Source organism: Candidatus Pseudomonas auctus (assembly GCF_048654275.1).
Classification (GTDB): Bacteria; Pseudomonadota; Gammaproteobacteria; order Pseudomonadales; family Pseudomonadaceae; genus Aquipseudomonas; species Aquipseudomonas pharyngis.
The window spans coordinates 1-211,237 of record NZ_JBJYZK010000011.1 but is presented as its reverse complement, the minus strand read 5'-3'; the positions used below and the strand labels follow the sequence as shown (position 1 = coordinate 211,237).

The following is a 211,237-nucleotide window of genomic DNA, read 5'->3' as shown; positions in this document are numbered from 1 at the left end:
TACTTAACTCATTGAATTTCAAAGAGTTTTCCGTTTCGACTGCGCCGGAAGTGGGGCGAATTATAGAGACTCAGAATTCGCCGTCAACCCCTTATTTCAACTTTACTCAGATTTCAGCGTAATCCGTGCAAAAGCCTTCTTGCCCGCCTGGCAAACGTGGGTTGCGCCCAGTACATATATAAAGGAACGATCAACCACCTCACCATCTACACGCACACCACCGGAAGCCAACAGATCACGAGCAGCCGCAGAGTTCTTCACCAGTCCTGCCTTATTAAGGACAGCAGCAATCGGCATATCCTCGGCAGCAGTCAGTTCGACCTCTGGGAGATCATCCGGCAACTCACCATCCTTCATACGGTTACCCGCACCACGGTGAGCATTGGCCGCAGCCTCTTCACCATGGAAGCGCGCAACAATCTCTTCGGCCAGCTTGATCTTGATATCACGCGGGTTGGCACCCGTTTCAACATCAGCACGGAAAGCATTGATCTCATCCATCGAACGGAAGCTGAGCAACTCGAAGTAGCGCCACATCAACGCATCAGGAATCGAGACCAGCTTACTGTACATGACGCCCGGCGCTTCCTGGATACCAACGTAGTTGCCCAGCGACTTGGACATCTTCTTCACGCCATCCAGACCTTCAAGCAACGGCATCGTCAGGATGCACTGCGCTTCCTGGCCATAACCTCGCTGCAGCTCACGCCCCATCAGTAGGTTGAACTTCTGATCGGTGCCACCCAGCTCAACGTCAGCGCGCAAAGCAACCGAGTCATAACCCTGCACCAGCGGATAGAGGAATTCGTGAATGGCAATCGGCTGATTGGTGGTGTAGCGCTTGTCGAAGTCATCACGCTCGAGCATACGAGCAACGGTGTACTGCGAAGTCAGACGAATAAAGTCCGCAGGCCCCATCTGATCCATCCAGGTAGAGTTGAACGCGACTTCTGTTTTCGCCGGATCAAGAATCTTGAACACCTGAGTCTTGTAGGTCTCGGCGTTTTCCAGAACCTGCTCACGAGTCAATGGAGGGCGAGTGGCGCTCTTGCCGCTCGGATCACCGATCATTCCGGTGAAATCACCAATAAGGAAGATCACCTGATGCCCCAACTCCTGGAACTGGCGCAGCTTATTAATAAGCACAGTGTGACCAAGGTGCAGGTCCGGCGCAGTTGGATCGAAGCCGGCCTTGATTCGCAGCGGCTGGCCACGCTTGAGCTTTTCGATCAGCTCGGACTCGACCAACAGTTCTTCCGCACCACGTTTAATCAGCGCTAGCTGCTCTTCAACCGACTTCATAACAGACCCGCAAGGCTCAGATTCAAAGGGAACCAACCATACAAGATCGCGCACCAAATACAAGTTTTGCCCGGCACACGGACACCAATCCACGCACAGGGCGTCCGCAGACTTGCTTCAGAGATGATTTGGTTATATTTTATACAGTTATTTCATCTTCATCATGTCATTCATCTTTTCCAATTCATCTTTTTCAAAGTCAAATTACTTATGACCACTGAACCGTCTAAAGCGCCACCGCTTTACCCGAAGACCCACCTGCTCGCCGCAAGTGGTATCGCCGCCCTTCTCAGCCTGGCGCTCCTGGTGTTTCCATCCAGTGATGTTGAAGCCAAAAAGACAACGCTGAGCCTTGAACTGGAAAGTCCTGCTGAACAACTGACACAAGATCAAGACGCTGCCGACGCAGCTCAAGCCACAAATGAGTCCGTAGCCTCCCCTTTCGCGCAGATCGAAAACAGCGCCGAAGAGACGCAGGAAACCGCTCAGTCTGCACCAGCGCCGACACCGGTAGCTGAAGAAAAGAAGGCCCCAAATCACAGGGAAGTGATCGTCTCCAAGGGCGATACGCTTTCTACACTGTTCGAGAAAGTCGGCCTCCCGGCCGCGGCCGTCCATGAAGTGCTGGCCAGTGATAAACAAGCCAAGCAGTTCAGTCAGCTCAAACACGGCCAGAAACTCGAATTCGAATTGAATCCACAAGGTCAGCTGACCAACCTGCACAGCAAGATCAGCGACGTTGAAACCATCACCCTGACCAAGAATGACAAGGGTTATGTGTTCAACCGCGTTACCGCCAAACCGACTGTTCGCACCGCTTATGTACACGGTGTGATCAACAGCTCGCTGTCGCAGTCCGCCGCCCGCGCAGGCCTGTCCCACAGCCTGACCATGGACATGGCCAGTGTCTTTGGCTACGACGTCGACTTCGCCCAGGATATCCGCCAGGGTGACGAGTTCGATGTGATCTATGAACAGAAAGTGGTCAACGGCAAAGCCGTTGGCAACGGTCCGATCCTGTCCGCCCGCTTCACCAACCGCGGCAAGACTTACACTGCCGTGCGTTACACCAACAAGCAGGGCAACAGCAGCTACTACACCGCAGATGGCAACAGCATGCGCAAGGCGTTCATCCGTACACCGGTGGACTTCGCCCGCATCAGCTCTAAATTTTCCATGGGCCGCAAACACCCGATCCTCAACAAGATCCGTGCCCACAAAGGCGTCGACTACGCCGCCCCGCGCGGTACGCCGATCAAGGCTGCCGGCGACGGCAAAGTGCTGCTGGCCGGCCGTCGCGGCGGTTACGGCAACACCGTGATCATCCAGCACGGCAACACTTACCGTACGCTGTATGGACACATGCAGGGCTTCGCCAAGGGCGTGAAGACCGGCGGCACAGTTAAACAGGGCCAGGTGATCGGTTACATCGGCACCACCGGCCTGTCCACCGGCCCGCACCTGCACTATGAGTTCCAGGTCAACGGTGTCCACGTCGATCCATTGGGCCAGAAGCTGCCGATGGCCGACCCGATCGCCAAATCCGAACGCGCTCGCTTCCTGGCGCAGAGCCAGCCACTGATGGCTCGTATGGATCAGGAAAAAGCCACCATGCTGGCTTCGAGCAAACGTTAACCCATGGCTCTGTATATCGGCGTGATGTCCGGCACCAGTCTCGACGGGCTGGACATCGCCCTGATCGAGCAATCCTCGGCGATCAATCTGGTCGCCACGCACTACATCCCCATGCCTGACACCCTGCGCGCCGAGCTGCTTGGCTTGTGCGCCAGCGGCCCTGACGAAATCGCCCGCTCGGCGATTGCCCAGCAGAATTGGGTGAAGCTCGCCGCGCAAGGGATCCATACCCTCCTCGAACAGCAACAGCTCAAGCCTGAAGCCATTCGCGCGATCGGCAGCCACGGCCAGACCATTCGCCATGAACCGGCGCGCGGTTTCACCGTACAGATCGGTAACCCCGCCCTGCTCACTGAACTGACCGGCATCACCGTCGTCAGCGACTTCCGTAGCCGCGATGTAGCCGCCGGTGGCCAGGGGGCCCCGCTGGTTCCGGCCTTTCATGAAGCGTTGTTCGAAGAGCGTACCGGTAACCGTGCGGTCCTGAATGTCGGCGGTTTCAGCAATCTCAGTCTGATTGAGCCGAACAAGCCTGTAGCCGGTTTCGACTGTGGGCCGGGGAATGTGCTGATGGATGCCTGGATTCATCAGCGCCGGGGCGAGAACTACGACCGCAACGGGCAATGGGCAGCCAGCGGCAAAGCTGAGCCCACCCTGCTGAAAGCCCTGCTCAGCGATCCGTTTTTCGTGACGCAAGGCCCGAAGAGCACCGGCCGCGAAGTCTTCAACCTGCCCTGGCTGGAGCAACACCTTTCGCGCCTGCCAGTGTTCCCGGCGGAGAACGTGCAAGCGACGCTGCTGGAGCTCACCGCACTGACTATTGTCGACTCACTGCAAAGCGCTCAGTCCGACACTCGGGAACTGCTGGTCTGCGGCGGTGGCGCTCACAACGCCACACTGATGAATCGTCTGGCCGGGTTGCTGCCGAACGCCAAGGTCGCCAGCACGTCGACTCATGGCGTTGATCCGGACTGGGTCGAGGCCATGGCCTTCGCCTGGCTGGCTCACTGCTGTCTGGAAGGCATCGCCGCCAATCGCCCGAGCGTCACCGGCGCCAAAGGCCTGCGTGTACTCGGCGCCATCTACCCCAACTGACAAATTGCAGATAACAAAACGCCGCAGAACCGTGAGGCTCTGCGGCGTTTTATTGTGTTCGGTGAAACGCGATCAGATCGAGAACGAGGAGCCGCAACCACAAGTGGTGGTGGCATTCGGGTTCTTGATCACGAAACGCGAACCTTCCAGACCTTCCTGATAATCCACCTCGGCACCTGCCAGGTACTGGAAGCTCATCGGATCAACCACCAGACTGACGCCTTCGCGCTCGACGATGGTGTCGTCCTCGGCCACATCCTCATCGAAGGTGAAGCCGTACTGAAACCCTGAACAACCGCCGCCCGTAACGAATACGCGCAGCTTCAAGCGATCATTCCCCTCTTCATCGACCAGGCTCTTCACCTTGTGCGCGGCACCTTGAGTGAATTGCAAAGCCGTGGGGGTGAAGGATTCGACGCTCATGCTGACTATCTCCCGGCGTTACGCCGCCATAATGCGTGATGACGCGCATTATCCGCTTGTCCTAGAAAATCGGTCAACTATTGTTACGGTATATCAATAAAGCTGATCAACCGACCAGAATGCAAAAAGGCCCGTCAGACGGGCCTTTTTACCAAGCAAGATCAGTCGTTACGGCAACATGCCCGCGTGGGACAGACCCAGACGCTCATCCAGACCGAACAGGATGTTCATGTTCTGCACCGCCTGACCCGACGCGCCCTTGACCAGATTGTCGATCACAGAAAGCACCACCACCAGATCACCATCCTGTGGACGGTGAACCGCGATTCGGCAGACGTTGGCGCCACGCACGCTGCGGGTTTCCGGATGGCTGCCAGCCGGCATCACGTCGACGAACGGCTCATTGACATAACGTTTCTCGAACAGCGCCTGCAGATCCACCGAGCGATCCACCACCGTCGCGTAAAGCGTGGAGTGAATGCCGCGAATCATCGGCGTCAGGTGCGGCACAAAAGTCAGACCGACATCCTTGCCCGCCGCACGACGCAGCCCCTGACGAATTTCCGGCAGATGACGGTGACCTTTCACCGCATAGGCCTTCATGCTTTCCGACGTCTCGGAGTACAGCGAGCCTACGGCAGCGCCACGACCGGCACCGCTGACACCGGATTTGCAGTCGGCGATCAGGTGCGAAGCATCGGCAATGCCCGCCTCAAGCAACGGCAGGAAACCCAGCTGCGTCGCGGTCGGATAGCAACCCGGCACCGCGATCAGGCGTGCTTTCTTGATCTGCTCGCGATTGACTTCCGGCAAGCCGTAAACCGCCTCGTCCAGCAGCTCCGGCGCGCCGTGCGGCTGGCCATACCACTTGGCCCATTCATCGGCGTCCTGCAGACGGAAGTCTGCCGACAGGTCGATGACCTTGGTGCCGGCCGCCAGCAATTCGCCAGCCAGTGCGTGGGCAACACCGTGGGGAGTGGCGAAGAACACCACGTCGCAAGCGCCCAGGGTCTTGATGTCCGGCACGCTGAATGCCAGACCGTCGTAGTGACCGCGCAGGTTCGGGTACATGTCAGCCACGGCCAGACCGGCCTCGGATCGGGAAGTGATGACCACCACTTCTGCCTGCGGATGCTGTGCCAACAGACGCAGCAGTTCGACACCGGTGTAACCCGTGCCGCCGACGATACCGACCTTGACCATAAACCTGCCCTCAACGAACCCACTGGAAAGCCGTCGATAATAGGGGCCGCGCGCCCCTGCGACAACCGCCAAGGTGACGTGCGGACGCTCAAGCCTCTACTATCCGGCTTACCGTGAATCAGGGAATAACCAAAAATGCTCTATCTGTGGATCAAAGCGCTACATATCGTCAGCATCGTGTGCTGGTTTGCCGGGCTGTTCTATCTTCCGCGACTGTTCGTTTATCACGCGCAAAGTGAAGACACGATCAGCAAGGAACGCTTCAGCATCATGGAGCGCAAACTCTATCGCGGCATCATGGGCCCGGCGATGATCGCCGCGCTGATCTTCGGCGGCTGGCTGATCTACCTGAACCCGAGCATCTTCAGCAGCGGTGGCTGGATCCACGCCAAACTGACCCTGGTCGTGCTGCTGATCGGTTACCACCACATGTGCGGCGCGCAGGTAAAACGTTTTGCCCGTGGCGAGAACACCCGCAGCCATGTCTTTTATCGCTGGTTCAATGAAGTGCCGGTTCTGCTATTGCTGGCTATCGTAATTCTGGTCGTGGTCAAGCCGTTCTAACTTCAACAAATACAACTTTCCGGGGTACTTCCGATGTCGCTGCCCGCTCTGCTCGAACAACGTCTGCGTCTGCCCGTAGTGGCAGCACCGATGTTTCTGATCTCCAATCCTGAACTGGTGCTGGCGTGCTGCCGTAACGGCGTGGTCGGCAGCTTTCCGGCGCTGAATCAACGCGAAAGCAGCGGATTCAAGGCCTGGCTGGAGCAGATCGAAGCGGGACTGGCGACACTGGAGAACCCGGCGCCTTATGCCGTGAATCTGATTGTTCACAAGAGCAATCCACGTCTGGAGGCGGACCTGAACATCTGCGTCGAACACAAAGTCCCCATCGTCATCACCAGTCTTGGTGCCGTGAAGGAACTGGTAGACGCCGTGCACAGCTACGGCGGTCTGGTCTTCCACGACGTGACGACCCGCCGCCATGCCGAGAAAGCCGCCGAGGCCGGTGTCGATGGCTTGATCGCCGTCGCGGCCGGTGCCGGTGGGCACGCCGGGACCTGGAGCCCGTTCTCGCTGATCTCCGAGATCCGCGAGTTCTTCGAAAAGACCCTGTTGCTTGCAGGATGTTTGAACCATGGGCACGAGATTCTCGCCGCACAACTGCTCGGCGCGGATCTGGCCTACTTCGGCACGCGATTTATCGGCACCACTGAAAGTCATGCGCCTGACGCCTACAAGCAGATGCTGCTGACTGCCAAAGCCGCCGACATCATTCATACTCCTGCCGTGTCCGGTGTTCCGGCCAGTTTCATGCGTCAAAGCCTGGAGGCCGCCGGTTTCGACATGGCAGCCCTGCAGGGCAAGGGTGAAGTGAACTTCGGCGACAAACTCAAGCCGATCAATGACGAAGCCAAGGCCTGGAAAACCGTGTGGTCGGCAGGTCAAGGCGTCGGGCAGATCGACGATCTGCCAAGCGTGGATCAACTGGTGGCGCGTCTTGATGCGGAATATCGCCAAGCCCTGGAGCACGCAGCGCAACTGCCGAAACGCTGGCCGCGCTGAATGAAACCTGGCCGGTCGCTGTCTGACTGGCCTTAGACTCAATTTATCTCGCGACAAGGATGCCTCGGCCATGAGCGAACCCCGTTACAAGATCGTTTTCGACGGCGCGCTCCAGCCCGGCGTCGATGTCACCACGGCCAAGCTCAACCTGGCCGATCTGTTCAAAAGCGATGTTGCCGCCATCGAGCGTCTGTTCAATGGCCGCACCGTCGCACTCAAGCGTGATCTGTCCCACAGCGATGCGCAGACTTATCTGCAAGCGCTGGGCAAGACCGGAATCGATGCCCGGATCGAAACGGAAACACCCATCGAACTGAATCTTTCGGATGTCCACGAGCAAAGTGCCGCTGTGACGGAGCCCGACTCGCCTTACGCGCCTCCTCGCGCCGCCGTCGGTGAAAGCCTGCCGGCATTCGCGCCTCTCAAGCCACTCAGCGTTGAAGGCCGGATCGGCCGTTTGCGTTATCTGGCATGGTCGATGGTGTTGAGCCTGGTCGCCCTGCCAATCGTCAGCGTATTCGCGCTGATCGGCCTGGGCCTGGTGAGCGCCGACTCGACCACCGGCCTGATCATCGGCGGCCTCCTCGCCTTCTTCCTGTTTTTGGCCTTCGCGATTGTCGGGATCCTGTTCAGCATCCAGCGCCTTCACGATATTGGCTGGTCCGGCTGGCTCTGGCTGCTGACGCTGGTGCCTTTCGTGGGCAGCTTCTTCCCGCTGGTTATCATGGTCGTGCCGGGCAATACCGGCGCCAACCGCTATGGCCCACCACCTCCGCCGAACAGTACGGCAGTCAAAGTGCTGTGCTCTTTGTGGATCGTGTTTATCGGGCTGTTTTTCATGGGCGGCTTGCTGGGTGGGATTACCGCCATCCAGCAGGAATACGAAAGCAGTCTTGAAAGCAGCTATGAGAGCGGTTCGGTGACCACCGATGAAATCGATGTCGAAGTCGAGCCGGCCGCGAATTCGGCAGACGATGCAGCCGAAGCTGCTCTCGCCCCTGTAGACTCTGCGAAAGAATGAACAACGCTCCCCGCCGTGACACCTGAGTCCACGGCGCGGCGCTGTTGCGATGGAGATTTGCATGACCCGTTACGCTCTGATCACCGGCGCCTCCAGTGGCATCGGCCTGGCCATGGCCGAAGCCCTGGCGCGCCGTGGCCGAAGCCTGATTCTGGTGGCTCGCCAGCGTGATCAGCTGGAAAGCATTGCGATTGAACTGACCCAACGCTTCGGCGTGGAGGTGCTGTTCCGCGCCTGCGACCTCGGTGAGCCGCTGCGCCTGTCCGGTTTCCTGCTGGAGCTGGAAGAAGGCGATCGGCAGATCGATCTGCTGGTCAATTGCGCCGGCATCGGTACTTGCGGCCCGTTTCTGGCCCAGGACTGGATGACCGAACAGGACCTGATCGAAGTGAACATCCTCGCCCTCACCCGCCTCTGCCATGCCATCGGCAACAGCATGGCGTTGCAGGGTGGCGGACAGATTCTCAATGTCGCGTCGGTGGCGGCCTTCAACCCTGGGCCCTGGATGAGCACCTACTACGCCAGCAAGGCGTATGTTCTGCACTTCTCGGAAGCACTGCGGGTGGAATTGAAGAAGTGTGCGGTCAAAGTGTCGGTGCTCTGCCCCGGTCCGACCCGCACCGCGTTCTTTCGAACCGCGCAACTGAACAACGACAAACTCAACGCCAGCAAATTGCTGATGAGCCCCGAGGAGGTCGCGCTGTATACCGTGCGCGCCCTGGAGAAAAACCGCGCAATCATCATTCCCGGACGCCGAAACCGCTGGTTCGCCTTTCTGCCACGGCTCGGTTCGCGCTGGCTCAATCGCACGATTATCGGCATGGTCAACAAGGCTTACTGCCCGCGCTGAAAAGTCCTACGGCAAAACACTGGGCGGCCTTATCACCCTATGAGTACACTCAGGCCAGCCCAAACAACGGAGAAAACAGCTGTGGATACTCTGTTCACCAAGATCATCAACCGGGAAATCCCGGCGAAGATCATTTACGAGGACGACCAGGTTCTGGCGTTCCACGATATCGCCCCACAGGCACCGGTGCATTTTCTGGTGATCCCGAAGAAACCGGTGCGCACCCTCAATGACCTGACCGAAGACGACAAGGCACTGGCCGGGCATATCCTGTTCACCGCCCAGCGTCTGGCGCTGGAGCTGGGCTGCGAGGAAGGCTTCCGGGTGGTGATGAACTGCAATGAAATGGGCGGGCAGACGGTCTACCACATTCACATGCACGTTCTCGGTCAACGCCAGATGAACTGGCCGCCGGGCTGATTGAACCCAGAGATCGGTGGGAGCGCCCCGCTCCCACATGACCCAGCGCAAACCTTCCCCGGCCGATTCGGTTAAACTGGCCGCCGAGATTCTTCCCGGAGGTCAGCATGACTACCCAACGTCACTACTCGCCCATTGATCGTCTTCTGCTGCAAGCCGATGCTGCGATGCGTACCTTGCTGCCCTTCAGCGGCCAGCCGTACCGTCCGTCGCCAGCGATCGTGCAGCCCGATGTGCAGATGAGCGATGAAGACACCCGCCACGTCGCCGGTCTGATGCGCATCAACCACACCGGCGAAGTCTGCGCCCAGGCGCTGTATCAGGGCCAGGCGCTGACCGCCAAGCTGCCGCAGGTGCGCGAGGCCATGGAGCATGCGGCTGAAGAAGAGATCGATCATCTGGTCTGGTGCGAACAGCGCATTCACCAGTTGGGCAGTCACACCAGCGTGCTCAACCCACTGTTCTACGGCATGTCGTTCGGGATCGGCGCAGTCGCCGGGCTGATCAGCGACAAGGTCAGCCTCGGATTTGTCGCGGCGACCGAGCATCAGGTCTGCAAGCATCTGAACGAGCATCTGGAGCAACTGCCGGCCGAGGACGAAAAATCCCGGGCGATTCTGGAACAGATGCGCATAGATGAAGAACATCACGCGGAAAGCGCACTGGAGGCCGGCGGCTTCCGCTTTCCGGCGCCGGTGAAGTTCGGCATGAGCCTGCTGGCCAAAGTGATGACCAAGAGCACTTACCGGATCTGAAAAACGCCCGTAAAAAAGGCGACTGCCGCAAAGCAGTCGCCTTTTTTTGTGCCCGGATTTCTTAGCTCGGCATATTGCGCGCGTAGAAGATTTCCAGCATTTCGTGTTTCACACGCTCGGTCACCTGAGCGCGTTGCTCGGAAGACAGGTTGCTGGTGGCATCGCCGAACAGGTAGTTGTCCAGTTCGAAGTTCTTCAGCAGCATTTTGGTGTGGAACAGGTTTTCCTGGTACACGTTCACGTCGGTCATCTGGTACGCGTCGCGAGTGTCATCGGAAAGGTAGTTCTGGATCGAGTTGATCTCGTGGTCGATGAAGTGCTTGTTGCCTTCAACGTCACGGGTGAAGCCGCGCACACGGTAATCCACGGTCACGATGTCCGAATCGAACTGGTGAATGAGGAAGTTGAGCGCTTTGAGCGGTGAAATGACACCACAGGTCGACACATCGATGTCCACACGGAAGGTCGCGATACCGGCATCCGGATGGATTTCCGGGTAGGTGTGCACCGTGATGTGGCTCTTGTCGAGGTGGGCCAGGATGATTTCGGGCAATGGGCCCGGGGACTCTTCGATCTGGCTTTCGGTGGGGGTCACCGGCTCTTCCGAGATCAGAATCGTGACGCTGGCACCCTGAGGCTCATAGTTCTGACTCGCAATGTTCAGAATGTTGGCACCAATGATTTCGACAACTTCCGTGAGGATCTGCGTCAGGCGTTCGGCGTTGTACTCTTGATTGATGTACTCGACGTAAGCCTGCTGGTCTTGCGGGGTTTCCGCGTAGCAGATGTCATAGATGTTGAAGCTCAAGGTCTTTGTCAGGTTATTGAACCCGTGGAGCTTGAGTTTGCTTTTCACCGTTAAAAACTCTCTATGTATGCGGCACGGCCGCGTGATCAAGCATGCCCGTCAAGTGCGAACAACGCACCTGCGTAGGACGGTTAACACCTCTTCGCGATGGCGATTTTGGTTATCTGTTCAGGCGGATGACCCGTCGATTGACTGATCACGGCCCTGAAAAAAGTGGCGCATTATGCAGACGTCAGCGGGGGATCGCCAGAGTCTGCACTGCTTTTATGATAGTTGAATGTCGGCTCAGCCGAGTTCAACGATTTCGTAGTCGTGGGTGATCGCTACGCCAGCCGCGCCGAGCATGATCGAGGCCGAGCAATACTTCTCCGCAGACAGTTCGATGGCGCGTTTGACCTGGGCTTCTTTCAAACCCCGCCCCTTGACCACGAAGTGCATGTGGATCTTGGTGAACACTTTCGGATCTTCGGTCGCGCGTTCGGCATCCAGAAAGGCTTCGCAGCTTTCAACGGCCTGACGGGACTTCTTCAAAATGCTGACCACGTCGAAATTGCTGCAACCGCCGACACCCAGCAGGAGCATTTCCATCGGGCGGACACCCAGGTTACGACCACCGGCGTCCGGCGGACCGTCCATGACCACGACATGACCGCTGCCGGATTCGCCGAGGAACATGGCTTCGCCAGCCCATTGGATGCGTGCCTTCATCGCCAAGACTCCACTGTAGAAAAAAGGGTCGCCAGCTTAGCACAGGGCCCTGCCCGGACAGCGAGCAGGTTCCTAGGACGAATGCACCTTTAACGTAGGTGATTTCTCGAAATTTCGACGAAGTGTCTGGTAAGCTGGCGCCAATTCACTGGCGCCTTCGCCAGACTGTGTAGCGACCGCCTCAGCGCCTCATATAAAAACCAAATATAACCGTGCAGTCTTTTCGGGATACAACCATGGTTGGTATTACCCCCACACCCAAAATCAAGAACCTCGACAAGCTGCTGATGCATTGCCAGCGCCGCCGTCACCCGGCCAAGAGCAACATCATCTGCGCCGGAGATCGCTCCGACACTCTGTATTTCATCATCCGCGGTTCGGTCACGATCCTGATCGAGGACGACGACGGCCGCGAAATGATCATCGCGTACCTGAATGCCGGGGACTTCTTCGGCGAGCTGGGTCTTTTCGAAGAGGCCGGCCAGGAACAGCAGCGCAGCGCCTGGGTGCGGGCCAAGGTTGAATGCGAAGTCGCGGAAATCAGCTACGCCAAGTTCCGCGAATTGTCGCAACAGGATCCGGACATTCTCTACGTGCTCAGCGGACAAATCGCACAACGTCTGCGCAACACCACACGCAAGGTCGGCGACCTGGCGTTCTTCGACGTTACCGGCCGTGTCGCTCGCTGCCTGCTGGAGCTGTGCAAGCAACCGGACGCCATGACTCACCCGGACGGCATGCAGATCAAGGTGACCCGTCAGGAAATCGGCCGGATCGTCGGGTGTTCGCGAGAGATGGTCGGTCGCGTGCTCAAGGATCTTGAAGAACGCAACCTGGTCGATGTGAAAGGCAAGACCATGGTGGTCTTCGGCACTCGCTGAGTTCTCAATCTCAGCCGGCGTAGATCTGCGCCAGCATCAAACGAAAGAGTTCATCAAGGCGTGCCAGTGCATGGGGCGCCGGGAATTTTTCGTGCAGAGCGATGTGGCTGGCGGCACGCACCCGCTGCTCCAGGCCACACGCCTCGTTGAATCGGTTGACCGCCGCGACCATCGACTCACGTTCGTCATCCACCAGCATCGCCCCGTGCACCAACCCCACCGGACGCTGACCACCCTGACTCTGGCGCCAGCGCTGAGCGGTGCCGACCATCTTGCGACCGTCGAGATTGACGTTGAAGCGACCGTCGCAAAACGCACCGTCGATTTCACCCAACGACGAAGTGCCACCCAACTCATCCAGCAACTCACAGATCGGATCGCACAGCCGCCGGTAACCGGTTTCGATGCGGTTCAGATCGCCTTCGCTGCGAGGCGGTGCGTAGACCAGTGCAATATTGATGGTCGACGCCGATTGCGGAACCGGTTCGCCACCGGTTTCACGCAGCAACACCGGCCAACCGGCCGCAGCGGAGACTTCGCAGGCGTGATCGAATCCGGAGAGGCGATTCAAACGGCGCGGCATGACCAAAGCGCGGTCGCTGGGCTGCCAGAACAGCAGACCGAATTCGGCATCGCCGGCGCAGACCGAGGCCAGCAGATCCTGTTCGGCTTGCAGGCCGGCTTCGATGGTCAGGGAAGTGGGGATCATAAGGTTTCCATAGGACGTTGAGTCTGAGGTGAATCTTATGCCGCCTTCGCGGGCAAACCCGCTCCCACAAGGGACGGGCGCCTGCGAAGACTTGATCAGTCGAGGGTCGAACCACTCACCGGAACGCCGCGCTCCGGGAAGAACAGACGCTGCAGTTCGATGCCCGGGCTTTCGGCGCGCATGAACGCTTCGCCGACCAGGAACGCATAGACATCGCTGATTTCCATCAACTCGACATCGGCACGATTGAGGATGCCGCTCTCAGTGATGACCAGGCGATCACGCGGAATGCGCGGCAGCAAGTCGAGGGTGGTTTCCAGACTCACGTCAAAGGTGTGCAGATTGCGGTTGTTGACTCCGACCAGCGGCGTGTCGAGGGTTTTCAACGCGCGTTCCAGCTCATCGCCGTCGTGCACTTCCACCAGCACATCGAGGCCGACATCTTTGGCCACCGACGCCAGTTCGGCCATTTTCACGTCATCCAGCGCGGAGACGATCAACAACACGCAATCGGCGCCCAAGGCACGGGCTTCGACGATCTGGTACGGATCGATCATGAAATCCTTGCGGATCACCGGCAGCGAGCACGCAGCGCGGGCCTGTTGCAGGTAGGCATCGGCGCCCTGGAAATAGTCGATATCGGTCAGCACCGACAGGCAGGTCGCCCCGCCCTTCTCGTAGCTTTTGGCGATCTCGGCGGGAACGAAGTTCTCGCGGATCACGCCTTTGCTCGGCGACGCCTTCTTGATTTCGGCGATGACCGCCGGTTGTTTCTTCTTGGCCTGCGCCAGCAATGCCTGGGCAAAACCACGGGGTGCATCGGCCGCCTTGGCCAGACTTTCCAGCTCGCTCAGGCTCACACGAGCGCTACGCTCGGCGACTTCCTGAACCTTGCGGGCCAGAATGTTTTCCAGAACCGTCGGTACACTCATCCCTCATTCTCCACTTTGAATACCGCGGTAAAGGCACCCAACTCCTCGAGTTTTTCCCGAGCAAGACCGGTGTGCAGAGCGTCGTGGGCCAGTGCCACGCCCTCTTTCAGACTTGTCGCCAGGTCGGCGGCGTACAGCGCCGCACCGGCATTGAGCACGATCATTTCGGCAGCCTTCTGGCCGTTCTCGGTCTTGCGCTTGCCCAGTGCATCGCGGATCAGCGCCAGCGACGCTTCCGGGCCTTCGACCGACAGGCCATGCAGGCTCTGGCTCTTCATGCCCAGATCTTCCGGCTCGACCCAATACTCGGAGATCTGATCGTCTTTCAGCTCGGCGACAAAGGTCGGCGCCGCCAGGCTGAATTCGTCCAGACCGTCCTTCGAATGCACCACCAGCACGTGCTTGCTGCCCAGACGCTGCAAGACTTCAGCCAACGGCCGGCACAGCGCCGGGGTGAACACGCCCACCACCTGATGTTTCACACCGGCCGGATTCGTAAGCGGGCCGAGCATGTTGAACAGGGTGCGCAGACCGAGATCGCGGCGCGGGCCGGCGGCGTACTTCATGGCTTTGTGGTGAGTCTGGGCAAACATAAAACCGATGCCGACGTTATCGATGCAGCGCGCCACCTGAACCGGGGTCAGGTTGAGGTAGATGCCGGCGGCTTCCAGCAGGTCGGCACTGCCGCTCTTGCCCGACACCGCACGGTTACCGTGCTTGGCCACGGTGCAGCCAGCAGCAGCGACCACAAAGGAAGACGCGGTCGACACGTTGAAAATATTCGCCCCGTCACCGCCGGTGCCGACCACATCGACCACGCCGTCGAGGGTCTTGAGTTCGACCTTGTCCGCCAGTTCGCGCATCACCGACACGGCGCCGACGATCTCGTCGATGCTCTCGCTCTTCATGCGCATGGCCATCATGAACGCGCCGATCTGCGCATCCGTGCATTGGCCGGTCATGATTTCGCGCATCACGTCGCGCATTTCATCGGTGCTGAGGTCGAGATGATCGACGATACGGCTCAGGGCTGTCTTGATATTCATGGAAAGTCCTTAGCGCGTGCCGCCGGTTTGTTTGAGGAAGTTGGCGAACAGTTCATGGCCCTGCTCGGTGAGGATCGATTCCGGGTGGAACTGTACGCCCTCGATGTTCAGGGTCTTGTGACGCAGGCCCATGATTTCGTCGACCGAACCGTCATCGTGCTGGGTCCACGCGGTCAGCTCCAGACAATCGGGCAACGTTTCGTGTTTGACGATCAGGGAATGATAGCGGGTGACGGTCAGCGGACGGTTCAGACCGGCAAACACGCCCTTGTCCTCGTGGAATACCGGGCTAGTCTTACCGTGCATCACCTGCCGGGCGCGGACGACATCGCCGCCAAAAGCCTGACCGATGGACTGGTGACCGAGGCAAACGCCGAGGATCGGCAGTTTGCCGGCGAAGTGCTTGATGGCTTCGATGGAGATGCCGGCTTCGGTCGGTGTGCACGGGCCCGGGGATACGACGATGCGCTCAGGTTTGAGCGCTTCGATTTCGGCGATGGTCAGTTCGTCGTTGCGCACCACCTTGACCTCGGCACCCAGCTCGCCGAGGTATTGCACAACGTTGTAAGTAAAGGAGTCGTAGTTGTCGATCATCAGCAACATGGCGTTTCGAACCTCTTGAATTCTGACTTGAAGACAGCCTTCGGATGACTTGCCAGGGCGCTGCACACGTTCAGACGCGCAGGTCGCGTCGGCACAGCGGCATTTCAAACGGGCAAGGAAGGCAAAGCGATACAGATCCGGCGGGGCCGGCAGAATAGATTCAGGCGCGCCAACGCCAGCGGGCGTGTGCCTTGATGACTTGATCCAGAAGTTTGCTGGTGATCAACACGGGGAAGGTCTCGTTCATACGTTTCGGCACAGTAACTTAGCTGGGCGGAGCGTGCAATATGGCCGGGGCCGTGGGGGATAAAACAATGGGAGGGTTGACGACCGATGGCAAATCGCCGGAAGTTTTTGGTACTGTCGTTTCGTTCACTACAACAATAAATAAACGGACTTGCTCATGATCAAACAGACGTTGTTTGTACCGCTCGCCGGATGCCTGCTCGCGATGGCCTGCGCCCAGGCGAACGCCGCACCCAATCCTTATTCGAATTTCGTGGTCTTCGGTGACAGCCTGAGCGATGCCGGGACTTTCACTGACAGCGGCGGCCCGGCCGGCGCCACGCAGCGCTACACCAACCGCACCGGTCCGGTGTATCTGGACGGCAGCGGTGAACTCCGCTCGCTGAACTCGACGCAACTGCTCGGTGGCCGACTTGGCTTCACACCGGATCAAACCGCCTCCTCGTCCTCAGCGGTACGTGCCGGCCAAGGCCAGCCGGACGGTAACAACTGGGCCGTGGGCGGCTATCGTACCGACCAGATTCTCGACTCGATCACCAGCCAGTCCGCCACTGGTGAACGTACCCGCGCCGGTTATCTGCCGTCGAACGGTTTCCGTGCCGACCCGAATGCACTGTATTACCTGACCGGGGGCGGCAACGATTTCCTCCAGGGCCGCGTCACCAGCCTGACTCAGGCGAATGCCGCCGCTGATCGACTGGTCGACAGCGTACGCACGCTGCAAGGTGCCGGCGCCCGCTACATCATGGTCTGGCTGCTGCCGGACATCGGCCTGACTCCGGCCATCAACGGTTCACCGCTGCAGGCCTTCACCTCGCAACTCAGCGCCCAGTTCAACACCGAACTGGTCAGCCAGTTGCAGAGCGTCAATGCCAACGTCATCCCGCTGAACGTCCCGGTTCTGCTCAAAGAGGCATTCGCCAATCCGGCGCAGTTCGGCCTGGCAACTGACCAGAATCTGGTCGGCACCTGCTTCAGCGGCAACAGCTGCACGGAGAACGCGCGGTACGGGATCAACAGCGCCACCCCGGATCCGACCAAGCTGATCTACAACGACGCCGTTCACCCAACAGAAGCCGGGCAGCGCCTGATCGCCGATTACGCTTACTCACTGCTGGCCGCGCCATGGGAAGCGACCCTGTTGCCGCAAATGGCCCAAGGCACCCTGCGCTCGCATCAGGATGAGCTGCGCAACCAGTGGCTGGCAGATTGGGAAAACTGGCAGGCCGTGGGCCAATGGCGGGCGATTGTCGCCGGCGGCGGCCAGCATCAGGACTTCGACAGCCAACGCAGCGGCGCCAGCGCCGACGGCAACGGTTACAACCTGAACATCGGCGGCAGCTACCGCCTCAACGACGCATGGCGCGTGGGCGTGGCGGGCGGTTTCTACAATCAGAAACTCGAGGCCGGCGACAACGACTCGGACTACAAGCTGAACACTTATCTGGGCACCGCATTCGCCCAGTACCAGCAGAACCGCTGGTGGGGTGACGCCGCCGTGACCGCCGGGCATCTGGATTACGACAGCCTCAAACGCAAATTCCAGCTGGGGGTCAACGAACGCGGCGAGAAAGGCGATACCGACGGCTATGTGCTGGCCCTCAGCGGTCGCGTGGGTTACGACATTGCGCCAGAAGCGAGCAGCCCATGGCACCTGTCGCCATTCGTCAGCGCCGATTTCGCCAAGGTTGAAGTCGATGGCTACTCGGAAAATGGCGCCGACTCCACGGCACTGACGTTCGATGACCAGTCGCGCATTTCCCGGCGTCTCGGCCTCGGGATCCAGGGCAAGTACCAGATCACCTCGCAGACCCAGGTGTTCGGCGAACTGGCCCATGAGCGCGAGTACAACGACGACACCCAGAATGTGACGATGAACCTCAATAGCCTGCCGAACAACCGCTATACCCTGGCCGGCTATGCCCCGCAGACCAACCTGAACCGCCTGAACCTCGGCGTGAGCCACAACCTCACCAAGGATCTGGCATTGCGCGCCAGCTACGACATCCGCAAGGATGACGACTTTACCCAGCAAGGGATCAACGTCGGCGTAGCGCTCGACTTCTGATTCGCAGGCCATAAAAAAACGCGGCGCCCTCACAGGCGCCGCGTTTTTTTTGGCTGAATCAGCAATCACTCAGTCCGGGGTTTGCTCTGCCAGCGCAACGGCACGGAACATCGCCCGGCGCTTGTTGATGGTTTCTTCCCATTCCAGCGCCGGCACCGAGTCAGCGACGATGCCGCCACCGGCCTGCACGTGCAGTTCGCCGTTCTTGATCACTGCGGTACGGATCGCAATCGCGGTGTCCATGTTGCCGTTCCAGGCGAAGTACCCGACCGCGCCGCCATACACGCCACGCTTGACCGGCTCCAGCTCGTCGATGATTTCCATCGCCCGGATCTTCGGCGCACCGGACAAGGTGCCCGCCGGCAGGATCGCCCGCAGTGCGTCCATCGCCGTCAGCCCGGCTTTCAACTGACCGGTGACGTTGGACACGATGTGCATCACGTTGGAATAACGCTCGATCACCATCTTCTCGGTGAGCTTCACCGAGCCGATCTCCGATACGCGCCCGGTGTCGTTGCGACCGAGGTCGATCAGCATCAGGTGCTCGGCGATCTCCTTGTCGTCGGACAGCAGGTCTTCTTCCAGCGCCACGTCCGCCTCTTCGGTGGCCCCGCGAGGACGGGTGCCGGCAATCGGGCGCACGGTGATCAGGTTGTCTTCTACTCGCACCAGCACTTCGGGCGAACTGCCGACGACGTGGAAATCGCCGAAGTTGAAGAAGTACATGTACGGCGTCGGGTTGAAGCAACGCAGTGCGCGGTACAGATCGATCGGCGCTGCCTTGAAGTCGATCGACATGCGCTGGGACGGCACCACCTGCATGCAGTCACCGGCGAGGATGTATTCCTTGATGGTGTCGACGGCTTTTTCGTAGTCGTCCTGGGTGAAACTGGAGCGGAACACCGGCTCGGCCGCCTGCTGCTTGCTGAAATCCAGGCCACGGCGCGGGGTGATCGGCTGACGCAGTTTTTCCAGCAGTTGCTGCAATTGCGCCTGACCCTGCTCGTAGGCATCGGCCTGCGCCGGGTCGGCCAGCACGATCGCGTGCATCTTGCCGGCGAGGTTGTCGAACACCACCACCGCATCGGAGACCATCAGCAGAATGTCCGGCACGCCCAGCGGATCCGGATTCGGGCATTTGCCGAGGCGCTTCTCTACATAACGCACGCAGTCGTAACCGAAGTAACCCACCAGACCGCCGTTGAAGCGCGGCAGACCGGCAATGGTCGGCACGTTGTAGCGGGCCTTGAAGGTTTCGACGAAGGCCAGCGGATCGTCGACGTCGTGGCTTTCGGTCTCGACGCCATCGACGGTGATACTCACGTGATGGTCGTGAACCCGCAGCACGGTGCGGCACGGCAGGCCGATGATCGAGTAACGGCCCCATTTCTCGCCGCCCTGTACCGATTCGAGCAGGTAGGAGTTGGGCTGGTCGGCCAGTTTCAGGTAGATCGACAGCGGGGTGTCGAAGTCGGCCAGGGTTTCGCAGGCCAGCGGAATGCGGTTGTAGCCGTCAGCGGCCAGACGCAGGAATTCTTCGCGGATCATAGGGTGCCTCGTGGTGTGAGGGGCAAATCAGTCAGGTGTGCAAACGCGCCGGCAGGCCGGCCAGGAACAAGTCAGGCGCGCCAACGCCAGCGGGCCAGGGCCTTGATGACTTTCATCCAGAGTTTGCGGGTGACCACCACGATGGCGTTTCCAGAAGGGGATTGAGAAGCGTCGGGCAACGTTATCTCAGCGGCCGTATCCAGGCAACCGGGAATTAGCTTGCGCAGATCGTCGATCACCAGCGCCGGGGATTCCTCGGCAATCGGCCGGCCATGGTTGTAGCCATAACTGAGCCCAACGCATTTGACCCCCGCCGCTTTCGCCGCCAGCACGTCGCTGCGCGAATCGCCGACGAACAGCGATTGCGAGGCCGGAATGCCGGACATCTTCATGACGAAGAACAGCGCCGCCGGATCGGGCTTCTTCTGCGGCAGGGTATCGCCGCCGATGATCCACTTGAAGTAGCGGCCGATCTTCATCTGATCCAGCAGCGGCGCGACGAAGCGCTCCGGCTTGTTGGTGATCAGCGCCATGGCCACGCCCTGCTTGTGCAGCCATTTCAGGGTGTCGCGCACGCCGGGATAGACCACGGTCAGCTCATGGCTGGCGCCGTAGGCCTCCATGAAAACCTCCAGCGCATGCTCGGCTTCGACGTCATCCACGGAGGAATGATCGATGCCGCCGGCCAATGCGCGGCGCACCAGCACCGGCGCACCGTTGCCGACCCACTCGCGTACCGACTCGATACCGGCAGGCTTGCGCCCGAGCGAGAGCAGCATGTTATCCACAGCCGCCGCCAGGTCGGGTACCGAATCGATCAGCGTGCCATCCAGATCGAACATCACCAACCGCGGCAGTTGCCCCGGGAACAGCTGCTCAAAACCGCTCATGGGCGAGCCAGCGCCAATTCGGAACGCATCTTGTCGATGACTTCCTGATAGTTCGGCGCATTGAAGATCGCCGAGCCGGCCACGAAGGTGTCGGCGCCAGCGGCAGCGATTTCGCGGATGTTGTTGACGTTGACGCCGCCGTCGATTTCCAGGCGGATGTCACGGCCCGAGGCATCGATGATCGCGCGGGCTTCACGCAGCTTGTCGAGGGTACCGGGGATGAATTTCTGCCCGCCGAAGCCCGGGTTGACGCTCATCAGCAAGACCATGTCGACCTTGTCGATCACGTACTTGAGCACGTCCAGCGGGGTCGCCGGGTTGAACACCAGGCCGGATTTGCAGCCGCCTTCACGGATCAGTTGCAGCGAACGATCGACGTGCAGCGTGGCTTCCGGGTGGAAGGTGATGTAGGTGGCGCCGGCTTCGATGAAGTCGCCGACGATGCGATCCACCGGGCTGACCATCAGGTGGGCGTCGATCGGCGCGGTCACGCCGTACTTGCGCAGCGCGGCGCAGACCATCGGGCCGATGGTCAGGTTCGGTACGTAGTGGTTGTCCATGACATCGAAGTGGACGAAGTCGGCACCGGCGGCCAGAACGTTGTCCACTTCCTCGCCCAGGCGGGCGAAGTCGGCGGAAAGAATCGACGGAGCAATAACGAAGGGCTGCATGACGCACCTTTTCTGAGCTAAATCACGATGGCGCGCATTGTATACCTCAAGTTTCCGCGCGCGCACCGTGACCGCGATGATTGGGTTGTGCCATGACCGATGACCGGCGGGTTCTCAGTACGCCGCCCGGTAGATCTTCTCGATGTCGGCGGCGCTGAGCTTGCGCGGGTTGTTGCGCATCAGGCGCTCGATTCCCGCGGCCTCTACCGCCATGGCCGGGATCGCTTCTTCGGGCACGCCGAAACTGCGCAGACCCAGCGGGATTTCCACCGCCGCACAGAGCTCGGTCATCGCGGCGACGGCGCTGTCGGCCGCTTCATTGAGACTCAAATGAGCGGTCTTCACCCCCATGGCTTCGGCAATATCCTGCATCCGTTCGACACAGGCCATCTTGTTCCAGGTCATGACATACGGCAGCAGCAACGCATTGCTGACGCCGTGGGCAATGTTGAAACGCCCGCCCAGTGGATACGCCAGCGCATGCACCGCGCCGACCCCGGCATTGCCGAACGCCATACCGGCCATCAGGCTGGCGGTGGCCATGTCCTCTCGGGCTTGCAGGTTGGAGGGATTGGCGTAGGCCTTGGGCAAGGACCGGGCGATCAACTTGATTGCGCCGATGGCCAGCGAATCGGTGATCGGCGAGGCATTCAGCGACAGGTAGGATTCGATGGCATGCACCAGCGCATCGACACCACTGGCGGCGGTAACGCTGCGCGGACAGGTCAGGGTCATCTGCGGACTGACCAGCGCCACATCCGGCAACAGGTAGTCGCTGACGATACCTTTCTTCAGTTGGGCGACCTTGTCCGAAAGAATCGCGACGTTGGTCACTTCGGAACCGGTGCCGGCCGTGGTCGGGATGGCGATCAGCGGCGGGCCCTTGCGCGGCACCTGATCGACGCCGAACAGATCCTCCAGCGCGCCGTGATAACCGGCGTACGCCGCAACGCTCTTGGCGATGTCGATGGCACTGCCGCCACCGAGGCCGATCAGACCGTCATGCCCGCCCTCTCGGTAGACACGCATACAGTCCTCGACGATGGCGATTTCCGGATCGGGCAACACGCGGTCGAAGATTTCATATTCACGCTGGCCGATCTGCGCCAGCGCCAGCTCTACAGTCCCGGACTTGACCAGCGCGGCATCGGTGACGATCAGCGGGTTGTCTATATCCAGCCGCGTTAGCTCGGCCGCCAGTTGCTCGATGGCCCCGGCGCCGGTGATCAGTTTGTGAGCAATCTTGAACGAGGAAAGACTCATCGTGCGCAGCCTCTTATAGATGTGGGAGCTGAGCACAAGCGTAGCTGGGGAATTCGGGTTGTCTGGTATTCAGGGTGTGAATGACGGAGGCAAGATCAAGAGCGCCCTCACCCTAACCCTCCCGAAACGTCGGACCGCCCGTAGGGAGAGGGGACTGACCGTGGTGAGTTTTCGCTATACACCGACCTGAATTACCGAGTCGAACTCAGGTTTTGAAAAGCGTGTAGATCAGCTCCCTTCCTCAAGTCGAACACAGATTCTGAACTGCACGAATATCTGCTCCCTTTCCCCTCGCCCCCTTGGGGGAGAGGGTTGGGGTGAGGGGGTAACGATCTCAAGCCGAACACTAAACCTGAGCAGTACGCAGTTTTTCACTCCGCCCACGCAACCATTCCAGCGTCAGCAACAGAATCACCGAGAAGGCAATCAACAACGTCGCAGCCGCCGCAATCGTCGGGCTCAGGTTCTCGCGAATCCCGCTGAACATCTGCCGTGGCAGCGTCGCCTGCTCGGGACCTGCAAGAAACAACGTCACCACCACTTCATCGAACGAGGTTGCGAAGGCAAACAGCGCCCCGGAAATTACCCCCGGCGCAATCAGCGGCAAAGTCACCCGGCGGAACGTGGTCAATGGCGAAGCACCAAGACTGGCCGCCGCCCGCACCAGGTTATGGTTGAAACCCTGCAACGTCGCCGACACCGTGATGATCACAAACGGCACACCGAGCACCGCGTGCACAACGATCAGCGAGAAGAAACTGTTGCCCAGGCCCAGCGGCGCGAAGAACAGGTAACTGGCCACACCGATGATCACCACCGGCACCACCATCGGCGAAATCACCAGCGCCATCACCAGCGGCTTGCCGGGAAAGTCGCCACGGGTCAGGCCGATGGCCGCCAGCGTGCCGAACACCATCGCCAGCACGGTCGCGGCCGGGGCGACGATGATGCTGTTCTTCAACGCGCGCATCCATTCCGCCGAGGCGAAGAAGTCGTGGTACCACTGCAGCGAAAAGCCCTGCAGCGGGTACACCAGAAAACTGCCCGAGTTGAACGACAGCGGCACGATCACCAGCACCGGCAGGATCAGGAACAACAGGATCAAGCCGCAGAGGATCCGCAAGCTGTAGAACCACACCCGCTCGACGGGCGACATATAAGGACTCAGCATTTCAAATTCCCCTTAGCTCAGGCGCAGGCGACTGGCGCCTACCAGCCAGCTGTAGATCAGATAAAGCACCACGGTCGCCAGCAGCAACAGCCCGCCCAGTGCGGTGGCCATGCCCCAGTTGATGCTGGTGTTGGTGTAGAACGCGACGAAGTAGCTGACCATCTGATCGTTCGGGCTGCCGAGCAGCGCCGGGGTGATGTAGTAGCCGATGGCGAGGATGAACACCAACAGGCAACCGGCGCCGACACCGGCGTAGGTCTGCGGGAAATACACCCGCCAGAAACTGGCGAACGGATGGCAACCCAGGGAAATCGCAGCACGCATGTAGGTCGGCGAGATGCCTTTCATCACGCTGTAGATCGGCAGGATCATGAACGGCAGCAGGATGTGCACCATCGAGATGTAGACCCCGGTGCGGTTGAACACCAGCTCCAGCGGTTTATCGATGATGCCCATCGCCATCAATGCGCTGTTGATCAAACCGCCGGATTGCAGCAAAACGATCCACGCAGCGACCCGCACCAGGATCGAGGTCCAGAACGGCAGCAACACCAGAATCATCAGCAGGTTGCTTTGACGCGAAGGCAGATTGGCCAGCAGGTACGCCAGCGGATAGGCCAGCACCAGGCAGATCACGGTGATGATCAGGCCCATCCAGAAAGTCCGGGCGAAGATGTCGAGGTAGATCGCCTGATCCGGGGTCGCCGGAGCAATTTCGCCGAGGTCGTCGATGCGGTGATCCACTGCTGCCAGCAAGTAGAACGGGGTGATGCTGCTGGTGTTGCGCTTCACCGCTTGCCAGTAGGCCGGATCGCCCCAACGCTCGTCGAGGCCTTCCAGTGCTTCTTTATAAGAGGCCGGTTCGCTGGCGAATGGCAGCGAGCGGGCGGTTTTGGTCAGCAGGCTGCGATAGCCGGCCAACTCCATGTTCAGGCGCTTGGACAGATCGCCCAGGGTCTGGTTTTTCCGCGCTTCGGCGAGGTCTTCGCTGGCAGCTTTATAGACCGGTTCGGCGGGCAGGCCTCGGCCGTCCCACGCAGCAATCGCGGTTACGGTGCGCGGCATGCCGCCAACCACTTCCGGGTTGCCGACACTTTTATAGAGCAGCGCCACGATCGGCACCAGGAACACCAGCAACAGAAACAGCACCAGCGGCGCGATCAGCGCCTGGGCCTTCCAGCGGTTGACCCGCTCGGCGTGCTTGAGCCGCTGCTTCAAGGTGGGGCTGTTGCCCTCGTTCAGGGGAACGGCGATGGCCATGACGTACTCCGCAAATCTTTGATCAATCGAGAATGTGGGAGCGAGCCTGCTCGCGATAGCGCCTTCGGATTCAACATTGATGCCGACTGACACGCCGCAATCGCGAGCAGGCTCGCTCCCACAGGAGGGCAAGCCCTCTGGTTACTTCGCAGCCCAGGAATTGAAGCGCTGCTCCAGTTGCTCGCCGTTGTCAGCCCAGAAGCTGACGTCGATCTGCACCTGGTTGGCGATGTTTTCCGGGGTGGTCGGCATGTCTTTCAGGATTGCCTTGTCCAGCAATGGCACTGCCTGAGAGTTGGCCGGACCGTAGGCGATGTTTTCCGAGTAGGTCTTCTGCTGTTGCGGCTGCACCGAAAACGCGATGAATTTCTTCGCCGCTTCGGCACGCTTGGCGTCCAGACCTTTCGGGATGGCCCACGCATCGAAGTCGTAGATACCGCCGTTCCACACCACTTTCAGATTGGATTCTTTCTGCACCGCAGCGATACGACCGTTGTAGGCCGAGCTCATGACCACGTCACCGGAAGCGAGGTATTGCGGCGGCTGGGCGCCGGCTTCCCACCACTGGATGTTCGGTTTCAGCTCATCCAGTTTCTTGAATGCGCGATCCTGACCGCCCTTGCTGGCCAGTTCCTTGTACACGTCTTTCGGCGCAACGCCGTCGGCCATCAGTGCGAATTCGAGGGTGTACTTGGCGCCTTTGCGCAGGCCGCGCTTGCCCGGGAATTTTTTCGTGTCCCAGAAATCCGCCCAGCTGGTCGGTGCGGTTTTCAGCTTGTCGGCGTTGTAGGCCAGCACGGTCGACCACACAAAGAAGCCCACGCCGCACGGCTGGATCGCGCCTTTGACGTAGTCTTCGGACTTGCCGAACAGCGCAGGATCCAGTTGCTCGAACATGTCTTCGTCGCAGCCACGGGACAGTTCCGGCGATTCAACCTCTACCAGATCCCAGGACACGCTCTTGGTGTCGACCATGGCTTTGACCTTGGCCATTTCACCGTTGTACTCACCAGCGACGATCTTGCCGTTGCCCGCCGCTTCCCACGGTGCGTAGAAGGCTTTGACTTGCGCCGCCTTGTTCGCCCCGCCAAACGACACCACGGTCAGATCCGGGCCGGCGGCCATTGCGCTTGCCGCACCCATCAGGCCCAGGGTCAGGGCTGTGAACTTCAGGGATCTCAACATTTATTGTTCTCTCCACGTGCAGGGTTGGTGTTGGTATTGCCGGGGCGCTTAATGCGCCTCTAGAAGAGGGTCGAGCGCACGAACGTGCTCGACCTGCCAGCCAAGCGGAACCACGTCACCGACCGCGAGCGCTGGATCGAGCTCGGCAATCGGTTGTTTCACGAAGAAGTCGGTCTTGCCGCAGACTTCCAGGCGCACCCGGACGTGGTCGCCCAGATAGATGAATTCGGCCACCCGCCCGGAGAAGCGGTTGACGCATTGGTCACTCGAACCGTTGAGGCTGACGCGCTCCGGCCGGATCGACAGAGTGACCGGCTCGCCGGTCTGGCCGATGTTGACCGCCAGCGCCTCGACCTTTTCCCCGCGCCCCAGCTCGACCACGCAGCGCTCGCCGTTCTGACTGAGCAGGCGACCGTTGAGGCGGTTGTTCTCGCCGATGAAGTTGGCGACGAAGGTGTTTTTCGGTTCTTCGTAGAGGGTGCGCGGCGGGGCGATCTGCTGGATTTCGCCCTGATGGAAGACGGCAACACGGTCGGACATGGTCAGGGCTTCGCCCTGGTCGTGGGTCACGTAGACCACGGTCACGCCGAGGCGCTGGTGCAGGTGTTTGATTTCCATCTGCATGTGTTCACGCAGCTGTTTGTCGAGGGCGCCGAGGGGTTCGTCCATCAACACCAGTTGCGGCTCGAACACCAGCGCACGGGCCAAAGCCACACGTTGTTGCTGACCGCCGGACAATTGCGCCGGATAACGCGATGCGAACGCATCAAGCTGGACCATGCTCAGGACTTTCTTGACCTTGTCGCTGACGTCGCTCTTGTTCAGGCCACGCACGGTCAGCGGGAACGCGAGGTTTTCGGCGACGGTCATGTGCGGGAACAGCGCGTAGTTCTGGAACACCATGCCGATGTCGCGTTTGTGCGGCGGCACGTTGTTGATCGCCCGCCCGGCGAGGAGGATTTCACCGGCGGTCGGCGTTTCGAAACCGGCGAGCATCATCAGGCTGGTGGTCTTGCCCGAGCCGGACGGCCCGAGCAAGGTGAGGAATTCGCCCTTGCGAATGTCCAGGTTGAGGTCTTTGACGATCAGGTTCTCGCCGTCGTAGCTCTTCTGCACTCCACGAAAGCTGACCAGCACATCGCTGGCCCCTGCGTTTGATTCGACCTGGCTCATACCCACACCTTTGTTATTGATGACTGCTGTGGGATTAAGCCTAGTGGCTGCTTGCAGTCACGCAAATCGGGGCGCAGGAGAGAATCGCCTCAGCCGGATGGAAGGCCGGGGGTAGGGATTGCCCTACAAGGATGGCGCGTTTTGGCAAACCCGCCGCATGGGTCGGGGCTCAAGCCGTCAGAACCGGCAAAAGTGCCTGTCGCTATTGGATATGCCGCTCAGAGCAGCTTGTGTTCCATCGCGTACTTCACCAGCTCGGCGAGCGAAGTGATGTTGAGTTTCTGCATCAGCCGCGCCTTGTGGGTGCTGATGGTCTTGCTGCTCAGGGCCAGTTGCTGGGCGATGTCGTTGACGTTAGCGCCTTGCGCCAGGCGTTCGAACACCGAGAATTCGCGCTCCGACAGCAACGAGTGCAGTGGTCGCGCATCGGTCAGGCCGACTTCGAAGACCATGCGGTCGGCCAGCTCCGGGTCGATGTAGCGCCCGCCCGCCGCCACTTTGCGAATCGCCGTCAGCAGCAGCGCCGGATCGCTGTCCTTGGTGGCATAACCGGCGGCGCCGACCTTCAGCGCCCGGGCGGCCATTTGTGCTTCGTCGTGCATCGACAGCACCAGAATCGCCGGCGGATGGTTCAGCGCGCGGATTCGTGGAATCGCTTCGAGCCCGTTGACGCCGGGCATCGAGATGTCCAGCAACACCACTTCGCAGGGCACATTGCGCAGGGTTTCCAGCAATTGCTCGCCGTTGCTCGCCTCCCCCACCACTTGCAGATCCTTGGCCAGGCCGATCAATTGCTTGATGCCTTCGCGAACGATGGTGTGGTCTTCGGCTACCAGTACACGGATCACTTACTTCTCCTCATCCAGTGGCACCCGCACGCTCAGCGTGGTGCCCTCGCCCGGCTCGCTGTCGAGTGACAGCTGCCCGCCCATGATCAACACCCGCTCGCGCATGCCCACCAGTCCAAAGGATGTCGGCCTGCCGGCAGCGGCGACAAATCCTACGCCATCATCGCTGACCGTCAGACACAATTCGTTGCCTTCCTGCGTCAGCGTCAGTTCCACAGTATGCGCCTGAGCATGGCGCATGACGTTGGTCAATGCCTCCTGAAGAATACGGAACAGGCCGATGGCCTTGGCGTCGCTGAGCGGCGCAAGGTTGTCCGGCACCTGCACCAGACACGGAATCTGCGTGCGCGCCTCGAACCGCCGCGCCTGCCACTCGATGGCCGAGGCGATCCCGGCATCGAGAATCGGCGGGCGCAGCGCCGTCGCCACATCCCGCACCAGCTGGAACAACTGGGCAATCAGGCGCTTCATGCTGTTCAAGCGCTCGTTCAGACCCGGGTCGAGTTGCGCGTAGGCCAGTTCGCACATCGACGTTTCCAGTTTCAGCACCGTCAGCATCTGCCCCAGTTCATCGTGAACCTCCCGGGCGATGCGCGCCTTTTCCTCTTCCCGCACGCTTTCCAGGTGCGCCGACAGTTCGCGCAGTTGTTCGCGGGAGGCCGCCAGCTCCAGTTCGATGCGTTTGCTTTCGGTGATGTCCCAGACAATGCCGTCCCAAACATAGGCACCGCCCTCCAGCTGACGGGTGATGGCCTTGATCTCAGCCCAGCGCTGCTCGCCCTGGCGCGTGAGAATCCGGCCCTGCCACGACCAGTCGCTGTCGGTGTCCAGCGCCTGGTCCTGAGTCTGGTGATAAGCGGCCCGGTCATCCGGATGCACCAGACTGCGAAGTCCCATGTCGCGATGGGCGATGGCGGCCGGCGCGTAGCCGACCAGACTTTCGCTGCCCTCGCTGATGTAGGCAAAGTCGATCTGCCCGGTTACCGGTGCACGCTCGAGACGGAACACCAGCCCCGGCACATTGGCCGCGATGCCTTGCAACCGCGCCTCACTTTCTTGCAACGCAGCCAGGGCACGACGACGCTCGGTGACATCGGTGAGATAAACCACGAGGTATTCGCCATCGCGAAAACGCAGGAAGCTCAGCGACACGTCCGCCGGCAGCACACTGCCATCGGCCCGCACACAGTTGGCTTCAAAACTAAGTGGCCCTTCTTCGCTGGCTCGGGCGCGTTTCCACAGGTTGAGCCAGCGATCCATGTGCAGCCCCGGCTCAAAGTCGATCAACGGCCGGTCGATGATCGCGCCCTGTGGATAACCAAGCATGTTTTCTGCCGCGCGATTGGCGTAGCGCACATGGCTGTCCCAATTGACCCAGAGAATGCCGACGGTGCTCTGATCGATGGAAAACTGGGTCAGGCGCAAGGCCTCTTCGCTGGCGGCGCGCAGGGCGATGTCTTCACGCGCGTCGAGCAGGCGCTGTTCAAGACTGCGCTGCTGGCGGCGCTGCCAGAAGACGATGGCTACGCAACTGAGCAGCAACACCGCGAACAACAGGCTCAGGTTCTGCCAAAAGCCCGGCGACTCGGATAGCCGTGGGTACTTGGGTTGCAGCCATTGCGCATGCAGGCGCTCCAGATCCTTGGCCGGGATTGCGCGCAAGGCACTCTCGACGATCCCGGCCAGTTCCGGCCAGTCGCGACGGGTGCCGATGCGCAGCAGTTGCGGCAGACCGATGTCACCGACCACCACCAGCCCGGCAAACTCCGGTTCCGCCGACAGCCGCCCGAGCTGCGCCTCATCGACCACCGCGTAGGACGCCTGCTGACTCAGCAACAGTTGCAGCGCCTGACGCTCCATCGGTACGCCTTGCAGATTCAGGTGCGGATAGTTGCCGCGCAGATAATCGGCGGTGACGCCGGGCATGCGCACGGCGACGCGGGTCTGGCTGTCGAGTTTTTCCAGCTCCACGGTCGCGCTGCTTTTCTGGTCGCTGACCACCAGTTGCGGCACGCGCATGTACGGATCGGAAAACTGCCACAGACGCAGCCCGCCCGGAGTCTGGGTCAGGCCTGGGGCGATGTCGATTTCGCCGTCCCGGGCAGCGGCCTCGAGTTGTGCCAGATCCTGAAAGTTGCGCCAGCTCAGCTCGACATTCAGCGCACGGGCCAAGGCTTTCATCACTTCGACGTTGGCCCCCGACAGCCGCTGCAACCGCCGGTCGTATTGCGCGTACGGCGCCTGCAGCACCAGGCCCACGCGCAATTCATTGTGCTGTGCGAGCCACTGTTGTTCGCTCGCCGATAACCGCGCGAGGTGGCTCGGTGGCGCAGGCGCCGCCCAGCCCATCAAGGGAAACGCCAGACAGCCGATAACCCACAGGCAGCAAAAACGCATCATTGAAGTCTCATACACTGACAAATTCTGACCAACCCATTAGGCTGCCGGGATAACTTCTGGCCTGGAATAACCGATGCCCCCTGTCTATCGCCTGGCAATGCCAGCATTGTGCCTGTCGCTGATCCTGCCTTGTGCGTTTTCCGTCGAAGCCGCGGATCCGGCGCCCGCCCCCGCCGCAGAAAAAGCCGCCGAAGAAAAACCGGTCGAACGCCAGCCACTGCTTGAGCGTAGTCAGGAAGAAGCCGCGGCACTCGAACGCAAGGTTCCAGCCCAGGAACAACAGCAACTGCAAGCGGGCAGCGACACCTTCCTTGCCCTGTGGAAACCGGCCAACACCGCCGAACCCAAAGGCGCGGTGATCCTCATTCCCGGTGCCGGAGAAACCGCTGACTGGCCCCAGGCGATCGGCCCGTTGCGCCGCAAGTTGCCGGACGTCGAGTGGAGCAGCCTGAGTATCACCCTGCCCGATCTGCAAAGCGATGCCATCGCGCCGCGCGTGGTCGAAGCCCCCGCCGCAGCGAAAACCGCTGACCCCGGCAGCAAGGATTCGACCACCGCCGAGCCGATCGAACAAGCCGCCGGTGGCGAGGCCGATGTGGCCGATAAGGTCGTTGCCGAAACCTCCGAGGAACAGTCCAAGGCCGACGCCGAGCGAATTTTCGCCCGCATCGACGCCGCGCTGGCCTACGCCGAACAACAGAGCGCGCGCAGCATTGTCGTACTTGGTCATGGCACCGGTGCTTACTGGGCGGCGCGCTACATGAGCGAGCGACAAAACTCGCAGGTCGAGAAGCTGGTCCTGGTAGCCGCGCAGACCCCGGCCAAGGCCCAACCGCAACTGGTGGAACTGACGCCGACCCTGAAGCTGCCGACCGCGGACATTTTCTACATGGATAAAGCGCTGGACCGCAACGCAGCACTGGAGCGCATGCAGGCCAGCAAACGGTTGAAGACGTCCGCGTTCAGTCAGGTCGCACTCAAGGCCCTGCCGGACAACAAGGCTGAACAGGAGCAGTTGTTCCGCCGGGTGCGTGGCTGGTTGAATCCGCAGAGCCCGGACTGACAAAGCGCAGAAAAAAAATCGCAGCCCAACGCTGCGATTTTTTTATGCCTAGCGAAAGTCCCGCCGTTCGCGAATCAACGTGTAGGCATTGTGCAATTCGCGGGTCCTCTCGGTGGCCTCGCGCACCTGCGCCGGCGTGGCCCCCGTCCCGGCCACCTTGTCCGGGTGATGCCGGCTGAGCAGACGCCGATAGGCGCGTTTGATCTGTGCCGGTTCGCTGGTGGCTGAGACACCGAGCAGGCGCATCGCTTCCTGATAGCTCACCGCCGCGCTGACGATCGGACGCTTGTGTGGCTCGTAGTCCGCCGCCAGCGCCTGGATCTGCTGGGTCGTCCAGCCCAGCCACTTGCCCCACTGCGCCAGCAATTCCCGCTCGCTGACGCCGGCCCGACCATCGGCGAAGACCATTCGCCAGCAGGCGCGCAATACACCTTCAGCCGCGTGAGGTTGAGTGCTCAATCGACGCAGATAACCGCGCAGATTGTCGTTGCCGGACTTGCCGCGATTGAACGCGGCAATCGCCCGGCGCTGCGCCGGCTCGCTCATTTCCAGCGCGCGCATCTCATGCCGCGCCTGCTGGATGTGACCGTCCGTAACCCGCCCGTCGCTCTTGGCCAGACGCCCGAGCAACACGAATAACAGTTCGTCGTTGCGCAGCATCGGCCGGCCGCCGAGTTTTTCCCGCAAATGCCCCCAGCTCTGCAAATGCAGGCGCCGATCCAGCGCCTGCCCCAACAAAGCCCCGAGCATGGCCCCCGGAATGCTCGCGATAGCAAAACCCGCTCCGGCTCCAATCAGAGTCCCTGGCCACAACATATCAGCGACTCGCTTCTATCAAGGCTTCGGCTTCGGCCAGACGCTCGTGGGTACCGACATCGACCCAGTGACCTTTCAGTCGCTCGCCGGTCACCTGCCCCTCCGCCATGGCTTTACGCAGCAGCGGCGCCAGTTTGAAGGCACCGTTGCTGCAGCCATCGAACAACTGCGGGTGCAGCACGGCGATGCCGCTGTAGGTCAGGGTCGCCGCGTCGGCCTGGCCATCACGCACCTGGCCGTCGGTCAGGGTGAAGTCGCCTGACGGATGATGGGCCGGGTTGTCCGCCAGCACCAGATGCGCCAGTCCGGTGATCGGCTGATGCAGCACGCTGAAGTCGTAATCCGTCCAGATGTCACCGTTGACCACCAGAAACGCGTCGTCGCCCAACAGCGGCAAGGCGCGGAAAATGCCGCCGCCGGTTTCCAGTGGCTCGCCCTCCGGCGAGTACTGGATCGACACGCCGAACTGCGAACCATCGCCCAGATGATCTTCGATCTGCTGGCCGAGCCAGGCATGGTTGATCACGATCTCATTGAAACCGGCTGCGGCCAGGGCACGCAGGTGATATTCAATCAGCGGCACCCCACCGGCTCGCACCAGCGGTTTGGGGGTGGTCAGGGTCAGCGGGCGCATGCGCTCGCCTTTGCCGGCCGCCAGAATCATTGCCTTCATGCCGTCACTCCACCACGCAGGCTGGCGAGCAGTGCCTGCAGATCCGCCAGCTCGGGACGGCGGGCGACGACCGCTTCTATATAAGAGAAGAAACGCGGCACATCACCGAGGTAACGCGGCTTGCCGTCGCGATGGCAGATACGGGCGAAGATGCCGATGACTTTCAGATGACGCTGCACGCCCATCAGATCGCTGGCGCGCAGAAACTCTTCGAAGTCCGGCTGCACCGGGATGTTCAGTGCTGACGCCTGCTGCCAGTAGCTTTCCAGCCAGCCGCGCACACGCTCTTCTGGCCAGCTGAGGAAGGCGTCCTTGAACAGGCAGGTCACGTCGTAGGTCACCGGGCCATACACCGCGTCCTGGAAATCCAGCACGCCGGGATTCGGCTCGCTGAGCATCAGGTTGCGCGGCATGTAGTCGCGGTGCACCAGCACTTTCGGCTGGGCCAGGGCGCTGTCGATCAGCAGCTCGCTGACCTTTTGCCACTGCTGCTGTTGGGTTGCATCGAACTCGACGCCCAACTCGCGTTTCACGTACCACTCGGGAAACAGTTCCAGCTCGCGGCGCAACAACGCGACGTCATAGCTCGGCAGCGGTGCCACCATCGGCAACTGCTGAAAAGCCAGCAGCGCTTGCAGGGCATCACTGAATAACGCGTCGGCATTTTCGCTGTCGATCACGTCCAGATAGGTCTGGTTTCCCAGGTCATTGAGCAAAAGAAAGCCACGTTCGAGGTCTTCGGCATAAATTTTCGGCACGTTGATACCGGATTTCGCCAGCAAAAAGGCGATATCCACGAACGGTTTGCAGTTTTCCTGAGGCGGCGGCGCATCCATCACGACGAAGCTGCGACCCGCGCCTTCCCAACGGAAATACCGGCGGAAACTCGCGTCGCTGCTGGCCGCGGTCAACGTGGCCGGGGGTACGGCTCCCCAGCCCTGATCTGCAAAAAGGGTTGCCAACTGTTCATCGAGCCAAACTTTCAGGTGTTGCAAGCGTACATCTTGATCAGGCATTGCAAGGGTCTCCGACGGCGCTAGCCGTCAAGCGGGTCATGCTTTATTATCCAGCATCTTTTTCAGACCATCGAGAGGCGTGCGGCCCACACCGCGGGCAGATGGCACGCAGGAAGCCCGGACTAATAAGATGGCATTGAAATCCCCCGCGTTTCGTAAAAAATTTCCGTTGTTGGTAACCGGCAGTCTGCTGGCTATGCAACCTCTGGCCAGTTCATTCGTTGTTGCCGCCGAGCAGTATGACTGCGCCGTCTCGGCAACGGGTGGCTGGGCCTGCTCGCCGAAGACGCCGGCCGCTGCCTTGCCGCCGCGTCCCGTGCATGACGGCAGTGCCGTCAGCGCCGCTGGCGAAGCCCCGGCCCAGAGCGGCTCCACTGCGGAGTCCGGGCCCAAGCCGGTACTGGTTACCGAGTCCAAGGGCCGCGGCCTGAAATCCCGTAGCGAAGACTACAGTCACCTCGACTGGGTTCCGCGCGAGAAGCTCACCGCCGCCCAACTGGCCGAGACCGGTCCTTACTGCTCTGGTTCCTATATCGAACCGATTCGTCCTGGCATGAATGACAAGACGAATAAAAGTGACGCCCCGACCTTCATCGGCGCCAAGGCATCGCGTTATCAGCAGGATTCGCAAGTCGCGAGTCTGGCCGGTGACGTGGTCATGCGTCAGGGAAGCATGCAGGTCGAAGCCGACGAGGCCAACCTGTATCAGGCCGAAAGCCGTGGCGAACTGGCGGGCAACGTGCGCATTCGCGACAACGGCGCGCTGATCGTCGGCGACCACGCCGACGTGCAGCTCGACACCGGTGAAGCCAAGGTCGACAACGCCGAATACGTGATGCACAAGTCGCGCATTCGCGGTAACGCGCTGTACGCCAAGCGTGCCGAAAACGCGATCATCCGTCTGAAGGACGGCACGTACACCACGTGCGAACCGAACAGCAACGCCTGGCAGCTCAAGGGCAACAACATCACCCTGAACCCTGCCACCGGCTTCGGTACCGCGACCAACGTGACGCTGCGGGTCAAGGACATTCCGGTCCTGTACACGCCGTACATCTACTTCCCGATCGACGATCGTCGTCAGTCGGGCTTCCTGCCGCCGACCATCGGTTCCGGCAGCGATACCGGCTTCATGCTGGTCACCCCGTACTACTTCAACCTGGCACCGAACTACGATGCCACGTTGTATCCGCGCTACATGAGCAAGCGTGGCATGCTGGTGGAAGGCGAGTTCCGTTACCTGACCAAGTCGAGCGAAGGCCAGTTCGGTGCGGCGTACCTCAACGACGAGGACGACGAGCGCAAGGGCCAGACCGACTACGAAAAAACCCGCTACATGTACAACTGGCAACACAAGGGTGGTCTCGACTCCCGTGTGTTCACCCAGGTGGACTACACCAAGATCAGCGATCCTTATTACTTCCAGGATCTGCAGACCGACCAGATCGGCGTGAAAAGTGCCGACTACGTGAACCAGCAGGGCTCGGTCACTTATCGTGGCGATAGCTACACCGCCCGCTTGAACGCCCAGGCGTACCAACTGGCAACCGTATCGAACATCACACCGTATGACCGTCTGCCGCAGATCACCTTCAATGGCCAGCTGCCGTATCACCCGGAAGGTCTGAAATTCGATTACGAAACCGAGATCGTGCGGTTTGATCGCGACCTGAAAAACGGCGACTTTGTAAACGAAGACGGCACTGTCTCGCCACGTCTGGATAGCAACGTGGCCGGACTGGCCCGTGCCAACGGTGACCGCCTGAACCTGAAGCCAGGTGTCAGCCTGCCTATGAACTGGACTTACGGGTTCTTGAAGCCGTCGCTCAAGTACCAATACACCCAGTACCAGCTTGATCTGGATCAGCAAGGCAAAAACACCCTGCTGGCCGGCGAAAAATTCAGCAGCAGCCAAAACCGTGGTGTGCCGATCGCCAGTATCGACAGCGGCCTGTACTTCGACCGCAATACTCAATGGTTCGGCAAGAACTACCGTCAGACACTGGAACCGCGCCTTTTCTATCTCTATGTCCCCGAGAAAGACCAGTCGGACATTCCAGTCTTCGACACCAGCGAATACACCTTCAACTATGCATCGCTGTTCCGCGACAACCGCTTCTCCGGCTCCGACCGTGTCGGCGACGAGAACAAACTGTCGCTGGGCGTGACCAATCGCTGGATCGAAGACGACGGATTCGAGCGTCAACGCATCAGCGTTGGCCAGGCTCTGTACTTCAAGGACCGCAAGGTTCAGCTCCCGGGTATTGCGTTCAACGATCGGGATGATGCCAAGTCCGATGTTTCGCCTTACGCACTGGAATACGAATACCGCTGGAACCGCGACTGGCGCACCACGGCCGACTACAACTGGGATCCGGACAGCCGCAGCCCGCGTTCCGGTAGCGCCATGTTCCACTACCAGCCGGAAGACAACCCGAACAAGGTGGTCAACGTCGGCTATCGCTATCGCAACGACCAGGTCCGTTACGACCAGAACACCGGTAAATGGTCGGTGGGTGGTGGAGACTACGGCACCCCGGGCCAGCCTGGCTACGTGAAGGACTACTACAAGATCCAGCAGCATGACTTCTCGGTCATCTGGCCGATCGTTCCACAGTGGAGCGCGATCAGCCGCTGGCAGTACGACTACAACCGCAACCGTACACTGGAAGCCTTCGGTGGTTTCGAGTACGACAACTGCTGCTGGAAACTGCGCCTGATCAACCGTTACTGGGTTTCCTACGACGAATTCAGTCAGGAAGCTCCGCAAAACGAAAAAGGCGACCACGGCGTCTTCCTCCAAATTGTTCTGAAGGGACTCGGCGGCCTCACCGGCGCCAAGGTAGAGAGCTTCCTCGACAAAGGCATCCAAGGTTATCGTCAACGTGAAGACCAAGCTTTCTGATTGTCTGCGCCCGCTGATGCTGGGCGCGCTGTTCCTGGGTACCGCGGCCAACGCCGCGGTGCAGTCCATCGATAAAGTGGTGGCCATCGTCGACAACGACGTGGTCATGCAGAGCCAGCTGGATCAACGCGTCCACGAAGTTCAGCAAACCATCGCCAAGCGCGGCGGCGGCTTGCCGCCTCCGGGCGTACTGGATCAACAGGTGCTCGAGCGCCTGATCGTCGAAAACCTGCAATTGCAGATCGGCGAACGTTCCGGTATCCGCATCACCGATGAAGAGCTGAACCAGGCGGTCGGCACCATTGCCCAGCGCAACAACATGACCCCGGAGCAGTTCCGCATCGCCCTGTCCCGCGATGGCCTGTCCTATGAGGACGCTCGCGAGCAGATCCGTCGTGAAATGATCATCAGCCGTGTACGCCAGCGTCGTGTGGCCGAACGCATTCAGGTCTCGGAACAGGAAGTGAAGAACTTCCTCGCCTCCGATCTGGGCAAGATGCAACTGTCCGAAGAGCTGCATCTGGCCAACATCCTGATTCCGACCCCGGAAAGCGCCAATTCCGAAGCGATTCAGAGTGCTGCTCGCAAGGCAATGGACGTTTACCAGCAGCTCAAACAAGGTGCCGACTTCGGCCAGATGGCCGTGGCCAACTCCGCCAGTGACAACGCCCTGGAAGGCGGCGATATGGGCTGGCGTAAAGCCGCTCAACTGCCACCGCCGTTCGACCGTGAACTGAGCAGCATGACGGCTGGCGACATCACTCAACCGGCACGCACCCCAGGTGGTTTCATCATCCTGAAGCTGCTGGAAAAGCGTGGTGGCGAGAGCCAGATGCGCGACGAAGTGCATGTGCGCCACATCCTGGTCAAGCCGAGTCCGGTTCGCGACGAAGCCAAGACCAAGGAACTGGCTCAGTCGCTCTACAACCGCATCGAAGCCGGTGAAGATTTCGCCGAACTGGCCAAGAAGTATTCGGAAGACCCGGGCTCTGCCCTCAACGGCGGCGACCTGAACTGGATCGACCCGAACGCACTGGTACCGGAATTCCGCGCCGTGATGGCCAAGTCCCCGCAGGGTCAGCTGTCCAAGCCGTTCCAGACCCAGTACGGCTGGCACGTTCTGGAAGTCCTTGGCCGTCGCGCCACCGACAGCACCGAACAGGCCCGTGAGCAGCAAGCAATGACCGTACTGCGTAACCGTAAATACGACGAAGAGCTGCAAACCTGGCTGCGTCAGATCCGTGACGAAGCGTACGTAGAGATCAAACTCCCTGGTGCAGACCAGGCAGCGCAGTGAAACCCAAGCGTTTCGCGCTGACACCCGGCGAACCGGCCGGCATCGGTCCCGACCTGTGCCTGCTGCTCGCCTCGCAAGCCCAGCCACACCCCCTGATTGCCATCACCAGCCGCGACCTGCTCCAAGAGCGGGCCGCGCAGCTGAGGCTGGCCGTCAGTCTGCTGGAAGTCGCACCGGGCAATTGGCCGGACGCTCCGGCGCCCGCCAACAGCCTGTACGTCTGGGACACCCCGCTCAGCGCCCCGGTGGTCGCCGGGCAACTGGACAAGGCCAACGCCGCATTCGTCCTCGAAACCCTGACCCGCGCCGGCAATGGCTGCATGAGCGGCGACTTCGCCGGGATGATCACCGCTCCGGTTCACAAGGGCGTGATCAACGAATCGGGCATCGCGTTTTCCGGTCACACCGAATTTCTCGCCGACCTGACCCACACCGCCCAAGTGGTAATGATGCTCGCCACCCGCGGTTTGCGCGTGGCGCTGGTCACCACTCACCTGCCCTTGCGCGACATCGCCGATGCGATCACACCGGAGCGGCTGGAACGGGTCACGCGGATTCTGCACGCCGACCTGCAACAAAAATTCGGCATCGCCCAACCGCGCATCCTGGTCTGCGGGCTCAATCCGCACGCCGGTGAAGGCGGACACCTGGGCCATGAAGAAATCGACATCATCGAACCCACATTGGAGCGCCTGCGCGGCGAGGGCATGGACCTTCGTGGCCCGCTGCCTGCCGACACTCTGTTTACCCCCAAATATCTGGAGCACTGCGACGCGGTGCTGGCGATGTACCACGACCAGGGCCTGCCCGTGCTGAAATACAAAGGCTTCGGCGCTGCGGTCAACGTGACCCTGGGCCTGCCGATCATCCGCACATCGGTCGACCACGGCACCGCCCTGGATCTGGCCGGCAGCGGCAGGATCGACACCGGCAGCCTGCAAGTCGCCCTGGAAACCGCCTACCAGATGGCCGAGACCCGTTTATGACCGAGCAATACCAACACAAGGCGCGCAAACGCTTTGGCCAGAACTTCCTGCACGATGCCGGCGTCATCGACCGCATCCTGCGCTCCATCAGTGCCAAGGCCGGCGACCGCATGCTGGAGATCGGGCCGGGCCAGGGCGCATTGACCGCCGGCATCCTCAACTCCGGCGCACAGCTGGACGTGGTGGAGCTGGACAAGGACCTGATCCCGATCCTCAACCAGCAGTTCGCCGGCAAGAGCAATTTCAACCTGCATCAGGGCGATGCGCTGAAGTTCGACTTCAACAGCCTGAACGCTGCGCCGAACAGCCTGCGCGTGGTCGGCAACCTGCCGTACAACATCTCCACGCCGCTGATTTTCCACCTGCTGAACAACGCCGGCATCATTCGCGACATGCACTTCATGCTGCAGAAAGAAGTGGTCGAGCGTCTGGCCGCAGGTCCGGGTGGTGGTGACTGGGGTCGGTTGTCGATCATGGTTCAGTACCATTGCCGCGTAGAACATCTGTTCAACGTGGGGCCGGGCGCATTCAACCCGCCACCGAAAGTCGACTCGGCCATCGTTCGCCTGGTGCCACACGCGGTTCTGCCACACCCGGCCAAGGACCATCGCCTGCTCGAACGCGTGGTTCGCGAAGCTTTCAACCAGCGCCGCAAAACCCTGCGCAACACCCTCAAACAACTGCTCAGCAACGCTGAAATCGAAGCCGCCGGCGTTGATGGCAGTCTGCGTCCCGAGCAACTGGATCTGGCGGCATTCGTACGTCTGGCCGACCAGCTCGCGGTACAGGTCCCGGCAACCCCCGCCGCCGACTGACAGCCGATGAACGCTATCGGGCAGGACGCCACTCTGGTTTACTGCCCGATACTTGCCTAGACTGATTCCCCATCAGCTACGCCTCGCGTTCCGCTTCGTTTAAGGCCCTTTTGCATGTCCGATCCTCGTTATCAGGTCGATGTCAGCGTCGTTACCCACTATCTGGCAGACCAATCGCAACCCGAGCACGACCGCTTCGCCTTCGCCTACACCATCACCGTACAGAATAATGGCGAGCAGCCCGCACGCCTGATGTCGCGTCACTGGGTGATCACTGACGGCGACGGCCATGTCGAAGAAGTCCGCGGCGCCGGTGTCGTTGGCCAGCAACCACTGATCGACTCAGGCAAAAGCCACACCTACAGCAGCGGCACGGTCATGACTACCAAGGTCGGCACCATGCAAGGCACTTACGAAATGGTTGCCAGCGACGGCAAACATTTCGACGCAATCATCAAGCCCTTCCGCCTCGCCGTCCCCGGAGCCCTGCACTGATGGCGACGTATGCCGTGGGGGACCTGCAAGGCTGCCTCGAACCGCTGAAATGCCTGCTCAAGCAGGTTGCGTTCGATCCGGCGATCGATCGGCTGTGGCTGGTCGGCGACCTGGTCAACCGTGGCCCGCAATCGCTGGAAACCCTGCGTTTTCTATATGGCATGCGTGAATCGCTGGTTTGCGTGCTGGGCAATCACGACCTGCACCTGCTGGCGGCCGCTAAAAAGATCGAGCGCCTGAAAAAGTCCGACACCCTGCGAGAGATTATCGAAGCCCCCGACGGCCCGGTGCTGATGGAGTGGTTGCGTCAGCAAAAGCTGATGCACTACGACGAAGTGCGTGATGTCGCCATGGCCCACGCCGGCATCCCGCCGCAATGGTCGCTGCGGCGCGCTCTGAAGTGCGCCGCCGAAGTCGAAACCGCCCTGCGCGACGACAATCTGTTTCCCGCCTACCTCGACGGCATGTACGGCAACGAACCGGCGAAGTGGGACAACGATCTCAAAGGCGTCACCCGCCTGCGAGTCATCACCAACTATTTCACGCGCATGCGCTTCTGCACCGCCGAAGGCAAGCTTGACCTCAAGAGCAAGGAAGGCCTCGACACCGCGCCACCGGGGTATAAGCCCTGGTTCCAGCACAAGGAGCGCAAGACCAAAGGTCTGCGGATCATCTTCGGTCACTGGGCGGCGCTGGAAGGCAATGTCCATGAGCCAGGCATCTGCGCACTGGACACCGGTTGTGTCTGGGGCGGCAGTCTGACCCTGATGAACGTCGACAGCGGCGAACGCCTGTCATGCAAATGCGATGAGCATGGAGGCATTGCCCCAACCGTCGCACCACTTATCCCCGAAACTTCGCCAGTCAGCGTCCCGCGTTAGACTGCGCTATCAGCCGAGCAACAGGAACCCGCCATGAGCGAATTCAAACGTATTCCCCCGGAGCAGGCCCAGGCCCTGCGCGAGCAAGGTGCAGTCGTGGTCGACGTTCGCGACCCGGCGACCTTCGCCGCCCTGCACATCAGCGGCTCGAAGCATCTGGATAATCATTCCCTGCATGCGTTCATCCAGGGCGCCGACCTCGATGCTCCGACCGTCGTGGTCTGCTATCACGGCAACTCGAGCCAGGGTGCTGCGGCGTACCTCCTGAGCCAGGGCTTCTCCGACGTCTACAGCATGGACGGCGGCTTCGAACTGTGGCGTACGACTTTTCCTTCGGAAACCGCGCAAGGCACCTCCGAATAATTTTTTTGTAACGCGCAGGCCCCGGCTCCCGTGGGCCTGCGCCGGCAGACGAACGGTCTTGCCACAACTAATTACGTATCTCGCCTTTACCTCCCGAATTCCCAACTATCCTTAAGCCCAGGCCATCCAAAACAGGGGAGAGCCGGTACACCGGCGCACGGGTCATCGGGAGTGACTTTCAAGGTTGTCGACCGCGAAAGTGTTCTGGGGGGTAAACAATCAGCTGCCACAGCGGCTGCTTGCCAGCATCGACTGAGTGATCCGGCGTCGGCTCCACGTATCGAGCGAGGTGACGTCATGAGTATCTTTAGCCACTTCCAACAACGCTTCGAGTCCACACGCCAGGAAGAATTCTCCCTGCAGGAGTACCTGGAACTGTGCAAAAAGGATCGCAGTGCCTACGTTTCCGCCGCCGAGCGTCTGTTAATGGCCATCGGCGAACCGGAACTGCTCGACACCTCGACCAACTCGAGGCTGTCACGAATCTTTTCCAACAAGGTGATCCGCCGCTATCCGGCCTTTGAAGACTTCCACGGGATGGAAGAATGCATCGACCAGATCGTGTCGTATTTCCGGCATGCGGCCCAGGGCCTGGAAGAGAAGAAACAGATCCTTTACCTGCTCGGCCCCGTCGGCGGTGGTAAATCGTCCCTGGCCGAGAAGCTGAAACAACTGATGGAAAAAGTGCCCTTCTATGCCATCAAGGGCTCGCCGGTATTCGAATCGCCTCTGGGCCTGTTCAACGCCACCGAAGATGGCGCGATCCTCGAGGAAGACTTCGGCATTCCACGGCGTTACCTGAACACCATCATGTCGCCATGGGCCACCAAGCGCCTGGCCGAATTCGGCGGCGACATCAGCCAGTTCCGCGTGGTCAAGCTGTACCCGTCGATCCTCAACCAGATCGCCGTGGCCAAGACCGAACCGGGTGACGAAAACAACCAGGACATCTCCGCACTGGTGGGCAAGGTCGATATCCGCAAACTCGAAGAGTTTCCGCAGAACGACGCCGACGCCTACAGCTACTCAGGTGCGCTGTGCCGGGCCAACCAGGGCCTGATGGAATTCGTCGAGATGTTCAAGGCACCGATCAAGGTGCTGCACCCGTTGCTGACCGCCACCCAGGAAGGCAACTACAACAGTACCGAAGGCCTGGGCGCAATTCCGTTCACCGGGATCCTGTTGGCCCACTCCAACGAGTCGGAGTGGCACACCTTCCGCAACAACAAGAACAACGAAGCGTTCATCGACCGGATCTACATCGTCAAGGTGCCGTACTGCCTGCGGGTCAGTGACGAAGTGAAGATCTACGACAAGCTGCTGTTCAACAGCTCCCTGTCCAAGGCCCATTGCGCGCCGGACACATTGAAGATGCTGGCGCAGTTCACCGTGCTGTCACGCCTGAAGGAGCCGGAAAACTCCAACATCTACTCCAAGATGCGCGTGTATGACGGCGAAAACCTCAAGGACACCGATCCGAAGGCCAAGTCGATCCAGGAGTACCGCGATGCAGCGGGCGTCGACGAGGGCATGAACGGTCTGTCGACCCGGTTCGCGTTCAAGATCCTGTCCAAGGTCTTCAACTTCGACCCGCACGAAATCGCCGCCAACCCGGTACACCTGCTCTATGTGCTGGAACAGCAGATCGAACAGGAACAGTTCCAGGCAGAAACCCGCGAACGCTATCTGCGCTACCTGAAAGAGTACCTGGCACCGCGTTATATCGAATTCATCGGCAAGGAGATCCAGACCGCCTACCTCGAGTCTTACAGCGAGTACGGCCAGAACATCTTCGACCGCTACGTGCTGTATGCGGACTTCTGGATTCAGGATCAGGAATACCGCGATCCGGAAACCGGGGAGATCCTCAACCGCGTCGCCCTCAACGAGGAGCTGGAAAAGATCGAAAAACCGGCCGGCATCAGCAATCCGAAGGATTTCCGCAACGAGATCGTCAACTTCGTGTTGCGCGCCAGGGCCAACAACAACGGCAAGAACCCGACCTGGCTCAGCTACGAAAAACTGCGGGTGGTCATCGAGAAGAAAATGTTCTCGAACACCGAGGACCTGCTGCCAGTCATCAGCTTCAATGCCAAGGCCAGCAAAGAGGATCAACAGAAACATAACGACTTCGTTACACGAATGGTCGAACGCGGCTACACCGACAAACAGGTACGACTGCTCTCCGAGTGGTATCTGCGGGTCCGGAAATCGCAGTAAAGCAGCTGCAAGCTACAAGCTTCGAGCTGCAAGTAAAAAGCGCATGAGCCTGATGCCAGGGCATATGCCTGCACTTGCGGCTCGCAGCTCACTACTTGAAGCTGCCCGGAGGGCCTCCTATGAGCTATGTGATCGACCGACGTCTCAATGGCAAGAACAAGAGCACGGTGAACCGTCAGCGCTTCCTGCGGCGTTACCGTGACCACATCAAGAAGGCTGTCGAAGAGGCGGTCAGCCGGCGTTCCATTACCGATATGGAGCACGGTGAGCAGATCAGCATTCCCGGTCGCGATATCGACGAGCCGGTGCTTCACCATGGTCGCGGCGGCAAGCAGACCGTGGTCCATCCCGGCAACAAGGAATTCACCGCCGGCGAACATATTGCCCGTCCGCCGGGAGGCGGAGGTGGCCGTGGGCCAGGCAAGGCCGGCAACTCCGGCGAAGGCATGGACGAGTTCGTCTTCCAGATCACCCAGGAAGAATTCCTCGAATTCATGTTCGAGGACCTCGAACTGCCCAACCTCGTCAAGCGCAACCTGACCGGCACCGACACCTTCAAGACGGTACGTGCGGGGATCAGCAACGAGGGCAACCCGTCGCGGATCAACATCATCCGTACCCTGCGTTCGGCTCATGCACGGCGCATTGCGTTGTCGGGCAGCAGCCGCGCCAAATTGCGGGAAGCCAAAGAGGAGTTGGCTCGGCTGAAACGGGAAGAGCCGGACAACTTCGGCGATATCCAGGATCTTGAAGCAGAAATCGAGCGACTCAGTGCGCGTATCCATCGCGTGCCGTTTCTCGATACCTTCGATCTGAAATACAACCTGCTGGTCAAGCAACCCAATCCCAGCTCCAAAGCCGTGATGTTCTGCCTGATGGACGTTTCCGGCTCCATGACCCAGGCGACCAAGGACATCGCCAAACGCTTCTTCATCCTGTTGTACCTGTTCCTCAAGCGGAACTACGACAAGATCGACGTGGTGTTCATCCGCCACCACACCAGCGCCCGGGAAGTGGACGAAGAAGAGTTTTTCTATTCCCGCGAGACCGGCGGCACCATCGTCTCCAGTGCACTCAAGCTGATGCAGGAGATCATGGCCGAGCGCTACCCGAGCAACGAGTGGAACATTTACGCCGCCCAGGCTTCCGACGGCGACAACTGGAACGACGACTCGCCGATCTGCCGCGACATCCTGATCAACCAGATCATGCCATTCGTGCAGTACTACACTTACGTGGAGATCACCCCGCGCGAACATCAGGCCTTGTGGTACGAATACGAGCGCATCGCCGAAGCCTTTTCCGACACTTTTGCCCAGCAACAACTGGTCTCGGCCGGGGATATCTATCCGGTCTTCCGTGAACTCTTCCAGCGCAGGTTAGTGACATGACCGCCAAAGAGCAGAAGCGCCAACCCATTTCCACCGGCTCGGAATGGACATTCGAGCTGATCCAGACGTACGACCGTGAAATCGCCCGTATCGCGGCCCGCTATGCCCTGGATACCTATCCCAACCAGATCGAAGTGATCACCGCCGAACAGATGATGGACGCCTATGCGTCGGTCGGCATGCCGCTGGGCTATCACCATTGGTCCTACGGCAAGCACTTCCTCAGCACCGAAAAATCCTACAGTCGCGGGCAAATGGGGCTGGCGTACGAGATCGTGATCAACTCGGACCCGTGCATCGCCTACCTGATGGAAGAAAACACCATCTGCATGCAGGCGCTGGTGGTTGCGCATGCCTGCTACGGCCACAACAGCTTCTTCAAGGGCAACTATCTGTTCCGCACCTGGACCGACGCCAGTTCGATCATCGATTACCTGGTGTTCGCCAAGCAGTACATCATGCAGTGCGAAGAGCGCCACGGCATCGATGCCGTGGAGGATCTGCTCGACTCCTGCCATGCCCTGATGAACTACGGCGTCGACCGCTACAAGCGTCCGTATCCGATTTCCGCCGAGGAAGAGCGGCGCCGGCAGAAGGATCGCGAGGAGCACTTGCAGAAACAGATCAACGACCTGTGGCGCACCATCCCCAAAGGCGCGGACAAATACAGCGACAAGGACAACGCACGCTTCCCGGCCGAACCGCAGGAAAACATTCTGTATTTCATCGAGAAACACGCCCCGCTGCTGGAACCCTGGCAGCGCGAGATCGTGCGGATCGTGCGCAAGATCGCCCAGTATTTCTATCCACAGCGCCAGACCCAGGTGATGAACGAAGGCTGGGCGACGTTCTGGCACTACACGCTGATGAACGACCTGTACGACGAAGGCCTGGTGACCGACGGCTTCATGATGGAGTTCCTGACGTCCCACACCAGCGTGGTGTTCCAGCCGGGGTTCGACAGCCCGTATTACAACGGCATCAACCCCTATGCCCTGGGCTTTGCGATGTATCGAGACATCCGGCGCATGTGCGAAGAACCTACGGAAGAAGACCGTCGCTGGTTCCCGGACATCGCCGGCAGCGATTGGTTATCGACCATCAAGTTCGCCATGAGCAGCTTCAAGGATGAGAGTTTCATCCTGCAGTACCTGTCCCCCAAGGTGATCCGCGACCTGAAGCTGTTTAGCATCCTCGATGACGACCAGAAGGACGATCTGCTGGTACCGGCGATCCATGACGAGGGTGGTTACCGGATCATTCGCGAAACGCTCGCCGCGCAATACAACCTGGGTAACCGCGAGCCGAACGTGCAGATCTACAGCATCGATCGCCGCGGCGACCGCTCGCTGACCCTGCGCCACCAGCAACACGACCGCAAACCGCTGGGCGATTCCACCGAAGAGGTCCTCAAACACCTGCACCGACTGTGGGGCTTTGACATTCACCTGGAGACCCTGCAGGGCGACCAGATCATGAAGACCCATCATGTTCCGCCCCGCAGCGAGCACAGCGAGGGGGACTACGGTCGACTCGACCTGGCCGTCATTCATCTTTGATCCCGTTCAGGCCTCCGAAAGTCCGGCGCAAGGGTTATCCTGTCGGGCCAACGGAGGTTTTTTATGCAGATTTACAAGGTCGGCGGTGCGGTACGTGATCGCCTGCTGGGCAAACCGGTCACCGATATCGATTGGGTGGTGGTCGGCGCGACCACGGAAGAAATGCTTGCCAAGGGATTTCGCCCGGTCGGCGCGGATTTCCCGGTGTTTCTTCACCCGAAAAGCGGCGAGGAGTACGCCCTTGCCCGCACCGAGCGCAAGAGCGGTCGCGGTTATGGTGGCTTCACCTTTCACGCCAGCCCGGAGGTCACGCTTGAAGAAGACCTGATCCGCCGTGACCTTACGATCAACGCCATGGCCGAAGACGATCAGCAAAACCTGACCGATCCCTACCACGGTCAGCGTGATCTTGAAGAGCGGATCCTGCGCCACGTTTCCCCCGCGTTTGCCGAAGATCCGCTCAGGGTCCTGCGTGTTGCGCGCTTTGCCGCCCGTTATGCCGAACTCGGCTTCAAGGTGGCGCCCGAGACCCTGGAGCTGATGCGTCAGCTCAGCGAATCGGGCGAACTGGAAGCCCTTACCGCCGAACGCAGCTGGAAAGAGATTTCCCGCGCACTGATGGAAGATCAGCCCCAGGTATTCATTCAGGTACTGCGCGATTGCGGCGCCTTGAAGGTGCTGATGCCAGAAGTCGACGCCTTGTTCGGCGTACCACAGCCGGAAGCCCATCACCCGGAGATTGACAGCGGCATTCACACCCTGAGCGTGCTCGAGCAATCGGCCCTGCACAAGCAACCGCTGACCGTGCGCTGGGCCTGCCTGCTGCACGACCTCGGCAAAGGCCTGACGCCAGAGGCGGAATGGCCACGACATATCGCCCATGAGCACAAAGGCCTGACATTGATCAAAGCGGTCAACGAACGCTTCAAGGCACCGAAGGACTGTCAGGAGTTGGCCTTGCTGGTCGGCCAATATCACACCCACGGGCATCGCGCCCTGGAGTTGAAAGCGTCGACTTTGCTTGAGTTGCTGCAAAGCTTTGACATTTACCGTCGACCACAGCGTTTCGAAGAATTTATCGCCGCGTGCGAGATGGACGCCCGAGGCCGCAAAGGGCTTGAGCAGCGCAGTTATCCACAGGCCGATTACCTGCGCGGTGCGGCCAATGTGGCGCGCAGCGTGGCGGTACAGCCGTTGCTGGAGAAGGGATTCAAGGGCCCGGAACTGGGCGAGGCACTCAAGCGCGAACGGCTCAAGGCGCTAAAGGCTTACAAGGAGTCGGCCGCGTTCTGAAATCAGGTGATCCGCCCTTGCGAGGACGGATCAGGCAGTTCAACGCATGCCCGAAGGCGTGAGCTGAGTACCGCGCCACTCAAATCCGACCGGTGCAAGCACCTGATCGATCTGCGCCTCGGCCCACAATGTCGCAAAGCTTTTTCCCACACCAGGATGCACCCGATCCGGCGCAATCAAAGACAGCGGCCACAGCACAAAGGCATTTTTCAGGATTTCCGCCCGAGGCAGGACCAGTCCATCGAAGTTGCCCGCCAGATCGCCGTACAGCAGCACGTCGATATCCAGCGGCAAGCCCTTGCGATCCGGCGCATAACGGCCATTGTCCGCTTCAATGAATTTCAAGCGGCGATCCAGTTCGATCAACGGCAGATCCGTAAAAGCCGACACCACGAAGTTGAAGAACGGCCCGCTCTTGATCCCCACCGGCTGGCTTTCGAACACAGGCGAACAGCGGATATCCACCAGAAACGTGGACAAGGCATCCAGACCGGCCTGCAAATGGGTTTCGCGCTCGATATTGCTACCGAGCCCGAGATAGACCTGGGTCAGCGACATCCGCGCTCGATCTCCACACCCACGCCACCCTTGGCGGCCGGTACGGCACCTGGCTTGGTCAGCTTCAGGCGCACCCAGGTGATCTTGAATTCACTCATCAGCGCTTCAACCAGACGTTCGGCGAAAGTCTCGACCAGTTGATACTGGGATTGCTCGGCAAAGGCCTGGATCCGCGTGGACACACTGGCGTAATCGAGCGCCAGGGTCAGGTCGTCACCGGCGGCGGCCGGCCGATTGTCCCAGGCGAAGCTCAGATCAAGACGCAGGCACTGTCGGATGCCGCGCTCCCAGTCGTAGGCACCGATCACGGTGTCGACTTCCAGGCCCTCGATAAACACTCTGTCCAAGCACTTCTCTCCGCTGCACGACAAGGGCGCAATGCGCCGTTAGAATCAGGGCGTCCTCGCCCGGAATAGTTAGCATGTTTTGGTTACTGGCGATCCTCGCCTACCTGCTCGGCTCTCTGTCCTTCGCCATTTTGCTCAGCCGCCTGACCGGAAATCCGGATCCGCGAATGAGTGGCTCGGGTAATGCCGGCGCCACCAACATGCTGCGCCTGGCCGGACGCAAACTCGCGATCCTGACCCTGCTGGGTGATCTGTGCAAAGGCCTGCTGCCGGTGCTGATCGCTTCGGCTGTAGGCCTTTCGCTGCAGGATCAGGCGTGGATCGGCGTCTGCGCCGTGATCGGTCACCTGTTCCCGTTGTACTTCCGTTTTCGCGGCGGCAAGGGCGTCGCTACAGCGGCCGGCATGTTGCTGGGCCTTTATCCACCCGCCGCGCTGTTGGCCGTATGCGCCTGGCTGCTGACGTTCTATCTGACCCGCACCAGTTCGCTGGCGGCGCTGATCGCCACACCCCTGACTCTGCCACTGCTGGCGTGGCAGGAACCGGCAGCGTTGTTGCCGATGAGCACGCTGACACTGCTGATCGTCTGGCGCCACCGGGGCAATCTACGCGACCTGTTCGCCGGGCGCGAACGGCATTTTTAAATACCGCACGTGAGCGCCGCTCATTACAGCGCCGACAGTTGCTCCATTGGCCAGCGCGCCTGCACGCTGATCGCCAGGCTTTCCTGCTGACCGGCCTGCAAACGCTGGCAGCCGGCAAACGCGATCATCGCGCCGTTATCGGTGCAAAACTCGGGACGGGCATAAAACACATCGCCCTTCATGTCGCCGAGCATTTTCTCCAGCGACACACGCAGGGCCTTGTTGGCACTGACGCCGCCGGCGATCACCAGACGCTTCATGCCGGCCTGCTTCAGGGCCCGTTTGCACTTGATGGTCAAAGTCTCCACCACGGCCTGCTGGAACGCCAGCGCGATGTCGCAACGGGCTTGCTCGCTGTCGTCCCCGGCGCTGACGCATTGCTGCCAGGTGTTGAGAGCGAAGGTCTTCAGGCCGCTGAAGCTGAAATCCAGGCCCGGGCGATCACACATCGGACGCGGGAAGGTGAAACGTCCTGTGACGCCCTTCTCTGCGAGCTTGGCGATTTCCGGTCCGCCCGGATAATTGAGGCCCATCATTTTGGCAGTCTTGTCGAAAGCTTCGCCCGCCGCATCGTCCAGCGTTTCACCAAGGAGGCTGTATTGGCCGATGCCATCGACCTGAACCAGCTGCGTATGACCACCGGACACCAACAAAGCGACGAACGGGAACTCCGGCGGTTTTGGCTCCAGCATCGGCGCCAGCAAGTGGCCTTCCATGTGGTGCACACCGAGCGCCGGGATGCCCCAGGCAAACGCCAGCGCCTGGGCGCAGGAAGCCCCCACCAGCAGCGCCCCGACCAGGCCGGGACCCGCGGTGTAGGCGATGGCGTCGATCTCGGTCGGTACGCAGTCAGCCTCGGCCAGCACCTGACGAATCAGGGGCAGCATGCGCTTGACATGATCGCGCGAGGCGAGCTCCGGCACCACGCCGCCATAGACGCGGTGCAGGTCGATCTGGCTGAACAGCGCGTCGGCCAGCAGGCCGCGCTCACTGTCGTACAAAGCGACGCCGGTTTCGTCGCAGGAAGTTTCTAATCCCAGTACTAGCATGGGTTTGCGCCTTGTTTAGGCTGAATTCGAAGGCGCGCATAATAGTCGCCGCGTGATGCCCCGACCAGCGGTTTTCGATCAGAGGCTTTGCATTCCGAGCGATGAGGGGTTAACATCCGCAACCCTTAAAAACCGACGTCTTCAAGTGCTCTTTTGCCGCGAGGATGTTGACCCCGGTAATGAATGAAGGTAGCTCTGGATGCCAGCCGTCAAAGTTAAAGAGAACGAACCCTTCGACGTAGCTCTGCGTCGTTTCAAGCGCTCCTGCGAAAAAGCCGGTGTACTGGCTGAAGTTCGTAGCCGCGAATTTTACGAGAAGCCAACTTCTGAGCGTAAGCGCAAGGCAGCTGCTGCTGTTAAGCGTCACGCCAAGAAAGTTCAGCGCGAACAGCGCCGCGCCGTTCGTCTGTACTAATACACAGACGATCGTAGCAAGCTTCTGCCAAGCCCGGCCCTCAGCCGGGCTAATGGCATTTGCGTAAAACGCTTGATGCTTCACCGTCGAAGCCGCAGATGCGACCGAGACAAACCCGCTTCACCGCGTCAGGCCTGGCTCTTTTGCCAGCGGTGCACGTCTTTTCTGACGAGCCTTTCAAGGCTACTGACGAGCACACCCACTGATTCCTCTTTCGACGATCAGCCCAAGGCACCTGCTTGCGTGCCCGCTTCATGAGCTATCCGAGGCCGATTACCAGCCGTCAGCGGATTCAGCGCAACATTTTCGAATAGTCGAAGACTGATGATTACTAACGTCAGTGGATTTTCGGCAGATACACTTCCCGACAGCGATTACGCAAACGACACCGGTCGAGCCGCCCCACGTGCGCGCATCACTTATTGACCCGCGTCTGGCCGCCTTTCGCATCGGATCCATTACAGCGCAGACGAGAACGCCATGGCCGGGCTGATTCCCCAGAGCTTCATTGACGACCTTCTGAACCGCACCGACATCGTCGACGTGGTCAGCTCGCGCGTGCAATTGAAGAAGGCCGGCAAAAACTACACCGCCTGCTGCCCGTTCCATAAAGAGAAAACCCCGTCGTTCAGCGTCAGCCCCGACAAACAGTTCTATTACTGTTTCGGCTGCGGTGCCGGCGGCAACGCCCTCGGTTTTCTGATGGATCACGATAACCTGGACTTCCCCCAGGCCGTCGAAGACCTCGCCAAAGCCGCCGGCATGGAAGTCCCACGGGAAGAAGGCGGTCGCACGAACAAACCGCGCCAGCCGACCGACTCGCCACTTTATCCACTGCTCACCGCCGCCGCCGACTTTTATCGACAGGCGCTCAAGAGCCATCCGGCACGCAAGGCGGCAGTGGATTACCTCAAGGGGCGCGGCCTGACCGGCGAAATCGCCCGGGACTTCGGCCTCGGATTCGCCCCACCGGGTTGGGACAACCTGTTCAAACACTTGAGCAGCGACACCTTGCAGCAGAAAGCCATGATCGATGCCGGCCTGCTGATCGAAAACGCCGAAACCGGCAAACGCTACGACCGCTTTCGTGATCGCGTGATGTTCCCGATCCGCGACACCCGTGGACGGATCATCGCTTTCGGTGGACGAGTGCTCGGTGACGACAAGCCGAAATACCTGAACTCGCCGGAAACCCCCGTGTTCCATAAAGGCCAGGAACTCTACGGCCTCTACGAAGCACGCAAGAACAATCGCAACCTCGACGAAATCATCGTCGTCGAGGGCTATATGGACGTCATCGCCCTGGCCCAGCAAGGCCTGCGCAATGCCGTCGCGACACTCGGCACCGCCACCAGCGAAGAACACCTCAAGCGCCTGTTTCGCGTCGTGCCGAACGTACTGTTTTGCTTTGACGGCGACCAGGCTGGCCGCAATGCCGCCTGGCGCGCACTGGAAGCCACACTGCCCTGCCTGCAGGACGGGCGCCGTGCACGCTTTCTGTTTCTGCCTGAAGGCGAAGACCCGGATACGTTGATTCGCGCCGAGGGCACTGACGCCTTCCGCGCCCGGATCAATCAGCACGCACAGCCGCTGGCGGACTACTTCTTCCAGCAACTGACCGAAGAAGCCGACCCGCGCTCGCTGGAGGGCAAGGCCCACATGGCCACGCTCGCAGCACCGCTGATCGACAAGGTCCCTGGCGCCAACCTGCGCATCCTGATGCGTCAGCGCCTGAGCGAGATCACCGGCCTGAGCAGTGAAAGCGTCAGCCAACTGGCCCAGAGCGCGCCGCAGGAAGCACCGCCGGCCTACGACCCGGGCATCGACTATGACGCCATGCCGGACTACAGCGACTACCATCAGCCGCAGGCACAGGACATGTATGTGCCGCAGCAGGAATGGACGCCGAAGAAACCCGGTGCCGGCGGCAAGAAATGGGACAAGAAACCGTGGGACAAGAATGGCAAGCGTGGCGGCGATCGCGACCAGCCCCGTGCCCCACGCGTGCCGGCCGCCGTCGAACCACCGACCCTGGCCGCCCTGAGAACCTTGCTGCATCACCCGCAACTGGCGGAGAAAGTCGAGGACGCCGGGCACTTCGCGGACGAGACCCAGACCAACGCACAACTGCTGGTGGCACTGCTCGAAGCCGTACAGAAGAATCCCAAGCTAAACTCATTTCAGTTGATCGCGCGATGGCACGGAACCGAACAGGGCCGCTTGCTAAAGGCGCTGGCGGAAAAGGAATGGCTGATTGACGGAGACAACCTTGAACAACAGTTTTTCGACACCATTACTAGCTTGTCAGCCCGCCAACGCGAGCGAAATCTGGAACAACTGCTCAGGAAAGCGCGTCAAAGCGAACTGAGCGCCGAAGAGAAAAATCAACTGCGCGACCTTTTAAGTCGCAATGTTTCCGCATCAAACCCGACCTCAACTGGCGCGTGAGGTCATAGCTCAGGTATAATCCTCGGCTTGTTTTTTGCCCGCCAAGACCTTCAGTGGATAGGGTGTTATGTCCGGAAAAGCGCAACAGCAGTCTCGTATTATTGAGTTGATCAAACTGGGTCGTGAGCAGAAGTATCTGACTTACGCCGAGGTCAACGACCACCTGCCCGAGGATATTTCAGATCCGGAGCAGGTGGAAGACATCATCCGCATGATTAACGACATGGGGATCCCCGTACACGAGAGTGCTCCGGATGCGGACGCCCTTATGCTGGCCGACGCCGATACCGACGAGGCCGCTGCGGAAGAAGCAGCCGCTGCGTTGGCGGCGGTGGAGACCGATATCGGTCGCACCACCGACCCGGTGCGCATGTACATGCGTGAAATGGGTACGGTCGAGCTTCTGACTCGTGAAGGCGAAATCGAAATCGCCAAACGCATCGAGGAAGGCATCCGTGAAGTGATGAGCGCCATCGCGCACTTCCCTGGCACGGTTGACCATATTCTCTCCGAGTACACTCGCGTCACTACCGAGGGCGGTCGCCTGTCCGACGTTCTGAGCGGTTACATCGACCCGGACGACGGCATTGCGCCGCCTGCCGCCGAAGTGCCGCCGCCGATCGACGCGAAAGCGGCGAAAGCCGAAGAATCCGACGACGATGACGACGCCGAAGCTTCCGATGACGAAGAAGAAGCCGAAAGCGGTCCGGATCCGGTCATTGCCGCACAGCGCTTCGGTGCTGTCGCCGATCAGATGGAAATCACCCGCAAGGCCCTGAAAAAGCACGGTCGTCACAACAAGGCGGCAATTGCCGAACTGTTGGCCCTGGCCGAGCTGTTCATGCCGATCAAACTGGTGCCGAAGCAATTCGAAGCCCTGGTCGAGCGTGTTCGCAGTGCCCTGGATCGTCTGCGTCAGCAAGAGCGCGCGATCATGCAACTCTGCGTACGTGATGCACGTATGCCTCGCGCCGACTTCCTGCGCCAGTTCCCGGGCAACGAAGTCGACGAAAGCTGGTCCGACGCCCTGGCCAAAGGCAAGAGCAAGTACGCCGAAGCCATTGCTCGCGTGCAACCGGACATCATCCGTTGCCAGCAGAAGCTGACCGCGCTGGAAACCGAGACCGGTTTGACCATCGCCGAGATCAAGGACATCAACCGTCGCATGTCGATCGGTGAGGCAAAAGCCCGCCGCGCGAAGAAAGAAATGGTTGAAGCAAACTTGCGTCTGGTGATCTCCATCGCCAAGAAGTACACCAACCGTGGCCTGCAATTCCTCGATCTGATCCAGGAAGGCAACATCGGTCTGATGAAAGCGGTGGACAAGTTCGAATACCGTCGTGGTTACAAGTTCTCGACTTATGCCACCTGGTGGATCCGTCAGGCGATCACTCGCTCGATCGCCGACCAGGCCCGCACCATCCGTATTCCGGTGCACATGATCGAGACGATCAACAAGCTCAACCGCATTTCCCGCCAGATGCTGCAGGAAATGGGTCGCGAACCGACCCCGGAAGAGCTGGGTGAACGCATGGAAATGCCTGAGGACAAGATCCGCAAGGTATTGAAGATCGCCAAAGAGCCGATCTCCATGGAAACCCCGATCGGTGATGACGAAGACTCCCATCTGGGTGACTTCATCGAAGACTCGACCATGCAGTCGCCAATCGATGTCGCCACTGTTGAGAGCCTGAAAGAAGCGACCCGCGAAGTGCTGTCCGGCCTTACTGCCCGTGAAGCCAAGGTACTGCGCATGCGTTTCGGTATCGACATGAACACCGACCATACGCTCGAAGAAGTCGGCAAACAGTTTGACGTGACCCGCGAGCGGATCCGTCAGATCGAAGCCAAGGCGCTGCGCAAGCTGCGCCACCCGACGCGAAGCGAGCATCTGCGCTCCTTCCTCGACGAGTGATACCAGAACCCCCGGCCCAGGCCGGGGGTTTTGTTTATATGGCAGATTAAATACTCAGCTCCGCCCTCCCCCGCGCACAGCCCGTCTACACTCGAAACATTCCCCCCGAGCCATAACGAGACCGTTATGCCCAGACTGGCGTCCGTGCTTTTTTTGCTGCCACTGATGATCTGGACCGCAACGGCTGACGCGCTGACTCTGAACGATGAAGAACGTAGCTGGTTGGCGGCTCACCCGGACCTGCGCCTGGGTGTCGATGCATCGTGGCCACCCTTCGAGTTCCGCGACGACCAGAATCGCTACCAGGGCCTGGCGGCGGACTATATCGATGTGATTCGCCAACGCCTGGCGATCAAACTCACGCCCATTGAGCCGGTGAGCTGGACCGTAGTGCTCGAACAGGCGAAAAACGGCAAGATCGACCTGTTGCCGGGCATCATGTCCACCCCGGAACGCCAGAGCTACCTGTCGTTCACCCGCCCTTATCTCGACTTTCCGATCGTCATCCTCGCCCACGTCGGCGGCCCGCAACCGCGCAAGCTCGAGGAGCTTTACGGCCTGAAAATCGCCGTGGTGGAAAACTACGCGCCCCACGAACTGCTGCGCACCCATCATCCCGACCTGAACCTGGTGGCGATGCCCAATGTCAGCTCTGCGCTGCAGGCCCTGGCCACCGATGAAGTGGACGCCGTGGTCGGCGATCTGGCCTCCAGCGTCTGGAGCCTGCGCCAGCTCAAACTGGATGGTTTGTATGTCAGCGGCGAAACCCCTTATCGCTACCAACTGGCGATGGGCGTCCCTCGGGACAACAAAATGCTGGTGGGGATTCTGGACAAGGTTCTTGCCGATATGTCCCCGGAGGAAATCAGCAGCATTCAGGAACATTGGGTGGGCAACGTCCTCGATCACCGGACATTCTGGTCGGATCTGCTGGTTTACGGCTTACCGGGTCTCTCGCTTCTGGTCATCGTGCTGGCGGTGGTGATCCGCATCAACCGCCGCCTCAGTTCGGAAATCGCCCGGCGTATCGACCTCGAACAGGAACTGCGCAGCAGCGAATACCACTATCGCGGACTCGTGGAGAGTCTTTCGGCCATCGCCTGGGAAGCGCGGATCAGTGACTTCACCTACAGCTATGTTTCGCCCCACGCCGAAGATCTGCTCGGTTATCCGCTGTCTCACTGGCTGATTCCGGGCTTCTGGCGCAACATCATTCACCCGGCGGATCTGACCCGCGCCCAGAGTTTCTGCGATCACGAAGTATTGGCTGGACGCGACCACAGCCTCGATTACCGGGTGATCACCGCTGACGGCCGCTGCCTATGGGTACGCGACATCGTCAGCCTGATCGAACATGGCCACGAACCGGTGATGCGCGGTCTGATGATCGACATCAGTGAAACCAAACGCACTGAAGAGGCGCTGCGCCTGTCGGAACAGAAGTTCGCGTCGGTATTCCAGCAATGCCCGGACATCCTGGTCATTGCACGGCTCTCCGACGGCTGCCTGCTGGAGGTCAACGAAGCCTTTGAGGAGCAGATCGGACTCAAGGCCGAAGAAGTCATCGGCCAGACCGCCACCGAACTCAACATCTGGGGCATTCCCGGTGTTGGTCCCGGCCTGCTTCAGCGACTGCAGGCCGGCAGCATTCGCAACCTGGAGATGCCCTTTCGCCGCAACAATGGTCAGGTGTTCACCGGGCTGATTTCCGCAGAACCCTTCGAGCTCGATACCACACCGGCACTGGTCGTGGTGGTGCGCGACATCACCCAGCTCAAGGAAACCCAACAGCAACTGCAAACCTCCGAAGAAAAGTTCGCCAAGGCTTTCCACGCCTCGCCGGACGGTCTGCTGCTGTCGCGCCAGAGCGATGGCCTGCTGCTGGAGGTCAACGAAGGTTTCAGTCGCATCACCGGTTTCAACAGCGCCATGTCGGTGGATCGCTCGGCGCTGGACCTGGGCATCTGGGTCAACCTCAACGAACGCAAGCAAATGCTCGATCTGCTGCACCGCGACGGGTTCGTTCGCGACTTCAGCTGCCACATCCGCCGCAGCGACGGGCAGATCCGCCTTTGCGAAGTGTCCAGCCGTCCACTGCCAATCGGCGACGAAGACTGCATGCTGACCATCGCCCGGGACATCACCGAACGCCACTTGATGCAGGAAAAACTGCAGCAGGCTGCAACCGTGTTCGAGAGCACTGCCGAAGGCGTGCTGATCACCGACACCCAGCAACATATCAGTGCCGTGAACCGCGCCTTCACCGAAATCACCGGTTACAGCGAAAGCGAAGCACTGGGTCACACTCCGCGCCTGCTGGCCTCCGGACTGCACGACAGCGCGTTTTACGCGGCGATGTGGCATCAATTGACCGACGAAGGCCACTGGCAGGGCGAAATCTCCAACCGGCGCAAGAACGGTGAGCTCTACCCGAGCTGGCTGACCATCAGCGCCGTGCGCAACCGCGACAAGTTCATCACCCACTTCGTCGCGGTGTTCGCCGATATCTCCAGCCTGAAGCACGCCCAGGCCAAACTCGACTACCAGGCCCATCACGACCCGCTCACCGGCCTGCCAAACCGCACGCTGTTCGAAAGCCGCCTGTTGATGGCACTCAACAGTCAGCAGGAAAACGGCGGCCAGGGCGCGGTGTTGTTCCTCGACCTCGACCGTTTCAAACACATCAACGACAGCCTCGGTCACCCGGTCGGCGATTTGCTGCTCAAGGGCATCGCCGTACGCCTCAAGGAGCAACTGCGAGACATCGACACCGTCGCGCGGCTGGGGGGCGACGAATTCATCATTCTGCTCCCCGGCCTGCAGCAACCCGGCGATGCCGACAACATCGCCACCAAACTTCTGAACTGCTTTGGCGCGCCGTTCCAGGCCGGCGAGCATGAGTTCTTCATCAGCGCCAGCATCGGCACCAGCCTTTACCCGCGCGACGGCTGCGATGTCGCGACCCTGATCAAGAACGCAGACGCGGCGATGTACCGCTCCAAGGCCAAGGGCCGCAACCGGGTCGAAAGCTACACCCGCGACCTCACCGCCCAGGCCAGCGAACGCGTAGCACTGGAACACGAACTTCGCCGGGCCATCGAGCGCGAGGAGTTGTACCTTTATTACCAGCCGAAAATCAGCCTCGACGATCACAATCTGGTCGGCGCCGAAGCCCTGATCCGCTGGCGCCACCCGAACTTCGGCGAAGTGCCGCCAGAGCATTTCATCCCGCTGGCAGAAGAGAACGGCATGATTCTGCAAATCGGCGACTGGGTGCTGGAAACCGCCTGTCGGCAGATGTTCGAGTGGGGCCAGATCTATGAATCCCTCGGCCCGCTGTCGGTGAACCTCGCCGGCGCACAACTGCGCCAACCGAACCTGCTGGGACGCATCGAGCAACTGCTCAAGGACAACCGCCTGCAACCGGAATTACTGCAACTGGAAATTACCGAAAACTTCATCATGAGCCAGGCTGAAGAGGCGCTGGCAGTGCTGCACCAGCTCAAACACCTCGGCGTGCAACTGGCCATTGATGACTTCGGCACCGGTTATTCCTCGTTGAGTTACCTCAAGCGCCTGCCGCTGGACATCCTCAAGATCGACCAGTCTTTCGTGCGCGGCCTGCCCGATGACCCGCACGACGCGGCGATTGTCCGCGCCATCATCGCCCTGGGCCGCAGCATGCAATTCACCGTGATCGCCGAAGGCGTGGAAACCCAGGCCCAACAACAGTTCCTCGCCGCCGAAGGCTGCGAACAGATCCAGGGCTACATCGTCAGCCTGCCGCTGCCACCAGAAGAGTTCGCCGCGACGTTTCTTCGTATAGCCGTATCAGATTTTTCGGATAGCACAGCCGAGAAACCGTCGCTATAATCCGCGGCCTACTGAGGGCCTATAGCTCAGTTGGTTAGAGCAGAGGACTCATAATCCTTTGGTCCACGGTTCAAGTCCGTGTGGGCCCACCAAACATGAAAAAGCCGCGCATTCGCGCGGCTTTTTCGTTTCTGCCATTCCGGCCCGGGGGCAGTCGTTCCATCTCCCTCAAAACATGCGACTTCCGAAAGCGTGAACAGGGCTTGCCTCGTGCCTGTTTAAATCGACAACTAACCATTTCGTTACACTTTTGTCCTGGCACCCAAAGCCGAGGCACATCTGATGATTCGAAAAAGGAATTTTTATGGTTGATGTCACTCGCCGCTCGCTCATGGGAATCGCCGCAGCACTCCCCCTGCTCGCGCAGTCATCCTGGGGACAGGCGCAACGTCAGGATGTACCGGCACCGGTACCCGGCGATGAGGTACTGATCAATTTCAACGAGAGCCCCTGGGGACCGGCACTCACCGCCCGACAGGCGATGCAGGAAGGCATTGCACTGTGCGGGCGTTATCCCTACAAGATCCAGTACCGACTCAACGCTCTATTTGCCCGCCAACAAGGCATACCGGAGGAGTATGTTCAGACCTTCTGCGGCTCCAAAATGGCCTTGCAGCATGCGGTTCACGCCTTCACTCGACGGGGCAGCCTGGTCGTCGCGTCGCCCTCTTACGAAGACCCTGTCGAGGCGGCGCGTGGCAGCCAGGTCGCGGTCCACGAAATAGCGCTGAATCCTGATCACGCCCATGATCTGCCACGCATGCTGGCAGCCGATCCGCAGGCGGGGCTGATCTACGTCTGCAATCCGAATAATCCGACCGGTACGGTGACGCCCCACGCAGATATCCTGCTCGCGCTGGCGAACAAGCCAAAGGGAACGATTCTGTTGGTGGACGAGGCCTATATCGACTTCTCGAATGCGCCAACCTGCATCCCGTTGGTCAAGGACCATCCCGAACTGATGGTGCTGCGAACCTTCTCGAAAATCTATGGCATGGCGGGCGCTCGCCTGGGTATCGCGATAGCCAACCCGACCCTGCTGGAGCAACTGGAGGTGTTCGGCAACTATAACGTGCCGGCGGCTCCGTCGCTTTTGGGCGGCATAGCCAGTCTCGAGGACACGCAGTTGCTGCCACAACGCAAGCACACCAACACGAAGCTGCGTGACGAGACGATCAGTTGGCTGGCCGCTCGTGGTTTTCGCTGCACGGTGTCGCAGGCCAACTGCTTCATGGTCGACGTGAAACGTCCTGCCACGGAAGTGGTGCAGGCGTTGGCCGATCGCCGGGTAAAGGTCGGCCGCGTATGGAAAGAGTGGCCGACCTGGATTCGGGTCAGCGTTGGTACGGAAGACGACATGCGACGGTTTCGCGAGGCATTTGCCAGCGTCTGATATCAAGACAGTCCCTATGGAAAACCGCGCGTGTGTCGCCCACAAGCTTACCGCCGGCCGAGCCTGTAACATGCGCAGCCAAAGATCCGCGCCCATGGAGACGCCCCTTGTCCGACATCCGCCCACCCGTGCTCGATGAAATCGACCGCCAGTTGATCGCTGCCCTGCAAATCAACGCCCGCGAAAGCGTGGCGATGCTGGCGCGGCAATTGGGGATCGCCCGCACCACCGTGACTTCACGACTGGCGCGACTGGAAAAGGCCAAGGTCATCACCGGGTATGGTGTGCGTCTGGGACAGCGCGTGGTGGACGGTGGCTTGCAGGCCTACGTCGGGATCAAGGTGCAGCCACGCTCCGGCAAAGAGGTGCTGCGCCGGTTGAGCGCGATGGCCCAGGTGCAGCAATTGTGCGCGGTGAGTGGTGAATTTGATTACGTAGCCTGGCTGCGAACCGATTCCCCGGAGCAGCTCGATCAGCTTCTGGATCAGATCGGCAGCGTAGACGGCGTGGAGAAGACCACGACGTCGATCATCCTCAGCAGCAAGATTGATCGCGGGCATCCAGTTTGATCATCACCATCGTCACATTGCAGCTCAAACACTCAAAACGACGACACATTGCGTCTTATTAACGTGTTCTACGCTCCCTAGAATGGCTGGCATCTTTTCCTATACTCAGACGCGCATCCAGCGTCGGGTCGCCAGCAAGGTCAGCCATGAACAAGAACAATCGCCATCCTGCAGACGGTAAGAAACCCGTCACCATTTTCGGCCCGGACTTTCCTTTCGCCTTCGACGACTGGATCGAACACCCGGCCGGTCTGGGCAGCATTCCCGAGCATAACCACGGGGCCGAAGTGGCCATCGTCGGTGCCGGCATCGCCGGTCTGGTGGCGGCTTATGAGCTGATGAAACTCGGCTTGAAACCCGTCGTGTATGAGGCCTCGAAGCTTGGCGGTCGTCTGCGTTCGCAAGCGTTCAACGGTACCGACGGCATCGTCGCCGAGCTCGGCGGCATGCGCTTCCCGGTGTCCTCCACCGCGTTCTATCACTACGTCGACAAACTCGGCCTCGAGACCAAGCCCTTCCCCAACCCGCTGACGCCGGCCTCCGGCAGCACCGTGATCGACCTGGAAGGCAAAACCCATTACGCACAAAGCCTGAAGGATCTTCCTGCGCTGTTCCAGGAAGTGGCTGACGCTTGGGCCGATGCTCTGGAGGCCGGCTCACAGTTCGCCGATATCCAGCAGGCGATCCGCGACCGTGACGTGCCACGCCTCAAGGAACTGTGGAACACCCTCGTACCGCTGTGGGACGACCGCACGTTCTACGATTTCGTTGCCACATCGAAAGCCTTCGCCAAACTGTCGTTCCATCACCGTGAAGTGTTCGGTCAGGTCGGTTTCGGTACCGGCGGCTGGGACTCGGACTTCCCCAACTCGATGCTGGAAATCTTCCGTGTGGTGATGACCAACTGCGACGATCACCAGCATCTGGTGGTCGGTGGTGTGGAACAAGTGCCGCAAGGCATCTGGCGTCATGCGCCGGAACGCTGCGTACACTGGCCGCAAGGCACCAGCCTGAAATCGCTGCACCACGGCGCCCCGCGCTCCGGGGTGAAGAAAATCGCCCACGCGCCTGACGGACGCTTCGCAGTCACCGACAACAACGGCGACACCCGCGAATACGCGGCCGTACTGACCACCTGCCAGAGCTGGCTGCTGACCACCCAGATCGAATGCGACGAAAGCCTGTTCTCGCAAAAGATGTGGATGGCACTGGACCGCACGCGCTACATGCAATCGTCGAAGACCTTCGTGATGGTCGACCGCCCGTTCTGGAAGGACAAGGACCCGGAAACCGGCCGCGACCTGATGAGCATGACCCTCACTGATCGCCTGACCCGTGGCACTTACCTGTTCGACAACGGCGACGACAAACCCGGCGTGATCTGCCTGTCGTACTCGTGGATGAGCGATGCGCTGAAGATGCTCCCGCACCCGGTGGAAAAACGCGTGAAACTGGCGCTGGATGCGCTGAAGAAGATCTACCCGAAGGTCGACATCGCCGCGCGGATCATCGGCGATCCGATCACCGTGTCCTGGGAAGCCGACCCGCACTTCCTCGGCGCGTTCAAGGGCGCCCTGCCCGGTCACTATCGCTACAACCAGCGCATGTACGCGCACTTCATGCAGGACGACATGCCGCCGGAGCAGCGCGGGATTTTCATCGCCGGTGACGACGTGTCGTGGACGCCGGCCTGGGTTGAAGGCGCGGTGCAAACGTCGCTCAACGCGGTGTGGGGAATCATGAAGCACTTCGGCGGGTCCACACATAAAGAGAACCCCGGCCCGGGCGATGTGTTCAAAGACATCGGCCCGATCGCCCTGCCCGAGTAAGAGGAATCCCCGATGCGTGTAGCCCTTTACCAATGTCCACCGCTGCCACTGGAACCCGCCGCCAACCTTCAGCGCCTGCATCAACTGGCGATGGAGGCCAAAGGCGCCGATCTGCTGGTGGTGCCGGAGATGTTTCTCACCGGCTACAACATCGGCAAGGAGGCGGTCGCGACATTGGCCGAGGTCTACAACGGTGAGTGGGCGCAGCAAGTAGGACGGATCGCCAAGGCTGCCGGTCTGGCGATTCTTTACGGTTACCCTGAGCGCACCGCCGAAGGACAGATCTACAACGCCGTGCAGTTGATCGACTCAAACGGCGAGCGTCTGTGCAATTACCGCAAGACGCATCTGTTCGGCGATCTGGATCGTTCGATGTTCAGCGCCGGCGATGGCGAGTTTCCCATCGTCGAGCTCAACGGCTGGAAGCTCGGGTTCCTGATCTGCTACGACCTGGAGTTCCCGGAAAACGCCCGGCGCCTGGCCCTTGAAGGTGCCGAGCTGATTCTGGTGCCGACAGCCAACATGATTCCTTTCGATTTCATTGCCGACGTCTCCGTGCGCTCCCGGGCTTTCGAAAACCAGTGCTACGTGGCGTACGCCAACTACTGCGGCCACGAGGGCGACATCCATTACTGCGGGCAAAGCAGCATCGCCGCGCCGGATGGCAGCCGCACCGCCCAGGCAGGATTGGATGAAGCACTGATCGTCGGTGAGCTGGATCGCCAGTTGATGGTCGACTCGCGCAGCGCCAACCGTTACTTCAACGACCGCCGTCCCGAACTTTACGACGCGCTCAACAAGCGCTAATCCGCTAGCATTGGCACTTCACTGTTCTGGAAGTGCCCATGTCTGCGCCGACTCACCCCCGCCCCCACACCGAAACCCTGGCCAACGGCTTGCGCGTGACCCTGCGTCACGTGCCCGGCCTGAAACGCAGCGCCGCTGCGTTGCGAGTGGCGGCCGGCAGTCATGACGTGCCGTTGGCATGGCCGGGGCTGGCGCACTTCCTTGAGCATCTGCTGTTTCTCGGCACCGAGCGATTTCCTGCACAGCAAGGGCTGATGGCCTACGTGCAAGGTCACGGCGGCCAGGTGAATGCCAGCACCCGCGAGCGCACCACCGATTTCTTCTTTGAATTGCCGCCAGCGTCGTTCAGCGCCGGGCTGGAGCGTCTGTCAGACATGCTCGCCCATCCGCGTATGAATCCGGACGATCAGTTGCGGGAGCGGGAAGTGTTGCAGGCGGAGTTTGTCGCGTGGACGCAGGATGCTGCGGCTCAGCAGAAAGAAGCGCTGTTCGAAGGGTTGTCAGCGGAACATCCGTTGCGCGGTTTCCACGCCGGAAACCGCGACAGCCTGCCGGTGGAGCAAGCGGACTTTCAACAGGTATTGAAAGACTTCCACCAGCAGTTCTACCGCACCGGGCAAATGACCCTGAGCCTGGTCGGGCCGCAGAGTGTTGAAGAGCTGCGCACGCTGGCCGAACAGTTTGCCGCCACGCTGACGCCTGGGGATAAAACTGCACAGGCAGCCCCCGTACGCTTGATGGGTAACGCGCAGGAAAGTTATCAACAGGCCGGCGAGCATCGCGGCAATCTGCTGTTTGCGTTGGAGGAGTTACCGGAGTCGTCAGCCGAAGCGCTGGCGTTTCTCTGCCACTGGTTGAACAGCGCCAAACCCGGTGGCTTGCTCGCCCATTTGCAGCAGCAGGGTCTGGCGGAAGGTTTGCAGGCCTGTGTCCTGTATCAGTTTGCCGAGCAAGCTTTGCTGCACCTTCAATTCACGACGCCATCCGGTCCAATCGACGCCATCCGCGCACAGTTTCTCGACTGGTTGAGCTTCTTCGCAGCCCAGCAGGACTGGCCAACTTTGCGGGAGGAATATTCGGCACAGTTTCAGCGTCAGCAGCAGGTCAGCGGCGCGCTGCAACGGGCGCGACTCGACAGCGAACAACTCGAGAGCGGCCTGTCCGACGCGGCCGTTACGGCGCTCAAAGTAATTCTCGGCAAAATCGGCACTGTGGATAACTTCAGCAGTCACTGGCATCTGCCCGCTGCCAACCCGCTTCTGCGCACAGCCGAGCCGCTGGCCAACGCCGGTCTGATCCGCGGCCAGACCAGCGCCCACCGAGGCCTGCGCACATTCGCTCAGGATCGCTCGCGCAGCCGCCGCGAACGCTCGCCGATGCAATTCAGCCAGGCGCTGCCGGATAACGGCGACGAAGGCGCGGTGTATGTGCGCTGGCAGACGGAAGCGGCGGCCACGGCCGAGCTGCAAGCGAAACTGCAACGCAGCCTGCGGGAGGTGTCTGACGACGCGCGTCAGGCCGGGGTGGAGTTGTCCTTCAGCACTACGGGTAATCAGTGGCTGCTGAAATTGACCGGCCTGCAGGACACGCTGCCCGTAGTGCTGGAACATGCGCTGAAATATCTGACGCAGGTCGATGCCGACTCGCCAAGCGGTGAGCCGCCAGTGCCGTCGATGCTGATCCGTCAATTGCTCAAGGCATGGCCCGAGCGTTGCCTGCCCGTGGTTGCGCAATCCGATGATGCCAAGCAGCTGTGGACAACTTCCCGTTGGGATGGTCTGGCGCTGGGTCTCGATGCCCACACCCAATCGGCCATGGGACTGGCCCTGAGCCGCATTCCCGGCAAGCCATCCAATGAATTACCAACCCTGCCGGCATTCCACGCACAACTTCGCTGGGATCAGTTCGACACCGCCTCCAGCGAACACGCATTACTGCTGTTCTGCCCGACCGCCAGACCGGACATTCCCAGCGAAGCCGCGTGGCGCTTCCTTGCGCACCTGTGCCACACGCCGTTCTATCAGCGGCTACGAGGTGAATTGCAACTGGGATACGCGGTGTTCAGTGCTTTCAGACAGGTGCACGGTCAAGGTGGATGGCAGTTCGGCGTGCAATCGCCGACCGCCACTCCCGCGCAACTGCTCGATCACGTTCAACAGTTCATCGAAGGCATCCCCGCGCTGGTCGAAAACATTGATGATGCCTTCCTCGTCGAGCAGCGCCAGATCCTCGCCGTACACCTGGATGCCGGCATCCTGTCCGGCAAGGAGGCTGCCGAACTTCTGTGGCAGGCAAAACTCGCCGGCCACTCGTCGGATTACCTGATGCAACTGAGCAATGCCATAAGTCAGCTTGACCGCGAGGCATTGCTGGCCGCCGCACACTGTTTAATCCGCGCCGAAGGCGGCTGGCACGTCCTGGCCAACAGCCCTTCCCCGGGCGCACCGTGGCAAGCGGCAAATTGATCATTACCGGGGCTGCAAGGAGCTTTCTCAAAGATTCACGGGCAAACCCCCTGAAATTTTGAGTAACATAGCCACCTAACTATTTGGAACATCCCTGCGCTGCCGTGGACTATACCTATGGATAGCGCTATCCCACCCACCTGAAAAAGGAGTCACCCGATGGCCTGGACCAAACCTGCTTACACCGACCTGCGCATCGGCTTCGAAGTCACCATGTACTTCGCCAGCCGCTGAGTCCTGCCTCAAGCAGAACATTGCAGTGCAACGCCTCGGCTCGCCGGGGCGTTTTATTTTCAGCGTTGAAATGATGGAGCGTTCATGTTCGTCCAGATTCTGGGTTCGGCCGCCGGTGGCGGTTTTCCGCAGTGGAACTGCAACTGCGTCAACTGCGCAGGCTTTCGCGACGGCAGCCTGAATGCCAAGGCCCGCACCCAATCGTCCATCGCCATTTCCGATGACGGCGTGAACTGGGTGCTGTGCAACGCCTCGCCGGACATCCGCGCGCAGCTTCAGAGCTTCGCCCCGATGCAGCCGGGCCGGGCCCTGCGTGATACCGGCATCAGCGCGATCATTCTGATGGACAGCCAGATCGACCACACCACCGGCCTGCTCAGCCTGCGCGAAGGCTGCCCGCATCAGGTCTGGTGCACGGACATGGTCCACGAAGACCTGAGCACCGGTTTCCCGCTGTTTACCATGCTCAAGCACTGGAACGGCGGGCTGGACTGGAACCGCATCGAACTCGACCAGAGCTTCACCGTCGCCGCGTGCCCGAACCTGCGCTTCACCCCGCTGCCTCTGCGCAGCGCCGCACCGCCTTACTCGCCGCACCGCTTCGACCCGCACCCGGGCGACAACATCGGCCTGATCGTCGAAGACCTCGGCACCGGCGGCAAATTGTTCTACGCGCCGGGTTTGGGCAAGGTCGATGCGCCGTTGCTGGAAATCATGGCCGGCAGCGACTGCGTGCTGGTGGACGGGACGATGTGGGATGACGATGAAATGCAGCGCCGTGGCGTCGGCACCCGCACCGGCCGCGAAATGGGCCACCTGGCGCAGAACGGCCCCGGCGGCATGCTCGAAGTGCTGGAACAGCTTCCCGAGCAACGTAAGGTGCTTATCCACATCAACAACACCAACCCGATTCTCGACGAAGACTCCCCGGAGCGCGCGGAGCTGGTGCGGCGCAATGTTGAAGTGGCGTATGACGGCATGAGCATCGTCCTGTAACGAATGGCCCGGAGAACCGCAATGACCGACACCCCGCTGTCCCCCGCCGAATTCGAAGCGGCCCTGCGCGCCAAGGGCGCCTATTACCACATTCATCACCCGTATCACGTGGCGATGTATGAAGGCCGGGCCACCCGCGAGCAGATCCAGGGCTGGGTCGCCAACCGTTTCTACTATCAGGTGAACATTCCCCTGAAAGACGCGGCGATCCTCGCCAATTGCCCGGATCGCGAGATCCGCCGCGAATGGATTCAGCGCCTGCTCGACCACGACGGCGCGCCCGGTGAGGACGGCGGCATCGAAGCCTGGCTGCGTCTGGGCCAGGCCGTCGGTCTCGATCCGGATCAATTGCGTTCCCAGGAACTGGTGCTGCCCGGCGTGCGTTTCGCCGTCGATGCCTACGTCAACTTCGCCCGCCGCGCCAGTTGGCAGGAAGCTGCCAGCAGCTCTTTGACCGAACTGTTCGCGCCGCAGATCCACCAGTCGCGTCTCGACAGCTGGCCGCAGCATTACCCGTGGATCGACCCGGCGGGCTACGAATATTTCCGTACCCGTCTTGGTCAGGCAAGGCGCGATGTCGAGCATGGTCTGGCGATTACGCTGGAGCACTACAAGACCCGCGAAGGTCAGGAGCGCATGCTGGAAATTCTCCAGTTCAAACTGGACATTCTTTGGAGCATGCTCGATGCCATGAGCATGGCTTACGAACTGAACCGCCCGCCGTATCACAGCGTCACCGATCAACGGGTCTGGCATAAAGGAATCGCCTTATGAGTTTCGACCGCAGCAAGACCCCGACCTGGCGTCCCGGCTACCGTTTCCAGTACGAACCGGCCCAGAAAGGCCACGTGCTGCTGTACCCGGAAGGCATGATCAAGCTCAATGAAAGTGCCGCGCTGATCGGCGGCCTGATCGACGGTGAGCGGGACGTCGCGGCAATCATTGCCGAACTCGACAGACAGTTTCCCGGCGTGCCCGAGCTCGGTGACGACATCGAGCAATTCATGGAGGTTGCCCGTGCGCAACACTGGATCGAACTTGCCTGAATCATCGGTGCAAGTCCCGGCCAAACCGGAAATCGGCCTGCCGCTGTGGCTGCTCGCCGAGCTGACCTACCGTTGCCCGCTGCAATGCCCGTACTGCTCCAATCCGCTGGATTTCGCCGAGCAGGGCAAAGAACTGAGCACCGAGCAGTGGATCAAGGTGTTCCGCGAAGCGCGGGAGATGGGCGCAGCGCAATTGGGCTTCTCAGGTGGCGAACCGCTGGTACGCCAGGACCTTGCCGAGCTGATCCACGAGGCGCGCCAGTTGGGTTTCTACACCAACCTGATCACCTCCGGCATCGGCCTGACCGAGCAGAAGATCAGCGACTTCAAGAAGGCTGGCCTCGACCACATCCAGATCAGTTTCCAGGCCAGCGACGAGCAAGTGAATAACCTGCTCGCCGGCTCGAAAAAGGCCTTCGCGCAGAAACTGGAAATGGCTCGCGCCGTAAAGGCCCACGGCTATCCGATGGTGCTGAACTTCGTCACCCATCGGCACAACATCGACAAGATCGACCGCATCATCGAGCTGTGCATCGCGCTGGAGGCCGACTTCGTAGAACTCGCCACCTGCCAGTTTTACGGCTGGGCGCAGCTCAATCGTGTCGGTCTGTTGCCGACCAAAGAGCAACTGATCCGCGCCGAACGCATCACTAACGAATACCGCGCCAAGCTGGAAGCCGAAGGGCATCCGTGCAAGCTGATTTTCGTCACCCCGGACTATTACGAAGAACGCCCGAAAGCCTGCATGAATGGCTGGGGCAGCCTGTTTCTGACAGTCACCCCGGACGGCACCGCCCTGCCCTGTCATGGCGCCCGACAGCTGCCGGTACAATTTCCCAATGTGCGCGACCACAGCATGCAGCACATCTGGTACGACTCGTTCGGCTTCAACCGCTTTCGCGGTTATGACTGGATGCCCGAGCCGTGCCGCTCCTGCGACGAAAAAGAACAGGATTTTGGCGGCTGCCGTTGCCAGGCCTTCATGCTCACCGGCGACGCGAGCAATGCCGACCCGGTGTGCAGCAAGTCCGAACATCACGGCGTGATTCTCAAGGCCCGCGAAGAAGCCGAGCACGCCACCCAGACCATCGAACAACTGGCCTTTCGCAATGAACGAAACTCGCGCCTCATCGCCAAAGGCTGAGCCTTTCAGCGCCACCGCCGCGGTTGCCGCCGGCGTGGACTTCGCCGAATTGCAGCTCGGCGCCCAGGGTTTGTTCTGGAATGAATATCGCCCGACAGACGCCGCCTGCCGGCTCTGGCATTGGCGCGATGGTACGGCGAAATGTCTGACACCTGCGGGTTTCAGCGTGCGCAGTCGGGTGTACGAATATGGCGGTGGGGCGTTTTGCCTGACGCCTGACGGGGTGGTTTTTGTCAACGAGGCGGATCAGCAGCTGTATCGCCAGACGCTGGATGGCGAGCCCGTGGCATTGACGTCTAGCGAGTGTCGTTATGGCGATCTGAACTACGCCGACGGGCACGTGCTGGCCGTTGAAGAGAACGGTGATCGCCATCGGCTGGTGGCTATCGATCTGGCGAATGGCGACCGCCAAATGCTGGTTGAAGGCGCGGATTTTTACGCGTCGCCGATCATCAGTCGGGACGGCCAGCGCCTGGCGTGGATCGAGTGGAGCCGTCCGCATCAGCCGTGGACTTCCACCCGACTGATGCTCGCCGAGCACTCGTCCAATGGATTTTCCGCCCCGCGTTGTGTGGCGGGTGAAGCGTTTGAAGAGTCGGTCCAGCAACCGCGATTCAATGCCAATGGCCGGCTGGGTTGTCTGACCGATCGTGGTGGGTATTGGCAACCGTGGGTCGAGTCGGCAAATGGTTTGCAACCGTTAGCCAGCGCCGAAGCCGATCACGCGCCAGCCCCATGGCAACTTGGCGGCTGCACTTGGCTGCCCACCGACGAAGGCTTTTTGGCGAGCTGGAGCGAAGGCGGTTTCGGTCGTCTGGCGCTCAACGGTGAAGACTTCACCGGCGACTACAGCCGCTTCCGTCATCTGGCTGTCGATGATCAATTTATTTACTGCATTGCCGCCTCACCGATCAGCCCTTCAGCCGTGATCGCCATTGATCGCGATTCGCGTGAAGTGAATGTCCTGGCCGGCGGTGTCGCACCGCTGCCCGCCGAGCGCATCAGCCGCCCGCAAACCCTGCGCTACCCCAGCGGTTCGGGTGAAGCACACGGATTCTTTTACCCGGCCACGAATGGCGATGCGAAACCGCCGCTGGTGGTGTTCATCCACGGTGGCCCGACGTCGGCCTGCTACCCGATGCTCGACCCGCGCATTCAGTACTGGACACAACGCGGGTTCGCCGTCGCCGATCTCAACTACCGAGGCAGCAGCGGCTATGGCCGAGAGTATCGACAGGCCCTGCATCTGAGTTGGGGAGTGGTGGATGTAGAGGATGCTTGCGCAGTGGTGGCCTATCTGGCCGAACGCGGCATGATCGATGGCGACCGTGCGTTTGTCCGTGGCGGCAGCGCCGGCGGTTACACGACGCTGTGCGCACTGGCGTTCCATCAGGTATTCCGCGCTGGCGCCAGTCTGTATGGTGTCAGCGACCCGGTGGCCCTGGCCCGTGCTACGCACAAGTTCGAAGGCGATTACCTGGACTGGCTGATCGGCGATCCAGAGAAGGACGCCGAACGCTACGCCGCCCGCACGCCGTTGCTGCACGCAGGCAACATTCGCGTACCGGTGATCTTCTTCCAAGGTGAGCTGGACGCCGTCGTCGTGCCGCAACAGACCCGCGACATGGTCGCGGCCCTGGAGCAAAACGGCATTGAGGTCGAAGCGCATTACTACGCCGACGAACGCCACGGCTTCCGCCGGGCCGCCAATCAGGCCCATGCGCTGGAGCAGGAATGGCGGTTCTACCGGCGAGTGATGGGCCTGACGGATTGAGACTCAGCGCTTGGCGATGATGTACACCGCGTGCACGATCCCCGGGATGTAACCGCACAACGTCAGCAGAATGTTCAGCCAGAACGCGCCGCCGAACCCGACCTGCAGAAACACACCCAGTGGCGGCAACAGAATGGCGATGATGATGCGGATAAAGTCCATGGGGCAGCTCCTGATTGGGGGTTGGCTCACCTGAGCCATACAAGCTAATCGACCTGTGCCGTTTGTCAGGGTTCAGTGCAAACCGCAATCTCGCCATCTGATTGCCATTACCCGGCCACAAAAAAACGCCCCACGCCAAAAGAATCAGGCGTGGGGCGTGCGTTATACCGCGAGACGGTTCTTGAATTCGGGTGGGAAACTTCAGCTCAGACGGCAATCCCTTTGCGGCATTGCAGCTGCGCGGTGCGTACCCGGGAGAAGGCGCGGGCCAGACGCAGGAGCATTTCGTCGATGTTGGCCTTGCTGACGTTGAGCGCCGGGGTGAAGCGCAGGCAGTTGGCTTGCGGGGCGTTGAGCAGCAAACCTTCGTGAAGTGCGGCTTTGACGACGGCCTCGGCGGAGTCTTCCGACAGGGTCAGTCCCCAGAACAGCCCTTGCCCGCGCAACTCGCCATGTTCATAACGATGGGCCAGACGGGCGAGCCCTTCGCGCAGATGCTGGCCGTTGTCCCGGATCTGTTCGAGGAAGGCGCGGTCCTGCACGCTGTCGAGCACCACCAGGCCAGCGGCGGTCATCAGTGCGTTGCCATGATGCGTACCGCCCAATTCCCCAGGTTCGAAACAGCAGGCCTTGCCTCGCGCCAGCAGCGCCGCCAGTGGAACACCGCCGCCGAGGCCTTTGCCGAGCACGACGATATCGGCGCGCACTCCGTAGGACTGTTCGGCGAGCAAGGTGCCGCAGCGGCCGATGCCGGTCTGCACCTCATCGAGAATCAGCAGAATCCCCAGCTCACGGCACAGACGTTCGACACCCTTGAGGTAATGCTCGGTCGCAGGGATTACTCCGGCATCGCTCTGGATCGGTTCGAGCATGATCGCCACGGTTTGTGCGTCGACCGCTGCATGCAACGCCGGCAGGTCGTTAAACGGCACCAGATCGAACCCCGGCAGCAATGGCGCGAAGCGGTTGTGCAGGTTGCAACTGTCCGACGCCGAAATCGTCGCCAGACTACGTCCGTGGCAGCCTTGTCTGGCGACAATGATCCGCGAAGCGCCACCGCGATGCAGTTGACCCCATTTGCGCGCCAGTTTGATCGCCGCTTCACAGGCCTCACTGCCGCTGTTGAGCAGGTACGCCTGATCGCTGGCAGTGCTGGCACACAGGCGCTCGGCAAGGCTGAGCATGCCACGGTTGTGCAGATTGAAGCCGGGATTGATCAGGGCCTGGGCCTGGCTGGCGATGGCCTTGACCAGCGCCGAAGGGCTGTGGCCAAGGCTGTTGGCGCCGCCGGCCTGGGAAAAGTCCAGGTAGGCGCGGTCATTGCTGTCCCATAGCCAGGAGCCCTGGCCGCGAACGAATACCTGCCGCGGGCGCTCGACGCTGGGCATCAGACGCTCGGCATTCAGGCCATCAGCGACGTTCGATTCTTGGGTTTCAAAAGCCAGGTCATCGAGGCTCGGCGTCTGGCGCCGCAAACTGAACAGATTCATTGAAAAAAACCTCGATCGAGGTTTTTTGAACTGCCTATGTAAAGACTTTCGAAACAAACGCTGGTCATGGCGCTTTCCGGCCCTGTAAGCCTTGTGAATGCGGTTAGACTAGGCCGGTTCACGGCGTCGAGCCATTTCGATTTCTCAGCATTTTCGATAAGTGTTACTTATGGATTTCAAACAACTGCGTTATTTCGTCGCGGTCTACGAAGAAGGGCATGTCGGACGCGCCGCCGAGCGCCTGTCGATCTCTCAGCCCGCGCTGTCCCAGCAGATTCGCCACCTGGAACAAAACCTCGACGTCACCCTGTTCGAACGCAGCAGCAAACGCCTGTTGCCGACCCTCGCCGCCCATACCTTGTACAACCACGCCCTGCCGCTGCTCGACGGCATGCAGCGGGCGCGTGAGGCGCTGGGCAACTTCAAGGGTCAGGCACTGCGCACATTGGCGATAGGCGTGCTACAGACCGTGCACACCAGCCTGGTGCCGCAAATGCTCGAGCGGGTGCGCAAGGCCCAGCCGCATCTGGTGGTGCAGATTTATGAACTGACGGGGCTTGAGATCGAGCGGCGACTGCTCAACGGCTCGCTGGATATCGGCATCAGCTATTTGCCGCCACGTCAGCCGGGGCTGCACGGCGTAATGCTGTACGAAGATGAACTGACGCTGGTCATCCCGGCGGATCATCCGCTGCGGGAATTCAAGAAAGTCTCGATGAGTCAGGCGGCCGAATTGCCGATGTTGCTATTGGGCGAAGAATTTCAGATCCGTCAGATCTGGCAGGCGCAATTGGCCAGCCTCGGACGACGCCCGCAAGTGCAGGCCGAATTGAACAATATGGTCGGGATTCTAGACAGCCTGCCGCATACGCGTCTGGCGACGGTGCTACCCGGTCGTTCGCAAAAGGAGTACGACGATCAGGATCTGTTGTGGAAACCGTTGAGTGAGCCGCGTGTACCGTTGAAGGTCGGGCTGGTGTGTCGCGATGTGCAGCGCCAGCAGGCGCCATTGGCCTTGCTGCGAACGTTGCTGGAAGAGGTGATGCAGCGTGAGGACAAACCGCTGAAAGGTGCACCACCGCTGGACGCGCTGAGCTGAAAACTTTTCTGCGGGCATAAGAAAACCCCGCCGAAGCGGGGCTTTGCAGACTGTTTCCCTGACATCCATTTCACTCCGCCACCCTGGCAGAATCCTACGTGTCCGTGTTGTTGCTTTGCGCTTCCTGCGCGACGTCCATGGAAAGTAGATTAGCTCTGGATCCAATCTACGCCTATGGGAGAACAGCAGCACGTCATGTAAGAGATCGCTTACATGACGTTACATCATCAGAACTGCGCAGCATCCAGCAGGAACAGCGACTCGCTGCCGGCCTTGACCGACGCGCTCAACGAGTGAATCCGCGGCAGCAGACGGGCGAAATAGAACCGCGCCGTGCCGAGTTTGCTCGCGTAGAAATCGTCCTGCGCTTCTTTGCCCAGCGATGCCTTGGCCATCAGCGCCCACATGTACGCGTAAGCGGTGTAGCCGAACGCTTGCAGATACTCGACCGATGCCGCACCGATTTCGTTCGGGTTGGTTTTCGCCCGGTCCAGCAGCCACGAGGTCAGCTCGTCGAGGGTGTCGACAGCATCATTCAGCGGCTTGGTGAACTCGCCCAGATCGGCACTGGCGGTCGCGGTGAAATGGCGGATCTCGTCGGCGAACAGCTTGTAGAACGCGCCGCCGCTGCCGACGATCTTGCGACCCACCAAGTCCAGCGCCTGAATGCCGTTGGTGCCTTCGTAGATCTGGGTGATGCGCACATCCCGCACCAGTTGCTCCTGGCCCCACTCGCGGATGTAGCCGTGGCCGCCGAAGATCTGCTGGCCGTGGACAGTGGTTTCCAGACCCAGATCGGTCAGGAACGCCTTGGCCACTGGTGTCAGCAAGGCAACCAGATCTTCCGCACGCTTGCGGGTCGCGGCGTCTTCGCTGAACTTGGCGGTGTCGAGTTGCATCGCCACGTAGGTGGAGAACGCACGGCCGCCTTCGTTCGAGGCTTTCATGGTCAGCAGCATGCGACGTACGTCCGGGTGGACGATGATCGGGTCGGCCACCTTGTCTTTGTTCTGCGCGCCGGTCGGCGAACGGCTCTGCAGGCGGTCGCGGGCGTATTCGATGGCGTTCTGGTACGAGCGCTCGCCGGTGGCCAGGCCCTGGATGCCGACGCCCAGACGCTCGTAGTTCATCATGGTGAACATCGCGGCCAGGCCCTTGTTCGGCTCGCCGACCAAGTAACCCACGGCTTCGTCGAAGTTCATCACGCAAGTGGCCGAGGCTTGGATGCCCATCTTGTGTTCGATCGAACCGCAGTTGGCCGGGTTGCGTGCGCCCAGGCTGCCATCGGCATTGACCATGAACTTCGGCACCAGGAACAGGGAAATGCCTTTCGGCCCAGCCGGTGCGTCAGGCAGCTTGGCCAGCACCAGGTGAATGATGTTTTCGGTCAGGTCGTGCTCACCACCGGTGATGAAGATCTTGGTGCCGCTGACCTTGTAGGAGCCGTCGGCCTGAGGCTCGGCCTTGGTGCGGATGATGCCCAGGTCGGTGCCGGCGTGCGGCTCGGTCAGGCACATGGAACCGGCCCAGACGCCAGCGTACATGTTCGGCAGGTACGCGGCTTTCAGTTCTTCGCTGGCGTGGGCGTTGATCGACAGGCAGGCGCCGGCGGTTAGCATCGGATAAAGACCGAAGGCCAGGCTGGCGGAGTTGACCATCTCTTCGACCTGGGCCGATACGGCTTTTGGCATGCCCATGCCGCCGTAAGCCGGATCACCGCCAACACCGACCCAGCCGCCTTCGGCGTAAGTCTGATAGGCCTGTGGGAAACCGGCCGGCGTGGTGACGGCACCGTCGGCCCAGTGGCAGCCTTCTTCGTCGGCGGCACGGCTCAGGGGCGCGATGCTTTTGCTGGTGACCTTGCCGGCTTCTTCGAGAATGGCTTCGACGGTTTCCGCGTCCACGGTCTCAGCCAGCGCCGGCAGTTCGGCCCAGAGTTTGGCGACTTCGAACACTTCATTGAGGACGAAGCGCATATCGCGCAGCGGCGCTTTGTAGTCAGCCATGGCAAACCTCGCAAAGATCTAAACAGGTGATTCGTGGAAGGGTGTTTTCGTTGAGCTGGAGTGTAACCCAACAACTTTTGCGACACATAGGGTCAGGCAGTGACTGTTTTGTTATTTTTAGTCACCAGCCATCCAGCATAAAGAAGCCCGCAATCAGCGGGCTCTTTTGTTTAACAGGCGCGCGTTACAGCGCAAACAACTGGGCCGGCAGCTTCATCAGGCAATCGCTGCCCGCCTCGATCGCCGCACGATGCGCCGCGGTGCGCGGCAACAGACGCTTGAAGTAAAACTCGCACGTCGCCAGTTTGCCCTGGCAGAAATCGCCATCACCCTCGCCCGACTCCAGCTGCGCCTGAGCGACCAGCGCCATGCGCAGCCACAGATAGCCGAGAACGATGTAACCGCTGTACATCAGGTAATCCACCGACGCGGCGCCGACTTCATCCGGGTTCTTCATCGCGGCCATACCGACCTTCATGGTCAGCTCGCCCCACTGCTGGTTGAGGCCATCAAGCTGCGCGACAAATTCACCCAGTTGCGCATGCCCGGCATTGGCCGCGCAGAACTTGTGGACGATTTTGGTGAAGTTTCGCAGCAGCTTGCCCTGGCTGCCGAGCACCTTGCGCCCGAGCAGATCCAGCGCCTGAATGCCGTTGGTGCCCTCGTAGATCGGCGCGATCCGGCAATCGCGAACCAGTTGCTCCATGCCCCACTCGCGGATAAATCCGTGACCGCCGAACACCTGCATGCCGTGGTTGGTCACCTCCAGGCCGGTGTCGGTCATGAACGCCTTGCAGATCGGCGTCAGGAACGCCAACAGGTCTTCGGCTTCCTGACGCGCCTCGGCGTCCGGGCTCAGGTGCGCAACATCGAGCATTTGCGCGGTGAAATAGGTCAGCGCGCGGTTGCCTTCGTTGAAAGCTTTCATGGTCAGCAGCATGCGCCGCACGTCCGGGTGGACGATGATCGGGTCGGCGGGTTTGTCCGGAGCTTTGGCGCCGGTCAGGGCACGCATCTGCAAGCGATCGTTGGCGTATTTGATTGCGCCCTGGAAGCTTGCCTCGCCCAGACACAGGCCCTGCATTCCGGTGCCGAGACGCGCGTGGTTCATCATGGTGAACATGCAGTTCAGGCCCTTGTTCGGCTCGCCGATCAGGAAGCCTTTGGCGTCGTCAAAGTTCAGCACGCAGGTGGCCGAGGCCTTGATGCCCATCTTGTGCTCAATCGAGCCGCAGGAAACGCCGTTGCGCTCGCCCGCCTCACCGGATGCGTCCGGGAGAAATTTCGGCACGATGAACAGCGAAATCCCTTTGGTCCCGGCCGGTGCGTCCGGCAGTTTGGCCAGCACCAGATGAATGATGTTGTCGCTCATGTCGTGCTCGCCGGCGGAGATGAAAATCTTGCTGCCGGTCACTGCATAACTGCCGTCGGCCTGAGGCACCGCGCGGGTCTTGATGATGCCCAGGTCGGTGCCGCAATGGGCTTCGGTCAGGCACATGGTGCCGGTCCACTGGCCGGCGGTGAGTTTGCGCAGATAGGTGTTTTTCTGTTCCTCGGTGCCGTGGGCATGGATCGCCGACATGGCGCCGTGGGTCAGGCCCGGGTACATGCCCCACGAAGTGTTGCTGGAGGCGACCATTTCGCTGATCACCAGCCCCAACGAGCTTGGCAGGCCCTGGCCGCCGTAGGTCGGATCTGCCGCCAGACCGTGCCAGCCACCTTCCACGTATTGTGCGAAGGCTTGCTTGAAGCCTGTAGGCGTTGTCACCACGCCGTTGTCGAAATGGCAGCCTTCTTCGTCACCGCTGCGATTGAGCGGTGCCAGAACGTTCTCACAGAACTTCGCGCCCTCGTCGAGGATCGCGTTGATCATGTCCGGGCTGGCGTCGTGGGCGCCGAGGGCCGCGTACTGAGTGTGGAAGTCAAAGACGTGGTCGATCAGAAAGCGCATGTCGCGCAAGGGAGCTTTGTACTCGGGCATGGTGGCTTCTCCTTCAGCAGATTGCTTCAACCTACTGCCGGCCACCCTGCCCCACAATCACTGTCCAGACGCTGAATGCGCCGTCATCACTCAACCTGCGGCGCTGTCCATGCGCACCGCGCCACGGCGGTTCTGCCCGAACGCCATCACGCAGTTACGGCCTGCGCCCTTGGCGCTGTAGAGCGCCTGGTCGGCGGATTTCAGTACCTCTTCCGGAGTGCGCTGTTCCAGACGTTCGGCCACGCCGATGCTGACCGTGACCGACACGCTGGACGCGCCCGAACCCGAACGCCGCTGGCGGCCCTGCTGATCATCCTGCGGGCGGCTTTCCTGATTACGCAGCTGAATGTTGTAGGACGCAATCGACTCGCGAATGACTTCCAGGTGCGGCATGCACTCTTCAAGAGTCTTACCCGCAAACACCAGGGCGAATTCCTCACCGCCATAGCGATATGCCCTACCGCCGCCGCTGATTTTGGACAGCTTGCTGGCGACCAGACGCAAGACCTGATCCCCAACGTCGTGGCCGTGGGTGTCGTTGAATTTCTTGAAGTGATCGACGTCGCTCATCGCCAGCACATAGTTGCGACCCAGACGCTGCATGCGCTCGTTTAGTGCGCGGCGGCCGGGCAGGCCGGTGAGCTCGTCGCGGAAGGCCATTTGGTACGCCTCGTGCGCTACCGCTGCAGCAATCATCAGCATCACCTGGCTGCACATGATGTTCAGGGTGAATGGCAGGATGAAGGTTTTCGGCAGCATCCAGAACACCCCGAGCAACCCCACCAGTTGCGCCGCGTGCAGCGGACGCGGGTTGCGCCAGTATTGCCAGGCCAGAAGCAGAAACGCCGAGATGAACACCGGATACGACAACTGGATCAGGCTCATCCACGCGCCGTGCAGCGCTGGCCAACGGATCTCGGAAAGCCACATCAGCAAGGCCTGCGGGTAGCTTTGCTCAAGCCCCAGCGCCACGCTGCCAAAGGCCAGCAGCACGGCAAAGCGCGCGACCATGTCCTGAAACAGGTGCGTGCGTTCCTGCCACGCGGCGAACAGACCGAACAGCAAGGGCAACAGCAGACAGACCAGATGGAACACCACAGCCGCGTCTTCGCGCACCTTGCCGTTGTCGCGGTAATAGTCGGTCTGGGTATCGAGCAGGAAGTAGGCGATGTACACCGTGACCATCAGAAACAGCTCGCGCTGGCGTCGGTAAACCGCACAGTACGAACCGCCCAACAGCAGCACCAAGGTTGGCAATACGTTAAACAGCGAGGTGAAGAATACGTTGAGGTCTTTGACGTACGCAGCCGCCAACCCCGCGAGCAACAACAGCAGTGAAGGCAGGAAATGACTGAAACGTACAGCGGAAGAACGCGGCAAGGGTAAAAGCTCCGACCCGTCATGGCAAAGAGATGGCATTGTGCCTGCAATGTGGCCAGTTAAGCACACATAATGTGATCCAGATCACAGGCTGTCTCTTTAACGGCCGAAATCTGAAGTTACTGAGGGATTTAGTAAGGTTTTTTGCGCAATGGCTGCTAGACGGCCACCATGGCCATCATTCTTGATGGCCATGGTGTGTTTTTCTGCTCAGAGATCGTTGTAGAACGGCTGCAATGCCCCCTCCGCCGCCGGCCGGCCTTCAGCACCGTAAGGCTTGAGATAGAGCGATGCGTCCATCGCCTGACGGGTCGTGACTTTCGGACTGGCCGGACGCTGGGTCACGGCGTTTTCATCGCCGATGTGGCCCTGCGGAATCACCAGCGACGGATGATCGAACGGTGCGCGCTCCCACGCCACGCGCGGATCGGTCAGGCCGACCTCCATGAATTTCACCAGCGCGTCGATTTCATCGGGCGTCAGGTTCAGCGCTGTCATGTCCGGGTCGAGATTGGAGGTGTTGTGCTGATTCACCGCCGGATGCTCGAAACCGCTGGTGTTGTTGGCGTCCTCGCCGCGCCGGTCACCGCCACGGTTGTAGAACTCCATCACCTGCTTGAGCGTCGAGCGGCTGCCGTTGTGGAAGTACGGGCCGGTCAGGGCGATGTTGCGCAGGGTCGGCGTCTTGAACGCGCCGTCGACCGAGTCGCGGAAACCGATGTTCGGCTTGAGCGTGGCATCGCATGGGATCGCCGCACTCAACGGCGCTTCGAACGTACAGACATCGACATCCAGCGGATCGACCGAGCGACCGCCCTGCAACACGCTGTTGTACTGCCGGGTGAACGACCATGGATTGCCCCAGGCATCCGCGCCGCCGAGGGCCAGGTCTTCCGAGGTCGGGCGCACACCGGTGTTGTAGAAGCCGTTGTCGTAAAGAGTGGTCAGGTTGTCGGCCATTACCATGCGCTCGATGCGTTCACGCGGATGCATCAGCAGGCGGCTGGCGGCGTTGGTCAGCTCCGGACCGCCGTGGCAATTGACGCATTTGCCCTTGCCGAGAAACAGGTTCATGCCCTCCACCTGTTGCGCGTTCATCGCCGTGTGATCGCCTTGCAAATAGGCATCGATCGGCGCCTGATCGGACACCAGCGTGGCCTCATACATCTGGATCGCCAGGCCGAAGAACAGCGGGAAGTTGGCCTCCATCTGGGTATACGGCGCGCCGCCCACCAGAACGTTTTGCGTGGCGTTCCACAGCCGGGGCTGGAAGGCGTTCTTGATCAGCTCGCGATAGGTCGGCCGCCGCGCGCCAGATACCGGGGCCAGCACCGAGTCGGTAGACGAAATCCGCTGCTGCTTGAGCATCAACGTGTCGAGCATCCTGCGGCCAATGTCGGCAAACGTACGGCCACCGCAGGACATTTCCACCGGACTGCCGGGCGGGCCGACGGCTTGCGAGGCGGCAGACGCATCGTTGAGCGCCAGCCGCACTTTGGTCGCGACCGTGCTGCGTTCGCTGGTCACGTAGATCCCGGCATCCGGATCGCGATTACCGAACGGCGAGAAGCCGTTGAACACGTTGTTGGCCCGACCGTCCCAGAAGTTGCGCACGTTGAACGCGGCGTTGATTACCGACGGCGCGTTGCGTCCGGTGCTGCGGCGAACGTTGATGCCGCCGACCTGAAACAGGCCGTCCGGCTGCTGGGTACATTTATCGAAACGCGGCTGATTGGGCTTGACGAAGTTGGCGTCAAACACGCCTTGCGAGCCGACCACATCGTCCGTCGAGTACACGATGGGCGAGTTGCGCTCCAACGGATTGCTCAGCACGTGGGTGGGGAAGTCGGTTTTCTTCAGCGTGTAGTTCGGGCCGCCCTTGCCACCGGACAATGTCGCGTAGGACGCCACGTCACCGGGAATGTCCGACGCCACAAACGGTTTGTTGAAGATCGACGCGACGTTGGCGTTGGTGTGCGCCTGGCCGGGGTTGAGTTGGTTGGTGATGCGGTGATCCACGCCGGCGTGGTAGTGGCAGGACGCGCAGGCCGTGGAGCCATCGCTGCCGATCTCCATGTCCCAGAAGAGCGCCTTGCCCAGCAGGATCGCAGCCTGGCGATTGAGCACGTAGTCGGTCATCAGGTCGACCTTGCGTCCGCCTTCGGTTCCGGACGGATCAGGGGGCACTATCCCGCGTAACGATTGCAGCGAGGGAACCTCCGGCACTGGAGGATCGACTTCGGCGGGGTCGGCGGCCCATGCGCTGTGGACTGATAGCGCGATGGGTAACCAGAAGGTCAAACGAGCGAGTCGACTGATGTTCATAGGCTTCACCCTGACTGTTGTTGTTAAGTGCCGGGCGTCTTGCTTCTTTGAGCAGGCAGTTCTGGTTAGCACCGGTAAATCGGGCAGTGCAATTAATTGGCCATTCTTCTGGAAACATTTTGAATCAATAAGCGCAGGGATTCGGCCGAGCAGTGGCTTCATCAATGCTGGGGAATCAGCCCCGGGATTGGGGAAATCCGGGCACAAAAAAACCGCTGCCCCCGAGGGAGCAGCGGTTTTTTGAAAGACCGCGTTAAGGCTTAGTAGCCCAGTGCGAAATCTTCTTCCTTCATGTCCATCAGGTTGTTGGCGCCCGACAGCACGGTGGCCACGTGCGTACGGGTACGCGGCAGGATGCGCTGGAAGTAGAAGCGCGCGGTTTGCAGCTTGGCGGTGTAGAACGCCTCGTCGCTGGTGCCGGCAGCCAGTTTTTCAGCAGCCAGACGCGCCATGTCAGCCCAGAAGTAGGCCAGGCAGGCGTAACCGGAGTACATCAGGTAGTCCACGGAGGCCGCGCCGACTTCTTCGCGATCTTTCATGGCGGCCATACCGACCTTCATGGTCAGTTCGCCCCACTCTTTGTTCAGTGCAGCCAACGGTGCGACGAATTCTTTAACAGCTTCGTTGCCTTCGTTGTTCTGGCAGAACTTGTGGACGATCTTGGTGAAGCCTTTGAGCGCCTCGCCTTGAGTCATCAGCACTTTACGGCCCAGCAGGTCTAGTGCCTGGATGCCGGTGGTGCCTTCGTACAGCATCGAGATGCGGCTGTCGCGAACGTTCTGCTCCATGCCCCACTCGGCGATGAAGCCGTGGCCGCCGTAGATCTGTACGCCGTGGTTGGCGGATTCGAAACCGACTTCGGTCATGAACGCTTTGGCGATCGGAGTCATGAAGGCCAGCAATGCGTCGGCTTTCTTCTTCTCTTCTTCGTCCACGCCGTATTTGACGATGTCGACCTGTTTGGCGGTGAAGTACACCATCGCACGGTTGCCTTCGGCGAATGCCTTCATGGTCAACAGCATGCGGCGTACGTCTGGGTGAACGATGATCGGGTCAGCGGCCTTGTCCGGCGCTTTCGGGCCAGTCAGGGAACGCATCTGCAGGCGATCGCGAGCGTATTTCAGGCCGCCCTGGAAGCCGATTTCGGCGTGAGCCAGACCTTGCAGCGCGGTGCCCAGACGTGCGGTGTTCATGAAGGTGAACATGCAGTTCAGACCCTTGTTCGCCGGGCCGATCAGGAAACCGGTCGCGCCGTCGAAGTTCATCACGCAGGTCGCGTTGCCGTGGATGCCCATCTTGTGTTCGATCGAACCGCAGGTCACGGCGTTGCGTGCACCGACGGTGCCGTCGGCGTTCGGCAGGAACTTGGGAACGATGAACAGCGAGATGCCCTTGGTGCCGGCCGGTGCGTCCGGCAGGCGGGCCAGTACGATGTGGACGATGTTGTCGGCCATGTCGTGTTCACCGGCCGAGATGAAGATCTTGGTGCCGGAAACCTTGTAGGAACCGTCGGCCTGAGGTTCGGCCTTGGTGCGCAGCATGCCCAGGTCGGTGCCGCAGTGCGGTTCGGTCAGGCACATGGTGCCGGTCCATTCGCCGGAGACCAGTTTGGTCAGATAGGCTTCTTGCTGCTCTGGGGTGCCGTGCTCGGAGATGGTGTTCATCGCGCCGTGCGACAGGCCCGGGTACATGCCCCACGACCAGTTGGCTTCGCCGACCATCTCGCTGACAGCCAGACCCAGCGACTCAGGCAGACCCTGACCGCCGTGCTCGACGTCATGGGCGAGGCTCGGCCAGCCGCCTTCGACGAATTGCTTGTAGGCCTCTTTGAAGCCGGTCGGGGTTTTCACGCCGGACTCGCTCCAGGTGCAGCCTTCGGTGTCACCCACGCGGTTCAGCGGTGCCAGCACCTGCTCACAAAACTTGGCGCCCTCTTCGAGAATGGCGTCAACCATGTCCGGCGTTGCTTCTGCACACGCTGGAAGGCTCTGATAGTGCGCTTCATAGCCGAGCAGTTCGTCACGAACGAAGCGAATATCACGCAAGGGGGCCTTGTAGTCAGGCATAGCGATAAACCTCTGCTGATGTAACCGGGAATGAACGACCGCGTTGATTTGTTATGACGGTCAAACAGTTGTTTGAAACATACGTTTACGCCGAAATCTTGTCAAGCGTCGATCTTTTGCCGTTCGTCATGATGTTCCCTCCAGGCGCGCGCCTGCTGAGGGCTGGCCGCCAAGGTCAGTCATTTGGCTCGCAATGAACAAAGAACTGTCATTTCTGACAGGTGCGCAAAAAACGGCGCTTCTATGAAATGAAGGTGCAGAGCAGCGGACGAATTGTTCAACCGCATGTTTGGAGTGAAGCGCTATGAACCAGCAATCAGATAACAGCAATCTGCCCAGGACAGCAGGTTTTCCCGACCGCAGCTTTGGCGACGACGGTGCTATTTCCATTGGAGGAAGAGGCACTGCCAACGCAATTGCGTCTGACAAGGACGGTAATCTTTATGTGGCTTACGCGATTGATAAAAAAATGCGACTGGCTCGCTACCTTGTCGATGGGGCCAGGGACGAGTCATTCCAGGAAACGACCTGGCAATATGATCAATACGATGAAACGCGCCCTACGCGCCTTCTGCTGGAAGAAGGCAGCGGAAAAATCATCGTGATCGGGGAATCCTTCAAGAACAACTTGACCCGGCCCGCTGTCACCCGCTTCAATCAGAACGGTAGCCCGGACCTCGTGTTTGGAAATCGGGTCATGTCGATTGACGCAGAAACAGATATCAATTGGGTCAGAGTCAAACTAGTAGATGGGTGCCTGCAAAAGGATGGAAAAATCCTCATTGCCGCAAACTTCCAAATTATTAGCTCAAGTCCGCTGAACAGATTGTATCGGCTACAAAACAGCGGCCAACCGGACGAAACTTTTGGCGACGGTGCCGGGTTCATCGATATCAATCTGCAGGGTTTCCCGAGTAACGTCTGCAATGTTGCGACGCAGGCTGACGGGAAGATCGTGGTGGCGGGCCATCAGCACGTGAATTTACTCAGAAGGGTAGCACGCTACCACACCACCGGGACTTTGGACCTCACTTTCGGTCGGGGCGGTTATGCCGATATCGAACTGGCGGAAGAGCCGCTGCCCGAAAAACAAGAGCCCAACACGTTCACTGTAAGCCTTGTCAGCCGGATCGTCATACAGAACGACGATAAAATCCTGGTCGCAGGCGTCGGCCGTGATGCCAATAAGAGGGAACGCGGGCTGCTTACCCGGCTCGAGGCCAACGGCGAAGCGCTGGACCCTGCATTCAATTCAGGTAAACCGCTACTGATTTCGCGCTCCGAGGACAGAATCAGTTTCAATTCAATCGCCGTTCAACCAGACCAGAAAATCGTCACGGTGGGTAGTTCCCTACTGGCCCACACCTGGATGGTGGAATATCAACGATTCAGTGAAAACGGGGTCATTGAACCTTTCTGGAGTGGGTACAGGGTAGGCGATTGCATTGACGTGGTGATTCAACCCAAAGGTCGGGTGGTCGTGGCCGGGAGTAGTAGCGATAAATTTGGCTCTCCACGCATCTGCGGTTTCCTCGGTTCCTGACAAGCGCTGACATCAATGCCGAAGTGCGCCGGGGCTCGCTCACCGGCGCTCTCCTGACCGTTCAGGCGTAGGTATCGATCAAGGTGCCCAATACTTCATCGGAGGCCTTGGCCACCTTCACACCCAGCTCTGCCTGGATCTTGCCCTGCGACAGCTCGACGATATTGCTCGTCAGATCCGACTCCTGCGCGCGGTCCACACCGCGCAGGCGATTGACCTGCACTTGCGAAGACTGGCTGGTGACCGATCGTTCGATGGTGTTGTTGGCGATCTGGCTGGCAGCCTGATCGACGCGATTCTGCCCGGACTGAATCGAACTCAGCCCCGCATAGAAAGCGGTGTTGCCGGAAATTTCCATAGTCACTCTCATCCCTGCAAAGGATCAATGGTCGCCATTGAACCAGACACACCAGAAAAACACCCGTCAAAAACACTAATGGCACAGTGCCTTGCCATAGCCAAAATCAGTCGAGCAGATCCAGTTGCAAGTGATCGGCAACCGCTTCGGCGCTAACCGCCTTGAGTTTCGGCACCCGCCCCAGGCAGGGTGCCGGAATCCGCTCAGCCAGTGTCGCCAGGTTTTCCTCCAGCCGCGAAGTCTTCGGATCAATGATGTTCGCCACCCATCCCGCCAGTTGCAGCCCGTCCCGGGCAATTGCCTCGGCAGTCAACAGCGCGTGGCTGATGCAACCCAGGCGCACACCGACCACCAGAATCACCGGCAGCTTCAGCGCAATCGCCAGATCCGACAGATTGTCCTGATCCGCCAACGGCACCCGCCAACCGCCCGCGCCTTCGATCAGCGTGAAGTCGGCGTTCATGGCCAGAATCTCGCGCATCGGCGCCAGCAACGATTGCACGGTCAGCGCCACACCCGCCTCACGCGCTGCCAGATGCGGCGCGATGGCCGGCTCGAACGCCACCGGGTTGACCTGTTGATAGGTCAGCGGCAAGGAGCATTCGGCCTGCAACGCCAGCGCGTCGGAATTGCGCAAACCTCTGGGCGTCACCACACAACCGGACGCCACCGGTTTGCCCGCTGCCGTGCTCAATCCTGCCGACCGCGCAGCGTGCAGCAACCCGGCGGCAACGGTGGTCTTGCCGACGTCAGTGTCGGTTCCGGTGATGAAATAGGCTGCGCTCATAAGGGTTTCTCCAACACGGCGTAGACCACCTGATAGGTCGCTGGCAGCCCTTGAGGCTGACGGAACTGCTCGTAAGCCTCGACCAGCCCCAGAATCCGCGCCCGCCCGGTCAATCCACCCGGCCGGCCAGGGTTCAGGTTATGCGCGCCCAGTGCCTTGAGTTCGTGGGTCAGGCTGCGCACATCCGGGTAATGCAGCACATGCGGCCGATTCTCCAGACTGGCCGTACGCAAACCACTGGCCGCGCACAATTGCTCATAGCGGGCGAACTCGCGGAAGCGGTTGACGTGCACCAGGCCATCGACCTGACGCCAGCTGTCGCGCAATTCGTACAGCGTCCCTACACAAAGACTAGCAAACGCGAAAATCCCCCCCGGTTTCAGCACCCGAAACGCTTCGCCGAGCACCGCTTCGAAGTCTGCGCACCACTGCACGGCGAGGCTGGAGAAGATCAGATCACACGTCGAATCCTGCAACGGCAAACGTTCGGCATCGCCAGCAATGAAGTGTGTGGCCCCGCCCAACGGCCGCGCGTGATTGAGCATGCCCTCGGCGATATCCAGCGCCAGCCCCTCACCAAATCGCTCGGCCAGTACCCGGGTGAAATACCCGGTGCCGCAGCCCAGATCCAGCCAGCGTGCCGGCCGAAAATCCACCGGCAAGCGATTCATCAACTGCGTACCGACATCGCGCTGCAACTCGGCGACGCTGTCGTAGCTGGCCGCTGCGCGAGAAAAAGAAGCTGCGACCTGGCGCTTGTCAGGCAAGCCGCCGGGCAACGCCGCAACAGACAAATCAGTCATCACCGCACTCACTCAAAAACGCCTGGATCGCACCCGCCACACCGTGGGGGTCTTCCAGAAGAAACGCATGGCTGGCCTGCTCGATCAGACCAACTTCGACATCTGCCAGCAAGGCGAACAACTCGCCCGCGGCCTCCGCCGGCACCAGCCCGTCCAGCCCGCCAAACAGATGCAATTGCGGGCCACGAAACGCCTGCAACGCTTCCCGCGTATCGATCTGCGCCAACAACTCCAGACCGGCCATCAAAGCGGCCGGCGAGGTATTCGGCGCGCCGCCGAGCAAGAGCCGCGACAAGCCGCGCGCGTCTTGCGCGCCCTGGGCGCACAGCAGCGAGAATCGCTTGAGGGTCGTGCGCGGGTCGGCGCTGCAGCCGGCCAGAAACGCATCGAAGGTCTCGCCGGGCATCGCGCTCGGCCATTGTTCATGGGCGACAAACGAAGGATTGCTCGCCAGGGTCAGCAAGCCGCAGCAATGTTCGCCACGCCGGGCCGCCAGCTCGGACGCGAGCATGCCGCCCAGTGACCAGCCGCCGAGCCAGGCATCTTCGGGGACGCGCTCATCGAGCTCGTCGAGCCAGTCGTTCAGATCGCTGGAGTCCAGCTCCGGCAGCGGCTCGATGTCGACCTGCAGGTGCTCGTCGAGTCCGCGCAGTGCAGCGGCCAGCGGCTCCAGCGGCGAAACGCCGAGCCCCCAACCCGGTAACAGAATCAGGCGATCACGCATGGCTTGGCTCCGACGTCAGTTGAGCAAAGCAATCGGCCAGTCCTTCTAACAATAGCTGCACCTGTGCCTCGCTGTGGGCGGCGGTCAGCGTGACCCGCAACCGCGCACTGCCGGCAGGCACGGTCGGCGGCCGGATTGCGGTGACCATCAACCCACGCTCGCGCAGCATCTGCGATAGACGCACGGCGCGACCGGCATCGCCGATCAGGATCGGCTGGATCGGCGTGAAGCTGTCCATCAGCTCCAGACCGATCTGCTCAGCGCCGTGGCGGAACTGGCGGATCAGCGTCTGCAAATGCTCGCGACGCCAGTGTTCGCTGCGCAGCAGTTCCAGACTTTTCAACGTTGCGCAGGCCAGCGCCGGCGGCTGGCTGGTGGTGTAGATGTACGGGCGGGCGAACTGGATCAGACTTTCGATCAGCTCTTCACTGCCCGCGACGAACGCACCCGCCGTGCCGAACGCTTTGCCGAGGGTGCCGACCAGTACCGGCACATCCTCCTGGCTCAAGCCGAAATGCTCGACGATCCCGCCACCGTTCGCCCCCAGCGGGCCGAAACCGTGAGCGTCATCGACCATCAGCCACGCGCCTTTGGCCTTGGCTTCCCGGGCCAGCGCCGGCAGATCGGCAAGGTCGCCGTCCATGCTGAACACGCCGTCAGTGACTACCAGTGTATTGCCGGTGGCTTTCTCCAGGCGCTTGGCGAGGCTGTCGGCGTCGTTGTGCAGATAACGATTGAAGCGCGCGCCGGACAACAATCCGGCATCCAGTAACGAGGCATGGTTGAGCCGGTCTTCCAGCACCGTGTCGCCCTGCCCGACCAGCGCCGTGACCGCGCCGAGGTTAGCCATGTAACCGGTGGTGAACAACAGCGCACGCGGCCGTCCGGTGAGGTCAGCCAGGGCTTCTTCCAATTCGTGATGCGGGCCGCTGTGGCCGATCACCAGATGCGAAGCACCGCCACCGATGCCCCACTTCGAGGCACCGGCGCGCCAGGCTTCGATCACTTGCGGATGGTTGGCCAGGCCCAGGTAATCGTTGTTGCAGAACGCCAGCAACGGCTGACCGTCGACCACCACTTGCGGCCCTTGCGGGCTTTCAAGCAGCGGTCGCTGGCGGTAGAGATTTTCGGCACGACGGGCAGCAAGGCGTGCGGCGAGATCGAAAGACATGCAAGCCTCGAACAGTCAAATCACATGAATCAGGATGGACACCGACCTTGTGGGAGCTGGCTTGCCAGCGATGGCGGCGCCACATTCAACATCAGTGTCGACTGTCAGTCCGCTATCGCTGGCAAGCCAGCTCCCACAGGGGAGTGTTCCTTCAGCAAATCGGGGCGAGTTTCAGACCGCCGCGTTATAGAACTGCTCGCTGCTCTTCTGCTCCACCAGCGCCTGCTCGATGGCGGCCTGGTGGACTTCGTCGGCATGCTCTTCGCGGGCTTCCGGCTGAATGCCCAGGCGCGCGAACAGTTGCATGTCCTTGTCGGCCTGCGGGTTGGCGGTGGTCAGCAGCTTGTCGCCGTAGAAGATCGAGTTGGCACCGGCGAAGAATGCCAGGGCCTGCATCTGCTCGTTCATCGCTTCGCGACCGGCGGACAAGCGCACGTGGGATTGCGGCATGAGGATGCGCGCCACGGCGAGCATGCGGATGAAATCGAACGGATCGATGTCGTCGGCGTTTTCCAGCGGCGTGCCGGCCACTTTCACCAGCATGTTGATCGGCACCGACTCCGGATGCTCCGGCAGGTTGGCCAGCTGGATCAGCAGGTTGGCGCGGTCATCGAGGGACTCGCCCATGCCGAGGATGCCGCCGGAGCAGATTTTCATCCCCGCATCGCGCACATAGGCCAGGGTCTGCAGACGCTCGGCATAGGTGCGGGTGGTGATGATGCTGCCGTAGAACTCCGGCGAGGTATCGAGGTTATGGTTGTAGTAGTCGAGCCCGGCCTTGGCCAGGGCTTCGGTCTGGTCCTGATCGAGACGGCCGAGGGTCATGCAGGTTTCCAGGCCCATGGCCTTCACGCCTTCGACCATCTTCAGCACGTAAGGCATGTCCTTGGCCGACGGGTGCTTCCACGCCGCGCCCATGCAGAATCGGGTCGAACCGATGGCCTTGGCGCGGGCAGCCTCTTCGAGGACTTTCTGCACTTCCATGAGCTTTTCTTTTTCCAGCCCGGTGTTGTAGTGACCGGACTGCGGACAATATTTGCAATCTTCCGGACAGGCCCCGGTCTTGATCGACAACAGGGTGGAAACCTGAACGCGGTTGGCGTCGAAATGCGCGCGGTGCACCGTCTGCGCCTGGAACAGCAAGTCGTTGAATGGCTGAACGAAGAGTGCTTTGACTTCGGTCAAAGTCCAGTCGTGACGCAGGGTGGCAGTGGTGCTGGCGCTCATGGGCGTTTCCTTGGTTATGCTTGGCTGGCGCCTGGGGAAACGGAATACCCACAGGCACGACACGGATGTTCGGCATATTTAAGGAAGAGTCATGCGCTGTCAACCACGCTACGAAAGGCCGGTTTACATCTGGTTAAAAAACAAACAGAACTGCTTGTTGTGCGACGAACCGGCAGACGCGCAAATCCCGATCTGCACCGCCTGCGAAACCGATTTGCCGTGGTTGGGCGATCAATGCCTGACCTGCGCCCTGCCCCTCGCCGCCGGCCTGACCTGTGGTGGCTGCCTGCAGGATCCACCGGCCTTCGAACAGGTGGCCGTGCCCTGGATTTACGGTTTTCCGGTGGACACCCTGATCACCCGTTTCAAGCACAACGCCAAATGGCCGCTTGGCCACTTGCTCGCCGACGTTCTCGGCGAGTTTCTGCAACATCGCTTCGAAGAAGACCTGCCTCGCCCGGACGCCCTGCTACCGGTGCCGCTTGCGCCGAAACGCTTGCGCCAGCGCGGCTTCAACCAAGCGGCGATGCTCGCGCAGTGGCTGGGCAAGTCACTCGACCTGCCTTGCGAGGAACACAGTCTTTTGCGGGTGCAGGATACTGACGCCCAGCAGGCGCTGAACGCCAAGGCGCGGAAACACAATCTGCGATACGCCTTCGCCTTGAGCCCCGATGCCCAGGTGAAAGGCCGGCACCTGGCCCTGGTCGACGACGTGCTGACCACCGGTGCCACCGCCCAGGCGCTGGCCCGTTTGCTGATGGACGCCGGCGCCGCGCGGGTGGATGTGTACTGCCTGGCCCGCACGCCAAAACCCGGCGACGCGGCTTGACGGATACGCCACGAGTCGCCAACGTCCTCACTCAACCCTTCAGTACAAAGCGTCCGCCATGTCCCTGCCCAGTCTGTTGTCCCAGCACATCGTCCGCCGTCCGCAGCGCATCGCCTTGCTGCAACACATCGCCGAACAGGGTTCGATCACCCGCGCCGCGAAGAGCGCCGGCCTGAGTTACAAGGCGGCGTGGGATGCCATCGATGAGCTGAACAACCTCGCGCAAAAGCCTCTGGTCGAGCGCGCGGTAGGCGGCAAGGGCGGTGGCGGAGCCAAACTGTCGAGCGAGGGCGAGCGAGTGCTGCGCCTCTATCAAAAGCTGCAAGCCTTGCAGGCCCAGGTACTGGAGGCGGCCGAGGATGCCAGCGATCTGGATCTGCTCGGTCGGCTGATGCTCAGGACCAGCGCACGCAACCAGCTGCACGGCAAAGTCGTGCTGATCGAAGGTCAGGGCCGCAACGACCTGATCCGCCTCGAACTGGCTGAAGGCCTGTCGATCGACGCGCAGATCACCCACGACAGCACCGTCCATCTGGAACTGCAACCGGGCACCGAAGTGGTGGCGCTGATCAAGGCCGGCTGGCTCGAACTGCTCGCGCCACAGGCCACGCCTGCCGTCGGCCACAACCTGTTGAACGGTCGGATCGAGGCGATTCTCGACGCCGCAGACGGCCCGAGCGAAGTGCGCATCGCGCTGCCCAACGGCCAGACCCTGTGCGCGCTGGCCGAACCGCTGGACTTGCGCAGCCGTGGTCTGAAGGTCGAGCAACCGGTGCAGGTGCAGTTCTCGCCATCCAATGTGCTGCTGGGCACACCGCTCTAAACAGCACTGCAACGAAAGCGTCATCGACCCGCATTAAGGTGGCTGCCAAAACCATGCAGGGAGCCTGATGTGAGCCTATTAGAAGAAAACCAATCCACAGACCTGGAAAAAATGGTCGGCCTGAGCCGTCGCGGTTTCATCAGCGCCGGCGCGCTGTGCGGCGCGGCGATGTTCCTCGGCGGCAACCTGCTGAGTCGCAGCGTGCTGGCCGCCAGTGTCAGCGCCGGCAACAGCCGTCTGCTCGGCTTCGACAGCATTCCAGCCGCCACCACTGACACCATCAGCCTGCCCAAAGGCTACAAGTCGTCGGTGCTGATCAGCTGGGGTCAACCGCTGCACAAGAACGGCCCGGCCTTCGACCCGAGCGGCAATGGCACCGCGGCTGCACAGGAAGTGCAATTCGGCGACAACAACGACGGCATGAGCCTGTTCGAATTCCCGGGCGAGAAAAACCGCGCGTTGATGGCGATCAACAACGAATACACCAACTACCGCTACCTCTATCCGCACGGCGGCATGCCGCAGTCGGCCGAAGACGTGCGCAAGGCCCTGGCCTGCGAAGGCGTGTCGGTGATCGAAGTGCAGCGCAAGAACGGCCAGTGGCAGTTCGTTCAGGGTTCGCGCTACAACCGACGCATCCACGGCAACACGCCGATCCGCCTCAGCGGCCCGGCTGCCGGCCACGAATTGCTGAAAACCAGCGCCGACAAGCACGGCAAAAAAGTCCTCGGTACCTTCCAGAACTGCGCCAACGGCAAGACACCGTGGGGCACTTATCTGACCTGCGAAGAGAACTTCACCGACTGCTTCGGCAGCAGCAACGCCCAGCAACAGTTCGACCCGGCGCAGAAACGCTACGGCGTGGTCGCCACCAGCAAAGAGATCAACTGGCACCCTCACGATCCGCGCTTCGACATGGCCAAGAACCCCAACGAACTCAACCGTCACGGCTGGGTCGTGGAGATCGACCCGTTCGACCCGCAATCGACCCCGGTCAAACGCACTGCGCTGGGCCGCTTCAAACATGAAAACGCCGCACTGGCCGAGACCGACGACGGTCGCGCCGTGGTTTACATGGGCGACGATGAACGCGGCGAGTTCATCTACAAATTCGTCAGCCGCGACAAGATCAATCACCGCAACGCCAAGGCCAACCGCGACATCCTCGATCACGGCACGCTGTACGTCGCCAGGTTCGATGCCGGCGACGGCAATCCGGATCACCCGAAAGGCCAGGGCCAGTGGATCGAACTGACCCACGGCAAGAACGGCATTGACGCCAGCAGCGGTTTCGCCGATCAGGCCGAAGTGCTGATTCACGCGCGTCTCGCCGCCAGCGTGGTCGGCGCCACGCGCATGGACCGTCCGGAGTGGATCGTGGTCAGCCCGAAAGACGGCCAGGTCTATTGCACCCTGACCAACAACGCCAAGCGCGGCGAAGACGGCCAACCGGTGGGCGGGCCGAACCCGCGCGAGAAAAACGTCTACGGACAGATCCTGCGCTGGCGCACCGACCGCGACGATCACGCGGCGAAAACTTTCGCCTGGGATCTGTTCGTGGTCGCCGGCAACCCGGGCGTCCACGCCGGTACGCCGAAGGGCGGCTCGTCGAATATCACCCCGCAAAACATGTTCAACAGCCCCGATGGCCTCGGTTTCGACAAGGCCGGACGGTTGTGGATTCTCACCGACGGCGACTCGAGCAACGCCGGTGATTTCGCCGGGATGGGCAACAACCAGATGCTCTGCGCCGATCCTGCAACCGGGGAAATTCGCCGGTTCATGGTCGGGCCGATCGGCTGTGAAGTCACCGGGATCAGCTTCTCGCCGGATCAGAAAACCCTGTTCGTCGGGATTCAGCACCCGGGCGAGAACGGCGGTTCGACCTTCCCCGAGCACCTGCCGAACGGCAAGCCTCGGTCATCGGTGATGGCGATTACCCGTGAGGATGGCGGGATCGTCGGCGCCTGATCGGGCGAAGCTCTGATCGTTCCCGTGCACTGCACGGGAACGATCCCACTCAAGACAGCCCGTCTGCGCTACCATGCTGAGCCGGACGCGGCAGCCTGCTGCGCGCAGGAGTCAGCATGGCCCACCCGTTTGAAACCCTTACCCCAGACCTCGTGCTCGATGCCGTCGAAAGCATCGGCTTCCTGAGCGACGCGCGCATTCTGGCGCTCAACAGTTATGAAAACCGCGTCTATCAGGTCGGCATCGAAGACTCGGAACCGCTGATCGCCAAGTTCTATCGCCCGCAGCGCTGGACCAACGAAGCCATTCTCGAAGAACACCAGTTCACCTTCGAACTGGCCGACGTCGAGATCCCGGTGGTGGCGCCACTGATCCACAACGGCGAAACCCTGCACGAACACGCCGGTTTCCGTTTCACCCTGTTTCCCCGTCGCGGTGGCCGGGCGCCGGAGCCGGGCAATCTCGATCAGCTGTATCGCCTCGGCCAGTTGCTCGGGCGCATGCACGCGGTCGGCGGCACCAAACCGTTCGAGCACCGCGAAGCGCTGGCGGTGAAGAACTTCGGCCATGACTCGCTGGCCACCCTGCTGGAAGGCAACTTCATTCCCAAGAGCCTGCTGCCGGCCTACGAGTCCGTCGCCCGCGACCTGCTCAAGCGCGTGGAAGACGTCTACGCCAGCACGCCGCACCAGAACATCCGCATGCACGGCGACTGCCACCCCGGCAACATGATGTGCCGCGACGAGATGTTCCACATCGTCGACCTCGACGACTGCCGCATGGGCCCGGCGGTGCAGGACATCTGGATGATGCTCGCCGGCGACCGTCAGGATTGTCTCGGGCAGCTGTCGGAATTGATGGACGGCTACAACGAATTCCATGACTTCGACCCGCGCGAACTGGCGCTGATCGAACCGCTGCGCGCCCTGCGCCTGATGCATTACAGCGCCTGGCTGGCCCGGCGCTGGGACGATCCGGCGTTCCCCCGCAGCTTTCCGTGGTTCGGCAGCGAGCGGTATTGGGGCGATCAGGTGCTGGCGTTGCGCGAGCAACTGGCGGCGTTGAACGAAGAGCCGTTGAAGCTTTTCTGACACGACACGTCTATACAACTGCCCGTACAATCGCTGCTTTGTTAGCTGCCTAAGCAAGGATTCTGCATGCAAGCCGCCAACCCGCGTCGCGGGTACATTCTGGGCCTGAGCGCCTACATCATCTGGGGACTGTTCCCGCTCTACTTCAAAGCCATCGCCGAAGTGCCGGCGGTGGAAATCATCATTCACCGGGTGCTGTGGTCGGCACTGTTCGGCGCGCTGCTGTTGCTGGTGTGGAAGCATCCCGGCTGGTGGCAGGAGCTGCGCGACAACCCGAAACGCCTGGCGATTCTTGCGCTCAGCGGCACCTTGATCGCGGCCAACTGGCTGACCTACGTGTGGTCGGTGAACAACGGCCGGATGCTGGAAGCGAGCCTCGGTTACTACATCAACCCACTGGTGAACGTGCTGCTGGGCATGCTGATCCTCGGCGAACGCTTGCGGCGCATGCAGTGGCTGGCGGTTGGTCTGGCGGCGGTCGGTGTTGCGCAGCAGGTGTGGCAGGTCGGCAGTCTGCCGTGGGTATCGCTGGTGCTGGCGCTGACCTTCGGTTTCTACGGGCTGATCCGCAAGCAGGCGCCGGTCAAGGCGTTGCCGGGGCTGGTGGTGGAAACCTGGATGCTGGTGCCGATCGCCCTCGCGTGGCTGCTGTTCAATCCGACCGCCACCAGCGCCCAGGCCGAGTTCTGGACCACCTCCCAAGCCTGGTGGCTGGTGGCGGCCGGCCCGGTGACGCTGGTGCCGCTGGTGTGCTTCAACGCGGCCGCGCGGCATCTGCCCTACACCACCCTCGGTTTCCTGCAATACCTGGCGCCGACGTTGGTACTGCTGCAAGCCGTGCTGCTGTTCGGCGAGCACTTGTCGTCCAGCACGCTGATCGCCTTCATGTTTATCTGGGCCGGTCTGGCGGTGTACAGCGTCGATGCATGGATGAGCTTGCGCCGGCGCAGCTGATCAAAAAACGCACAAACCTCCACAGGCCACGGTTCTCGTGGCCTGTATCGTTCCTTCCCAAGGTTATCCACAGCGTGATCCCCGCCGTTTGTGTGCAAGTCACTGAATGCTGGCGGTTTTTTGATCAATCTTCGCCAGGCCACGGCGGACGTGGCCTGGCGCTCGGTCTCTACAGGTTATCCACAGGCAGGTGCACGCTAAAACTGGATAACCCATTCCGTTCTCATGGATCAGTGCGCAGCACCAGTTCCACCATCAAGTCATCGGCCAGGGTTTCCAGACGCGATTGCAGCACGTCCAGCGACAGGGTCAGCGGCACCGCCAGAATCGCCTCGGCGTGGAACAGCGGTTCACTGCTCATCGGCGCCGGGCGCACTTCGGTCACCAGCCGTTCGAGGTTGACGCCCTGCTCGCTCAGCAACCGGGTAATGTCGCGCACGATACCGGGACGATCATTGCCCACCAGTTCCATGGCGATCGGTTTCCAGGTGCAGGCCTGTTCGATACCGCTTTCCGCCACCAACACGCGAATGCCCTGAGCCGACAGTGCTTGTAAGGCATCGACTAATTCGTCGTAAGCCTCCGCCGGCACGCCCACCCGCAGGATCCCGGCGAACTGCCCGGCCATCCGTGACAGGCGGCTTTCCAGCCAGTTGCCGCCGTGTTCGGCAATGCATTGGGCGATGCGCTCGACCTGCCCGGGCTTGTCCGGTGCGAAGACGGTGAGTACGAGGTGATCCATGGCGCAGCCCTCTTGTCATGACTTTTGTTATAGAAAAGCAAGTATAGGCAAGCGTTCCACAGACGCCTCAGACGCTCGAAGTCACAAATCGTGTACAACTTTTTATATTTAACTGGAACAATCCATTGGTTTTTTGAGAACATCCAGTTCCGCGCCGTGACCGCAATGCGTCATGGGGTCGCAGAACGACGTAATTAGTCCGATTTTCACAACCGCAACTCATCATGTAGTATGCCGCAGCGCGCACTACATAACGCTGGATCGATGTCTGCCCAAGGCACGTTCGCAACCCTGAAAGCCCCGTCAGCAAGGCCCCCAAGCCGTTGATTGGTCCCAGCCCAGCCGCCAGCGATGGCATGTACTGGTCGAGGGGTTTGTGGTTTAAATGGCCAGAGGCTTCATTGTTAAATTGACGAGCTGAAAAGCGAAATAGCTGAGCAGAGTGAGGCAAGCAATGACTGAACACGTTCAAGTCGGTGGCCTGCAGGTCGCCAAAGTCCTGTTCGACTTCGTGAACAACGAAGCCATTCCCGGTACCGGCCTCACCGCCGACAAATTCTGGGAAGGTGCCGACAAGGTCATTCACGACCTGGCGCCGAAGAACAAAGCCCTACTCGCCAAACGCGATGACTTCCAGGCTCGTATCGATGGCTGGCACCAGAGCCGTGCCGGTCAGCCCCACGACGCCGTGGCCTATAAAGCCTTCCTGCAAGAGATCGGTTATCTGCTGCCAGAAGCGGCTGATTTCCAGGCAACGACGCAAAACGTCGATGACGAAATCGCCCGTACCGCCGGCCCGCAACTCGTGGTGCCGGTGATGAACGCCCGCTTCGCCCTCAACGCCTCGAACGCCCGCTGGGGTTCGCTGTACGACGCCCTGTATGGCACCGATGCCATCAGCGAAGCCGGCGGCGCGGAAAAAGGCAAAGGCTACAACAAGGTGCGTGGCGACAAAGTCATCGCCTTCGCCCGTGCATTTCTCGACGAAGCCGCGCCACTGGCGACCGGCTCTCACGTCGATTCCACCGGCTACAAGATCGCTGGCGGCAAACTGGTCGTCACCCTCAAGGGCGGCAGCACCAGCGGCCTGCGCAACGACGCACAGCTGATCGGTTTCCAGGGCGACGCCAATGCGCCGATCGCGATCCTGCTGAAGAACAACGGCCTGCACTTCGAAATCCAGATCGACGCCAGCACCCCGGTCGGCCAGACCGATGCCGCCGGCGTCAAAGACATCCTGATGGAAGCGGCCCTGACCACCATCATGGACTGCGAAGACTCCGTGGCTGCTGTCGATGCCGACGACAAAGTGGTGATTTACCGCAACTGGCTGGGCCTGATGAAAGGCGACCTGGCGGAATCCGTGTCCAAGGGCGGCCAGACCTTCACCCGCACCATGAACCCGGATCGTACCTACACCAAGGTCGACGGTAGCGAACTGACCCTGCACGGCCGCTCGCTGCTGTTCGTGCGCAACGTCGGCCACCTGATGACCATCGACGCGATCCTCGACAAGCACGGCAACGAAGTGCCGGAAGGCATCCTCGACGGTCTGGTGACTTGCCTCGCGGCGATGCACAACCTGAACGGCAACACTTCGCGCAAGAACACCCGCACCGGTTCCGTCTACATCGTCAAGCCGAAGATGCACGGCCCGGAAGAAGCGGCGTTCACCAACGAGCTGTTCGGTCGCATCGAAGACGTACTGGGCCTCAAACGCAACACCCTGAAAGTCGGGATCATGGACGAGGAACGCCGTACCACGGTCAACCTCAAGGCCTGCATCCAGGCTGCCAGCGAGCGCGTGGTGTTCATCAACACCGGTTTCCTCGACCGCACCGGCGACGAAATCCACACCTCCATGGAAGCCGGCCCGGTGGTTCGCAAGGCTGACATGAAGGCCGAGAAGTGGATCGGCGCCTACGAAAACTGGAACGTCGATATCGGTCTGAGCACCGGCCTGCAAGGTCGTGCGCAAATCGGTAAAGGCATGTGGGCGATGCCCGACCTGATGGCGGCGATGCTCGAACAGAAAATCGCTCACCCGATGGCCGGCGCCAACACCGCCTGGGTTCCGTCGCCGACCGCCGCTGCGCTGCACGCGCTGCACTACCACAAGGTCGACGTGTTCGCCCGTCAGGCCGAGCTGGCCAAACGCGCCCGCGCTTCGGTCGATGACATCCTGACCATCCCGCTGGCGGTCAACCCGAACTGGACCCCGGAGCAGATCAAGAACGAACTGGACAACAACGCCCAGGGCATTCTCGGTTACGTGGTGCGCTGGATCGATCAGGGCGTGGGCTGCTCGAAAGTGCCTGACATCAACGACGTCGGCCTGATGGAAGACCGTGCGACGCTGCGTATCTCCAGCCAGCACATCGCCAACTGGCTGCGTCACGGTGTCGTGACCGAAGCGCAAGTGATGGAAAGCCTCAAGCGCATGGCGCCGGTGGTAGACCGTCAGAACGCCAACGACCCGCTGTACCGCCCGCTGGCCCCGAACTTCGACAGCAACATCGCCTTCCAGGCGGCAGTCGAACTGGTGATCGAGGGCACCAAACAGCCGAACGGCTACACCGAGCCGGTCCTGCACCGTCGTCGTCGCGAGTTCAAGGCTGCCAACGGCCTGTAACCTGCGCGGATGCCGGACATGAAAAAGCCCTGATCTTTCGATCAGGGCTTTTTTGTTTGCGCTGGATGGCTAGGGCTCGATGCCCAACTCATGTCTGACGAGACCGAGCAATTTGGCGGTATCGATCGGTTTGAGCAGGAAATCCACCACGCTCAAATGCATCGCCGCGATCGCGTCCTTCACGTCGGCATCGCCCGAAACAATGATGATCGGCATCGCCGCCCGTACCGATTCACGCACCTGACGAATCAGGTCCAGGCCATCGACATTGCCCATCCGCAGATCGGTGATCACCAGGCCGATGGAGGGCCTTTCCTCGAGCATCTTCAGCGCGGACTCACCGCTGGCCGCGGTCATGCAACGAATACCGTCCAACCCGAGAATCTCCGACAACAGTTCCCGGGCGTCCTTGTCGTCATCGACGATCAATACGCGCTGCGGTGGCAGATCGGGTTCGAGCATTACAGCGCTGAGCGCTTCGCGCTCGGCGTCGCTCAAAATATCGTGGTCGGACATGGCGTTCTCTACGTTTTCAATTCGATCCCCTGGCACAGTGGTCAGACATCGCTGGGCAGAGCTTCAATGTGCACTTCGTCGGATTTTTTTCCAAGGGGCGAACCGAAGAATTTCCGACTGATTTTGTAGGGCATATCCGAAAATTCCCCAACGGCATGCCCAACCTAGACTTACGTCCAATGGGCACCCCGCGCGATGGGGTCGACCATGGCTGCAACGATCCGACAACAACAATTCGAAAAAGACTGCGGTAATGGTTATGAGTAAAGCGGACGCCTTCACCCAGGCAGGGAAAACCGCGGTGTTGCAGAACATTCAGGGCACTTTGCAATTCCTCCAGCGCTTCCCCCCTTTCAATCAAATGGAACATGCCCACCTGGCCTATCTGGTGGAGCAATGCCAGCTGCGCTTCTACGGTCAGGGCGAAAGCATCATCAAACCCGCCGACGGGCCGGTCGAACATTTCTATATCGTCAAGCAGGGCCGAGTGGTCGGCGAGCGTCCGCACACGGCCAAGGGCGGCACCGAAACCACGTTTGAAATCACCACCGGCGAGTGTTTTCCCCTCGCTGCGCTGCTCGGCGAACGGGCGACCCGCACCGAACACCTGGCCGGCGAAGACACCTTCTGCCTGCAACTGAACAAACTGGCGTTCATCAAGCTGTTCGCCCTTTCCAGCACCTTCCGCGACTTCGCCCTGCGCGGAGTCAGCAGCCTGCTCGATCAGGTCAATCAGCAAGTCCAGCAGAAAGCCGTGGAAACCCTCGGCACCCAATACTCGCTGAACACCCGTCTCGGCGAATTGGCCATGCGCCATCCGGTGACCTGCAACCCCTCCACCCCACTGCGCGAAGCGGTGAAGTTGATGCACGAACAACAGGTCGGCAGCATCGTCGCGGTGGACGAGCAAAAGGCCCCGCTGGGGATTTTCACCCTGCGCGACCTGCGCCATGTCGTGGCTGAAGGGGTTGATGATTTCAGCGAGCCGATCGAACGGCACATGACCCGCTCGCCGTTCCATCTGTCGCCGGATCACAGCGCCTTCGACGCGGCGATTGCCATGACCGAGCGGCATATCGCCCACGTGTGTCTGGTCAAGGATCGACGCCTGTGCGGCGTGGTTTCCGAACGGGATCTGTTCTCGCTGCAACGGGTCGATCTGGTGCACCTGGCGCGGACCATTCGCAGCGCCCAACGGGTCGAACAACTGGTGACCCTGCGCGGCGAGATCGGCCAACTGGTGGAGCGCATGCTGGCTCACGGTGCCTCGTCGACCCAGATCACCCACATCATCACCCTGCTCAACGATCACACCGTGTGCCGGGTAATCGAACTGACCCTCGCCGAAAAAGGCGACCCCGGCGTACCGTTCAGTTGGCTGTGCTTCGGCAGCGAAGGCCGGCGCGAGCAGACTCTGCACACCGATCAGGACAACGGCATTCTGTTCGACGCGCGGGATGCGGCCCATGCGGCGGAGATTCGCGGCAAGCTGCTGCCCATCGCCCAGCAGATCAATACCAGCCTGGCGCAATGCGGTTTCACCCTGTGCAAGGGCAACGTCATGGCCGGCAATCCACAGCTGTGCCTGTCCCGCGCCGAATGGGCCCGACGCTTTGCCGCGTTCATTCGCGAGGCGACGCCGGAGAACCTGCTGGGCTCCAGCATCTATTTCGACCTGCGCGTGGTCTGGGGTGATGAACAGGGCTGCGAGCAATTGCGCCGCGGGATTCTCGATCAGGTCGGCGACAATCGTCTGTTCCAGCGGATGATGGCCGAGAACGCCTTGCGCAACCGTCCGCCGGTTGGGCGATTCCGTGAGTTCGTGCTGACCCGCAAGAACGGCGAGAAAGCCACGCTGGACCTGAAAATCCAGGGCCTGACACCCTTTGTCGACGGCGCACGTTTGCTCGCACTGGCCCATGGCATCGACGCCAACAACACCCTCGAACGCTTTCGCCAACTGGTGGATAAAGAAGTCATCGACCGGCTGGATGGCGCCGCGTACGAAGAGGCCTACCACTTCATCCAGCAGACGCGCATGCAGCAGCATCAACTGCAGACCCGGGAAAACCAGCCGTACTCGAACCGGGTCGATCCCGACAGCCTCAATCATCTGGACCGGCGCATCCTGCGTGAATCCCTGCGCCAGGCCCAGCGCCTGCAAAGCAGCCTGACCTTGCGGTATCAGCTATGAGCCTGTTTTCGTGGCTGCGCCCGGCCAGCCCCGTTGTGCCGCACGACCTGCAACAACGCCTGACGAAACTGCCGGCCATCGGCGAGCTGCGCGAGTGCAGCCTGCGCGAACAGCGTTGGGTGGTGCTGGACCTGGAAACCACCGGGCTGAACCTGAACAAGGACCGGGTGCTGTCGATCGGCGCGGTGGTGATCGAGGACGGAGCGATCGACTTCAGTCAGCAGTTCGAACGCACCCTGCAATGCCGCGAGCTGAAACTCGGCCCGAGCGTGCTGATTCACGGTCTGGCACCGAGCGCGATTGCCGCCGGCAGCGAGCCCACCGAAGCCCTGGTCGAGCTGCTGGAGTTTATCGGCGACAGTCCGGTGCTGGCGTTTCACGCCTCCTTCGACCAGCACATGCTCGGGCGCGCATTGAAGGAACATCTGGGGCACAAGTTGCAGACGGTGTTCCTCGATGTGGCGCAGATCGCCCCGCTGGTTTGCCCGCAGGCGCACATTCGCGAGGCGGGGCTGGACGAGTGGATCGACTGGTTCAAGCTCGAAGTGTTCGAACGTCACCATGCGAGCGCCGATGCTCTGGCCACGGCGGAACTGGCGCTGATCCTGTTCAGCCGGGCACGCCAGCAGCAGATCCACAGTCCGCTGAATCTGCAGCAACGCTTGAGTCAGTGGAAACGCCGACAGCAGACGCATTCGTTCTGAATCGGGTTTTCGCCCGACAACCCGACCGGTGGCCAATTGCTAACCATTCCCACCTCTGCCACAATCGCGAACAATTCTCGTTAGTTAACACTTCCCAGTCGGTGTCGTCGTGTCTTCAGCCCAAAGCCCTCACAGTGAGCTCGTCGGTGCGTTGTATCGCGACCACCGCGGCTGGCTGCTGGCCTGGCTGCGGCGCAACGTGGCTTGCCCGCAACGCGCCGAAGACCTGAGCCAGGACACCTTCGTCCGCCTGCTCGGCCGCGACGAGTTGCTGACACCCCGCGAACCCCGGGCGTTTCTGGTGGCGATCGCCAAAGGGTTGCTGTTCGACTACTTCCGCCGGGCCGCGCTGGAACAGGCGTATCTGACCGAACTGATGCTGATCCCCGAGGGCGAACAGCCCTCGGTCGAAGAGCAGCAACTGATCCTCGAAGACCTCAAGGCCATCGACCGCATGCTCGGCAAGCTGTCGACCAAGGCCCGCGCCGCTTTCCTCTATAACCGCCTCGATGGCCTGACCCACGCCGAGATCGCCGACAAACTCGGCGTGTCGGTCCCGCGCGTACGCCAGTATCTGGCCCAGGGTATCCGCCAGTGCTACATCGCGCTGTACGGTGAGCCAACATGAGCCCGGCCAGTTCTAGACCGGTCCCGGCCCATGTGCTGGACGCGGCGATTGCCTGGCAATTGACCCTCGATTCCAGCACCCCACTGGAGCGCGAAGAGTTCGCCAAGTGGCACGCGGCCAACGAAGAACACGCCCGCGCCTGGCGCCAGTTGGGCATGCTCGACCAGCGTTTCAGCGTGGCCAAGGGTCCGGCACGCAACGCGTTGCTGCAATCGCGCGAAGGTATCCGCCGCCGGGTGCGCAAGCTGGGCAGCGGGCTGGCCAGTGTCGTGGCGGTGGTCGGGCTGGCCTTGTTTTCCGGCGAACGTTATCTGCCGCTGGATTACTGGCTCGCCGATCAACGCACCGCCACCGGCGAACAGCGCACCGTGCGTCTGGCCGACGGCACCGTACTCAACCTCAACACCCACAGCGCCGTGGATGTCCGCTTCGATGAGAAACAACGCCTGATCGTGTTGCAGGAAGGCGAAATCCTCGTCGAAACCGGTCACGGCGATGCGCGGCCGTTCATCGTCGAAACCGCCGAGGGCAGCATGCGCGCCCTGGGCACGCGGTTCCTGGTCAAACGCGAAGACGCCGGCACGCGCCTGAGCGTTCTGCAGTCGGCGGTGGCGGCGCATCCGCAATCCGATCCGCAGGAACAGATCCTGCGCGAAGGCCAGCAAGTGCTGATCCGCCAAAACGGTCTGGATTCGGTGGTGGCGCTCAACCCCGGCGCCGATGCCTGGACCCGCGGCATGCTGGTGGTGGACAACGCGCGCCTGGAAGACCTGGTGCATGAACTTGGCCGCTATCGTCGCGGCCATCTGGGCATCGCGCCGGAAGTCGCCGACCTGCGCATCACCGGCAGCTTCCCGCTGCACGACACCGACAAGGCGCTGAACGCCCTGCTGCCGACCCTGCCGGTGCAGATCGAGCAGCACACGCCATGGTGGGTGACCGTGGCCAAGGCTGATCCGAAGCCCTGACATTCAGCACTGCCTGCCCACGACAGGCCGCCTGCCACACCCCTGAAAACGGACTTTCTGCTGACTTGCGCAGCCATGTCGTTCGTTAATCGAAATTATTTTCATCCAGCCCTATCACTTTTCGAATCTCGTCCGGCACACAGGCAATTGAGAAATATTTCCATTCAGGAGCCGCCGTATGTCCCGTTCGCTAGACACCTTGTTGCGCCCCAGTTTGCTGGCGGTCGCCATTGCCCTCTGCACCCCGCTGGCCAGCAGCCAACTGATCGCCGCTGAACAGGCGTCGAGCGTACGCGCCTACAACCTGCCGGCGGCTCCGTTGTCGACCACCCTGAACCAGATCGCCAGCCAGGGCGGCCTCACGCTGTCGCTGAACCCGTCGCTGGCGGCGGGCAAGACCTCGGCGCCGGTCAACGGCCAATATGACGCGGCCGGCGCCCTGCGCGCGGCGCTGCGTGGCACCGGTCTGCAACTGGAACAGAGCGGCGCCGGCACCTACACCCTGGTCGCCGTGCCGGAAGGCGCGATGGCCCTGCCGGAAACCTCGGTGATCGGCGTGGAAAACTTCGAAAGCGCCTGGGGCCCGGTCGAAGGCTACACCGCCACCCGCACCGCCGCCGGCACCAAGACCGACACCGCACTGGTCGAAGCGCCGCGTTCGATTTCGGTCGCCACGCGCCAGCAAATGGAAAACCGAGGCGTGCACAGCCTCGATGACGCCGTGCGCTACATGCCGGGCATTACCGCCAGCAGCTACGGCAGCGACACCCGCGCCGACTGGCTGCGCGTGCGCGGCTTCGAACCGACCCAGTTCCTCGACGGCCTGCCCCTGCCAAAAGGCGTGTACGCCAACCCGAAACAGGAAACCTGGAACCTCGACCGCCTCGCCCTGCTGCGCGGCCCGGCCTCGTCCGTCTACGGCCAGACCCCGCCGGGCGGCCTGCTGGACATGGTCAGCCGTCGTCCGAGCGATGTGCAGAGCAGCGAAATCCAGCTGCAATACGGCAGCGACAACCACCGCCAGATCAACTTCGCCAGCACCGGCAAGATCGACGACGCCGGCCAGTTTCTCTACGGCCTCAGCGGTGTGGTACGTGACAGCGGCACGCAGATCGACCACGTCGACAACAAGCGCTACAACATCGCGCCGAGCCTGACCTGGAACATCGACGACGACACAAAATTCACCCTGCTGACCCAATTCACCCGCGACGATACCGGCATCACCAGCCAGTTCCTGCCGGTGCAGGGCACCAAGATCGACATGCCGTTCGGCAAGGTTTCCCACCACAAGAACCTCGGCGATCCGGACTGGGAATACTACGACCGCACCTATTACGCGCTGGGCTATGCCTTCGAACATCGCCTGAACGATACCTGGCAGTTCAAGCAGAACCTGCGTTACACCAAGTCGGATCTGTCGTTCCAGGGCATCACCGTCGGCTCGTATCCGTTCACTCAAGTGGACAATGACGGTAACGTCGGCCGTACCACGACCATCGTCGACGAAGACATCAGCCAGTTCGCCGTGGACAACAACTTCCAGGCCGACTTCGCCACCGGCGACATCCGCCACACTCTGCTGCTGGGTCTGGATCACCAGCGCAGCAACACCAACTACACCTCGATCTTCGGCAGTGCGCCGGAGATCAACGTGAACAACCCGATCCATGGTCAGCCGATCGTGCGTCCGGCACGCTCCACCGCGTTCTACGATTACAACCAGAAAACCTACCAGACCGGCCTCTACGTCCAGGACCAAATGGCCCTGGACCAATGGCGCCTGACCCTCGGTGGCCGTGAAGACTGGGTGCACACCAGCACTCAATTCATCAACAAGGGCGACGCCACCAACACCCAGCGCGACAAGGCGTTCAGCGGTAACGCGGCGATCAGCTATGTCTTCGACTCCGGTTTCGTACCGTACCTGTCCTACGCCGAATCGTTCCAGCCGACCACTGGCGCCGACGCCTCGTCGACCGAATCGCTCAAACCCACCGAAGGCAAGCAGTGGGAACTGGGCATCAAGTACCAGCCACCGGGCAGCAAGACCCTGCTGACTGCGGCCGTGTATGACCTGACCCAGAAAAACGTCTCGGTCAGCTCGTTCGTCAACGGCGTATCGATCACCAGCCAGACCGGTGAAGTCAAAGTCAAAGGCCTGGAGCTGGAAGCCGTCTCCGACGTTACCGACAACCTGAAGGTCATCGCCGCGTACACCCTGGCCAAGTCCGAAGTGCAGAACGGCGCCGACAAGGGCAACCGCCTGCAACTGATGCCGAATCAGCAAGCCTCACTGTGGGCCGATTACACCTGGCACAGCGGCGTGCTCGACGGCTTCGGCATCGGTGCCGGCGCGCGCTACACCGGCAACACTTACGGCGACAAAGCCAACACCTGGCTGGGCAAGGCGGACGCCTACACCGTGTTCGACGCCGCCGTGCATTACGACCTCGGCCGTCTGGACAACAGCCTCAAAGGCGCGTCGCTGGCACTCAACGCCACCAACCTGCTGGACAAGGATTACATTTCCACCTGCGACAGCTTCTACTGCTACTACGGCGACCAGCGCAGCGTCGTCGCCAGCGCCACTTACAAGTGGTAAGCGCCTGAGCTGAAACAGGCCCTGCAACCAGGCCGTCCCTCGTGGACGGCTTGGGTGTTTTTGAAGGTCATGAAATGAAAAGTAAAACAATTCGCCGCTGGTCCTTCGTCCACACCTGGACCAGCCTGATCTGCACCGTGTTTTTGCTGCTGCTGGCCCTGACCGGCCTGCCGCTGATTTTCCATCACGAGATCGACCACCTGCTGGGCGATGCGCCCGAGTTGCGGGTGATGCCGGCGGGCACGCCGCATCTGAACCTGGCGCAACTGGTCGAAGCGGCGGAAAAGCATCGGCCCGGCGAGGTGGTGCAGTATTTCGGCTTCGAAGACGACGAACCGAATGCCGTGCTGACGATCATGGCCAGGACCGCCGGTACCGAGCCCAACTCCTCGCACACCTTCATGCTCGACGCGCGCACCGGCGAAGCCCTGGAAATGCCGTCGGCCAACGGCGGGCTGATGCTGTTTATCCTGCGCCTGCACGTCGACATGTTCGCCGGGCTGCCGGGCAAGCTGCTGCTGGCGTTCATGGGTTTGCTGTTCGTGGTCGCGATCGTGTCCGGCACGGTGTTGTACCTGCCGTTCATGCGCCGCTTGAAGTTCGGCACGGTGCGCCAGGACAAATCCACCCGCCTGCGCTGGCTCGACCTGCATAACCTGATCGGCGTGGTGACCCTGACCTGGGCGCTGGTGGTCGGCGTGACCGGTGTCATCAGCGCCTGCGCCGATCTGCTGATCGCCGCGTGGCGGGCCGAAGCCCTGACGACCCTGATCGCGCCCTACCGCGATGCCCCGCCGCTGACGCAACTGGCCCCGGCCACCCGTGTGCTGGAGATTGCCAGTGACGTCACACCGGGGATGAAACCGGACTTCATCGCCTTCCCCGGCACCCGTTTTTCCAGCGAGCACCACTACTCGGTATTCATGAAGGGCGGCACCCACCTGACCTCGCACCTGCTGACCCCGGTGCTGATCGACGCCAGCACCCTGCAAGTCACGGCGGTGGCAGAGCGACCGTGGTACATGGACGCCATGGGCATGTCGCAGCCGCTGCACTTCGGTGACTACGGCGGCATGCCGATGAAAATCCTCTGGGCCACGCTGGACGTGCTGACCATCATCGTCCTCGCCAGCGGCGTGTACCTGTGGGTGGTGCGGCGCAAGGCCGCGAAACCGGTGTTGGAAACGGCAGAGGCCGCTGCATGAACCCGCGTCAGTCGAATTTCTGGAAAGTCTTCAGCACGCCGCTGGTGATCGCGCTGCTGAGTGCGGCGGGCCTGTTCGCGGCGCTGCTGGGTGACGGGATCTGGGATGGATTGAGCTGGGTGGGGCTCGGAGTGCCGGCAATTCTGGGATTGAAGGGATTACTGCAGCGAAGCTGAAAACCTGTGGGAGCGAGCCTGCTCGCGATAGCGTCTGTTCATTCACAATCCAGTTGACTGACAGTCCGCTATCGCGAGCAGGCTCGCTCCCACAAAAGGCTTGAGCCAAGGCGCTGACAGGCTATGCTGCCCGTCATTGCCCCTGACCGAGACCCTGCCAATGTCCGCTCCCAGCATGACCCTGTTCCACAACACCCTGTCCCCGTTCGTGCGCAAAGTCATGGTGCTGTTGCACGAGACCGGCCAGCAGGATCGCGTCGCGCTGCAGGATTGCGTGCTCAGCCCTGTCAGCCCGGACGCCGCCCTCAACGAAGACAACCCGCTGGGCAAGATCCCGGCCCTGCGCCTGGCCGACGGCAATGTCATCCATGACAGCCGGGTGATCCTCGATTACCTCGACCACCAGCACGTCGGCAACCCGCTGATTCCCCGCGACGGCTCGGCCCGCTGGCGGCGCCTGACCCTGGCCTCGATGGCCGACGGGATCATGGACGCCTCGGTCATGGTGCGTTACGAGCAAGTGTTGCGCGCCCCGGAAAAACACTGGGACGAATGGCTCGAGGCCCAGCGCGAGAAGATCCGCCGCGCCCTCGCCCTGCTGGAACGCGACGCGATTGCCGAACTGACCTGCCACTTCGACGTCGCCGCGATCAGCGTGGCCTGTGCACTGGGTTATCTCGACCTGCGCTTCCCGGATCTGGGCTGGCGTGACGCCAATCCGCAACTGGCCAACTGGTTCTTTGAAGTGAGCCAGCGGCCGTCGATGATTGCGACGATGCCGAAGGTTTGATGTGCCGGGCGGGAGGCAGCGAGGCAAAGATCAGCGTCATCAACAACTCGGCCTCCCGCTGCTCCTCACGCAGCCCCACGAACCGGCTCATTGCACCGCTCCGATATCGAATTCCAACGGTTTGGCCGGTTTCTGCCCGATCCCGTACCAATCCAGATTGCGGGTCAGCACCATGAACACACCGAGCAGACCGAACAGCAGCAGCGAGCCCATCAGCAGCGCGTAATCCTCGGCGCTCAGCAGGCCGTAGAGCAAGCCATACAACGCCGCCAGCCCCGCCGAAAAACTCAAGCCATGACGTACGCTGCGCAGCACGTGGCAGACGTAGAACCCGATCAACAGCACACAACCGCTGGCCGACAACAGATACGCCAGGGCAAACCCGATGTGCTCCGACAACGACAGCAGCAACAGATAAAAGAACGCCAGCGCCACACCCACCAGCGCGTATTGCACAGGGTGCACCGCCAGGCTTTTCAGCACTTCGAACAGGAAGAAACCGGCGAACGTCAGAACGATGAACAGCAGCGCATATTTGATCGCCCGGTCGCTCTTCAGATACTGATCCACCGGATCGATGAAGCTCACGCCGAAACTGCGCCCGTTGAACGCCTCGCAATCATTGCCCGACACACAACGGCTCATCGCTTCTTGCAAATTGGTGGAGAAAAACGAGGTCTGCCAGTCAGCGGTAAAACCCTGATCGTTGATCTCGCGCCTGGCCGGCAGGAAGTTACCGATGAAGCTTGGGTGCGGCCAGTTGGCGGCGAGGTTTACCCGGCTGGTCTTGCCCACCGGCAGCACCTGCAACGAACCGGTGCCTTGCAGGCGCAAGTCGAAACCGAAGGCCAGTTCCGTGGTCTTGCCCGTGTCCAGCGCCGGCAGCGTCACTCGCACACCCTCGCCCAGCCAGCCAACCTGAGTACCGGGCACGAAGTCCAGGCGTTGCGCGCCCAGTTCCAGCTTCAGCGCATTTTCGATCCCGCGAATGTCACTGATGCCGACCGCCAGGAACGGCGCATCGAATGTGTAATCGGCAAAATCCTCCTTGATCCCCAACTGCGCCGGCAGCGAGAAATGCCCACTGATGCGGTTGTCGGCATGGAACAGCCGCGCCTCGTAAATGCCCCGGGCACGCAGCTCGGTCTGCACCTGGCCGTCGAGTTCAAAACGCTCCGGGAGGAAATAAAGGCGTCCGCGTTCCTCACCGATTTCCTGGTATCGCTCGTCACTCTTCTCTTTGGTCTTCCAGGTGCGCACCACCTTGCGATACGGCACAACCATCACCGGCCCGCTGAGTTGCTGGCTGTAGCTTGAGCTTCTGGCGATGTCTTCCAGCACACCGTCACGCAGTTGCTGGCGATCATCGATGATGCCGTCGATCATCAACAGCGGCACCAGCAACACCAGGATCAGCAGGGCAATGGCCCCGAGTTTTATCGTCAGACTTTTGTTCATGGGACTCTCCCTGTTTCGATGGGCAGAGTCTGCGAAGGGGATGTGGGGGTTTTGTGGGAGGAATGTGGAGTTTGTGTGGAGACTACAACTGCAGGACGACTTCCACCCCACGTTCGACGTTGCCGATGCGCATCGAACCACCGTGCAACTTGATCACCTCTTCGACAAAATTGAGCCCGAGACCGGTGCTTTTACGCCCGCTGTCCGGGCGTGGCAAAGAGTAGAAACGCTCGCTCAAACGGGGCAAGGCATAGTCGGGAATCGGCGTGGTTTCGTTGAACAGGCGAAGCTCGACCTTCTCGCCGATCCGCTCGGCACTGAAGCGCAGCAAACCGTTTTGCGACGTGAAATCCAGCGCATTTTCCAGCAGATTGCCCAATGCCTGACGCAGCAGAAACGGCTCGCCGATCAACGCCAGATCCGGCGCGATGGTTTGTTCGATCCGCAGTTGCCGGCCTTCGATGCGCGCCATCTGTGCCTGTAGCAGCTCACTCAGCAGCGCCGCCAACGGCACTGCAACGCGCTCCTCAAGACCCTGCCGCTGTTCGACCTGAGCTAGATTGAGCAGGCGCTCAATCAACTGCTGCATCCGGGCACCTTCACTGTCGATGTTGCCGACAAAACGCAATCGCTGATCCACCGGCATCTCGTCCTGCAGCAGCTCGGCCGCACCGCGAATCGCCGCCAGCGGGCTTTTCAGTTCGTGGGTCAGGGTGTGCACATAGCGCTCGACGTAGGCTTTGCCTTCGAGCTGGGTGCGCATCTGTTCCACGGCGGTCGCCAACTGCTCCAGCTCGCCGCCGCGATAGTGCGGCACCGCCACCCGACGGCCCTCGCTCACGGCCTGGGCGTACACGGTCAAGCGGTGCAGCGCGCGGCTCAGCCACCACGACAGCACGGCGCCGAGCAGCAGGCCGAGGCCGATCAATCCGGCGCCGTAACCGAGCAAGCGGCGCTCGGTGCGATCGACATAGGGCTGCAGTGAACTGTTGGGTTTCGCCACGGTGACCACGCCGATGATCGCGCCGTTGTCGCGGATCGGCGCACCGACGTGCATCACTGAAGAATTCGGATCATTCGGGTCACTGCGGCTGGAGCGTGCGCCGTATTCGCCGCGCAGGGTCAGGTAGACGTCGTTCCAGCGCGAGTAGTCCTGACCGACGGCCAGACCGCTGGAGTCCAGCACCACGATGCCCTTGGCGTCGGTAACGTAGATCCGGTGGTTGACCTGGTTTTTCGCCAGGCCCCAGATCGTCGCCTTCGGCTGGCGCTCGCCATAGGCACGGAGCAGTTCCGGCCAGCGATTCTGGTTGAGGGTGCCGGCCTTGAAATCGTCCCGCAGGATTTCCGCCATCAGGTTGGCGGTGTCGACCAGGGTTTCTTCGGTGGACTGGCGCACGCCGGGGCGAATTTCTTCCATCACGGTGTTGAGCACGAAATACCCGGTGAGGCCGATGAACAGCACGTACACCAGGAAAATCCGCAGCCCCAGCGACATCAGCTGTGCCCCGGGCTGTAGCTGTAGCCGAGGCCGCGATGGGTCTGGATCGGCTCGGCCTCGGCGCGCACCAGACGCAATTTGGCGCGTACGCTTTTGATATGGCTGTCGATGCTGCGCTCGTAACCGGCATCCGCCGCCACGCCGAGCGCATCGAGCAATTGCTCGCGGCTGAACACCCGCTCGGGTTGTTCGAGCAGGCATTGCAGTAGCCGGAATTCGTGGCGGGTCAGGCTCAGGGGCTGGCCGCGATAGCTGATCTGTACGCGCTCGGGATCGATGCGAAACAGCGCCGAGGACGCCTCGATGACCGGACGTGGCGCCATGCGCTTGAGAATCGCCCGGACCCGCGCCGCCACTTCCCGTGGGCTGAACGGTTTGACCACGTAATCGTCGGCGCCGATCTCCAGGCCCACCACCCGGTCGATCTCGGCGTTGCGCGCGCTGAGAAACAGCACCGGCACTTCACTGAAGCGACGCAGCTGCTTGCAGGTTTCGAAGCCGCTGATGTCCGGCAGACCGATGTCGAGGATGATCAGGTCCGCCGGGGTCTGGCGCTGATGCTCCAGCGCCGCCGCGCCCAGGCTCAGCCAGGTCGTGGTGAAGCCCTCGCCCTGCAAGGCAAAAATCAGGGTGTCGGCAATCGCCGCTTCGTCTTCGACAATCAGGATATGAGGCATGGCGTCCGAGCCTGTGGGTTAAGTGCGCGAACGGTGCCCCAAGCCCGGCGTTACGTCAATGAGACCACTTGTTTCAGCAATCAGGTTTGTCAGCGGTGAAGCGTCGTGCCGGGTTCACCGCCGCGCCGAACTCGCGCAGGGCCTTGGCGCCGATCAGCAACGGATAATTGAAGTTGCTGCGGTCGGTCAGGTTGACCTCCACGGTACGCTTGACGTCGCCCAGGCACAGCTCCAGATCGACCACCGGGCGCTTGGCCACTTCGGTGCTTTCGCCCTCGTCTTCTTCATCCGAGCGACTCTTGATCTTGCTGATCCGCGCGACCTTGTGTTCGTACACCTTGTTGCTGGCGTCCTTGGTAGCCAGACGGAAACGCACCCAGTCTTCGCCGTCGCGGGTGAAGGTCTCGATGTCCTTGGCCGACAGCGAGGCGGTCAGCGCGCCGGTGTCCATCTTGGCCTTGAGCACTTCTCCGCCGATTTCCGGCAGCGCGATGTATTCGTAACGACCGTACAGGGTCGGTTCGGCGGCGAGCACCGGCAGGGCGACGAGGGAAAGCAGTGCAAGGAGGGATTTCACGTAAGGGGCTTCCTTGGGAAATGGGGGCGTCAGACGCGAGATTTTAGACCGTTGTTCGCATGAACGTTCCCGGCAGGTTATCGCGCCACAGGTGAAACATTCGTCACCGGTGGATTTGGCCTGCCGGCCGAAGCCACTTATCATGGCGCGCCCATCCGTTTTCCAAGAGTTGCTTATGCGCCGCCTGCTCACCGGCTGTTTCGTCACCCTGCTGCTGTTGTCCAACACCCTGGTACTGTTCGGCCCGCTGATGGTGTTCGCCGTGCTCAAGCTGATCCTGCCGGGGCGCTTTCGCGACTATGCCTCGTGGGCGGTGATGTGGATCGCCGAAACCTGGGCGGAGATCGACAAGCTGATCTTCCGCCTGTGCATTCCCACGCAATGGGATATTCGCGGCGGCGAAGACCTGCGCAGCGACACTTCCTACCTGGTGATCAGCAATCATCAGTCCTGGGTCGATATCCCGGCGCTGATCCAGACTCTCAACCGGCGCACGCCGTTCTTCAAGTTCTTCCTCAAGAAAGAGCTGATCTGGGTGCCGTTCCTGGGCCTGGCCTGGTGGGCGCTGGATTACCCGTTCATGAAGCGCTACACCAAGGCGTTCCTGGCGAAGAACCCCGAGCTGGCCGGCAAGGATCTGGAAATCACCAAGGCCGCCTGCGAGCTGTTCAAGCGCCAGCCGGTGACGGTGGTGAATTATCTGGAAGGCACCCGTTACACCGCCGCCAAAAGCACTCAGCAGCAGTCACCGTTCAGCCATCTGCTCAAGCCCAAGGCCGGCGGCGTGGCGTTCGTACTGGCGGCGATGGGCGAACAGCTGGACGCGATTCTCGATGTGACCGTGGTTTATCCACAGCAGAAGATTCCGGGCTTCTGGGACCTGATCAGCGGCAACGTGCCACGCGTGATCGTCGACATCCAGACTCGCGAACTGGACCCGGCCCTGTGGCAGGGCGATTACGAAAACGATCCGGCGTTTCGCGAGAAGGTCCAGAACTGGGTCAACCAGCTCTGGACCCTCAAGGATCAGCGCATCGCCGAACTCAAGGGCGAGCGCCGCTGAGTCAACCGTTGGTGCCGGTGCCCCAGATGCTGCCCAGGCTTTGCAGCAGCGAACCACCGACACCCTGCTGACCGAGGTATTGCAATAGGATCGGGGCAAACTGGCCGACCATCCCGCTGTCCATGCCCAACGCACCGAAGGCGTTGTTCAGGTCATTGGTGTCCTTGACGTTGCCCAGCGCATTTTCCAGCCCGGCGGACTTGCCGGATGAACCGAGCAAGGCGCTCAACGCCGCCAGATTACCGCTGCCGCCCGACAGTTTGTCGATGCCCGGCACTTCCTTGGCCAGCTCGGAATAATCCGTGTTGCTGAGCTGGTTTTTCGCCAACCCCAGCATGGCACTGGTGCCGCCGACCGCTTGCTGCGGCGTGACGTTCAGCGCGCTCAGGGCACTCAACAGACCGGCGGTTTCCGACGTCGGCGCCGCAGCGGCGGCCTTGTCCCCACCCTGCATGCCCGATACCGCACCGGCCACGTCATTCAAACTGAAACCGGCAAACACCGGCCCTGCCGCCAGGGTCAGGAGCGATGCCAGGGCAAAACCGCGTGAAATCTTCATTCAGACATCCTCTTGTGGCGTGAAGACCGCCCGGATACAGGCGATCAAACTGCCGGTTTGACCGGGGATATGGCGACACGTTCCGGTCATTCCAATTCGAAATCTGCGCTATTCCAAAAGGTTCCAAAAAACTGTCAAGACTGACAGTTACAGGTTGAAGGCAAATGAATCACATTGCATTCGAGACAAGTTTGCCGCGGATCATTTCGAGAGAGGTGCTGCGATGGAGAAGCGATGGTCAGACCGCGACGACTCGTTCATCCCGCCGGCCGTCGAAGGACGCTGCAAAGGATGTGATTGATCAACCCTAATCAATCATCTTTTGCATTGATCCTGTCGACTCGATCATTGGAAAAATCAGGGCCGGACGAAGGGTCAGTTATGAAGTGATGAAAAGCGATACAGGGCAGGATTACGCAATCAACGTTCGACTGGTTCGCGACAAAAAAGTACAGGTAAACCGTGAACGTGAACCCTTGGTTTCGAACAGCAAACAGGAAGCATGGACATGTCAAACAGACAAAGCGGTACCGTAAAGTGGTTTAGCTACGCAAAAGGTTATGGCTTTATTAGTCCTGCGGACGGCAGCGCTGATCTTTTCGTCCACTGCGAGGCTATTGCGGCTGAATATAAAAGCTTGACCGAAGGGCAGACTGTGACCTTCGTCGCTGTAAAAGGACCCAAGGGAATGCAAGCGGAACAAGTTCAGGTCGTATAGAACCCGTTCAAAAAAACGGCGCCTCAATGGCGCCGTTCTCGTTCTGCGTAAATCCTGCGCCGCACTAAACAACTTATGCGGATCAATCACAAACTTCTTCGGCACGCCTGAGTCGAACTCGCCGTAGCCTTCCGACGCTTGGTCGATGCTCAAGCATTCAACAGACCGACGTCGGCGCCGCGGCGGCAGCCATGTCCCCGCCCTGCATGCCCGATACCGCACCGGCCACGTCATTCAAACTGAAACCGGCAAACACCGGCCCTGCCGCCAGGGTCAGGAGCGATGCCAGGGCAAAACCGCGTGAAATCTTCATTCAGACATCCTCTTGTGGCGTGAAGACCGCCCGGATACAGGCGATCAAACTGCCGGTTTGACCGGGTAGGCGGCAGCATGTTCCAGCCGAAAAATTCATTTTCCTTTTATGAAACGTCAAAAGTTAAAAGCCTTTAGCACATTTGCCTCTGAACTCGAACACCGTTATTTCGAAATAAACTCAACGACTGTCATTTATGACAGTTACCAAATAAATCATGAGCAAAGATTATTGCGACTCGCCCCCCCCCATTAAAGGAGTACGAGTAATGTTGAAAAAATCCTTTGCTGCTGCGCTGATCACCGTTGCTCTCACGAGTGCTGCCTATGCCGATTGCCCCAACGCCACAGCCATTACAAAACAGCCGGACGGCAGTTTCATCGTGACAACCCCCGAAGGAAAGTTTCCGGTTGAAGTTGATCCTGACAATGCCAATCAAGCGGACGTCCAGAACCTTTTATTCACAGCTGTACGCCTGAAGGAAAAAGATCAGGCAACTGCCAGAGCCGTGTGCCAGTACGAAGATGGGAAGAAACCTTCCTTACTCGGGGCATCGTTGGTATGGAAATCCGGGAAAGCCATTACTTCTTCCGGTTCGAACTGGCAGGGCGATGATTGTGCGACCAAAAACGGGAACGTTAAGGACTGCCCGTTCCAGTAACGAGCAAAACAACTTGCCTTTTCGAAACGCCTATAACGAAAAAGGGCAACCCGACGGGTTGCCCTTTTTTCATCTACGCAACTTACGCCGCACTGAACAACTTATGCGGATCAATCACAAACTTCTTCGGCACACCCGCATCGAACTCGCCGTAACCTTCCGGCGCCTGGTCGAGGCTGATGACCTGCACGCCCACCACTTCGGCGATGTTGATGCGATCCCACATGATCGCCTGCATCAGCTGGCGGTTGTACTTCATCACCGGGGTTTGCCCTGTGTGGAAGCTGTGGGATTTGGCCCAGCCCAGACCAAAGCGAATGCTCAGGCTGCCCATTTTCGCGGCAGCGTCCACGGCCCCCGGATCTTCGGTCACGTACAGGCCCGGGATACCGATCTTGCCGGCTACGCGCACCACGCCCATCAGCGAGTTGAGCACAGTGGCCGGGGCTTCGGATTTGACGCCGTCGTGGCCATGACCACGGGCTTCGAAACCGACGCAGTCCACCGCGCAATCCACTTCAGGCTCGCCCAGCAGCGCGGCGATCTGTTCGTGCAGCGGGGTGTCTTTCGACAGGTCGACCACTTCAAAACCCTGAGCCTTGGCGTGGGCCAGGCGGATGGTGTTGACGTCGCCGACGATCACCACCGCAGCGCCGAGCAAACGGGCGGAGGCGGCAGCGGCCAGGCCGACCGGGCCGGCGCCGGCAATGTAAACGGTGCTGCCCGGACCAACGCCTGCGGTAACGGCGCCGTGGTAACCGGTCGGCAGAATGTCGGAGAGGCAGGTCAGGTCACGGATTTTCTCCATGGCCTTGTCGCGGTCCGGCAGTTTCAGCAGGTTGAAGTCGGCGTACGGCACCAGCACATACTCGGCCTGGCCGCCGGTCCAGTCGCCCATGTCGACGTAACCGTAGGCACCCCCGGCACGGGCCGGGTTGACGGTCAGGCAGACGCCGGTGTGCTGCTCCTTGCAGGAACGGCAGCGCCCGCAAGCCACGTTGAACGGAACGGAGACCAGATCGCCGATTTTCAGGCTTTCGACGTCGCTGCCCTTCTCGATCACTTCACCGGTGATCTCGTGTCCCAGCACCAGACCGACCTGAGCGGTGGTACGGCCGCGCACCATGTGCTGGTCGGAGCCGCAAATGTTGGTTGAAACCACACGCAGGATGACACCGTGCTCGATCTTCCTGCCGCGCGGATCCTGCATTTTCGGATAGTCGATTTTCTGTACTTCGACCTTCCCAGCGCCGAGATACACCACACCACGATTGCCAGACATGCTTTCACCTCGCTGTTGTTTTTATGGAACCGCGTTGCCCAGGCAGGCAGCGCGTTAAGTGCTCGGGTTATTGCTTGTTGGTTTTGCGTTGTCAGTTAAGGTCCCTTCGCGAGCAAGCCCGCTCCCACATTGGCTCTCTTGGGTGCATGCCATCTTGCTCAAACCACAAATCCCCTGTGGGAGCGGGCTTGCTCGCGAAAGCGATCTAAAGAACGACGGTTCTGTTGGCGTTCAAAAAAACCCTTCTTTCAATGTGATACCCGACAGCCCGGGCCAGGGTCAGGCCTTCGATGTCGCGGCCCTTGGCGATCAGGTCCTCGGGGTAATGACTGTGATCCACCGCCTCGACGCCCTGGGCGATGATCGGCCCTTCGTCGAGGTCGTTGTTGATGTAGTGCGCGGTTGCGCCCACCAGCTTCACGCCCTTGTTGTAGGCCTGGTGATACGGTTTTGCGCCCTTGAAGCCCGGCAGCAGCGAGTGGTGAATGTTGATCGCCTTGCCATCGAGCTTGCGGCACAGCTCCGGCGACAGCACCTGCATGTAGCGGGCGAGGATCACCAGTTCGGCGCCAGCCTCCTCGATCACCTGCCACACCTGCCGCTCCTGGGCGGGTTTGTCGTTGGGGTCGAGGGGAAAATGGTAGTAGGGAATCTGGTGCCAGTCGGCCAGCGGCTTGAGGTCCGGATGGTTCGACACCACTGCCGCCACGTCCATCGACAACTGGCCGATGCGCTGGCGGTAGAGCAAGTCGTTGAGGCAGTGATCGGCCTTGGAGACCATGATCACCACTTTTGGCCGGTAGTTCGGCGCGGTCAGCTCGAAGATCATGCCGAACGCCTGTCCGCGTTCGGCAAGGCCGGCGCGGAAGGACTGCTCGTCAAAACCGTCGGGCTGACGGAATTCCACACGAATGAAGAACCGGCCCGAGAGCCGGTCATCGAACGAGTGGTGCTCGGTGACGTAACAGCCCTGCTCGAACAGAAAACGCGTCACCGCGTCCACGGTGCCGAGAACGCTGGGGCAGTCGGCGGTCAGAATCCATGTGTCTGGGGCGCGGCTCATGGTGCGGTGACTCCTGTTCTTTGTGCGGGGTGTCAGGGAGTTTCCCCTCACCCTAGCCCTCTCCCCGAGGGAGAGGGGACTGACCGGGTTGTTCTTTCGAGCTACGCCGACGTGAGAAACCGAGTCGAACTCAGGCTTTGAAACCAACCGAGATCAGCTCCCTTTCCCCCTCGCCCCCTTGGGGGAGAGGGTTGGGGTGAGGGGGCAAAAATCTCAGGCCCTACACGCAAGCAAGATCGACGCAATTCACCTCAAGCCTGAACGCTCAGGCCGTATTCGGCGGACGCATCCTGCAACCACAACCACCAGTAATCCGAGAAGCTGCGACGAATAAGCAGCTCCCAGGTGTCTTCGGCGGTGTGGCGGATCATCAGCTGCGACTTGGCGAACACCGTGCCAACAGCCTTGCCGACAGGGAAGTTGTTCGGGTGCACGTCGTAGCTGGTGGATTTCATCAGCACCTGACGCACGTTCGGGCCGCTCAATTCCAGCACCTGCTGGCCGCCGCTGACGTTGACGATTGCGATGTGCAGATCGCCCAGCGCTTCGCGCAGTTTCTGCTCGGCGGCGAACTCTTCACCGCTCGGCACGATCAGCAGCCACTCGTCCGGGCCCATCCATTGCAGGCTGGTTTCACCTTTGACGATCACGCTCAGGGCGCCCGGCAACTCGATGCCCAGCGCTTTGTGCACACCGGCGGCGAACGCGGCATCGTGACCGTCGCCGCGGATGGTCAGATGGCCGAGGAGTTTCTTTTCGCGCACGGTCACGCCGGCGGTCTTGCGGCCCTTGCCAACCAGGCTGGCGAGGTCGGCGTGATGCAGCGACGACTCGGCCTTGGCCCCGGTGGTCGGGCGTTGTTGGTAAACGTTGGCTGCGGTCATAAAGCACCCTTCCTGAATTCGGTGTCGCTCCCGCGCCAGGCGCGGGAGCGATCAGTTAGATGTTCTGGCGATCGCCTTTCGGATCGAAGAACACCGAAGAAACGATTTCCGCCTCGATCACGCTGCCGTCCGCCAGCGGTGCGAACACCCGCTCGCCCATGCGCTTGAGACCGCCCTTCACCACGCCCATGGCAAACGAATAGCCGAGGGAGTTGTGCGCGTAGCTGGAGGTCACGTGGCCGACCATGGTCATCGGGATCGACTGCTTGGTGTTGAACACCAGTTGCGCACCTTCCGGCAGCCAGACGTTCGGATCGATCGGCTTCAGGCCCACCAGCTGTTTACGCTGGTCACGCACGCAGTCTTCACGGTTCATGCCGCGCTGGCCGATCCACGAGAACGGTTTGGTGCGACCGACACACCAGCCCATGTTCAGATCGTCCGGGGTCATCGAGCCGTCGGTGTCCTGGCCGACGATGATGAAGCCCTTTTCGGCCCGCAGAACGTGCATGGTTTCGGTGCCGTACGGGGTCAGGTTGTACTGCTTGCCCGCCTCGACGATTTTTTCCAGCACGCCCATCGCGTAATCGGCCTGGACGTTGACTTCGTACGACAGCTCACCGGTGAACGAGATGCGGAACACCCGCGCCGGCACACCGCCGACCAGACCTTCTTTCCAGGTCATGAACGGAAACGCTTCGTTGGCCAGGTCGATGTCGGTCACGGCGCTGAGCAGCTTGCGGCTGTTCGGGCCGGACAGGGTCATGGTCGCCCAGTGGTCGGTGACGGAGGTGAAGTAGACCTTCATCTCTGGCCATTCGGTCTGGTGGTACAGCTCCAGCCACTGCAGTACGCGAGCCGCGCCGCCGGTGGTGGTGGTCATGACGAAATGGTTGTCGGCCAGACACGCCGTCACCCCGTCGTCGAAGACCATGCCGTCTTCCTTGCACATCAGGCCGTAACGGGCCTTGCCCACGTCGAGCTTGGTCCAGGCGTTGGTGTACACGCGGTTGAGGAACTCGCGGGCGTCCGGGCCCTGGATGTCGATCTTGCCCAGGGTCGAAGCGTCCAGCAGACCGACGCTGTCGCGCACAGCCTTGCATTCGCGTTTGACGGCGGCATGCATGTCTTCGCCGTTTTTCGGGAAGTACCACGGACGTTTCCACTGGCCGACGTCTTCGAACTCGGCGCCGTTTTTCAGGTGCCATTGATGCAGTGCGGTGTAACGCACCGGTTCAAAGATGTGCCCGCAGTGACGGCCGGCTACCGCGCCAAACGTCACCGGCGTGTAGTTCGGACGGAACATCGTGGTGCCCATCTGCGGGATGGTCACGTTCAGCGAGCGGGCGGCAATCGCCAGGCCGTTGACGTTGCCGAGCTTGCCCTGATCGGTGCCGAAGCCCAGCGCCGTGTAGCGTTTGACGTGCTCGACCGACTCGAAACCTTCGCGGGTCGCCAGTTCGATGGCGGCGGCGGTCACGTCGTTCTGCAGGTCGACGAATTGCTTCGGCGCCCGCGAAGTGCCCTTCTCGTGGGGCACCTGGAACAGCGCCAGGGTTGGTTCTTCGAGACGGCTCAGGGCTTTCGGCAACACGGCTTCAACGGCCTGGAAACCGGCTTCGGACGCAGCGCGCACGCCGCCTTCAAAACCGTCAGCCAGAGAATCGCCGAGACCGTAGACGCCGTTGATGCCACCGACGCACACGCGTTTCTGCGGTGCTTCGCCCGGTACGAAACCGAGGATGTCTTCGCGCCAGATCGGCTTGCCGCCCAGGTGCGACGCCAGGTGAACCACCGGGCTGTAACCGCCGGAGCTGGCGATCAGGTCGCAGTCGAGCCATTCGCCCGGGCTGGTGACCTTGTGGCCTTTGACATCGATCGCCGCCACGCGGGCAGCGGTCACGTGCTTGCTGCCACGGGCTTCGATCACGGCGCTGCCGGTGAGGATGCGAATGCCTTTGGCGCGCGCTTCTTCGACCAATGCGCCACGCGGATTGCTGCGGGCGTCGGCGATGGCGACCACTTGCAGGCTGGCATCGAGCCAATCCAGCGCCACGCGGTAGGCGTGATCGTTGTTGGTCGACAGCACCAGCTTTTTGCCCGGTGCCACGCCGTAACGGCGCACGTAAGTCGACACCGCGCCGGCGAGCATGTTGCCCGGCACATCGTTGTTGCCGTAGACCAGCGGACGCTCGTGAGCGCCGGTCGCCAGCACCACACGCTTGGCGCGGACGCGGTGGATGCGCTGACGCACCTGGCCGATCGGCGCGCGGTCACCGAGGTGATCGGTGAGGCGTTCATGAATGGTCAGGAAGTTGTGGTCGTGGTAGCCGTTGACCGTGGCGCGCGGCAACAGCAGCACGTCCGGAGTGCTCTTCAATTCCGCGATGACGCCGGCCACCCATTCCATCGCCGGTTTGCCGTCGAGGCTTTCGCGGGAGTCGAGCAGGCTGCCGCCGAACTCCTCCTGCTCGTCGGCGATGATCACCCGCGCACCGCTGCGCGCAGCCGCCAGGGCAGCGGCCAGACCGGCCGGGCCGGCGCCGACGATCAGCACGTCGCAGTGCTGGTTCATGTAGTCGTAGGTGTCCGGATCGACTTCGGTCGGCGAACGGCCAAGACCTGCGGCCTTACGAATGTATTTCTCGTAAGTCATCCAGAACGATTGCGGGTACATGAAGGTTTTGTAGTAGAAACCCGGCGGCATCAGCTTGCCGCCGACCTTGCCGAGAATCCCCATCATGTCGTTGTTGACGCTCGGCCAGCCGTTGGTGCTGGTGGCGACCAGGCCCTGGTACAACGCCTGTTGCGTGGCGCGCACGTTAGGAATCTGGGTGGCTTCGGTCGCGCCGATTTGCAGGACAGCGTTCGGCTCTTCGGCACCGGCGGCGAAGATGCCGCGCGGACGTGAATACTTGAAGCTGCGGCCAATGATGTCGACGCCGTTGGCCAGCAGAGCTGCGGCCAGCGAGTCGCCTTCAAAACCTTTATAGGTCTGGCCGTTGAAGGTGAAGCTCAGCACTTTGTTGCGGTCGATCCGTCCACCGTTGGACAGGCGATTGGTCTGGCTCATACCTTCTCTCCCAGCGCCGTCGTGGCTGTTTTCGCAGTGTCAGCCTTGTCGGTGAATTGCGGCTTGGTGCCGATCTTGTAGGTTTCGAGAATTTCGTAGGTCACGGTGTCGCGGGTGACGTTGAAGTACTGGCGGCAACCGGCGACGTGATCCCACAACTCGTGGTGCAGACCGCGCGGGTTGTCGCGGAAGAACATGTAATCGCCCCACTCCTCGTCGGTGCAGCTTGCAGGGTCCAGCGGACGCGGGATGTGCGCCTGGCCGGATGCGTGGAATTCCTCTTCGGAGCGCAGTTCGCCGCAGTGAGGACAGAAGATATGCAACATGGGATTTCTCCTGTTAGTGGGCGACAGCCGCAGCGCCGTGTTCGTCGATCAACGCACCGTTGTGGAAACGGTCGATGGAGAAAGGTGCGGCCAGCGGGTGCATTTCACCCTTGGCCAGGCTTGCGGCAAACACGTTGCCCGAGCCAGGTGTGGCCTTGAAGCCACCGGTGCCCCAACCGCAGTTGAAGAACATGTTCGGTACCGGGGTTTTCGAAATGATCGGGCAGGCGTCCGGCGTGGTGTCGACGATGCCGCCCCACTGACGGTTCATGCGCACTCGCGACAGCACCGGGAACATCTCGACGATGGCCTGGATGGTGTGCTCGATCACCGGATACGAACCGCGCTGGCCGTAGCCGTTGTAGCCGTCGATACCGGCGCCGATCACCAGGTCGCCCTTGTCGGACTGGCTGATGTAACCGTGCACGGCGTTGGACATGATCACGCTGTCGATGATCGGCTTGATCGGCTCGGACACCAGCGCCTGCAACGGGTGGGACTCGATTGGCAAACGGAAACCGGCGAGCTTGGCCATGTGCCCGGAGTTACCGGCGGTGACCACGCCGACGCGCTTGGCGCCGATGAAGCCCTTGTTGGTTTCAACGCCGATGCACACGCCGTTTTCCTTGCGGAAACCGATCACTTCGGTCTGCTGGATCAAGTCCACGCCGAGGGCGTCGGCGGCACGGGCAAAGCCCCAGGCCACGGCATCGTGACGGGCCACGCCGCCGCGACGCTGAACGGTTGCGCCCATCACCGGGTAGCGAGTGTTTTTCGAGCAGTCGAGGTACGGAATTTCGTCCGCGACCTGCTTGGCGTTGAGCAGTTCGCCGTCGACGCCGTTGAGGCGGTTGGCGCTGACCCGACGCTCGGAATCACGGATGTCCTGCAGGGTGTGGCACAGGTTGTAGACGCCGCGCTGGGAGAACATCACGTTGTAGTTCAGGTCCTGAGACAGGCCTTCCCACAGTTTCATCGCGTGTTCGTACAGGTGCGCCGACTCGTCCCACAGGTAGTTGGAGCGAACGATGGTGGTGTTGCGCGCGGTGTTACCGCCGCCCAGCCAGCCCTTCTCGACCACGGCCACGTTGGTGATGCCGTGCTCTTTGGCCAGATAGTAGGCCGTCGCCAGACCGTGCCCGCCGCCGCCGACGATGACCACGTCGTAGACCTTTTTCGGGGTCGGCGTGCGCCACATGCGCTGCCAGTTTTCGTGGTGGCTGAGGGAGTGTTTGAAGAGGCCGAAGCCCGAATAGCGTTGCATAGTCATGTACTCCAGAACGCTCAGCGATAAACCGGGAAGTCAGCGCACAGGGCCGAAACCTGCTGGGCGACGTTGGCCTCGACATCGGCATCGCCGAGGTTGTCGAGGATGTCGCAGATCCAGCCGGCCAGCGTCACGCACTGGGTCACCTTGAAGCCGCGAGTGGTCACCGCCGGGGTGCCGATGCGCAGGCCGGAGGTCACGAACGGCGACTGCGGGTCATTCGGTACGGCGTTCTTGTTGACGGTGATGTGAGCGCGACCGAGGGCGGCGTCGGCGTCCTTACCGGTGAGGCCCTGACGGATCAGGCTGACCAGGAACAGGTGGTTGTCGGTGCCGCCGGACACTACATCGTAGCCACGTTTGATAAAGACGCTCGCCATCGCCTGGGCGTTGTCGATCACTTGTTGCTGATAGGCCTTGAAGCCCGGCTCCAGCGCTTCCTTGAAGCACACGGCCTTGCCGGCGATGACATGCATCAGCGGGCCGCCCTGGGCGCCGGGGAATACCGCCGCGTTGAGCTTCTTCTCGATTTCTTCGTTGGCCTTGGCCAGGATCAGGCCGCCACGCGGACCGCGCAGGGTCTTGTGGGTGGTGGTGGTGACCACGTCGGCATACGGCAGCGGGTTCGGGTACAGACCGGCAGCCACCAGACCGGCAACGTGGGCCATGTCGACGAACAGCAGCGCACCGACCTTGTCGGCGATCTGACGGAAGCGCGGGAAGTCGAGGGTTTTCGAGTAGGCCGAGAAACCGGCGACGATCATTTTCGGTTTGCACTCGACGGCCAGACGCTCGACTTCATCGTAATCGATCAGACCGGTCTTGGTGTCGATGCCGTACTGCACGGCGTTGTACAGCTTGCCCGAGGACGAAACCTTGGCGCCGTGGGTCAGGTGACCGCCGTGGGCCAGGCTCATGCCGAGAATGGTGTCGCCCGCTTGCAGCAGGGCCAGGTACACGGCGCTGTTGGCCGACGAACCGGAGTGCGGCTGGACGTTGGCGTAATCGGCGCCGAACAGTTGCTTGGCGCGTTCGATGGCCAGCGCTTCGACCTTGTCGACGTGCTCGCAGCCACCGTAGTAGCGCTTGCCCGGATAGCCTTCGGCGTATTTGTTGGTCAGGCCGCTGCCTTGCGCTTGCATCACGCGTTTGCTGGTGTAGTTCTCCGACGCGATCAGCTCGATGTGATCTTCCTGACGTTGCTCCTCGGCATTCATCGCCGCCAGCAGTGCATCGTCGTAACCCTGGATCTGGTCTTGCTTGCTGAACATCGCGTCTCTCCCAGCGGCATCTGTGCGCCATTCGTCTCGGTAAGGCACGGCGTTCAGCCAGTGCCCTTTGATGCGATGGTATGGCCGGCGCAGGGAGGTCAAATGCCTACGGACGCCACGCAAAGGTGCGTTTACGACATGGCGGCGGCGACGGACTCAAACAAGCAGCTGGCGCAAGGCCAGAAGAACCATGAAATGCGCGGGATAGAGCGCATACGCCCAGCGCCGCATGGGTGGCGCGTGGAGGCAAGTGGCGTGTCGCAACAGGAACATTCCGAGCAGTGGCGCGATCAGGCAGGTCGCAATCCCGAGGATGGCGACGATGTTGCCGAACTGCGCGGATTCGTAGAGCACCCGCCATTGATTAGCGGCCAGACACAGCAGGCCCGGCAACAGGCTGAAAAACCATGGTTTGCGAAACACCAGCAACATCGCCAATGGCAGCAGGACGCCGAACAGACCGAACATCAGTCGCTCCGGGAACAACGCCGCCACCAGCAAGGCCCCGACACCCAGCAGTCGCGAAATCAGCGCTGGATCCTGCCAGCCCCGCGCCACCAGCAGGCCCAGCGCCAGCGTCGGCATCACGTTCAACGTGTCGGGCTCTGGAATGTACAAACGGTAGGGAATCTCGCTGAGCAGACTGAACAGCAACAACCAGCCCAGATAACGCCATTCGGTCTTGCGCGCGCCGTCCCGTGCCAGATTCGCCGCCATCGCCAGGCAGAACCACGGGAACGCCAGCCGTCCCGGCACATACAGCCAATCGGCGCTGATCCCGACATATCGCAGGTGATCGAGCAGCATGCTCAGCAGCGCCAGCCACTTGAGCAGATCGAGTGCGCCGTCGCGCTGGCTCAGGTGCATAATCGGCTCGCATCCTTGTAAAGTTCTGACAGCGACATCCCGTGTGCTCCCCGGATGATCTTCGGTAAAGTGCGCACCATCATTGACCAACGGAGCGCCACAAGCGCGCCGACCACGGAAGCCGGCCATGACCGACAAGAGCCAACAATTCGCCAGCGACAACTATTCCGGTATCTGCCCTGAAGCCTGGGCTGCCATGGAACAGGCCAACCACGGCCACCAGCGCGCCTATGGCGACGATGAATGGACAGCCCGCGCCTCGGATGATTTCCGCAAGCTGTTCGAGACCGACTGCGAAGTGTTCTTCGCCTTCAACGGCACCGCCGCCAACTCCCTCGCGCTGTCGTCGCTGTGCCAGAGTTACCACAGCGTGATCTGCTCGGAAACCGCCCACGTCGAAACCGACGAATGCGGCGCGCCGGAATTCTTCTCTAACGGTTCGAAACTGCTGATCGCCGGCACCGAAAACGGCAAGATCACCCCGGCCTCGATCCGCGAAGTCGCACTCAAGCGCCAGGACATCCACTACCCGAAACCGCGCGTCGTGACCCTGACCCAGGCCACCGAAGTCGGCAGCGTCTACACCCCGGAAGAAGTCCGCGCCATCAGCGACACCTGCAAGGAGCTGGGCCTGAACCTGCACATGGACGGCGCGCGTTTCTCCAACGCCTGCGCCTTCCTCGGCTGCTCGCCGGCAGACCTGACCTGGAAGGCCGGCGTCGACGTGCTGTGCTTCGGCGGCACGAAAAACGGCATGGCGGTGGGTGAGGCGATCCTGTTCTTCAACCACAAACTGGCCGAAGACTTCGACTACCGCTGCAAACAGGCCGGGCAGCTGGCCTCGAAAATGCGCTTCCTGTCGGCCCCGTGGGTCGGCATTCTGGAAAATGACGCCTGGCTCAAATACGCCCGCCACGCCAACCACTGCGCGCAACTGCTGGCCGAACTGGTCAGCGACATCCCGGGCGTGGAACTGATGTTCCCGGTCCAGGCCAACGGCGTGTTCCTGCAACTCTCGGAACCGGCGATTGCCGCCCTGACCGCCAGGAACTGGCGCTTCTACACCTTCATCGGCAAGGGCGGCGCCCGCTTCATGTGCTCGTGGGACACCGAAGAAGAACGCGTTCGTGAACTGGCGCGCGACATCCGCGAAGTCATGTCTCACTAAAGTCCCGGCTTATACAGCCCCCCCTGTGGGAGCGAGCCTGCTCGCGATGAGGCCAGCACATCCAACATGGATGCAAGCTGATATTCCGCCATCGCGAGCAGGCTCGCTCCCACCAAAGCCCACCTGATCGCCCCTCACCTTCTGCGCCTGAAGACTTGGTCTACATTGTCTGTCGAGCCATCGCTCACATAACAATAAGCAGGAGCTTGCGTATGTCGCTAAAAGGCAAAACCTTGTTCATCACCGGTGCCAGTCGTGGCATCGGGCGCGAGATTGCGCTGCGGGCTGCACAGGACGGGGCCAATATCGTGATCGCCGCCAAGAGCGCCGAGCCGCACGCCAAGTTGCCCGGCACCATCCACAGCGTCGCCGCGGAAGTCGAAGCGGCCGGCGGCAAGGCTTTGGCGCTGCAACTGGATGTGCGTGATGAAGACGCGGTGCGTCAGGCGCTGGCCCAGGCCAACGAACACTTCGGCGGAATCGACGCACTGGTGAACAACGCCGGGGCGATCAAGTTGACCGGTGTGCAGCACATCGAACTCAAGCGTTTCGACCTGATGCATCAGATCAACACCCGCGCGGTGTTGCTGTGCAGCCAGGCCGCCCTGCCCTACCTGAAGAAATCCTCCGGGCACATCCTTAACCTGTCACCGCCGCTGAATCTGGCCAGCAAATGGTTCGCGCAATACAGCCCCTACACCGTGACCAAGTACGGCATGAGCATGCTGACGGTCGGGATGAGCGAGGAGTTCGCCAACTACGGGATCAGCGTCAATTCGCTGTGGCCGCAGACCATGATCGCCACGGCGGCGATCGAGTTTCAGCTGGGCAATCGCGAGTCGTTCAAGCATGCGCGCACGCCAGCGATCATGGCGGATGCGGCGCATGTGATTTTGAGCAGCAGCGGGCGGCGGATTACCGGACAGTTGTTGATTGATGAGGAGATTTTGCGCGAAAGCGGTGTGACCGAATTCGATCATTACCGTTTTGATCCGGGGAGTGATGCGAAGTTGATGACGGATTTGTTTGTGGATTGATCAGTGTGCCTGTGGGCCCCTCCCCTCACCCTATCCCTCTCCCAAAGGGAGAGGGAACCGACCGAGTTGTTTTGGCGAGCTACATCGACCTGCAAGACCTTATCGATTATGGATTCGGCAAAGAAAATTCAGGTCGGCGTATTCCTAGAGCATCCCCCAATCAGCTCCCTCTCCCTCCGGGCGGTCCGACGTTTCGGGAGGGCTGGGGTGAGGGGGCTTTTGAAGCACCCTCAATATTCGATCCGCACATCCCCCTTCGGCACACTGCAGCAAGAAAGAATGTACCCCTCCGCCTCGTCGTCCTCGGTAATCCCGCCGTTGTGATCCATCTCCACCTCGCCGCCGAGCTTGAGCACCTTGCACGTCCCGCAGATCCCCATGCCGCAGGCTTTCGGGATCATCAGGCCGACCTTGGCAGCCGCCGCATGCACGGTCTCGCCCGGCGCAACACGGATGCTCTTGTCCGAAGAGGTGAATTCCACCAAGTGCAGATCCGCCGCCGGGACTTCCGGTGCTTCCGCTGCTTGTTCGGCCTGTTCCACCGCGTCGGCACGAGCTTCCGGCGGCGTGGCGCCGAAGGATTCCTCGTGATAGCGCTTCATGTCATAGCCGGCGTTTTCCAGCAGGCGCTTGACCGCGGTCATGTACGGCGTCGGGCCGCAGCAGAAGACTTCGCGCTCGAGGAAGTCCGGCACCATCAGTTCCAGCATCTTGTGGTTGAGGTAGCCGCGATAGCCGGCCCACGGCTCGCCCAGCCCATGCTTTTCGCAGATCAGGTGCAGGCTGAAGTTGTCGATCCGCGACGCCATGTGTTCCAGCTCGCGGTGGTAAATGATGTCTTTCGGCGAGCGGGCGCTGTGGATAAACGTCATGTCGACGTTGCCGTTGGTGTCGTAGAACCAGCGCGCCATCGACATCACTGGGGTGATACCGACGCCACCGCTCAGGTACAGCACTTTCGGGCTCGGGAAGTCGATGGCGTTGAACAGCCCGACCGGCCCGTGTACCGCCAGCTCCTGGCCTTCATGCAGCGTGTCGTGCAGCCAGTTGGAGACCTTGCCCCCCGGCACGCGCTTGATGGTCACCGAAAAGCTGTACGGCACCGATGGCGAGCTGGAGATGGTGTACGAACGCATGATCGGTTGGCCTTCGATCTCCAGCTCCAGGGTCACGAACTGTCCGGGCTTGAAGAAGAACAGGATCGGCTGGTCGGCCATGAAGCAGAAGGTGCGCACATCCCAGGTTTCCTGGATGACTTTGACGCAACGGACGATGTGTCGGCCATTGGCCCAGGTCTGGGTGGTGACCGGATTCAGGAAGCTGTTCGACATGCTGTTCTCCACGGCCGACTGTCGGCCTTCATGTGGCGATTCTGCGTATAGCGCGAACGCCCCGTTTACCTATCCGCGACATTCACATACTTATCGCGACCAGCCCCCAACCACCGGGGGTTGCGCGTCGGGAACAGATTGCACCATGTCGCCCATGGATAAGGTTCTCGCCTGCGCCGGCCCCACACTCGCCCTCAACACAAACAGATTCTTTACACCTTGCGCTGCAACCCTGATCAGCCACTTTCGCGGCCACGCAGATGGCCTTGAGGAATTCATCGATGGACACCGCAAAAATCAGCCTGGGCGACCCGCTGGAACCCGCACGCAAGGCCACCGCACAAATGCTGCAGGAACGCGAGCGCACCTATTCGCTGCCGCAGCCGTTCTACAGTGACGAGCGCCTGTTCGATATCGACATGCAGGAGATCTTCCAGAAGGAGTGGCTGATCGCCGGCATGACCTGCGAAATCCCGGCCAAGGGCAACTACATCACCCTGCAGATCGGCAAGAACCCGATCATCGTCATTCGCGGTGCCGAAGGCGTGGTGCATGCGTTCCACAACGTCTGCCGCCACCGTGGCTCGCGCCTGTGCACCAGCGACAAGGGCAAGGTCGCCAAACTGGTCTGCCATTACCACCAGTGGACGTATGAGCTGGACGGCCGCCTGCTGTTCGCCGGCACCGAGATGGGCGCCGACTTCGACATGAAGCAGTACGGCCTCAAACCGGTGAACGTGAAGACTGCCGGGGGCTACATCTTCATCAGCCTGGCGGAGAACCCGCCGGCCATCGATGACTTCCTGTCGACCCTGAACCACTACATGGAACCGTACGACATGGAAAACACCAAGGTGGCGGTGCAAACCACCTTGATGGAAAAGGCCAACTGGAAACTGGTGCTGGAAAACAACCGCGAGTGCTACCACTGCAACGGTTCGCACCCGGAACTGTTGAAAACCCTGCTGGAATGGGACGACGTCACCGACCCGCGCGCCGATCAGGCGTTCAAGGATCACGTCGCCGCCTCCGCCGCTGCCTGGGAAGCCGAGAAGATCCCTTACGCCCACGCCAGTTTCGGCCTGCGCAACCGTATCGTGCGCATGCCGCTGCTCAAGGGCACCGTGTCGATGACCATGGACGGCAAACAGGGCTGCGCCAAGCTGATGGGCCGGATCAAGAACCCCGATCTGGGCTCGATGCGCATCCTGCACCTGCCGCACTCGTGGAACCACTGCATGGGCGACCACATTATCGTGTTCACGGTGTGGCCGATCAGCGCCCAGGAAACCATGGTCACCACCAAGTGGCTGGTGCACAAGGATGCCGTCGAAGGCGTGGACTACGACGTCGAACGCATGCGCCAGGTGTGGGATGCGACCAACGATCAGGACCGTCGTCTGGCCGAAGAGAACCAGCGCGGGATCAACTCCACGGCGTACCAGCCGGGCCCGTACTCCAAGACCTATGAGTTCGGCGTGGTCAACTTCGTGGATTGGTACAGCGAGCGGATGCTGAGCAACCTCGGGGCCGAGCCTGCGCCGTACCTCAAAGGCGTGCCGGTACAGGGCTAAAAAGCATCGCTGGCAAGCCAGCTCCCACAGGTTCTGCGGTGTACACAAATGTTGTGAGCACCACAAAACCTGTGGGAGCGGCGGTGCGACGATTCGACTTGCCCGCGATGGCGTCCTTACAGCCACCGCCTCACTTCGATGACCACCTCACCGATCCATCCTCCCCGATAAACTCCTCGAAAATATCCTCCCCCACCAACCTGATCTTGGCGTAGCCGTTCAACACCCGCAGCGGATAGTCCGGATCGTTGGCATCCTGCGTCTCCGAAAACAGTACCCGCGAATGTCCGTTCAGCTCGCTGGTGGTGCCGTAGGGAATCGCTCCATGCCCGGCACAGCGCGCGTGCAGCCCACCTTGCGGCGCATAGACGATGCCATTGTGCAGATGCCCCCAGTACCAGTAATCCGGCTCGCGCCCCAGTGCATCGCACACCGGTTGATACAGCGCGGTCTTGTTGTGTCCGGTGATGTCGAAGCCCTGATGGTGGCTGAGCACCATGAGCTTCTTGCGTTTGGGCAGGCTTTTCATCCACTCGATCTGCGGCTTGTTGAGGGTGCCGTCCATGTACAGGTTCATGACATCCGAGGCGTACGCGGTGTCCAGACCGACAATCAGCCAGTCGTCATTGATCAGGGCAAAGTAGCTGGTGCCCTGCTGCCCCGGAAAACGCGCGGCCAGTTCCTTGAAATAACCATGGGCGCCGCTGTACATCTCGTGATTGGAGTTGAGGGTGAACGAACCGTGGGTGCCCATCGGCCAGCCGGCCATGTCGGTGTCTTCCTGGGAGTGGGTGCCGGCGTAATAGACATCCCCCAGGTGAATGGTGAAATCGGCATTGGCCAGTTGCATCTGGTTGGCCACCGACACCGCCGGCGCATGGCTGTTGAACGGCCCGGTGCCCCAGTCGCCGGCAATCGCCAGCGTCACCTCGCGCTCCATGGTCACCAGCGCCGGATCGGTGCCGAAGGTCGCGTGATGGCGCAGGTTCTCGATCCACTTCAGCAGCGCCTCGCTCCACAGCAGATCCAGCAGCTCCCATTTGCGGCAGCCCAGCAGTGTGCCGTCCTTGAGCACCTTGGTCTGCAGTTGATCGGGCGATTGCGGCAACGGCGTCGCGTTGCCGATGCGCAGGATCGACAGGCCGTGGGCCAACTCCCACGGCACCGCCGGTTCGTCGTCCGGCAGCTCGCCGTGCTTGAGCACGTATTGCGCCTGATCGTGACCGCGCTGGAGCAACTTGATGATGGCTTGAAACTCCTGCGGCTCCAGCTCGCTGATGAGCTTCATCCAGGCCATTTCGATGCGCGTGAACAACCCGTGCAGGCGCAGCTTGACCTTGTCGTATTCGTGTTTCAGATGACCAACCGCTGACATGGCGTAATCCTCTATCCGTAGGGGTTCACAGGGTTTTCATGAATTCGATCAGCGCACGCTTGTCGTCGTCCGACAGCGTCGTGCCGTACAGGTGACCGCTGTTGTGGTTGCCCTCCAGGCGCGTGTCGTAGGTGAAATCCGCCGAGGCTTTGGCCTGGGCGCCACTGGTCACGAAGCCAACGTTGACCGGGTCGTAGACATCGGAGCCGGTGATGAACACCTGTGGACGTTTTTCCGGCGGTTGCAGCAAGTCCCACAGGGTCGGCACCGAACCGTTGTGCAGGTACGGCGCGCGCAGCCAGATGCCGTCGGTGGGCGTGTTGCTGTAGCTCTGAGTCTTGCGATAAGCGCCGAAATCGAACGGCGGTTTCTTGAAGGTGTGGAACGCCGCCACCAGCCCGGTGGTGAACGAGTTCAGCCGGTGCGGATCGGTGCCGAGCTGGTCGATATTGGTGGTCACCTGCCCGGTGTCGACGCGACCGAAATCGTGACAACCCGCGCAGTTAGCCTCCCACACCGGTTTGCCCTGAGCGACCTTGGCCTGATCCAGTGCCCACGGCCACGCCGGCGCCTTGTGCCCGAGCAGCCAGTTGGTCACCCGATTGAAGCTCGGCGGCAGCACTGACTCCGGCGTCGCGCCCACGGCCATCGCGGCGGCGTAGTTGCGCTCGTGGATCTTGTTGTTATTGCCGTCCCAGTGCAGGTACATCGATTCCCGGGGTTTCTGGTTCCACACTTGCGGCAGGTCGACGGTGCCGATGGTCGAGTCATCCGGGAAACCGAACACCACCATTTTCGTCGGGTTGAAGGTGTCGGTTCGCCCCGGTCCCTGTTGCGGGCGCAGCTTCTGCCAGGCGTAGGCCTGCTTCTGTTTGAGCAGCGCGCTCTTGGCCATCGGGATGATCAGGTAACGGTTGTAGAGCTTCTCGAAAAAGCCGAGTTGGAATTTGCTGTTGATCGCCACCATCACCGCGTCGGTGGTGAATTTCGGATCGCTGGCGCAATCGTAGGCGAACCACTGGAAGGCTTGCAGTTGCAGGGTGTTGGCCGGTGCGCTCGGCACATTCACCGCGACGTCGCTGGCATTCGCCCGGTAGGAACCGGTGTGGCACAGCGCGCAGTTCGGCTCGACGGTCGGGTAGCCGATCTGCCGCTTGGCCATGCCGATCGGCAGGTCCTTGCCGTTCTCGAACAGGAAACCGAAAACTTCCCAGCCGCCAGGTTTCGGCAGTTTTTCCGGGCACATCTGCGGCAGCACCGAGAACAGGTAATACGGGATTCGCGCTTCGATGCCCAAGCCAATCGCGGCGTATTTGTAGTGGTCTTCGTCAGAGGCGTAATCCTGCTCTGGCACCACGCGCAGCATCTGATACCAGGTCTGGTAACCGATGAACGCCAGCAGCGCCACCACGACCAGCGTGCCGACCTTGAACGCATGACTTTGCCACTGCCGCGCCCACGCCGCCCGCCATTCGCGCCAGCCATCACAGAGCAGCGCCAGTGGCCGGTTTTCAGGCGTGGTGCCGAGGTACAGCAGGATGCCGAGGATCAGGAAAAAGCTCAGGTCGCCCATCAGCATCGGCACGAACACCGAGCCCTGGCTGCTGGTGTTGATCAGGTAGATCCAGAACGCCACGGCGATCAACCGCGTCAGCACACACAGCCAGGAATGCACCACATAGCGCGGCGCGTTGAAGCCCGACGGCATGTAGAACACGCTGATGCCCACCAGCAGCATCCCGGCGTTTTCCAGCCACGGGTCGGAGAGTTGCGGCGGCAGGCCGACCACCGATGTCAGCAACCCCGGCGCAAACAGCGCCGGGATCGCGAACACCATGTTCATCGCAATGCCGAGCCAGATGAAGCGTTGAAACCAGCGGATGTAGCTGTCCATGTCATCCTTTTCCTTGTGCAGACCGGAGAGATATAGCGCCCGACACCCCGCCATCGCTGGCAGGCCAGCTCCCACCAATGCGCATCGCATTCCAATGTGGGAGCGAGCCTGCTCGCGATTGCAGTCGACTCGGTTTCAAGTCAACCGAGGGCCGTTTTCTCCAGGTGTTCAAGGATGATCGGATACACATCGACCACCGCGTTCTTGCCGAACATGCAATCGATATGGCCGTAACCCGGCACCACATGCCGGCTGTAGCGTTCCGGTCCGTGCTTCTCACAAACCCGCTGATAGGTCTTGAGCGTGCTCTCCGGCAAATAACACTGGTTGTCGGCGCCGCTGATAAAACAGATAGGCATAGTCAGCCGATCAAAGTGCGGCATGTACACGTCGTGCCCTTTGAAATCCACCAGATGCCCTTTGCGCACGATCAGCGCCAGGTGCTCGAAGGTCTCGATGTTCGACTCGCCGAACAGCTCGTGCAGGTTGTCGTGCAGCGTTTCATTGAGGGTGTCGTGGCGATACAGCGAGGCGTACATGAAGGTGATGCGGTGACACACCGGGTTGGTGCAATAGCCCTGGGCTTCGATCCGCGCGTAGCCGTTGAGCGCCTTGTCGTAGAGCCGGTTGAACCAGTTCTCCTTGCTGTCGGCGTAGGCGGTCATGGATTTGATGCCGATCGCGTCGAGCATTCCCGGCAAGTGCAGACCGGCCTTCAACCCCGTTGCGGTCGCGACCACCGTGTCGGCGGCAATCTGCGAGCAGACCACCGAACGCACGCCCTGCAAGCCGGCGAGCAATGACATGAAGAACGTGGTCGCGCCATAGCAATGCACCACGCACTGCACGTCCTTGGCTTTGGTTTCCTGCTGGATCTGCGCGATGGCGGCCTTGAAGTCGTACTGGGCGATCTGGTCGCCGTTCCATTCTTTCTTGCTTGCCGGCAGCAGGATGCTCACCCGAAAATCCAGCAGCCACACGTCGTAGTCGTGCTTGCACAGAAACTCGAGCAGGTTGGTCTGGATCGTATCGGTGGAAAAGATATTCGAGCCCACCCCCAGACCATGTACCAGCATCACCGGGCCTTTGCTGCCGGCCTGATAACGGGTCAGACGCAACTGCACGCCATCTTCGGTGGAGAAGAAATGCACGGCCGGCGTCGGCGCATCCAGTGGCCGTTTCAGCCGTGGCGGCGCGTCGGGGTTGAAGTATTTGTCACCGGCGAACACTCCACCGTAACTCTCCCAGAGAATCCCGGCGAAGAACTTGCCGAACCGCGCCAGCCCTTCGATGCGCTCACGCTCGTTGCGCGCATTGAGGACTTTCATGGTGGTCATCTGCTTGGCGAAATCGGTCGGTTTGATGTGCATCACTCCGGAGCCGATCACCTCGCCGGTCTTGTCCGGCCCGCGATACAGCGTGACGTAGAGGGTGCTGGTGTCATGCCAGATATTCAGCACGCCGTTGTCTTCCGGCACGGTCTTGAAGGCGCTGAAGAAGTAGTCGTTGCCGTCCTCGGCGGTCAGTTTCATGTCGTACTTCATGTGGCGCGTATCGACCTGCTGTTCGAATTGCTCGAACAGGTTGAACACACCGTTGCTGGCGGTCAGCGGTTCTGGCGACAGCGCCGGAGCGATCACCGTGCCGACGATGGTCGCGGCGTGTTCCGGCTCCTTGATCATCCGGTTGAGGTCGTTGGCGGTGATGGTCAGGGTGAAGTCGATCGGCGAGTTGTCCGCCTCGCCGCGTTTGGCGGCCGCCTCGTAAACCTTCAGGTCGGTGCTTTGCGCGGCGGTGAAAGCGCGGGAGAAGTAGCCTTTCATGGTTTCAGTGAACTGCACGCCAAGGGTCGGCGGCGCGGTCTGTTTGCGCGGCGCCGATGGCAGCGTGTAGTCGATCGTCCAGCCTCGGTCTGCCGCCAGCAGGCCCATGTTGCGCTCGCTCACGGCGGAGATGGTCAGCAGCGGATTGACCGCCAGTGACGTCGGGATCACCGCACCGTCGGTCACGTACAGGTTGGCGTAGACATCGGTGCCACTGGCACCGCTGAACACCTGGCCTTTGTGATTGACCACACCTTGCGCAGCGTCTTCACCCATCACGCAACCACCGAGCGGATGCACCGAGACGATGCTGTGCTTGAGCAGCTTGGTCCAGATCGGATTCTCGACCCAGATCCCGCCCAGGGCCTTGGTGCTCTGGTACAGGCGTTGGTTGCCGATCTTGAAGTTTTCCTGCTCGCCGACACCCGGCCAGTCGATGCGCAGTTGATCCTTGCTGTCGAGAACCATGCGTCCCTGACCGCTGTCGTGGCTCATGATCAGATAGGTCTGCATGTTGTGCAGTGCCCCGTGATACGGGCCGCGCAGGAAGCTTTCGGCTTCGCGCTCCTTGTACTTCACCTTGCCGCTGAAGCTGTCGTCGGTGGGCTTGCCGATCATCTCGGCGAACCCGGCCATCGCCGGCACCATCGGCCGGCCTAGAGCGCCGGGGATCGAGCCTTCCTCGATGACCATGCGACTGCTGCGGTCACCCTCGGTGCGCATGTCGATGATCGAGGTGATGCACGGGCCGACCGGTTGCAGTTCCTTGGCCGAATGCGCGCCGAAACCGATGCCGTTGATGGTCTGCTCACAGTTGTGGCCGAAGCCGAGGATGTCGCCGTTGCCGCTCATGTTCTCGCCGAGCTGGCCGGACATCACCAGACCTTTGTCCCGTGAGCGCAGCAGAATTTCGGTAGAGCCGAGGGTGCCGGCGGAGACCACGACGATGTCGGCTTTCACAAACAGCGTCGGCGCGTCGAATTTCTCGCGACCGCTGTCCAGATACTGGAAGTGCACGATCCAGCCATTGCCGTCGCGCTCCAGATGCCGCACCTGGGCCTGACAGAAAATCTCCGCGCCGTGATTGGTGGCGTCCGGCAGGTAGTTCATCAGCGTGGTGTTCTTGGCCTTGTTGTTACAGCCCGAAACGCAGTCGCCACAGTGGTTGCACGGCAGTTGCTCGACGCCGACGTGGTTGAGGTTGTTCGGCAGTTTGTCGAAGGTCACGTTGATCGGCGGCTTGTAGAAGTGCGCGCCTTGCTTGAGGAAGTCTGCCGATTTTTTGTTGGCATCGAGTTTCGGCAGGTTCGGCGCGGTGCTCGGGTAGGGATTGGGTTTGAGCATCTCCCGGGCTTTTTCGTAACCCGCCTTGAGCAAGCCGTCGTGGTCCTCGCGCACAGCCAATGGCCAGCGCGGATCCTGGAATACCTCATCGGTCGGCTCGAGGGAAACGTTGGCATTGATCAGCGATGTGCCGCCGAGGCCGCAACCGACCACCACGTTCTGCTGCGCGTTGACGTGCAGGTCGAACAACCCGGTGCGCGAGCCGATGTGGCCGTCCGGATCGTGTACCTGCAACTCTTCGGTCGCGGCGATCATGGTGTTGGGGTATTCGCCGGGCTGGATCTCCCGACCGCGTTCCAGCAGACAGACCCTTTTACCGGCCCGGGACAGGCGCGACGCGGCAATGCCGCCGCCGTACCCGGAGCCGATGACGATCACATCGTAGTGTTCCTTGATTTCGCTGATGGGCGTTGCGATCCGTGTCATGAGGTGGTTCCTCTCTCAGGCAGATGGGGCAACTCTGCGGTTGCCTGCAATCGATGGGCGAACGGGCACCTGGCCTTCGGGTAATCCCGACGGCAGTACAGCGGTTTGGGCAGGAATCAGGCGCTACAGACGGGCGTGCTGATTGGCGGCACGACGCAACGTGCGCTTGCGCGGCGAAGGTGCCGGCAGAGCACGGAGCGTGCAGGGATTGAGGGGTAAGCGGTGGGGCCGGATATCCATCACGCGTTCTCCCTGAACCAGATGTGGATAAGTGACAGCTGTCCTTGTGCCATTGCAGTGAAGACAGGCACCGGATCGAAGTCAAGGCAGCCTCTTAGAACTGTATGAAATCTGATCAATCGCCTTTTGGACTAAGCCCGCCGGGGGTTGCAGGGTTTGGCGAACAAGTTATCCACATAGCCACCCACAGCTAATGGGGACAACTGTGGATGATCTGGAAAAATAATCGCGGTTTTGTGAAGAAAAACCGTGACTTATCCAGAAGCAGGGTTTCCATTAGCGATTGAGTGTTTTTTGATCAAGTCGCTACATGGCACGGATTACGTGGCTTGCAGAGGATGGCGAACACCTTATCCACAGAAGCGCCAACAGAGTTCGGGGGTAACTTGGCGGATGCTGTGGAAAAGCGCTGGGGGCGTTGATAAATCGGGGTTTTCGTGGGGATCGGTGGTTTAAAAAGCTGAATTGAACGTTTTTTGATCAGACCCTTGTAAGCCACGGTTTATCTGGCTCTTAGCGGATAGCGAACATCTTATCCACAGAAGCGCCAACAGAGATTGGGGGCAAGTCCGGGAGTTGTTCTGGAGAAAAACTCAGAAAAAACCGCTAGTTAGACTGGTTGTTTTTTGATCTGGGGGCTGGAGAGCTTGATTGGCGTGGGGTGCAGGGAGGGGCGAACACGTTATCCACAGATCCGCCAACAGAGATTGGGGGTAAGTAACAGATTGTGGAGGGCCGCTGCCCTCACCCCAGCCCTCTCCCGAAGGGAGAGGGCTGGGGTGGTGATCTCGCGGGATACATCGACCTGAGCGTTTACCGCGACCTCAGGTTTAATCAAGCTAACGCCATATCAAGTGGTTAATGCTTGGCGAACCAAGGTCACCGCTCTGGTCGCAGGTCGATGTAAATGGCCAATACTTCTCGGTCAGTCCCCTCTCCCCCCGGGAGAGGGCTAGGGTGAGGGGGCCTCTAGCGGACAACACCCTCTTCAATCAGCAACTTCAAAATCGCTTCCGCACCAGCCTGCGCCGACACGCCCTTAAGCACTTGCCCACCACCGCCACTGGCCTTGGCCGTCGCCGCCTTCATCCGGTCCGCCCCGCTCTTGGCCTTGATCACCTTCAACCGTTTCGGCCGGGGCTTGGCCGGTTGCAGGGTCGCCACCGCGAGCAGTTCGTCATCCACCACTTCCACGTCTTTCGCCTGAAGAACACCACGCCGCGCCGGACCGTAAGCACTCTGCCGAGGCTTGGGCGCAGCGTTATCCACAGTCGCCAGAAACGGCAGGCGCACCTTCAACCGGCGCCGCTGCCCGCGAGGCAACGCTTGCAGCACCAGCGCCGAGCCGTCGTTGATCGACTCGACCTGCGCCAGACCCACCACCAGCGGCCAGCCCAGTCCTTCGGCCAGCAGAAACGGCAGCATCCCCGAACCTTCTCCGGTTTCCGCCTGACTGCCGGTCAGTACGACTTGCGCGCCAGCATCACGCAGATAGTCGGTCAACGCCGGCAGCGCATCGGCGCCCGTCGGTTGTTCCAGCACATGCATCTGCGCAAGCCCCATGCCCAGATAGGCGCGCAGCGCCGGTTCCGCGATGTCGCCGGCGTGCAGCACTTGCAGGTTATCCCCCGCCAGTTGCAGGCCGAGCTCCACCGCACGGGCGTCCTGATCGGCGCGGCGTGGGCGGCCGGAAGTCGGGTGGGCGCCGATTGAAACCAGACTGATGATCTTTGTGCTCATAACCGTTCCTTAAGCCGCATCGCGCTTGGCTTCGTTGCGGTAAGCCTCTACCGCCGCGATCAAGGCCTGAAGAATTTCCGCGCTTTCGCCGATCACCGACAGGTCGGCACGCTTGATCATGTCGCAACCCGGATCGAGGTTGATCGCCACCACTTTGTCGCAGGCACCGATGCCCTGCAGGTGCTGGATCGCCCCGGAAATCCCCACGGCCACGTATACCCGCGCCGTAACCCAGGTGCCGGACGCGCCGACCTGACGGTCGCGGGCCATGAAGCCGTCGTCCACTGCCACCCGCGAGGCGCCTTCGGTGGCGCCGAGAGCGGCGGCGGTCCTGTGGAAAAGCTCCCAGTCCTTGACCCCGTTGCCGCCGGAGAAGATGAACTCGGCCTCGGCCATCGGAATCGCCGCCGGATCCACCGCTACCGCACCCAGATCCTCAATCCGCGACAGGCTGCGCGCGACGGGTGTGGATAACTCCACCGGCAGCGCTTCGTGACGGGTTTCGCTGACCGGTTCCGCACATTCGGCGGACGCCAGAATCAACCGCGCCACCGGGCGGGCCAGATCCTGCAGACCGGCACCGGCGCGGCCGATGCACTCCTGATCCTTGACCTGCCACACCCGTGTCGCCGGGCGTTCACCCAGTGCGGCAGCAAAGCGCCGCCCGAGTTCGCCGCCACCGCTGCGGCTGTCCGGCAGCAGCCAGTGACGCGGGTTGAACTGGTTATCCACAGCCCGCAGGCCCTGGATCCGTTGCTCCGGTGCATAACCGCTGAATTCTTCGCCTTCCAGCACCAGCAAGCGGTCAACGCCTGCGGTGGCGAAAGCGTTTTCCTTGTGCTCACCGAACACCACGGCCAGCACCGCGCCGTCGCTGCCGGCCAGCTGATGAGCCAGACCGAGCAGGTCACGGTCGTGGCTGCTCAGACGACCACCGACCATGTCCGGAACCACGCTGATGTAGAACGCCGGGGCCGGCACCTGATGCAGCGGCAATTGCACTTCGACCGCGGCCGAGCGTTTGACCGCCCCGCCCTGTTGAGCGCCGCTGCGGTCGATGCGCTTGATGCCGTTCGGTCCGATGAAGCCGATGCCGTGCAAGTTCTTGCGGATGATCCCGTTGGGGCCCATCCAGCTGTGTTGCGCCGGTTGCATGGCCGCGTGCAGCGGGTGCAGGCGGTTGCGTGCGATCCATTCGGCGCGGGGGTCGCGGCGGATAATGTCGCTCATCAGTGGGCCTCCGCAGGTTCACGTTTGGCCGGGGTGGCGGGCTTGTTCGGCGCGGCGTCTTCGAGCAGCGCGTCGGCCACCAGTTCGGCAATGTCCTTGATCAGCGGACGCGGTTCGACCACGCCTTCGAGCATCGCCGTGCATTGTGGACAACCCACGGCTACCAGCTCGGCGCCGGTCTCGCGGATGTCTTCCATGCGCATGTCGGGGATCCGCTGCTTGCCCGGAATGTCAGTGATCGGCGCCCCGCCACCGCCGCCGCAGCAGCGTGAACGGAAGCCGGAACGTTGCATTTCCTTGATCTCGATGCCGAGCGCGCGCAGCACTTCGCGCGGCGCTTCGTACTCGCCGTTGTAGCGGCCGAGGTAGCACGGATCGTGGTAGGTCACGCTGTTGCCTTTGTGCTGACCGAGGTTCAGCGCGCCGGCCTGAATGATTTCCGCCAGATAAGTGCTGTGGTGCTGCACGAGGTAGTTGCCATCGAACGCGCCGTACTCGTTTTTCAACACGTGGAAGCTGTGCGGATCGCAGGTGACGATGCGGTTGAAGCTGTATTTGGCCAGGGTCTGGATATTGCGTTTGGCGAGCAACTGGAAAGTCGCTTCATCACCCAGACGTCGGGCCACGTCGCCGCTGTCGCGTTCTTCCAGCCCCAGTACCGCGAAGTCGACCTTGGCCGCTTTCAGCACTTTGACGAACGCCCGCAGAGTACGCTGGTTGCGCATGTCGAAGGCGCCGTCACCGACCCAGAACAGCACGTCGGTGGACTTCTTCTCGCTGAGCAGGTTGAGGTTCAGGTCGGCCGCCCAGTTCATCCGTCCGCCCGGGGCAAAACCGCCAGGGTTGTCGGTGGCAATCAGGTTTTCCAGGACTTCGGCGCCCTTGTTCGGGGTCGCGCCTTTTTCCAGGGTCAGGTGGCGGCGCATGTCGACGATGGCATCGACGTGCTCGATCATCATCGGGCATTCCTCGACGCAGGCGCGGCAGGTGGTGCACGACCACAGGGTTTCGGCATCGACCAGACCGTTGACGATCGGTTGATGCGGATTGCCGCTGTGTTCGCCCACCGGTTTGCCCGGATACGGGCTGCCGGCAAACTTGGCATCGGTGCCGCCAGCAAGGCCGACCACCATGTCCTGAATCAGTTTTTTCGGGTTCAACGGCTGGCCGGCGGCGAACGCCGGGCACGCGGCTTCGCACTTGCCGCACTGCACGCAGGCGTCGAAACCGAGCAATTGGTTCCAGGTGAAATCCTTGGGCTTCTCCACGCCCAGCGGCGCGGTTGGATCATTCAGATCCAGCGGTTTCAAACCGGTCGAACGGCCGCCGCCAAAGCGTTCGGCGCGACGGTGCCAGGCCAGGTGCAGGGCACCGGCGAAGGCGTGTTTCATCGGGCCGCCCCAGGTCATGCCGAAGAACAGTTCCGACACGCCCCACAACACACCGATGCCGAGAATCGCTGCGAGCACCCAGCCGCCGAAGTTCTCCGGCAGGATCCCGGCCACCGGCAAGGTCACCAGGAAGAACGAGGCCGAGAACGCCAGCAGGCTTTTCGGCAGGCGCATCCACGGGCCTTTCGACAGCCGCGCCGGCGGGTTGAGCCGGCGCCGATAAACGAAGATCGCGCCGACGAACATCACCGCCGTCATCAGCAGCAACGCGTAGCCGAGAATGCGGTTATGCAGGCCGAAACCGTGCACCAGAATCGCCAGCACGATCGACGCCACCGCACCGCCCGCCGTGGCGACGTGGGTGTTGGCGATGTATTTGTCCCGCGCCACCACGTGGTGCAGATCGACCATGTAACGCTTGGGCATGGCGAACAGGCCGCCGATCAGATCGACCTTCGAGGCCCGGCCCCGGCGCCACATGGCCACCCGCCGCAACGCTCCCAGCACCGCGAGGGCCAGGGCTGCGAACAACAGGATTGGAAGAAGGGTGTTCAACATGGTGAAGCTCCCACCAGTACAGCCTGGAGAAACACGTTCGGCGTGTTCCTGTGGGAGCGAGCTTGCTCGCGAAAGCGCCGGGTCAGTCGATGCAACGGTGACTGACAGAATGCATTCGCGGGCAAGCCCGCTCCCACAGGGTCTTGTGCAAGCTTTTAGAAATCCTTGCAGAGGCGCAGGGCGTCGTAGATGGCGGCGTGGGTATTACGCTGCGCCACGCAGTCACCGATGCGGAACAGCAAGTAACCGTCGCCGGTGCTGCTCAACGAAGGTTGCGGCTGGATCGCGAACAGCGCCTCGACGTCGATCTGGCCCTTGTTGCGCGAGCCGTCCTTGAGGGCGTAGTAGATTTCCTCGTCCGGGCGCACGCCGTTCTCGACGACCACCTGATCCACCACCCGCTCCTCTTTGGCGCCGGTGTATTCGTTTTCCAACACCGCGACCAGCTTGTCACCTTCGCGGTAGACCTTCTCCAGCATCATGTCGCCGGTCATGATCACTTCTTTCGGGTACATGCTGCGGTAGTAGGTCGGGAACGACGTACCGCCGATGGCCACGCCCGGCTTGATGTCGTCGGTGACGATCTCGACCTGGCTGCCCTTGTCGGCGAGGAAGTCGGCCACCGACATCCCGGTGAACTCGCAGATGGTGTCGTAGACCAGCACGTTCTTGCCCGGCGCGACCTTGCCGTCGAGCACGTCCCAGCTGCTGACGACCAGCCCTTCGGCGGCGCCCCAGTGTTCGTTCTGTTCCAGGTACGGATGCCCGCCAACGGCCAGCACCACGATGTCCGGACGCAGGTCCATGATGGTGTCGGCGTCCGCCGCAGTGCCCAGGCGCAGATCAACTTTCAGGCGCGCCAATTCCAGCTGGAACCAGCGGGTGATACCGGAAATCTGGTCACGCTGCGGCGCTTTCGAGGCGGTGGTGATTTGCCCGCCGATGAATTCCTTCTTCTCGAACAGGGTCACGTCGTGGCCACGTTCGGCCGCCACACGGGCCGCTTCCATCCCCGCCGGGCCGGCACCGACGATCACCACCTTGCGTTTCGGCCCGGTGGATTTCTCGATGATGTGCGGCACGCCCATGTATTCACGGGAGGTCGCGGCGTTCTGGATGCACAGCACGTCCAGACCCTGGTACTGACGGTCGATGCAATAGTTGGCGCCGACGCACTGCTTGATCTGGTCGATCTGGCCCATCTTGATCTTGGCGATCAGGTGCGGGTCGGCGATGTGGGCGCGGGTCATGCCGACCATGTCGACGTAACCGCCCTCCAGAATCCGCGTGGCCTGGTTCGGGTCCTTGATGTTCTGCGCGTGGAGCACCGGAACCTTGACCACTTCCTTGATCCCGGCCGCCAGGTGCAGGAACGGCTCCGGCGGATAACTCATGTTCGGAATCACGTTGGCCAGGGTGTTGTGGGTATCGCAACCCGAGCCGACGACGCCGATGAAATCGAGCATGCCGGTGTCGTCGTAATACTTGGCGATCTGCTTCATGTCTTCGTGGGACAGACCGTCCGGGTGGAACTCGTCACCGCAGATGCGCATGCCGACGCAGAAGTCGTCACCGACTTCGGCACGCACGGCTTTCAAGACTTCCAGACCGAACTTCATCCGGCCCTCGAAAGTGCCGCCCCATTCGTCGGTCCGCTTGTTGACGCGCGGGCTCCAGAACTGGTCGATCATGTGCTGGTGCACGGCCGACAGTTCGACCCCGTCCAGGCCACCGGCCTTGGCGCGGCGCGCGGCTTGCGCGTAGTTGCCGATCACCCGCCAGATTTCTTCCGGCTCGATGGTCTTGCAGGTGGCGCGGTGCACCGGTTCGCGGATGCCCGACGGCGACATCAGGGTCGGCCAGTGGAAACCGTCCCAACGGGAGCGACGGCCCATGTGGGTAATCTGGATCATGATCTTGGCACCATGCTTGTGCATGGCGTCGGCGAGATTCTGGAAGTGCGGGATGATCCGGTCGGTGGACAGGTTCACCGAACTCCACCATTGCTGCGGGCTGTCGATCGCCACCACGGACGAACCGCCACAGATCGCCAGGCCGATGCCGCCCTTGGCTTTCTCTTCGTAATACTTGACGTACCGCTCGGTGGTCATGCCGCCGTCGGTCGCGTAGACCTCGGCGTGCGCGGTGCTGAGCACGCGGTTGCGGATGGTCAGTTTGCCGATCTGGATCGGCTGGAACATTGCTTCGAAAGCCATGGCGGGTTCCTCGACTTACAACGGCTTGACGGTGAACAGGCCGTCGTCGTGGCCTTCTTCGGAGCCACCGTAAACCTGCTCGGCCACGGTGCGGATCTGGCTGCCGCGCGCGGCGAGAATCTGGTCCATGGCACCGGCAAACCAGCCGGTGAACATGTAGTCGACCTTGCGCCCGACCTTGCCGTAGACGTAGACGAACGCCGAGTGTTCGAGCTTGACGCTGGCGGTGCCTTTGTCGAGGTCGATGTCCTGGATCTTGAACAGGCCCCAGCCGCGCTGCGACAGGCGCTTCATGTAGTGTTCGAACACCGCGACGCCTTCCAGGCCGTGGCACTCGGCTTCTTTTTCACACCAGTGCCAGGCGGATTTGTAGCCGGCCTTGTAGAGGATTTCGGCATAGGCGTCAGCGCCCAGCACTTCCTCGATGCCCATGTGGTTGTTGACGAAGAAATGGCGCGGCACGTACAGCATTGGCAGGGCGTCGGAGGTCCAGACACCGGTCTCGCTGTCGACTTCGATTGGCAATTGCGGGGCGATCTTGGCCATGGAAACTTAACTCCAGAAAAATTTTGGTGTTGCCCCCGGCGCGGACGGCCGGGGGAAAGTATTCGGGAAGCGGCGGCTTATTCGCCCCAGACGTCTTTCAGGACGTTCACCCAGTTTTCGCCCATGATCTTGCGCACCACGCGCTCGGAGTGGCCGCGCTTGAGCAGGGTTTCGGTCAGGTTCGGGAACTCGCCGACGGTGCGGATGCCCAGCGGGTTGATGATCTTGCCGAAGTTGGTCAGACGGCGGGCGTAGCCCTTGTCGTGGGTCAGGTATTCGAAGAAGTCCTGGCCGTGACCCTGGGTGAAGTCGGTGCCGATGCCGATGGCGTCTTCGCCGACCAGGTTCATGGTGTATTCGATGGCTTCGGCGTAGTCGTCGATGGTCGAATCGATGCCCTTGGCCAGGAACGGCGCGAACATGGTCACGCCGACGAAACCGCCGTGGTCAGCAATAAACTTAAGCTCTTCATCGGATTTGTTGCGCGGGTGCTCTTTCAGCCCCGACGGCAGGCAGTGGGAATAGCAGACCGGTTTTTTCGATTCGAGGATGACTTCCTCGGAGGTCTTGGAGCCGACGTGGGACAGGTCGCACATGACACCGACGCGGTTCATCTCGGCGACGATTTCGCGACCGAAACCCGACAGGCCGCCGTCACGTTCGTAGCAACCGGTGCCCACCAGATTCTGGGTGTTGTAGCACATCTGCACGATGCCGACGCCGAGCTGCTTGAACACCTCGACATAGCCGATCTGGTCTTCAAACGCGTGGGCGTTCTGGAAGCCGAAGAGGATGCCGGTCTTGCCTTGCTCCTTGGCCTTGCGGATGTCGGCGGTGGTGCGGACGGGGATCACCAGGTCGCTGTTTTCACGAATCAGTTTCTGGCTGGCGGCGATGTTGTTGACCGTGGCCTGAAAGCCCTCCCACACCGACACGGTGCAGTTGGCCGCCGTCAGACCGCCCTTGCGCATGTCTTCGAACAGCTCGCGGTTCCATTTGGCAATGATCAGACCGTCGATAACGATGCTGTCGGCGTGTAATTCGGCTGGGCTCATCAGGCGTCCCCTTATTGGCGATTCATGCGCCGAATCGTCTGCCGGCGCTTTGGGGCCAGCATATGCCTCGGTGCGCGACCAGCCGGGTGCAAAAACGACAGGGGAATTGCCGAAAGCGTCAATCCGCGACAAAGGGTCGCCAACCGGTCCGACCGGCCACCTGTTCAAGCCCGCGAGCTTGAGCCAGAATCTGCCGCATCCCGGAAACACCACTGGATTAGAGCGGCGACATCAATGAAATCGATCTTCCTGGCCCTGGCCCTGATTGCGACCGGCGTACACGCCGCCGAAGAGTCCGACAACAACCCGTGCGACGCGGTGGAAAACGACATCCAGACCCTGGAATGCTCGGCCTACAGTCGCACCACCGCCGAAGACCTGCTCAAGGACAACTACGCCAGCCTGAACGAGCGCATGCAGACGGCCTACGGCAAGAACCCGGCACAACTGGCCGACATCACCGCCAAACTCAAGGCCGCCCAGCAACAATGGCTGAAAACCCGCGACGCCGACTGCGCCGTCGAAGCCTTCCCGGCGACGGACGGCAGCAAGGCGTTCAAGATTGCGCAGAATGACTGCGTGGCGCGGATGAGTGACGAGCGGTCGGAGTTTTTGGAGTCGATCGGACAGGAGTAATCGCTTATTCACCGGAGAAAGCTGGAAGTATTTTCAGCTTTCTGATGCAAAAGAACCTTTTCCCACAAAGCGTTCAGATTTGCCCCACAAAATCCTGTCTGAAGCCTCTGTTCTCGGGGCTTTTCATGAAACATAGCGTCAAGTTTTGTTTATTGGCCACCTGAAAAATATAAGCAAAGATTCGCAAATCTTATAAAAGACTTATATTCTGCCATGAACAGCATCCACTGGACTCGAAAGGCCGTTAAGCAACTCCTGAAATTGCATTCCGCTCATCAGCGTCAGGTCAGAGATGCCATCACGGTGCTTACTGACATGCCTGATGTGGGCAATGTGAAAGCACTGGTTGGTCATGACTACGCCTATCGGCTGCGTGTCGGTAATTACCGCGTCATGTTCGACTGGGATGGCGCGATCAAAGTGGTCAGTATTCAAGAGGTAAAAAAACGCGATGAACGCACTTACTGACATCCAAATCATCAATGATTCCGAGGGCAAACCCGCTTTCGTAGTCATTCCGTACGCGCAATATGTGGCGCAGAAAATGGAGCCTGACCTGATTCCCCATGAGGTGGTCAGTCGCATTGTCGACGGGGCAACTCCAATCAGGGCCTGGCGCGAACATCTCAACCTGACCCAGGAAGAAGTGGCTCGGCGAATGGGCATTTCGCAGCCGGCTTTTGCCCAGCAGGAAACCGTTGCGAAGCCGCGCAAGGCCACTCGCGAGAAGATTGCAGCGGCGTTTGGTATCACTGCCAACCAGCTTGAGCTGTAAGCTGCACCTCTTCAGCCAATCAAGGGATTCACATGAATATCTGCGGTATCGAAATCAAAGGCAGTGAAGCGATCATCGCCGTGGCGTCCCTCGACGGTTCGGGGCTGAGCCATGTGGCTCTGAGCACCAAGAAAATCGCGCTGGACGATGACGACGAGGCGGCCAACGTGAAGCTGTTCGCCGCTCAAGTGGCGTCGTTCGTGCGCGAGAACTCCATCGATCGCATCGCGATCAAGAAGCGCAGCAAGAAGGGCGAGTTTGCCGGTGGGCCGACCACGTTCAAGATCGAGGGTGTGTTTCAGTTGCTGGACGGTTGCGAGGTGACGCTGCTGTCGCCGCAGACGATCAATGCCCAGGCCAAGAAGCACAACTTTGAGCTGCCGGGCACGCTGAACAAGTATCAGCATGAAGCCTACAAGGCAGCGTGCTCGGCATTGGTGAAGAAGTAACTAGCGCGCTTTACGTGCGCTCAGCCAGTCGCCAAAGGATTTGTCTTCCAGCGCATAGCCACCACGGCTCGACTTCCACACCAGCTCCTTGTCACGCAGGGCATCGATGCAGGCCTGAATGGTCTGGGTGCCGGGCACTACGTCGCTGCCCATGTTTTCCAGTGCCTTGCCGACTGCCATGAGTGTGCTGTCAGTGAACGGTGCAAAAGGCTCGTTGTGCTGTGAGCGCTCCACCATCACCTCCAGCACGGCGCGCTGAGGGATGGTCAGGGCGTTCCAGGCGCTCTCGAACTCGCTCCACACGCCGGCGCGCAACAATTCGGCGCGGCTCTGCAGCAATTGGCCCAGATTGCTGGCCTCGCCCAGCTCCAGCGCGACTTCGCCGATGATGGTGCGCAACATTTCCGGGCGTCGCCCCACCAACTCGAAAGCGTCGTCGATATCGGCAGCGCTGAACTGGTTGGTCTCGGCCAGATGGGCGTTGAGGTGCAAGGTGTACGCCTGGGTGAACTCTTTTCCCAGCAACGGAAAGGGCGTGATGCTCGAGCCGAAAAACGGTTGGCTCTTGCCCAGTACCAGATGGGCGAGTTTCTCGCGATTGGAACCGGTGAACACCAGATGCAAACCGCTGCCCTCGCCTTCACGTCCCTGGTTGAGCTGATCCCGTGCAGCCTTCAGGGCAAACATCGCGTTGATGCCCGCTGCTGTGGTGAGTGCGTGCTGGGCCTCGTCGATCACCAACACTACGGATTTTTCCGCGGCGCTGTGGAGCAGTTCCAGCGCTTGCGTCAGGGTCGCACCGGCCGGCAGTTGCGGCTTGGTGAAATCCCAGGACAAGGTGCGCAGGAAGCTGAGTTTTTCGATGCCGATATTCTTTGCCAGTTTGCGGATGCCCTTTTCAAAGGGGACCAACGCGCCTGCAATGGCGCTGGCGATCAAGTCAGCAGGGTCTTTTTCCTTGTCGGCCCACAGGTCGACGTAAACCGTCAGCCAGCCTCGGGCCTGGCATTCCGGGATCAGGTCCTCGCGCAGAAAGGTGCTTTTGCCTGTGCGACGCGGCGCTGCCAGAAAAAGACCGGAGGTGAAATCCTGCAGACCTGCACCCACCAGACCATCGGCAACGCTGCGGGCCAGAGCGGGGCGGCGGAAAACGAAGCCGTTGTTTCGGGACATGGTTTTACACTCAATTATTCAAACGACTGTAATTTATACCTGAAAGTATAATTAACTATAATCGTCCGTCAAACGGCCTCCCGTCGCCGATCCTCCCGTGGACACCGGGCAAACTTCGCCCGGTAGCTGCGGGTGAAATACGATGGGGATTCAAACCCGCAGGCGATGCTGACTTCCAGCACGCTCATGTCGGTCTGGCGCAACAGCTGCCGGGCCTTTTCCAGCCTTAAGCGCAGATAGAAATTGCTCGGCGTGTCGTTCAGGTGCAGGCGGAACAACCGCTCCAGTTGCCGCCGCGTCACCTTGATCGATTCCGCCAGTTCCAGCGTGGTCAGCGGCGGTTCGCTGTGCTGCTCCATCTCGCCGATCACATGCACCAGCTTCTTGTTGCTGATGCCATAGCGCGTGGCGACCTCCATGCGCTGGTGGTCCTTGCGCGGACGAATCCGCCCCAATACAAACTGCTCGCTGACCTGGATCGCCAGTTGCGGGCCGTGGGCCTGGGCGATCAGGTCGAGCATCAGGTCGATGGACGCGGTGCCGCCGGCCGACGTGATGCGCCGACGGTCGATCTCGAACAGCTCCTGGGTGACGCTGAGCTGTGGATAAGATTCCTTGAAGGCATCGATGGCCTCCCAGTGCAGGGTCAGGCGATGGCCATCGAGCAGGCCGGCCTCGGCGAGGACGAAGCTGCCAGTGTCGATGGCGCCGAGGGTCACGCCTTCGTTGTCCAGCCGTCGCAGCCAATGCTCCAGCGCCGGGGTGGCGAACTTCAGCGGTTCAAAACCGGCGACCACCAGCAGCGTCGCCCCTTTCTTCAGCGGCTCCAGCGCCGCATCGGCGTTGACCGACATCCCGTTGCTCGCCAGCACCGCCCCGCCATCGGCGCTCAAGACGTGCCAGCGGTACAGCTCGCCGCGAAAGCGGTTGGCCACCCGCAGCGGTTCGATCACAGAGATGAAACCGATGGCGGAAAAACCCGGCATCAACAGAAAGTAGAAATCCTGGGACATGGCGCGCACTCGGTCAGCGGGTAGCGTGCAACGTTGATACGCCAGTTGTCGGCGGCATTCAAGAGCACAGGTCGCTGCAGTGCAAGAGCTGGTCGCCGCAGTGCGCTTTTACGGGGACGTTGCTGCGTAATTTGAGCATCACCGGCGCATCAGACACCGGAACCCACAATAACGACCTGCCGAGGAACCCGACATGAAACGACTGATCAGCAGCTGTGTTCTCGCACTCAGCGGTACCGCGTTTTTAAGCGCCAGCGTCATGGCAGCCGATTCCGCATCGTGTCAGAACGTGCGCATGGGCGTGGTGAACTGGACCGACGTGATCGCCACCAGCGCCATGGCCCAGGTTCTGCTCGACGGCCTCGGCTACAGCACCAAACAGACCAGCGCTTCCCAGCAGATCGTCTTCGCCGGCATCCGCGACCAGCGTCTGGATCTGTTCCTCGGCTACTGGAACCCGTTGATGACCCAGACCATCACCCCGTTCGTCGACGCCAACCAGGTCAAGGTGCTTGAAGCGCCGAGCCTCAAGGATGCGCGCGCCACCCTCGCCGTGCCGACCTATCTGGCGGACAAGGGCCTGAAAACCTTTGCCGACATCGCCAAGTTCGAGAAAGAGCTGGGCGGCAAGATCTACGGCATCGAGCCAGGCTCGGGCGCCAACACCCAGATCAAGGCGATGATCGCCAAGAACCAGTTTGGCCTCGGCAAGTTCCAGCTCGTGGAGTCGAGCGAGGCCGGCATGCTCGCCGCCGTCGATCGCGCGGTGCGCCGCAAGGAAGCCGTGGTGTTCTTCGGCTGGGCGCCGCACCCGATGAACGTCAACGTGCAGATGACCTATCTGACCGGCAGCGACGACGCCCTCGGCCCGAACGAAGGCATGGCCACCGTGTGGACCGTCACCGCACCGAAATACGCCGAACAATGCCCGAACGTCAGCCGCCTGCTGAGCAACCTGACGTTCACCGCCGAAGACGAGAGCCGGATGATGCAGCCGCTGCTCGATCACAAGGACGCTTTCGAATCGGCCAAACAATGGCTCAAGGATCACCCGCAGGACAAACAGCGCTGGCTCGAAGGCGTCACCACCTTCGATGGCAAACCGGCGGCTGAAAACCTCCAGCTCACCAGCAAATAAACCGCAACGAATGAACCACTTCGCAGTCCGCCACGGGCTGCGAACAGACCCATCACGCCTGAAGGAAAACGCACCATGAATCACGACGTCATCATCACCTGCGCACTCACCGGTGCTGGCGACACGACCGCCAAAAGCCCACACGTGCCGGTCACCCCGAAACAGATCGCCGCAGCCGCAGTAGAAGCGGCCAAGGCCGGCGCCACGGTCGTGCACTGCCACGTTCGTGACCCGCAGACCGGCAAGTTCAGCCGTGACGTGGCGCTGTACCGCGAAGTCATGGAGCGCATCCGCGAAGCCGACGTCGACATCATCGTCAACCTCACCGCCGGCATGGGCGGTGACCTGGAAATCGGCCCGGGCGAGAACCCGATGGAGTTCGGCCCGAACACCGATCTGGTCGGCCCGCTGACCCGTCTGGCCCACGTCGAAGAACTGCTTCCGGAAATCTGCACCCTGGATTGCGGCACCCTGAACTTCGGCGACGGCGACACCATTTACGTTTCCACCCCGGCCCAACTGCGGGCCGGCGCCAAACGCATCACCGAGCTGGGCGTGAAGGCGGAGCTGGAGATTTTCGACACCGGTCACCTGTGGTTCGCCAAACAGATGATCAAGGAAGGCCTGCTCGACAACCCGCTGTTCCAGCTGTGCCTGGGCATCCCGTGGGGCGCGCCGGCCGACACCACCACCATGAAAGCCATGGTCGACAACCTGCCCGCCGACGCGGTGTGGGCCGGCTTCGGCATCGGCCGGATGCAGATGCCGATGGCCGCGCAAGCGGTACTGCTCGGCGGTAACGTGCGGGTCGGTCTGGAAGACAACCTGTGGCTGGACAAAGGCGTGCTGGCGACCAACGGCCAACTGGTCGAACGTGCCAGCGAGATCCTCAGCCGCCTCGGCGCCCGCGTGCTGACCCCGGCTGAAGGTCGCAAGAAGATGGGCCTGACCCAGCGCGGCTGAAATCACCCTTTCCCCCGGTGGGCGGGCCATTGACGCCCACCGTTTTTTTGCCTCATTCCAGGAAGTGACCATGAGCTTTATCACCGAAATCAAAACCTTCGCAGCACTGGGCAGCGGCGTCATCGGCAGCGGCTGGGTCGCCCGCGCCCTCGCCCACGGCCTCGACGTGGTGGCCTGGGATCCGGCGCCGGGTGCCGAAGCGGCGCTGCGCAAACGCGTGGCCAATGCCTGGGGCGCGCTGGAGAAAAACGGTCTGGCGCCGGGCGCGTCGCAGGATCGCCTGCGCTTTGTGGCGACTATTGAGGAGTGCGTGCGCGATGCGGATTTCATCCAGGAAAGCGCCCCGGAACGCCTCGAACTGAAACTGGATCTGCACAGCAAAATCAGCGCGGCGGCCAAGCCGAATGCGTTGATCGGTTCCAGCACTTCCGGCCTGTTGCCAAGCGAGTTCTACGAGAGCTCGACCCACCCGGAACGCTGCGTGGTCGGTCACCCGTTCAACCCGGTTTACCTGCTGCCATTGGTGGAAGTGGTCGGCGGCAAAAACACCGCGCCCGAAGCCGTGCAGGCCGCGATGAAAGTCTACGAATCCCTCGGCATGCGCCCGCTGCATGTGCGCAAGGAAGTGCCAGGCTTCATCGCCGACCGCCTGCTCGAAGCGCTGTGGCGCGAGGCGCTGCATCTGGTCAACGACGGGGTGGCAACCACCGGTGAAATCGACGACGCGATCCGCTTTGGCGCCGGTCTGCGCTGGTCGTTCATGGGCACGTTTTTGACCTACACCCTGGCCGGAGGTGATGCCGGCATGCGCCACTTCATGTCGCAGTTCGGCCCGGCGTTGCAGTTGCCGTGGACATACCTGCCGGCACCGGAACTGACCGAAAAGTTGATCGACGATGTGGTGGACGGCACCAGCGATCAATTGGGCCGGCACAGTATTTCGGCGCTGGAGCGCTATCGTGATGATTGCTTGCTGGCGGTGCTTGAGGCGGTGAAGACCACCAAAGAAAAGCATGGAATGAGTTTCAGCGAGTGATGTGTCTGGCTTGAAACCGCAGCCCTCACCCTAACCCTCCCGAAACGTCGGACCGCCCAAGGGGAGAGGGGACTGACCGCAGTGAATGTACGAGCTACACCGACCTGAAAATCCCAAGTCGAACTCAGCTCTCGAAAAGCTTGAAGATCGGCTCCCTTTCCCCCTCGCCCCCTTGGGGGAGAGGGCTGGGGTGAGGGGGTAAATCTCACAACCACCAAACATCCAACTGCTGGGATCCGATATGCCCTCTCTAACCACCTACCAAACCAAAATAATCCCCGACTGGGTCGACTACAACGGCCACCTGCGCGACGCCTTCTATCTGCTGATTTTCAGCTACGCCACCGACGCCCTGATGGATCGCCTCGGCATGGACAGCAACAACCGCGAAGCCAGCGGTCACTCGCTGTTCACCCTCGAACTGCACCTCAATTACCTGCACGAAGTGAAGCTCGATGCCGAAGTCGAAGTGCGCACGCAGATCATCGGTCACGACCAGAAGCGCCTGCACCTCTATCACAGCCTGCATCTGGCCGGCGGTGACAAGGAGCTGGCCGGCAACGAACAGATGCTGCTGCACGTCGATCTGGCCGGGCCGCGTTCCGCGCCGTTTACCCCGGACACCCTGGGCCGCCTGCAAGCCATCGTCGCCGAGCAGGCCGATCTGCCCACTCCCGCTTACATCGGCCGGGTCATCGCCCTGCCCCCAGGCCGGTAAACCCATCCATCACAAGGAGCCGCCATGCAAACCGCCGTTGCCGTTGCCGATTTCCGTACTTATCCGTTGATCAGCGCGCTGAACGGCGTGCAGAACCTGGCGGATCGCGTCCTGATTGAATGGGCCGACGGGCGTGTCAGCCCGTTTCACCACGTGTGGCTGCGTGACAACTGTCCGTGTCCGCACTGCGTCTACAGTGTCACCCGCGAGCAGGTGTTCGAGATCATCGATGCGGCTCCCGACCTGACGCCATCCGCGGTGCACATCGACACCGATGGCTGCCTGCGTATCGACTGGCAGGACGGCCACCTCAGCCGCTTCGATGCCGGCTGGTTGCGCGCCCACGCCTACGATGATGAATCGCGCACCGAACGCCTCGCCTCCAGGCCGAAACCCTTCCTGTGGCGTAGTGATTTGCAGTTGCCGGTGTTCGACTATGCGGCGCTGATGAACGACAACGCCGCACTGCTGCAATGGTTGCTGGCGGTACGCGACATCGGCCTGACCCAGGTGCGCGGCGTACCCACCGAACCCGGTTCGCTGAAGCTGATCGCCCAGCGCATTTCGTTCATCCGCGAGAGCAATTTCGGCGTGCTGTTCAACGTGCAATCCAAGGCCGACGCCGACAGCAATGCCTACACCGCATTCAACCTGCCATTGCACACCGACCTGCCGACCCGCGAGCTGCAACCGGGCCTGCAATTTCTGCATTGTCTGGTGAACGACGCCGAGGGTGGCGAGAGCATTTTCGTCGACGGTTTTGCGATTGCCGAAGCGTTGCGCCAGGAAGATCCCGGGTCGTTTCAGGTGCTGTGCGAAATCCCGGTGGAGTTTCGCAACAAGGACCGCCACAGCGACTATCGCAGCCTCGCACCGATCATCGTCCTGGATGCCTTGGGCCGGGTCGCGGAAATCCGCATGGCCAACTTCCTGCGCGGGGCGTTCGACACATCCGTGGAGCAAATGCCCTTGCTGTATCGCGCTTACCGGCGCTTCATCGCCATGACCCGCGAGCCACGCTTTCGGGTGATGCAGCGGCTCAATCCGGGCGAGTTGTGGTGCTTCGACAACCGCCGCACTTTGCACGCGCGCAATGCGTTCGACCCGACCACCGGGGCCCGGCATTTTCAGGGCTGCTACATCGATCGGGATGAGTTGCTGTCGCGGATTCTGGTGTTGCAGCGATAGACCGCGTCATCGTTCATCGCCAGCAGGCTGGCTCCCACAAAGAGCGCATTTCAATGTGGGAGCCAGCCTGCTGGCGATGAATGCACCTCGATTTACCTGACACACAGGCAAAAAAAGCCCCGATACAAGCCGTGACAGGATCGGGGCGAGGGTACTGTTGAGGAGCTGCCGTGGCGAGGGTGACCAAACCTTCGTGAAGCGAGCTGAGGCCAGTGTGCCGACTCCCCTTGACGGCGAGTTAGCCGAAAACGACCTGTTCATAGCCGTCGCGGCCACTGCGACAAATCGCCCTTGCCGTGCCTGGGCAGGCCTACCAGAATCGAGCCACGACCTCCGTTGCCGAAGAAGGATTCGCGTCATGATGTATGCCGATTTGATCGATCAGGAAGACCTGTTGGGCCAACTCAAGTCGTTGGGTTTTCAAGTGCCGAGCGGTTCAACTGCCGAGCAGGCCTGTGAGTATGCGGTGCGCGGTCTGGATAACGTTCGCGCCTTTGAACTGCGCAAGATGGTCAAGGACATGTACACCAGCGGCGCCAGCATCCAGCCTGCAGTGCGTCAGGCCATCGACAAACAATTGTTGCCGGCATTGGCGCAATACCAACAAACCCATAGCGCCTGACGTTGCTCACCTGATCGTTCCCACGCTCTGCGTGGGAATGCCTCAACGGACGCTCCGCGTTCGGCCTTTTGGGACGCAGAGCGTCCCGGGCTGCGTTCCCACGCAGAGCGTGGGAACGATACTTATCAGAGCCTTACACTGGCGAATGTGGATTCGTTGCGTGCCTGGCTCAACGCCGACATCGGCCCGGACAGCGGCGACATCACAATGGCCTGCGGCAGCGGCATCATCGCCACCTGCTGGGTGGTGTTGGAGCCGACGCGCTCGTCACGCGGCGGAATGCCGAAGTATTCGCGGTAGCACTTGGAGAAGTGCGGCGTCGACACAAACCCGCAGACCGACGCCACTTCGATGATCGACATCGGCGTCTGCTTGAGCAGTTGCCGCGCGCGGATCAGGCGCAGCTTGAGGTAGTAGCGCGACGGCGAGCAGTGCAGGTATTTCTGGAACAGGCGCTCGAGCTGGCGACGGGACACGGCGACGTACACCGCCAGTTCGTCGAGGTCGATCGGCTCTTCCAGGTTGGCTTCCATCAGCGCAACGATTTCCTGCAGTTTCGGCTGGTTGGTGCCGAGCATGTGCTTGAGCGGTACGCGCTGGTGATCCTGCTCGTTGCGGATGCGCTCGTAGACGAACATCTCGGAGATCGCGGCGGACAGTTCACGACCGTGATCGCGGCTGATCAGGTGCAGCATCATGTCCAGCGGCGCGGTGCCGCCGGAGCTGGTGAAACGGTTGCGGTCGAGGGTGAACAGACGGGTGCTCATCGCAACGCGCGGGAAAGCTTCCTGCATCGCCGCCAGACATTCCCAGTGCACGCTGCAATCGAAACCGTCGAGCAGGCCGGCGCAAGCCAGGGCCCAACTGCCGGTGCACACGGCACCGAGGCGGCGCGACTGGCGCGCCTGGCTTTGCAGCCACGACACGTGTTCACGGGTAACGGTACGTTGAATGCCGATCCCGCCGCACACGATGACGGTGTCGAGGGCCGGGGCTTTGTGCATGGAGGCGTCGGGGGTGATCTGCAGACCGTCACTGGCCCAGACCTGGCCGCCGTCGACGGTGAGGGTGGTCCAGCGATACAGCTCGCGACCGGACAACTGGTTGGCCATGCGCAGGGGTTCGACTGCGGAAGCCAGGGAAATCAGCGTGAAATTGTCCAGCAGCAGAAAGCCGATGGATTGAGGCGCACGGTTCTGGGGTTGAGCCCCGGAGTTGAACGACGTCATCGCGGTATCTCCTCACACAAAGCGGGTGATGGCCTCAGGCGGAGGCTCTTGTTATTGCCATCGTTCTCTTGCGTGAGACGGGCTTTGTTATGACAGAGCAATTGCCATGCCTAAAATTGAATGGCTGTTCAATAACTCCTGAAAACGACGTCGCGACGCGTCTATACAAGCGCTCCGCCGGAGGGTAATTCGAAGTGCCATCAGCGGCCGCGAAAGCCCTGCCCCGGAGCGTGTGAGCAAATCGGTAGCACTTGTGGGAACAGGCCTGCGCACGATTGTCCTACAGTGTCACCGCAGGCACGGGTGACGGACGGTAGCGCCTGCGAATCAGGCGCTGGAGGCAGGAAAGACTCTTATCCGATAGCGACGCGCCAAAAGGTGGCGCGTTTTGATTCCGGTGTGCACTTAACGCGCAGTTTTGACTGGTCCGGCTTCATCGCTGGCAAGCCAGCTCCCACAATTGAGCGGGTTCCTCTGCCGGAATGCGATCGAATGTGGGAGCGGGCTTGCTCGCGAAGGCCATACCTCGGATTTACTGACTCAACATTCAACCGCGCTGACCGCCAACCCGCCCCGCGAAGTCTCTTTATATTTGTCATGCATATCCGCGCCGGTATCGCGCATGGTGCGGATCACCCGGTCCAGCGAGATGAAGTGCTGACCGTCCCCACGCAAGGCCATCTGCGCGGCATTGATCGCCTTCACCGCCGCAATCGCATTGCGTTCGATGCACGGCACTTGCACCAGGCCGCCCACCGGATCGCAGGTCAGACCCAGGTTGTGTTCCAGGCCGATTTCCGCCGCGTTGCACAACTGCTCGGGGCTTGCGCCGAGAATTTCCGCCAGCCCTGCCGCCGCCATTGCGCAGGCCGAACCGACTTCACCCTGACAGCCGACTTCAGCGCCGGAGATCGAAGCGTTCTTCTTGCACAGAATCCCCACCGCCGCCGCCCCGAGGAAGTAGTCGACCACGTTGGCGTCGGTCACTGCCTCGCTGAATTTCATGAAGTAGTGCAACACTGCCGGAATGATCCCCGCCGCGCCGTTGGTGGGCGCCGTGACCATGCGCCCGCCGGCGGCGTTTTCCTCGTTCACCGCCAGGGCGAACAGGTTGACCCACTCCATCGCGCTGAGGGTCGAGCCGATCACGTTGGGCTTGTTCAATTCCTGAAGACTGCGGTGCAACTTCGCCGCGCGGCGGCGCACGTTGAGGCCGCCCGGCAGGATGCCTTCGTGCTTGAGGCCCTGCTCGACGCAATCCTGCATCGCCCGCCAGAGCTTCATCAGGCCGGCGCGAATTTCCTCTTCGCTGCGCCAGACCTTCTCGTTGGCCATCATCAATTCGGCCACGCGCAGGTTGTGGGTCTTGCACAGTTCCAGCAATTCCACCGCACTGGAAAAATCGTAAGGCAACTCGGTGCGATCCAGATCCACCACGCCGCTGGAGGCCTGCGCCTCGTCCACCACAAAACCGCCGCCGACCGAATAGTAGGTGTCGCGATGCAGCTCGCCGTGATCGCCTTCGACAACCAGGGTCATGGCGTTGGGGTGGAACGGCAGGTTCTCGTCGATCAGGCGCATGTCGCGGCCCCATATAAAGGGCACCGACAAACGACCGTCGAGCAACAGCGTGTGGGTTTCACGCAAGGCCTGGATCCGCGGGCCGATCTGCGACGGGTCGATCGCGTCCGGCCACTCGCCCATCAGGCCCATGATCACCGCGTTGTCGCTGCCGTGACCGACACCGGTGGCCGACAGCGAACCGAACAGCTGCACCTCGATGCGGCGCACCTGCTCCAGTAGATGTTTGTCGCGCAACGACTCGACGAACAGGGCGGCGGCGCGCATGGGCCCGACGGTGTGGGAACTGGAAGGGCCAATGCCGATTTTGAACAGGTCGAAAACGCTGATAGCCATTGCTGCAGAGCTCCTGAGAGTGCCGGTCCGGGGCGTGAAGCGCCCGCTGGCGGAGCTGCTACGCTCAAGCTGCGATCCGCCGGAATGCCCGCATCATCGGGCTTTTCCCCGGTCGCTCGGCGTCTGACACCGACGCACTCATGCCCACTAACGCCGTGCCGGTTTCAGCCCGTGTTTTCGCCGTTTTTATGCGGTTCAGATGGCCAGAAAGGGCAGAAAAAAGCTGTAAACGACGTCACTGACACTGGATGCGACCATCCCTGTACTGGATACGACGCACCCTGTAGGCGTCAGATTTTCACTGGTACATGATCGTATCGACTCGATTGCAAGGCGCTGCGGTAGAGCTGTCTCCAGAACGCCATCCAACCGCAACCCATAAGTGCGGTGGTCCAATCGGAACACTGCCAAAAAAAACACCAAGGAGTCCATTCATGAAAGGTTCCCCGTCGTTGTTGTTGGCCGCCATGCTGAGTCTGCCGTTACTGGCTCAAGCCGCAGAACCGGCGCAGTGCAGTACCGTGAACTTCTCCGATGTCGGCTGGACCGACATCACCGCAACCACCGCCACCACCTCCGTCGTGCTTCAGGCCCTCGGCTACAAGACCAAGACCACCATGATCTCCGTACCCGTGACCTACAAGTCGCTGGCCGACGGCAAGAACATGGACGTGTTCCTCGGCAACTGGATGCCGACCATGGAAAACGACATCAAGGCCTACCGCGACGCCGGCACCGTGGAAACCGTGCGCACCAACCTCAAGGGCGCCAAGTACACCCTCGCCGTTCCGCAAGCCTTGTATGACAAGGGTCTGCACGACTTCGCCGACATCGCCAAATTCAAGAAGGAACTCGACGGCAAGATCTACGGGATCGAGCCGGGCAACGACGGCAACCGTCTGATCCAGAGCATGATCGACAAGAACGCCTTCGGCCTGAAAGACGCCGGCTTCAAGGTCGTCGAATCCAGCGAGGCGGGCATGCTGTCGCAGGTCGACCGCGCGCAGAAACGCGACACCGCCGTGGTGTTCCTCGGCTGGGCGCCGCACCCGATGAACAAGCGCTTCAAGATTCAGTACCTGACCGGCGGCGATGACTTCTTCGGCCCGGATTTCGGTGCCGCCACCGTGGCGACCAACACCCGCAAGGGCTACGCCGAGGAATGCAGCAACGTTGGCCAACTGCTGAAAAACCTGGAGTTCACCGTCGACATGGAAAGCGAACTGATGGGCAACATCCTGGACGACAAGATGAAGCCTGACGCGGCCGCCAAGGCCTGGCTGAAAAAGAATCCACAGGTGCTCGATACCTGGCTCGCTGGCGTGACCACCATTGACGGTAAACCTGGCCTGGAGGCCGTGAAAGCCAAGATTGCCCAGTAATCGCTTATGCCGGACGGCTCACGCCGTCCGGGCTGTTTATTTCCTTGCATGCGGACGTTCACTACCATGCTGATTGATCAGAAAATCCCTTTAGGCCAGTACATCGCGGGCTTCGTTGAATGGTTGACGCAACACGGCGCCAACACCTTCGACGCAATCGCCGTGACACTGGAAACGATGATCCACGGCGTGACGTTTGCGCTGACCTGGTTCAACCCGCTGGTGCTGATCGGCCTCATCGCCCTGCTGGCCCACTTCATTCAACGCAAATGGGGCCTGACCGCGTTCGTGGTCGCCTCCTTCCTGCTGATCCTCAACCTGGGGTACTGGCAGGAAACCATGGAAACCCTCGCCCAGGTCATGTTCGCGACCCTGGTCTGCGTGGTCATCGGCGTGCCGCTGGGCATCGTCGCCGCGCACAAACCGATGTTCTACACTTTGATGAGGCCGGTACTCGATCTGATGCAGACCGTACCGACCTTCGTTTACCTCATTCCTACCCTGACCCTCTTCGGGCTGGGTGTGGTGCCGGGCCTGATCTCGACGGTGGTGTTCGCCATCGCTGCGCCGATCCGCCTGACCTACCTGGGCATCCGCGATGTCCCGCAAGAACTGATGGACGCCGGCAAGGCCTTCGGCTGCTCGCGTCGCCAACTGCTTTCACGGATCGAACTGCCTCACGCCATGCCGAGCATCGCGGCCGGCATCACCCAGTGCATCATGCTGTCGCTGTCGATGGTGGTGATCGCGGCACTGGTGGGCGCCGACGGACTCGGCAAACCGGTGGTCAACGCACTGAACACTGCTGATATCGCCCTGGGCTTCGAAGCGGGCCTGGCGATCGTACTGCTGGCGATCATGCTCGACCGTATCTGCAAACAACCCGACGCCAAAGTAGGGGGTGACGCATGAGCATAATTCGCTTCGATAACGTTGACGTGATCTTCACCAAGGATCCGCGCGAAGCACTGAAACTTCTCGATCAGGGCCTGACCCGCAGTGAGATCCTGAAAAAGACCGGGCAGATCGTCGGCGTTGAAAAGGCCAGCCTGGACATCAACAAAGGCGAGATCTGCGTGCTGATGGGCCTGTCCGGCTCCGGCAAGTCGAGCCTGCTGCGCTGCATCAACGGCCTCAACACCGTGAGCCGCGGCAAGCTGTTCGTCGAACACGAAGGCAAGCAGATCGACATCGCCTCCTGCTCCCCGGCCGAGCTGAAAATGATGCGCACCAAACGCATCGCAATGGTGTTCCAGAAGTTCGCCCTGATGCCCTGGCTGACGGTGCGCGAGAACATCAGTTTCGGTCTGGAAATGCAGGGCCGTCCGGAGAAGGAACGGCGCAAACTGGTCGATGACAAACTCGAACTGGTGGGCCTGACCCAATGGCGCAACAAGAAGCCCGACGAACTGTCCGGCGGCATGCAGCAGCGTGTCGGCCTGGCCCGCGCGCTGGCGATGGACGCCGACATTCTGCTGATGGACGAACCCTTCTCCGCGCTCGACCCGCTGATCCGTCAGGGCCTGCAGGATGAACTGCTGGAACTGCAACGCAAGCTGAGCAAGACCATCGTATTCGTGAGCCACGACCTCGACGAGGCGCTGAAACTCGGTAGCCGCATCGCGATCATGAAGGACGGCCGGATCATCCAGTACAGCGTGCCGGAAGAGATCGTGCTCAACCCTGCGGACGATTACGTGCGCACCTTCGTCGCCCACACCAACCCGCTGAACGTGCTGTGCGGTCGCAGCCTGATGCGTACCCTGGACAACTGCAAACGCATCAACGGTTCGGTGTGCCTGGATCCGGGCGGCGATTCGTGGCTGGACCTGGCCGAGGGCAACACCATCAAGGGTGCGCGGCAGAACGGTTCGGTGCTGAACCTGCAGAATTGGGCACCGGGGCAAGCCGTGGAAGGGTTGGAGCGCAAACCAACGCTGGTGGACTCGAACATCGGCATGCGCGACGCCTTGCAGATCCGTTACCAGACCGGCAACAAACTGGTGCTGCATGACAACAATCATGTGGTGGGGATTCTTGGCGACAGCGAGCTGTATCACGCGCTGCTCGGCAAGAACCTGGGGTAAGGCGGGATGAAAAAAAGGGATCGCGGTGAGCGATCCCTTTTTTATTGGGTCAGGGAAAAGAGCCCCTCACCCTAGCCCTCTCCCGGAGGGAGAGGGAACTGATTGGGGGATGCTGCAGATATACGTCGACCTGATCTTGCTTCACCGAATCCATAATCGACTCGATTTTTCAGGTCGATGTACAACGCCAGACACCTCGGTCGGCTCCCTCTCCCCCCGGGAGAGGGCTGGGGTGAGGGAGCTTTTGACTTTAGCTATAAACCCGGCCAAGGAGCTGCCGATGGCTTTCAAACTGATCGAGCACATCACGCGTGATCTGATCCTGTGTGAAGCCCATCAGGTCGTAGTCCTGGCTGCCGTTGTGCAGGTACACCTCGGCGCGGTAGAAACGCTGACGCGCTTCATCGGACTGGACCGACTCGCTCGGGGTGGCCAGGTAGCCGTCCAGGCTCACTTCGTAAACAAAAGGGTTGCCCTCTTCCATCTCGACCCGCACGCCCATGCAGCGCTTGGATTTGCCCAGCAGCGTCTGCACTTCCAGACCCTGTGCACGCATTTGCGCCGCGGCATCTTCCAGCGCCGGGCTGACGTGTTTGTCCATGAAGCGCTGCACCACCGACTGGCTCGGTTGCAGATCCAGCTGGGTCAGGCGCTCGCTGAAACCACGACGACCGCGTTCAGCCAGTTGCGCCTGCTCCTGTTCGATCTGCATGTCCTGGCGCATCGCCTTGTGCAGGCCGAACATGAAGCACACCAGCACCACCGAGAACGGCAGACCGGCCAGCACCACCATGGTCTGCATGGCTTCGAAGTTACCGGCGAACAGCAGGCCGATGGTCACCAGCGTGATCACGACCGACCAGAAGATCCGCAGCCAGTGCGGGGCGTCTTCGTCGACGTTACCGCCCTTGCAGGACAGGTTCGCCATCATCACCGCACCGGAGTCGGCCGGGGTCAGGAACAGCACGAAACCAACGAAGATCGACACGCCGATCACGACTTTCGACGCCGGGTAGTGTTCCAGCAACTGATAGATCGCCATCGACGGCTGTTCCAGCGCCGTCTTGCCGAGTTCCACCGCGCCCTGGTTCATCACCAGATCCAGCGCCGAGTTACCGAAGATCGACAGCCACGCCAGGGTGAAACCCAGCGGAATCAGCAGCACTCCGGCCACCAGTTCACGCACGGTACGACCACGGGAAATACGCGCGATGAACATGCCGACGAATGGGGCCCAGGAAATCCACCAGGCCCAGTAGAACAGCGTCCACAGACCCAGCCAGCGGTCGGACTTCTCGCTGTCGCCTTCATAGACGTACAGGTCGAAAGTCTTCAGCACCACGCCGTTAAGGTAGTCGCCGATGTTCTGCACGAAGCCGTTGAGCAAGTGCAGGGTCGGGCCGAACAGCAGGACGAAAATCAGCAGGCCGCTGAACAGGATGATGTTGAGGTTGGACAGACGACGGATGCCATTTTCCACACCCGACACGGCAGCGATGGTCGCCACGGTGCTCATCACGATGATCACGATCAGCAGGTTGGTGTTGCTGTGTTCCATGCCGAACAGGTTTTCCAGGCCCGAAGACACTTGCAGCGAGCCGATCCCCAGGTTGGTCACCAGACCCAGCAGGGTCACGAACATGCCGAAACCGTCCACCGCATGACCGGCAGCGCCCTTGACCCAACGCTCGCCAACCAGCGGGTACAGTGCCGAACGCAGGGCCAGCGGCTGGTTATGACGGTAAGCGAAATAGGCCACGGCCAGACCGACCAGTGCGTAGATCGCCCAGCCGTGCAGGCCCCAGTGCAGGAAGGTCAGCTGAACAGCCTGACGTGCCGCCATGTTGGTAGCGGACGCGCCTTCCGGCGGATTGAAGTAGTGATCCAGCGGCTCGGAGGCGCCAAAGTACAGCAGCGAAATACCGATACCCGACGAGAACAGCATCCCCGCCCAGGCGCCGTAACTGAAATCCGGGGTGTCGTCCTTGCTGCCCAGTTTGAGTTTGCCGTACGAGGAAAACGCCAGGCCCACCACAAATACCAGGTAAGCGGCGATCACCACCATGTAGTACCAGCCGAAGCTGCGGGACAACCAGGCCTGAGCCACTCCCAGCATTCTGCCGGCCTCTTGCGGGGCGATGATCAGAATGGCGGTCAACAACAGAATCAGCGCGGTAGAGGTGTAGAACACCCAACCGTTGACCGTCACCTTCTCGGGCGGGGTCTTTATAAGCGAGGCAGAACTCATGGCACAAATGCTCCAGGCAGTGCGAGAGAAGAACACAAGGCAACACGGAACCCGACCAATCGGTTAGTTGGCAGCCGACCGGCGGGTGATATAAAGACACCCCGAAAAAAGCCCGAACCTGCAGAGATGGCACCGCGAATCGCCGTCGTGGCCGAGGCATGGACGTTCATCCGAAACCTGGCCTTGAGCGTCTTGCCCATTCAACACGTCCATCGAACGTCGAACCGCGCCTTGCCCCGCGCAGGTTTCGAGCCTTTTCGGATGTCGGTTTTATCGCCACTTACACGTAAGAAAATTCTGTAGGCAGCGACGATTTGTCGCAGATCTTATTCTTTGTTGATTGAACGTTCAATCAAAACAAAATAGACTGGCCCTCAATCCGATAGGCGTTTGTCGTCCGTCGGAAGGCCTAAGGAGATGTGCAAGATGCCCAAGGTCGGTATGCAACCCATCCGCCGCCAACAACTGATCGAAGCCACTTTGCAGGCGGTTGATCAGGTCGGAATGGGGGACGCCAGCATTGCGCTGATCGCCCGTTTGGCCGGTGTCTCGAATGGCATCATCAGTCATTACTTTCAGGACAAGAACGGCCTGATCGCCGCCACGATGCGGTATCTGATGAGCGTCCTCAGCGAGAGCGTCACCGCGCGCCGTCAGGCGCTGGCAGACAGCAGCCCCCGGGCGCATCTGCAGGTGATCATCGAAGGCAACTTCGACGCCAGCCAGGTCAATGGCCCGGCAATGAAAACCTGGTTGGCCTTCTGGGCCACCAGCATGCACCAGCCGTCTTTGCACAGGTTGCAGCGGATCAACGATCACCGTCTGTATTCCAACCTGTGCTGCGAGTTCCGCCGTGTGTTGCCGCTCGAAGATGCGCGCACCGCCGCCCGTGGACTGGCAGCTCTGATCGACGGCTTGTGGTTGCGCGGCGCGCTGTCGGGAGACGCTTTCGACACTGCGCAGGCGCAACAGATCGCTTACGAATACATGGATTTCCAATTGGCCAAGCAGGTGAGCTAGAGCACAGAGAAAACGCTCGGCCCCTGAACTGTCACCGACCAGCGATGCCACAGCTACATGGCTCACCCGGTGACCAACGCCAACCACTAATGCACTTGCGAGGACACTATGGCCCGTTTCGAACTGCAAAAACTCTACATCGATGGCGCGTACTCCGACGCCGGCAGCGATGCCACCTTCGAAGCCATCAACCCGGCTAACGGTGAAGTCCTCGCACTGGTGCAACGCGCGACCAAGGAAGACGTCGAGCGCGCTGTGGTCAGCGCCGAAAAGGGCCAGAAAATCTGGGCCGCGATGACCGCCATGGAGCGTTCGCGCATCCTGCGTCGCGCCGTCGACATCCTGCGCGAGCGCAACGATGAACTGGCAGCCCTGGAAACCCTGGACACCGGTAAAGCCTTCTCCGAAACCAAGTACGTCGACATCGTCACCGGCGCCGATGTGCTGGAATACTACGCAGGCCTGGTGCCCGCCATCGAAGGCGAACAGATCCCGCTGCGTGACACTTCCTTCGTTTACACCCGTCGCGAACCGCTGGGCGTTGTCGCCGGTATCGGCGCGTGGAACTACCCGATCCAGATCGCCCTGTGGAAATCCGCTCCAGCCCTGGCGGCCGGTAACGCGATGATCTTCAAGCCAAGCGAAGTCACCTCGCTGACCACCCTGAAACTGGCCGAAATCTACACCGAAGCCGGCGTTCCAAATGGCGTGTTCAACGTCCTGACGGGCAGCGGCCGTGAAGTCGGCACCTGGCTGACCGAGCACCCGCGCATCGAGAAGATCTCCTTCACCGGCGGCACCGACACCGGCAAGAAGGTCATGGCCAGCGCTTCGGCTTCGTCGCTCAAGGACGTGACCATGGAACTGGGCGGCAAGTCCCCGCTGATCATCTGCGACGACGCCGACCTGGATCGCGCCGCCGACACCGCCATGATGGCCAACTTCTACAGCTCCGGTCAGGTCTGCACCAACGGCACTCGCGTGTTCGTGCCGAGCCACCTGAAAGCCGCTTTTGAAGCCAAGATCGTCGAGCGCGTTGCGCGCATCCGCGTTGGCAACCCGGAAGACGAAAACACCAACTTCGGCCCGCTGGTCAGCTTCCCGCACATGGAAAGCGTGCTGGGCTACATCGCCAAGGGTAAAGAAGAAGGCGCCCGCGTCCTGTGCGGCGGCGAGCGTCTGACCGACGGCGAATTTGCCAAGGGCGCGTTCGTGGCTCCGACCGTGTTCACCGACTGCACCGACGACATGACCATCGTCCGTGAAGAAATCTTCGGCCCGGTGATGGCGATCCTGAGCTACGAAACCGAAGAAGAAGTGATCCGCCGCGCCAACGACACCGACTTCGGCCTGGCCGCCGGCATCGTCACCCGCGACCTGAACCGCGCCCACCGCGTGATTCATCAACTGGAAGCCGGTATCTGCTGGATCAACGCCTGGGGCGAGTCCGACGCAAAAATGCCGGTTGGCGGTTACAAGCAGTCGGGCGTCGGCCGTGAGAACGGCATCAGCTCGCTGAACAACTTCACTCGCATCAAATCGGTACAGGTCGAGCTGGGCGATTACGTCTCGGTGTTCTAAGGCATCAATCGCTTCGCCTGCGAGGCCGTCATCGCCAGCAGGCTGGCTCCCACAGGTTTGGTGTCATCCACCAAGCCTGTGTCATCCCCGATTCACTGTGGGAGCGAGCCTGCTCGCGATTGAGTGCGCAGCACTCACCCAGGCCTGACCTGACCAACTTCAAAGAGGGTGCATCCAATGTCCCAAGAATTCGATTACATCATCGTCGGTGCCGGCTCTGCCGGTAACACCCTGGCGACCCGTCTGACTGAAGACGAAGGCGTCACCGTCCTGCTGCTCGAAGCCGGCGGCCCGGACTACCGTCTCGACTTCCGCACGCAGATGCCGGCAGCCCTGGCATTCCCGCTGCAAGGTCGTCGCTACAACTGGGCCTACGAGACCGATCCGGAGCCACACATGGACGGCCGCCGGATGGAATGCGGTCGCGGCAAGGGCCTCGGTGGTTCCTCGCTGATCAACGGCATGTGCTACATCCGCGGCAACGCAATGGACTACGACGGCTGGGCCAAACTGCCAGGTCTGGAAGACTGGTCGTACCTCGATTGCCTGCCGTATTTCCGCAAAGCGGAAACCCGCGACATCGGCCCGAACGACTACCACGGTGGCGACGGCCCGGTCAGCGTGACCACGCCGAAAGCGGGCAACAACCCGCTGTTCCACGCCATGGTTGAAGCCGGCGTGCAGGCCGGTTACCCGCGCACCGAAGACTTGAACGGCTACCAGCAGGAAGGCTTCGGCCCGATGGACCGTACCGTGACGCCGAACGGCCGTCGTGCTTCCACCGCCCGCGGTTACCTGGACGTGGCCAAGAAGCGTTCGACCCTGACCATCGTCACTCACGCCCTGACCGACAAGGTTCTGTTCGAAGGCAAGCGTGCGGTCGGCGTGCGTTACCTGGTCGGCGCGGCTGAAGAGCGCGTTGAAGCCCGCGCCCGCAAGGAAGTCATCGTCTGCTCCGGCGCGATCGCCTCGCCGCAACTGCTGCAACGCTCCGGCGTCGGCCCGGCGAAACTGCTGGAAAGCCTCGACATCCCGGTGGTTCACGATCTGCCGGGCGTTGGCGAAAACCTGCAGGATCACCTTGAGCTGTACCTGCAATACGCTTGCACCCAACCGGTCTCGCTGTACCCGTCGCTGCTCTGGTACAACCAGCCGGCCATCGGTGCCGAGTGGCTGTTCAACGGCACCGGCATCGGCGCCAGCAACCAGTTCGAAGCCGGCGGTTTCATCCGTACTCGCGAAGAGTTCGAATGGCCGAACATCCAGTACCACTTCCTGCCGGTCGCGATTAACTACAACGGCAGCAACGGTGTGAAAGAGCACGGCTTCCAGGCGCACATGGGTTCCATGCGTTCGCCGAGCCGCGGTCGCATCCAGGTCAAATCCAAGGATCCGCGCCAGCACCCGAGCATCCTGTTCAACTACATGGCCACCGAGCAGGACTGGCAGGAATTCCGCGACGGCATCCGCCTGACCCGTGAAATCATGCAACAGCCTGCACTGGACGCGTTCCGTGGCCGTGAAATCAGCCCGGGCATCGAAGTGCAAACCGATGAGCAGCTGGACAAGTTCATCCGCGAGCACGCCGAAACCGCGTTCCACCCGTCCTGCTCGTGCAAGATGGGCACCGACGACATGGCCGTAGTGGACGGCGAAGGCCGCGTGCATGGCATGCAGGGTCTGCGTGTGGTCGATGCGTCGATCATGCCGATCATCACCACCGGCAACCTGAACGCGCCGACGATCATGATCGCCGAGAAAATCGCCGACAAGATCCGTGGCCGCCAGCCATTGCCGCGCAGCAAGGCGCCGTACTATGTCGCTGGCGATGCGCCGGTGAAAGGCAAGGCGCTGCGTGATGTGAGCGCTGTTGCTCAGTAAGCCGTAATACCGAGGCGCGGCCTTCGTCGGAACGCCGCCCGGAGCAAGCCCGCTCCCACACTTGATCTCCAGTGAACACAGAACTTGTGAACATGCGATATCGAATGTGGGAGCGGGCTTGCTCGCGAAGGGGCCCTCACATTCAGCACAAATCCCTCTGTTTCAAGTAAATCCCCCTACACCCCCTCTTCACTTGATCCTACCCCCTCGCAGGCCTACTCTAGTCCTCGCCTGATCGCTTCATCCCTCCCCGCCGAATCCGCTTCACCGCTGCTCCCATGACAAGGAGGTTCCCCTGATGTTCGATTTCCACCCCCAGCTCAAGCAGCGCTTTGCTGCCTTGCGCACGGGCGCCGAATTTTTTTCCCTGCGGTATGTGCGCGAATCCGGGCAGTACCTGTCGGTGCGCAAGAACGTCGCCGAACCGCCGAGCCTGAGCCGCGACGAAGGCGCGATGCTGACTGTCCGGGTCAATGGCGTCGAGGCCTACGCAGCGACCAATGACCTGTCGCAACAAGGCCTGCAAGCCGCCCTCGAGCGCGCCGAGCAGCAGGCCCGGCGGCTCAAGCCCCATGCCCTGCTCGACCTGAGCCAGCAGCCGGTTTCCAGCGACCGCGCCGATTACTTTTCACCCAATCTCGAACAACCCTTCCCGTCCTTGAGCGAATGCTTCGAGCTGCTCGGCGCGGAATCCGCCTCGGTGCCAAAGGATGAGCGCCTGGTGAATTGGCAAGTGAGCATCGGCATCACCCACGTCGAACAGATCTACCTGAACAGCGCCGGCGCCGAATTGCGCCAGGCCCAGCGCTTCGTCTACCCGGGCCTGGACGTCACCGCCTACGACGGCAACGACAGCCAGACCCGCAGCCTCGGCCGCGAGAACTTCGGCCAGCAGGGCGGCGCCGACGTAATCACCCGTTGCGGCCTGATCGGTGCCGGCCCGCAAGTCGCCGATCAGGCGCTGCAATTGCTGCTCGCGCCGAACACCCCGCAAGGCCCGCGCGACCTGCTGCTGATGCCCGACCAGATGATGCTGCAGATCCACGAGTCCATCGGCCACCCGCTGGAGCTCGACCGGATTCTCGGCGACGAGCGCAATTACGCCGGCACCAGTTTTGTCAAAGCCTCGGATTTCGGCAGCCTGCAATACGGCTCGAAACTGCTCAACGTGACGTTCGATCCGGGCATTCCCGAAGAACTGGCGAGTTACGGTCACGATGACGACGGCTCCAAAGCCAGCAAACAATTCCTGATTCGCGAAGGCCTGCTGGTCCGTCCGTTGGGCGGTGCCTTGTCGCAATTTCGCGCAGGTCTCGACGGCGTCGCCAACAGCCGCGCCTGCAGCTGGAACCGACCGCCGATCGACCGCATGGCCAACCTCAACATCGAGCCGGGCGACCAGTCGCTGGAGCAACTGATCGGCGGCATCGAAAACGGCATTCTGATGAGCACCAACCGCTCATGGTCGATCGACGATGCGCGCAACAAATTCCAGTTCGGCTGCGAATGGGGCCAGTTGATTGAAAACGGCGAACTCAAGGGTGTGGTGAAAAACCCGAACTACCGGGGCATTTCCGCGCACTTCTGGAAGAGTCTGCGCGCCGTCGGCAACGCCGCCACCACCCAGGTGTTGGGCACGCCGAACTGCGGCAAGGGCGAACCGAACCAGGTGATCCGCGTCGGCCACGCTTCACCGGCCTGCGTGTTCAGCAATGTTGATGTGTTTGGGGGAGACGCCTGATGAGTATTTCCAAGAGCCAGTCCGAGGCGTTCAAGCTGCTGGTCAACTGGCTGCGCGATGCCGTGCGCGAGCCGGAACAGTTCACCCTGAGTTACGACGCCGAATCGTCGGCCTTCGTCCGTTTCAACCACGCCAAGGTGCGTCAGGCCGGGCAAGTTCAGCAAGCCGGTATCGGTCTGAAACTGATCGACGACGGTCGCCATGCTGACCTGCAGATCACCTTGTCCGGTGATCAGGAAGCCGACCTGCAACGTCTCGCCGAAGGTTTGCAGCAACTGCGCGAAACCCTGCCGCTGCTGCCGCAGGACCCGTACCTGCTGCTCAACCACAACGGCTGGCAGAGCAAGAATGTGCAGGAGCATCCGCTGCCGGACACCGAGCAAGTTGTCGCTGAAATCGCTCAAGCGGCCGAAGGTCTGGATCTGGTCGGTTTCTACGCTGCTGGCCCCATCAGCCGTGGCTTCGCCAGTTCTTCCGGCGCATTCGGCTGGCATCAGGCCAACAGCTTCAACTTCGACTTCAGCCTGTTCCACGAGAACGGCGAAGCGGTGAAGGCCAGCTACGCCGGACATGACTGGAACAGCGAAGACTTCGCCCGCCGCTTCCAGCAGGCCCGCGAGCAACTCGAATTTCTCGGTCGCCCGCTGCGCACCTTGCCGCCCGGCCAGTACCGCGCCTATCTGGCGCCGGCGGCGCTGGAAGAAATCATGGGCATGTTGTGCTGGGGCGGTTTCTCGGCGCAGTCGATTGCCAGCAAGAGCAGCCCGTTGCAGAAGCTGTATGCCGGCGATCAGGCGTTCAGCCCGCTGGTGTCCCTCGATGAAAAAGTCAGTGGTTCGCTAAGCCCGGCGTTTTCCGGCGAAGGTTACCCGCGCAGCGATCTGCGGCTGATCATCGAAGGTCAGGCCGGCGAGCAACTGGTCGGTTCGCGCAGCGCCGCCGAATACGGCCTGACCGCCAACGGCGCCGGCGGCGGTGAATCGCCCAGCGCGCTGAACATGGCCGCCGGCGACTTGTCCCAGGCCGAGATCCTCAAGCAGTTGGGTACCGGGTTGTATATCAGCAACCTTTGGTACCTGAACTTCTCGGATCAACCGGCGGCGCGCCTGACCGGCATGACCCGATTTGCCACGTTCTGGGTGGAAAACGGCGAGATTCAGGCGCCGGTCAGCACCATGCGTTTCGACGACAGCGCCTACAGCCTGCTGGGTTCGCAGCTGGAAGCGTTGACCGAAGAACGTGAGTTGCTGCTGTCGGCGAGCACCTATAGCCAGCGCAGTACCTCGTCGGCGTTGTTGCCGGGGGCGCTGGTGAGCCGTTTGACCCTGACCTTGTAAAAGCATCGCGAGCAGGCTCGCTCCCACAGGTTCGCGCAGTCCATGTGGGAGCGAGCCTGCTCGCGATGAAGTCACCTCGGATTTACTGCGCTCATCACCAGAGGTTCCATGCCCAACCGCCCGCCTCTCGACGCCATCACCGCCCGCTGGTTGCCATGGGTCGTCGCCATCGCTTTCTTCATGCAGTCCCTCGACGGGACCATCCTCAACACCGCCCTGCCGGCCATGGCCAGGGACCTGGCCGAAGACCCGCTGCGCATGCAGGGCGTGATCATCGCCTACATGCTCACCGTGGCCCTGCTGATCCCGGCGTCGGGCTGGATCGCCGACCGCTTCGGCACCAAGAAGATCTTCTTCGGCGCGATCCTGCTGTTCAGCCTGGGCTCGCTGCTCTGCGCCTTGTCGAGCAGCCTGAGCATGCTGATCGGCGCGCGCGTGATCCAGGGCCTCGGCGGTGCCCTGATGCTGCCGGTCGGACGATTGGTGGTGCTGCGCGCCTACCCGCGCTCGGAACTGGTGCGGATCATGGGCTTCATCACCATTCCCGGCCTGCTCGGCCCGCTGATCGGCCCGACCATGGGCGGCTGGATGGTGGAATACCTGACGTGGCACTGGATCTTCCTGATCAACCTGCCGGTCGGCGTCATCGGTTGCTATGCGGTGTGGAAGTTCATCCCCGACCTGCGCGGCACCGAGCGCACGCGCTTCGATAGCCTGGGGTTCCTGCTGTTCGGCGCGGCGATGGTGCTGATCACCATCGCCATGGAAGGCCTCGGCGAACTGCACCTGCCGCACCTGCGGGTAATGTTGTTGCTGTTCGGCGGCATGGCCTGTCTGGCGGCGTACTGGCTGCGCGCCGGGCACATTGAAAACCCGCTGTTCGCGCCGTCGCTGTTCAAGACCCGCACCTTCGCGGTCGGCATCCTCGGCAACCTGTTCGCCCGCCTGGGCAGCGGCGCCCTGCCGTTTCTGGTGCCGTTGCTGCTGCAAGTGGCGCTGGGTTATTCGCCGTCCCAGGCCGGGATGAGCATGCTGCCGCTGGCGGCTGCGGCGATGGTCGCCAAATGGGGCGCGCGGCCGCTGATCGAGCGCCTGGGCTATCGCATCGTGCTGACCGGCAACACCCTGTTTCTGGGGATCATGCTGGCGAGCATGGGGCTGGTCAGCGAGCAGACGCCGTACTGGCTGCTGCTGTGCCTGCTGGCGGTTCTCGGGGCGATCAACTCGCTGCAATTCACCGCGATGAACACAGTGACCCTGATCGACCTCGACGACGCCAGCGCCAGCAGCGGCAACAGTTTGCTGTCGGTGGTGGCGCAGTTGTCGCTGAGCCTTGGCGTGGCGTGTGCCGGTGCGCTGCTCGGCGGCTTTACGGCGGAGATCGGCAACGATGGCGTCGAGACCGTGTTGGGCGCTTTCCAGCTCACGTTCGTGACCGTCGGGATCATGGCGATGCTGGCGGCGACGATTTTCTCGCAGCTCTCGAAAGAGGACGGACGGCGCGCCAAGCGCCGGGAAGAACACATCGAGCATTGACCGGGGTCTGCGTGGCGAGGTTACCGGCCCTCGTCACAGGCTTTGCGTTCGTCCAGAACTTTCGAGGAAAGTGGCCAGAGGCTGCTACACTGCGCGACATTTTGTTTTGCAGGCCAGTCCCGTGACCACCATCGCCACCGCTTTTAATACTTTGCCGCTTTCCGCCGCCATGCTGGCTAACCTCGACTCCCTCGGTTATGCCCAGATGACGCCGATCCAGGCGCAGAGCTTGCCGGTGATCCTCAAGGGGATGGACCTGATCGCCCAGGCCAAGACCGGCAGCGGCAAGACCGCCGCGTTCGGCATCGGCCTGCTGAACCCGATCAATCCGCGCTACTTCGGTTGCCAGGCGCTGGTGATTTGTCCGACCCGCGAGCTGGCCGACCAGGTCGCCAAGGAAATCCGTCGCCTGGCCCGTGCCGAAGACAACATCAAGGTCCTGACCCTGTGCGGCGGCGTGTCGTTCGGCCCGCAGATCGGCTCGCTGGAGCACGGCGCGCACATCATTGTCGGCACTCCGGGCCGCATCCAGCAGCACCTGCGCAAGGGTTCGCTGGTTCTCGACGGTTTGAACACGCTGATCCTCGACGAAGCCGATCGCATGCTCGACATGGGTTTCTATGACGCCATCGAAGACATCATCGAGCAGACTCCGGCCCGCCGTCAGACCCTGCTGTTCTCGGCCACCTACCCGGTGGGCATCAAGCAACTGGCGTCGAAGTTCATGCGCGATCCGCAAACGGTGAAAGCCGAAGCGTTCCACGACGACACCCAGATCGAGCAGCGCTTCTACGAGATTTCCCCGGAAGAGCGCATGAGTGCGGTGACCAAGGTCCTGCACCACTTCCGCCCGGCCTCCACCGTGGCGTTCTGCTTCACCAAGCAGCAAGTGCAGGAAACCGTCGATCACCTGACCTCCAAAGGCATTTCCGCTGTCGGCCTGCACGGCGATCTGGAACAGCGTGACCGCGATCAGGTGCTGGCGATGTTCGCCAACCGCAGCACTTCGGTGCTGGTTGCCACTGACGTTGCCGCCCGTGGTCTGGACATCGATGCGCTGGACATGGTGATCAACGTCGAACTGGCCCGCGACTCGGAAATCCACATTCACCGCGTCGGCCGTACCGGTCGTGCCGGCGAGAAAGGCATCGCGGTCAGCCTGGTGGCGCCGTCCGAAGCGCACCGCGCTCAAGCCATCGAACAACTGCAGAAAACCCCGCTGAACTGGGATCAGGTGGATAACCTCAAGTCCCAGGGCGGTGCCCCGCTGCAACCGCCGATGAGCACGCTGTGCATCGCTGGCGGCCGGAAAGACAAGGTACGTCCGGGCGACATTCTTGGCGCACTGACCGGTGAGGCTGGCATTCCGGGCGCCCAGGTCGGCAAGATCGCGATCTTCGACTTCCAGTCCTATGTCGCTGTTGAACGCACCGTGGTCATGCAGGCGCTGCAGCGTTTGAACAACGGCAAGATCAAGGGTCGTTCGCTGCGCGTTCGGGTCTTGTAAGCGATCTACCATCCAAAGTAGATCCCCTGTGGGAGCGAGCCTGCTCGCGATGGCGGACTGTCAGCCAACAACTATGTTGCATGTGCCGACCTCATCGCGAGCAGGCTCGCTCCCACATTGGTTTCCGGTGAATTTGAATTTAGTGTGAGGACACCGTTTTGCGCTCTACCGAAGTCGTGATCATTGGCGCTGGCGCCGCAGGGTTGATGTGTGCACTGACCGCCGCCGGGCGTGGGCGTCAGGTGTTGCTGCTCGACCACGCGAACAAGGCCGGCAAGAAAATCCTGATGTCCGGCGGTGGGCGCTGCAACTTCACCAACATGTACACCGAACCGAGCAATTTCCTCTCGCAGAATGCGCACTTCTGCAAATCCGCGCTGGCCCGCTACACCCAGTGGGATTTCATCGGCATGGTCGCCAAGCACGGCGTGCCGTATCACGAGAAGAAACTCGGCCAACTGTTCTGCGATAACAAATCCAGTGACATCCTCGGCATGCTGCTGGACGAGTGCGATCAGGTCGGCGTCAACCTGCACCTCGACACCTCGATCCAGACCATCGAGAAAATCGAGGGCGGTTACCTGCTCGACACCACCCTCGGCCAGATCCAGTGCCAGTCGCTGGTGATCGCCACCGGCGGGCTGTCGATCCCGACGCTGGGCGCGACCGGCTTCGGATATCAGGTCGCCAAACAGTTCGGCCATGAACTGCTGCCGACCCGCGCCGGTCTGGTGCCGTTCACCATCACCGATCAGCTCAAGGACTTGTGCACCGAACTGTCCGGCACCTCGGTGGATTGCCTGGTCAGCTGCAACGACCAGAGTTTTCGCGAGAACATCCTGTTCACTCACCGTGGCCTCAGCGGTCCGGCGATTCTGCAGATTTCCTCGTTCTGGGAGCCGGGCGACACGGTCGAAATCAACCTGCTGCCCGATCACGACGCCGCAAGCTGGCTGCAACAGCAAACCGCCGAGCGTCCGAACAGCGAACTGAAAACCCTGCTCGGCGAAATCTTCACCAAGAAGATGGCCAACCTGCTGGCGGACAACTGGTTCGTCTCCAAACCGATGAAGCAGTACACCCACGCAGAACTGGCGGACATCGCCGAGAAGCTCGGCAGCTGGAAAGTCGTGCCGGCCGGCACCGAAGGCTACCGCACCGCCGAAGTCACCCTCGGTGGCGTCGACACCCGCGAAGTGTCGTCCAAGACCATGGAATCGCTGAAAAGCCCGGGCCTCTACTTCGTCGGCGAAGTGCTGGATGTCACCGGGCATCTGGGCGGGTTCAACTTCCAGTGGGCCTGGGCATCGGGTTACGCCGCCGCGCAGTACGTCTGACCCAAAGCGATACACAAAACCCTGTGGGAGCGGGCTTGCTCCCACAGTGGTGTGTGGTGCATGAAAGGAACACTTTTTGCTGTCAGATGTGATCGGCGCCATTGCGTCGGCGTCATTACTGGCTCAATTTAGCGGCATCGCCTCGGAAGGCCTTCGCACTTCATGTCCTCGACCTCGTTTCGTCAGTCTTTGCGGCGCCTGTGGGCGCTGGATAAATTCAGCTACAGCGTGCGGGTATTCATCGCCCTGACCGGCAGCATGGCGCTGTGCTGGTATCAGGATGAAATGGGGCTGCTGATCCCGCTGTTCCTCGGGATTATCGCCAGCGCCCTGGCCGAGACCGACGACAGTTGGCAGGGCCGCCTCAACGCACTGGCGGTGACGCTGGTGTGTTTCAGTGTCGCGGCGCTGTCCGTGGAATTGCTGTTCCCCTACCCCATCGTGTTCGTCATCGCGTTGGCACTGGCCAGTTTCAGCCTGACCATGCTCGGCGCGCTCGGCGAACGTTACGGGGCGATTGCTTCGGCGACGCTGATTCTTTCCGTCTACACCATGATCGGCGTCGACCAGCGCGGCGGCGCGGTCACGGATTTCTGGCATGAGCCGATGCTGCTGGTGGCGGGTGCCGCGTGGTACGGCCTGCTGTCGGTGCTGTGGCAGGCGATGTTTTCCAATCAGCCGGTGCAGCAGAGTCTGGCGCGGCTGTTCCGCGAACTTGGCTATTACCTGAAGCTGAAATCCTCCCTGTTCGAGCCGATCCGTCAGATGGACGTCGAAGCCCGGCGACTGGAACTGGCCCAGCAGAACGGCCGGGTCGTCGCAGCCCTGAACAGCGCCAAGGAAATCATCCTGCACCGGGTCGGCAACGGTCGTCCGGGCTCGAAAGTCAGCCGTTACTTGAAGCTGTACTTCCTGGCGCAGGACATTCACGAACGCGCCAGTTCTTCGCACTACCCGTACAACGCCCTGGCCGATGCGTTCTTCCACAGCGACGTGCTGTTCCGCTGCCAGCGCCTGCTGCGCCAGCAAGGCAAGGCCTGTCGGGCGCTGGCCGAATCGATCCAGATGCGCCAACCGTTCATCTACGACGCGAGCTTCGCCGAAGCCCTGAGCGACCTGCACGCGTCCCTCGAACACCTGCGCATCCAGAGCAACCCGGCCTGGCGTGGCCTGCTGCGTTCACTGCGGGCACTGGCGGCCAACCTCGGCACCCTCGACCGTTTGCTCAGCGACGCCAGCAACCCCGATGCCCTGGCAGATGCCACCGACAGCAGTCTGCTTGACCGCTCGCCGCGCAACTTCAAGGACGTGTGGATTCGTCTGCGCACGCAGCTGACGCCGACCTCGCTGCTGTTCCGCCATGCCCTGCGCTTGCCGCTGGCGTTGAGCGTCGGCTACGGCATGGTGCACCTGATACACCCGTCGCAAGGCTACTGGATCATCCTCACCACGCTGTTCGTCTGCCAGCCGAACTACGGCGCCACCCGGCGCAAACTCGGCCAGCGGATTTTCGGCACGGCGATCGGCCTGACGATTGCCTGGGCGCTGTTCGATCTGTTCCCAAGCCCGCTGGTGCAGTCGTGCTTCGCCATCGCCGCCGGCGTGGTGTTCTTTACCAACCGCACCACCCGCTACACCGTGGCGACCGCCGCGATCACGATCATGGTGCTGTTCTGCTTCAACCAGGTTGGTGACGGCTACGGGCTGTTCGTGCCGAGACTGTTCGATACCTTGCTCGGCAGCCTGATTGCGGGGCTTGCGGTATTCCTGTTCCTGCCGGACTGGCAAGGTCGGCGCCTGAACAAAGTGCTGGCCAACACCCTCACCTGCAACAGCATCTACCTGCGCCAGATCATGCAGCAATACGCCGCCGGCAAGAGCGACGACCTCGCCTATCGCCTGGCCCGGCGCAACGCGCACAACGCCGACGCCGCACTATCAACAACGCTGGCGAACATGCTGATGGAGCCGGGGCATTTCCGGAAGGAAGCCGATGTCGGCTTCCGCTTCCTGGTGCTGTCGCACACCTTGCTCAGCTATCTGTCAGGCCTCGGCGCGCACCGTGAAACCCAGTTGCCGGCCGAGGTGCGCGAACATTTGATCGACGGCGCCGGGGTGAGTCTGGCGTCGAGCATCGATGAGATCGCCCAGGGTCTCGCGAGCAAACAGCCGATTGCCATTCAAAGTGATGAGGAAGAAGCGCTGGCCAATGAACTTGAGCAGATGCCGGACGAAATCGACGAAGGCCAGCGGCTGGTGCAGACGCAACTGGCGCTGATCTGCCGCCAGCTCGGGCCGTTGCGCACGCTGGCGGCGCATCTGATCAAGGACACAGCCGAGGATTGAGCCGCCTCACATTCCGTGCTGCCTGAGCAGCTTTTCATAGCTGCCATCGGCCTTCATCGACGCAATCGCCTTGTCGAACCCGGCCACAATCTGTTCGTGCTGCGGGTTCTTCAGGCTGACCAGAATATGCAGGCTGTTCTCGCTCAGCGGCTTGGGCAGAAACTCCACCGCGTTACGTACCTTCTGTGATTCCCGGGCCAGGTAATAGCGGGCCACGTATTCGTCTTCCAGGGTCAGCTTTACCCGGTCCGCCGCGAGCATGCGCACGGCCATGGCGAAGTTATGCACAGGGACTTTCTGCAACGCGGTGTCGGCATCGAACGGCGCCGAATAGGCGTAGCCGCGCACTACCGCAACCGGATAGGTGTGCAGTTCCTGCAGGTTGTTGTATTCGATGGGCGCGTCTTTGCGCTTGAGGAAGCGCACGCGATTGAGCAGGTACTCGGCGGAAAACTGCCCGATCTTCGTGCGCTCGTCGTTGTACCAGGCGTTGACCAGCACGTCGTAACGTCCTTCGCCAACACCCAGCAACGCCCGCGCCCACGGCACCTGCTCATAACCGCTGGCATAACCGGCACGGGCCAGGGCCGTGCTGACGATGTCGGTCGCCAGCCCACCGTTGACCAGCGTGTCATCGGTAAAGGGCGGCCAGACGTCGAACACCAGACGCAATTTCTCCGCTGCCGCGCTTTGACCCAGCAACAGCAATCCGATCAAAGCAAAGGCTCGATGCAATCGCGGCATGCTTGAAAATCCTTAGCGGGCGGGCCGCCCGGCGTGTTTTCAGTCAAAACCCCAAGGCCCCTTACCGGCGAATCCCAGGCCCTAACCTTAGCTCATTGAAGCCATTGCACAGTGCTTCCCAGCAGATTACACAAAGTACGGCGAGCCGCGATATTGGAATGATGGCATTTTGGCCTTTGTCACAGATTTCTCAGCCATACAGACATATTTCGGCGGGGCGCTTAGTATCGGGCGACGTTGTTCAAGGAATCGGAAGATGACAATCGAGTGGGTCTGCAAACATCACAGCGATCTGGGACTGGAGCAGCTGTACGCCATTTTGAAATTGCGCTCGGAAGTGTTCGTGGTCGAACAGCGCTGCGCGTACCTGGATCCGGACGGTCAGGATCTGGACGGTGACACCTGCCATCTGATGGGCTGGGACGATGATCAACTGGTGGCGTACCTGCGCCTGCTGGACCCGGAATCCCAGGGTGGCGACGTGGTGATCGGCCGCGTGCTGACCGCACCGGTCGGCCGTGGCAAAGGGCTGGGGCATGAAATGATGGAACAGGCGCTGAAACAGGCCGAAAAGCGTTGGCCTGAAGTGCCGATCTACCTGTCGGCCCAGGCGCATTTGCAGGGGTATTACGGGCGGTACGGGTTTGTGGTGGCCGGTGAGGAATATCTTGAGGATGACATTCCACACATAGGTATGCGGCGGTCCTGAAAAAGCCCCCTCACCCTAACCCTCTCCCGGAGGGAGAGGGGACTGATTGGGGAATATTCGGGAGATACAACGACCTGAACGAGCGTTGTTGAATCCATAATCGCCACACTTGATCAGGTCGATGTATGACGCAAGACACCTCGGTCAGCCCCCTCTCCCTCCGGGCGGTCCGACGTTTCGGGAGGGTTGGGGTGAGGGCAGCGACCTAAAGGCAAACACCCAACTCATGGATACTCGAGAACAGCCTTGATCTGCCGCAAATTCCGCTCAATCCACCCCCGATCAATCGCCCCCCAGTCGCGAATCCGGTAGCGCCCCGCATGATTGCGCGCGCCCTCTTCCTGTTCGAACTCACAGACGATATCCAGATCCGCCAGCGCCGCAATCGTGTCCTGCGCCGTGCGCCGGGGCATGCCGGTGACCTCGGTCAGCGCCGGCACGCTGCTGGCCAGGCCGCTGTCGATCAGGTACGCCACGTACAAGCGCCGGTAGAAACTGCTCTTGGTCTTGCTTACGTCCATGCACGCGCTCCGTTGTTTGATGTCTTATTGCATGTCCCGCCAGGTCAGATACACCCGCAGGTCGAACTCGACCTGGTGGTAGCCCGGCAGCATGTGCTCACATAACTTATAGAACGCCTTGTTGTGATCCGACTCCTTGAAGTGCGCCAGCTCGTGCACGACGATCATCTTCAAAAACTCCGGCGCGGCGTCCTTGAACAGCGAGGCGATGCGAATCTCTTTCTTGGCCTTGAGCTTGCCGCCCTGCACCCGCGACACCGTGGTGTGCAGGCCGAGGGCGCGATGGGTCAGGTCGAGGCGGTTGTCGAACAGCACCTTGTCAATGGCCGGGGCGTTGCGCAGGTATTCCTGCTTCAAGTCCAGCGCGTAGCCGTACAACGCCTTGTCGCTCTGCACATCGTGGCGGCCCGGGTAGCGTTGGCTCAGGTAATCACCGAGGCGGTTGTCGGCGATCAATTGGCGCACCTGATCTTGCAGATTCGCGGGATAGGCCTGGAGGTATTTCAACGCAGTCATGGGGCGGCACGGGTCATGAAAAGGCCGCCAGTGTAGCGAATTCAACCGGCCAACGCGCTCCAGTCGAACGGCTCGGTAAAGCGTACGGTGTCCTCGGCGACCAACGGCCGCGCCACCAGAAAGCCTTGCACGTACTGACAACCATGGGCTTGCAGCCACTGGTATTGCTCGACGGTTTCCACGCCTTCGGCAATCACCAGCAAGCCGTATTCCTTGCATAAGTCGATGACCGTGCGCACCAGTGAAGCGTCGCGGGACGAGTTCGGCAATCGGGCGATCAGGTGGCGATCGAGTTTGAGGGTATCCAGTTCCAGATCGCGCAGATGCGCCAGCGAGCAGGCTCCGGAACCGAAATCATCCAGCGCCACCCGCACCCCGAGATTGCGCAGCAGCTTCAGCTGCTTGCGGGTCTCGTCCGGGTTGATCGTCAGCGCCTCTTCGGTGACTTCCACTTCCATCTGGTGCGGCTGCAAACCATGGCGCTCCAGCACCTGGCGCAATTCGGTCACCAGATTCGGCAGGCCGAACTGAGTGTTGCTCAGGCTCACGCCGATCACCAGATCCTTGGAGAACTCGGCCTCCCACGCCTTACGCTGCCCGGCGCTGCGATGATAGATCCAGCTGCCGAGGCGGCTGATCAACGTCGCCTCTTCCAGCAACGGCAGGAACAGCCCCGGCGGCACGTCGCCGACACTCGGATGCTGCCAGCGCAGCAACGCCTCGAAACCACGAACGCGACCATCGCCAATGGCCACCTGCGGCTGATACACCAGATTGAAATCGCGGTTCTCGATGGCATTACGCACGCTTTCTTCCAGCATCAGCCGCGACCGCGCGCGGCCGTTCATTTCATGATCGTAGAAGCGATATTGCTGACGCCCGGCACGCTTGGCCTCGTACATGGCGATGTCCGAGGCGCGCAGCAAACCGTCGAGATTGTTGCCGCAATCCGGGTAAGTGGCGATGCCGATACTCGCACCCAGCGCAATATCCAGCCCTTCAATCTGCTGACAGATCGACACCCGCTCGATGAGCTTCTCGGCGATCTTCGCCGCTTGCTCGGGGAACTCCAGATCCAGCAGCGCGGTGAACTCGTCACCGCCCATCCGCGCCAGAATGTCGAACGGCCGCAGGCAGGCTTTCAATTGTTCGGAGACCCAGCGCAACACCCGGTCCCCGGCATCATGGCCGAGGGAGTCGTTGACCCTTTTGAAGCCGTCGAGATCGAGGTACATCAACACCCAACTGCTGTCCGTGCGCTCGCCGCGCAGCAGCAGGTTTTCCACAGTCTGGTAAAAACCCCGGCGATTGAGCAGCCCGGTCAGCGGGTCGGTGACCGCCTGAAATTCCAGCTGTTGATGCAGATGACGCACCACCGACATGTCCAGCACCGTCACCACCATCGCGTGCTGTTCACTCGGCAGCGGCGCACAGGACAAGGCCACCGGCACCTGCTGCCCCGGCGCGGTGCGCAGCGACGCGTCGTGTAGACGCAGGGTCTCGCCACGTTTGTACCCGGCGTAAAACTCGGAATCGGCCCACAGCGGAATGTGCGGTTTCTGCAGGTAATCGAGAAACTCCTGCCCTTCCAGCTCCTTCACCGGCGCATTGAGCAACCGGGAAATCGCCGGATTGGCGAAGCGGATCAAGCCATCCTCACCCAACACCAGAATACCTTCGGCAGCGTTATCCAGCACCGAGGCATTGAAGGCCCGCGCCGATTCCAGATCCTGACTCAAGCGCTGCAAGGCCCGGCGATTGCGCTGGTGTTCCAGCAACGCCTGGACTTTCGGCTTGAGAATCTGCGGATCGAAGGGTTTGAACAGGTAATCCACCGCACCGCTGGCGTAACCCTTGATCACGGCGTCCTGGGACTGCTCGTTGGCGGTGAGGAAAATGATCGGGGTCAGGCGCGTGCGCTGACTGCCGCGCATCAGCCGCGCGACTTCGAAACCGTCCATGCCCGGCATCTGCACATCCAGCAGCACCAGGTCGATGTCGTGTTCGAGCAACAGGTTGAGCGCTTCGTAACCGGAAGCGGCGGTCAATACCTGCCAGTCCTGGCGCTGCAGCAACGCGCGCATGCTGATCAGGTTTTCAGGGTAATCATCGACGATCAAAAGGACTGAGCTGCCTTCACCTGGCTGGGGTTGCGCGCATTCCATGCTGCTTCTCTTGTCGGGACAACTCGTGTCGGGGCATCTCGGGTCAGTGTTCCGGGCGGCTTCTCGTGAAAACCGTACAGTCACCGAGTCTTCACTCTAGTCCGGGATCTGTAAAAGCAATAGCTGTCATCCAGCCATCATTTAAACAAACCAGCAGGCAGCCGACTAACGGTCACCGCTGAAGCCCCCGAAAACCGGGAAAGGTGGCATTTCGACAGGATGTTGACGCCAATCATCTGCCGGACGGCCATTAACAAAAAAACGCTCTACGCTTATAAAGGCCGCCCCCAAGAGGCGCGGGCTAGAGCTTCTGGCACGCGCGTGCAAGAGAAATAGAGTGGAAGAACCGACATGATCGACCTCGCAACCTGGAACCTCAGCGTTCCCGTTGGCAGCCCGCCCTACACCGTCGAAACCTCCAAACTGGTGAACGGCTTCAAGGATCAGTACTTCCATTCCGACACCGGAACCCTGTTCTTCTGGTCCCCGGTGACCGGCTCGAAAACCGAAAACGCCATCTACCCGCGCACCGAACTGCGCGAAACCTACAGCAACGGAACATTGCGCAACTGGTATTACCCCGACGCCGACAACCTGCTGCGCGCGACCCTGTCGGTCAACAAGGTGCCAAGCTCGGGCAAGATCGTCATCGGCCAGATCCACGCCTACGAAAGCCAGAAGCCGATGCTCAAGCTTGAGTACCAATACAAAGAAAAAACCGAGACCGGCAACCTGGTGATCAAACTGCGCACCCATCCGGATCAGGACGAAAGCCGCGTTATCACCCTCGCCACCGGGATCAAACTCAATCGCGAGTTCAACTACCTCATTCATCTGAGCCCCGGCGGTGCACTGGGCGTGAGTGCGGCCGGGTATCAGTGGGATTCGCAGATCAGCGCGACGTGGCGCAACAAACCGCTGTACTTCAAGGCGGGCGTGTATGTGCAGGACAACACCGGGTACACCAGCGAGGGTGGGCAGGTGACGTTCAGCAAGTTGGATATCGATCATGACAAATAACAGGACACTGACCTGAGCATCAATTATCGATGACATAGAATAAAAAACGGCAGACTTTCGAAAGTCTGCCGCATGAAACTGATATCGCACCGATGATGAAAAATTAATTATTTTTAAAGTCAAACATCGCAATCAAAGAAAATGCCTTTTCTTCCGCACAAAAGATCACCCCTTTCGGATAATCTCCGCCTCGTTCCAAACAAACAAAGCCCTTGGCCCTCCTGGAATTATCAATCCCGTCCAACTCCAGATGCACGCCGGCAACTGATCCAGGGCCTCCCAGTTCGTGCGGCACATTAAGCTGAAGGTTTTTGTAGAATGTGGAACCAACATAAAACTCATTACTGCCTAGATACTGGAAAAATTTAAAATGGAAATGTTCGCCAGAGTGTTGCAAAAACTCTCTTCCACGAATTGAGACGGTAAAGTGCTCCCCCCGGGAATCGCCAGAAACATTTGAACATCGCCAACACCAACACTAGTGACTCCTTTGTCCTTTTGCATTTTTTCCATCCTGAAAGATAATTGAGCCCTAACAATAATTCGCTAACGAACTCTCCACACCTGTAACATCTGACAGTTTTTTATATTTCAAAAGCATAGACAGAGCAGTTTTTACAACTAAACAAAAAAATCCTAGTCATTTATCCAGTTAAAAGCTGGATAGTGGGTTGAACGCTCTCAAATTCGGAATGACATCAGCGCACTGATCGCGTACTGCAGATCCATCGGCATCAACAGCACGCTTCTCGAAGCCATCGTAAAGCGCAATAGAGAGCTACGTCTGGGGCCTTGACTCTATCGAGTGTGCAAAGCCGCCGAACGCGCCCTCGACCACTACCTCTGCTCCGGCGCCCGCATCATGGCCACGGTCAACGAACCCGACTGCATGTACTTCGCCAACCCCGCCTACAACACCGAATCCCTGCTGGCCAACGCCAGCGAAACCCTCGGCTCCGCCAGCGAAATGCACAACAACTTCGCCGCCTCCCTCACCCCCGCCGACCGCAAAACCGCGATTGGCATTGCGCAACCTGACATCATGAACAATTTACGGACTTGGTTGAACTGTCAGTTATGACAGTTGACGTACAAATTACTACAGCGATACTGAAAGCCCTCTTGGCAGGGCCATCGTAAAAATATCAAAAACTGGAGATACCGATATGAGCACCACAAATTTCAATGCCATTCTAACTACTGGCAGTGCCGACGTTGTCGTTTCGGTCAACGGCCCTTTCAAAGCTGACAATCTATTAATATTTGAGCAACACGACGAAAGCATTAAACTACTTTTCACGAATAATGGGACAACTAACGGTGACCTGGGAGTTTCTTTTACAATCCCAAAAAGAAATGGAAGATATTCGGGCCAGGTCGATCTCATCGGGTATACCGCTTACGCGGCCTATCTTTATAGAATGGGATCCGCAACAGGATTTCTTGATTCAATAGAAGGGCATTACGATGTGGAACATAACCCGGCGAACCAGGAATTAACCGGCAGATTTTATTTCATCGTATGGAACAATCAAGGTTACAAAGCCCCGATTGATTTAACTTTTACAGCTCAAGGCTATTCCCAACAATCCGCCCCAGCTATTTGACTGTCTACTCAGGTGGTGAGACCCGAGAGCTGACCCTGCCAAGTAATACCTACCGCCCAGATACGTTGATCCTCACCCCTACCTCCTTCACCGTTGCCCAACCTTAAACGTCAGCCGCTTAAAGACACTTCGCGTTACTTCATCCAGCCGTAAACTTGTGCCATTGCCTACCAGCACGCCAGACTCCACCGGTTTGGAGAACCAAAGAGAACCAGAGGCAACCGAAGGGGACGGAACCAAAGGCAACAGATTTATTTATCAGCTCTGTATTTCAAGGCGGGCGTGTATGTGCAGGACAACACCGGGTACACCAGTGAGGGTGGGCAGGTGACGTTCAGCAAGCTGGATATCGATCACGATAGATAGCGGCGGCGCGCACGTTTAAGGCCGCTGTTTAAAAGCAGTGCGCGTAACGTCCCGAAGCCTACAACGGCTTGCGTCACGGCCTACCGGTACGCCAGAATCCGCCGGCTTGTGCGCCTGGAGGGCCATCGGTAACTTGATTCGGGTCACTGATTCGCAGTGATCGGGTTTAGTAGCCCGTGGTGTTTTCAGCTACGTGCAACGCGCTATCCATCAGACGTTCCCGTTTGATTGTGATGGCGGCTGTGTGCAGGGCGCTTCGGCGCGCCGGTCAATGCTGAATACTCCCCGGTCTACTAACCTGCGCACAGCTGCCACCCTTCTTTTAGTAGGGAAGGACCGGCAGCTCCTTACAGGAGTTTTCAGCATATGTTCAAAATTACACCGAATCCGCCAGAAACCGATCTGGCCTCCCCCTACGATCCCCTCGACCCCACCAAACTCAACGAAGCAGCCGAACGCGCCCTCGACCACTACCTCTGCCCCGGCGCCCGCATCATGGCCACGGTCAACGAGCCCGACCGCATGTACTTCGCCAATCCCGCCTACAACACCGAATCCCTGATGGCCAACGCCAGCGAAACCCTCGGCTCCGCCAGCGAAATGCTCAACAACTTCGCCGCCTCCCTAACCCCCGCCGACCGCAAAACCGCGATAGGCATCGCACAACTGGTGATGCTTGGGGAATTGGCGGTGAATCAGGCGCTGGATCATGTTGAGCCAACAAAGTAGTCACAACATAAACAGGCGCTATGGGAAATAAACTTCCCTTTGACAATAACCCCGCCTATCGGCGGGGTTATTGCCTGAGCAGAGATCGTCAATAACATTTTTCGACACGACACCAGCCAATTAGCCAGCCATAACTTATAGACGAAGAACTAAATCCAGGAGCGGGTTGGCTTGAATATTGTAATCCGACAGGGTCCGATTATCCTCCAACTGCTTACCGGAATAAATCAAACGAAAAGAATCCGGCGGTTCCTCTGTCTTATCCTGCCATTTAGCTTTGACTTGCTCGATCGAATCAGTCGGCTCGACGTCCAATGTGTGCGTTACATACTTCGACTTAACAAAGATCTTCATATACTCCTCCAGCACAAACATTCATGAAAGTCTCATGATGAAAATCAAAGCCTCGCACAGCACCTGTAAGAACTTACAGGCTCTTATACTTGTTCGCGATAATCGAAAGCAGAAAATAGCCTCTCCAAACCAAACGTCATATGAAATATAAAAAATTGTTATAAAAACCTGTTACATCCAACAGGTGCAATTACTCCCACAACCCCTTAGTCTCACTTGTAGCGCACCTCTCCGATCCTGATAAACGCAAGGAGCGAACCATGGCGGGCCCTACTGGCAATTTCTACAACGACGACAACAGCGTCTGTATAAAGATTAAATCTGCAAATGAAAGTACCGGACGACTTAGCGGTACTCTGGAGGAAAATGGTTATGCCTACCCTGTCGTAGGTGGATACAGCCACGAAGAAGACGGTCTGACTACCAGGGTAAATTTCTCCACCGAAAACTCTGGAGAAAAGGATGACTGGGCGGGAGCGATAGACCGCTGGAACAACTTTCAAAACCTGCGCGTTATTCGAACTCACACTTATCCAGATGGTTTGATGAGATCCGTTGGATATGAATTAAAAAGAAGATAAACCGGTCACATAGAGAACTAGCTTTTGCTGCGTTTTCTCCACTCGAAATAAAAACCTGCTTTCTAATTCTCAATAAATCATCTCACCTGTAAAAACTGACAGTTGGCAATCCGCTTTCGCTCATCAACAATAATGGTGCACCCAAAAACTCCACAACAATAAGTTATCAAGCATTGGCCCGTTTCGATTCAAAAAACTTCTGCATAAAACACTTGATAAACACTGGAGAAAAAAATGCCAACGTTAACGAGCATCCTTCAACCAGCGGTTTCCGGCATCAACCCCGGCTCACAACCAAAAATATACAATGCGCAACCGCCCGGCTCGTTTGCTACAGGCCCGCAAGTGATGCCAACCTTCAAATTTTCCAATAACTACATGGTGCTTTACCACCTGCTCGACCCCGACACCCGAGTAAATGACGTAATTACCTATTACACTTATCCGATCCCTTCGGCGGGCATCCCTACCGTCACGATTTGTACTGTAACGCTAACCCTGCAATATCTGACACCCTGCATTAACAACAAACGGGAACACTTTGAGTTCGAGGCATTTTATAAATTTCCTCGACCAGGGACCTACGACGTTTATTTTGAACAAGTAAATGCCAGCGGCACCTATAACGTAATTTCGCAAAACCTTCGCTTCATTGTTCAATAGAGAAAAAGACTCTCATCTAACGACGATGAAAGTGGGCCGGCTAAATCCCGACCATAAAAACCCGCCTCACGGCGGTTTTTTATGGTCGCGGTAAACGCTAAGACTTAGTTAACCTTCGCGTTCAACTCACCCTTCAGATAACGCTGATACATCGACTCCAGCGAGATCGACTTGATCTTCGAAGCGTTGCCAGCGGTACCGAAAGCTTCGTAGCGAGCGATACATACATCGCGCATCGCCTTGACGGTTTCACCGAAGAATTTACGCGGGTCGAATTCGCTCGGGTTGGTGGCCATCAAGCGACGCATGGCGCCGGCGAATGCCAGGCGCAGGTCGGTGTCGATGTTGACCTTGCGCACGCCGTGCTTGATGCCTTCGACGATCCGTCTGCGGTAAGCCTACGAAACACTACCCTACGAGAATGTTGTGCTAACGTAACATACATATATTTATGTTCCGGTAGCAGCACATGGATTATTTCTTGTTGATCGCTCGCCTTGGCGACCAGTTGCGCGAAAAGCGTATTCGCCGAGGCCTGACCCAAGCTCAGCTTGCCGACCTCGCCGGGCTGACACGATACAAGGTCATCGCCGTAGAAAAAGGCACCCTTTCTGTTGGCATGATCGCCTATGCACGCGTGCTCGGTGCACTGGATTGCGAACTCGCTGTCGTCCCAGCCGCCATGCCAACCCTTGAAGAGCTTGGGGATTTATTCGAATGAAAATGACCTCTCTCAAAGTCAGTACGCCTGAGGGGCATAGTGGCAGGCTTTTCAGCGATGGCGAGGACTTCACGTTCCGTTATCACGACGATGCATTGCCAGATGTGGCTATCAGCCTGTCGATGCCAGTGCGGCATGACGAGTTTCGCCGACGCGAGCTCCACCCTGTTTTTCAGATGAACCTGCCGGAAGGCTATGTGCTGGAGCAGCTGCGTAATCGACTGGCCAAGACCGTGAATGTCGACCCGATGCTGTTGCTGGCGCTCTCCGGTAGCACCTCTCCCATTGGCAGGGTTCAAGTGCGCTCTGAAACGGTTGATGCCTTGCTGGAAGAACAACAATTTCCAGGAGAAAAACTTGAGGAGATTCTGACGTGGGACGGCACGGAAGATATTTTCGCCGGCCTGATGGATCGCTACATTCTGCGAGCAGGCATTTCGGGTGTTCAGCCAAAATTGCTGGTTCCGGAACAACAGGAAGCCGCGTTACCCCGCGTGACCTCGAAAACCTCAGACTTGATTATCAAAAGTGGCCGAGACGAATTTCCCGGTCTGGCAGTCAACGAATTCCTTTGTATGTCCATGGCGAAAGAAGCGGGTATTCCCGTTCCGCCGTTTTACATTTCCGATAATGCCAAGCTGTTCGTCATGCGCCGCTTTGACCGCGACGATCAGCTCAACCCGATCGGTTTTGAAGACATGGCAGTGTTGATGGGGTTGTCGGCCAGCCAGAAGTACAGCAAAAGCTATGCGGCAATTGCCAAGGCCATCCGTGTGTACTGCCCGGCCGAGCATGTACGCGCATCACTTGATCAACTTTTCGATAGTGTTGCCTTGAGCTGCATTGTCGGGAATGGCGACGCTCATTTGAAAAACTTTGGATTGCTTTACTCCGAACCGACTCAGCGCGACGCGCGCCTGGCGCCGGCTTATGACATCGTCAACACCACGGCTTATATTCCGGAGGATGTGCTGGCTCTGGATCTGGCGGGCAACAAGTCGATGCTTGCCTCGCGACAGGGATTGCTGGAGTTTGCCCACACCTGTGAGATCGAGCAGCCGAGGGCGCGCATTCAGCAATTGCTTGCCTCGGTTGAAGCGGTACTTGCGCGCTATCCACAATATCGGGAACAGGCGCCTCATGTGGTGAGTGCCATTGAGCGAGCAGCAGCGCCGTTTACTCTGACTTTTGGATAGCCTCATGACCCGAGGATATCGTCGCTCATAAAAAATCCGCCTCTCGGCGGATTTTTTATTCAGTCAGCTCAACACCCAGTCTCAATTGACCTTGGCGTTCAACTCACCCTTCAGATAACGCTGGTACATGGCTTCCAGCGAGATCGGCTTGATCTTCGAAGCGTTGCCAGCGGTACCGAAAGCTTCGTAACGAGCGATACATACGTCGCGCATGGCCTTCACGGTCTCACCGAAGAATTTACGTGGGTCGAACTCGCTCGGGTTGGTGGCCATCAGGCGACGCATGGCGCCGGTGGATGCCAGACGCAGGTCGGTGTCGATGTTGACCTTGCGCACGCCGTGCTTGATGCCTTCGACGATTTCTTCAACCGGCACGCCGTAGGTTTCTTTGATGTCGCCGCCGTACTGGTTGATGATCGCCAGCCACTCTTGCGGAACCGACGAGGAACCGTGCATCACCAGGTGGGTGTTCGGGATGCGTTTGTGGATTTCCTTGATGCGGTCGATCGCCAGCACGTCACCGGTAGGCGGCTTGGTGAACTTGTAGGCGCCGTGGCTGGTGCCGATGGCAATGGCCAGGGCATCAACTTGAGTCTTCTTGACGAAGTCAGCAGCTTCTTCCGGGTCGGTCAGCATCTGGCTGTGATCCAGAACGCCTTCGGCGCCGATGCCGTCTTCTTCACCGGCCATGCCGGTTTCCAGCGAACCCAGGCAGCCCAGCTCGCCTTCAACCGAAACGCCGCAGGCGTGAGCCATGGCCACGGTTTGTTGAGTAACGCGGACGTTGTATTCGTAGTCGGTCGGGGTCTTGCCGTCTTCGCCCAGGGAGCCGTCCATCATGACCGAGCTGAAGCCCAGTTGGATCGAGCGCTGGCAGACGTCAGGGCTGGTGCCGTGGTCCTGGTGCATGCACACCGGGATGTGCGGGAATTCTTCGATTGCCGCCAGGATCAGGTGACGCAGGAACGGGGCGCCGGCGTATTTGCGGGCACCGGCCGAAGCCTGAACGATCACCGGGGAGTCAGTCTTGTCAGCGGCTTCCATGATGGCGCGCATCTGCTCAAGGTTGTTGACGTTGAAGGCTGGAACGCCGTAGCCGAACTCGGCTGCGTGGTCCAGCATCTGGCGCATGCTGATAAGTGCCATTGTGTGTCTCTCTCCCGGTTTGGGTCGTTAATCGTGCCAGCCTGCCGGAGCGGCGGCGGCTATTCAAGTGATTGCAGATCGGGGGTTGAGGCCCGGCCTGGTGATTCGATAAAGCAAATTCTGTTTTATTCGGCTTTGCAGCCCCGACCGATCAGATCATTGGTGGCGACCCAGTAAACCAGGCCTTCCTCACCTTTGATGTGAAACGCCAGCATGTCGTCGCTGTACAGCGCGCCCGAGGCGCCCGGCTCTTCTTTCAGGTGATAGACCTGATCACCGCCGCCCAGGCGCACATCGACTTCCTTGCGGGCGGCATCGGTGTAGCGCCACAGCACCCTGGCTTGGCTGTCGCACGTCCAGGTGGTCCAGTTATCCACAGGGGCGGACGACTGGAACGGGTTCCACTGCGCGCAACCACCCAACAATCCCAGTGCCGCAACGGCGATCAAGCCTTTCATCCGTGTTCCTCGACCGGCAGCGCACGCCGCCGGCCCTGAGTTAAAGAGTCAGACCGGTCAAGGACAACCATGTTCCTTGGCCGGGGTTTGCGTCTCGTATTTGTCCAGACCGTCCGGGCCCGAGCGCTTGTTCAGCACCGGGTTGGTTTCGGCCTGCCAGTCGGCCTGGTAACAGCCTTTCTGGGCCTCGCCCGGTGCCGGTGTCGGCTCGGCCTTCGGGTTACTCCCGCAGGCCGCCAGCGTACCGGTCAGCAGCAACAGCGCTAACGACTTGACCATCTGAACACTCCTTTGCCTGGCCAATCGGGCGGCCTCAGGCCTTGGCCCGGCTTTCCAGGACTTCAACGGCCGGCAGCACCTTGCCTTCGACGAATTCGAGGAACGCGCCACCGCCGGTGGAAATGTAGGAGATCTTTTCCGCCACGCCATATTTATCGATGGCCGCCAGGGTGTCGCCACCGCCGGCAATCGAGAACGCCGCGCTTTCGGCGATGGCTTCGGCCAGCACTTTGGTGCCGTTGCCGAACTGGTCGAATTCGAACACGCCGACCGGGCCGTTCCACAGGATGGTTTTCGACGACTTCAGCAGTTCGGCGAAGTTGGCCGCGGTTTGCGGGCCGATGTCGAGGATCATGTCGTCGGCAGCCACGTCAGCGATCAGCTTGACGGTCGCTTCGGCGCTTTCAGCGAATTCCTTGGCAACCACCACGTCCACCGGCAGCGGCACGCTGACTTTAGCGGCAATGGCGCGAGCGGTGTCCAGCAGGTCCGGCTCGTACAGCGACTTGCCGACCGGGTGACCGGCCGCAGCCAGGAAGGTGTTGGCGATGCCGCCGCCGACGATCAGTTGATCGCAGATCTGGCTCAGGCTGTTCAGCACGTCGAGTTTGGTCGACACCTTGGAGCCGGCAACGATGGCCGCCATTGGCTTGGCCGGGGCGCCCAGGGCTTTGCCCAGTGCATCAAGCTCAGCAGCCAGCAGCGGGCCGGCAGCGGCGACCTTGGCGAACTTGGCCACGCCGTGGGTCGAACCTTCGGCGCGGTGAGCGGTGCCGAAAGCGTCCATCACGAACACGTCGCACAGGGCGGCGTATTGCTGGGCCAGTTCGTCGGCGTTCTTTTTCTCGCCCTTGTTGAAGCGCACGTTTTCGAACAGCACGATGTCGCCGGCCTTGACGTCAACGCCGCCCAGGTAGTCGGCCACCAGCGGCACTTCGCGGCCCAGGGCCTTGCTCAGGTAGTCAGCGACAGGCTTGAGGCTGTTCTCGGCGGAGAATTCGCCTTCGGTCGGACGACCCAGGTGCGAGCAGACCATCACGGCCGCGCCTTTTTCCAGGGCCAGCTTGATGGTCGGCAGCGAAGCCAGGATACGCGCATCGCTGGTGACAACACCGTCCTTGACTGGGACGTTGAGGTCTTCGCGGATCAATACGCGCTTACCTTGCAGATCGAGGTCGGACATCTTCAACACGGTCATGGGTCGCACTTCCTACGGTTTTTTTGAAGTCGCTGTTTGCAGATAGTGTTCTGCAACATCCAGCATTCGGTTGGCAAAACCCCATTCGTTGTCGAACCAGGCCAGGATGTTCACCAGCCGAGGGCCGGAAACGCGGGTCTGACTGGCATCGACGATGGCCGAATGTGGGTCATGGTTGAAATCACAACTGGCGTGAGGCAATTCGGTGTAGGCCAACAGACCTTTGAGCGGGCCGCTGGTGGCGGCGTCGCGCAGGATCCGGTTGACCTCGCCGGCGTCGGTGTCGCTCGCGGTCTGCATCGTGATGTCGAGGCAGGACACGTTGACCGTCGGCACGCGTACGGCTTTGGCCTGAATTCGCCCGGCAAGTTCCGGCAGCAGGCGCTCGATGCCACGCGCCAGACCGGTGGACACCGGGATCACCGACTGGAACGCCGAACGGGTGCGGCGCAGGTCTTCGTGGTGATAGGCGTCGATCACCGGCTGATCGTTCATCGCCGAGTGAATCGTGGTGATCGACACGTAATCCAGGCCGACCGCCTGATCCAGCAGACGCAACAGCGGCACGCCGCAGTTGGTGGTGCAGGAGGCGTTGGACACCAGCAGTTCGTCGCCGGTCAGGCAATCCTGATTGACGCCGTAGACGATGGTGGCGTCGACATCCGCCTCACTGGCCATCGGCTGCGAAAACAGCACACGCGGCGCGCCGGCGTCGAGGAAACGCTGGCCGTCTGCGCGGGTGTGCCAGGCGCCGGAGCATTCGAGCACCAGATCGACGCCCAGCGACGCCCAATCGATGCCTTCGGGGGTGGCACTGCGCAGGACCTTCACGCAGTCGCCATTAATATGCAGACAATCGCCGTCGACTTTCACCTCGCCGGGAAACCGGCCGTGGGTGGAGTCGAAGCGCGTCAGGTATTCGATGCTGGCCATGTCGGCCAGATCGTTGATCGCGACAATTTCAAACCCGGCCGCCGGGCCTCGCTCGAACAACGCACGCAAGACGCAACGACCAATCCGGCCGTAGCCGTTGAGTGCAACTTTGTAGGGACGCGGTTGAGGCATGGGGTTCTCGATTACCGTGGTGAATCAGGCAGTGCAATGTTGCTTGAACCACCGTTTTCGCGGGCAAGCCCGCTCCCACAGTGTTCTAGGCTGGTCACACATTTTGTGTACACCAAAGAACCTGTGGGAGCGGCGGTGCGACGATTCGACTTGCTCGCGAATACGTCAGTTCAGGCGATACCTTTTCCGGATCAGTCTTCCAGCAGCTCTTCAGCCTGACCCAGGATGTTTTCCAGGGTGAAGCCGAACTCTTCGAACAGTGCCGAAGCCGGAGCCGATTCGCCGTAGGTGGTCATGCCGATCACGCGACCTTCCAGACCCACGTACTTGAACCAGAAGTCGGCATGGGCCGCTTCGATCGCAATACGTGCGCTGACCTGCAACGGCAGGACCGATTGCTTGTAGCTGGCGTCCTGAGCGTCGAACGCGCTGGTGCATGGCATGGAAACCACGCGCACCTTGCGGCCCTGCTCGGTCAGTTTGTCGTAGGCCTGAACGGCCAGACCGACTTCCGAACCGGTCGCGATCAGGATCAGCTCAGGCTCGCCTGCGCAGTCCTTGAGCACGTAACCACCACGGCGGATGTCGGCGATCTGGCCGGCATCGCGGGTTTGGTGCTGCAGGTTCTGACGCGAGAAGATCAGCGCCGACGGGCCGTCCTTGCGCTCCAGAGCGTTTTTCCAGGCCACGGCCGATTCAACGGCATCGGCTGGACGCCAGGTGTCGAGGTTCGGCGTGCTGCGCAGGCTGGTCAGTTGCTCGATCGGCTGGTGCGTCGGGCCGTCTTCGCCCAGACCGATGGAGTCGTGGGTGTAGACGTGGATCACGCGCTGCTTCATCAGAGCGGACATGCGCACTGCGTTGCGGGCGTATTCCATGAACATCAGGAAGGTCGCGCCGTAAGGCACCAGACCACCGTGCAGGGCAACCCCGTTCATGATCGCGGTCATGCCGAATTCGCGCACGCCGTAGTACATGTAGTTGCCGCTGGCGTCTTCGGCGCTGACGCCTTTGCAGCCTTTCCACAGGGTCAGGTTGGAACCGGCCAGGTCAGCCGAACCGCCCAGCACTTCCGGCAGCAGCGGGCCGAACGCGTTCAGGGCGTTCTGGCTGGCTTTACGGCTGGCGATGGTTTCGCCTTTGGCCGCAACGTCGGCGATGTAGGCGTCAGCTTTCTCGGAGAAGTCGGCCGGCAGCTCGCCGCTCAGGCGACGGATCAGTTCGTTGGCTTCGGTCGGGAACGCGGCGGAGTAGGCAGCGAAACGCTGATCCCACTCGGCTTCGGCGGCACGGCCTTTTTCCTTGGCATCCCACTCGGCATAGATGTCGGCCGGGATTTCGAACGGGCCGTGGTTCCAGTTCAGCGCCTGACGGGTCAGGGCGATTTCCGCTTCACCCAGCGGGGCGCCGTGGCAATCTTCCTTGCCTTGCTTGTTCGGCGAACCGAAACCGATGGTGGTCTTGCAGCAGATCAGGGTCGGCAGCGGGCTCTTGCGAGCGGTCTCGATGGCGGTCTTGATCTCTTCCGGGTCGTGACCGTCGACGTTGCGGATCACTTGCCAGTTGTACGATTCGAAACGCTTCGGCGTGTCGTCGGTGAACCAGCCTTCGACTTCGCCGTCGATGGAAATGCCGTTGTCATCGTAGAAGGCGATCAGCTTGCCCAGGCCCAGAGTGCCGGCCAGGGAAGCGACTTCGTGGGAAATGCCTTCCATCATGCAGCCATCACCCAGGAACACGTAGGTGTGGTGGTCGACGATGTTGTGGCCGGGACGGTTGAACTGCGCGCCCAGTACTTTTTCTGCCAGGGCGAAGCCCACGGCGTTGGCCAGACCCTGACCCAGCGGGCCGGTGGTGGTTTCAACGCCCGGGGTGTAACCGAATTCCGGGTGGCCCGGGGTACGGCTGTGCAGTTGACGGAACTGCTTCAGGTCGTCGATCGACAGGTCATAGCCGGTCAGGTGCAGCAGCGAGTAGATCAACATCGAGCCGTGACCGTTGGAAAGCACGAAGCGGTCACGGTCGGCGAACGATGGATTGCTCGGGTTGTGCTTGAGGTAGTCGCGCCAAAGCACTTCGGCGATATCTGCCATACCCATAGGGGCACCGGGATGGCCGCTGTTGGCTTTTTGCACGGCATCCATGCTGAGGGCACGAATGGCGTTGGCACGCTCACGACGGCTAGGCATCGCTGATCTCCTGGGTGTGAATAGATTGAAACGGAAAAAAGGAGGGCATTTTCCCTCACCCGAGCGCCTCGGGGCAATGACAGATAGTCATCCGGAGGCGTTTTTCCCATGGATAACATCGGTTTCGGTTGGTGAAACCTTTCCGCTGTTGGTTTGTAGAGTTAACCGGGCGGTGAGAAGTGCAATCGAATGCGCCATCCATCGAGCAATATCAAAACTTTTTGATATAGACCTTGCGATGCCTTCAGGCCGTCACTAGACTGCCAGCCCTATGAACTTACGCGTGCCTTCCATTCGCCATGACGATTGCGACGAGCTGGCGGCCCTGTGCAAGGCCGGCGGCGATCCGCTGCGGCTGAATGTATTGCGCGCCCTGGCCAACGACTCGTTCGGCGTACTGGAACTGGCGCAGATTTTCGATATCGGCCAGTCCGGCATGAGCCATCACCTTAAAGTGCTGGCGCAGGCGGATCTGGTGGCGACTCGCCGCGAAGGCAATGCGGTGTTCTATCGCCGCGCCCTGCCCCACACCGAGTTGCTGGGCGGCAAGTTGCACGCGGCATTGTTAGAAGAAGTCGACAATCTGCCGCTGCCGGCCGACGTGGAATCCCGGATCGCACAGGTTCACGGGCAGCGCGCGGCCAACAGCCAGGACTTTTTCGCCCGGGTCGCGGAGAAATTCCGCGCCCAGCAGGATTTGATTGCCGGCCTGCCGCAGTACCGTGAAAGCGTGCTGGCCCTGCTCGACAAACTGAATTTCGATGGCGCAGCCACGGCCATTGAAGTCGGCCCCGGCGATGGAGCTTTCCTGCCGGAACTGGCGCGCCGCTTCGGCACCGTAACCGCACTGGACAACAGCGCGGCGATGCTCGAACTGGCCCGCCAGGTATGTGAACGTGAACAGCTGGCTAACGTCAGCCTGCAATTGGCCGATGCATTGAATGGCACAAGCCTTCAGGCCGATTGCGTGGTGTTGAACATGGTGTTGCACCATTTCGCCGCGCCGGCCGAAGCGCTCAAGCACATGGCCAGCCTGCTGCAACCGGGCGGTAGCCTGCTCGTGACAGAGTTATGTAGCCACAACCAGAGTTGGGCCAGGGAGGCCTGCGGTGATCTGTGGTTGGGGTTTGAACAGGACGATCTGGCCCGTTGGGCCACCGCTGCGGGACTCGTTCCCGGGGAAAGCCTCTATGTAGGCTTACGTAATGGTTTCCAGATCCAGGTTCGCCATTTTCAGCGACCGGCTGGCGACACTCACCATCGGTAAATTCAGGAAAACATCGAGATGAGCGAATACTCCCTCTTCACCTCCGAGTCCGTGTCTGAAGGACATCCGGACAAAATCGCCGACCAGATTTCCGATGCAGTGCTGGACGCCATCATTGCCCAGGACAAGCACGCACGCGTTGCGGTGGAAACCCTGGTCAAGACTGGCGTGGCCATCGTTGCCGGTGAAGTGACCACCAGCGCCTGGGTCGACCTGGAGCAGATCGTTCGTGACGTGATCTGCGACATCGGCTACACCAGCTCCGACGTCGGCTTCGACGGCGCGACCTGCGGCGTGATGAACATCATCGGCAAGCAGTCCCCTGACATCAACCAGGGTGTTGACCGTGCCAAGCCTGAAGATCAGGGCGCCGGCGACCAGGGCCTGATGTTCGGCTACGCCAGCAACGAAACCGACGTGCTGATGCCGGCACCGATCACCTTCTCGCACCAGCTGGTGCAGCGTCAGGCCGAAGCCCGTAAATCGGGTCTGCTGCCCTGGCTGCGTCCGGACGCCAAGTCGCAAGTGACCTGCCGTTACGAAGGCGGCAAGGTTGTCGGTATCGACGCTGTGGTTCTGTCGACCCAGCACAACCCTGAAGTGTCGTACAACGACCTGCGCGAAGGCGTGATGGAGCTGATCGTCAAGCACGTGCTGCCTGCCGAATTGCTGAGCAAGGACACCCAGTTCCACATCAACCCGACCGGCCAGTTCATCATTGGCGGCCCGGTAGGTGACTGCGGCCTGACCGGTCGCAAGATCATCGTCGACAGCTACGGCGGCATGGCCCGTCACGGCGGCGGCGCGTTCTCCGGTAAAGATCCATCCAAGGTTGACCGTTCGGCTGCCTACGCTGGCCGTTACGTTGCCAAGAACATCGTGGCGGCCGGCCTGGCCGAGCGTTGCGAGATCCAGGTTTCCTACGCGATCGGTGTGGCCCAGCCTACCTCGATCTCGCTGAACACCTTCGGCACCGGCAAGATCAGCGATGACAAGATCATCAAACTGGTCCGCGAAGTGTTCGACCTGCGTCCATACGCGATCACCACCATGCTGGACCTGCTGCACCCGATGTACCAGGAAACCGCAGCCTACGGCCACTTCGGCCGCGCTCCGCAGACCAAGACCGTTGGCGAAGACACCTTCTCCACGTTCACCTGGGAAAAAACCGACCGCGCCGACGCTCTGCGTTCCGCTGCCGGCCTGTAATTTTCCTGGCGGTACAAGAAGCCCCGCACGGTTCGCCGTGCGGGGCTTTTTCATGGCCGCGAAACAACCGGCAAAACAGCCGCCCGGCCCGCTTCAAAATCCCGGCTAGCCTTCAGGTATCTCTCTGAGCAAGGACGCTCACGATGCTTGCCACACTGCGCCTGTTTTTGTTTTTCCTGCCGTTTTTCCACCTCAACGCCTTCGCCGACTGCCCCGACTGGGCCGCCGCCCGGGCTTCGAGCGAAGTCGCCGCCCTGCAACAACAGATCGACCGCTGGGACGACGCCTATCATCGCGAAGGTCGCTCGGTGATCGCCGATGAGCTCTACGATCAGTCCCGCCTGCGCCTGAACCAATGGCGCCGCTGCTTCAAACTTCCCTCACCGCCCGAGCCGTTGCGCACCGCGTCAGGCCCGGTTGCGCACCCGGTCGCTCACACCGGTCTGGACAAGCTTCACGACGCGGCGGACATCGCCACCTGGCTGCGCGACCGCCAAAACGTATGGGTGCAACCCAAGGTCGATGGCGTGGCGGTCACCCTGATCTATCGCGACGGCCGATTGCATCAGGCGATCAGTCGCGGGGATGGTGTTCGCGGGCAGGACTGGACCGTATCGGCAAAAAGAATCGGAGCCATTCCGCAACAGCTGACGCAACCGCAGGACCTGCTGGTGCAAGGCGAACTCTACTGGCGTTTGAACGGACATACACAGGCTCGTGCCGGCAGCGCCAACGCCCGCGCCACCGTGGCCGGGCTACTGGGGCGCAAGGATCTCGACGCGGAACACGCTGCCGGCATCGGGCTGTTTGTCTGGGACTGGCCGCAAGGGCCGAAGGACTTGCCGGAGCGAATCGCGGCCCTTACGCAGTTCGGTTTTCCTACCACGGAGCCCTACACCCAGGCCGTCGCCAGCCTGAACGAAGCGCAACACTGGCGCGATCACTGGTATCGCTCGCCACTGCCATTTGCCACGGACGGAGTGGTTCTGCGCCAAAGCCTGCGGCCACCGGCAGAGCGCTGGCAGGCTCGTCCGCCCTACTGGGCTGTCGCCTGGAAATACCCTTTTGCCCAGGCACTGGCCGATGTGCGCAAGGTGAACTTCAAGATCGGCCGCACCGGGCGCATTACGCCGGTGCTTGAACTGTCGCCGGTGATGCTCGATGACCGGCAGATCAAACGGGTCAGTGTCAGTTCGCTCAGGCGCTGGCAGGAACTGGACATTCGCCCCGGCGATCAGGTGGCAATCAGCCTGGCCGGGCTGACGATCCCGCGCCTCGACAGCGTGGTGCTGCGCAGCACTGAACGCGTGGATCTGAACGTTCCGCTCGCCCGCGACTTTCACGCCCTGAGCTGCTGGCAACCGACGCCGGGCTGCGAAAGCCAGTTCCTCGCCCGCCTGACCTGGCTCAGCAGCAAGCAGGGGCTGGCCCTGCCCCATGTCGGTCGTGGCACGTGGGAGAAACTTCTGGAAACAGGCCGCCTGAACAGCTTGCTGGATTGGTTGACCCTCGACGGGCCGGAGCTTGCTAACATTGCCGGTCTCGGCGAGCGCAGCAGTGCCCGCCTGCTGCACAGTTTTCACAGCGCCCGCCAACGGCCGTTCCTGCAGTGGCTCAAAGCCCTGGGGCTGCCACCGACCGGTCAGGCAACACTCGCCGATTCATGGCAGGCGCTGGCACAACGCAGTACCGAACAATGGCAGGCAGAAGCCGGAATCGGCCCGGGTCGCGCGGCGCAATTGAGCGCCTTTTTTCGTGACCCGCAGGTACTGGCCCTGAGTAAAACCTTGCAAGCCGCCGGTGTCGACGGCTTCTGAACACGCAATCCCCGGCCCACCGGGAACCCAAGTCCGCCGGAGCGCTCCAACAGCGCAGTGCTTCACCGATACGATTGCCTTTGCACATGGAGCTTTTATGAAATTTCTCGCACCGCTCGCCCTGCTGTCTTTCTGCGCAGTCCTCGCCGCCCCCGTGATGGCCGACGAAGACGCGCCGGGCCTGACCGGTTGTGCTGCCAAGAAGCAGGGCATCATCAATCAGATCGAACAGGCCAAGTCCCGCGGCAATGCCGACCAGCAGGCCGGCCTCGAAACCGCCCTGCGCGAAGTCACCGAACACTGCACCGACGCCGGCCTGAAGAAAGAGCGGGAAAACAAGGTACTCGACGCCAAGCACGAAGTGAGCAGGCGTCAGGCTGATCTGGACAAGGCCATGAAGAAGGGCGATCCGGAGAAGATCGACAAGCGCAAGAACAAGCTCGCCGAATCGCGCAAAGAATTGCAGGACGCGCTGGACGAACTCGACAAGTAAGAAAGCCGGGGATCACGGCCAAAGGCTGTGATCCCTTGAAAATCAGTGGTCGCGAAACTCTTTATGGCAGGCACTGCAGGCATCTTCGACTTTCTGCACCGCCGGCCCCAGGTTACTGGCCTTGTAGGGTTGAACCTTGCTGGCAATCACCAGTTCACCGGTGGCCGCCTCAAGGGTGCGGGCCATTTCCTGGAAACGGGCCTGTTTCTGCCAGACATCGTCCTTGGCGCTGGTGTGATCTTCTTCGCGCACCTGCGGAAAATGTTTCCACGGCTCATGAGACAACGCATCGAGCCTGACCGCGCCTTCGGCGAATTTCGCTCCGTCGAACGGGATGCGCCCACGCAACATGCCACCCAGGTCTTCGCCGGTCTTGAGCATCTGCTTGAAGATCGCCTTGCGCTGACCCAGCGGGGAATTCGGGTCGACACCGCCACAGGCGGACAAGGTCAGACAGGCCAGCAATACAACAGAAATTCTTTTAAGAGTCATGGTGGCTTCAGGTCACGGAAATCGGCGGCCAGTATCCTCGCGTCACCGCCAAACACCAATAGCCCTATTAACAATAAGGGTTGCTTGAGCGCATGGAGCACTTCAGCAACCGGCACAGGAAATTCTCCATGAACAGCCGCTTCAAGGCCTGGCGTCATCCGCTCATCGTCACCCTGCCGCTGCTGGCGATCCTCGCCGGCTGCACCGGTGGCGACAGCGCCAAGCCGAAAACCCACGCCCTGGCCACCTACTCCAGCGCCACTTGGGAAGCGTTGCCTGCGGTGTCCGACAGCGATCTGGTGGCCGGATTCAGCTCGTGGCGCAGCGCCTGCACCCGGCTCAAGGCTGACCCGGTCTGGGGCCCGACCTGTGCAGCCGCCGCCAATGTCCCGCAAAGTGCCGGCGACATCCGCGCCTTCCTCAAGCAGAACCTCGACGTCTTCGGCCTGCGCGCCGAAAACGACAATCCCAACGGCCTGATCACCGGCTACTACGAACCGGTCTATCCCGGCAGCCTGACGCAAACCGCCACCGCCAACGTGCCGGTGTATGGCGTGCCCGAAGACATGATCATTGTCTCGCTGGACAGTATTTACCCGGAACTCAAAGGCAAGCGCCTGCGCGGCCGCCTCGAAGGTCGCGTGCTCAAGCCTTACGACGACGCAGCGACCATCGAGACCAAAGGCGTCAAGGCGCCGGTCGTGGCCTGGCTGACCGACCCGATGAACCTGCAATTCCTGCAGATTCAGGGTTCGGGGCGGATTCAGACCGATGACGGCCGACAACTGCGCATCGCCTACGCCGACCAGAATGGTCACCCGTACCGACCGATCGGCCGCTGGCTGGTGGAACAGGGCGAGCTGAAAAAAGAAGAAGTCACCATGGGCGCGATCAGCAACTGGGCCAAGGCCAACCCATCGCGCATTCCGGAACTGCTGGCGAGCAATCCGAGCTACGTGTTTTTCACCCGCAACCCGGACAGCAACGAAGGGCCGCGCGGCTCGCTGAATGTGCCGCTGACCGCCGGTTACAGCGCGGCAGTGGACCGCAAGGTGATTCCGCTGGGCAGCCTGTTGTGGCTGTCGACCACTCGCCCAGACGGCACGCCGCTGGTACGCCCGGTGGCTGCGCAGGACACTGGCGGCGCGATTGCCGGTGAGGTTCGCGCGGATCTGTTCTGGGGCACCGGCGATGCCGCCGGGCAACTGGCGGGCGACATGAAACAGCAAGGACAGATCTGGATGCTCTGGCCAAAAGGCGCGGCGTTGCCGCAAGTGCCGCAGGTAGCCGACAAGCCGTAAGCACAATGCAAAAGATCGCAGGCCTCGTCAGCCTGCGATCTTTTCAGGTTCAGATCGAAACGAAGAAGAAACTGGCAATCAGCACCATCCCGACAAACCAGACCAACGAGCGCAGAGCCGCCCAGTCCGCCAGATAGCAAATGATGTAGAGCAGGCGACTGGTGATGAACAGCACCGCCAGCACATTGACCGTTACCAGCTCTGCCGTGCCCACCAGGTGCGCGACGATCACCGCCGCCGCAAACGCCGGAGTCACTTCAAAACTGTTCAGCTGCGCCGCATGGGCACGGCGCGCCACGCCATCCACGCTGTCCAGAAAGTCCCGGGGATCATGATTGTCCCGCAGTCTGAAACCGCCCGAGGCCTTGGCCACGACGGTGCACAGATAGGGCAGAAAAATCGCGATCAACACACACCACAAAGCCACCGTCATAACACCGTCCTTCTTTCGAGTTTTAGAGTTGCCGGGCGCTCAGAACTTCATCACCAACATGCCGATCAGCACCAGCCCACAGGCTAAGAGCCGCGGCCGGCCGAAAGGTTCTTTCAGGTAACGCATGCCGAACAGCACCACCAGGATCACGCTGATTTCACGCAACGCCGCCGCTTCGGCAATCGAGCCCAACTGCATCGCCCACAGCACCAGAGCGTAGCTGAACAACACGCAGAACCCGACCGCCAGTCCCAGCTTCCATTGCTCGCGCCAGAACAGCTTGAACGCCGGCCGCTTGGCCACCCACGCCAGCAACGGGAAAGGCCAGGCACTGAGCAGCGTGACCCAGACCAGGTAATCCAGCGGATGCGACCAGCGCCGCAACGCCTGACCGTCGATGTAGGTGTAGCAACCGATGCACAAGCCGATCAGCGCCACTACCGGCAGCATCGCCCACGGCAAATGTTTCCCGCCGCCGCCCTGCCAGAGCAGGCAAGCCATGCCCAGCGGGATCAGCAGGATCCCGAAGATCTGCTGGGTGGTCAGCACTTCGCCGGCGAAGATCAGGGTCAGCGCCAGCACCACCAGCGGCGACAATCCGCGCATCAACGGATAGACCAGCCCCAGGTCGCCGACCCGATAGGCCTGAATCAACAGGTAGCGATAAAGCAGCTCGAACGCCGCCGACGCCAGAATCCACGGCCAGATTTCCGCCGGCGGCAGGCTGATGAAAGGCATCGCCAGCGCGACGAACAGCAGCGCCACGGTGTCCATGCAGGCCACCACCAGCAGCCGTTCGGCGCTGAACTTGATCAACGTGTTCCACGCTGCGTGCAACAGCGCCGCCACCAACACCAGAGCTGTCGCCAGCACGTGCCACTCCTTTGTTCTTGTTGTTGAACCTGAGCCAATTAGTCAGATTATTGATTCGCGATGTGTCAGCAGCTGTTTATACTGCAAGCGACCACGCCGCACTCAGTTGCGCACAGATAAATTCCAATAATTCCTGCCTGCCCGTTCTCGCCCGAGACCGGTCGCCGGCCTGCGTATGCCTGATCAAAGCGTCAAGACTACCGACAGAGACCTTGCGCATGCCACTCGCCTTGCTTGCACTCGCTGTTGCCGCTTTCGGCATCGGCACCACTGAATTCGTCATCATGGGCCTGCTGCCCGATGTCGCCCGCGACCTCGCGGTGAGCATTCCCCACGCTGGCCTGTTGATCACCGGCTACGCCCTGGGCGTGGTGTTCGGTGCGCCGATCCTCGCGATCGGCACCGCCAACATGCCGCGCAAGGCCACGCTGCTGGGCATGACGCTGATGTTCATCCTCGGCAACGTGCTGTGCGCACTGGCGCCGAACTACGCAACGCTGATGGCGGCGCGAGTGGTCACCGCGCTGTGCCACGGTGCGTTCTTCGGCATCGGTTCGGTAGTGGCCGCCGGGCTGGTCGCGCCGAACAAGCGGGCGCAGGCTATTGCCATGATGTTCACCGGCCTGACCCTGGCCAACGTCCTCGGCGTACCGCTGGGCACCGCGCTCGGCCAGTACGCCGGCTGGCGTTCGACCTTCTGGGCGGTCTCGGTGATCGGTGTGATCGCCGCCCTCGCCCAATGGTTGTGGTTGCCGAAACATATCCCGATGGACAAGGCCAACCTCGCCAGCGAATTCAAGGTGCTGGGCAAGGTCAACGTGTTGCTGGCGCTGGGCATGAGCGTGCTGGCCTCCACCAGTCTGTTCAGCGTGTTCACCTACATCGCGCCGATTCTGCAGGACATCACCGGCGTCAGCCCCCACGGCGTGACGGTGATGCTGCTGTTGTTCGGTGTCGGTTTGACCGGCGGCAGCATGCTCGGCGGACGCCTGGCCGACAGCCGTCTGTTGCCGTCTCTGGTGGGTGTCGCGCTGGCGGTGGTGGTGATTCTGGCGGCGTTCAGCCAGACCAGTCGCTCGGTGGTTCCGGCGGCGATCACGCTGGTGCTGTGGGGGATTTTTGCCTTCGCCCTGTGCCCGATCCTGCAACTGCTGATCATCGATCAGGCTCACGAAGCACCGAACCTCGGCTCGACCCTGAACCAGAGCGCCTTCAACCTCGGCAATGCCGCCGGCGCATGGATCGGCGGGCTGGTGGTGGCCAGTGGCGCGGACCTCGCGGACTTGCCCTGGACCGGCGCACTGGTAGGTGTGCTGACCGTGCTGACGGCGCTGTTTTTCATCTACCTGCAACGTCGGGGTGTCGCTGCGGTCAATGTGTCCGGCTGATTTTCCCGGGGGACACAATTGTGTCCCCACCCGGCGTCAGCCCATCCAACCCTTGCGTCCATGAATGGCCGCGCTGTCTTTCACCCCCATCCAAAGGACCCCGGATGCTTGAACTTGTCGCCGCTTTCATCTGCCTCACCACCCTCCTCACTTTCGTGAATTTCCGCTTCATCGGCCTGCCCCCGACCATCGGCGTGATGGTTACCGCACTGATGTTTTCCCTGTTGCTGCAAGGCTTGAGCCTGCTCGGTTACCCCGGTCTGGAAGAGCGCGTGCAGCAACTGATCGGCCAGATCGACTTCGGCGATCTGCTGATGAACTGGATGCTGTCGTTCCTGCTGTTCGCTGGCGCCTTGCACGTGAACCTGAACGACCTGCGCAGCTATCGCTGGCCGATTGGCCTGCTGGCGACCTTCGGCGTATTGATCGCCACCGCCGTGATCGGCAGCCTCGCCTATTACATTTTTGCCCTGTTCGGCTGGCACGTGAGCTTCCTCTACTGCCTGTTGTTCGGCGCGCTGATTTCCCCGACCGACCCGATTGCGGTCCTCGGCGTGCTGCGTACGGCCAATGCCTCGAAGCCGCTGAAGACCACCATCGTCGGCGAATCGCTGTTCAACGACGGCACCGCCGTAGTGGTGTTCACCGTGCTACTGGGCATCGCGCAACTGGGCGAAACCCCGACCGTCGGCGCCACGGCCATGCTGTTTGCTCACGAAGCCATCGGTGGCGTGCTGTTCGGCGGGCTGATCGGTTATCTGGTGTACCTGATGATCAAGAGCATCGAGCAGCACCAGATCGAAGTCATGCTGACCCTGGCGCTGGTGATTGGCGGTTCGGCGATGGCCACCGAGCTGCACGTGTCGGCGCCGATTGCGATGGTGGTCGCCGGGCTGATCATCGGTAACCTCGGTCGCAACCTGGCGATGAACGACATGACGCGCAAATACCTCGACGGTTTCTGGGAATTGCTCGACGACATGCTCAACGCGTTGCTGTTCGCGCTGATCGGGATGGAGCTGTTGCTGCTGCCGTTCAACTGGCTGCACGTGGCGGCGGCGAGTTTGCTGGCGCTGGCGATTCTGCTGTCGCGCCTGCTCACCGTGGCCCCGGCCATCGTCTTGCTGCGGCGCTGGCGCACCGTGCCGCGCGGTACGATCCGGATCCTGACCTGGGGTGGTTTGCGCGGCGGTGTTTCGGTGGCATTGGCCTTGGCCCTGCCGTTGGGCCCGGAGCGCGATCTGCTGCTGAGCATCACTTACATCGTGGTGCTGTCGTCGATCCTGTTGCAGGGCCTGACCATCGGCAAACTGGTCAAGCACGCAACCCGCGATGAGCCGGTGACCGCTGCCGAGCCGGCGCACCACTGATCATTTTTTGATCCGCTGCGGATCGGGCTTTTTGGCCTGATCCGCAGATTCCTTCGGCGCATCCGTTTCTTTCGGCGCACCGCTTTCACTGCGGATCTGCGCATGACTGATCAGGGCAAAGATGAAACTGCCGCCGATGATGTTTCCCGCCAGCGTCGGCCCGGCAAACACCGCCCAGAAGTCACTCCACGGCAACTCGCCGGCAAACACCAGATACGACACCTCCGCCGACCCCACCACGATGTGAGTGAAATCGCCCAGTGCCATCAGATAGGTGATGAGGATGATGATCCACATCTTCGCGCTTTCCATGGACGGGATCATCCAGACCATGGTGGCGATCATCCAGCCCGAGACGATGCCCTTGGCGAACATCTGACTCGCATGGTTCTCCATGACCTTGCGGCCGATTTCGAGGAAGGCCTCGTCGGTCTTGCTGTCGAAGATCGGCAGTTCGAGCATCACGTACGCCACCAGAATCGTCCCGCACAGGTTGCCGAACAGCACCACGGTCCAGAGCCGGATCAACCGGCCGAAATTGGCCAGGGTCGGCTTGGTCATCACCGGCAGCACGGCGGTCAGGGTATTTTCGGTAAACAGTTGCTGGCGGGCGAGAATCACCGCGAGAAAACCCGCGCAGTAGCCGAAGCTGGCGATCACCTTGAATTCGTCGCCGTCGGGCAGACGCGAGTTGAGCAGGCCCATGCCCATCAGCGACAGGCCCATGGTCAGCCCGGCTGCCAGCGCCGACCACCACAGCGCGGCGATGCTGCGCTCCAGTTCCTGGTCGCCTTGTTTGCGGATGATTTCATGCAGGACCGCCGCCCGGGGCGGCTGGTTTTTCTCGACTTCGTGTTGTTCCTTGGCCGAGAGGTCGGGGGTCTTGCCGTCTGTTGGGGTGGTCATGGCGTGGGAACCGTAGAGGGGCTTTTAGCTACGACCCCTGCGGTTCATGGCTGTTCAGTAGCCAGATAAATCTTCGGTGACTGCACAACCGCATTCGCGAGCAAGCCCGCTTGTATGTTTAGACTTGAAGGGGTGGGCGGGACTAAAAGCTCGATTCCGACTCTAGCCAGTACGGACCGTGGGA

At 60.8% G+C, this 211,237-nt stretch carries 182 protein-coding genes, 1 tRNA gene and 4 pseudogenes; 100 read left to right on the top strand and 87 right to left on the bottom strand.

Annotated features, from left to right (window positions below; genetic code table 11):
* Nucleotides 1–102: 102 nt before the first annotated feature.
* Nucleotides 103–1,302 carry a tyrosine--tRNA ligase gene (gene tyrS / locus ACKUG4_RS20660; RefSeq protein WP_064599794.1) on the bottom strand — a complete coding sequence of 400 codons (1,200 nt, stop codon included), beginning with the start codon at nucleotides 1,300–1,302 and terminating at the stop codon, nucleotides 103–105.
* A 210-nt stretch (nucleotides 1,303–1,512) separates the two neighbouring features.
* Between tyrS and ACKUG4_RS20655 the strand changes: the two genes are divergently transcribed.
* Entirely contained in the window at nucleotides 1,513–2,937 is a 1,425-nt protein-coding gene (locus tag ACKUG4_RS20655) for a peptidoglycan DD-metalloendopeptidase family protein (protein ID WP_085646871.1), read from the top strand.
* 3 nt (nucleotides 2,938–2,940) lie between these two features.
* Entirely contained in the window at nucleotides 2,941–4,032 is a 1,092-nt protein-coding gene (locus ACKUG4_RS20650; protein ID WP_064599798.1) for an anhydro-N-acetylmuramic acid kinase, read from the top strand.
* A gap of 72 nt (nucleotides 4,033–4,104) precedes the next feature.
* Here the strand turns inward: ACKUG4_RS20650 and erpA are convergent, their stop codons facing one another.
* Nucleotides 4,105–4,455 (bottom strand): iron-sulfur cluster insertion protein ErpA, encoded by a 351-nt coding sequence (erpA, locus tag ACKUG4_RS20645; protein WP_003228776.1) that lies wholly within the window; start codon nucleotides 4,453–4,455, stop codon nucleotides 4,105–4,107.
* Nucleotides 4,456–4,623: 168 nt separating this feature from the next.
* Nucleotides 4,624–5,658, bottom strand: coding sequence for an N-acetyl-gamma-glutamyl-phosphate reductase (gene argC, locus ACKUG4_RS20640; protein ID WP_445434711.1), 1,035 nt, complete (start codon nucleotides 5,656–5,658; stop codon nucleotides 4,624–4,626).
* Between the two features lie 135 nt (nucleotides 5,659–5,793).
* On the opposite strand from argC, the gene hemJ reads away from it, so the two are divergent.
* The 6 genes from hemJ (at nucleotide 5,794) to coq7 (ending at nucleotide 10,270) form a co-directional block, all read left to right on the top strand.
* Nucleotides 5,794–6,222: a protoporphyrinogen oxidase HemJ gene (hemJ, locus tag ACKUG4_RS20635; protein ID WP_011336184.1), complete on the top strand. Its 429-nt coding sequence runs from the start codon at nucleotides 5,794–5,796 to the stop codon at nucleotides 6,220–6,222.
* A gap of 33 nt (nucleotides 6,223–6,255) precedes the next feature.
* Nucleotides 6,256–7,224, top strand: a complete 969-nt coding sequence (locus ACKUG4_RS20630) for an NAD(P)H-dependent flavin oxidoreductase (protein ID WP_236187421.1) — start codon at nucleotides 6,256–6,258, stop codon at nucleotides 7,222–7,224.
* Nucleotides 7,225–7,294: 70 nt separating this feature from the next.
* Entirely contained in the window at nucleotides 7,295–8,245 is a 951-nt protein-coding gene (locus ACKUG4_RS20625) for a DUF805 domain-containing protein (RefSeq protein WP_445434710.1), read from the top strand.
* Nucleotides 8,246–8,306: 61 nt separating this feature from the next.
* The gene (locus ACKUG4_RS20620; protein WP_064599806.1) at nucleotides 8,307–9,095 is read left to right on the top strand and encodes an SDR family NAD(P)-dependent oxidoreductase; all 789 of its coding nucleotides are present in this window, start codon (nucleotides 8,307–8,309) and stop codon (nucleotides 9,093–9,095) included.
* Nucleotides 9,096–9,176: 81 nt separating this feature from the next.
* Nucleotides 9,177–9,515, top strand: coding sequence for a histidine triad nucleotide-binding protein (locus ACKUG4_RS20615; protein ID WP_007956318.1), 339 nt, complete (start codon nucleotides 9,177–9,179; stop codon nucleotides 9,513–9,515).
* Between the two features lie 107 nt (nucleotides 9,516–9,622).
* Nucleotides 9,623–10,270 (top strand): 2-polyprenyl-3-methyl-6-methoxy-1,4-benzoquinone monooxygenase, encoded by a 648-nt coding sequence (gene coq7 / locus ACKUG4_RS20610; protein WP_007956317.1) that lies wholly within the window; start codon nucleotides 9,623–9,625, stop codon nucleotides 10,268–10,270.
* 61 nt (nucleotides 10,271–10,331) lie between these two features.
* On the opposite strand, the gene speD is transcribed toward coq7, so the two are convergent.
* Nucleotides 10,332–11,126 carry an adenosylmethionine decarboxylase gene (speD, locus tag ACKUG4_RS20605; RefSeq protein ID WP_085609101.1) on the bottom strand — a complete coding sequence of 265 codons (795 nt, stop codon included), beginning with the start codon at nucleotides 11,124–11,126 and terminating at the stop codon, nucleotides 10,332–10,334.
* A gap of 237 nt (nucleotides 11,127–11,363) precedes the next feature.
* Nucleotides 11,364–11,786: an OsmC family protein gene (locus ACKUG4_RS20600; protein ID WP_016772921.1), complete on the bottom strand. Its 423-nt coding sequence runs from the start codon at nucleotides 11,784–11,786 to the stop codon at nucleotides 11,364–11,366.
* A 236-nt stretch (nucleotides 11,787–12,022) separates the two neighbouring features.
* Between ACKUG4_RS20600 and crp the strand changes: the two genes are divergently transcribed.
* On the top strand, nucleotides 12,023–12,667 hold the full coding sequence (crp, locus tag ACKUG4_RS20595; protein WP_085646874.1) for a cAMP-activated global transcriptional regulator CRP: 645 nt from the start codon (nucleotides 12,023–12,025) through the stop codon (nucleotides 12,665–12,667).
* Between the two features lie 10 nt (nucleotides 12,668–12,677).
* Here crp and ACKUG4_RS20590 read toward each other — a convergent pair whose 3' ends face one another.
* From ACKUG4_RS20590 to ACKUG4_RS20575, 4 genes are all read right to left on the bottom strand, one after another.
* A complete protein-coding gene (locus tag ACKUG4_RS20590; protein WP_039768101.1) occupies nucleotides 12,678–13,376 on the bottom strand; it encodes a lipoate--protein ligase family protein in 699 nt (232 codons plus the stop codon).
* A 95-nt stretch (nucleotides 13,377–13,471) separates the two neighbouring features.
* Nucleotides 13,472–14,308: an indole-3-glycerol phosphate synthase TrpC gene (gene trpC, locus ACKUG4_RS20585; protein WP_039768100.1), complete on the bottom strand. Its 837-nt coding sequence runs from the start codon at nucleotides 14,306–14,308 to the stop codon at nucleotides 13,472–13,474.
* The gene (gene trpD / locus ACKUG4_RS20580; protein ID WP_064599810.1) at nucleotides 14,305–15,354 is read right to left on the bottom strand and encodes an anthranilate phosphoribosyltransferase; all 1,050 of its coding nucleotides are present in this window, start codon (nucleotides 15,352–15,354) and stop codon (nucleotides 14,305–14,307) included. Before trpD ends, trpC begins: the two co-directional genes overlap by 4 nt.
* A 9-nt stretch (nucleotides 15,355–15,363) precedes the next feature.
* The gene (locus ACKUG4_RS20575) at nucleotides 15,364–15,957 is read right to left on the bottom strand and encodes an aminodeoxychorismate/anthranilate synthase component II (protein WP_085612915.1); all 594 of its coding nucleotides are present in this window, start codon (nucleotides 15,955–15,957) and stop codon (nucleotides 15,364–15,366) included.
* Between the two features lie 403 nt (nucleotides 15,958–16,360).
* Here ACKUG4_RS20575 and estP point away from each other — a divergent pair, with 403 nt between their 5' ends.
* The gene (gene estP / locus ACKUG4_RS20570; protein ID WP_445434709.1) at nucleotides 16,361–18,271 is read left to right on the top strand and encodes an esterase EstP; all 1,911 of its coding nucleotides are present in this window, start codon (nucleotides 16,361–16,363) and stop codon (nucleotides 18,269–18,271) included.
* Nucleotides 18,272–18,340: 69 nt separating this feature from the next.
* On the opposite strand, the gene trpE is transcribed toward estP, so the two are convergent.
* From trpE to ACKUG4_RS20520, 10 genes are all read right to left on the bottom strand, one after another.
* Nucleotides 18,341–19,819 (bottom strand): anthranilate synthase component I, encoded by a 1,479-nt coding sequence (gene trpE / locus ACKUG4_RS20565; RefSeq protein WP_210709702.1) that lies wholly within the window; start codon nucleotides 19,817–19,819, stop codon nucleotides 18,341–18,343.
* 71 nt (nucleotides 19,820–19,890) lie between these two features.
* Nucleotides 19,891–20,709, bottom strand: coding sequence for a phosphoglycolate phosphatase (locus ACKUG4_RS20560; protein ID WP_007956306.1), 819 nt, complete (start codon nucleotides 20,707–20,709; stop codon nucleotides 19,891–19,893).
* Nucleotides 20,706–21,380 (bottom strand): ribulose-phosphate 3-epimerase, encoded by a 675-nt coding sequence (rpe, locus tag ACKUG4_RS20555; protein ID WP_007918813.1) that lies wholly within the window; start codon nucleotides 21,378–21,380, stop codon nucleotides 20,706–20,708. The genes ACKUG4_RS20560 and rpe overlap by 4 nt, the downstream gene beginning before the upstream one ends.
* 114 nt (nucleotides 21,381–21,494) lie before the next feature.
* Nucleotides 21,495–22,643 carry an iron-containing alcohol dehydrogenase gene (locus ACKUG4_RS20550; protein WP_085646877.1) on the bottom strand — a complete coding sequence of 383 codons (1,149 nt, stop codon included), beginning with the start codon at nucleotides 22,641–22,643 and terminating at the stop codon, nucleotides 21,495–21,497.
* A gap of 346 nt (nucleotides 22,644–22,989) precedes the next feature.
* Complete coding sequence (locus ACKUG4_RS20545) at nucleotides 22,990–23,814, bottom strand: ABC transporter permease (RefSeq protein WP_085646878.1); 825 nt, start codon at nucleotides 23,812–23,814, stop codon at nucleotides 22,990–22,992.
* Between the two features lie 12 nt (nucleotides 23,815–23,826).
* Nucleotides 23,827–25,074 (bottom strand): ABC transporter permease, encoded by a 1,248-nt coding sequence (locus ACKUG4_RS20540; protein WP_007959935.1) that lies wholly within the window; start codon nucleotides 25,072–25,074, stop codon nucleotides 23,827–23,829.
* 141 nt (nucleotides 25,075–25,215) lie between these two features.
* On the bottom strand, nucleotides 25,216–26,259 hold the full coding sequence (locus tag ACKUG4_RS20535) for an ABC transporter substrate-binding protein (RefSeq protein ID WP_007959933.1): 1,044 nt from the start codon (nucleotides 26,257–26,259) through the stop codon (nucleotides 25,216–25,218).
* Between the two features lie 48 nt (nucleotides 26,260–26,307).
* Nucleotides 26,308–27,432, bottom strand: a complete 1,125-nt coding sequence (locus ACKUG4_RS20530; RefSeq protein ID WP_007959931.1) for an ABC transporter ATP-binding protein — start codon at nucleotides 27,430–27,432, stop codon at nucleotides 26,308–26,310.
* A 218-nt stretch (nucleotides 27,433–27,650) separates the two neighbouring features.
* Complete coding sequence (locus ACKUG4_RS20525; RefSeq protein WP_007959929.1) at nucleotides 27,651–28,280, bottom strand: response regulator; 630 nt, start codon at nucleotides 28,278–28,280, stop codon at nucleotides 27,651–27,653.
* Nucleotides 28,281–30,680, bottom strand: coding sequence for a PAS domain-containing sensor histidine kinase (locus ACKUG4_RS20520; RefSeq protein WP_445434708.1), 2,400 nt, complete (start codon nucleotides 30,678–30,680; stop codon nucleotides 28,281–28,283).
* Between the two features lie 73 nt (nucleotides 30,681–30,753).
* On the opposite strand from ACKUG4_RS20520, the gene ACKUG4_RS20515 reads away from it, so the two are divergent.
* Complete coding sequence (locus ACKUG4_RS20515) at nucleotides 30,754–31,743, top strand: alpha/beta hydrolase family protein (RefSeq protein WP_210709704.1); 990 nt, start codon at nucleotides 30,754–30,756, stop codon at nucleotides 31,741–31,743.
* Between the two features lie 48 nt (nucleotides 31,744–31,791).
* Here ACKUG4_RS20515 and ACKUG4_RS20510 read toward each other — a convergent pair whose 3' ends face one another.
* From ACKUG4_RS20510 to ACKUG4_RS20500, 3 genes are read right to left on the bottom strand one after another with little or no spacing between them, the layout of a single operon-like run.
* Nucleotides 31,792–32,559 (bottom strand): TerB family tellurite resistance protein, encoded by a 768-nt coding sequence (locus ACKUG4_RS20510; RefSeq protein WP_064599825.1) that lies wholly within the window; start codon nucleotides 32,557–32,559, stop codon nucleotides 31,792–31,794.
* 1 nt (nucleotide 32,560) lies between these two features.
* Nucleotides 32,561–33,232: an N-acetylmuramate alpha-1-phosphate uridylyltransferase MurU gene (gene murU / locus ACKUG4_RS20505; RefSeq protein WP_064599827.1), complete on the bottom strand. Its 672-nt coding sequence runs from the start codon at nucleotides 33,230–33,232 to the stop codon at nucleotides 32,561–32,563.
* On the bottom strand, nucleotides 33,229–34,248 hold the full coding sequence (locus ACKUG4_RS20500; protein WP_064599829.1) for an aminoglycoside phosphotransferase family protein: 1,020 nt from the start codon (nucleotides 34,246–34,248) through the stop codon (nucleotides 33,229–33,231). The genes murU and ACKUG4_RS20500 overlap by 4 nt, the downstream gene beginning before the upstream one ends.
* A 130-nt stretch (nucleotides 34,249–34,378) precedes the next feature.
* Here ACKUG4_RS20500 and ACKUG4_RS20495 point away from each other — a divergent pair, with 130 nt between their 5' ends.
* The 11 genes from ACKUG4_RS20495 to ACKUG4_RS20445 all read left to right on the top strand — a co-directional run bounded on the left by ACKUG4_RS20495 (nucleotide 34,379) and on the right by ACKUG4_RS20445 (nucleotide 48,453).
* The gene (locus ACKUG4_RS20495; protein WP_236187430.1) at nucleotides 34,379–37,153 is read left to right on the top strand and encodes an LPS-assembly protein LptD; all 2,775 of its coding nucleotides are present in this window, start codon (nucleotides 34,379–34,381) and stop codon (nucleotides 37,151–37,153) included.
* On the top strand, nucleotides 37,134–38,450 hold the full coding sequence (surA, locus tag ACKUG4_RS20490; RefSeq protein WP_156669361.1) for a peptidylprolyl isomerase SurA: 1,317 nt from the start codon (nucleotides 37,134–37,136) through the stop codon (nucleotides 38,448–38,450). Before ACKUG4_RS20495 ends, surA begins: the two co-directional genes overlap by 20 nt.
* The gene (pdxA, locus tag ACKUG4_RS20485) at nucleotides 38,447–39,436 is read left to right on the top strand and encodes a 4-hydroxythreonine-4-phosphate dehydrogenase PdxA (RefSeq protein WP_064599833.1); all 990 of its coding nucleotides are present in this window, start codon (nucleotides 38,447–38,449) and stop codon (nucleotides 39,434–39,436) included. Before surA ends, pdxA begins: the two co-directional genes overlap by 4 nt.
* Nucleotides 39,433–40,251, top strand: coding sequence for a 16S rRNA (adenine(1518)-N(6)/adenine(1519)-N(6))-dimethyltransferase RsmA (gene rsmA / locus ACKUG4_RS20480; protein WP_064599835.1), 819 nt, complete (start codon nucleotides 39,433–39,435; stop codon nucleotides 40,249–40,251). Before pdxA ends, rsmA begins: the two co-directional genes overlap by 4 nt.
* Nucleotides 40,252–40,365: 114 nt before the next feature.
* On the top strand, nucleotides 40,366–40,746 hold the full coding sequence (apaG, locus tag ACKUG4_RS20475) for a Co2+/Mg2+ efflux facilitator ApaG/CorD (protein ID WP_039768081.1): 381 nt from the start codon (nucleotides 40,366–40,368) through the stop codon (nucleotides 40,744–40,746).
* Nucleotides 40,746–41,627 (top strand): symmetrical bis(5'-nucleosyl)-tetraphosphatase, encoded by an 882-nt coding sequence (locus tag ACKUG4_RS20470; RefSeq protein ID WP_064599837.1) that lies wholly within the window; start codon nucleotides 40,746–40,748, stop codon nucleotides 41,625–41,627. Before apaG ends, ACKUG4_RS20470 begins: the two co-directional genes overlap by 1 nt.
* A 33-nt stretch (nucleotides 41,628–41,660) precedes the next feature.
* Nucleotides 41,661–41,990, top strand: a complete 330-nt coding sequence (glpE, locus tag ACKUG4_RS20465; RefSeq protein WP_445434707.1) for a thiosulfate sulfurtransferase GlpE — start codon at nucleotides 41,661–41,663, stop codon at nucleotides 41,988–41,990.
* 297 nt (nucleotides 41,991–42,287) lie between these two features.
* Nucleotides 42,288–44,210 (top strand): PrkA family serine protein kinase, encoded by a 1,923-nt coding sequence (locus ACKUG4_RS20460; protein ID WP_064599839.1) that lies wholly within the window; start codon nucleotides 42,288–42,290, stop codon nucleotides 44,208–44,210.
* Nucleotides 44,211–44,329: 119 nt separating this feature from the next.
* Nucleotides 44,330–45,601, top strand: coding sequence for a YeaH/YhbH family protein (locus ACKUG4_RS20455; RefSeq protein ID WP_064599841.1), 1,272 nt, complete (start codon nucleotides 44,330–44,332; stop codon nucleotides 45,599–45,601).
* Nucleotides 45,598–47,160 (top strand): SpoVR family protein, encoded by a 1,563-nt coding sequence (locus tag ACKUG4_RS20450; RefSeq protein ID WP_064599843.1) that lies wholly within the window; start codon nucleotides 45,598–45,600, stop codon nucleotides 47,158–47,160. Before ACKUG4_RS20455 ends, ACKUG4_RS20450 begins: the two co-directional genes overlap by 4 nt.
* Nucleotides 47,161–47,223: 63 nt before the next feature.
* Nucleotides 47,224–48,453 carry a multifunctional CCA addition/repair protein gene (locus ACKUG4_RS20445; RefSeq protein WP_085612935.1) on the top strand — a complete coding sequence of 410 codons (1,230 nt, stop codon included), beginning with the start codon at nucleotides 47,224–47,226 and terminating at the stop codon, nucleotides 48,451–48,453.
* A gap of 39 nt (nucleotides 48,454–48,492) precedes the next feature.
* On the opposite strand, the gene folK is transcribed toward ACKUG4_RS20445, so the two are convergent.
* The gene (gene folK / locus ACKUG4_RS20440; RefSeq protein WP_085612936.1) at nucleotides 48,493–49,011 is read right to left on the bottom strand and encodes a 2-amino-4-hydroxy-6-hydroxymethyldihydropteridine diphosphokinase; all 519 of its coding nucleotides are present in this window, start codon (nucleotides 49,009–49,011) and stop codon (nucleotides 48,493–48,495) included.
* On the bottom strand, nucleotides 49,002–49,358 hold the full coding sequence (folB, locus tag ACKUG4_RS20435; RefSeq protein ID WP_085612937.1) for a dihydroneopterin aldolase: 357 nt from the start codon (nucleotides 49,356–49,358) through the stop codon (nucleotides 49,002–49,004). The genes folK and folB overlap by 10 nt, the downstream gene beginning before the upstream one ends.
* 74 nt (nucleotides 49,359–49,432) lie before the next feature.
* Here folB and plsY point away from each other — a divergent pair, with 74 nt between their 5' ends.
* Nucleotides 49,433–50,002 (top strand): glycerol-3-phosphate 1-O-acyltransferase PlsY, encoded by a 570-nt coding sequence (gene plsY / locus ACKUG4_RS20430; protein WP_064599851.1) that lies wholly within the window; start codon nucleotides 49,433–49,435, stop codon nucleotides 50,000–50,002.
* A 23-nt stretch (nucleotides 50,003–50,025) separates the two neighbouring features.
* On the opposite strand, the gene tsaD is transcribed toward plsY, so the two are convergent.
* Entirely contained in the window at nucleotides 50,026–51,051 is a 1,026-nt protein-coding gene (gene tsaD / locus ACKUG4_RS20425) for a tRNA (adenosine(37)-N6)-threonylcarbamoyltransferase complex transferase subunit TsaD (protein WP_221398211.1), read from the bottom strand.
* Between the two features lie 199 nt (nucleotides 51,052–51,250).
* On the opposite strand from tsaD, the gene rpsU reads away from it, so the two are divergent.
* The 16 genes from rpsU (at nucleotide 51,251) to ACKUG4_RS20345 (ending at nucleotide 71,959) form a co-directional block, all read left to right on the top strand.
* Nucleotides 51,251–51,466 (top strand): 30S ribosomal protein S21, encoded by a 216-nt coding sequence (gene rpsU / locus ACKUG4_RS20420; protein WP_002551877.1) that lies wholly within the window; start codon nucleotides 51,251–51,253, stop codon nucleotides 51,464–51,466.
* A 480-nt stretch (nucleotides 51,467–51,946) separates the two neighbouring features.
* On the top strand, nucleotides 51,947–53,914 hold the full coding sequence (gene dnaG / locus ACKUG4_RS20415; protein WP_085612938.1) for a DNA primase: 1,968 nt from the start codon (nucleotides 51,947–51,949) through the stop codon (nucleotides 53,912–53,914).
* A gap of 67 nt (nucleotides 53,915–53,981) precedes the next feature.
* Entirely contained in the window at nucleotides 53,982–55,829 is a 1,848-nt protein-coding gene (gene rpoD, locus ACKUG4_RS20410) for an RNA polymerase sigma factor RpoD (RefSeq protein WP_039768067.1), read from the top strand.
* Between the two features lie 126 nt (nucleotides 55,830–55,955).
* On the top strand, nucleotides 55,956–59,702 hold the full coding sequence (locus tag ACKUG4_RS20405) for a bifunctional diguanylate cyclase/phosphodiesterase (RefSeq protein WP_445434706.1): 3,747 nt from the start codon (nucleotides 55,956–55,958) through the stop codon (nucleotides 59,700–59,702).
* A 15-nt stretch (nucleotides 59,703–59,717) separates the two neighbouring features.
* Nucleotides 59,718–59,794 (top strand) — tRNA-Ile (locus ACKUG4_RS20400).
* A 212-nt stretch (nucleotides 59,795–60,006) separates the two neighbouring features.
* Nucleotides 60,007–61,095 (top strand): pyoverdine biosynthesis transaminase PtaA, encoded by a 1,089-nt coding sequence (ptaA, locus tag ACKUG4_RS20395; protein ID WP_085612940.1) that lies wholly within the window; start codon nucleotides 60,007–60,009, stop codon nucleotides 61,093–61,095.
* A 107-nt stretch (nucleotides 61,096–61,202) separates the two neighbouring features.
* Nucleotides 61,203–61,664, top strand: a complete 462-nt coding sequence (locus ACKUG4_RS20390; RefSeq protein WP_064599860.1) for an Lrp/AsnC family transcriptional regulator — start codon at nucleotides 61,203–61,205, stop codon at nucleotides 61,662–61,664.
* Between the two features lie 146 nt (nucleotides 61,665–61,810).
* A complete protein-coding gene (locus tag ACKUG4_RS20385) occupies nucleotides 61,811–63,493 on the top strand; it encodes a flavin monoamine oxidase family protein (RefSeq protein WP_064599862.1) in 1,683 nt (560 codons plus the stop codon).
* Between the two features lie 12 nt (nucleotides 63,494–63,505).
* Nucleotides 63,506–64,300 (top strand): carbon-nitrogen hydrolase family protein, encoded by a 795-nt coding sequence (locus tag ACKUG4_RS20380; protein WP_445434705.1) that lies wholly within the window; start codon nucleotides 63,506–63,508, stop codon nucleotides 64,298–64,300.
* A 38-nt stretch (nucleotides 64,301–64,338) separates the two neighbouring features.
* Nucleotides 64,339–66,765: a pyrroloquinoline quinone biosynthesis protein PqqF gene (gene pqqF / locus ACKUG4_RS20375; protein ID WP_445434704.1), complete on the top strand. Its 2,427-nt coding sequence runs from the start codon at nucleotides 64,339–64,341 to the stop codon at nucleotides 66,763–66,765.
* Nucleotides 66,766–66,924: 159 nt separating this feature from the next.
* Complete coding sequence (gene pqqA / locus ACKUG4_RS20370; RefSeq protein WP_003444522.1) at nucleotides 66,925–66,999, top strand: pyrroloquinoline quinone precursor peptide PqqA; 75 nt, start codon at nucleotides 66,925–66,927, stop codon at nucleotides 66,997–66,999.
* 84 nt (nucleotides 67,000–67,083) lie between these two features.
* On the top strand, nucleotides 67,084–67,995 hold the full coding sequence (gene pqqB, locus ACKUG4_RS20365) for a pyrroloquinoline quinone biosynthesis protein PqqB (protein WP_236187437.1): 912 nt from the start codon (nucleotides 67,084–67,086) through the stop codon (nucleotides 67,993–67,995).
* Nucleotides 67,996–68,016: 21 nt separating this feature from the next.
* The gene (gene pqqC / locus ACKUG4_RS20360) at nucleotides 68,017–68,769 is read left to right on the top strand and encodes a pyrroloquinoline-quinone synthase PqqC (RefSeq protein WP_011336228.1); all 753 of its coding nucleotides are present in this window, start codon (nucleotides 68,017–68,019) and stop codon (nucleotides 68,767–68,769) included.
* Entirely contained in the window at nucleotides 68,766–69,041 is a 276-nt protein-coding gene (gene pqqD, locus ACKUG4_RS20355; RefSeq protein ID WP_007959876.1) for a pyrroloquinoline quinone biosynthesis peptide chaperone PqqD, read from the top strand. Before pqqC ends, pqqD begins: the two co-directional genes overlap by 4 nt.
* Nucleotides 69,013–70,185, top strand: a complete 1,173-nt coding sequence (gene pqqE, locus ACKUG4_RS20350) for a pyrroloquinoline quinone biosynthesis protein PqqE (RefSeq protein ID WP_440813083.1) — start codon at nucleotides 69,013–69,015, stop codon at nucleotides 70,183–70,185. Before pqqD ends, pqqE begins: the two co-directional genes overlap by 29 nt.
* The gene (locus tag ACKUG4_RS20345) at nucleotides 70,151–71,959 is read left to right on the top strand and encodes a S9 family peptidase (RefSeq protein ID WP_445434703.1); all 1,809 of its coding nucleotides are present in this window, start codon (nucleotides 70,151–70,153) and stop codon (nucleotides 71,957–71,959) included. Before pqqE ends, ACKUG4_RS20345 begins: the two co-directional genes overlap by 35 nt.
* A gap of 3 nt (nucleotides 71,960–71,962) precedes the next feature.
* Here ACKUG4_RS20345 and ACKUG4_RS20340 read toward each other — a convergent pair whose 3' ends face one another.
* Together ACKUG4_RS20340 and ACKUG4_RS20335 are read right to left on the bottom strand one after the other, a co-directional pair.
* On the bottom strand, nucleotides 71,963–72,121 hold the full coding sequence (locus tag ACKUG4_RS20340) for a YqaE/Pmp3 family membrane protein (RefSeq protein WP_003228885.1): 159 nt from the start codon (nucleotides 72,119–72,121) through the stop codon (nucleotides 71,963–71,965).
* Nucleotides 72,122–72,327: 206 nt separating this feature from the next.
* Entirely contained in the window at nucleotides 72,328–73,611 is a 1,284-nt protein-coding gene (locus ACKUG4_RS20335; protein WP_445434702.1) for an aspartate aminotransferase family protein, read from the bottom strand.
* Nucleotides 73,612–73,780: 169 nt separating this feature from the next.
* On the opposite strand from ACKUG4_RS20335, the gene ACKUG4_RS20330 reads away from it, so the two are divergent.
* Entirely contained in the window at nucleotides 73,781–74,710 is a 930-nt protein-coding gene (locus ACKUG4_RS20330; protein ID WP_064380308.1) for a LysR family transcriptional regulator, read from the top strand.
* 227 nt (nucleotides 74,711–74,937) lie between these two features.
* Here ACKUG4_RS20330 and ACKUG4_RS20325 read toward each other — a convergent pair whose 3' ends face one another.
* From ACKUG4_RS20325 to ACKUG4_RS20305, 5 genes are all read right to left on the bottom strand, one after another.
* Nucleotides 74,938–76,716, bottom strand: a complete 1,779-nt coding sequence (locus ACKUG4_RS20325) for an acyl-CoA dehydrogenase C-terminal domain-containing protein (protein WP_445434701.1) — start codon at nucleotides 76,714–76,716, stop codon at nucleotides 74,938–74,940.
* Nucleotides 76,717–76,900: 184 nt separating this feature from the next.
* Nucleotides 76,901–78,697, bottom strand: coding sequence for an acyl-CoA dehydrogenase C-terminal domain-containing protein (locus ACKUG4_RS20320; RefSeq protein WP_236187440.1), 1,797 nt, complete (start codon nucleotides 78,695–78,697; stop codon nucleotides 76,901–76,903).
* Between the two features lie 90 nt (nucleotides 78,698–78,787).
* A complete protein-coding gene (locus ACKUG4_RS20315) occupies nucleotides 78,788–80,077 on the bottom strand; it encodes a GGDEF domain-containing protein (protein WP_064380305.1) in 1,290 nt (429 codons plus the stop codon).
* 210 nt (nucleotides 80,078–80,287) lie between these two features.
* Nucleotides 80,288–82,402 carry a cytochrome-c peroxidase gene (locus tag ACKUG4_RS20310; RefSeq protein WP_445434700.1) on the bottom strand — a complete coding sequence of 705 codons (2,115 nt, stop codon included), beginning with the start codon at nucleotides 82,400–82,402 and terminating at the stop codon, nucleotides 80,288–80,290.
* A gap of 260 nt (nucleotides 82,403–82,662) precedes the next feature.
* Nucleotides 82,663–84,468 carry a phenylacyl-CoA dehydrogenase gene (locus tag ACKUG4_RS20305; RefSeq protein WP_445434699.1) on the bottom strand — a complete coding sequence of 602 codons (1,806 nt, stop codon included), beginning with the start codon at nucleotides 84,466–84,468 and terminating at the stop codon, nucleotides 82,663–82,665.
* Between the two features lie 304 nt (nucleotides 84,469–84,772).
* On the opposite strand from ACKUG4_RS20305, the gene ACKUG4_RS20300 reads away from it, so the two are divergent.
* Nucleotides 84,773–86,011, top strand: a complete 1,239-nt coding sequence (locus tag ACKUG4_RS20300) for a hypothetical protein (protein WP_445434698.1) — start codon at nucleotides 84,773–84,775, stop codon at nucleotides 86,009–86,011.
* A 61-nt stretch (nucleotides 86,012–86,072) separates the two neighbouring features.
* Here ACKUG4_RS20300 and ACKUG4_RS20295 read toward each other — a convergent pair whose 3' ends face one another.
* The 6 genes from ACKUG4_RS20295 to bioB form a co-directional block, all read right to left on the bottom strand.
* A complete protein-coding gene (locus tag ACKUG4_RS20295) occupies nucleotides 86,073–86,369 on the bottom strand; it encodes a pyrroloquinoline quinone biosynthesis protein PqqE (RefSeq protein ID WP_445434697.1) in 297 nt (98 codons plus the stop codon).
* Nucleotides 86,370–86,475: 106 nt separating this feature from the next.
* Complete coding sequence (bioD, locus tag ACKUG4_RS20290) at nucleotides 86,476–87,156, bottom strand: dethiobiotin synthase (protein ID WP_007959854.1); 681 nt, start codon at nucleotides 87,154–87,156, stop codon at nucleotides 86,476–86,478.
* On the bottom strand, nucleotides 87,153–87,959 hold the full coding sequence (gene bioC / locus ACKUG4_RS20285) for a malonyl-ACP O-methyltransferase BioC (RefSeq protein WP_445434696.1): 807 nt from the start codon (nucleotides 87,957–87,959) through the stop codon (nucleotides 87,153–87,155). The genes bioD and bioC overlap by 4 nt, the downstream gene beginning before the upstream one ends.
* Nucleotides 87,952–88,683, bottom strand: a complete 732-nt coding sequence (locus tag ACKUG4_RS20280) for an alpha/beta fold hydrolase (RefSeq protein WP_064599891.1) — start codon at nucleotides 88,681–88,683, stop codon at nucleotides 87,952–87,954. Before ACKUG4_RS20280 ends, bioC begins: the two co-directional genes overlap by 8 nt.
* Nucleotides 88,676–89,854 (bottom strand): 8-amino-7-oxononanoate synthase, encoded by a 1,179-nt coding sequence (gene bioF, locus ACKUG4_RS20275; RefSeq protein WP_445434695.1) that lies wholly within the window; start codon nucleotides 89,852–89,854, stop codon nucleotides 88,676–88,678. Before bioF ends, ACKUG4_RS20280 begins: the two co-directional genes overlap by 8 nt.
* 171 nt (nucleotides 89,855–90,025) lie before the next feature.
* On the bottom strand, nucleotides 90,026–91,081 hold the full coding sequence (gene bioB / locus ACKUG4_RS20270) for a biotin synthase BioB (protein WP_445434694.1): 1,056 nt from the start codon (nucleotides 91,079–91,081) through the stop codon (nucleotides 90,026–90,028).
* Nucleotides 91,082–91,172: 91 nt separating this feature from the next.
* Here bioB and ACKUG4_RS20265 point away from each other — a divergent pair, with 91 nt between their 5' ends.
* The 5 genes from ACKUG4_RS20265 to rarD all read left to right on the top strand — a co-directional run bounded on the left by ACKUG4_RS20265 (nucleotide 91,173) and on the right by rarD (nucleotide 96,749).
* Nucleotides 91,173–91,910 (top strand): ComFC family protein, encoded by a 738-nt coding sequence (locus tag ACKUG4_RS20265; RefSeq protein ID WP_445434693.1) that lies wholly within the window; start codon nucleotides 91,173–91,175, stop codon nucleotides 91,908–91,910.
* A gap of 58 nt (nucleotides 91,911–91,968) precedes the next feature.
* Nucleotides 91,969–92,733: a TOBE domain-containing protein gene (locus tag ACKUG4_RS20260; RefSeq protein ID WP_445434692.1), complete on the top strand. Its 765-nt coding sequence runs from the start codon at nucleotides 91,969–91,971 to the stop codon at nucleotides 92,731–92,733.
* Nucleotides 92,734–92,802: 69 nt separating this feature from the next.
* Nucleotides 92,803–94,704: a PhoX family protein gene (locus ACKUG4_RS20255; RefSeq protein ID WP_445434691.1), complete on the top strand. Its 1,902-nt coding sequence runs from the start codon at nucleotides 92,803–92,805 to the stop codon at nucleotides 94,702–94,704.
* 116 nt (nucleotides 94,705–94,820) lie between these two features.
* On the top strand, nucleotides 94,821–95,795 hold the full coding sequence (locus ACKUG4_RS20250) for an SrkA family protein kinase (protein ID WP_064599903.1): 975 nt from the start codon (nucleotides 94,821–94,823) through the stop codon (nucleotides 95,793–95,795).
* Between the two features lie 66 nt (nucleotides 95,796–95,861).
* Nucleotides 95,862–96,749, top strand: coding sequence for an EamA family transporter RarD (gene rarD, locus ACKUG4_RS20245; protein WP_445434690.1), 888 nt, complete (start codon nucleotides 95,862–95,864; stop codon nucleotides 96,747–96,749).
* A gap of 223 nt (nucleotides 96,750–96,972) precedes the next feature.
* Here rarD and ACKUG4_RS20240 read toward each other — a convergent pair whose 3' ends face one another.
* Nucleotides 96,973–97,491 (bottom strand): glycine cleavage system transcriptional repressor, encoded by a 519-nt coding sequence (locus ACKUG4_RS20240; RefSeq protein WP_085646901.1) that lies wholly within the window; start codon nucleotides 97,489–97,491, stop codon nucleotides 96,973–96,975.
* A 454-nt stretch (nucleotides 97,492–97,945) separates the two neighbouring features.
* Here ACKUG4_RS20240 and ACKUG4_RS20235 point away from each other — a divergent pair, with 454 nt between their 5' ends.
* Nucleotides 97,946–100,123: a malate synthase G gene (locus tag ACKUG4_RS20235; protein WP_445434689.1), complete on the top strand. Its 2,178-nt coding sequence runs from the start codon at nucleotides 97,946–97,948 to the stop codon at nucleotides 100,121–100,123.
* A 69-nt stretch (nucleotides 100,124–100,192) separates the two neighbouring features.
* Here the strand turns inward: ACKUG4_RS20235 and ACKUG4_RS20230 are convergent, their stop codons facing one another.
* Nucleotides 100,193–100,639 (bottom strand): response regulator, encoded by a 447-nt coding sequence (locus ACKUG4_RS20230; protein ID WP_064599912.1) that lies wholly within the window; start codon nucleotides 100,637–100,639, stop codon nucleotides 100,193–100,195.
* Nucleotides 100,640–100,892: 253 nt separating this feature from the next.
* On the opposite strand from ACKUG4_RS20230, the gene ACKUG4_RS20225 reads away from it, so the two are divergent.
* From ACKUG4_RS20225 to ACKUG4_RS20190, 8 genes are all read left to right on the top strand, one after another.
* Nucleotides 100,893–102,833: a putative nucleotidyltransferase substrate binding domain-containing protein gene (locus ACKUG4_RS20225; RefSeq protein ID WP_445434688.1), complete on the top strand. Its 1,941-nt coding sequence runs from the start codon at nucleotides 100,893–100,895 to the stop codon at nucleotides 102,831–102,833.
* Nucleotides 102,830–103,537 (top strand): 3'-5' exonuclease, encoded by a 708-nt coding sequence (locus tag ACKUG4_RS20220; protein WP_085612965.1) that lies wholly within the window; start codon nucleotides 102,830–102,832, stop codon nucleotides 103,535–103,537. The genes ACKUG4_RS20225 and ACKUG4_RS20220 overlap by 4 nt, the downstream gene beginning before the upstream one ends.
* 109 nt (nucleotides 103,538–103,646) lie before the next feature.
* On the top strand, nucleotides 103,647–104,165 hold the full coding sequence (locus ACKUG4_RS20215) for an RNA polymerase sigma factor (RefSeq protein ID WP_039768032.1): 519 nt from the start codon (nucleotides 103,647–103,649) through the stop codon (nucleotides 104,163–104,165).
* A complete protein-coding gene (locus tag ACKUG4_RS20210; protein ID WP_445434687.1) occupies nucleotides 104,162–105,133 on the top strand; it encodes a FecR domain-containing protein in 972 nt (323 codons plus the stop codon). Before ACKUG4_RS20215 ends, ACKUG4_RS20210 begins: the two co-directional genes overlap by 4 nt.
* A 178-nt stretch (nucleotides 105,134–105,311) precedes the next feature.
* On the top strand, nucleotides 105,312–107,738 hold the full coding sequence (locus tag ACKUG4_RS20205; RefSeq protein WP_445434686.1) for a TonB-dependent siderophore receptor: 2,427 nt from the start codon (nucleotides 105,312–105,314) through the stop codon (nucleotides 107,736–107,738).
* Nucleotides 107,739–107,812: 74 nt separating this feature from the next.
* A complete protein-coding gene (locus tag ACKUG4_RS20200; protein ID WP_064599921.1) occupies nucleotides 107,813–108,943 on the top strand; it encodes a PepSY-associated TM helix domain-containing protein in 1,131 nt (376 codons plus the stop codon).
* Nucleotides 108,940–109,119: a hypothetical protein gene (locus tag ACKUG4_RS20195; protein ID WP_445434685.1), complete on the top strand. Its 180-nt coding sequence runs from the start codon at nucleotides 108,940–108,942 to the stop codon at nucleotides 109,117–109,119. Before ACKUG4_RS20200 ends, ACKUG4_RS20195 begins: the two co-directional genes overlap by 4 nt.
* A gap of 160 nt (nucleotides 109,120–109,279) precedes the next feature.
* Nucleotides 109,280–109,909 carry a glutathione S-transferase gene (locus ACKUG4_RS20190; protein ID WP_064600969.1) on the top strand — a complete coding sequence of 210 codons (630 nt, stop codon included), beginning with the start codon at nucleotides 109,280–109,282 and terminating at the stop codon, nucleotides 109,907–109,909.
* 87 nt (nucleotides 109,910–109,996) lie between these two features.
* On the opposite strand, the gene creD is transcribed toward ACKUG4_RS20190, so the two are convergent.
* From creD to rloA2, 4 genes are all read right to left on the bottom strand, one after another.
* On the bottom strand, nucleotides 109,997–111,367 hold the full coding sequence (creD, locus tag ACKUG4_RS20185; protein ID WP_064599929.1) for a cell envelope integrity protein CreD: 1,371 nt from the start codon (nucleotides 111,365–111,367) through the stop codon (nucleotides 109,997–109,999).
* 82 nt (nucleotides 111,368–111,449) lie between these two features.
* Nucleotides 111,450–112,865 carry a two-component system sensor histidine kinase CreC gene (gene creC, locus ACKUG4_RS20180; RefSeq protein WP_445434684.1) on the bottom strand — a complete coding sequence of 472 codons (1,416 nt, stop codon included), beginning with the start codon at nucleotides 112,863–112,865 and terminating at the stop codon, nucleotides 111,450–111,452.
* Nucleotides 112,865–113,545 (bottom strand): two-component system response regulator CreB, encoded by a 681-nt coding sequence (creB, locus tag ACKUG4_RS20175; RefSeq protein WP_007959816.1) that lies wholly within the window; start codon nucleotides 113,543–113,545, stop codon nucleotides 112,865–112,867. Before creB ends, creC begins: the two co-directional genes overlap by 1 nt.
* 73 nt (nucleotides 113,546–113,618) lie before the next feature.
* Nucleotides 113,619–114,122, bottom strand: coding sequence for a retropepsin-like aspartic peptidase RloA2 (rloA2, locus tag ACKUG4_RS20170; protein ID WP_064599935.1), 504 nt, complete (start codon nucleotides 114,120–114,122; stop codon nucleotides 113,619–113,621).
* A gap of 175 nt (nucleotides 114,123–114,297) precedes the next feature.
* On the opposite strand from rloA2, the gene yihG reads away from it, so the two are divergent.
* Nucleotides 114,298–115,185 carry a 1-acylglycerol-3-phosphate O-acyltransferase, YihG family gene (gene yihG, locus ACKUG4_RS20165; protein WP_064599937.1) on the top strand — a complete coding sequence of 296 codons (888 nt, stop codon included), beginning with the start codon at nucleotides 114,298–114,300 and terminating at the stop codon, nucleotides 115,183–115,185.
* A gap of 1 nt (nucleotide 115,186) precedes the next feature.
* Here yihG and ACKUG4_RS20160 read toward each other — a convergent pair whose 3' ends face one another.
* Nucleotides 115,187–115,744 carry a DUF2780 domain-containing protein gene (locus ACKUG4_RS20160; protein WP_445434683.1) on the bottom strand — a complete coding sequence of 186 codons (558 nt, stop codon included), beginning with the start codon at nucleotides 115,742–115,744 and terminating at the stop codon, nucleotides 115,187–115,189.
* Nucleotides 115,745–116,252: 508 nt separating this feature from the next.
* Between ACKUG4_RS20160 and ACKUG4_RS20155 the strand changes: the two genes are divergently transcribed.
* A complete protein-coding gene (locus ACKUG4_RS20155) occupies nucleotides 116,253–116,462 on the top strand; it encodes a cold-shock protein (RefSeq protein ID WP_445434682.1) in 210 nt (69 codons plus the stop codon).
* A 57-nt stretch (nucleotides 116,463–116,519) separates the two neighbouring features.
* Here the strand turns inward: ACKUG4_RS20155 and ACKUG4_RS20150 are convergent.
* Nucleotides 116,520–116,600 (bottom strand): annotated as a pseudogene (locus ACKUG4_RS20150) (hypothetical protein); the annotation flags it as partial.
* A 28-nt stretch (nucleotides 116,601–116,628) separates the two neighbouring features.
* A pseudogene (locus tag ACKUG4_RS20145) lies at nucleotides 116,629–116,775 on the bottom strand (DUF2780 domain-containing protein); the annotation flags it as partial.
* Nucleotides 116,776–117,043: 268 nt separating this feature from the next.
* Between ACKUG4_RS20145 and ACKUG4_RS20140 the strand changes: the two are divergent.
* Complete coding sequence (locus ACKUG4_RS20140) at nucleotides 117,044–117,436, top strand: hypothetical protein (RefSeq protein ID WP_064599939.1); 393 nt, start codon at nucleotides 117,044–117,046, stop codon at nucleotides 117,434–117,436.
* A gap of 82 nt (nucleotides 117,437–117,518) precedes the next feature.
* On the opposite strand, the gene fdhA is transcribed toward ACKUG4_RS20140, so the two are convergent.
* The 8 genes from fdhA to ACKUG4_RS20100 form a co-directional block, all read right to left on the bottom strand.
* On the bottom strand, nucleotides 117,519–118,718 hold the full coding sequence (gene fdhA / locus ACKUG4_RS20135) for a formaldehyde dehydrogenase, glutathione-independent (RefSeq protein WP_445434681.1): 1,200 nt from the start codon (nucleotides 118,716–118,718) through the stop codon (nucleotides 117,519–117,521).
* 205 nt (nucleotides 118,719–118,923) lie between these two features.
* Nucleotides 118,924–119,781 carry a formyltetrahydrofolate deformylase gene (gene purU / locus ACKUG4_RS20130; RefSeq protein WP_007959808.1) on the bottom strand — a complete coding sequence of 286 codons (858 nt, stop codon included), beginning with the start codon at nucleotides 119,779–119,781 and terminating at the stop codon, nucleotides 118,924–118,926.
* Nucleotides 119,782–120,032: 251 nt separating this feature from the next.
* A complete protein-coding gene (locus ACKUG4_RS20125; protein WP_064599941.1) occupies nucleotides 120,033–120,665 on the bottom strand; it encodes a sarcosine oxidase subunit gamma in 633 nt (210 codons plus the stop codon).
* A gap of 55 nt (nucleotides 120,666–120,720) precedes the next feature.
* Nucleotides 120,721–123,738, bottom strand: coding sequence for a sarcosine oxidase subunit alpha (locus ACKUG4_RS20120; protein WP_039768017.1), 3,018 nt, complete (start codon nucleotides 123,736–123,738; stop codon nucleotides 120,721–120,723).
* Entirely contained in the window at nucleotides 123,735–124,064 is a 330-nt protein-coding gene (locus ACKUG4_RS20115; RefSeq protein ID WP_007959805.1) for a sarcosine oxidase subunit delta, read from the bottom strand. Before ACKUG4_RS20115 ends, ACKUG4_RS20120 begins: the two co-directional genes overlap by 4 nt.
* A 13-nt stretch (nucleotides 124,065–124,077) precedes the next feature.
* Nucleotides 124,078–125,328 carry a sarcosine oxidase subunit beta gene (locus ACKUG4_RS20110; RefSeq protein ID WP_003206307.1) on the bottom strand — a complete coding sequence of 417 codons (1,251 nt, stop codon included), beginning with the start codon at nucleotides 125,326–125,328 and terminating at the stop codon, nucleotides 124,078–124,080.
* A gap of 20 nt (nucleotides 125,329–125,348) precedes the next feature.
* Entirely contained in the window at nucleotides 125,349–126,602 is a 1,254-nt protein-coding gene (gene glyA, locus ACKUG4_RS20105; RefSeq protein WP_011336274.1) for a serine hydroxymethyltransferase, read from the bottom strand.
* A 156-nt stretch (nucleotides 126,603–126,758) separates the two neighbouring features.
* Entirely contained in the window at nucleotides 126,759–127,469 is a 711-nt protein-coding gene (locus tag ACKUG4_RS20100) for a TraX family protein (RefSeq protein WP_445434680.1), read from the bottom strand.
* Between the two features lie 127 nt (nucleotides 127,470–127,596).
* Between ACKUG4_RS20100 and ACKUG4_RS20095 the strand changes: the two genes are divergently transcribed.
* Both ACKUG4_RS20095 and ACKUG4_RS20090 read left to right on the top strand, forming a co-directional pair.
* Nucleotides 127,597–128,637: a threonine aldolase family protein gene (locus tag ACKUG4_RS20095; RefSeq protein ID WP_236187460.1), complete on the top strand. Its 1,041-nt coding sequence runs from the start codon at nucleotides 127,597–127,599 to the stop codon at nucleotides 128,635–128,637.
* A gap of 212 nt (nucleotides 128,638–128,849) precedes the next feature.
* The gene (locus tag ACKUG4_RS20090) at nucleotides 128,850–129,674 is read left to right on the top strand and encodes an SDR family oxidoreductase (protein ID WP_445434679.1); all 825 of its coding nucleotides are present in this window, start codon (nucleotides 128,850–128,852) and stop codon (nucleotides 129,672–129,674) included.
* A 230-nt stretch (nucleotides 129,675–129,904) separates the two neighbouring features.
* Here ACKUG4_RS20090 and gbcB read toward each other — a convergent pair whose 3' ends face one another.
* Nucleotides 129,905–131,005 carry a glycine betaine monooxygenase reductase subunit gene (gene gbcB, locus ACKUG4_RS20085; protein WP_011336281.1) on the bottom strand — a complete coding sequence of 367 codons (1,101 nt, stop codon included), beginning with the start codon at nucleotides 131,003–131,005 and terminating at the stop codon, nucleotides 129,905–129,907.
* A gap of 281 nt (nucleotides 131,006–131,286) precedes the next feature.
* Between gbcB and gbca the strand changes: the two genes are divergently transcribed.
* Nucleotides 131,287–132,579, top strand: coding sequence for a glycine betaine monooxygenase oxygenase subunit (gene gbca / locus ACKUG4_RS20080; protein ID WP_039768012.1), 1,293 nt, complete (start codon nucleotides 131,287–131,289; stop codon nucleotides 132,577–132,579).
* Nucleotides 132,580–132,709: 130 nt separating this feature from the next.
* Here gbca and ACKUG4_RS20075 read toward each other — a convergent pair whose 3' ends face one another.
* The 9 genes from ACKUG4_RS20075 to ACKUG4_RS20035 form a co-directional block, all read right to left on the bottom strand.
* Entirely contained in the window at nucleotides 132,710–133,954 is a 1,245-nt protein-coding gene (locus ACKUG4_RS20075) for a metallophosphoesterase family protein (protein ID WP_445434678.1), read from the bottom strand.
* A gap of 25 nt (nucleotides 133,955–133,979) precedes the next feature.
* Nucleotides 133,980–135,848: a c-type cytochrome gene (locus ACKUG4_RS20070; protein ID WP_445434677.1), complete on the bottom strand. Its 1,869-nt coding sequence runs from the start codon at nucleotides 135,846–135,848 to the stop codon at nucleotides 133,980–133,982.
* Between the two features lie 140 nt (nucleotides 135,849–135,988).
* Nucleotides 135,989–139,441, bottom strand: coding sequence for a GMC family oxidoreductase N-terminal domain-containing protein (locus tag ACKUG4_RS20065; protein WP_445434676.1), 3,453 nt, complete (start codon nucleotides 139,439–139,441; stop codon nucleotides 135,989–135,991).
* Nucleotides 139,442–140,650: 1,209 nt separating this feature from the next.
* Nucleotides 140,651–141,421, bottom strand: coding sequence for an electron transfer flavoprotein subunit beta (gene etfB / locus ACKUG4_RS20060; RefSeq protein WP_445434675.1), 771 nt, complete (start codon nucleotides 141,419–141,421; stop codon nucleotides 140,651–140,653).
* Between the two features lie 9 nt (nucleotides 141,422–141,430).
* Nucleotides 141,431–142,651, bottom strand: coding sequence for an electron transfer flavoprotein subunit alpha (gene etfA / locus ACKUG4_RS20055; RefSeq protein WP_007959785.1), 1,221 nt, complete (start codon nucleotides 142,649–142,651; stop codon nucleotides 141,431–141,433).
* Nucleotides 142,651–144,600, bottom strand: a complete 1,950-nt coding sequence (gene dgcB, locus ACKUG4_RS20050; RefSeq protein WP_236187466.1) for a dimethylglycine demethylation protein DgcB — start codon at nucleotides 144,598–144,600, stop codon at nucleotides 142,651–142,653. The genes etfA and dgcB overlap by 1 nt, the downstream gene beginning before the upstream one ends.
* 155 nt (nucleotides 144,601–144,755) lie before the next feature.
* Entirely contained in the window at nucleotides 144,756–146,816 is a 2,061-nt protein-coding gene (dgcA, locus tag ACKUG4_RS20045; protein ID WP_445434674.1) for a dimethylglycine demethylation protein DgcA, read from the bottom strand.
* A 15-nt stretch (nucleotides 146,817–146,831) separates the two neighbouring features.
* The gene (locus ACKUG4_RS20040; RefSeq protein WP_011336290.1) at nucleotides 146,832–147,362 is read right to left on the bottom strand and encodes a DUF5943 domain-containing protein; all 531 of its coding nucleotides are present in this window, start codon (nucleotides 147,360–147,362) and stop codon (nucleotides 146,832–146,834) included.
* A gap of 77 nt (nucleotides 147,363–147,439) precedes the next feature.
* Nucleotides 147,440–148,417 carry a dipeptidase gene (locus ACKUG4_RS20035; RefSeq protein WP_039768004.1) on the bottom strand — a complete coding sequence of 326 codons (978 nt, stop codon included), beginning with the start codon at nucleotides 148,415–148,417 and terminating at the stop codon, nucleotides 147,440–147,442.
* A 234-nt stretch (nucleotides 148,418–148,651) separates the two neighbouring features.
* Between ACKUG4_RS20035 and ACKUG4_RS20030 the strand changes: the two genes are divergently transcribed.
* From ACKUG4_RS20030 to ACKUG4_RS20015, 4 genes are all read left to right on the top strand, one after another.
* Nucleotides 148,652–149,053, top strand: coding sequence for a lysozyme inhibitor LprI family protein (locus ACKUG4_RS20030; RefSeq protein WP_445434673.1), 402 nt, complete (start codon nucleotides 148,652–148,654; stop codon nucleotides 149,051–149,053).
* 213 nt (nucleotides 149,054–149,266) lie between these two features.
* Nucleotides 149,267–149,521 (top strand): type II toxin-antitoxin system RelE family toxin, encoded by a 255-nt coding sequence (locus ACKUG4_RS20025; protein ID WP_085667412.1) that lies wholly within the window; start codon nucleotides 149,267–149,269, stop codon nucleotides 149,519–149,521.
* Nucleotides 149,505–149,828, top strand: coding sequence for a helix-turn-helix domain-containing protein (locus ACKUG4_RS20020; protein ID WP_085608908.1), 324 nt, complete (start codon nucleotides 149,505–149,507; stop codon nucleotides 149,826–149,828). Before ACKUG4_RS20025 ends, ACKUG4_RS20020 begins: the two co-directional genes overlap by 17 nt.
* A 32-nt stretch (nucleotides 149,829–149,860) precedes the next feature.
* Complete coding sequence (locus ACKUG4_RS20015) at nucleotides 149,861–150,277, top strand: DUF3010 family protein (RefSeq protein WP_103385382.1); 417 nt, start codon at nucleotides 149,861–149,863, stop codon at nucleotides 150,275–150,277.
* Here the strand turns inward: ACKUG4_RS20015 and ACKUG4_RS20010 are convergent, their stop codons facing one another.
* Both ACKUG4_RS20010 and ACKUG4_RS20005 read right to left on the bottom strand, forming a co-directional pair.
* Nucleotides 150,278–151,450, bottom strand: a complete 1,173-nt coding sequence (locus tag ACKUG4_RS20010; protein WP_445434672.1) for an ATP-binding protein — start codon at nucleotides 151,448–151,450, stop codon at nucleotides 150,278–150,280. It lies immediately after the preceding gene.
* Nucleotides 151,451–151,518: 68 nt separating this feature from the next.
* Nucleotides 151,519–152,463, bottom strand: coding sequence for a GlxA family transcriptional regulator (locus tag ACKUG4_RS20005; protein WP_445434671.1), 945 nt, complete (start codon nucleotides 152,461–152,463; stop codon nucleotides 151,519–151,521).
* 193 nt (nucleotides 152,464–152,656) lie between these two features.
* Here ACKUG4_RS20005 and choX point away from each other — a divergent pair, with 193 nt between their 5' ends.
* The 6 genes from choX (at nucleotide 152,657) to ACKUG4_RS19975 (ending at nucleotide 158,128) form a co-directional block, all read left to right on the top strand.
* Nucleotides 152,657–153,601 (top strand): choline ABC transporter substrate-binding protein, encoded by a 945-nt coding sequence (gene choX, locus ACKUG4_RS20000; RefSeq protein WP_007959767.1) that lies wholly within the window; start codon nucleotides 152,657–152,659, stop codon nucleotides 153,599–153,601.
* A 75-nt stretch (nucleotides 153,602–153,676) separates the two neighbouring features.
* Nucleotides 153,677–154,564 carry a 3-dehydrocarnitine:acetyl-CoA trimethylamine transferase CdhC gene (gene cdhC / locus ACKUG4_RS19995; protein ID WP_011336296.1) on the top strand — a complete coding sequence of 296 codons (888 nt, stop codon included), beginning with the start codon at nucleotides 153,677–153,679 and terminating at the stop codon, nucleotides 154,562–154,564.
* A gap of 70 nt (nucleotides 154,565–154,634) precedes the next feature.
* Complete coding sequence (locus ACKUG4_RS19990; RefSeq protein ID WP_445434670.1) at nucleotides 154,635–155,600, top strand: L-carnitine dehydrogenase; 966 nt, start codon at nucleotides 154,635–154,637, stop codon at nucleotides 155,598–155,600.
* Nucleotides 155,601–155,841: 241 nt separating this feature from the next.
* Nucleotides 155,842–156,318, top strand: a complete 477-nt coding sequence (locus ACKUG4_RS19985; protein WP_445434669.1) for a thioesterase family protein — start codon at nucleotides 155,842–155,844, stop codon at nucleotides 156,316–156,318.
* 24 nt (nucleotides 156,319–156,342) lie between these two features.
* Nucleotides 156,343–157,506, top strand: coding sequence for a gamma-butyrobetaine dioxygenase (locus ACKUG4_RS19980; RefSeq protein WP_445434668.1), 1,164 nt, complete (start codon nucleotides 156,343–156,345; stop codon nucleotides 157,504–157,506).
* 358 nt (nucleotides 157,507–157,864) lie between these two features.
* Nucleotides 157,865–158,128 (top strand): hypothetical protein, encoded by a 264-nt coding sequence (locus tag ACKUG4_RS19975; protein WP_039767996.1) that lies wholly within the window; start codon nucleotides 157,865–157,867, stop codon nucleotides 158,126–158,128.
* A 125-nt stretch (nucleotides 158,129–158,253) separates the two neighbouring features.
* Here the strand turns inward: ACKUG4_RS19975 and gbdR are convergent, their stop codons facing one another.
* The gene (gene gbdR, locus ACKUG4_RS19970) at nucleotides 158,254–159,357 is read right to left on the bottom strand and encodes a choline metabolism transcriptional regulator GbdR (protein ID WP_011336300.1); all 1,104 of its coding nucleotides are present in this window, start codon (nucleotides 159,355–159,357) and stop codon (nucleotides 158,254–158,256) included.
* A gap of 540 nt (nucleotides 159,358–159,897) precedes the next feature.
* The gene (locus ACKUG4_RS19965; RefSeq protein WP_445434667.1) at nucleotides 159,898–161,274 is read right to left on the bottom strand and encodes an L-serine ammonia-lyase; all 1,377 of its coding nucleotides are present in this window, start codon (nucleotides 161,272–161,274) and stop codon (nucleotides 159,898–159,900) included.
* A gap of 434 nt (nucleotides 161,275–161,708) precedes the next feature.
* On the opposite strand from ACKUG4_RS19965, the gene ACKUG4_RS19960 reads away from it, so the two are divergent.
* From ACKUG4_RS19960 to choV, 3 genes are all read left to right on the top strand, one after another.
* Entirely contained in the window at nucleotides 161,709–162,656 is a 948-nt protein-coding gene (locus ACKUG4_RS19960; RefSeq protein WP_085746647.1) for a choline ABC transporter substrate-binding protein, read from the top strand.
* A 66-nt stretch (nucleotides 162,657–162,722) separates the two neighbouring features.
* Nucleotides 162,723–163,568: a choline ABC transporter permease subunit gene (gene choW, locus ACKUG4_RS19955; protein WP_007959749.1), complete on the top strand. Its 846-nt coding sequence runs from the start codon at nucleotides 162,723–162,725 to the stop codon at nucleotides 163,566–163,568.
* The gene (gene choV, locus ACKUG4_RS19950; RefSeq protein WP_011336304.1) at nucleotides 163,565–164,743 is read left to right on the top strand and encodes a choline ABC transporter ATP-binding protein; all 1,179 of its coding nucleotides are present in this window, start codon (nucleotides 163,565–163,567) and stop codon (nucleotides 164,741–164,743) included. Before choW ends, choV begins: the two co-directional genes overlap by 4 nt.
* Nucleotides 164,744–164,993: 250 nt before the next feature.
* Here choV and ACKUG4_RS19945 read toward each other — a convergent pair whose 3' ends face one another.
* Entirely contained in the window at nucleotides 164,994–166,934 is a 1,941-nt protein-coding gene (locus ACKUG4_RS19945; protein ID WP_223290698.1) for a BCCT family transporter, read from the bottom strand.
* Between the two features lie 483 nt (nucleotides 166,935–167,417).
* Between ACKUG4_RS19945 and betI the strand changes: the two genes are divergently transcribed.
* The 9 genes from betI (at nucleotide 167,418) to yccS (ending at nucleotide 181,277) form a co-directional block, all read left to right on the top strand.
* Nucleotides 167,418–168,011 carry a transcriptional regulator BetI gene (betI, locus tag ACKUG4_RS19940; protein WP_064599977.1) on the top strand — a complete coding sequence of 198 codons (594 nt, stop codon included), beginning with the start codon at nucleotides 167,418–167,420 and terminating at the stop codon, nucleotides 168,009–168,011.
* A gap of 108 nt (nucleotides 168,012–168,119) precedes the next feature.
* The gene (gene betB / locus ACKUG4_RS19935) at nucleotides 168,120–169,592 is read left to right on the top strand and encodes a betaine-aldehyde dehydrogenase (RefSeq protein ID WP_064380209.1); all 1,473 of its coding nucleotides are present in this window, start codon (nucleotides 168,120–168,122) and stop codon (nucleotides 169,590–169,592) included.
* Between the two features lie 177 nt (nucleotides 169,593–169,769).
* Nucleotides 169,770–171,473, top strand: coding sequence for a choline dehydrogenase (betA, locus tag ACKUG4_RS19930; protein ID WP_445434666.1), 1,704 nt, complete (start codon nucleotides 169,770–169,772; stop codon nucleotides 171,471–171,473).
* 298 nt (nucleotides 171,474–171,771) lie between these two features.
* Complete coding sequence (locus ACKUG4_RS19925; protein WP_445434665.1) at nucleotides 171,772–173,214, top strand: TldD/PmbA family protein; 1,443 nt, start codon at nucleotides 171,772–171,774, stop codon at nucleotides 173,212–173,214.
* A complete protein-coding gene (locus ACKUG4_RS19920) occupies nucleotides 173,214–174,551 on the top strand; it encodes a TldD/PmbA family protein (RefSeq protein WP_445434664.1) in 1,338 nt (445 codons plus the stop codon). The genes ACKUG4_RS19925 and ACKUG4_RS19920 overlap by 1 nt, the downstream gene beginning before the upstream one ends.
* Before the next feature lie 108 nt (nucleotides 174,552–174,659).
* Nucleotides 174,660–176,087 (top strand): multidrug transporter subunit MdtD, encoded by a 1,428-nt coding sequence (gene mdtD / locus ACKUG4_RS19915; protein WP_039767988.1) that lies wholly within the window; start codon nucleotides 174,660–174,662, stop codon nucleotides 176,085–176,087.
* Between the two features lie 121 nt (nucleotides 176,088–176,208).
* A complete protein-coding gene (dbpA, locus tag ACKUG4_RS19910) occupies nucleotides 176,209–177,594 on the top strand; it encodes an ATP-dependent RNA helicase DbpA (protein ID WP_007959732.1) in 1,386 nt (461 codons plus the stop codon).
* A gap of 158 nt (nucleotides 177,595–177,752) precedes the next feature.
* A complete protein-coding gene (locus ACKUG4_RS19905) occupies nucleotides 177,753–178,931 on the top strand; it encodes a BaiN/RdsA family NAD(P)/FAD-dependent oxidoreductase (RefSeq protein WP_085667407.1) in 1,179 nt (392 codons plus the stop codon).
* Between the two features lie 162 nt (nucleotides 178,932–179,093).
* Nucleotides 179,094–181,277 (top strand): YccS family putative transporter, encoded by a 2,184-nt coding sequence (yccS, locus tag ACKUG4_RS19900; RefSeq protein WP_445434663.1) that lies wholly within the window; start codon nucleotides 179,094–179,096, stop codon nucleotides 181,275–181,277.
* A gap of 6 nt (nucleotides 181,278–181,283) precedes the next feature.
* Here the strand turns inward: yccS and ACKUG4_RS19895 are convergent, their stop codons facing one another.
* A complete protein-coding gene (locus ACKUG4_RS19895; protein WP_064599988.1) occupies nucleotides 181,284–182,021 on the bottom strand; it encodes a substrate-binding periplasmic protein in 738 nt (245 codons plus the stop codon).
* Nucleotides 182,022–182,277: 256 nt separating this feature from the next.
* Here ACKUG4_RS19895 and ACKUG4_RS19890 point away from each other — a divergent pair, with 256 nt between their 5' ends.
* Nucleotides 182,278–182,730, top strand: a complete 453-nt coding sequence (locus tag ACKUG4_RS19890) for a GNAT family N-acetyltransferase (RefSeq protein ID WP_445434662.1) — start codon at nucleotides 182,278–182,280, stop codon at nucleotides 182,728–182,730.
* A gap of 224 nt (nucleotides 182,731–182,954) precedes the next feature.
* Here the strand turns inward: ACKUG4_RS19890 and ACKUG4_RS19885 are convergent, their stop codons facing one another.
* From ACKUG4_RS19885 to ACKUG4_RS19875, 3 genes are read right to left on the bottom strand one after another with little or no spacing between them, the layout of a single operon-like run.
* Entirely contained in the window at nucleotides 182,955–183,251 is a 297-nt protein-coding gene (locus ACKUG4_RS19885; protein WP_064380184.1) for a winged helix-turn-helix domain-containing protein, read from the bottom strand.
* A 24-nt stretch (nucleotides 183,252–183,275) separates the two neighbouring features.
* Nucleotides 183,276–183,767: a M48 metallopeptidase family protein gene (locus ACKUG4_RS19880; protein WP_007959720.1), complete on the bottom strand. Its 492-nt coding sequence runs from the start codon at nucleotides 183,765–183,767 to the stop codon at nucleotides 183,276–183,278.
* 41 nt (nucleotides 183,768–183,808) lie between these two features.
* A complete protein-coding gene (locus ACKUG4_RS19875) occupies nucleotides 183,809–185,932 on the bottom strand; it encodes a putative bifunctional diguanylate cyclase/phosphodiesterase (protein WP_445434661.1) in 2,124 nt (707 codons plus the stop codon).
* A gap of 351 nt (nucleotides 185,933–186,283) precedes the next feature.
* Between ACKUG4_RS19875 and ACKUG4_RS19870 the strand changes: the two genes are divergently transcribed.
* A complete protein-coding gene (locus tag ACKUG4_RS19870) occupies nucleotides 186,284–186,952 on the top strand; it encodes a polysaccharide lyase family 7 protein (protein ID WP_011336318.1) in 669 nt (222 codons plus the stop codon).
* A 103-nt stretch (nucleotides 186,953–187,055) separates the two neighbouring features.
* Here the strand turns inward: ACKUG4_RS19870 and ACKUG4_RS19865 are convergent, their stop codons facing one another.
* Nucleotides 187,056–187,349: a hypothetical protein gene (locus tag ACKUG4_RS19865; protein WP_445434660.1), complete on the bottom strand. Its 294-nt coding sequence runs from the start codon at nucleotides 187,347–187,349 to the stop codon at nucleotides 187,056–187,058.
* A 414-nt stretch (nucleotides 187,350–187,763) separates the two neighbouring features.
* Between ACKUG4_RS19865 and ACKUG4_RS19860 the strand changes: the two are divergent.
* From ACKUG4_RS19860 to ACKUG4_RS19845, 4 genes and pseudogenes are all read left to right on the top strand, one after another.
* Nucleotides 187,764–188,033 (top strand): annotated as a pseudogene (locus tag ACKUG4_RS19860) (DUF6124 family protein); the annotation flags it as partial.
* 85 nt (nucleotides 188,034–188,118) lie between these two features.
* Nucleotides 188,119–188,559, top strand: coding sequence for a hypothetical protein (locus ACKUG4_RS19855; protein ID WP_445434659.1), 441 nt, complete (start codon nucleotides 188,119–188,121; stop codon nucleotides 188,557–188,559).
* 249 nt (nucleotides 188,560–188,808) lie between these two features.
* Entirely contained in the window at nucleotides 188,809–188,925 is a 117-nt protein-coding gene (locus ACKUG4_RS19850) for a polysaccharide lyase family 7 protein (protein ID WP_476748349.1), read from the top strand.
* A 366-nt stretch (nucleotides 188,926–189,291) separates the two neighbouring features.
* Nucleotides 189,292–189,654: a DUF6124 family protein gene (locus ACKUG4_RS19845; RefSeq protein WP_445434658.1), complete on the top strand. Its 363-nt coding sequence runs from the start codon at nucleotides 189,292–189,294 to the stop codon at nucleotides 189,652–189,654.
* Nucleotides 189,655–189,789: 135 nt separating this feature from the next.
* Here ACKUG4_RS19845 and ACKUG4_RS19840 read toward each other — a convergent pair whose 3' ends face one another.
* Nucleotides 189,790–190,008, bottom strand: coding sequence for a ubiquitin-like protein (locus ACKUG4_RS19840; RefSeq protein WP_445434657.1), 219 nt, complete (start codon nucleotides 190,006–190,008; stop codon nucleotides 189,790–189,792).
* A gap of 260 nt (nucleotides 190,009–190,268) precedes the next feature.
* Here ACKUG4_RS19840 and ACKUG4_RS19835 point away from each other — a divergent pair, with 260 nt between their 5' ends.
* Both ACKUG4_RS19835 and ACKUG4_RS19830 read left to right on the top strand, forming a co-directional pair.
* Nucleotides 190,269–190,589, top strand: a complete 321-nt coding sequence (locus tag ACKUG4_RS19835; protein ID WP_445434656.1) for a hypothetical protein — start codon at nucleotides 190,269–190,271, stop codon at nucleotides 190,587–190,589.
* Nucleotides 190,590–190,823: 234 nt separating this feature from the next.
* Nucleotides 190,824–191,252 carry a hypothetical protein gene (locus tag ACKUG4_RS19830; RefSeq protein ID WP_064600001.1) on the top strand — a complete coding sequence of 143 codons (429 nt, stop codon included), beginning with the start codon at nucleotides 190,824–190,826 and terminating at the stop codon, nucleotides 191,250–191,252.
* Nucleotides 191,253–191,356: 104 nt separating this feature from the next.
* Here ACKUG4_RS19830 and ACKUG4_RS19825 read toward each other — a convergent pair.
* Nucleotides 191,357–191,635: pseudogene (locus ACKUG4_RS19825) on the bottom strand (class II fructose-bisphosphate aldolase); the annotation flags it as partial.
* A gap of 86 nt (nucleotides 191,636–191,721) precedes the next feature.
* On the opposite strand from ACKUG4_RS19825, the gene ACKUG4_RS19820 reads away from it, so the two are divergent.
* Together ACKUG4_RS19820 and ACKUG4_RS19815 are read left to right on the top strand one after the other, a co-directional pair.
* Nucleotides 191,722–191,973 carry a helix-turn-helix domain-containing protein gene (locus tag ACKUG4_RS19820; protein ID WP_039767977.1) on the top strand — a complete coding sequence of 84 codons (252 nt, stop codon included), beginning with the start codon at nucleotides 191,722–191,724 and terminating at the stop codon, nucleotides 191,971–191,973.
* Nucleotides 191,970–193,169: a type II toxin-antitoxin system HipA family toxin gene (locus ACKUG4_RS19815; protein ID WP_445434655.1), complete on the top strand. Its 1,200-nt coding sequence runs from the start codon at nucleotides 191,970–191,972 to the stop codon at nucleotides 193,167–193,169. Before ACKUG4_RS19820 ends, ACKUG4_RS19815 begins: the two co-directional genes overlap by 4 nt.
* Nucleotides 193,170–193,250: 81 nt before the next feature.
* On the opposite strand, the gene fba is transcribed toward ACKUG4_RS19815, so the two are convergent.
* The 6 genes from fba to tkt all read right to left on the bottom strand — a co-directional run bounded on the left by fba (nucleotide 193,251) and on the right by tkt (nucleotide 199,504).
* A complete protein-coding gene (gene fba / locus ACKUG4_RS19810; protein WP_085646941.1) occupies nucleotides 193,251–194,315 on the bottom strand; it encodes a class II fructose-bisphosphate aldolase in 1,065 nt (354 codons plus the stop codon).
* A 125-nt stretch (nucleotides 194,316–194,440) separates the two neighbouring features.
* Nucleotides 194,441–194,773, bottom strand: a complete 333-nt coding sequence (locus ACKUG4_RS19805; protein ID WP_085646942.1) for an MliC family protein — start codon at nucleotides 194,771–194,773, stop codon at nucleotides 194,441–194,443.
* A gap of 57 nt (nucleotides 194,774–194,830) precedes the next feature.
* Nucleotides 194,831–195,052, bottom strand: a complete 222-nt coding sequence (locus ACKUG4_RS19800; protein ID WP_007959706.1) for a hypothetical protein — start codon at nucleotides 195,050–195,052, stop codon at nucleotides 194,831–194,833.
* Between the two features lie 34 nt (nucleotides 195,053–195,086).
* Nucleotides 195,087–196,250, bottom strand: coding sequence for a phosphoglycerate kinase (locus ACKUG4_RS19795; protein ID WP_011336326.1), 1,164 nt, complete (start codon nucleotides 196,248–196,250; stop codon nucleotides 195,087–195,089).
* A 12-nt stretch (nucleotides 196,251–196,262) separates the two neighbouring features.
* Entirely contained in the window at nucleotides 196,263–197,315 is a 1,053-nt protein-coding gene (epd, locus tag ACKUG4_RS19790) for an erythrose-4-phosphate dehydrogenase (RefSeq protein WP_064600007.1), read from the bottom strand.
* 191 nt (nucleotides 197,316–197,506) lie between these two features.
* A complete protein-coding gene (tkt, locus tag ACKUG4_RS19785) occupies nucleotides 197,507–199,504 on the bottom strand; it encodes a transketolase (protein ID WP_445434654.1) in 1,998 nt (665 codons plus the stop codon).
* Between the two features lie 271 nt (nucleotides 199,505–199,775).
* Here tkt and ACKUG4_RS19780 point away from each other — a divergent pair, with 271 nt between their 5' ends.
* The 4 genes from ACKUG4_RS19780 to ACKUG4_RS19765 all read left to right on the top strand — a co-directional run bounded on the left by ACKUG4_RS19780 (nucleotide 199,776) and on the right by ACKUG4_RS19765 (nucleotide 204,290).
* Nucleotides 199,776–200,771, top strand: coding sequence for an ArsR/SmtB family transcription factor (locus ACKUG4_RS19780; protein WP_445434653.1), 996 nt, complete (start codon nucleotides 199,776–199,778; stop codon nucleotides 200,769–200,771).
* An 18-nt stretch (nucleotides 200,772–200,789) separates the two neighbouring features.
* Nucleotides 200,790–201,980, top strand: a complete 1,191-nt coding sequence (metK, locus tag ACKUG4_RS19775; RefSeq protein WP_011336330.1) for a methionine adenosyltransferase — start codon at nucleotides 200,790–200,792, stop codon at nucleotides 201,978–201,980.
* 143 nt (nucleotides 201,981–202,123) lie between these two features.
* Nucleotides 202,124–203,797, top strand: a complete 1,674-nt coding sequence (gene ligB / locus ACKUG4_RS19770; protein ID WP_445434652.1) for an NAD-dependent DNA ligase LigB — start codon at nucleotides 202,124–202,126, stop codon at nucleotides 203,795–203,797.
* Between the two features lie 97 nt (nucleotides 203,798–203,894).
* The gene (locus tag ACKUG4_RS19765; RefSeq protein ID WP_039767970.1) at nucleotides 203,895–204,290 is read left to right on the top strand and encodes a DUF1090 domain-containing protein; all 396 of its coding nucleotides are present in this window, start codon (nucleotides 203,895–203,897) and stop codon (nucleotides 204,288–204,290) included.
* A 42-nt stretch (nucleotides 204,291–204,332) separates the two neighbouring features.
* Here the strand turns inward: ACKUG4_RS19765 and ACKUG4_RS19760 are convergent, their stop codons facing one another.
* Nucleotides 204,333–204,782, bottom strand: a complete 450-nt coding sequence (locus ACKUG4_RS19760) for a c-type cytochrome (protein WP_445434651.1) — start codon at nucleotides 204,780–204,782, stop codon at nucleotides 204,333–204,335.
* Nucleotides 204,783–204,910: 128 nt separating this feature from the next.
* On the opposite strand from ACKUG4_RS19760, the gene mltA reads away from it, so the two are divergent.
* Nucleotides 204,911–206,083 carry a murein transglycosylase A gene (mltA, locus tag ACKUG4_RS19755; RefSeq protein ID WP_445434650.1) on the top strand — a complete coding sequence of 391 codons (1,173 nt, stop codon included), beginning with the start codon at nucleotides 204,911–204,913 and terminating at the stop codon, nucleotides 206,081–206,083.
* 49 nt (nucleotides 206,084–206,132) lie between these two features.
* Here the strand turns inward: mltA and ACKUG4_RS19750 are convergent, their stop codons facing one another.
* The gene (locus ACKUG4_RS19750; RefSeq protein ID WP_039767967.1) at nucleotides 206,133–206,516 is read right to left on the bottom strand and encodes an MAPEG family protein; all 384 of its coding nucleotides are present in this window, start codon (nucleotides 206,514–206,516) and stop codon (nucleotides 206,133–206,135) included.
* Nucleotides 206,517–206,555: 39 nt separating this feature from the next.
* The gene (locus tag ACKUG4_RS19745; protein WP_064600018.1) at nucleotides 206,556–207,389 is read right to left on the bottom strand and encodes an EamA family transporter; all 834 of its coding nucleotides are present in this window, start codon (nucleotides 207,387–207,389) and stop codon (nucleotides 206,556–206,558) included.
* 218 nt (nucleotides 207,390–207,607) lie between these two features.
* Between ACKUG4_RS19745 and ACKUG4_RS19740 the strand changes: the two genes are divergently transcribed.
* Nucleotides 207,608–208,777, top strand: coding sequence for an MFS transporter (locus ACKUG4_RS19740; RefSeq protein WP_007959692.1), 1,170 nt, complete (start codon nucleotides 207,608–207,610; stop codon nucleotides 208,775–208,777).
* A gap of 104 nt (nucleotides 208,778–208,881) precedes the next feature.
* Complete coding sequence (locus tag ACKUG4_RS19735; protein WP_039767965.1) at nucleotides 208,882–210,147, top strand: cation:proton antiporter; 1,266 nt, start codon at nucleotides 208,882–208,884, stop codon at nucleotides 210,145–210,147.
* On the opposite strand, the gene ACKUG4_RS19730 is transcribed toward ACKUG4_RS19735, so the two are convergent.
* Nucleotides 210,148–211,053: a formate/nitrite transporter family protein gene (locus ACKUG4_RS19730; protein WP_445434649.1), complete on the bottom strand. Its 906-nt coding sequence runs from the start codon at nucleotides 211,051–211,053 to the stop codon at nucleotides 210,148–210,150.
* Nucleotides 211,054–211,237 lie beyond the last annotated feature (184 nt).

What these genes read in the sequence shown, in the direction of transcription:
- tyrS (WP_064599794.1), bottom strand. Translation starts at nt 1,302, where the DNA reads ATGAAGTCGGTTGAAGAGCAGCTAGCGCTGATTAAACGTGGTGCGGAA.
- ACKUG4_RS20655 (WP_085646871.1), top strand. Translation starts at nt 1,513, where the DNA reads ATGACCACTGAACCGTCTAAAGCGCCACCGCTTTACCCGAAGACCCAC.
- ACKUG4_RS20650 (WP_064599798.1), top strand. Translation starts at nt 2,941, where the DNA reads ATGGCTCTGTATATCGGCGTGATGTCCGGCACCAGTCTCGACGGGCTG.
- erpA (WP_003228776.1), bottom strand. Translation starts at nt 4,455, where the DNA reads ATGAGCGTCGAATCCTTCACCCCCACGGCTTTGCAATTCACTCAAGGT.
- argC (WP_445434711.1), bottom strand. Translation starts at nt 5,658, where the DNA reads ATGGTCAAGGTCGGTATCGTCGGCGGCACGGGTTACACCGGTGTCGAA.
- hemJ (WP_011336184.1), top strand. Translation starts at nt 5,794, where the DNA reads ATGCTCTATCTGTGGATCAAAGCGCTACATATCGTCAGCATCGTGTGC.
- ACKUG4_RS20630 (WP_236187421.1), top strand. Translation starts at nt 6,256, where the DNA reads ATGTCGCTGCCCGCTCTGCTCGAACAACGTCTGCGTCTGCCCGTAGTG.
- ACKUG4_RS20625 (WP_445434710.1), top strand. Translation starts at nt 7,295, where the DNA reads ATGAGCGAACCCCGTTACAAGATCGTTTTCGACGGCGCGCTCCAGCCC.
- ACKUG4_RS20620 (WP_064599806.1), top strand. Translation starts at nt 8,307, where the DNA reads ATGACCCGTTACGCTCTGATCACCGGCGCCTCCAGTGGCATCGGCCTG.
- coq7 (WP_007956317.1), top strand. Translation starts at nt 9,623, where the DNA reads ATGACTACCCAACGTCACTACTCGCCCATTGATCGTCTTCTGCTGCAA.
- ACKUG4_RS20600 (WP_016772921.1), bottom strand. Translation starts at nt 11,786, where the DNA reads ATGAAGGCACGCATCCAATGGGCTGGCGAAGCCATGTTCCTCGGCGAA.
- crp (WP_085646874.1), top strand. Translation starts at nt 12,023, where the DNA reads ATGGTTGGTATTACCCCCACACCCAAAATCAAGAACCTCGACAAGCTG.
- ACKUG4_RS20590 (WP_039768101.1), bottom strand. Translation starts at nt 13,376, where the DNA reads ATGATCCCCACTTCCCTGACCATCGAAGCCGGCCTGCAAGCCGAACAG.
- trpC (WP_039768100.1), bottom strand. Translation starts at nt 14,308, where the DNA reads ATGAGTGTACCGACGGTTCTGGAAAACATTCTGGCCCGCAAGGTTCAG.
- trpD (WP_064599810.1), bottom strand. Translation starts at nt 15,354, where the DNA reads ATGAATATCAAGACAGCCCTGAGCCGTATCGTCGATCATCTCGACCTC.
- ACKUG4_RS20575 (WP_085612915.1), bottom strand. Translation starts at nt 15,957, where the DNA reads ATGTTGCTGATGATCGACAACTACGACTCCTTTACTTACAACGTTGTG.
- estP (WP_445434709.1), top strand. Translation starts at nt 16,361, where the DNA reads ATGATCAAACAGACGTTGTTTGTACCGCTCGCCGGATGCCTGCTCGCG.
- trpE (WP_210709702.1), bottom strand. Translation starts at nt 19,819, where the DNA reads ATGATCCGCGAAGAATTCCTGCGTCTGGCCGCTGACGGCTACAACCGC.
- ACKUG4_RS20560 (WP_007956306.1), bottom strand. Translation starts at nt 20,709, where the DNA reads ATGAGCGGTTTTGAGCAGCTGTTCCCGGGGCAACTGCCGCGGTTGGTG.
- rpe (WP_007918813.1), bottom strand. Translation starts at nt 21,380, where the DNA reads ATGCAGCCCTTCGTTATTGCTCCGTCGATTCTTTCCGCCGACTTCGCC.
- ACKUG4_RS20550 (WP_085646877.1), bottom strand. Translation starts at nt 22,643, where the DNA reads ATGAGTCTTTCCTCGTTCAAGATTGCTCACAAACTGATCACCGGCGCC.
- ACKUG4_RS20545 (WP_085646878.1), bottom strand. Translation starts at nt 23,814, where the DNA reads ATGCTGAGTCCTTATATGTCGCCCGTCGAGCGGGTGTGGTTCTACAGC.
- ACKUG4_RS20540 (WP_007959935.1), bottom strand. Translation starts at nt 25,074, where the DNA reads ATGGCCATCGCCGTTCCCCTGAACGAGGGCAACAGCCCCACCTTGAAG.
- ACKUG4_RS20535 (WP_007959933.1), bottom strand. Translation starts at nt 26,259, where the DNA reads ATGTTGAGATCCCTGAAGTTCACAGCCCTGACCCTGGGCCTGATGGGT.
- ACKUG4_RS20530 (WP_007959931.1), bottom strand. Translation starts at nt 27,432, where the DNA reads ATGAGCCAGGTCGAATCAAACGCAGGGGCCAGCGATGTGCTGGTCAGC.
- ACKUG4_RS20520 (WP_445434708.1), bottom strand. Translation starts at nt 30,680, where the DNA reads ATGATGCGTTTTTGCTGCCTGTGGGTTATCGGCTGTCTGGCGTTTCCC.
- ACKUG4_RS20515 (WP_210709704.1), top strand. Translation starts at nt 30,754, where the DNA reads ATGCCCCCTGTCTATCGCCTGGCAATGCCAGCATTGTGCCTGTCGCTG.
- ACKUG4_RS20510 (WP_064599825.1), bottom strand. Translation starts at nt 32,559, where the DNA reads ATGTTGTGGCCAGGGACTCTGATTGGAGCCGGAGCGGGTTTTGCTATC.
- murU (WP_064599827.1), bottom strand. Translation starts at nt 33,232, where the DNA reads ATGAAGGCAATGATTCTGGCGGCCGGCAAAGGCGAGCGCATGCGCCCG.
- ACKUG4_RS20500 (WP_064599829.1), bottom strand. Translation starts at nt 34,248, where the DNA reads ATGCCTGATCAAGATGTACGCTTGCAACACCTGAAAGTTTGGCTCGAT.
- ACKUG4_RS20495 (WP_236187430.1), top strand. Translation starts at nt 34,379, where the DNA reads ATGGCATTGAAATCCCCCGCGTTTCGTAAAAAATTTCCGTTGTTGGTA.
- rsmA (WP_064599835.1), top strand. Translation starts at nt 39,433, where the DNA reads ATGACCGAGCAATACCAACACAAGGCGCGCAAACGCTTTGGCCAGAAC.
- apaG (WP_039768081.1), top strand. Translation starts at nt 40,366, where the DNA reads ATGTCCGATCCTCGTTATCAGGTCGATGTCAGCGTCGTTACCCACTAT.
- ACKUG4_RS20470 (WP_064599837.1), top strand. Translation starts at nt 40,746, where the DNA reads ATGGCGACGTATGCCGTGGGGGACCTGCAAGGCTGCCTCGAACCGCTG.
- glpE (WP_445434707.1), top strand. Translation starts at nt 41,661, where the DNA reads ATGAGCGAATTCAAACGTATTCCCCCGGAGCAGGCCCAGGCCCTGCGC.
- ACKUG4_RS20460 (WP_064599839.1), top strand. Translation starts at nt 42,288, where the DNA reads ATGAGTATCTTTAGCCACTTCCAACAACGCTTCGAGTCCACACGCCAG.
- ACKUG4_RS20455 (WP_064599841.1), top strand. Translation starts at nt 44,330, where the DNA reads ATGAGCTATGTGATCGACCGACGTCTCAATGGCAAGAACAAGAGCACG.
- ACKUG4_RS20450 (WP_064599843.1), top strand. Translation starts at nt 45,598, where the DNA reads ATGACCGCCAAAGAGCAGAAGCGCCAACCCATTTCCACCGGCTCGGAA.
- ACKUG4_RS20445 (WP_085612935.1), top strand. Translation starts at nt 47,224, where the DNA reads ATGCAGATTTACAAGGTCGGCGGTGCGGTACGTGATCGCCTGCTGGGC.
- folK (WP_085612936.1), bottom strand. Translation starts at nt 49,011, where the DNA reads ATGTCGCTGACCCAGGTCTATCTCGGGCTCGGTAGCAATATCGAGCGC.
- plsY (WP_064599851.1), top strand. Translation starts at nt 49,433, where the DNA reads ATGTTTTGGTTACTGGCGATCCTCGCCTACCTGCTCGGCTCTCTGTCC.
- tsaD (WP_221398211.1), bottom strand. Translation starts at nt 51,051, where the DNA reads ATGCTAGTACTGGGATTAGAAACTTCCTGCGACGAAACCGGCGTCGCT.
- rpsU (WP_002551877.1), top strand. Translation starts at nt 51,251, where the DNA reads ATGCCAGCCGTCAAAGTTAAAGAGAACGAACCCTTCGACGTAGCTCTG.
- dnaG (WP_085612938.1), top strand. Translation starts at nt 51,947, where the DNA reads ATGGCCGGGCTGATTCCCCAGAGCTTCATTGACGACCTTCTGAACCGC.
- rpoD (WP_039768067.1), top strand. Translation starts at nt 53,982, where the DNA reads ATGTCCGGAAAAGCGCAACAGCAGTCTCGTATTATTGAGTTGATCAAA.
- ACKUG4_RS20405 (WP_445434706.1), top strand. Translation starts at nt 55,956, where the DNA reads ATGCCCAGACTGGCGTCCGTGCTTTTTTTGCTGCCACTGATGATCTGG.
- ptaA (WP_085612940.1), top strand. Translation starts at nt 60,007, where the DNA reads ATGGTTGATGTCACTCGCCGCTCGCTCATGGGAATCGCCGCAGCACTC.
- ACKUG4_RS20385 (WP_064599862.1), top strand. Translation starts at nt 61,811, where the DNA reads ATGAACAAGAACAATCGCCATCCTGCAGACGGTAAGAAACCCGTCACC.
- ACKUG4_RS20380 (WP_445434705.1), top strand. Translation starts at nt 63,506, where the DNA reads ATGCGTGTAGCCCTTTACCAATGTCCACCGCTGCCACTGGAACCCGCC.
- pqqF (WP_445434704.1), top strand. Translation starts at nt 64,339, where the DNA reads ATGTCTGCGCCGACTCACCCCCGCCCCCACACCGAAACCCTGGCCAAC.
- pqqB (WP_236187437.1), top strand. Translation starts at nt 67,084, where the DNA reads ATGTTCGTCCAGATTCTGGGTTCGGCCGCCGGTGGCGGTTTTCCGCAG.
- pqqC (WP_011336228.1), top strand. Translation starts at nt 68,017, where the DNA reads ATGACCGACACCCCGCTGTCCCCCGCCGAATTCGAAGCGGCCCTGCGC.
- pqqD (WP_007959876.1), top strand. Translation starts at nt 68,766, where the DNA reads ATGAGTTTCGACCGCAGCAAGACCCCGACCTGGCGTCCCGGCTACCGT.
- ACKUG4_RS20345 (WP_445434703.1), top strand. Translation starts at nt 70,151, where the DNA reads ATGAACGAAACTCGCGCCTCATCGCCAAAGGCTGAGCCTTTCAGCGCC.
- ACKUG4_RS20340 (WP_003228885.1), bottom strand. Translation starts at nt 72,121, where the DNA reads ATGGACTTTATCCGCATCATCATCGCCATTCTGTTGCCGCCACTGGGT.
- ACKUG4_RS20335 (WP_445434702.1), bottom strand. Translation starts at nt 73,611, where the DNA reads ATGAATCTGTTCAGTTTGCGGCGCCAGACGCCGAGCCTCGATGACCTG.
- ACKUG4_RS20330 (WP_064380308.1), top strand. Translation starts at nt 73,781, where the DNA reads ATGGATTTCAAACAACTGCGTTATTTCGTCGCGGTCTACGAAGAAGGG.
- ACKUG4_RS20325 (WP_445434701.1), bottom strand. Translation starts at nt 76,716, where the DNA reads ATGGCTGACTACAAAGCGCCGCTGCGCGATATGCGCTTCGTCCTCAAT.
- ACKUG4_RS20320 (WP_236187440.1), bottom strand. Translation starts at nt 78,697, where the DNA reads ATGCCCGAGTACAAAGCTCCCTTGCGCGACATGCGCTTTCTGATCGAC.
- ACKUG4_RS20310 (WP_445434700.1), bottom strand. Translation starts at nt 82,402, where the DNA reads ATGAACATCAGTCGACTCGCTCGTTTGACCTTCTGGTTACCCATCGCG.
- ACKUG4_RS20305 (WP_445434699.1), bottom strand. Translation starts at nt 84,468, where the DNA reads ATGCCTGACTACAAGGCCCCCTTGCGTGATATTCGCTTCGTTCGTGAC.
- ACKUG4_RS20300 (WP_445434698.1), top strand. Translation starts at nt 84,773, where the DNA reads ATGAACCAGCAATCAGATAACAGCAATCTGCCCAGGACAGCAGGTTTT.
- ACKUG4_RS20295 (WP_445434697.1), bottom strand. Translation starts at nt 86,369, where the DNA reads ATGGAAATTTCCGGCAACACCGCTTTCTATGCGGGGCTGAGTTCGATT.
- bioD (WP_007959854.1), bottom strand. Translation starts at nt 87,156, where the DNA reads ATGAGCGCAGCCTATTTCATCACCGGAACCGACACTGACGTCGGCAAG.
- bioC (WP_445434696.1), bottom strand. Translation starts at nt 87,959, where the DNA reads ATGACTGATTTGTCTGTTGCGGCGTTGCCCGGCGGCTTGCCTGACAAG.
- ACKUG4_RS20280 (WP_064599891.1), bottom strand. Translation starts at nt 88,683, where the DNA reads ATGCGTGATCGCCTGATTCTGTTACCGGGTTGGGGGCTCGGCGTTTCG.
- bioF (WP_445434695.1), bottom strand. Translation starts at nt 89,854, where the DNA reads ATGTCTTTCGATCTCGCCGCACGCCTTGCTGCCCGTCGTGCCGAAAAT.
- bioB (WP_445434694.1), bottom strand. Translation starts at nt 91,081, where the DNA reads ATGAGCGCCAGCACCACTGCCACCCTGCGTCACGACTGGACTTTGACC.
- ACKUG4_RS20265 (WP_445434693.1), top strand. Translation starts at nt 91,173, where the DNA reads ATGCGCTGTCAACCACGCTACGAAAGGCCGGTTTACATCTGGTTAAAA.
- ACKUG4_RS20260 (WP_445434692.1), top strand. Translation starts at nt 91,969, where the DNA reads ATGTCCCTGCCCAGTCTGTTGTCCCAGCACATCGTCCGCCGTCCGCAG.
- ACKUG4_RS20250 (WP_064599903.1), top strand. Translation starts at nt 94,821, where the DNA reads ATGGCCCACCCGTTTGAAACCCTTACCCCAGACCTCGTGCTCGATGCC.
- rarD (WP_445434690.1), top strand. Translation starts at nt 95,862, where the DNA reads ATGCAAGCCGCCAACCCGCGTCGCGGGTACATTCTGGGCCTGAGCGCC.
- ACKUG4_RS20240 (WP_085646901.1), bottom strand. Translation starts at nt 97,491, where the DNA reads ATGGATCACCTCGTACTCACCGTCTTCGCACCGGACAAGCCCGGGCAG.
- ACKUG4_RS20235 (WP_445434689.1), top strand. Translation starts at nt 97,946, where the DNA reads ATGACTGAACACGTTCAAGTCGGTGGCCTGCAGGTCGCCAAAGTCCTG.
- ACKUG4_RS20230 (WP_064599912.1), bottom strand. Translation starts at nt 100,639, where the DNA reads ATGTCCGACCACGATATTTTGAGCGACGCCGAGCGCGAAGCGCTCAGC.
- ACKUG4_RS20225 (WP_445434688.1), top strand. Translation starts at nt 100,893, where the DNA reads ATGGTTATGAGTAAAGCGGACGCCTTCACCCAGGCAGGGAAAACCGCG.
- ACKUG4_RS20220 (WP_085612965.1), top strand. Translation starts at nt 102,830, where the DNA reads ATGAGCCTGTTTTCGTGGCTGCGCCCGGCCAGCCCCGTTGTGCCGCAC.
- ACKUG4_RS20210 (WP_445434687.1), top strand. Translation starts at nt 104,162, where the DNA reads ATGAGCCCGGCCAGTTCTAGACCGGTCCCGGCCCATGTGCTGGACGCG.
- ACKUG4_RS20205 (WP_445434686.1), top strand. Translation starts at nt 105,312, where the DNA reads ATGTCCCGTTCGCTAGACACCTTGTTGCGCCCCAGTTTGCTGGCGGTC.
- ACKUG4_RS20200 (WP_064599921.1), top strand. Translation starts at nt 107,813, where the DNA reads ATGAAAAGTAAAACAATTCGCCGCTGGTCCTTCGTCCACACCTGGACC.
- ACKUG4_RS20195 (WP_445434685.1), top strand. Translation starts at nt 108,940, where the DNA reads ATGAACCCGCGTCAGTCGAATTTCTGGAAAGTCTTCAGCACGCCGCTG.
- ACKUG4_RS20190 (WP_064600969.1), top strand. Translation starts at nt 109,280, where the DNA reads ATGTCCGCTCCCAGCATGACCCTGTTCCACAACACCCTGTCCCCGTTC.
- creD (WP_064599929.1), bottom strand. Translation starts at nt 111,367, where the DNA reads ATGAACAAAAGTCTGACGATAAAACTCGGGGCCATTGCCCTGCTGATC.
- creC (WP_445434684.1), bottom strand. Translation starts at nt 112,865, where the DNA reads ATGTCGCTGGGGCTGCGGATTTTCCTGGTGTACGTGCTGTTCATCGGC.
- creB (WP_007959816.1), bottom strand. Translation starts at nt 113,545, where the DNA reads ATGCCTCATATCCTGATTGTCGAAGACGAAGCGGCGATTGCCGACACC.
- yihG (WP_064599937.1), top strand. Translation starts at nt 114,298, where the DNA reads ATGCGCCGCCTGCTCACCGGCTGTTTCGTCACCCTGCTGCTGTTGTCC.
- ACKUG4_RS20160 (WP_445434683.1), bottom strand. Translation starts at nt 115,744, where the DNA reads ATGAAGATTTCACGCGGTTTTGCCCTGGCATCGCTCCTGACCCTGGCG.
- ACKUG4_RS20155 (WP_445434682.1), top strand. Translation starts at nt 116,253, where the DNA reads ATGTCAAACAGACAAAGCGGTACCGTAAAGTGGTTTAGCTACGCAAAA.
- ACKUG4_RS20140 (WP_064599939.1), top strand. Translation starts at nt 117,044, where the DNA reads ATGTTGAAAAAATCCTTTGCTGCTGCGCTGATCACCGTTGCTCTCACG.
- fdhA (WP_445434681.1), bottom strand. Translation starts at nt 118,718, where the DNA reads ATGTCTGGCAATCGTGGTGTGGTGTATCTCGGCGCTGGGAAGGTCGAA.
- purU (WP_007959808.1), bottom strand. Translation starts at nt 119,781, where the DNA reads ATGAGCCGCGCCCCAGACACATGGATTCTGACCGCCGACTGCCCCAGC.
- ACKUG4_RS20125 (WP_064599941.1), bottom strand. Translation starts at nt 120,665, where the DNA reads ATGACCGCAGCCAACGTTTACCAACAACGCCCGACCACCGGGGCCAAG.
- ACKUG4_RS20120 (WP_039768017.1), bottom strand. Translation starts at nt 123,738, where the DNA reads ATGAGCCAGACCAATCGCCTGTCCAACGGTGGACGGATCGACCGCAAC.
- ACKUG4_RS20115 (WP_007959805.1), bottom strand. Translation starts at nt 124,064, where the DNA reads ATGTTGCATATCTTCTGTCCTCACTGCGGCGAACTGCGCTCCGAAGAG.
- ACKUG4_RS20110 (WP_003206307.1), bottom strand. Translation starts at nt 125,328, where the DNA reads ATGCAACGCTATTCGGGCTTCGGCCTCTTCAAACACTCCCTCAGCCAC.
- glyA (WP_011336274.1), bottom strand. Translation starts at nt 126,602, where the DNA reads ATGTTCAGCAAGCAAGACCAGATCCAGGGTTACGACGATGCACTGCTG.
- ACKUG4_RS20100 (WP_445434680.1), bottom strand. Translation starts at nt 127,469, where the DNA reads ATGCACCTGAGCCAGCGCGACGGCGCACTCGATCTGCTCAAGTGGCTG.
- ACKUG4_RS20095 (WP_236187460.1), top strand. Translation starts at nt 127,597, where the DNA reads ATGACCGACAAGAGCCAACAATTCGCCAGCGACAACTATTCCGGTATC.
- ACKUG4_RS20090 (WP_445434679.1), top strand. Translation starts at nt 128,850, where the DNA reads ATGTCGCTAAAAGGCAAAACCTTGTTCATCACCGGTGCCAGTCGTGGC.
- gbcB (WP_011336281.1), bottom strand. Translation starts at nt 131,005, where the DNA reads ATGTCGAACAGCTTCCTGAATCCGGTCACCACCCAGACCTGGGCCAAT.
- gbca (WP_039768012.1), top strand. Translation starts at nt 131,287, where the DNA reads ATGGACACCGCAAAAATCAGCCTGGGCGACCCGCTGGAACCCGCACGC.
- ACKUG4_RS20075 (WP_445434678.1), bottom strand. Translation starts at nt 133,954, where the DNA reads ATGTCAGCGGTTGGTCATCTGAAACACGAATACGACAAGGTCAAGCTG.
- ACKUG4_RS20070 (WP_445434677.1), bottom strand. Translation starts at nt 135,848, where the DNA reads ATGGACAGCTACATCCGCTGGTTTCAACGCTTCATCTGGCTCGGCATT.
- ACKUG4_RS20065 (WP_445434676.1), bottom strand. Translation starts at nt 139,441, where the DNA reads ATGACACGGATCGCAACGCCCATCAGCGAAATCAAGGAACACTACGAT.
- etfB (WP_445434675.1), bottom strand. Translation starts at nt 141,421, where the DNA reads ATGAGCACAAAGATCATCAGTCTGGTTTCAATCGGCGCCCACCCGACT.
- etfA (WP_007959785.1), bottom strand. Translation starts at nt 142,651, where the DNA reads ATGAGCGACATTATCCGCCGCGACCCCCGCGCCGAATGGATCGCACGC.
- dgcB (WP_236187466.1), bottom strand. Translation starts at nt 144,600, where the DNA reads ATGTTGAACACCCTTCTTCCAATCCTGTTGTTCGCAGCCCTGGCCCTC.
- dgcA (WP_445434674.1), bottom strand. Translation starts at nt 146,816, where the DNA reads ATGGCTTTCGAAGCAATGTTCCAGCCGATCCAGATCGGCAAACTGACC.
- ACKUG4_RS20040 (WP_011336290.1), bottom strand. Translation starts at nt 147,362, where the DNA reads ATGGCCAAGATCGCCCCGCAATTGCCAATCGAAGTCGACAGCGAGACC.
- ACKUG4_RS20035 (WP_039768004.1), bottom strand. Translation starts at nt 148,417, where the DNA reads ATGAGCCCAGCCGAATTACACGCCGACAGCATCGTTATCGACGGTCTG.
- ACKUG4_RS20030 (WP_445434673.1), top strand. Translation starts at nt 148,652, where the DNA reads ATGAAATCGATCTTCCTGGCCCTGGCCCTGATTGCGACCGGCGTACAC.
- ACKUG4_RS20025 (WP_085667412.1), top strand. Translation starts at nt 149,267, where the DNA reads ATGAACAGCATCCACTGGACTCGAAAGGCCGTTAAGCAACTCCTGAAA.
- ACKUG4_RS20020 (WP_085608908.1), top strand. Translation starts at nt 149,505, where the DNA reads ATGAACGCACTTACTGACATCCAAATCATCAATGATTCCGAGGGCAAA.
- ACKUG4_RS20015 (WP_103385382.1), top strand. Translation starts at nt 149,861, where the DNA reads ATGAATATCTGCGGTATCGAAATCAAAGGCAGTGAAGCGATCATCGCC.
- ACKUG4_RS20010 (WP_445434672.1), bottom strand. Translation starts at nt 151,450, where the DNA reads ATGTCCCGAAACAACGGCTTCGTTTTCCGCCGCCCCGCTCTGGCCCGC.
- ACKUG4_RS20005 (WP_445434671.1), bottom strand. Translation starts at nt 152,463, where the DNA reads ATGTCCCAGGATTTCTACTTTCTGTTGATGCCGGGTTTTTCCGCCATC.
- choX (WP_007959767.1), top strand. Translation starts at nt 152,657, where the DNA reads ATGAAACGACTGATCAGCAGCTGTGTTCTCGCACTCAGCGGTACCGCG.
- cdhC (WP_011336296.1), top strand. Translation starts at nt 153,677, where the DNA reads ATGAATCACGACGTCATCATCACCTGCGCACTCACCGGTGCTGGCGAC.
- ACKUG4_RS19990 (WP_445434670.1), top strand. Translation starts at nt 154,635, where the DNA reads ATGAGCTTTATCACCGAAATCAAAACCTTCGCAGCACTGGGCAGCGGC.
- ACKUG4_RS19985 (WP_445434669.1), top strand. Translation starts at nt 155,842, where the DNA reads ATGCCCTCTCTAACCACCTACCAAACCAAAATAATCCCCGACTGGGTC.
- ACKUG4_RS19980 (WP_445434668.1), top strand. Translation starts at nt 156,343, where the DNA reads ATGCAAACCGCCGTTGCCGTTGCCGATTTCCGTACTTATCCGTTGATC.
- ACKUG4_RS19975 (WP_039767996.1), top strand. Translation starts at nt 157,865, where the DNA reads ATGATGTATGCCGATTTGATCGATCAGGAAGACCTGTTGGGCCAACTC.
- gbdR (WP_011336300.1), bottom strand. Translation starts at nt 159,357, where the DNA reads ATGACGTCGTTCAACTCCGGGGCTCAACCCCAGAACCGTGCGCCTCAA.
- ACKUG4_RS19965 (WP_445434667.1), bottom strand. Translation starts at nt 161,274, where the DNA reads ATGGCTATCAGCGTTTTCGACCTGTTCAAAATCGGCATTGGCCCTTCC.
- ACKUG4_RS19960 (WP_085746647.1), top strand. Translation starts at nt 161,709, where the DNA reads ATGAAAGGTTCCCCGTCGTTGTTGTTGGCCGCCATGCTGAGTCTGCCG.
- choW (WP_007959749.1), top strand. Translation starts at nt 162,723, where the DNA reads ATGCTGATTGATCAGAAAATCCCTTTAGGCCAGTACATCGCGGGCTTC.
- choV (WP_011336304.1), top strand. Translation starts at nt 163,565, where the DNA reads ATGAGCATAATTCGCTTCGATAACGTTGACGTGATCTTCACCAAGGAT.
- betI (WP_064599977.1), top strand. Translation starts at nt 167,418, where the DNA reads ATGCCCAAGGTCGGTATGCAACCCATCCGCCGCCAACAACTGATCGAA.
- betB (WP_064380209.1), top strand. Translation starts at nt 168,120, where the DNA reads ATGGCCCGTTTCGAACTGCAAAAACTCTACATCGATGGCGCGTACTCC.
- betA (WP_445434666.1), top strand. Translation starts at nt 169,770, where the DNA reads ATGTCCCAAGAATTCGATTACATCATCGTCGGTGCCGGCTCTGCCGGT.
- ACKUG4_RS19925 (WP_445434665.1), top strand. Translation starts at nt 171,772, where the DNA reads ATGTTCGATTTCCACCCCCAGCTCAAGCAGCGCTTTGCTGCCTTGCGC.
- ACKUG4_RS19920 (WP_445434664.1), top strand. Translation starts at nt 173,214, where the DNA reads ATGAGTATTTCCAAGAGCCAGTCCGAGGCGTTCAAGCTGCTGGTCAAC.
- mdtD (WP_039767988.1), top strand. Translation starts at nt 174,660, where the DNA reads ATGCCCAACCGCCCGCCTCTCGACGCCATCACCGCCCGCTGGTTGCCA.
- yccS (WP_445434663.1), top strand. Translation starts at nt 179,094, where the DNA reads ATGTCCTCGACCTCGTTTCGTCAGTCTTTGCGGCGCCTGTGGGCGCTG.
- ACKUG4_RS19895 (WP_064599988.1), bottom strand. Translation starts at nt 182,021, where the DNA reads ATGCCGCGATTGCATCGAGCCTTTGCTTTGATCGGATTGCTGTTGCTG.
- ACKUG4_RS19890 (WP_445434662.1), top strand. Translation starts at nt 182,278, where the DNA reads ATGACAATCGAGTGGGTCTGCAAACATCACAGCGATCTGGGACTGGAG.
- ACKUG4_RS19885 (WP_064380184.1), bottom strand. Translation starts at nt 183,251, where the DNA reads ATGGACGTAAGCAAGACCAAGAGCAGTTTCTACCGGCGCTTGTACGTG.
- ACKUG4_RS19880 (WP_007959720.1), bottom strand. Translation starts at nt 183,767, where the DNA reads ATGACTGCGTTGAAATACCTCCAGGCCTATCCCGCGAATCTGCAAGAT.
- ACKUG4_RS19875 (WP_445434661.1), bottom strand. Translation starts at nt 185,932, where the DNA reads ATGGAATGCGCGCAACCCCAGCCAGGTGAAGGCAGCTCAGTCCTTTTG.
- ACKUG4_RS19870 (WP_011336318.1), top strand. Translation starts at nt 186,284, where the DNA reads ATGATCGACCTCGCAACCTGGAACCTCAGCGTTCCCGTTGGCAGCCCG.
- ACKUG4_RS19855 (WP_445434659.1), top strand. Translation starts at nt 188,119, where the DNA reads ATGAGCACCACAAATTTCAATGCCATTCTAACTACTGGCAGTGCCGAC.
- ACKUG4_RS19845 (WP_445434658.1), top strand. Translation starts at nt 189,292, where the DNA reads ATGTTCAAAATTACACCGAATCCGCCAGAAACCGATCTGGCCTCCCCC.
- ACKUG4_RS19840 (WP_445434657.1), bottom strand. Translation starts at nt 190,008, where the DNA reads ATGAAGATCTTTGTTAAGTCGAAGTATGTAACGCACACATTGGACGTC.
- ACKUG4_RS19835 (WP_445434656.1), top strand. Translation starts at nt 190,269, where the DNA reads ATGGCGGGCCCTACTGGCAATTTCTACAACGACGACAACAGCGTCTGT.
- ACKUG4_RS19830 (WP_064600001.1), top strand. Translation starts at nt 190,824, where the DNA reads ATGCCAACGTTAACGAGCATCCTTCAACCAGCGGTTTCCGGCATCAAC.
- ACKUG4_RS19820 (WP_039767977.1), top strand. Translation starts at nt 191,722, where the DNA reads ATGGATTATTTCTTGTTGATCGCTCGCCTTGGCGACCAGTTGCGCGAA.
- ACKUG4_RS19815 (WP_445434655.1), top strand. Translation starts at nt 191,970, where the DNA reads ATGAAAATGACCTCTCTCAAAGTCAGTACGCCTGAGGGGCATAGTGGC.
- fba (WP_085646941.1), bottom strand. Translation starts at nt 194,315, where the DNA reads ATGGCACTTATCAGCATGCGCCAGATGCTGGACCACGCAGCCGAGTTC.
- ACKUG4_RS19805 (WP_085646942.1), bottom strand. Translation starts at nt 194,773, where the DNA reads ATGAAAGGCTTGATCGCCGTTGCGGCACTGGGATTGTTGGGTGGTTGC.
- ACKUG4_RS19800 (WP_007959706.1), bottom strand. Translation starts at nt 195,052, where the DNA reads ATGGTCAAGTCGTTAGCGCTGTTGCTGCTGACCGGTACGCTGGCGGCC.
- ACKUG4_RS19795 (WP_011336326.1), bottom strand. Translation starts at nt 196,250, where the DNA reads ATGACCGTGTTGAAGATGTCCGACCTCGATCTGCAAGGTAAGCGCGTA.
- epd (WP_064600007.1), bottom strand. Translation starts at nt 197,315, where the DNA reads ATGCCTCAACCGCGTCCCTACAAAGTTGCACTCAACGGCTACGGCCGG.
- tkt (WP_445434654.1), bottom strand. Translation starts at nt 199,504, where the DNA reads ATGCCTAGCCGTCGTGAGCGTGCCAACGCCATTCGTGCCCTCAGCATG.
- ACKUG4_RS19780 (WP_445434653.1), top strand. Translation starts at nt 199,776, where the DNA reads ATGAACTTACGCGTGCCTTCCATTCGCCATGACGATTGCGACGAGCTG.
- metK (WP_011336330.1), top strand. Translation starts at nt 200,790, where the DNA reads ATGAGCGAATACTCCCTCTTCACCTCCGAGTCCGTGTCTGAAGGACAT.
- ligB (WP_445434652.1), top strand. Translation starts at nt 202,124, where the DNA reads ATGCTTGCCACACTGCGCCTGTTTTTGTTTTTCCTGCCGTTTTTCCAC.
- ACKUG4_RS19765 (WP_039767970.1), top strand. Translation starts at nt 203,895, where the DNA reads ATGAAATTTCTCGCACCGCTCGCCCTGCTGTCTTTCTGCGCAGTCCTC.
- ACKUG4_RS19760 (WP_445434651.1), bottom strand. Translation starts at nt 204,782, where the DNA reads ATGACTCTTAAAAGAATTTCTGTTGTATTGCTGGCCTGTCTGACCTTG.
- mltA (WP_445434650.1), top strand. Translation starts at nt 204,911, where the DNA reads ATGAACAGCCGCTTCAAGGCCTGGCGTCATCCGCTCATCGTCACCCTG.
- ACKUG4_RS19750 (WP_039767967.1), bottom strand. Translation starts at nt 206,516, where the DNA reads ATGACGGTGGCTTTGTGGTGTGTGTTGATCGCGATTTTTCTGCCCTAT.
- ACKUG4_RS19740 (WP_007959692.1), top strand. Translation starts at nt 207,608, where the DNA reads ATGCCACTCGCCTTGCTTGCACTCGCTGTTGCCGCTTTCGGCATCGGC.
- ACKUG4_RS19735 (WP_039767965.1), top strand. Translation starts at nt 208,882, where the DNA reads ATGCTTGAACTTGTCGCCGCTTTCATCTGCCTCACCACCCTCCTCACT.
- ACKUG4_RS19730 (WP_445434649.1), bottom strand. Translation starts at nt 211,053, where the DNA reads ATGACCACCCCAACAGACGGCAAGACCCCCGACCTCTCGGCCAAGGAA.